Genomic DNA, 221,593 nt, shown 5'->3' with positions numbered 1-221,593 from the left:
GTGCTGGTACAGCCCTTGCAGCCGATCATGCGGGCGCTGCCCGCGCTGCTGCGCGGCCTGGACAAGCCCCAGGCCCTCGGCCACGTCGAGCTGTTCCACGGCACCCGCTCGGCCCTGCTGCTGCGCCACACGGCGCCGCTGGGCGAGGCCGACCTGGGCCGCCTGCGCGACTTCTGCGCCACGCACGACGCCCAGTTGTGGTTGCACGGCGAGGGCGAGCCCGAGGCCGACCAGCGGTCTGGCCAGGCGTTGGGCTATCGCCTTGAACCCTGGAACCTGGAGCTGCAGTACCGCCCGGGGGATTTCGTCCAGGTCAACGGCGTGGTCAATCAGGCGATGGTCGAACAGGCGCTGGACTGGCTGGCGCCGCAGACTGGCGAGCGGGTGCTGGACCTGTTCTGCGGCCTGGGCAACTTCGCTCTGCCGCTGGCCCAGCGGGTGCGCGAGGTGGTCGCGGTGGAGGGCGTGGAGGCCATGGTCGAGCGGGCGCGGGACAACGCCGCGGCGAACGGCCTGGGCAATCTGCACTTTTTCCGGGCTGACCTGTCGAACCCGCTGGCCGGTGCCCCCTGGGCCTCCCGGGGCTTCGACGCCATACTGCTGGACCCACCGCGCGACGGGGCCTTCGAGGTCGTCAGGCAGATCGGCGAACTGGGCGCGCGGCGTCTGGTATATGTTTCGTGCAACCCTGCGACCCTGGCGCGTGACACCGCCGAACTGGTCAGGCAGGGCTTCCGGCTGAAACGGGCCGGGATTCTCGACATGTTCCCGCAGACGGCACATGTGGAGGCGATGGCGTTATTCGAGGCTGGCTAGGATGCTGGCGCAATCCGACTGACCCGTAGAAGGTCAGAGATAATCCGGCGGGCCGAGGTCCGCCGTAGGGAAGGCAGAAGATGGTACAGGTGAGAGCACACCAGCCGATCAACCTCGACGGCAGCATCAACCTCGAGGCCTGGCTGGACCATACGCTGAGCGTCGACCCGGCGCTGGACCGCGAGGCCCTGAAGGCGGCCTGCGAGTTCGCCCGCGAGGTCGAGCAGCAGGCCAACGCCGCGCAGAACCTCTGGGCCGAAGGCACTTCGAGCTTCCAGACCGGCCTGGAGATCGCCGAGATCCTCGCCGACCTCAAGCTGGATCAGGACAGTCTGGTCGCCGCGGTGATCTACCGCGCCGTGCGCGAAGGCAAGACCAGCCTCAAGGTGGTGCAGGAGAAGTTCGGCCTGGTGGTGGCCAAGCTGATCGAGGGCGTGCTGCGCATGGCCGCCATCAGCGCCAGTATCAACCCGCGCGAATCGGTGGTGGTCGGCTCCCAGGCCCAGGTGGAGAACCTGCGCAAGATGCTGGTGGCCATGGTCGACGACGTGCGTGTGGCACTGATCAAGCTGGCCGAGCGCACCTGCGCGATCCGCGCGGTCAAGCACGCCGACGACGAGAAGCGTCACCGCGTCGCCCGCGAGGTGTTCGACATCTACGCGCCGCTGGCCCACCGCCTGGGCATCGGCCACATCAAGTGGGAGCTGGAGGACATCTCCTTCCGCTACCTGGAGCCCGACCAGTACAAGCAGATCGCCAAGCTGCTCCACGAGCGCCGTCTGGATCGCGAGCAGTACATCGCCGACGTGATGCAGCAGCTGCGCGACGAGCTGACCGCCACCGGCATCAAGGCCGACATCAGCGGCCGGGCCAAGCACATCTATTCCATCTGGCGGAAGATGCAGCGCAAGGGCCTGCAGTTCAGCCAGATCTACGACGTGCGCGCGGTGCGCGTGCTGGTGCCCGAGGTGCGCGACTGCTACACCGCGCTGGGCATCGTGCACAGCCTGTGGCGGCACATCCCCAAGGAATTCGACGACTACATCGCCAACCCCAAGGAGAACGGCTACCGCTCCCTGCACACTGCGGTGATCGGCCCGGACGGCAAGGTGCTGGAGGTGCAGATCCGCACCCAGACCATGCATGAGGAAGCCGAGCTGGGCGTCTGCGCCCACTGGAAGTACAAGGGCACCGACGTCAAGGGTGGCTCCGACCACTACGAGGAGAAGATGGCCTGGCTGCGCCAGGTGCTCGAGTGGCACGAGGAGCTGGGCGACATCGGCGGCCTGGCCGAACAGCTGCGCGTCGACATCGAGCCGGACCGGGTCTACGTGTTCACCCCCGACGGCCACGCCATCGACCTGCCCAAGGGCGCCACGCCGCTGGACTTCGCCTACCGCGTGCACACCCAGATCGGCCACAACTGCCGCGGCGCCAAGGTCAACGGGCGCATCGTGCCGCTGACCTACAGCCTGCAGACCGGCGAGCAGGTGGAGATCATCACCTCCAAGCAGGGCGCGCCGAGCCGCGACTGGCTCAACCCCAACCTGGGCTACATCACCACCTCGCGGGCGCGGGCGAAGATCGTCCACTGGTTCAAGCTGCAGGACCGCGAACAGAACGTCGCCGCCGGCAAGGCCATGCTCGAGCGCGACCTGTCGCGCCTGGCGCTGCAGGCCGTGGACTTCGCCAAGCTGGCGGAGAAATGCAACCTGAAGACCGCCGAGGACATGTATGCGGCCCTCGGCGCCGGCGACCTGCGCCTGGCCCACGCGGTCAACCTGGCCCAGCAGCAGGTGGAGCCGGAGCGCGCCAGCGAGCAGCTGGAGCTGATTCCGCGGCGTTCGTCCACGCCTCGTCCTGGGCGGCGTGGCGACATCCAGATCGAAGGCGTCGGCAACCTGCTCACGCAGATGGCCGGCTGCTGCCAGCCGCTGCCGGGCGATCCGATCGTCGGCTACATCACCCTGGGGCGCGGCGTCAGCATCCACCGCCAGGACTGCGCCTCGGTGCTGCAACTGGCCGGCCGCGAGCCGGAGCGGATCATCCAGGTCAACTGGGGGCCGGTGCCGGTGCAGACCTATCCGGTGGACGTGGTCATCCGTGCCTATGACCGCTCCGGCCTGCTGCGCGATGTGTCCCAGGTGCTGCTCAACGACCGCATCAACGTGCTGGCCGTGAACACCCGCTCGAACAAGGAGGACAACACCGCCTCCATGCTGCTGACCATCGAGATTCCCGGGCTGGACTCGCTGGCCCGCCTGCTCGCGCGGATCAGCCAGTTGCCGAACATCATCGAGGTGCGGCGCAGCCGCAGCGGTTCTTGACTACCCCCTCTCCCTTTGGGAGAGGGCGGGGGTGAGGGTGGCGCGGGCGACTCGGAGCTGCCTGGAAATCCCTCACCCCCGGCCCCTCTCCCGGCGGGAGAGGGGCGTGTGTGGCCCAATCCTAGAGACTGACTCATGCAAGACCGCTACTCCCTCGACGACCTGCTGCACCTGATGGCCCGCCTGCGCGACCCGCGGCACGGCTGCCCGTGGGACCTCAAGCAGAGCTACGCGACCATCGTCCCGCACACCCTGGAAGAGGCCTACGAGGTGGCTGACGCCATCGAGCGCGGCGACTTCGATCACCTGCCCGGCGAGCTGGGCGACCTGCTGTTCCAGGTCGTCTATTACAGCCAGCTGGCGAAGGAGGAGGGGCGCTTCGAATTCGCTGCCGTGGTCGATGGCATCACCCGCAAGCTGGTGCGCCGCCATCCCCACGTGTTCCCCGATGGCGACCTGTACGGCGCGCCGGACATGGCCCGCCTGGAAGAGGCGGCGATCAAGCAGCGCTGGGAAGAGATCAAGGCTGAGGAGCGCGCCGAGAAGGCCGCGGCACCGGAGCAGCTTTCGCTGCTCGATGACGTGCCGCAGGCGCTGCCGGCCCTGAGCCGCGCGGCCAAGCTGCAGAAGCGCGCGGCCCAGGTCGGTTTCGACTGGCCCGAGGCGCTGCCGGTGGTGGACAAGCTGCGCGAGGAACTGGACGAAGTGCTGGAGGCCATGAGCGAGAACGACGCCGAGGCCATCGCCGAGGAGGTCGGCGATCTGCTGTTCGTCGCGGTCAACCTGGCGCGGCACCTCAAGGTCGACCCGGAGACCGCGTTGCGTGCGGCCAACAACAAGTTCGAGCGGCGCTTCCACTACATCGAACAGGCATTGCGCGATACCGGCCGGCCCATCGAGAATTGCAGCCTGGAAGAAATGGATGCCCTCTGGGGCGAAGCCAAGAAGCTGGAAAAGCAGCCGCCCGGCTGCTGATGATCGAGAGCGAGTACCCATGAGCCTTTCCCTCCGTGACCAACTGCTGAAAGCCGGTCTGGTCAACGAAAAGCAGGCCAAGCAGGCCACCAAGCAGAAACAGAAGCAGCAGCGCCTGGAGAAGAAGAACCAGGTCGAGGTGGACGACTCGCAGCGGCAGGCCGCCCTGCAGGCCAAGGCCGAGAAGGCCGCCAAGGACCAGGAGCTGAATCGCCAGCAGCAGGAGAAGGCCGAACGCAAGGCCATCACCGCGCAGATCAAGCAACTGATCGAGACCAGCCGCCTGCCCAAGCTGAACGGCGAGGACTACTACAACTTCGTCGATGAAAAGAAGGTCAAGCGCATCGCGGTCAACAACCTGATGCGCGACAAGCTCAGCCGCGGTTCCCTCGCCATCGTCCGCCATGGCGGCGGCTACGAGATCATCCCGCGCGAGGCCGCGTTGAAGATCCAGGAGCGCGACCCGGCCCGTGTGCTACTGCTCAACATCCAGACCGAGGCACCGGATGCCGACGATCCATACGCCGCCTACCAGGTGCCGGACGACCTGATGTGGTAGTCCTGCCCGGATCGCATCCGGGCTACCCGTAGGGTGCGCCGTGCGCACCGCCCGGTGTGACGGTCGCGAGACCGACAAACAAAAACACCGCGATCCCAGGGGGAGTCGCGGTGTCTGCGCACAGCGTTCGGTGTTACTCGGCGATGCCCTTGACGGTGCGGTCGCCGACGGTGCCGTCCTTGAGCATGATCTGGTATTCCTTGCCGTCCTTCTCGACCTGGTGCAGGCGCACCAGCAGGTAGTCCCAGTCCTTGGCGAACCAGAGCACGGTCTTGCGGCTGCTCTGGGTCGGGTCGCGCACGCGCTCGACCTTGATCGCGTCGATCAGGCCGGCCTTGGTCCGCACGCGCTCGGGGCCCAGCACACGGAAGTCGTAGGTCTCGATCTCGTCGCCGTCGATCACCTGATAGCTCATGCTCTGCTTGCCGGCGGCGACGTCGTGCTGCAGCACCAACTGGTAGGTCGACTTGTCCTGGATGCCGCGATTGAGCGGGAAACGCACGGGGTCGCCGCGGTCGTTGCCCAGCACCTGCTTCTGGGTCCAGTCGAAGTCCAGCTCGATCTGCTTGGCCTTGCCCAGGCCGCTGCGGTCGAAGCGGTAGGTCAGCGGCAGGAACTCGTCGTTCTCCATGCGCAGGGTGCTGCTCTCGGTGAGGCTGGCCACCAGCATCGACGCCTCGAAGTTCAGCTCCCAGCGGTCCTTGTCCAGCGCCTTGAGGCTGCGGCCGGCGGTGCCGCTGATGGGCACCTGCTTCCAGTCGGCGGTGTAGCTGGCGGAGAAGGGCTTGAGCTCCAGGGCCTGCGCCGGCAGGGCCAGGAGAGCGAGCAGCGTCAGCAGAATGCGGGACATGTAATCTCCTATGTGCGGATCAGGTATCCGGTGGCCGGCAGTTCCTCGCCGTCCAGTCGCGCCCCGGTGGCGCCCAGTCGCAGGCGCCCTTCGGCGAACCAGCGCATCGCCAGCGGATAGATGCGGTGCTCCTCGGCATGTACGCGCTGGGCCAGGCTTTCCGGCGTGTCGCCGGACTCTACCGGCACCACCGCCTGTACGACCAGAGGGCCACCATCGAGTTCCTCGGTGACGAAGTGCACGCTGCAGCCGTGCTCGGCGTCGCCGGCCTCCAGCGCACGCTGGTGGGTGTGCAGGCCCTTGTACTTCGGCAGCAGCGAGGGGTGGATGTTCAACAGGCGGCCTTCGTAGTGGCGCACGAAACCGCCGGTGAGGATGCGCATGAAACCGGCCAGCACCACCAGCTGCGGATCGAAGCCGTCGATGGCCTCGACCAGTGCGGCGTCGAAGGCCTCGCGACCGTCGAACTGCTTGTGGTCCAGCACCCGGGTGGGAATGCCGGCGTTCTGCGCGCGGACCAGGCCGTAGGCATCGGCGCGGTTGGAGATCACCGCGGCGATGCGCGCGGGGGCGCCCTCGCTGGCGATGCTGTCGATCAGGGCCTGCAGGTTGCTGCCGGACCCCGAGATCAGCACCACGACATTGCAGTCGGCCATCAGTGGGCTTTCAGGTTGTTCAGCACGACCTGCTCGGCGCCGTCGGCGGCCAGGGCGATCTGGCCGATCACCCACGGCTGCTCGCCGGAGGCACGCAGGCTGGCGAGGGTGGCCTCGACCTGGTCCTGGGCCACGCAGAGGACCATGCCCACGCCGCAGTTCAGCACGCGGTGCATCTCGTGCTCGTCGACGTTGCCCTTTTCCTGCAGGAAGTCGAACACCGCCGGGCGGGTCCAGCTGGCCACGTCGATCACCGCCTGGGCGCCTTCCGGCAGCACGCGCGGGATGTTGTCGAGCAGGCCGCCGCCGGTGATGTGGGCCATGGCCTTGACCGCGCCGGTGTCCTTGATCAGCTTCAGCAGCGGCTTGACGTAGATGCGGGTCGGCGCCATCAGCAGGTCGGCCAGTTTCTTGCCGTCCAGCTCGGTGGCTTCGATGTCGGTGCCGGAGACTTCGAGGATCTTGCGGATCAGCGAGTAGCCGTTGGAGTGCGGGCCGGAGGAGGGCAGGGCGATCAGCGCGTCGCCGGTGGCCACCTTGGAGCCGTCGATGATCTCGCTCTTCTCCACCACGCCGACGCAGAAGCCGGCCAGGTCGTAATCCTCGCCCTCGTACATGCCCGGCATCTCGGCGGTCTCGCCGCCGACCAGGGAGCAGCCGGCCAGCTCGCAGCCGGCGCCGATGCCGGTGACCACGGTGGCGGCCACGTCGACGTTGAGCTTGCCGGTGGCGTAGTAGTCGAGGAAGAACAGCGGCTCGGCGCCGCAGACGACCAGGTCGTTGACGCACATGGCGACCAGATCCTGGCCGATGCTGTCGTGCTTGTTCAGGTTCAGCGCCAGGCGCAGCTTGGTGCCGACGCCGTCGGTGCCGGACACCAGCACCGGCTGCCGGTAGCCGGCGGGGATTTCGCACAGGGCGCCGAAGCCGCCCAGACCGCCCATGACCTCCGGACGCGCGGTGCGCTTGGCCACGCCCTTGATGCGCTCGACCAGGGCTTCGCCGGCGTCGATGTCGACACCCGCATCCTTGTAGCTGATGGAGGGTTGCTTGCTCATGGGATCAGGCCTTTGAAAAGGGGGAAATGCAGTGGGCGACCGGCCTGCCGGACCGGTCCGCGAAGGCGCGCGATTTTATCAGGCTTGCCCGCCAGCGGCCACCGGGCGCGACGGTTGCCGGGGGACAGGCGGCTGTTTAAGGTATAGCCCTTCGCGTGCCGCGCCGGCACGTCCTTCCGAACCGGGAACCTATCGATGCGCCTGTCCGCCCGCCTCTTCGCCCTCTGCCTTTCGCTGCCCGGCCTGCCGGCCCTGGCCGAACCGGTCAGCGGCCTCTACCAGGTACGCGAGCCGGTCGCCAGCCAGCAGCCGGAGGAGCGCAGCGCCGCGCTCAACCGCGCGCTGGAGACCCTGGTGCTGCGCCTGACCGGCGACGCCGGCGCGGTGCAGAGCGCCGGCCTGGAAGGCGTGCGCAAGGACCCGCAGCAACTGGTCAGCCAATATGTCTACGAGGGCGACAGCCTGGTGGTGGACTTCGACCCGCTGACCACCGAGAACAAGCTGCGCCAGGCCGGCCTGCCGCTGTGGGGCGCCAACCGCCCGTCGATCCTGGCCTGGTGGCTGAACAGCGGCGTAGAGGGCGCGAACCTGGTCGGCGACGGCCAGGAGGCGTCCACGCCGCTGCGCCAGGCGGCCCAGCACCGTGGCCTGCCCCTGCGCCTGCCCCTGGCCGATCTGCAGGAGCAACTGGTCGCCACCCCGGAAAACCTCGGCGCCAACCAGCCGGAGGCCCTGCAACCGGCCTCGGAGCGCTACGGCGCCGATGCGCTGCTGGCCGTCCAGGCCCGTGAGGAAGATGGCCAGTGGCAGGCGCAGTGGCGCCTGTGGCTGGGTGACAGCCGCGAGCAGGGCAGCGTCCAGGCCGCTGATCAGAAAGCCGTGGCCGACGCCGTGCTGCTGGCCGTGAGCGAGCGCCTGGCGCCGCGCTTCCTGGTCAAGCCCGGCGCGGCCAGCGCCATCACCGTGGAAATCCAGGGCGCCGACCTGCGCCGCTATGCCGAGATCGAGCGCATGCTCGAGCCGTTCGCCGCGCGCCTGCTGCGGATCAGGGGCGACCGGATGGAGTGGCAGGTCAACGCCAGCGCCGATCAGCTGCGTGCCCAGCTGGGACTGGCCGGCCTGCGCGAACTGCCGGCCGAGGCTGAGCCGGTGGATGCCGGCGCCGATCCCCAGGCCGCGCCCACGCCGGCCCCGACCAACCTGATGCGGTTCGGCTGGTAGCCGGCGAGCCGGCCGTTCAAGGACAGACATGCGGCAAATGTTCGATGCCCGGCGACCGGGCTCGCAGATTCCATCAACGAGGCGGAGTGCCTGAGATGACCGATTCGCGGCGCTGGATGTGGCTGGCAGGACTGTTCCTGTGCGGCTGGCTGATCTACCTGCTCACCCCCATCCTTTCCCCCTTCCTGGTGGCGATGCTGCTGGCCTACATGGGCGACCCGCTGGTGGACCGCCTGGAGCGCCGGGGCCTGTCGCGCACGCTGGGCGTGGTCATCGTCTTCGGCCTGTTCAGTCTGCTGCTGCTGATCATGCTGCTGGTGCTGATCCCCATGCTCGGTCGCCAGCTGGTGCACCTCTACGAACTGGCGCCCCAGGGCCTCGACTGGGCCCAGCACCAGGCGCTGCCCTGGGTCCAGTCGCAGCTCGGCCTGGCCGAGGGCTTCTGGCGCTTCGACCAGATCAAGCAGGCGTTGTCCGGGCACCTGGGCAAGACCACCGACATCGTTGGCGGCCTGCTTGCCCATGCCACTGCGTCCAGCCTGGCGCTGCTCGGCTGGCTGGGTAACCTGTTCCTGATTCCGGTGGTGGCCTTCTACCTGCTGCGCGACTGGGACCTGATGATGGAAAAGCTGCGCAACCTGCTGCCCCGTTCCCGCGAGGGGCTGGTCGTGAGCCTGGTCGGCGAGTGTCACGAGGTGCTGGGGGCGTTCATGCGTGGCCAGTTGCTGGTGATGCTGGCGCTGGCCACCATCTATTCGGTCGGCCTGATGATCATCGGCCTGGAGCTGGGGCTGCTGATCGGCCTGCTCGCGGGGCTGGCCAGTATCGTCCCCTACATGGGCTTCATCGTCGGCTTCGGCGCCGCCGTGGTGGCGGCGCTGTTCCAGTACGCGGGCTTCGACCTGTACCCGCTGATCGGTATCGTGGTGGTGTTCGGCATCGGCCAGTTGCTGGAAGGCACGGTGCTGACGCCGATGCTGGTCGGCGACCGCATCGGCCTGCATCCCGTGGCGGTGATCTTCGCCATCCTCGCCGGCGGCCAGCTGTTCGGCTTCACCGGGGTCCTGCTGGCGCTGCCGGTGGCCGCAGTGGTGATGGTGCTGCTGCGCCATGCCCACGACTTCTACAAGCAGTCCGTCATCTACGACTCGCCGCCATCTGCCGACTGAGCGGCGAACGGAGGGGCGCGCGTGGGGCGCTGGTAATGGCAGGGTTCGACTAGCGGAAGCACCTGGGTGCTTCCGGAGGCGCTATCGACTGGAGGCGGCCGCCACGTTGGCCCGCGCCCTGTGCAGCTTCTTGTAGCTGTCGATCAGGCGCAGGTGCCGGTCGAGACCTTCCAGCTGCATGCTGGTAGGCGTCAGGCCGAAGAAGCGCACGCTGCCGTCCACCGACCCCAGCGCCGCATCCATCCGCGGGTTGCCGAACATCCGGCGGAAATTGGCCTCGTAGTCGTCCAGCTCCAGCTCGTCGTCCAGCACCACTTCCAGCACCACGTTCAGGGCCTGATAGAACAGGCCACGCTCGACCGTGTTGTCGTTGTACTGCAGGAAGGTCTCCACCAGCTCCTTGGCGTCTTCGAACTTCTTCAGGGCGAGCTGGATCAGCAGCTTCAGCTCCAGGATCGTCAGCTGGCCCCAGACCGTGTTGTCGTCGAATTCGATGCCGATCAGGGTGGTGATGTCGGTGTAGTCATCCACCTCGCAGTTATCCAGGCGCTTGAGCAGTGCCCTGAGTTTGCGGTCGTCCAGGCGATGCAGGTTGAGGATGTCCTCGCGGAACTGCAGCGCCTTGTTGGTGTTGTCCCAGATCAGATCGTCCACCGGATAGATTTCCGAGTAACCCGGCACCAGGATGCGGCAGGCGGTCGCGCCCAGATGCTCGTACACCGCCATGTACGCTTCCTTGCCCATGGCTTCGAGAATGCCGAACAGGGTCGCGGCTTCCTCGGCGTTGGAGCTTTCTCTTTCGCTGGAGCCCTGGCCGGAGAAGTCCCACTCGACGAACTCGAAATCGGCCCTGGCACTGAAGAAACGCCAGGACACCACGCCGCTGGAGTCGATGAAGTGCTCGACGAAGTTGTTCGGCTCGGTCAGCGCGTGGCTTTCGAAGGTCGGTTGCGGCAGGTCGTTCAGGCCTTCGAAGCTGCGCCCCTGGAGCAGCTCGGTGAGGCTGCGCTCCAGTGCCACCTCGAGGCTCGGATGCGCGCCGAACGAGGCGAACACGCCGCCGGTACGCGGGTTCATCAGGGTGACGCACATCACCGGGAATTCCCCGCCCAGCGAGGCATCCTTCACCAGCACCGGAAAGCCCTGTTCTTCCAGCCCCTGGATGCCGGCCAGGATGGCGGGGTATTTCGCCAGGACTTCCTGCGGCACGTCCGGCAGGGCCAGCTCGCCTTCGAGGATTTCGCGCTTGACCGCGCGCTCGAAGATTTCCGACAGGCACTGCACCTGCGCTTCGGCCAGGGTGTTGCCGGCGCTCATGCCGTTGCTGAGGTACAGGTTCTCGATCAGGTTGGACGGGAAGTACACCACCTCGCCATCCGACTGGCGCACGAACGGCAGCGAGCAGATGCCGCGCGCGGTGTTGCCGGAGTTGGTGTCGTACAGGTGCGAGCCGCGCAGCTCGCCGTCGGGGTTGTAGATCTGCAGGCAGTGCTCGTCGAGGATTTCAGCCGGCAGCGCATCCTTCGGACCCGGCTTGAACCAGCGTTCGTCCGGGTAGTGCACGAAGTCCGCGTTGGCGATGTCCTCGCCCCAGAACTGATCGTTGTAGAAGAAGTTGCAGTTCAGCCGCTCGATGAACTCGCCCAGCGCCGACGCCAGGGCGCCTTCCTTGGTCGCGCCCTTGCCGTTGGTGAAGCACATCGGCGAATGCGCATCGCGGATATGCAGCGACCAGACGTTGGGCACGATATTGCGCCACGAAGCGATCTCGATCTTCATGCCCAGGCCCGCCAGGATCCCCGACATATTGGCGATGGTCTGCTCAAGTGGCAGGTCCTTGCCGAGAATGTGGGTGCCCGCCGCCGAAGCCGGACCCGGCATCAGCAATGCCTGGGCATCGGCACCCAGGTTCTCGACTTCCTCGATCACGAACTCGGGACCGGTCTGCACCACCTTCTTCACCGTGCAACGGTCGATGGAGCGCAGGATGCCCTGGCGGTCTTTGGCGGAGATATCCGCCGGCAGCTCGACCTGGATCTTGAATATCTGGTTGTAGCGGTTTTCCGGGTCGACAATGTTGTTCTGCGAAAGCCGGATATTGTCGGTGGGAATGCTGCGGGTCTCGCAGTACAACTTCACGAAGTAGGCGGCACACAACGCCGATGAGGCCAGGAAGTAATCGAACGGACCGGGTGCCGAGCCATCGCCCTTGTAGCGGATGGGCTGGTCGGCCACCACGGTGAAGTCATCGAACTTGGCTTCGAGACGAAGGTTGTCGAGAAAGTTGACCTTGATTTCCATGCAGGTTTCAGGCTTCCACTCAGACGTTGAACCTGAAGTGCATTACATCCCCATCCTTGACGATGTATTCCTTGCCTTCCAGGCGCCATTTGCCGGCTTCCTTGGCGCCGCCTTCGCCCTTGTACTGGATGAAGTCGTCGTAGGCGACCACTTCGGCGCGGATGAAGCCTTTTTCGAAGTCGGTGTGGATCACGCCGGCGGCCTGCGGGGCGGTGGCACCGACGCGCACGGTCCAGGCGCGGACTTCCTTCACCCCAGCGGTGAAGTAGGTCTGCAGGTTGAGCAACTGGTAGCCGGCGCGGATCACGCGGTTAAGGCCCGGTTCTTCGAGGCCGAGGGACTCGAGGAACATGTCCTTCTCCTCGCCGTCGTCGAGTTCGGCGATCTCCGCCTCGATCTTGTTGCACACCGGCACCACGATGGCGCCTTCTTCCTCGGCGATGGCGCGAACCACGTCGAGGTGCGGGTTGTTCTCGAAGCCGTCCTCGGCGACGTTGGCGATGTACATCACCGGCTTGCTGGTGAGCAGGTGGAAGCCACGGATGACCTGCTTCTCCTCGGCGCTCATGTCCTTCATCAGGCTGCGCGCCGGCTTGCCCGCGCTGAAGTGGGGGATGAGCTTCTCGAGGATGGCCTTCTGCGCCAGGGCGTCCTTGTCGCCGCCCTTGGCGTTGCGGGCGACCTTCTGCAGCTGCTTCTCGCAGCTGTCGAGGTCGGCGAAGATCAGTTCGAGGTCGATGATCTCGATGTCGCGCTTGGGGTCGACGCTGTTGGCGACGTGGATGACGTTCTCATCCTCGAAGCAGCGCACCACATGCGCGATGGCGTCGGTCTCGCGGATGTTGGCGAGGAACTTGTTGCCCAGACCTTCACCCTTGGAGGCGCCCGCCACCAGGCCGGCGATGTCGACGAATTCCATGGTGGTGGGCAGCACGCGCTCGGGCTTGACGATGGCGGCCAGGGCGTCGAGACGGTTGTCCGGCATCGGCACGATGCCGCTGTTCGGCTCGATGGTGCAGAAGGGGAAGTTCTCCGCGGCGATGCCGGATTTGGTGAGGGCGTTGAACAGGGTGGACTTGCCGACGTTGGGCAGGCCGACGATGCCGCAGTTGAATCCCATGGTGTATCCCTCGCGGAGATGAATTCGTTGGAAAGGGTCAGGCTTTCTGGCTGTGCAGTTTCTGCATGGCCTTGGTCCAGTCGCCGGCGAGCATCTCGGGCAGCACGCCGAGGGCGTTGTCGACGCTCTTGTCCAGCAGCTCCTGCTCGCTGCGCGGGGCGCGGCCGAGGACGAAGCCGGAGACCAGGCTGGCGTGGCCGGGGTGGCCGATGCCGAGGCGCAGGCGATGGAAGCCGTTCTGGTTGCCGCACTGGGCGATGATGTCGCGCAGGCCGTTGTGGCCGCCGTGGCCGCCGCCGGTCTTGAGTTTGGCGACGCCGGGAGGCATGTCGAGTTCGTCGTGCGCCACCAGCATGGCGTCCACCGGAATGCGGAAGAAATTCGCCAGCGCCGCCACGGCCTGGCCGCTGCGGTTCATGTAGGTGGTGGGGATGAGCAGACGGACGTCGCGGCCCTGATGGCTGAACTTGCCCACCAGGCCGAAATACTTCTTGTCGAGGGCGAGGCCGACGCGTTGGCTGTCGGCCAGGCGCTCAACGAAAAGGGCCCCTGCGTTATGCCGGGTCTGGTCGTACTCGGGGCCCGGGTTACCCAGGCCGACGATCAGTTGCACAGCAGTCACGGAGAGGCCCTTCCTTAAAAGGCGAGCTGAGTGGATTACTCGGCTGCGCCTTCTTCGTCTTTCGCTACGCGGGAAGCGTGGATGTTGGCGACTGCCAGGTCGTTGCCGTGGGCCAGGGCCACCAGCTCGACGCCTTTCGGCAGTTTCAGATCGGACAGGTGAACGATCTGGCCGACTTCCACCTTGGCCAGGTCGATTTCGATGAATTCCGGCAGGTCTTGCGGCTGGCAGGAAACTTCGACTTCGCTGATGGTGTGGGACACTTCGCCGCCTTGCTGCTTCACGCCGACGGAGCTGGCTTCGTTGACGAAGTGCAGGGGAACGTGGGCGCTCAGTTTCTGGCCGGCGACGACGCGGACGAAGTCGGCGTGCATCACGTAGCCCTTGGACGGGTGGCGTTGTAGGGCCTTGATCACGACGTTTTCGGCGGCGCCGGCGACGTTCAGGGCCAGCACGTGGCTGAAGGCGGCTTCGTTTTCCAGCAGCTTGGCCAGGTCTTTGGCCAGCAGGCTGATGGACTGGGCCGGCTTCTCGCCACCGTAGATCACGGCGGGAACCAGGTTTTCGTTACGACGCAGGCGGCGGCTCGCACCTTTCCCCAGGTCGGAACGCACTTCGGCATTCAGGGCAAATTCAACAGTCATTTCACTTCTCCAAAATAACCAAACCGCCTTCACGCTTGCGACCAGCGTTGGGCGGTAGGGCAAAAAGCCCCGCTCGGGGCGGGGCGCTTTACGTCGGCGCCGTTCCTTAGCGGAACATGGCGCTGATCGATTCTTCGTTGCTGATGCGGCGGACCGCTTCGGCGATGACGGGGGCCATGTCCAGCTGGCGGATGCGCGAGCAGGCCTGGGCCGCGGCGGACAGCGGGATGGTGTTGGTCACCACTAGTGCGTCCAGCACGGAATTCTCGAGGTTCTCGATGGCGCGGCCGGACAGCACCGGGTGGGTGGCGTAGGCGTAGACCTTCGAGGCGCCGTGGTCCTTCAGGGCCTTGGCGGCGTGGCACAGGGTGCCGGCGGTATCGACCATGTCGTCGACCAGCACGCAGGTGCGGCCTTCGACATCGCCGATGATGTGCATGACTTCGGAGACGTTGGCCTTCTCGCGGCGCTTGTCGATGATCGCCAGGTCGACGCCCAGGCTCTTGGCCACGGCGCGGGCGCGGACCACGCCGCCGATGTCCGGGGAGACGATCATCAGGTTCTCGAAGCGCTGGTCCTGGATGTCGTCGGTCAGCACCGGGGAACCGTAGATGTTGTCCACCGGAACGTCGAAGAAGCCCTGGATCTGGTCGGCGTGCAGGTCGACGGTGAGCACGCGGTCGATGCCGACCACGGTCAGCATGTCGGCCACCACCTTGGCGCTGATCGCCACGCGGGCGGAACGCGGGCGGCGATCCTGGCGGGCGTAGCCGAAGTAGGGGATGACGGCGGTGATGCGGGTCGCCGAGGAACGGCGGAAGGCGTCGGCCATCACCACCAGTTCCATCAGGTTGTCGTTGGTCGGCGCGCAGGTCGGCTGGATGATGAAGACATCCTTGCCGCGCACGTTCTCGTTGATCTCGGCGCTGATTTCGCCGTCGGAGAACTTGCCTACGGAAGCATCGCCCAGGGGGATATGCAGCTGACGCACGATGCGACGAGCCAGGTCGGGGTTGGAGTTCCCCGTGAAGACCATCATCTTGGACACGCGCAGTACCTGCCTGGTGTGGTTCCGATGAAAAAAGCTGTTCAAAAAGCCTGGCTCTCTGAACAGCTTTCGAGTGTATGGCAGGGGCGGCTGGATTCGAACCAACGCATGGCAGGATCAAAACCTGCTGCCTTACCGCTTGGCGACGCCCCTGTGGAGTCTGTCGAATGCTGGGAGGTTAATGGCAGGGGCGGCTGGATTCGAACCAACGCATGGCAGGATCAAAACCTGCTGCCTTACCGCTTGGCGACGCCCCTGTATCGGATAACCGACGTTCCCGCATTCACTTCCGAGTTGCCGTTTCTAGCTTGCGGTGCAACGGAGACCGATTGCAGCCGCGAGCGATGAAGCTCGGCAGGGTGGCCGGAAGTTGGCGCGAGACTTTATCAGCATCGGCCTGGTTTGGGAAGCTCCCAAACACGCAAGCTCCGGTTCCGGTCATCTTTGCTGCAACAAATTTGTTGAGCGTTATCAGAGCGTTACGCACTTCGGGGTAGCGCTTCTCGACAACCGGCTGGCAGTCGTTACGACCGCCCCCCTCGGGAAGGCTGCGAACTGTAATGGCGGGGGTATCACGTGTCAACTCGGGGTCGGCAAAAACTTCCGCGGTGCTGATGCTGACCTGCGGGACGGCGACCAGGAACCAGGGCTCTTCCAGTTCCACCGGCTGCAGCCGTTCGCCCACACCCTCGGCGAAGGCCGCGCGGCCGCGCACGAACACCGGCACGTCGGCGCCCAGGGCCAGGCCCAGGGCGGCCAGGCGATCCTCGTCCCAGCCCAGCTGCCACAGGCGGTCCAGGCCGAGCAGGGTGGTGGCCGCGTCCGAGCTGCCGCCGCCGATGCCGCCGCCCATGGGCAGGCGCTTGTCCAGCCAGATATCGGCGCCGAGGGCGGTGCCGGATTCCTCTTGCAGGCGGCGTGCGGCGCGCACGATCAGGTTGCTGTCGTGGGGCACGCCGGCGATCTCGGTATGCAGGACGATCTCGCCATCCTCGCGGCGGGAGAAGCCCAGCTCGTCGCCGTGGTCGAGGAACTGGAACAGGGTCTGCAGCTGGTGGTAGCCGTCGGCGCGGCGGCCGAGGATGTGCAGCATCAGGTTGAGCTTGGCCGGGGCGGGCAGGATCAGTTCGGCGTGGTCGGGAATGGCTTGGGTCGTCATGGGCAGTCGTGGCCCGAATACGGGCCGGGGCGCTTCCGGTGGTGTCGTTGCCCGGACCGCATCCGGGCTACAGGGTGGGTTCGCGGGTCGAGGCCGCTGCTACTGGCCGAGCTGGCGCGGCTGCCAGTCCTTGATCACCAGGGTGATGTCGAGGTCGGTGCCATGCAGCTTGATGCGCTCGGGCAGACGATAGCCTTTCTGCTCGGCGTAGCTCAGGTATTCCAGCTTCCAGCCGTCCTGCTCCAGGCGCGCCAGGTGGCTGTTCTCGTCGAGGGTGACGCGGCTCTTGCTGCCCGGCGCGGGCAGGCCGCGCACCCACCACAGCAGGTGCGACACCGGCAGGCGCCAGCCGAGCTGTTCTTCCAGCAGGGCCTCGGGCGACTCGGCTTCGTAGCGGCCCTGGTTGGCCACCTCCAGCATGACGTTGCCCTCGCGCCCGGTCAGGCGCGCGGCGCCCCGGCCCAGCGGGCCGGACAGGCGGATGTCGAAGTAGTCCTGGCGCTGCAGCCAGAACAGGGTGCCGCTGCCCGAGTCCTTCGGCGCGCGGATGCCGACCTTGCCGTTGATCTGCCAGCCGTCCAGGGCGGTCACCCTGGCCTTGTGCGCCTGCCACTGCTGCCGGTCGCCCCGGCCCTCCACGGCCTCGCGGCTGGTGAGGCCGGCGCAGCCGGCGAGGAGGGCGATCAGGCTGAAGATGAGAACGTGGCGAAACATGGGTCAGAGCTTCTCCGAACCGGTCAGGCGCTGGATGGTGGAGCGCAGGATGGGACTGTCGGGCTGGGCTTCGAGGGCCTTGGCCCACACGTCGCGGGCCTCGCGCTGCTTGCCGCGGACCCAGAGCACTTCGCCGAGGTGGGCGGCGACCTCGTGGTCGGGGAACTTGAGCAGGGCGGCGCGCAGGTAGCGCTCGGCCACGTCCAGGTTGCCCAGGCGGTAGTTGACCCAGCCCAGGCTATCGAGGGTGGCGGCGTCGCCGGGGTTGAGCACGTGGGCACGCTCGATCAGCTCCCTGGCCTCCTCGTAGCGGGTGGTTCGGTCGGCCAGGGTGTAGCCGAGGGCGTTCAGCGCGGTGGCGTTGTCCGGCTCACGCTCGATGATGCCGCGCAGGTCGCGCTCCAGGCCGTCCAGGTCGCCGCGTTTCTCGGCCAGCATGGCGCGGGTGTAGAGCAGGTTGGTGTCGCCCGGGAACTGCGCCAGGGCCTGGCCGATCACCTTCCACGCCTCGTCCAGGCGCTGGCGGTTGGCCAGGGCCTCGGACTCGATCAGGTACAGCTGGATGGCGTAGTCGGGCTGGCTCTCGCGGCTGCGGGCCAGGCGGCTGCCGGCTTCGGCGGCGCGATCGCTGTCGAACAGGATCTCGGTCTGGCGCAGCTGGGCCGGCAGGTAGTCGTCGCCGGGGCCGACCAGGCCGTATTCGACCAGCGCGCTCTCCTGATCGCCGCGCTGCTCGTAGAGGCGGCCCAGGTTGAAATGGGCGGCATCGACGTGGGCATCGCGCGCCACCAGTTCTTCCAGGTAGACGGCGGCCTCGTCCCAGGCCTCGGCCTCCAGGGAGACCAGCGCCAGCGAGTAGCGCAGGTCGTCGTCGTCGGGGAACTGCTGGACCAGGCCGGCGAACTCGCTCCGGGCGTCGTCCAGGCGGCCCAGTTCGACCAGTTGGCGGGCATAGGCCAGGCGTACACGCTTGTCGTCGGGGTGGCGCTTGATGCCGCTCTTCAGCAGCGGCAGCGCTTCCTTGCCGCGATCCAGGCTCTGCAGCAGGCGGGTGCGCAGCAGCAGCGGGGGGATTTCCTCTTCGCTGGCAGCGTGGTCTTCGAGCAGTTCGAGGGCTTCCTCTGCGCGGCCGTCCTGATGCAGCAGCAGTGCCTTGCCGAACAGCAGCTGGCCGTTCTCCGGGTACTTCTGCAGCAGGCGGTCGAAGCTCTGCAGCAGGCCGGCGCGGGTGTCTGGGTCGGTCTCGGCGGCGGACAGGGCGAGGAAGTCGAAGTGGGTGTCGCCCTGGCCCTGCAGCACCTTCTCCATGTAGGCCATGGATTCGTCGTAGCGGCCGGCGCGGGCCAGCTGGATGGCGGCGGCGCGCTGGGCGTCGACGCTGTCGGGCGCGCTGTTCGACCAGATCAGCGCGCTGTCCAGGGCGGCCTGCTCGGCGCCCAGGTACTCGGCGATGCGGAAGGAGCGCTCGGCCACGCCGGGGTCCTGGGTGGCGTTGGCCTGCTGCACGTAGTTGCCGAGGGCGATGTCGAAGCGATCGCGCTGGCCGGCCAGTTCGGCGGCGAGCAGCGAATACAGGGTTTCCTCGCTGAACGAGGCGTATTGCTTGGGCGCCGCCGGAGCCTTGCTGGCTGCCGCGTCCTCCACCGGCGGGGTGCCGTCGGGCGAGGGGGCCAGGCTCTGGCAGCCGGCGAGCAGGAGGGAGGCGGTCAGCAACGCGAGGGATTTGTTCATATAAGGAAAGGTGCGATTCGTGGCGTGGCTGCATCATGACACAAGCGGCGGCGGCAAGCCCACCGCGCCGCGTGGGTTTCGCCGGGGCGTCTGGCCGGGCCTGGTGGAGTGGCCGGTCCGGTCGTTTCGAGCGGGGGCATGGCCGCTATCGGGTCAATTTGTCGCAATAGTTGTTCTCCCTTGGGTGACGTAGGACAATCGCCCGCTATCCCGAATTCCCCTAGCGACCCTGCATGGCCTTCCTCGCCCTCGGCATCAACCACAAGACCGCCTCGGTGGACGTCCGCGAGCGCGTGGCCTTCACTCCCGAGCAACTGGTCGAGGCCCTGCAGCAGTTGTGTCGCGTCACGCCCAGCCGCGAGGCGGCGATCCTCTCCACCTGCAACCGCAGCGAGCTGTATCTGGAGCAGGACCAGCTGTCCGCCGACGAGGTGCTGCGCTGGCTCGCGGACTATCACCGCCTCAGCCTCGACGAGCTGCGCGCCTGCGCCTACATCCACCAGGACAACGAGGCCGTGCGCCACATGATGCGGGTGGCCTCGGGGCTCGACTCCATGGTGCTCGGCGAGCCGCAGATCCTCGGCCAGATGAAATCGGCCTACGCCGTGGCGCGCGAGGCCGGCACCGTCGGGCCGCTGCTGGGCCGCCTGTTCCAGGCCACCTTCAGCACCGCCAAGACGGTGCGCACCGATACCGCCATCGGCGAGAACCCGGTGTCCGTCGCGTTCGCCGCGGTCAGCCTGGCCCGGCAGATCTTCGCCGACCTGCAGCGCAGTCAGGCCCTGCTGATCGGCGCCGGCGAGACCATCAGCCTGGTCGCCCGCCACCTGCACGACCAGGGCGTGAAGCGCATCGTCGTCGCCAACCGCACCCTGGAGCGCGCCAGCCAGCTGGCCGAGCAGTTCGGCGCCCATGCCGTGCTGCTGGCCGACATTCCCCAGGAGCTGGCGTACAGCGACATCGTCATCAGCTCCACCGCCAGCCAGTTGCCGATCCTCGGCAAGGGCGCGGTGGAGCGCGCGCTGAAACAGCGCAAGCACAAGCCCATGTTCATGGTCGACATCGCCGTGCCGCGCGACATCGAGCCGGAAGTGGGCGAGCTGGACGACGTCTACCTCTATACGGTGGACGACCTGCACGAGGTCATCGAGGAGAACCTCAAGAGCCGCCAGGGCGCCGCCCAGGCCGCCGAGGAGCTGGTCAGCGTCGGTGCCGACGACTTCATGCAGCGCCTGCGCGAACTGGCCGCGGTGGACGTGCTGCGCGCCTACCGCCAGCAGGCCGAGCGCCTGCGCGACGAGGAACTGGCCAAGGCCCAGCGCATGCTCGCCAACGGCAGCAGCGCCGAGGACGTGCTGGCCCAGCTGGCCCGTGGCCTGACCAACAAGCTGCTGCACGCGCCCAGCGTGCAGCTGAAGAAAATCTCTGCCGACGGCCGCTTCGAAGCGCTGGCCGTGGCCCAGGAACTGTTTGCCCTCGACGAGGGCCCGAGCAAGACATGAAAGCCTCCCTGCTGAAGAAACTCGACATCCTCCACGATCGCTTCGAGGAACTCACCGCGCTGCTCGGCGACGGCGAAGTGATCGGCGACCAGACCCGCTTCCGTGCCTACTCCAAGGAGTACGCCGAGGTCGAGCCGGTGATCGGCGCCTACCGCGAATTCCGCAAGACCCAGGACGACCTCGAGGGCGCCCAGGCGCTGCTCAAGGACAGCGACCCGGACCTGCGCGAGATGGCCGAGGAGGAAGTGGCCCAGGCCAGGGAGGCGCTGGTCGAACTGGAGGACCGCCTGCAGCGCATGCTGCTGCCCAAGGACCCCAACGACGGCCGCAATGTGTTCCTGGAAATCCGCGCCGGCACCGGCGGCGACGAGGCGGCGATCTTCTCCGGCGACCTGTTCCGCATGTACTCGCGCTACGCCGAGCGCCAGGGCTGGCGGGTCGAGATTCTCTCCGAGAACATCGGCGAGCACGGCGGCTACAAGGAAGTCATCAGCCGCGTCGAGGGCGACAACGTCTACGCCAAGCTCAAGTTCGAGTCCGGCGCCCACCGCGTGCAGCGCGTGCCCGAGACCGAGTCCCAGGGGCGCATCCATACCTCGGCCTGCACCGTTGCCGTGCTGCCCGAGCCGGACGAGCAGCAGGCCATCGAGATCAACCCGGCCGACCTGCGCGTGGACACCTACCGCGCTTCCGGCGCCGGCGGCCAGCACGTGAACAAGACCGACTCGGCGATCCGCATCACCCACATTCCCACCGGAATGGTGGTCGAGTGCCAGGAAGAGCGCTCGCAGCACAAGAACCGCGCCAAGGCCATGGCCTGGCTGGCGGCCAAGCTGCAGGACCAGCAGGACGCCGCCGCGCACAAGGAAATCTCCGACACGCGCAAGCTGCTGGTGGGCTCGGGTGACCGCTCCGAGCGCATCCGCACCTACAACTTCCCCCAGGGGCGGGTCACCGATCACCGCATCAACCTGACCCTGTATTCGCTGAACGAAGTGATCGGCGGGGCGGTGGAGCAGGTGATCGAACCGCTGCTGCAGGAATACCAGGCCGACCAGCTGGCCGCCCTGGGCGATTGATTTGCACTCTTCTCCTGGGGGTGAGGGTTTCAGGTTGCTCCGAGTTGCCTGTGTCACCCTCACCCCAGCCCTCTCCCAGAGGGAGAGGGGGTTGAAAGCATAGGACCTCGCGCATGGCCTCCATCCAATCCCTGCTCGATAGCGTGGTGCTGCCCGATTCGCCGACGGCGCGGCTGGATGCCGAGCTGCTGCTGGGCGCCGCACTCGGCAAGCCGCGCAGCTACCTGCGCACCTGGCCCGAGCGCGAGCCGGGCACCGAGCAGCTCGCCACCTTCTCCGCCATGCTCGACCGCCGCCGCGCCGGCGAGCCGGTGGCCTACATCCTCGGCCACCAGGGCTTCTGGAGCTTGGACCTGGAGGTCGCGCCGCACACCCTGATCCCGCGTCCCGATACCGAGCTGCTGGTGGAGACCGCCCTGCAGCTGGCCCCGGCCACGCCGTTGCGTGTGCTCGACCTGGGCACCGGCACCGGCGCTATCGCCCTGGCCCTGGCCAGCGAGCGCGGCGGCTGGTGGGTGACCGGCGTGGACCGCATTCTCGATGCGGTTGAACTGGCCGAGCGCAATCGCCAGCGCCTCAAGCTGGACAATGCTGAGTTCCGCCAGAGCATCTGGTTCGAGGCGCTGGCTGGCGAGCGCTTCGGCCTGATCGTCAGTAACCCGCCCTATATCGCCGCGGAAGACCGGCATTTGGGCGAAGGCGATGTGCGCTTCGAGCCGATGAGCGCGCTGGTGGCCGGCGCCGATGGCCTGGACGATATTCGCCAGATCATTGGTGATGCGCCGCAGCATCTGGAGGCCGGCGGCTGGCTGCTGCTGGAGCATGGCTATGATCAGGCCGAGGCGGTGCGAGCGTTGCTGAGCGACGCCGGCTTCCTCGCCGTGGAGAGCCGCCGCGACCTGGGCGGCCATGAGCGCATTTCCCTGGGACGGTGGTCGGCATGAACCTGAGCGACGACGAACTGCTGCGCTACAGCCGGCAGATATTGCTGGCGCAGATCGACGTGGCCGGGCAGATCAGGTTGAAGGCGAGCCGCGTGCTGATCGTCGGCCTCGGTGGCCTCGGTTCGCCGGTGGCCCTGTACCTGGCCGCCGCCGGCGTCGGCGAGCTGCACCTGGCCGACTTCGACACGGTGGACCTGACCAACCTGCAGCGGCAGATCATCCACGACGGCAGCCAGGTCGGCGTCGCCAAGGTGGATTCGGCCATGGCCCGGCTCGCCGCGCTCAATCCGCAGATCACGCTGGTGCCCCATCGCGTGGCACTGGACGAGGACTCCCTGGCCGCCGCCGTGGCGGCGGTGGATCTGGTGCTCGACTGCTGCGACAACTTCACCACCCGCGAGGCGGTCAACGCCGCCTGCGTGGCTGCGGGGCGGCCGCTGGTGTCCGGCGCTGCGATCCGCCTGGAGGGGCAGCTCGCGGTGTTCGACCCCCGCGATGCAGCGAGCCCCTGCTACCACTGTCTGTACGGCCACGGCAGCGAGGCGGAGCTGACCTGCAGCGAGGCCGGCGTTGTCGGCCCGCTGGTGGGGCTGGTCGGCAGCCTGCAGGCGCTGGAGGCGCTCAAGCTGCTGGCCGGTTTCGGCGAGCCGCTGGTGGGCCGCCTGCTGCTGGTCGACGCCCTGGGCACGCGCTTCCGCGAGCTGCGGGTCAGGCGCGACCCGGCGTGCAGCGTGTGTGGAGGGCGGCCGTGAGCGAGGCGCCGATAGGCCTGTTCGACTCCGGCGTCGGCGGCCTCTCGGTGCTGCGCGAGGTCCGTGCGTTGCTGCCGGCCGAGTCGCTGCTGTATGTCGCCGACAGCGGCCACGTGCCCTATGGCGAGAAGAGCTCCGAGTTCATCCGTTTACGTAGCCAGAAGATCGCCGAGTTTCTCCTCGGGCAGGGCGCCAAGGCGCTGGTGCTGGCCTGCAACACGGCCACCGCGGCGGCCGTGGCCGACCTGCGCGAGCGCTATCCCGAGCTGCCCATCGTCGGCATGGAGCCGGCGGTGAAACCGGCGGCGGCCGCGACCCGCAGCGGCGTGGTCGGCGTGCTGGCGACCACCGGTACGCTGAAGAGCGCCAGGTTCGCCGCATTGCTGGACCGTTTCGCCAGTGACGTGCGGGTGATCACCCAGCCCTGCCCGGGGCTGGTCGAGCAGATCGAGGCCGGCGAACTGGACGCGCCGCGCACCCGCGAGCTGCTGCAGGGATGGGTCGGGCCGCTGCTGGCCGAGGGCTGCGACACCCTGATCCTCGGCTGCACCCACTACCCCTTCATCGAGCCGCTGCTGCGCGCGATGGTGCCGGCGTCGGTCAGCCTGGTGGACACCGGCGCCGCGGTGGCACGGCGTCTGCAAGTGCTGCTGGAGCAGCATGGCCTGCGCGCCGAAGGTCCGGCGCTGGCGACCCGCTACTGGTGCAGCGGAGACGTCGCGGCCATGCAGCGGGTGCTGCCGAAATTATTGTCTGAACTTGCAGACGTCCGGTCGCTCCCTGTTTGAGGCGAAGTGACTGTTTCATTTCGGCTGTATCTTTCTCTGATACAAAAGTTTTCTATACTCCAGCGCGATAAAGCGTTCATCACCCCCTCGGTAACAGGAAGGTTACATGAAGAAGATAATTGCTCAGGCGACCGTGATAGCCCTCGGCCTGGCCAGCCTTTCCGCTCAAGCCGTCGATTTCACCGCAGCGGTGGGTCAGAGCGGCGACTCGACCATGGTCTACCGGCTGGGCGCCCAATGGGATTGGGACAACAGCTGGTGGGAGAGCAGCGTAGGTCGCCTGACCGGTTACTGGGATGCCGGCTACACCTACTGGGACGGTGACGAGACCTCCACCAACCACAGCCTTTCGTTCAGCCCGGTATTCGTCTACGAATTCGCCGGCGACAGCGTGAAGCCCTACATCGAGGCCGGCATCGGCGTCGCGGCCTTCGCCAACACCAAACTGGAAAGCAACGACCTGGGCTCCTCCTTCCAGTTCGAGGACCGCATTGGTGCGGGCGTGCGCTTCTCCGGTCAGGAAGTGGGCATTCGTGCCATCCACTATTCCAACGCCGGCATCAAGCAGCCTAACGATGGCGTGGAAGCCTATACCCTGCATTACCGCACCAGCTTCTGAATGCGGGTGTCCTGAAAGAGCCGGGCCGGGTGCCCGGCTTTTTCATGTCCGTGTCCCCGTTGCGTGTTGCAGACGCTACAGCTGCTCTGCGGAAACGGCCCGCTTGCACTATCAATAGAAACCCACCCTACGCGCTGCGTGGCCAAGCCCCTCTATCTGAACGCTGCAGCTATTCCCCTTCGGGCCAGCGCAAGCGCTGTTCAGCGATACAACTGCTGTCCCGCCTGCGCGGGAATGACGGCTTCGGAGGAAACTCCACCCTACCTCGTCATCCCCGCGCAGGCGGGGATCCAGAAGGGCTCAGGGCACTACAACATCTAACGGGGCATGGCCTTTGCCATGCCTGTTCGTCAGCGGTAGATGCCGGGCATGCCGCCGCGTTCGTCGCGGCATTCGGCCGAGCCCATCTCGAACTCGCGGCAGATCAGCGGGCGCACCTCATAGATGGTGCAGCGCATGCTGTCGCGGTCCAGCGCCGCGCACCAGCCGTCATCCAGGCGACGCATCACCTCGCCGCCCCAGTCGTCGGTGTCGATGAAGCGCCGGGGCACGCCGGTATCGGTGATCAGCATCACTTCCAGCTGACAGCAGCAGGCGGCGCAGTTGCTGCAACTGATGTCGGCGGTGGGGAGCTGCAGGTGGGGGATGGTGCTCATGGGCGCGCAGTGTACGGCAGCTTGCGCCTGCGCGGGTGCCGGCTGGTCGGCGCGCAGGGCTTCAGGCTGGGTCGTTTCCTCGCCGGGGCAGGTCGCGGAATGCCGCCAGGGCACGCTCGCGGGAGGCGCCGAGGTCGACCATTGGCGGCGGGTAGTCGGATGCGGTCGCCGCGAACAGGTCACTCCGCGCGGACGGATCGTGGATGTCACGGTCGTCCAACGCCGCCAGCTCCGGCAGCCAGCGGCGGATGAAGCGGCTGTCCGGATCGAATTTGCGCGACTGGCTGAGCGGATTGAAGATCCGGAAGTAGGGCGCCGCGTCGGTGCCGGTGGAGGCGCTCCACTGCCAGCCGCCGTTGTTGGCCGCCAGGTCGCCGTCGATCAGGTGGCGCATGAACCAGCGCTCGCCCTCGCGCCAGTCGATCAGCAGGTTCTTGGTCAGGAACATCGCCACCACCATGCGCAGGCGGTTGTGCATCCAGCCGGTCGCCAGCAGTTGGCGCATCGCCGCGTCGATCAGGGGGATACCGGTGCGGCCCTGCTGCCAGGCTTCCAGCTCGTCCGGCGCGTGACGCCAGGGCACGGCCTCGGTCTCCGGGCGGAAGGCGCGGTGCCGCGAGACGCGCGGGTAGCCGACCAGGGTGTGCTTGTAGAACTCGCGCCAGAGCAGCTCGTTGATCCAGGCGACGGCGCCGGGATTGCCGGTATCGAACTCGCCCCGGTTGCCGCGCAGCGCGGCGTGCAGGCACTGGCGCGGCGACAGCACGCCGGCGGCCAGGTAGGGCGAGAGCCGGCTGGTGCCGTCCACCGCCGGCAGGTCGCGGCGCCGCTCGTAGTCGCCCAGCATCTCGTCGGCGAACAGGGCGAGGCGCTCGCGCGCGGCCTCCTCGCCAGCCGGCCAGTGTTCACGCAGCTCGGCGTCTGGCGTGGCGAAGCCCTCGACCTCACCGGGGATGGCGTCGCTGGCGATATCCAGCGGCTGCTGTCGGGACGGCAACGGCACCAGGGCGGGCAGGGCGGTGTGCAGGCGCTGGTAGCAGACCTTGCGGAACTGGCTGAACACCTGGAAGTAGCCGCCGGACCTGGTCAGCACGCTGCCGGGGCGGAAGAACAGCTGGTCCAGCCAGTGGTGAAAGGTCACGCCGTCACGACGAAGCTCGTGCTCCACCGCTTGGTCGCGGGCCTGCTCGTTGAGGCCGTATTCCTCGTTGACCCACACCCCGGCGATGTCGTGCTCGCGGCACAGTTCGGCGAGCACCCTGGGCGCGTCGCGCCAGTGAGGCGCAGTGCGGATCAGCAGCGGCACGTTGAGCGCCGCCAGGCGCGGGCGTAGTTCGGCCAGGTTGCGCAGCCAGAAGTCGACCTTGCACGGCGCGTCGTCGTGTTCGCGCCATTGCTCGGGGCTGATCAGGTACACGGCGAGGGTGGGGCCGGTGGCCATGGCGGAGGCCAGCGCGCTGTTGTCCGCCACGCGCAGGTCGCTGCGCAGCCACATCAGTTGGCGCATGGGATTTCCTCCAGCAGCCCCAGTGCGCGCAGCCGCTGTTCGGCGATCAGCGGGTCGGCGGCTAGGTGAAGGCCGTGCACGGGGCGCAGCTCTTCGGCGTGGATGTCGGCCGCCGGTCCCGCCAGCAGCAACGGCACGGCGCAGGCGTCGAGCAGGCGCGGCAACTGGTGGCGCAGCGCCGTCGCCAGGGCCTGGCTGGAATACAGCAGCAGGGCGCGCGGGGCGATGTGGTCCACCGCCTGCACCAGCTCGTTGGCCGGCACCGCCTGGTCCAGCACCTGCACCGGGCAGCCGGCGCTGCCGGCCAGCCAGGCGCACAGCCACAGGCCGGGCTCCAGGGGCCGTTCGGACTGGCTGACCAGCAGCAGGGGTGAACCCTGTTGCTGGCGGTTGTCGTGGTACAGCCTGGCGCCGAGCTTGCTGCGCAGCCAGGCATGGAAGAACGCCTGTTCCAGACGTGCGCCGAAGGGCAGCTCGCGCCAGCGCCCGTCCAGTTCGGCGAGCAGCGGCAGCAGCAACTGGCGGCAGATGATCGGCGGCGGGTAGAGCGACTGGGCGCGGTTGAAGGCTTCGTCCAGGCTGCGTTCGGCCTGGCGCGCGATGCTTTGCAGCATGGCCTGGCGCAGTTCGTCCCACACCCCGCTGAGCGCCGCCTCGGGCGGTTCGCTGCGGTCCAGTAGCTCGCGCACCTGGCCGACGGCCACGCCCCGGTTGAGCCAGGTCAGCACCTGCTGGATGCGCTGCACCTGTTCGGGCGCGTAGAGGCGGTGGCCCTTGGCCGTGCGCAGGGGCACCACCAGGCCGTAGCGCCGTTCCCAGGCGCGCAGGGTCACCGGGTTGACCCCGGTGCTGCGCGCCACCTCGCGGATCGGCAGGTAGCCCTGGGCCAGGGCGCTCGGGTAGTCGAGGGGCGTCGAGGTCATAGCGCGTTTCTCAGGGCGAGAACGTCCGGGTAGGGACGCAGGTAGTCCTGGTTGGCAACGTAGGCGTCCGGATGGCGCTTGAAGTGGTGGCGCAGCAGGGTCAGCGGCACCACCAGCGGGATCACCCCGCTGCGGTACTGCTCGATCAGTTGCTGCAGTTCGGCGCGCTCGTCGTCGCCGAGCTGCTGTTTGAGGTGGCCGCTCAGGTGCTGCAGCACGTTGCTGTGGGTGCCTCGGGTGGCGTGTCGGCTCAGCGCGGCCATGAGCTGGTCGAAGTAGCGCGGCGCGAGTTCGTCCAGGTCCTGCCGGCCGAGGTCGCCGAGTAGCCGGCCGAGCGCCTTCTGCTGCTGCGGGTGGGTGGCCATCAGCAGGTACTTGTGCCGGGCATGGAAGTCGATCAGCCCCTGGCGGGTCAGGCCGGCATTCAGCAGGCGCTGCCAGCGGCCGTGGACGAACACCCGGTTGAGGAAGTTCTCGCGCAGCACCGGATCGTGCAGGCGGCCTTCGTCCTCCAGCGGCAGGTCCGGGCGCAGGGTGTGCAGGGCGGCGGCGAACACGCCACGGGTGGCGACCTCGGCGAGGTGGCTGTTATCGCGGTACAGCTTGACCCGGTGCAGCCCGCAGGACGGCGACCTGTGCATCAGCACGAAGCCGCTGAGGCCGGGCAGGGCGGCGGCGCGCACGGCCTGGGCCTGCAGCGCGGCGGTCAGGTCGCGGTCGTCTTCCTGCGGTATCAGGGCACGAGGCGCGTGCGGGTCGCCGACCAGGCGGATCGGCGGGCGCGGGCTGCCCAGGCCGGCGGCCATTTCCGGGCAGACCGGCACCAGCTCGAAGTGCTCGGCGAGGATGTCGGTACACAGCGTCGAGCGCTTGTGCCCGCCGTTGTAGCGCACCCGCTCGCCGAGCAGGCAGGCGCTGATGCCCAGCTTGAGACGTTCGCCCATGTGCACCTCCACATACTTGTACAAGGTCGATTTCTTGTACAAGAAAGCATGCCGGGCGAAAGTTGTACAGGCCGTTCGTCTTGTACAGGTTTTCAGGGGGCGAAGGGGAAGCACCAGGGCACCAGCCCCACCGCGACCAGCATCACCAGCAGGGTGAAGGGCACGCCGACCCGCACGAAGTCGCTGAAGCGGTAGCGGCCGGGCGTCATCACCAGGGTGTTCACCGGCGAGGAAACCGGGGTCATGAAGGCAGCCGAGGCGGCCAGGGCCACGGTCATGGCGAAGGGCAGCGGCGACAGGCCGAGGCTCTGCGCCACGGCGATGGCCACCGGCGCCATCAGCACGGCGGTGGCGGTGTTGGAGACGAACAGGCCGATCACCGCGGTGAGCGCGAACAGGCAGGCGAGCAGGGCGCGGGGGCCGGCATCGCCGAGCAGGCCGACCAGGCCGCGCACGGCCAGGTCGACGCCGCCGGTCTGCTGCAGCGCCTGGGCGAAGGGCAGCATGCCGGCAATCAGGATCAGCGTCGGCCAGTGGATGGCGCGGTAGGCGCTGTCCAGGTCGATGCAGCGGAAGGCGCCCATCAGCAGGCAGCCGATCAGCGCGGCGAGCACGTTGGGCACCGCGCCGCTGACCATCAGGCCGATCATCACCGCCAGGCTGAGCAGGGCGTAGGGCGCCTTGCGGATGGCCGGCGCCACTTCGTCCACTTCAACCGGCAGGCCGAGCACCAGGAAGTCGCGGGTCTGCTGCTGCAGGCGGTGGATGTATTTCCATTCGCCGGCCACCAGCAGGCTGTCGGCGGCGCGCAGCGGCTCGTCCACCAGCACGCCCTCGAGCGCCTTGCCCTGGCGGCGCAGGCCGACCAGGTTGAGGTGGTGACGGCTGCGCAAGGCGATTTCCTGCACCGTCCTGCCGGCCAGCCGCGACTCCGGCGGCAGCACCACCTCGGCCAGGCCGAGCTGGTGCGAGTGGCGGGCGTAGTAGGAGGCGGTGAGCGGCGCCGGCTCCAGGCCCAGCTCACGGTAGGTGCCGAGCAGGCCGATGGCCGGACTGACCAGATCGACCAGCAGTATGTCGCCGGCCTGCAGCTGGGTGCTGCCGGTGGCCATCAGCAGCAGGGTGCGGAACTGCCGCTCGCGCTCCACGGCGATCACGTTGATGCCGTGCTGCTTGCGCAGCTCCAGTTCGTCGAGCACCTGGCCGGCCAGCGGCGAGTCGGCGCGTACCCGCAGGCGCCGCTCGCGCTCGCTCAGGCGGTAGTTGCGCGACAGCTCGGCCAGGGTCGGCCGCGCCTCGGTGGTCACCGCCCCGGCGTCCGCGCGCACCAGCCAGCGGCGCGCCAGCAGCATGTAGCCGATGCCCAGGACCAGCACCGGCAGGCCGATCGGCGTCGGTCCGAAGAAGCCGAAGCCGTCCAGCCCGGCGCGCAATAGCTCGGCGTGCACCACCAGGTTGGGGGGCGTGGCGACCAGGGTCAGCATGCCGCTGATCAGCCCGGCGAAGGCCAGCGGCATCATCAGCCGGGTCGGCGACAGGCGCAGGCGCGCGGCGACGCTGAGCACCACCGGGATGAAGATGGCGACCACCCCGGTGGAACTCATCACCGAGCCGAGCCCGGCCACGGCCAGCATCAGCAGCACGATCAGGCGCGCCTCGCTGTTGCCGGCCCGCGCGGCCAGCCAGTCGCCCAGGCGGTAGGCGATGCCGGTGCGCACCAGGCCCTCGCCGATCACGAACAGCGCGGCGATCAGCACCACGTTGGGGTCGCCGAAACCGGACAGGGCCTGGCCCATGTCGAGCACACCGGTCAGGGGCAGGGCGACCAGCACCAGCAGGCCCACGGCGTCCATGCGCGGCCTGTTCAGGGCGAACAGAACGATGGCGCCGAGCAGCAGCGCAAGGACCCAGAGCAACTGTGGATTCATGCCGTCTTCCGTCATCGATACCGGGCGATTGTTTCAGGGGTAGCCGAGCAATGCCTTGATCTGCGCCAGATGCGCTTCCACCCAGCGCCGGTCGATCGGCCCCCAGTCCCGGATCAGATAGTGGCCGGCGTTGTTGCGCTCGCCGTCGTGCTGGACGAAGGCGCAGTCGATGTCCAGTTCGGCCAGCGCCGCCAGGGTGTCCTGGGCGGTGCGCCGGGGCATGCCGGTGGCGGCCATCAGGGCCGGCACGCTGGCGGCCGCGCCGCTGTCGACCAGCCAGGCCACGTAGAGACGGCGGTAGAAGCTGGTGCGGGTCTTGCTGGTTTCCATGGAGTGCTCCTTGCAGGGGCGGAGATGTTGCTCTCTCCCTGTGGGAAAGGGCTGAGGTGAGCGCGCAACAGGCAACTCCTTGTCGCCGGAAAGCCCCTCACCCCCAACCCCTCTCCCAGAGGGAGAGGGAGTCGGGGACCCAGACCGGGGAGATTTTCCCCGGAACTCATGTGGGCTCCCTCTCCCTCCGGGAGAGGGCCGGGGTGAGGGTGCAACAAGCAACTCCGTGCGACGGAAAGCCCCTCCCGGAGGGAGAGCGAAAGCAACGAGGCCCGCAACAGCGGGCCTCGGTTCTCTTACAGGCTGGCGATCTTCTCGCGCTGCTCGGCCAGCTTGGCCAGTGCCTGTTCGGCTTCGGCCAGCTTGGCGCGTTCCTTGTCGAGCACTTCGGCCGGGGCCTTGGCGACGAAGCCTTCGTTGGCCAGCTTGCCGCCGACCCGCTTGACCTCGCCGTCCAGGCGCTGGATTTCCTTGTCCAGGCGCGCCAGTTCGGCGTCCTTGTCGATCAGGCCGGCCATCGGCACCAGCACCTGCATGTCGCCGACCAGGGTGGTAGCGGACATCGGCGCTTCCTCGCCGGCGGCCAGCACGCGGACAGATTCGAACTTGGCCATCTTGTTCAGCAGCGGCGCATTCTCAGTCAGGCGGCGCAGGTCCTCAGCATTGGCATTGGCCAGTACCACGTCGATACGTTTGGCCAGGGATATCTTCATCTCGCCGCGAATCTGTCTCACGCCGAGCATCAGCGTTTTGATCCAGGCGATATCCTCTTCCGCGGCGACATCGATGCGGCTCTCGTTGGCCACCGGCCAGGACTGCAGCATCAGCGTGTCTCCACTGGCTCCCGCCTGACCTTTGATGCGCTGCCAGATCTCCTCGGTGATGAAGGGCATGAACGGGTGGGCCAGGCGCAGGATCACTTCCAGCACACGCGCTAGAGTTCGGCGGGTGCCGCGCAGGCGCTCGGCGGGTGCGTTTTCATCCCACAGCACGGGCTTGACCAGCTCCAGGTACCAGGAGCAGTACTCATCCCAAGCGAACTCGTAGAGCGCCTGTGTCGCCAGGTCGAAGCGGAAGGCGTCGAGGTGGCGGGTGACGTCCTGCTCGCAGCGTTGCAGGGCGGAGATGATCCAGCGGTCGACGGCGGACAGTTCCACCGGCTCGTCATTGACGCCGCAGTCCTTGCCGTCGGTGTTCTCCAGCACGAAGTTGGTGGCGTTCCACAGCTTGTTGCAGAAGTTGCGGTAGCCCTCGACCCGGCCCATGTCGAACTTCACGTCGCGGCCGGTGGTGGCCAGCGAGCAGAAGGTGAAGCGCAGGGCGTCGGTGCCGTAGCTGGCGATGCCGTCGGGGAACTCGGCGCGGGTCTGCTTGGCGATCTTCTCGGCCAGCTTCGGCTGCATCATGCCGCTGGTGCGTTTCTCCAGCAGCGCGTCCAGGGTGATGCCGTCGACGATGTCCAGCGGGTCGAGCACGTTGCCCTTGGACTTGGACATCTTCTGGCCCTGGCCGTCGCGCACCAGGCCGTGGACGTACACGGTCTTGAACGGAATCTGCCCGGTCAGGTGGGTGGACAGCATGATCATCCGGGCGACCCAGAAGAAGATGATGTCGAAGCCGGTGACCAGCACGTCGGTCGGGTGGAAGGTCTTGAGGAAGTCGGTCTGCTGCGGCCAGCCGAGGGTGGAGAAGGTCCACAGGCCGGAGCTGAACCAGGTGTCGAGCACGTCGTCGTCCTGGCGCAGGGGGATGTCGCCGAGGTCGTGCTTGGCGCGCACCTCGGCCTCGTCGCGGCCGACGTAGACGTTGCCGGCCTGGTCGTACCAGGCCGGGATGCGGTGGCCCCACCACAACTGGCGGCTGATGCACCAGTCCTGGATGTCGCGCATCCAGCTGAAGTACATGTTCTCGTACTGCTTGGGCACGAACTGGATCTCGCCGCTCTCGACCACGGCGATGGCCTTCTCGGCCAGCGGCTTGGTGGAGACGTACCACTGGTCGGTCAGCCAGGGCTCGATCACGGTGCCGGAGCGGTCACCCTTCGGCACCTTCAGGGCGTGGTCGTCGATCTTCTCCAGCAGGCCCAGGGCCTCGATGTCGGCGACGATGCGCTTGCGCGCCTCGAAACGGTCCAGGCCGGCGTAGGCGGCGGGCAGGCCGGAGTCGATCAGGGCATTGACGCTGCCGTCGATGTTGAAGATCTGCGCACCCGGCAGCACCGCGGCGTCCTGGTCGAAGATGTTGATCAGCGGCAGGTTGTGGCGCTTGCCGACTTCGTAGTCGTTGAAGTCGTGGGCCGGGGTGATCTTCACGCAGCCGGTGCCGAACTCGGGGTCGCAGTATTCGTCGGCGATGATCGGGATGCGCCGGCCCACCAGCGGCAGGTCGACGTACTGGCCGATCAGCGCCTTGTAGCGCTCGTCGTCCGGGTGCACGGCGACGGCCGAGTCGCCCAGCATGGTTTCCGGGCGGGTGGTGGCGACGATCAGGTGGTCCTTGCCGTCGGCGGTCTTGTGGCCGTCGGCCAGCGGGTAGCGCAGGTTCCACAGGTGGCCCTTCTCGTCGTGGTTCTCCACTTCGAGGTCGGAGATGGCGGTGTGGAACTTGGTGTCCCAGTTGACCAGACGCTTGCCGCGGTAGATCAGGCCGTCCTCGTGCAGGCGCACGAAGGCTTCCTTGACCGCCTCGGACAGGCCCTCGTCCATGGTGAAGCGCTCGCGCGACCAGTCCACCGAGGAGCCGAGGCGACGAATCTGCCGGGTGATGGTGCCGCCGGACTGCTCCTTCCACTCCCAGACCTTGTCTAGGAATTTCTCGCGGCCGAGGTCGTGGCGGGCGATGCCGTCGGCGGCCAGCTGGCGCTCCACCACCATCTGGGTGGCGATGCCGGCGTGGTCGGTGCCCGGCTGCCACAGGGTGTTGCGGCCCTGCATGCGGCGGAAGCGGATCAGCGCGTCCATGATGGCGTTGTTGAAGCCATGGCCCATGTGCAGGCTGCCGGTGACGTTCGGCGGCGGGATCATGATGGTGTAGGGCTCGCCGGAGCCCTGCGGGGCGAAGTAGTTGTTCTGCTCCCAGGTCTGGTACCAGGAAGTTTCGATGGCGTGCGGCTGGTAGGTCTTGTCCATGCGCGGCGGGACCCTATGACGGCTGAGCGGAAAAGCCGCCGAGTATAAGGCAAACCGGCCCCTCGGGTTTAGACCCGATGCGCTTCGGCCCCGGGCCACCCGTCAGCTGCCGCCCGAATGCAGGTCTGTCCGCAGTCCGCCATGCGCGCCAGCTGCAGCGCCGCCGGGCGGAACAGCGCCGGCTGCCGGTCGAAGGCGAACACCACCCGTTCGGCCAGGCCGAGCGCGGCGGCGCCTGTCGGTGTCAGGTGCAGCTCGACGCGACCGGCCTGCGCGACCAGGGCGAGCACCTGGCCGCTCGCCGCCAGGGACTGGTCGTTGCCCTCCAGATAGAGGGCGTCCTGCTCGGCCACGCCGGTCGGCTGGCCGCAGGCGATGTGCAGCACGTCGAGCGGGTCGCGCGGGGAGGCGTAGCCCAGGGTCAGCCACAGCAGGCCGTCGTCGTCGCCGTGGAACACTTCCTCCACCTCGAAGCGGGCCGGGCTCATGCCTCGCGCTCCAGGGCCGCTAGCACCTCGGCGTCGGTCACCAGGCCCCGGTCGACCAGGCCGTGCTCGCGGATGCGGTCCAGGTAGCGACGGGCCTCGTCGGCGCGGGCCGGGTCCGCCTGGGCGGCGCGTAGCAGCACCCGGGCGGCGGTCTCGTAGAAGGGCAGGATGGCCTGCTCGCCCTCGATGGGCGCGAAGCGCAGCGTCGCGCGGGCGTGCTCGACGGCCCGGACGAGGTCGTCCGCCCCTGGTGAGTCGGCGAGCCGCCAGGCCAGGGTGTTGTGCGCGGCGCGGCGGGCCGCGCGGATCAGGTTGTCGCGCTCCAGGTAGGGCCAGTCCCGCACGCCGCCCAGGCGTTCGAGGATTTCCCGGCACAGGCGCTGGTTTTCTTCGTGCTCGCCGAGTTCCCCGCTGAAGAAGCGCAGCTGGTCGAGCACGCCGGCCCACAGGTGGTGATCGCCGTGACCGGCCTCGCGCAGCAGCGCCTCGGCTTCGCGGGCCAGGTCGTGCGCGCTGCGGTGGTCACCACTGTGGGCGAGCTGGGCGGCGGCCTCCAGTCGGCGCTCGAAGCCCTCCTGGTCGAAGTCGCAGGGTTCGGTCGGCTCGGCGATCTCGAAGTGTTCGAGATTGGCGCGCTGTTCCTCGTCGAGTCGCGCCAGCAGCTCGTCCGCCGGGCGGCCGTGATGGCGCAGCAGGGCCCAGGCCTTGTAGAAGCGCGCTTCCTCCCGGTCCTCGTCGTCGAAGTCGGCGGTCTGCGCCGGCCTGCGGCCGAACAGCGAGCCCAGCAGGCCGGTCGGCCTGGCGGGCGGTGGCGCGCCGAGCACATGGTCGAAGTCGGCCAGCGCCGCCTCCGGATTGCCCCCCACCAGCGCGCCCAGGCCGCGCTGGCAGTACAGCCAGCCGAGGGCGAACTCGCCGTCGTGGCGTTCGATCAGGCGGTCGAACACGGCGTACAGGTGCTCGCGCGGGATGAAGTCGGCGTTGTCCGGGCTGTGCTTCAGGGCCTGGATGCATGCCTCGACGCCGCGCCAGCGCAGCGGCACATGGCGGAAGTACTTGCCTTCGTCCCAGGAGTGGCGTGCGGCGAGTGCGCAGACCCGTTCGCTGCGCAGGGCCAGCGGCACGTCGTGGAGCATGTCCGCGTACTGGCCGGCGAAGCGTTCGGCCATCGCCGGGGTAATGAACGGGCGCGGGATGCAGGACAGGTGGATCGGATCGCGCCTGAAGGCGGCGTCGGCAATCTTCTGGGTGTACTTCTCTGGTGGGATCTCGTAGGGCGAGAGGTGGTAGTCCGGGTTGTCGATCTCGGCGAGCATCAGCGCCTCGTCCCAGAACACCGCCCAGCAGTGTTCGGCGCACCGGGCGCTGGTCCTGTGGTGGCGGAAGTGCGGGCCGTGCTCGGCGGTCAGCTGCGCCCACAGCGCCTCGTCCGGGCAGAGCGCATGGGCGTGGGCGAACACCGTTTCGTCGACCAGCCGGCCGGGCAATTGCTGGATCAGGCCGAAGTGGATGTCCAGCGCGCGGCACAGCATCCGTGGTTCGAGGTAGCGCGCCGGGATGCGGTTCTCGATGAACCAGGCGCTGTCGGCATGGGCCAGCGCGGTGAGGTAGAAGGTTTCGTCGCGGAAGCGACCCGGCACGTGTTCGATAGCGTTGCTCCAGTGGCGCACGGCGTGCAGGCACAGCGCATGGTCGAGCCACGGCTCGGGCAGGGCATCGGGCGGCACCTGGCGCTCGACCAGGTGGCGGCACAGTTCGGCGTCGAGCAGCTGTGCGGGGATCAGGGCGGGGTCGTAGCTGCCCTGGCTGGCGCGCAGCAGCAGTGCCTTGTCGATCAGGCGCGGCGGCACGTGCCGCAGGTTGGCGGCGCTGCAGTCGATCAGGCGCTCGGCGATCTCGTGGTCGAACACCGCCTCGGGGAAGAACTCGGCCACCCAGATGTCGCCGTGGTCCTGCCGGCCGGGGCACAGCTCGATGGCTTCCAGGCAGAAGTCGCGGGTGAGGAATTCGGCCGGGATGGCGCGGAAGCTCTTGCGGTTGTCGTAGGCCTTGTGCCGCAGGTAGCGGCGCCAGTAGTCGGCGTCCTGCGGCTCCGTCTGCAGGTCGGCGAGCGTCAGCGCCTCCCAGTCGACGCGGCCGGGCGGGTTGTAGCGGAAGTCTGAGCCATCGTGCCCGGCGAAGTCCCGGTCGTATTGCGCGTCGAGCCGGGCCGCCTGGCCGCGGTACTGCTTGGCGCCCTTGGCGTCGCCCAACTTGTGGCAGGCCAGGCCGGCCAGCCAGAGGTAGAAGGCGCTGTTCCAATGCAGGTCGGCGGCCTTGGCCAGGTCCTCGCGGGCCGGCTCCAGTTCGCCGCGGCGCAGCCGGGCCTCGCCGCGCACGCGGTAGAGCACGGCCTTGAGGCGCTTGTCACGGTCGTGGGTGATCCGTTCGAGGGAGCTGCTGGTGAGGTCGATGGCCCGCTCCAGATCGCCCAGGCGCAGGGCGCACAGCGCCAGGTCGTCCACGGCCTCGTTCTGCAGGGTGGGGTAGCGCTCGGGCATCAGCGCCGCGGCGCGCTCCAGGTAGGGGATGGCCTGCTCCAGGGCGTCGGCCCGGTACAGCGCCAGCCCGGCGTCGCGCCAGGGGCGCATGTAGCTGGGAGACAGTTCGAGGGCGGCCTTGCTGGCGAGGAAGGCCTCCTTGAACTGGCGCTGGCGGAAGTGATCGGCGGCCTGGCGCACCAGCGGCAGGCAGGCGGGGTCGAAGCCGTCGACGAACAGCGACTCGCCTGCCTCGAGCGTCTTGCGCATGGCAGCGAAGTTCCAGTGCGGTTCGTCTGAGCTCCAGCAGCCCGGCGAATAGCACAGCTCCGGGCGCAGGGCGAGCAGGTCCTCGGACCAGTAGAACCAGGCCGCCGGGTCGGGCTCCTCGAAGTGGTGCCCGTCGCAGACGAAACTCACCACGCAGTCGTCGGGCAGCTGGATGTCGCGCCAGTCGTGGAACCAGAAGAACGCGTGGGGCGTGTCCACCACGCCCCGGAAGCCGCGGTGCAGGGTCTCGTCGTCGCCGCCGAAGAAGGCGGCGTAGTGGCGCGCCGAGATCTTGCCGCCGACCAGGCGGTTCGAGTCGCTGTGGTGGAAGAAGCCGTCACAGGCGAGGTCGCCGGTGACCACGCATTCCGGCGGATCGCCGGCGAACACAAGGTCGCCGATGACTACCAGCAGCGGGGTCGTTTCCTGTGCGTTTCGCAGCGCTTGCCACTGCTGGTCGGTCAACGTGGTGTCGCCCTCGAAGCAGAGGCAGGTGCCTTCGAGGAAGTAGGCCAGGTCTTCCTCGTCGAGTTCGTCATCGTCGTCGGTGCGCAGGTAGCGGTCGCGCAGCTCGCCCGGCAGCGTCGGCCAGATGTCGCCGAGGGGCAGGATGCGGGGAGCGGGTGTGGCTGGGTTCATGTCGCCTCCTGGCCGGTCGTCACCGGTCCTGCTGGTAGAGCGCCCAGATGGCTTCGGCCACGGCCATCGGCAAGCCTTCGTCGTAGTCCTCGTCGTCGAGGTCGACCTCTTCGCTGCCCATGACGGCGGCCAGCATGGCCGGCGGGATGGGGCGCTTCTGTTCCACGCCCGCGTAGTCGCCGGGCGGCACCGGGCCGTGGCGCGGGTCGAAGTACAGCGTGCCCGTGGCGTAGAAGCCGGCCAGGAAGCGTTCCTCGATCTGGCGGATCAGGCGGTGGCTGCCGCTGGCCCAGCCGGGGACTTCGTCGTCGGTGGCGTACTGGGCGTGGAATTCCGCGCCCAGCGCCCAGTACATGAGCAGGGCGGTGGCGCGCTCGGTGCGCGGGTCGTCGGCCAGCCACTGCAGGGCGTCGCGGTTGCCGTCGTAGTTGCTGCGGGCGGCGAACAGGTGCCGTTGCTGCGGCGTGGCGCCTTGCAGGTGATCCAGCAGCAGTTGCCAGGCCTGCTGGTCGATGTCGTCGTCGTGGGACACGCCGCCTCCTTTCTGTCGAGTCCGCCACGGGAGCAGACCCTAGCACGCTGCGCCGCCGGAAAATGCGGCGTGGCGCTCAGCGGAGCTGCAGGCGGTAGTCGTCTCCCATGCGCCGTCCGTGGCGGTCGGTCAGGGTCAGCAGGTCCCGCGTCTCGTATTCCTTGCCGTGGAACCGGTAGCGGGCCGGCGCCAGGAGGGTGGGGTGCCTGCCGTCGCTGCGGACCTCGCCCAGCGCGGTCGAGACGGGCGGGTTGTTGGCGGTGAAGTTGCTGTGCACCAGGACCCGCCCGCCGGCCTCGACCAGCACGAAGTACCAGTTGCCGACGCCGTACAGGCCGGCTATCGGCGCCGGGGCGTGGACCAGCCGGGCGATGCCGGTCACGGGCATCGAGGTGCGGGTCTTCATCAGGCCCAGGAAGGTGCGGCTGGTGATGCTGGCGTCGGCGAAGGTGCGGCGGATGCGCTCGCGCTCGGCCTCCAGGCAGGCGGCCAGGCGCTCGAAGTCGGTGGCGGAGAAGGCGTCGGGCGGCAGGTACAGGGTGTCGCCCCAGTCATAGCCGTGGAGGCGGCTGGTGCCTACGGTGTCGAGATTGAGGCCGAACGCGCGGGTGCGCGCGGTGTCGCGCTGCAGGTAGGCGTCGAGGTTCTTGTAGAAGATTTCGTAGCGGATGGCGGCGAGCGGCTGGCCACGATAGCGGTAGCGGACGTCGACCTGGGAGGAGCCGGCGGCGTTCTCGGCGAACGGGCGCGCCTCGACGACGAAGGGCTGGCCGGCGCAGTCCAGTTCCAGGATGCGCGCCGAGGCGTGTGCACCGCCGGCCAGCAGCGCTCCGGCGCAGAGCCCCAGCCAGCGCAGGGCGTTTCGAGTCGGCGGCGTGTTTCGACGATGGGGCATGGGCTCTGGCCTCCCTGCGAGTTGCCACACTCCATTAAAGCCGCCGCGGAGGATTTTTCCCGGCGGCTCGCACGGGTGGCCGTCAGCCCGCGACCAGCACGCGGATCGCCTCCAGGCGCAGCGCCGCCTTGTCGAGGAAGCCCAGGCCGCTCTCGCGCTGCTTGCGCAGGGCCTCGATCTCGGCCGGACGCACGCTCGGGTTGACCGCCTGGAGGGCGGTCATGCGGGCGATTTCCTCGTCCAGGGTGGCGGTGAAGCGCTTGCGCGCCTCCTCGACGCGGGCGGCGTGGCGCGGCTGCACCTTGGCCTCGGCGGCGCCGATCTGCTTGGCCAGCACGTCGCGCTGGGCCTGCACGAACTTGTTGGCGCTGGCCCGCGGCACGGCTTCCAGCTGGTCGTTGAGGGTGTCGAAGGCGACCTTGGTGGCCAGGTCGTTGCCGTTCGGGTCGAGCAGGCAGCGCAGGGCCACCGGCGGCACGTAGCGGCCCAGTTGCAGCGCCCTGGGCGCCACCACCTCGCTGACGTAGATCAGCTCCAGCAGCACGGTGCCGGGCTTGAGCGCCTTGTTCTTGATCAGCGCCACGGCGGTGTTGCCCATCGAGCCGGACAGCACCAGGTCCATGCCGCCCTGCACCATGGGGTGTTCCCAGGTGAGGAACTGCATGTCCTCGCGGGCCAGGGCCTGGTTGCGGTCGTAGGTGACGGTCACCGCCTCGTCGTCGCCGAGGGGGAAGCTGGCGTCCAGCATCTTCTCGCTGGGGCGCAGCACCAGGGCGTTCTCGGAGTGGTCCTCGCTGTCGATGCCGAAGGCGTCGAACAGCTCTTCCATATAGATCGGCAGGGCGAACTGATCGTCCTGCTCGTGGATTTCCTCGACCAGCCGCTCGCCTTCGCCGGCACCGCCGGAGTTCAGCTCCAGCAGGCGGTCGCGGCCGCTGTGCAGCTCGCCTTCGAGGCGGACACGCTCGGCGATGGCTTCGTCCAGCAGGTCCTGCCAGGCCTTGTCGCCGTTGCTCTCCAGCAGGGCCAGCAGGCGCGGGCCGAACTGATGCTGGAGGGCGTTGCCGGTGGGGCAGGTGTTGAGGAAGGCGTTCAGCGCCTGGTGGTACCACTGGAACAGGTGTTCCTGCGGGCTGCCTTCCAGGTAGGGCACGTGCAGCTGGATGGTGTGCTTCTGGCCGATCCGGTCGAGACGGCCGATGCGCTGTTCCAGCAGGTCCGGGTGGGCCGGCAGGTCGAACAGCACCAGATGATGGCTGAACTGGAAGTTGCGGCCCTCGGAGCCGATCTCGGAGCAGATCAGCACCTGGGCGCCGAATTCCTCGTCGGCGAAGTAGGCGGCGGCGCGGTCGCGCTCGAGGATGCTCATGCCCTCGTGGAACACGGTGGCGGGGATGCCGGAGCGCACGCGCAGGGCGTCTTCCAGGTCGAGGGCGGTCTCGGCGTGGGCGCAGATCACCAGCACCTTGAACTTCTTGAGCATCTTCAGGGTGTCGATCAGCCAGTCCACCCGCGGGTCGAAGCGCCACCAGGCCTCGTCTTCGCCCTGGGCCTGGTAGCTGACTTCCGGGTACAGCTCGGCGTGCTCGCCCGGCTGCAGCCCCTGGTACTGCTCCGGGGCGGGCAACGGGTAGGGGTGCAGCTGGCGCTCGGGGAAGCCCTGCACGGCGGCGCGGGTGTTGCGCAGCAGCACGCGGCCAGTGCCGTGGCGGTCGAGCAGCTCGCGGATCAGGCGCGCGGCGGCCTCGCTGTCACCGTCGGTCACGGCGGCCAACAGCGCCTCGCCCTCGGCGCCGAGGAAGCGGGCGATGGTGGCGTGGCCCTGTTCGGAGAGGCGGCCCTGGTCGAGCAGTTCCTGTACTGCCTCGGCCACCGGGCGGTAGTTGGCGCTCTCGGCGCGGAAGGCTTCCAGGTCATGGAAGCGGTCCGGGTCGAGCAGGCGCAGGCGGGCGAAGTGGCTTTCCAGGCCGAGCTGCTCGGGGGTGGCGGTGAGCAGCAGCACGCCGGGGATGATCTCGGCCAGCTGTTCCACCAGGCGGTATTCGTCGCTGGCCTTTTCCGGGTGCCAGACCAGGTGGTGGGCCTCGTCGACCACCAGCAGGTCCCAGCCGGCGGCGAAGGCGGCGTCCTGCGCCTTCTCGCTGCTCTTCAGCCACTCCAGGGAGACCAGCGCGAGCTGGGTGTCGTCGAACGGGTTGCTGGCATCGCTCTCGGCGAAGCGCTCGGCGTCGTACAGCGCGACCTGCAGGTTGAAGCGCCGGCGCATCTCCACCAGCCACTGGTGCTGCAGGTTTTCCGGCACCAGGATCAGCACCCGGCCGGTACGGCCGGAGAGCAGCTGGCGGTGGATCACCAGGCCGGCCTCGATGGTCTTGCCCAGGCCCACTTCGTCGGCCAGCAGCACGCGCGGGGCCATGCGGTCGGCGACCTCCCTGGCGATGTGCAACTGGTGGGCGATCGGCTGGGCGCGGGCGCCGCCGAGGCCCCACAGGCTGGACTGCAGCAGGCGGCTCTGGTGTTCCAGGGTGTGGTAGCGCAGGGCGAACCAGTTGAGCGGGTCGATCTGCCCGGCGAACAGGCGGTCGCTGGCCAGGCGGAACTGGATGAAGTTGGACAGCTGGGTTTCCGGCAGGCTGTACGGTTCGTGCTGGGCGTCGAAGCCGTGGTAGACCAGCAGGCCGTCGACATCCTCGACTTCCTGCACGGTCAGCTTCCAGCCCTCGAAGTGGGTGATCTCGTCGCCCGGGGCGAAGCGCACGCGGGTCAGCGGGGCGTTGCGCAGGGCGTACTGGCGGGTCTCGCCGGTCGCCGGATAGAGCACGGTGAGCAGACGGCCGTCGGAAGTGAGGATGGTGCCGAGCCCGAGTTCAGCCTCGCTGTCGCTGATCCAGCGCTGCCCCGGTTGATACTGCACAATGCCACTACTTGCCATGAAAAGCCCCAGCTGCGAAAAAAGCCGCGTATGTTAACGGAACGCCGCGCCGAGGGCGACGCCCGCTGCTGAATCTCTGATTGAGCGCCCGGTCGAAAGTGTAGCGGTCGTTCAAGTTGGAGCCTGTCCGGCCGACAGCAGGGTTAACCTGGGAGACCCCGATGCTACCGCCCATCCCGCACAGCCTGGTTCCCGTCACCGCCCAGCAGGACGTGGTGAAGCCGCGCCCGGACATTCCCCCGGTGACGCCGACCAACGAGAGCAGCAACGAGAGCGCGGTGGAGCTGGACAAGCGGCACCCGCAGGAGGCCGAGGAGCTGATGCGCGAGGAGCAGCGCCGCCGCCAGCGCCGTGGTTACACGCCGGCGGAACTGGCCGAGGGGGAGGTCAAGGGCGATGACGAGAAGCTGCTGGAAGAGCTGCCGCGCCAGGGGCTCTGGGTCGACGTGGAAGTCTAGGTTATGTACGAAAAGTGCCTGCGCTCGGCGATGCGTCGTTAAAAATCGGTTCGGAATGCTCATTTACCATTCGTAAACTCGCATGCGAGCCCAGTCCGCTTCCTCACCGTTTTTTGCCTAGCCTCGCCTTCGCTCGACGACTTTTCGTACATAACCTAGGGCAGCTATCCGGTGGACCTGTTCGATTCGCAACCCCTGAACCTGCCCGACGCCTCGCTGGACTACCGGCCGCACTGGCTCGACCCCGCCACCGCCGACGCCTGGTTCCAGCAACTGGCCGCAGAGACGCCCTGGGAGCAGCCGCAACTGTCGCTCCACGGCCAGCGCATCTCGGTGCCGCGCCTGCTGGCCTGGTACGGCGACCCCGAGGCGGTCTACCGCTATTCCGGCCTGATCCATCAGCCGCTGCCCTGGACCCGCCTGCTCGGCGAGATCCGCGCCCGGGTCGAGGAGGTGGCCGGCCAGCCGCTCAACGGCGTGCTGCTCAATTTCTACCGCGACGGCAACGACTCCATGGGCTGGCACAGCGACGACGAGCCGGAGTTGGGCAGCGAGCCGCTGGTCGCCTCGCTCAACCTGGGCGGCCCGCGCCGCTTCGACCTGCGCCGCAAGGGCGGCGGGCGCATCGAGCACTCCCTGCAACTGGAGAGCGGTTCGCTACTGGTCATGGCCGGCGCAACACAGCATCATTGGCAGCATCAGGTGGCGAAGACCCGCAAGCCGGTGGCGCCACGCATCAACCTCACCTTTCGCCTGATCCGGTCCAGACCATGAGTGACGACAAGCTGATCGATTTTGGAGCCGAGCGCAGCAAGCGCATCCACGACCTGCACGACAAGAAGCTGGACGAGATGCGCCAGGTCTTCGAGCAGGCCATGCCATTGACCCGGGGCAAGAGCAAATCCAAGCCCAAGAAGAAGCGTTGATCCTCCCTGCGGCGCCCTGTCGCGGCGCCCACCCTGCCGGACATTGATCCGGATCAATTCCTTCCGCCACACCTCCTCTAATCTGAGCCCATCAAGACAAGGCGCAGCACAAGAAGGAGGCAGCCATGTTCATGGATACAGTGGTTCTCGCCGGCATCGGCACAGTCGCTCTGATGGTCGCCTTCTTCGGTGGCGTCGGTCTCTTCATCTGGAAGGATTCTCACAAGAAGGCCAGGGCAAAGGCCGAGTAATCCTTTCGAAACGTGCACGCAAGGCATTTTGGGCGACTTCGGTCGCCCATTTTTTTGGCTATGTACCCGTTATGTGTTGGTGGCGCAATTCTGCTCTTGTGGGAGCGAGGCCGCGAAACTCGCGGATAAATCCGCTCCCACAAGGCGTGCAACACGCAACAGCTGCCATGCGGAAACGGCCCGCCTGCAATATCAACAGGAAGCTGTAGGTTGGGTTACGCAACCCACCAGCGCAATCGACCGCGCCGCCGGTGGGTTACGCCGGCAAGCGGCTAACCCACCCTACACGTTGCGCGGTCAAGCCCCTCTATCTGAACGCTGCAGCTGCCTGCCCCTGGATTCCCGCCTGCGCGGGAATGACGGTTTCGGAAGAAACTAGAAATTCCACCCCTACCTCGTCATCCCCGCGCAGGCGGGGACCCAGAAGAGCCCGGGCGCTACAACACGTAACAGGCGCACAGCGATTTTCTTGCCTGCCATTCCTGAAGACGTTGTTTCAGGCGACGCTGGCCCGCTCTGCGCACCGAGCGCGTGCGCGGCCGAAACCTCCAAAACGCTTTTGTTTGCCGCGCCGAGTCGCCAGACTGGCGGCATGCCACTCCAGACCCTGCACCGTCTCGCCGATATCTCCGCCGCCGACTGGGACGCCCTGCTGCCCGAGCCGCAGCCGTTCCTGCGCCATGCCTTTCTCTCGACGCTGGAGGACAGCGGCTGCGTCGGCGAGCACAGCGGCTGGCAGGCAGCCCATCGCCTGCTGCGCGACGAGGCGGGCGCGATCCGGGCGGCGCTGCCGGCCTACATCAAGCAGCACTCCTTCGGCGAGTACGTGTTCGACATGGGCTGGGCCGACGCCTGCCATCGCGCCGGCATCGCCTATTACCCCAAGCTGCTCGGCGCAGTGCCCTTCAGCCCGGTGACCGGGCCGCGCCTGCTGGGCGACGCGGGTCAGGCCGGCTTGCTGCTGGACGAACTGGTGGCGGGCCTGCACGGGGAGGGGCTGTCCGGGCTGCACATCAACTTCCTGCGCGCCGAGGACGACACGCTGTTCGAGGACCGTGACGGCTGGCTGCAGCGCCTCGACTGCCAGTACCACTGGCACAACCGTGGCTACCGCGACTTCCAGGATTTCCTCGATGCCCTCAGCTCGCGCAAGCGCAAGCAGCTGCGCAAGGAGCGCGAGCAGGTGGCCGGGCAGGGCATCGACTTCCGCTGGCAGCGCGGCCATGAGCTGGACGAGGCGGACTGGGACTTCGTCTACGCCTGCTACGCCAGCACCTACCATGTGCGGCGCCGCGCGCCATACCTGACGCGCAGTTTCTTCAGCCTGCTGGCCGAGCGCATGCCCGAGGCCATCCGCGTGGTCACGGCGCTTCGCGGCGGGCGCCCGGTGGCGATGGCCTTCAGCCTGGTGGGCGGCGACAGCTTCTATGGCCGCTACTGGGGCTGCCTGGGAGACTTCGACCGCCTGCACTTCGAGACCTGCTTCTACCAAGGCATCGAGATCGCTATCGCCGAAGGGCTGCGGCGCTTCGATGCCCGCGCCCAGGGCGAGCACAAGCTGATCCGTGGTTTCGAGCCGGTGGTCACCCGTTCCTGGCACTATCTGCTGCACCCGGGTCTGCGCGCCGCGGTGGCGGATTTCCTCGCCGAGGAACGGCCGGCGGTGCTGGCCTACGCCGAACAGGCGCGGGAGCTGCTGCCCTATCGCCGTGAGGGCGCCTGACATGCCGCGCCGCCGTCCATGACCCGCGCCCTGTTCATCTGCAGCCGCAACCGCCTGCGCAGCCCGACGGCGGAGCAGCTGTTCGCCGGCTGGCCGGGTGTGGAAAGCGATTCGACCGGCCTGGCGCCGGACGCCGAGGTGCCGCTGTCCGCCGAGCAGGTCGAGTGGGCCGATCTGATCTTCGTCATGGAGCGGGCGCACCAGAAGCGGCTGCAGCAGCGCTTCGGTTCTCTGCTCAGGGGAAGGCGGGTGATCTGCCTGGGCATTCCCGACGACTACGACTACATGCAGCCGGAACTGGTCGAGCTGCTGGAGGCCAGGGTGGGGAGCTATCTGCGGTAGGACTGGGCGATATCCGGTGCGCGCGGCGCACCCTACTTCGTTGCGGGGCGCTGTCGGTAGGGTGCGCTGTGCGCACCGTGTGGCGGGAAACGGCGCAACCGCCCGGGCGGCTGCGCCGGGCGGGGCTCAGAGCTTCTTCGCGTTGAGGATCAGCACCGGCTCCACCGGCACGTTCGCGTGGCCGTTGCGGTTGCCGGTGCGCACGCCGGCGATGCGGTCCACCACGTCCATGCCGCGCACCACCTTGCCGAACACGGCGTAGCCGAAGTCGCGGCCGCCGTGGTTGAGGAAGTCGTTGTTGCCGTGGTTGATGAAGAACTGGCTGGTGGCCGAGTTGACGTCCGAGGTGCGGGCCATGGCGACGGTGCCGCGGTCGTTGCGCAGGCCGTTGTCGGCCTCGTTCTTGATCGGCTTGAAGGTGTCCTTCTGGCGCATGCTGGCATCGAAGCCGCCGCCCTGGATCATGAAGCCCGGGATGACCCGGTGGAACTGGGTGTCCTTGTAGAAGCCGGCGTCGAGGTAGCCGAGGAAGTTCTGGGTACTGATCGGCGCCTTCTCGGCGTTCAGCTCGATCTCGATGTCGCCGTAGCTGGTGGTCAGCAGCACGTGCGGGTTGTCGGCGGCGAGCAGGCTGGTGCTCAGCAGCAGGCCACAGGCGGAAAGGAGAAGTTGCTTCAGCATGGTTGCGAGTCCTTGTTTTCGGGTTGCGGTTGAGTGTGCTCGACCTGGGCGAGGAAGTCGTCCAGGACGGCGTTGAAGCGTTCCGGCTGGTCCATGGGGGTGGCGTGGCGCGAGCGCTCCATCACCACCAGGCGGGCGTTGGGCAGCTCGCGGACATAGGCCTCCTTGACGGCGACCGGGGTGTAGTCGCGGTCGGCCGAGATCACCAGGGTCGGACAGGTGATGGCGGCGAGGCGTTCGCGCACGCTCCAGCCGATGATGGCGTCCAAGCTGGAGAGGTAGGCGCGCTTGTCGTTCTGCGGCCAGCGTTGTTCCACCTTGGCGCGCAGCTCGGCCTGCTCGGGGCGCGGGAACAGCACGCGGCCGAGGCCCTTGCCGATGGTCTCCATGCTCAGCAGGCGCGACAGCGTCCAGCGCTTGGCCAGCTGCCACCAGTCGTTGGCGCTCCTGGCCTTCACCTCGGGTGCGCTGTTGACGATGGTCAGGCTGCGCAGCAGTTCCGGGCGGTCGACGCCCAGTTGGAAGCCGACCATGCCGCCCATGGAGATGCCGACCAGATGCACCCGGGGCAGGCCCAGGTGTTCGATCAGCGCCGCCAGGTCGGCGGCGAAGCCGGCCATGCTGTAGCGCTCGCGCGGCTTGCCGGAGCGGCCGTGGCCGCGCAGGTCGATGGCCAGCACGCGACGGCGCTGCAGCAGGTGCGGAATCTGGTATTCCCAGTCCTGGATGCTGGAGCCCAGGCCGTGGACCAGCAGTACCGGTTCGCCCTGGCCGCGATCCTCGTAGTACAGCTGGCAGCCGTCGTGTTCGAAATAGGACATGGTGCTTTCCTCAGTTCATGGCCAGCGGCGCGGCGAAGGGCGCCTCCAGCGGCGCGCCGTCGAAGTTGCGGATCAGGTCGATGAGGATCTGGGTGGCGGGGCCGAGCACCTTGTCCTTGTTGCTGTAGAGGAAGAAGCGTGGCCGGCGGATGTCGCCCTGCTCCATGGGCAGCGGCTTGAGCACGCCTTCCTCAAGCTCGCGGGCGATCAGATGGCAGGGCAGCCAGGCGAAGCCCAGGCCGCTGCTGACGAAGGTGCGCGCGGTGGGCAGGCTGCCTACCGTCCAGCGCTGCTCGGCGCCGAGCCAGCCGGCGTCGCGCGGCTGCACCCGGCCGCTGTCGCGGGTCACCACCTGCATCTGGCCTTCCAGATCCTGGAAGGTGACGGGCCGCTGCAGGCGATGCAGGGGGTGTTCGGGATGGGCGACGGCGATGAATTCCACCTCGCCCAGTTCGATGGGCAGGTAGCCGGTGATGTTGAGGGCGCTGATCGCCAGGTCGGCGGAGCCTTCGCGCAGCACTTCCTCGACGCCGGACAGCACTTCCTCGCGCAGGCGCACGCGGCAGCCCCGGCTCTGCGGCATGAAGGCGGAGAGGGTGCGCACGATGTTGGCGGTGGGGTAGGCGGCGTCCACCACCAGGCGCACTTCCGCTTCCCAGCCCTGTTCCATGTGGTGGGCCAGCTCCTCCAGCTGGCTGGCCTGCTTGACCAGCTGCCGCGAGCGGCGCAGCAGTACCTCGCCGGCATCGGTGAGCACTGCCTTGCGCCCGTCGATGCGCAGCAGCGGCGCGCCGAGCTGCTCCTGCATGCGCGCCACCGTGTAGCTCACGGAAGACTGCGAGCGGTGCAGCGCCTCGGCCGCCTGGGCGAAGCCGCCGTGGTCGACTACCGCCTGCAGGGTGCGCCATTGCTCCAGGGTCACACGGGGCGCTTTCATCGCCGCTTCCTCTTCTCTACTCTGGGCACCCTCGAAAAAGGAGAACGCCCGATGAAAAAATGCTGCCTCGTCCTGCTCGCGCTGATGCCACTGACCGCCGCCGCCTACCCGATCGAGATCGGCAAGAAGCTGAACGGTGCCGAAGTGTCCGCCACCGGCCAGCAGGTGGACCGCAACATCGGTGCCGTGCTGCTCTACAACTACGGCACCATTCCCGCCAAGTGCTCGGCGGTGTTCCGCAACGGCCCGGAGGCGCCGCGCACCCGCAAGGCGGACGTCAAGGCCGGCGAAACCGCCAACCTCTCCGTCAGGTTCGCGCGCGACATCATCAAGCTGCGGGTGGACCTCACCTGCGAGCAGAGCCTAGAACCGGCTCGGCAATAAATCAACTTTGTCGATTATTTGAAGCGGATAATTGCGCTTTTTTATCTCATAGGCTGACCATAACCTGTGCTCCATCGACCCCCGACACTCGATGGAGATCAGCCTCATGTCCCGCATCCTCGTAATCGAAAGCAGCGCCCGCCAGGAAGGTTCCGTTTCCCGCCAGCTGACCGGCGACTTCATCGCCCAGTGGCGCAAGGCCCATCCGCAGGATGACGTGCAGGTCCGCGACCTGGCCGTCGAGCCGGTGCCGCACCTGGACGCCACCCTGCTCGGTGGCTGGATGAAGCCCGCCGAGCAGCAAAGCGACATCGAACGCGCCGCGGCCGCCCGCTCCAACCTGCTGACCGACGAGCTGCTGGCCGCCGACGTGCTGGTGCTGGCCGCGCCGATGTACAACTTCGCCATCCCCAGCACCCTGAAGTCCTGGCTGGACCACGTGCTGCGCGCCGGCGTCACCTTCAAGTACACCGAGACCGGCCCGCAGGGCCTGCTCACCGGCAAGCGCGCCTACGTGCTCACCGCCCGTGGTGGCATCTATGCCGGCAGTGGCCTGGATCACCAGGAACCCTACCTGCGCCAGGCGCTGGCCTTCATCGGTATTCACGACGTGCAGTTCATTCACGCCGAGGGCCTGAACATGGGCGCCGAATTCCAGGAGAAGGGAATCGCCAAGGCGCGCGAGCAGGTGGCCCAGGTCGCCTGATTTCCCTCGCAGCCTCTCGCCGGCCCGCACGCGCGGGCCGGTTTGCGTGCTCAGGCCCTGTCGGCCAGCGCGAGCTTGACGCCCAGCAGCGCCAGCACGCCGCCGACCCCGCGCTCCAGCCATAGGCCCAGGCCCCGGCCGATCCGCAGCCGCTGTCGGGCGAACACGGTGGAGAGCGCGAGGAAGTGGCACCAGAGCATGCCGTTGACGTTGAAGATCGCGCCCAACAGCAGGAAGGCCAGGGCCTTGTGCTCGGCGTCCGGGTGGATGAATTGCGGCACGAAGGCGAGGAAGAACAGCGCCACCTTGGGATTCAGGAGATTGGTCAGGAAGCCCTGGGCGAAGATCCGTCCGTGGGACAGCGGCGGCAGCGCATCGGCCACCGCATCGTTGTCCCGGCGCCGGGTCAGCAGCATGCCGATGCCGATGTACAGCAGGTACGCGGCGCCGACCAGCTTGACCAGCATGAACGCGGTGGCCGAGGTGGCGAGCAGGGCGGACATGCCCAGCGCGGCGGCGACGATATGGACGCAGGTGCCCGCGCCGATGCCCAGCGCCGCCATCGAGCCGGCGCGCCATCCCTGGCTGGCGCTGCGGGCCATGACCAGCAGGGAGTCGGGACCGGGCGCCATATTCAGCAGCAGGCCGGAGACGATGAACAACGCGAGATCGTGGGTGCCGAGCATGGCCGGATGCCTGTGAGGGGGGAGCGATGGATTCTGCGTCGTTCCTGTACATCCGGTCAAAAGCCGTAGGGGCGGTAAATGCGGCGCCCGTCAAATTCTGCCGAACCTCATGATCGTCATGGATGACGTAGGTATCGCCGCACATAGGCGGGTTTTTCCGTATTTTCGGCGCCGCTGCCGCGCCGGGCACCCATTCGCCGCCAGTCCGACCCAGCTTCGCCGTGGCAGCGCTACGGGCCCCGGCTGTGGCACACTCTGCGTTTTGCAGCGTTGCGCGCCACTGCCTGGCCTCCGAATCGCCGCAGCCTGAATTCGCACCGTCGGTTCGCCGCGGGAGCAACCGTCAAGCCAGCCGCTTCGGGCGGCCACAGAAGAAGAGGAATGTCCCGTGCACAAAGCCGTAATCAGTGGCACTGGTCTGTATACCCCGGGCAACAGCATTTCCAACGAAGAGCTGGTGGCCTCCTTCAACGCCTACGTCCAGCTGTTCAACAGCGAGCATGCCGCGGCCATCGAGCGCGGCGAGGTGGAGGCGCTGAGCGAGTCGAGCGTGGCTTTCATCGAGAAGGCTTCCGGTATCAAGAGCCGCTTCGTCATCGACAAGGACGGCATCCTCGACCCCCGGCGCATGGTGCCGCGCATCCCCGAGCGCTCCAACGAGGAGTGGGGCATCCTCTGCGAGATGGGCGTGGCCGCGGCGAAGCAGGCGCTGGAGCGCGCCGGCCGCACCGTTGCTGATATCGATGGCGTCATCGTCGCCTGTTCCAACCTGCAGCGCGCCTACCCGGCGGTCGCCATCGAAGTGCAGGCGGCCCTGGGCATCGAGGGCTGGGGCTACGACATGAACGTGGCCTGCTCCTCGGCCACCTTCGGCATCCAGGCGGCGGCCACCGCGATCCAGACCGGCCAGGCCCGCGCGGTACTGATGGTCAACCCGGAAATCTGCACCGGCCACCTCAACTTCCGCGACCGCGACAGCCACTTCATCTTCGGTGACGCCGCCACCGCGGTGATCATCGAGCGTGCCGACCAGGCCACCTCCGCCCACCAGTGGGACATCCTGGGCACCAAGCTGCTGACCCAGTTCTCCAACAACATCCGCAACAACTTCGGCTTCCTCAACCGCGCCGCGGAAGAGGGCATCGGCGCCCGCGACAAGCTGTTCGTGCAGGAAGGCCGCAAGGTGTTCCGCGACGTCTGCCCGATGGTCGCCGACCTGATCGCCGGGCACCTGGCCGAGCACCAGCTGAACGTCAGCGACGTGAAGCGCTTCTGGCTGCACCAGGCCAACCTCAACATGAACCTGCTGATCGCGCGCAAGCTGCTCGGCCGCGACGCCGAGCCGGACGAGGCGCCGGTGATCCTCGACACCTACGCCAACACCAGTTCGGCCGGCTCCGTGATCGCCTTCCACAAGAATCAGGACGACCTGCCCTCCGGCACCGTGGGCGTGCTCAGCTCCTTCGGCGCGGGCTACTCCATCGGCAGCGTGATCCTGCGTCGGCACTGAGCCTTCGCCCGCCGGCGCCCGTCCTGGCGCGCCGGCCGCTCCGTTCTTCCTCGATGATTCCGGGCGCCTCGTGTTGCGAGGCGCCTTGCCGTGCCTCGTCTCTTATTACCTAAAGCGTTGAAAAGTTCCCGTGTCATCGAACTTTCATATAAAAGCAACTGCGCTGAAATAACCCCCCGCCAAGATTCCCCCCCAACGCAGGGCCGTTGCCCAGTGTTTTCCAAAGACCAATAGGGGAATCCTTCGATGAAGCACTTCGCCGGTTTTGCCGCCAGCGCCCTGGCTCTGGCCATCTCCGCCCAGGCTTTCGCCGGCACCGTCACCACCGACGGCGCCGACCTCGTGATCAAGACCAAAGGAGGCCTGGAAGTAGGCACCACCGACAAGGAATTCAGCTTCAAGCTGGGTGGCCGCATCCAGGCCGACTACAGCCGCTTCGATGGCTTCTACACCAAGAACGGCGACACCGCCGACGCCGGCTACTTCCGCCGCGCCTTCATCGAGCTGGGCGGCGTGCTGTACAAGGACTGGGCCTACCAGATCAACTACGACCTGTCGCAGAACTCCGGCGGTGACAACCGCAAGGAAGACGGCTACTTCGACGAGGCCTCCCTGGCCTACAACGGCTTCGCGCCGCTGTCCATCAAGGTCGGCCGCTTCGACCCCGAGTTCGGTCTGGAGAAGGCCACCAGCTCCAAGTGGGTGACCGCCCAGGAGCGTACCGCCGCCTATGACCTGATCGACTGGACCAACGGCCACAATGGCGGCCTGGGCATCCAGCTGTCCGGCAGCGCCGCCGATTCCTTCTACGGTTCCGTGGGCGTGTTCTCCAAGGACGCCACCAACACCACCAAGGATGGCGACAGCACCACCCAGTTCAACCTGCGCGGCGTGTTCGCACCCCTGCACGAAGCCGGCAACGTCCTGCACTTCGGCGTCAACTTCGCCCAGCGCGACCTCTCCGACACCGCCTTCGACGGTCGTATCCGCAGCCGCCTGGGCATGCGCGGCGTCAGCACCGACGGTGGCCAGGATGCCGGTGACAACGGCAACCGCCTGACCCTGGGCGGCGCCGAGGTCACCCCGGCTGGCGCCTTCGGCGACGACACCGCCTGGGGCCTGGAAGCGGCCTGGGCCATGGGCCCGTTCTCCCTGCAGGGCGAATACGTGGCGCGCACCCTGGAAGCCGACTCCAACGGCTACGACGACATCGACGCCGAAGGCTACTACGTGCAGGCGGCCTACACCCTCACCGGCGAGGCCCGCAACTACAAGCTCGGCAAGTTCGATTCGGTCAAGCCGTCGAACAAGCAGATCGGCGCCTGGGAAATCTTCTACCGCTACGACCACCTGAGCGTCGACGACGACAACGGCAGCTTCGCCTCCCGTGACGACGTCGAAGGCAAGGTGCACAACCTCGGCCTGAACTGGTACGCCAACGAGTCCGTGAAGATCAGCGGCGCCTACGTCAAGGCCAAGGTGGACAACGCCACCAACAGCAATGGCGACGACGATGGCGACGGCTTCGTGGTTCGCGCCCAGTACGTGTTCTAACAACAGCCAGCTCCAACTCGCTCCTTTCCTGGCCCCGCATCGCGGGGCCTTTTTTATGGCTGTGTCCCCGATGTTGCAGTGCCCTGACCTTTTTTGGATCCCCGCCTGCGCGGGGATGACGAGGTGGGGAGGACTCCTGCCGAGAACTGTCATTCCCGCGCAGGCGGGAACCCAGGGGCGGGCAACTGCAGCGCTCAGATAGAGGGGCCTGACCGCGCAACACGTCGCGGGGGCATAGCTTTTTATTGCTATCTCCTCGCTACCTCCTGCTGTTGCGCAGGTGCGGCCGGGCGGCGAACCGTTTCAGACGCGGATTTCGCGGATGAATTCGCTCCTACAGGGCGTGCAAACGGGAACATGGAGCCGCACTTGTAGGGTGCGCCATGCGCACCGGCGATCCCGCGCATGGCCCCGGTGCGCACGGCGCACCCTACGGGACCGATCGCCCCCTCATGACCCACCGCCGGCTGCTAGCCTTTCTTGAGCCGCGGATGGGGCCGCGCGCCTGGAGGAAGCATGGTGTACGTGCAGAGGGATGCGGAGGGGCGGTTGCTGCGGGTCGAGCACGAGCCGTTCGAGGGCATGACCGAGACGCTGGCGGTCGAGAGCGAGGAGCTGCACCGCTGGCTGGCGGCGCGCGAGGAGGTCAAGGCGCGGCTGGCCAGCCTCAAGGAGTCCGACTTGGAGCTGGTGCGGGTGCTGGAGGACGTGGTCGGCGTGCTGGTGGGCAAGGGCCTTATCCGCTACACCGACCTGCCCGAGGCGGCGCGGCGCAAGCTCGACCGGCGTGCGGTGACCCGGGCCGAGATCGAGGGGCTGGGCGGCCTGCTGGGCGACGACGACCACCCCTTGATCTGACGCGGCGCCCTCAGCCCTGCCAAGGCGCGGGCGCGCCGACCAGCCGGCCCATGGCGCCATGGATGCCGAGTTCCCTGAGTACCTCCAGCTCGCCTTCGCTCTCCACCATCTCGGCTATCAGCGGCAGGTCGATGCTGTTGGTGGCGCGGAATATCGCCTCGATGAACACGCGCTTGTCGTCTTCCCGGTCGATGGCGCGGATGTAGCTGCCGTCGATCTTCAGGTAGGCGAGGCCCATGTGGGTCAGGTTGCCGATCAGGCTGAAGCGTCCGCCGAAGTGCTGCAGCCCCAGCTGGTAGCCGGCCTCGCGCACCCGCTGGCTGAGCCGCTCCAGTTCCGCCGGCGGCGGCAGGAAGCGCTCGTCCAGTTCCAGGGTCATCAGCTCGCCCTGGCGGGGATGCTGGTGGAGCAGCGCCAGCAGTTTCTCCAGGCTGGCGGCGTCGCGCAGGGTGGCGGCGGACAGGCTGAGGGCCAGCGGCTGCGGGTGCCGGGCCAGGTGCGCCAGGCTGTGTTCGAGCATCGCCAGGTCGAGGCGGGTGGCCCAGCCCAGGCGCTCGATCCAGGGCAGGAAGCGGCCGGCGGCCACCGCCTCGCCGCTGGGGTCGAGCAGGCGCGCCAGCACCTTGCGGTGCAGCACCCGCGCGGTGTCCGCGCAGGCCACCACCGGCTGGAAGTACAGCTGGAGCATGCTCCGGCTCAGGGCCTCGTCGATCCACAGCCGCCATTCGTGCTCGCCTTGGCCGACGCTCGCGTCGAAGTCGTCCAGGCGTTCCCAGGCCCGCTCGCCATCGCTCTGCGCCTGGGCCAGGGCCTGGTCGGCGCGGCCGATCACGTTGGCCATCGTCTCGCCGGGGCGGAACGCGGCGATGCCCAGGTGGGCCACCGGGGTGCGGTCGCTGGCGCCGGTCTGGCGCAGGTTCTCCAGGCTGTCCATCAGTTCCTGGGCGAGGCGGTCGGCGTCCTCGGCCGCCAGCCCCGGGGCGAGCAGGGTGAATTCGCCGCCGCGGTTGCGCGAGGCCAGCCAGTCCGGAGCGCCGCGCTGTTCCAGCAGGCGCTTCAGCAGTTCGCCGATGCTGTGGATCAGTGCATCGCTGCGCTGGCCGCCGAGGCGCTGGTTGAGGCCGCCGAGGTCGTTGAGACGCAGGAACATGAGGTAGCCGGCGGCATTTTGCTCGGTCACCGCCAGCTGGTTGGCCAGCTTGATCTCGAACAGGCGGCGGTTGGCCAGGCCGGTGAGGCTGTCCTGATAGGCTTCCTCGCGCAGCTTCTCGCTGCGCGCGGCCTCCTCGGCGAACAGCTGCTTGAGCTTCTCCACCATCTGGTTCATCGCCATCACCACGCGCTTGAGCTCGGGCGTGCGCGGCACCTGGGGCAGGGTGAAGAACTCGCGGCGGCTGATGGCCTGGGCCTGCTGCACCATGGTGTCCAGCGGGCGCAGCTGGGTGCGCAGCAGCCAGCCGCCGAGGATGGCGCTGACCACGCCGCACAGCAGCAGCCACAGAAGGCTGCCGATGGCGCCGTCCCACAGCTTGGCCAGGGCGAACTGTGGGTGGCTGAGCACCTCGACCCGCGCCGCCTGTTCCCAGCCGCGCATGATCAGCGCGTCGCCACCTTCCGGCTGCAGGTCGACCAGCTCGACGAACCATTCCGGCACCCGGTCCGAGGTGGTGTCGGTGCTGCGCTCGACCAGCACTTCGCCGTCGGCGATGCGCACCACGCGGATGGTGGCGAAGTAGCCGCTGTCGAAGATCGAGCTGACCATCAGCTCGATCATCGCCGGGTCGTCGACGTGGGGCGTCATCGACAGGCCCAGCGCCGTGGCGGCGTCCTGGGCGTGGGAGCGCAACTGGCTCAGGAGCTGTTCGCGGGAGGTCTCGACGCTGGCGACGAAGCTGCCGGCGAAGGCCACCACGAGGAACAGGCAGATGGCGAGAAACAACTGTTTCAACAGGGACATAGGCGCTCCTAACCTTCTCCGATGTCGAAGCCTTCGGCTCGCATCTTGTTCAGCAGATCCTGCCAGCGCGACAGTTTCTTGGTATCGCTCTTGCGCCCGGCCTGGCCGGGCAGGTAGAGACCTTCGGCATTGAAGGCGTAGACCGGCAGCAGGTCCTGGCGCTGGGACGCGGGGCGGATTTCTCCGATCAGGTTGTCCAGCACCAGCGGGTCGGCGGTGGGGCTGGCGTAGTAGGTGAGCACCATGTGCGCCTGGTTCTGGCGCAGTGCCTTGACGTAGGTGATGCGCAGCCGCTCGCTGGGCACGCCCAGCCGGCGCAGGGTGAAGTACTTGGCGATGGAGTAGTCCTCACAGTCGCCGGCGCCCTTGACCAGCGCCTCCACCGGGGTGGCCCAGTAGTCGTTCAGGCGCCAGACGGCGACGTCGTCGGCGAAGCGCAGCTGGCGGTTGAAGAAGCGGTTCACCACGGTCAGTTTTTCCCGTTCGGGCAGCTGCTCGCTGGCGCGGATCAGTTCGTCCCAGGCCTCGATGCGCGCCTTGGCGAGGCCCAGTTCGCCGTAGCGTTGTTCGGCGTTGTGCAGGATCAGTCCGAAGTCCCAGCCGGCCCGCGCCACCACGGCCAGGAGCAGGCAGAGCAGGGCGCCGAGCAGCAGCCGGCCTGCCGGCAGGCGCGTGGCTCGTCCCTGAGTGCTGTGCCGCAGCGGCATGAAGGTGGTCTCCGCAGGGGATGGAGGAAGTCTAGGCGGCGCCGCGGCGATGCGTCACTCGCGATTGGGCAGGGTCTTCTGGCGCAGGATGTAGAGCGTCACCAGTACCGCGCTGGTGAGTATGAACGCGCGCGCCCAGAATAGCGGCACCAGGTAGCAGGACAGGCTGATGCTCAGCCACATCAGGCCGATGGCGTAGACCTTGCCCTTGAGCGGGATGCCGTTGCCTTCCAGGTAGTCGCGGATCCAGGGACCGAGCCTGGGGTGCTCGACCAGCCACAGGTAGAAGCGGCGCGAGCTGCGCACGAAGCAGGCGGCGGCCAGCAGCAGGAAGGGCGTGGTCGGCAGCACGGGGACGAAGATGCCGATCACCCCCAGCGCCACGCTCAGCCAGCCGATCGTCAGCAGCGCGTAGCGCACGGCGCGGTGGCGGCTCTGGGGAATGTCGGCGTGGGCCATCAGCCGGCGCTCCCGGACGGGGAGCGGGCCGCTCTAGACGACGCACGACCGGAGGCGGGCACGTCGCGTGGGGAATCAGTGGTGGCGGGGCTTGAGCAGTGCCGGCTTCTCTTCCGGCGCGTGGCAGAGCAGGAACAGGGCGGTGAGCAGCTCGGGAATCTGGTCGACCATGCTGTCCACCAGCTGGCGGTCGCGGGCGATCTCGGCGAACTCGGGCTGCTCGTCGAACAGGCCGGAGGCGACCATGATCGGCAGCAGCAGCTCGCTGACCTCGTCCTCCGAGTCCTCGAACCACACGGCCTCGCGCAGGAACACGCCTTCCATGAAGCCGATGCACCAGCCGCGCAGGTCGGAGTCGTCCGGGTCCTGGCCGAGGTCGATGTCGCAGGGGATTTCCGGCTCGTCGTCGCTGGCCAACTGGCGGGCGATGTGAGCCTTGAGCAGTTGCAGGGTGGTTTCGATTTCCTCGCGTTCGGCCTCGCTGCGGTAGTGCGGCGGCTCGGCGAACAGGGCGTCGATCCATTCGCGCTCCGGCACCTGCTCGGGGCAGATGGAGAGGGCGGTGAGGTAGCCGTGGGTGGCCAGGTAGTCCAACGCTTCCTCATGCAGGTCGTCGGCATCGAGGAAGGCTTGCAGGCGGGACAATTGCTCGGCGAAGGACATCGTGGAACTACCTTGAATGAGTGAACACGGGGATTCTAGCCGCCCGGGCCCGCAAAAGCACGGCCGACGGGCGATGGCCTGCCGCGGCCGGCGGTCGCGTATACTGCCCGACCGCTTCTTCAGTCCGGATGATCCCGCCACCCATGTCCGCCGCCCTTCGCATCCTCAAAGACGTTTTCGGCTACGACGCCTTCCGTGGCAACCAGGCGGCGATCATCGAGCGCGTGGCCGGCGGCGGCGATGCCCTGGTGCTGATGCCCACCGGTGGCGGCAAGTCGCTGTGCTACCAGGTGCCGGGCCTGTTGCGCGAGGGACTGGCGGTGATCGTCTCGCCACTGATCGCGCTGATGGAGGACCAGGTCGCCACCCTCGACGAGCTGGGCGTGGCGGCCGTGGCGCTGAATTCCACCCTGAGCAACGACGAGCAGCGCGACATCGCCGATCGCGTCCGCCGCGGCGAGATCAAGTTCCTCTACCTGGCGCCCGAGCGCCTGGTGCAGCCGCGCATGCTGGACTTCCTGCAGCGCCTGCCCCAGGTGGCCCTGTTCGCCATCGACGAGGCCCACTGCGTGTCCCAGTGGGGCCACGACTTCCGCCCGGAATACCTGCAGCTGGGCCAGTTGGCCGAGCTGTTCCCCGGCGTGCCGCGCATCGCCCTGACCGCCACGGCGGACATGCGCACCCGCGAGGAGATCGCCCAGCGCCTGCACCTGGAGCAGGCCGAGCGCTTCCTCTCCAGCTTCGACCGGCCGAACATCTTCTACCGCATCCAGCCCAAGGATCAGCCGCGCAAGCAACTGCTGGCCTTCCTCGCCGCGCGTAAGGGCGACGCCGGCATCGTCTATTGCCTGTCGCGCAAGAAGGTGGAGGAGGTGGCCGACTTCCTCAGCGCCCAGGGCTACCCGGCGCTGCCGTACCACGCCGGGCTGGCCAACGACCTGCGCGCCTACCACCAGAAGCGCTTCCTCAACGAGGAAGGGCTGATCATGGTGGCGACCATCGCCTTCGGCATGGGCATCGACAAGCCCAATGTGCGCTTCGTCTGCCACATGGACCTGCCCAAGTCACTGGAGGCCTATTACCAGGAGACCGGCCGCGCCGGCCGCGACGGCCTGCCGGCGGACGCCTGGATGGCCTACGGCCTGCAGGACGTGATTTTCCTCAAGCAGATGCTCAGCAACTCCGAGGGCGACGAGCGCCACAAGCGCATCGAGCAGCACAAGCTGGACGCCATGCTCGCCCTCTGCGAGGAGACCCGCTGCCGCCGCCAGGCGCTGCTGGCCTACTTCGACGAGGTGCTGGAGAGGCCCTGCGGCCACTGCGACACCTGCGTCGACAACGTGCAGACCTGGGACGCCACCGAGCCGGCGCGCCAGGCCTTGTCGGCGATCTACCGCAGCGGCCAGCGCTACGGCGTCGGCCACCTGGTGGACATCCTCCTGGGCCGCGAGAACGACAAGATCCGCGCCTCTGGCCACCAGCACCTGGCGGTGTTCGGCATCGGCAAGGCGCTGTCCGAGGCGGAATGGCGCACCCTGTTCCGCCAGTTGGTGGCGCGCGGCCTGGCCGACGTCGATCTGGACGGCTACGGCGGCCTGCGCCTGAGCGACACTTGCCGGCCGCTGCTGCGCGGCGAGATGACGCTGGAGCTGCGCCGCGACCTCAAGCCGCAGCAGGCGGCCAAGGCCAGCGGCAGCAGCGCCAGCCAGCTGGTGCGGGGCGAGGAGCGCGAGCAGTGGGAGGCCCTGCGCGCCCTGCGGCGCAAGCTGGCCGAGGAGCACAGCGTGCCGCCCTACGTCATCTTCCCCGATTCCACGCTGCTGGAAATGCTGCGCAGCCAGCCGCGTAACCTCAGCGAGATGGCGCGGGTCAGCGGCGTCGGCGCGCGCAAGCTGGAGCGCTACGGCGAGGCCTTCCTCGAAGTGCTCAACGGCGGCGCGGGCGAAGCGCCGAAGGTGGTGGTGGACCTGCGCCACGAACTGGTCAGCCTGGCCCGTGCCGGCATGACTCCGGCGCAGATCGCCAGCCAGCTGAACTGTGGCGAGAAAAGCGTGTACAACATGCTGGCCGAGGCCATCGGCCGCCAGCAGCTGTCCCTGGAGCAGGCGCTGGACCTGCCGGAGGAGCTGCTCGGCGAGATCCAGGACGCCTTCCTCGACGGCGAGGGCGAGCTGCCGCCAGTGGCGGCGGTAGCCCCACAGTTCGCCGGCCAGGTGCCGGAAGGCGTGCTGCACTGCGTGCGGGCGGCATTGCAGAGCGAGTTCGAACTCTGAGGTCGCGGCGGTAACGATTCTTTACGCCAAACCTTTGGCGACAAACTTGTGACGTGCTTCTCAAAACGCTAGGGTGAGCCCCAGCGATAGATTGCGAGGTTCGAAGATCTAGTGCCGCTGCATCCCGACTGGCTGGCCAACGTTCGGCCCAATCCCTACTCCGACCAACTGACCCGCGGCTATCGCCTGCTGCGCTTCGCCCCCGCCCTGGAGCGCGAGTACCGCGCCTACATGCTGCGCGACAGCCGCGAGCTGAAGCGCGTCGCGGTGGTGTTCGCGATGCTGGTGTGGCTGGCCTTCGTCGGGGTCGACATCTGGATGATCGAAGGCCCGCTACTGCTCGTGCTGCTGTCCATCCGCGCCAGCGTGGCGCTGCTGTTGCTGGTCTGCGGCCGACTGATCCTCGGCTGGCGCCACCCGCACCTGGCGACGCCGCTGAGCATCGCCTGCATCGGCGCCATGGGCCTCGGCGCCGCCGCCATCATCGCCCTCGGCCACGGCCAGGACCCGTTCTTCCCCTACGAGGGGTTGCTGCTGGTGTGCATCGCCGCCTACTTCCTGGTTGGCCTGCGCCTGGTCGAGGCGGCCGTCACTTCCTTCGTGGTGCTGCTGGCCTACGGCCTGTTCGAATGGCTGAGCGGCCTGACGCCGGAACGGCTGTTCAACAACCTGCTGTTCCTGCTGGTTGGTAACCTGATCGGCGCGGTGGGCTGCTACCTGCTGGAGCTGAAATCCCGCGAGCACTTCCTGATCAGCGGCCTGCTGCGGGTGCAGGCCGACCAGGACGGCCTGACCGGGCTGCACAACCGGCGCAGCTTCAACCGCGAGATGGGCCGGCTCTGGCGCCAGGCCCAGCGCGACGGCCGGCCGCTGGCGCTGCTGCTGTGCGACGTCGATCACTTCAAGGCGTTCAACGACCGCTACGGACACCAGGCGGGCGACCGCGCCCTGCAGCAGGTCGGCGAGACGCTGCTGCGCGCCGCCCGGCGCCCGCTGGACATGGCGGCCCGGCTCGGCGGCGAGGAGTTCGCGGTGCTGCTCTACGACATCACCCCTGCCGAGGCGCGGCAGCGCGCCGAGGCGCTGCGCCAGAGCCTGCAGGACTGTGCCATCGAGCACGCCGGCTCGCAGACCGCCGCCGTGCTGACCATGTCGGTCGGCCTGTGCTGCCAGGAGCCCTCGCCGGCCATGGCCATGGACGGCATGTTCGAGCATGCCGACCGCGCCCTGTACGAGGCCAAGGCCTTCGGCCGCAACCAGGTGGTGACCTGAGGCGTCCGTCGTCCTGGCGCGAACGGACCCTCCCGCGCCGACGGCCGGCTGCTAGCATCCGGGCTTTCCCTCGCCGGCAGCGACCATGGACCGACTGATACAGGCCAACGGCCAACCCCACTACGGCATCTTCCCGGCGGCCCCGGGCGAGGTGAACTGGCGCGACTTCGACTTCCGCTCGCCGATGGGCCGGCGCCTGGGCGCGCTGGCCAAGTGGCGGCGCTTCCACCAGTTCCAGTACTTCGGCCTGGTCAGCGGCGAGCTGATCGGCGGCTGCGCCCTGGCCGACATCAGCCTGCTCACCGCCGGTTTCGTCTACCTGTTCCATCCGGCCAGCGGGCGCATGATCGAACGCCAGTTCAAGCGCCCGCTGGGTCACGGCACCAAGTTCTCCCAGCGGCCCAACGAGGGCGTGTGCGAGTTGCGCAGTGGCGCCAACCTGCTGCGCCTGGACAACGGCGGCGCCGACAAACACCTGCTGGTGGAGCTGGACGACGGTACCCGCATCGAGGCGAGCTTCTCCGAGCAGCGCTTCCAGCCCATGTGCATCTGCACGCCGACGGCGGTCAACGGCTGGGTCTACGCGCAGAAGGTCGCCGGCGTGCGCTGCCGTGGCAGCGTGCGCAGCGAGCTGGGCGACTTCGACTTGCAGGCGCTCGACGCCTTCGCCCACCACGACTGGTCGGCCGGCTACATGCGCCCGGAGACCTTCTGGAACTGGGCCTGCCTGTCCGGCGAGGTGGCCGGCACGCGGGTCGGGCTGAACCTGTCCTGCGGGGTCAACGAGACCAGCTTCAGCGAGAACTGCTACTGGCTGGACGGCGCGTTGCATCCGGTCGGCGGCGTGCGCTTCGAATTCGACCGGGACGACCCGCTGCAGCCCTGGCGCATCGTCTCCGGCGACGGCCAGGTGGAGCTGACCTTCCGTGGCCACGGCCTGCACCGCGAGCGGCTGAACCTGGGCCTGCTGGCCAGCAACTTCAAACAGGTGTTCGGCTGCTTCCAGGGCACTTTGCGCCCGCCGGGGAGGGCACCGCTGGTGATCGACAACCTGTGGGGGTTCGTCGAGGATCAGTATGTCAAATGGTGACAGCGGGGTTGGCGAAGGCCGTCGTCGGGGTTATGGTTAGTTGACTAATAATTAGATTTTTCTGCTGTCCACGGGGAGTGGGCGGTGGCAAGACCCGATGAGAGTCTTCTATGCATAGTTTCGCGCACCACAGTTTCGGCATGCAGCTGGCCCAGCTTTCCCGCGCCTGGCGCGCCGAGCTGGACCGCCGTCTCTCCGGCCTCGGCCTGTCCCAGGCGCGCTGGCTGGTCCTTCTCCATCTGGCCCTGCTCAAGGAAGCGCCGACCCAGCGCGAGCTGGCGCAGACCGTGGGCGTCGAGGGGCCGACCCTGGCCCGGCTGCTCGACGGCCTTGAGGCTCAGGAGCTGGTAAGACGCATCGCCGTGCCCGAGGATCGCCGCGCCAAGAAGGTGGTGCTGACGGACAAGGCCCGCCCGCTGATCGAGCAGATCGAGAGCATCGCCCTGCAACTGCGCCGCGAGCTGTTCGCCGGCGTCAGCGAGGAAGAGCAGCGCCTGTGCCAGATCGTCCATGCGCGCATCCTGGGTAATCTGGAAAAGGGCTGAGCGAACCCGCCCGCGCCTGGCGTGGGTCAGTCAGGCATCGCGCAGCAGGTCATGGGCATCCAGCAGGCGGTAGGCGATTTCCGGGGCGTTCTCCAGGCCCCGGCGGATGGCGGCCGGGATCGACTGGCGCGTCTTGCGGCACAACCCCGGCAGCGAATCGATGTGGATGGCGATGCCGCGCATGCTGCGCACCTCGTTGAAGCCCGGCGCGACATGCACGCGGATGCCCAGCTGCTCGTGCATCCTGCGCTGCAGGTGTTCGAGGTCGTTCAGGTCGCGCAGGTTCTGCAGGCGGTCCAGCAGCTTCCTCTCCTCCTGGCGGGTGAGCAGCAGGATGCGCAGGTCGGCGCCGGCGCTGTCCAGCAGGTCGTCGCGCCCGCAGTCGCAGGCGCCCGGCGGGCAGGGTTGGCGGAGCGAAGGTGGCGTGGTGGGCATGGGTGCCGATCATAGCCATCCCGGCCCGCGGTTGTGCAGCGCTTCATCGGAAGAACGCGAAAAGCCCCGCACCTGCGGTAGTGCTTGTTCACATACGGAATGATCGAACGCGACCGGTTGTTGGGCCAGCCCTGTAGGAGCGGACTTGTCCGCGAACGGGGCTGACAGCAAAGCTTCGCGGACAAGTCCGCTCCCACAGGGGCGATCATCAGTGAACTGCACTACCACAGGTGCGGGGCTTTTCGTGTGCCCGGGCTTACAGGCGCGGGTAGTCGATGTAGCCGACCGGGCCCGGGGCGTAGAATAGTTCCGGGCGGGCCTCGTTGAGCGGGGCGTCCTTGGCCAGGCGCTCGACCAGGTCCGGGTTGGCGATGTAGGGCACGCCGAAGGCCACGGCATCGGCCTTGCCGTCGGCCAGCCAGGCATTGGCCTGGGCCTTGGTGAAGCGCTCGTTGGCGATCACCAGGCCGCCGAACTGCTCCTTGATGAAGGGCGTCAGGCTGTCGTCGCCTTCCCTCTCGCGGGTGCAGATGAAGGCCACGCCACGCTTGCCCAGCTCGCGGGCCACGTAGCCGAAGGTCTCGCGCGGGTTGGCATCGCCCATGTCGTGGCTGTCGCGGCGCGGCGCCAGGTGCACGCCGACGCGGTCCGCGCCCCACACTTCGATGGCCGCGTCGGTGACTTCCAGCAGCAGGCGCGCGCGGTTCTCGACGGAGACGCCGTAGCGGTCGCTGCGCTGGTTGGTGCTGCTCTGCAGGAACTGGTCGAGCAGGTAGCCGTTGGCGCCGTGGATTTCCACACCGTCGAAGCCGGCGGCCTTGGCGTTCTCGGCACCCTGGCGGTAGGCCTCGACGATGTCGGCGAGTTCCTCGGTCTCCAGGGCGCGCGGGGTGTCGTACTCCTTGATCGGGCGGACCAGGCTGACATGCCCGGCCGGCTTGATCGCGCTCGGCGCCACCGGCTGCTCGCCATCCAGGTAGAGCGGGTCGGAGATGCGGCCGACGTGCCACAGCTGGAGGAAGATGCGCCCGCCGTTGGCATGCACGGCGCGGGTGACCTCGAGCCAGCCGCGCACCTGTTCCTCGGACCAGATGCCGGGGGTGTCCGGGTAGCCCACGCCCATCGGCGTCACCGAGGTGGCCTCGCTGAGGATCAGGCCGGCCGAGGCGCGCTGCACGTAGTACTCGGCCATCAGCGCGTTGGGCACGCGGCCCGCGTCGGCGCGGCAGCGGGTCAGCGGCGCCATGATGATGCGGTTGGGCAGCTCCAGGCTGCCGATCTTGATGGGGTCGAACAGGGTGGTCATGGTGCAGCCTCCAGTGGGTCAGTCGAGCACGGCTTCGGCACGGCCTTCGCCGTTGCCGAGGGAAAAGGTGAGCAGGGCAGCGATCAGCCCCAGCACGGCCAGGACGCCGGCGGCCAGCGGCACGCTGGTCAGCCCCAGGCCCTGGCTGATGACCAGGCCGCCGATCCAGGCGCCGAGGGCGTTGCCCAGGTTGAAGGCGCCGATGTTGAGGGTGGAGACCAGGTTGGGCGCGGCCTGGCCGAAGTTCATCACGTTGATCTGCAGGGCGGGCACGGCGGCGAAGGCGGCCATGGCCCAGAGCAGCAGGTTGATCTCCAGCGGCACCAGCAGCGGGCTGGTCCAGCTCACCAGCGAGGAGAAGACCGCCAGGGTGAGCAGGATGCTGGCCAGGGCCCTGGACAGGTTCCAGTCGGCCAGGCGGCCGCCGAGGACATTGCCCAGAGTCAGGCCGACGCCGATCAGCAGCAGGGTCCAGGTGATGCCGCGCGGCGACACACCGGTGACCTCGCCGAGCAGCGGCGCGATGTAGGTGAACAGGGCGAACACGGCGGCGGAGAACAGCACGGTGGTCGACAGCGCCAGCCACAGCCCGGCGCCGCGCATGGCCGCCAGCTCGCCGCGCAGGTCGGCCGGCTGCTGGTCGCGGCTGCTCGGCAGGATGCGCCACAGGCCGATGAAGGCGAGGATGCCGATGGCGGTGACCGCCCAGAAGGTGGAGCGCCAGCCGGCGTATTGGCCGAGGGCGGTGCCCAGCGGCACGCCGAGCACGTTGGCCAGGGTCAGGCCGGTGAACATCAGGGCTACGGCCGAGGCTCTGCGGTTCTCCGGCACCAGGCTGGCGGCGACCACCGAGCCGATGCCGAAGAAGGCGCCGTGGCAGAGGGCGGTGACCACCCGCGCGACCATCAGCAGTTCGTAGTCGGCGGCGGTGGCGCAGAGCAGGTTGCCCAGCACGAAGATGCCCATCAGCGCCAGCAGGGCCAGCTTGCGCGGCCAGTTGGCGGTGACCAGGGCCATGAAGGGCGCGCCGAGGGCCACGCCGAGGGCATAGCCAGTGACCAGCCAGCCGGCGCCGGGAATGGACACGCCGAGGTCGCTGGCGACTTCGGGCAGCAGGCCCATGATGACGAATTCCGTGGTGCCGATGGCGAACGCGGACAGCGCGAGGACGAGAAGCGGTAACGGCATCATGGGGCCGGCTCCTGCAGAAAGCGGATGAATGTGTTTGGTCCCGCCTGCGGCGAGACCGTTCAGAGTTGTGCGTCGAGGTCTTTGAGGAAGGCCTGGATGACCTCCTCGTTACGCTTGAAGAAACTCCACTGGCCGACCTTGCGGCTGGTCACCAGCCCGGCACGCTGCAGGGTCGCCAGGTGCGCCGAGACGCTCGACTGGGACAGGCCGCAACGCTCGAACTTGCCGGCGCAGACACCAAGCTCCAGTGGATGCTCCTGGTCGGCGAAGTGCTTTTCCGGCTCCTTCAGCCACTGCAGGATCTCGCGCCGGACCGGATGGGCCAGGGCCTTGATGATTTCGTCGATGTCGAGTGGGGTGCTCATGGCGGTGTTTGTCGCATATCGGAGTTAGGCGAACTTTATATCGGGATTTGCCGATATTCAGATCGTTTGTGCCGATACCGACTATCACCGGGGCTGATGCAGGGCGCGGCCGCTACGGCAGGATCGTCCGCAGGTAGCCTTCGCGGCTGAACCCTTCGAGCAGGAAATGGCGCGCCTCCAACTCGGCCGTCGGCGTCGGCAAGGCCAGCAGCCGCTGCCGCCGGGCCTCGGCGTCCGGCCCCTGGGCCATCAGGTCGGCGACGACGCAGTTCAGGTCCGCCTCGCACTCGGCTTCCGTCCGGGCCAGCTGTGCCGCCACCTGGGCGTAGCAGTCGCGGGCGAGCGCCTCGGCCTGACCCAGCCGCTCCCTGAGCAGGCATTGCAGGAAGCGGTATTGCGCATGGTCGGGGGCCTGCGCCAGGGCGGCGTCGATCTCGGCCAGGGCCTCGGGGTACTGCCGTTGCTGGATATGCGCGTTGGCGCGCGACGCCAGTTCGGTGTGCTGCGGTGATGGCGCGACGACCGGGGTGTCCCTGGTCGGCTGCCACACGACATACAGCGTGCCGGCCAGTACCAGCAGCAGGAGAAGGAGGGAGGCGAGGTATTTCATGGTCCGACTTCGAGGAGCAGGGGGATGGTCACGGACGCGCAGTAGAGCTGCAGCCCTGCCTGGGCGTCCAGATGCTTCATCGAAGATGGGAAACGGCGTCACATTGGCGTGGTGGGCAGGACTGCACCGTATCGGGGATTCGATTCCCACGGACGCCTAATGAGAGGACCTTTCGGTCAGCCATTCGGGAATGTCCCGCGTGCCATGCAGGACGCGCCATACGTCGATGTGATCGTCGCGCTCGACATAGAACACCAGATGGGGATAGCGCTTCCACGGCCAGCAGAGCAGTCCCGGCAGCTCCAGCTCATGAGCGTAGCGGCCGATACCCGAGGCGGGGTGATGGGTATAGGCCTGTTCCAGGGCGTCGATGAGGCCGAGCGCGGCCTGTTGCTCAAGGTGGTAGACGATGGCGCCTTCGACATCCTGGTTGGCCAGGGCACGCGGGATGACGGGCTTTGCCTTCATCCCCGAGCCTTGCGGGCCCTGGAGCGCAGGGATTCGAAGTAGTCGCCATCCGCGGGCGCTGCGGGAGCGGATTCGGCGCCTGCCAGCAGCAGGCCTCGCAGATGCTGCCGGTCCTGGTCCTGGCGGATCAGCTCGCGCACGTATTCGCTGCTGGTGCTGTAGCCGCGCAGGCTGATCTGATCATCGACGAAGGCCTTGAGGGCGTCGGGCAGGGAGATGTTCATGGTGCTCATGGCGGTGCCTGGCGATGGCAAAGTTTGCCAGAAAGTAAACGCCTCCGACCCGATCCCGCCAGTGCCGAGAAACCTCTGGACGGCTGGCTGCGAGCGAGGCCGCTTCAGGCCGCCACCCGCCCGCGCTCTTCCTGCTCGCCGAACAACGCCGCCTGCACCGCCCGCTGGGCCTGGCGCGCCAGGGCGTTGCGCTCCTGGCCGGCGCTGGGGATGGGGGCGAGCAGCTGGATCTGTACCCGGGCACGGTCGCTGGCGAACAGGCGCAGCAGGTGCGAGGGCAGGTCGTCGTCGCCGATGAAGGGGGCGACGAGGTCGGGTTCGCCGTCGCGCAGGTAGCGGATCGCAACCGGCTGCAGCGGCACGCCGGCCTCGATGGCGCCGGTCAGCAGGCGGCCGTGGAAGGTGCGGACCTGCAGGCCGTCGGTGGTAGTGCCCTCGGGGAAGATCAGCAGCTGGAGCCCGGCGCCGAGGTGGCGGTGCAGCTGGCGGGCGAGCAGCGCGCTGTCGCCCGAGCCGCGGCGGATGAACAGGGTGCCGGCCTTGTGCGCCAGCCAGCCGGCCAGCGGCCAGGTGCGCACTTCGGCCTTGGACAGGAAGGAGATCGGCAGCAGCTGGCCGAGCAGGGGGATGTCGGTCCAGGACACGTGGTTGCCGACCCACAGGTGCGGGCCGCGCGGCAGCTCGCCCTGCACCTCGACCTCGAACGGCAGGGTACCGCTCAGGCGACGCAGGAACCAAGCGGTGAGGCGCTGGCGCAGCCCCATCAGGTCGCCGCGCCACAGGCGCTCGACCAGCGTCACGCCGCAGGCCAGCGCCAGGCCCAGGAGCAGCACGGCGGCCAGCCGGGCCAGGCGCAGCCACAGGCGCGCGCGCTTCACACCGCGGCCTTGAAGTGGCGGGCGTAGCGCGGGCAGAGTTCGTCGCGCTTGAGCAGGATGAACACGTCGGCCACCTGGAAGTCCCGGTCCCAGCACGGCTCGCCGCACACCTTGGCGCCCAGGCGCATGTAGGCCTTGAGCAGCGGTGGCATCTCGGCGATGACGTTGCCGGGCAGGTCCATGGCCGGCAGCGGATTGTGCGGTTCGGCGCGCAGGTGCTCGGTGCACAGGTGGCGCTCGCGCAGGCGCTGCATGATCGCCTGGGCCTGGATGCCGCCGTCGTGCATGGGGATGCTGGCGCAGCCCATCAGGTAGCGGTAGCCGCCCTCGTTGAGCACTTCGGCCAGTTCGCTCCACAGCACGGCGATGGTACCGCCGTTGCGGTAGGCCGGGGCCACGCAGGTGCGGCCGATCTCCAGCACCGGGCCTTCGAGGTGGGCCAGGCCGTGCAGGCTGAATTCCTCCTCGCTGTAGAAGCGGCCGAGGCGGGTGGCGGCCGGGCGGTCGAGCAGGCGGGTGGTGGCCACCAGCGCGCCGCTGTTGAGGTCGCGCACGCCGATGTGGCTGCAGTGCGGGTCGAAGTCATCCATGTCCAGGCCCAGCTCGGCGCCGTTCAGCTTGGCGTCGAATTCGCTGCTGAACACGGCGTAGCGCAGGGCCTGGGCCTCGCGCAGCGCGTCCGGGCCGATCAGGCGTTCGGCTTGCAGGCGGCGTTCGGCAGTTCGAGCGGTCGGGGTCATCGTTGGCCTCCATGAGCCAGCCTGCGTATGGGTTGCGGCCGGTCGCTGTTGTTGGGCAAGCTCAGGCTAGGAACGCGCGGTGTCACCTCCATGAATCTTTGGTGATGCTTGCGTGACAGCTGACGAGGACCTTTGTGATGCCTTGGCAATCCGTGCTGGAAACCCGCGACCGCCTGCCGGCGGCCAACCTGGACGACTGGTACGCCGCGCTGCTCGAGCGCGTCGGCGACGCTGGCCCGTTCGCCCTGGCCGTGCTCGGCGGACGCCTGGCGGCCACCCCCGGGCTGGCCTTCCTGGCCGGCTACCAGGGTGCGCTGCGCGCCCTGTGGCCCGCCGCGCCGCTGAGCCCCGGCGCGCTCTGCGTGACCGAGAACCGCAGCACCCGCCCGGCCGACCTGCAGACCCGCCTGGACGGCCTGCACCTGAGCGGCCGCAAGGATTTCGTCACCGCCGCCGACATCACCGACTGGCTGCTGGTCGCCGCGCGCGCGGAAGCGCCCGGCGAGGCGCCGCGGCTGGTGGTCGGCGTGGTGCGCAGTGGCGCGCCCGGCACGCGCATCGAGCCGCTGCCGGCGCTGCCGCTGATGCCCGACATCGGCCACGCCCGCCTGCACCTGGACAATGCCCTGTGCGAACTGCTGCCGGGCGACGGCTGGGACAGCTACGTGAAGCCCTTCCGCAGCATCGAGGACCTGCACGTGCTCGCCGCCGTGAGCGGCTGGCTGTACGGCGTCGGCGAGGAGAGCGCCTGGCCGCGCGAGTTGCGCCTGCGCCTGCTGGGGCTGCTGGCCGGCTGCGCCGAGGTGGCGCGGCACAACGCCAGCGAGCCGGTGACCCATCTGCTGCTGGCCGGGCTGTTCGCCCAGTTCGCCGCCCTGCGTCCCGAGCTGGATGCGGCCATCGACGCCGGCCCGCCGCACTGGGCGGCGCTGTGGCAGCGCGACCGCAACCTGCTGGACGTGGCCCGCACGGCCCGCGAGAAGCGCCTGGAGAAGGCGCTGGCAGCGCTCGCTTGACCTGGATCAGTACACCCACGGGGGCCGTCGGATAAGGTCACCTCGCGAATTTTCTGCGAGGTATCCATGCGCCGCGAGCCCATCGTGCTGTTCGACAACGGCACCCATCAATGCCTGATGTTCGATGACCTGGTCAGCGGCGAAGGTGTGCAGTCCAACCAGTTCCTCATCGTCGACGGCGACCAGCAGCTGCTGCTCGACCCGGGTGGCGACCTGACCTACACCCCGCTGTCGCTGGAGCTGTCCAAGCGCATCGCGCTGCAGTCGCTGACCTACATCTTCGCCTCCCACCAGGACCCGGACATCATCGCTTCCCTGGACAAGTGGCTGCTGCACACCCGCGCGCGGGTGATCTGCTCCAAGCTGTGGGCGCGCTTCCTGCCGCACCTGACCGCCAACTACCTGTCGCTCAGCCACGGCATCAACACCTATGACCGGATCATCGCGCTGCCCGACCGCGGCCAGGCGATTCCCCTCGGCAAGTGCAACCTCAAGGCGGTGCCGGCGCACTTCCTCCACTCGGTGGGCAACTTCCAGCTGTACGATCCGGTGAGCAAGATCCTGTTCTCCGGCGACATGGGCGCCTCGCTGGTCGACGACGCCAACCCGGTGCAGGACTTCGCCGCCCACGTGCCCAACATGGCGGGCTTCCATCGCCGCTACATGGCCAGCAACCGCGCCTGCCGCTTCTGGGTGCAGATGGTGCGCGAGATGGATGTGGCCATGATCGTGCCCCAGCACGGCCGGCCCTTCGTCGGCGGCGAGATGATCAACGCCTTCCTCTACTGGATCGAGAACCTGCAGTGCGGCCTCGACCTGATGACCCAGCAGGACTATCGGTTGCCGGACTGATTCGCCGCCGGGAAAGGCGCGTTTCGCGCTGTTTCCCGTCACCGCCATCGTGCTAGCGTCGGCTCCTTTCCATTGCGCGAGCGAGCCCGATGCCCCTTGCCCTGTTGCGTCGCACCGCCCTGGCCGGCTGCTTCCTCGTCGCCGGCCCCCTGGCGGCGGAAACCTGGCCGGCCGAGGACTGGAGCAGCCAGCCGGCTGCTGCCAGCCCCGCCGTGCAGGCCCTGGACGACTACGCCTTTCCCGCCCGCGACGATGCTGCCCGCAGCGGCGTGCGCAGCGATGCGCTGCTGGTGGTCCGGGACGGCACCATCGTCTACGAGCGCTACGCCGCGCCGACCACGGCACAGACCCCGCACCTGACCTGGTCGGTCAGCAAGAGCCTGTTCGCCAGCGTGCTCGGCGTGGCCTTCGGCGAGGGGCGCTTCAAACTGGACGACCCGGTGGCCAGGCACTATCCGCCGTTCGCCGCGCACCCGGACGTGAAGATCGGCCACCTGCTCAACTGGGCTTCCGGGCTGGACTGGCAGGAGGACTACGAGTACGCGCCGCTGAAGTCCTCGGTGGTGGCCATGCTCTACACCCGCGGACGCGGCGACATGGCCGCCTTCACCGCCGGTCATGGCCTGGGCGCGCTGCCGGGCACGCGCTTCTCCTATTCCAGCGGCGACAGCAACGTGCTGGGCGCCAGCCTGAAATCCATGGTCGGCGAGCAGGCCTACGCCGACTATCCCTGGACCGCCCTGTTCGAGCCGCTGGGCATTCGCTCCGCGGTGTGGGAGCGGGACGCCAGCGGTACCTTCGTCGCCTCGTCCTACGCCTACATGAGCGCCCGCGACCTGGCCCGTGTCGGCCTGCTGATGCAGCGCGACGGCCGCTGGGGCGAACGCCAGCTGCTGCCGCGCAGCTGGGTGGCCTTCAACCGCACGCCGTTCGCCAACTACCGGCCCGATCCGCAAAAGCCGCATGGCGCCGTGCCCGGCGGCCAGTGGTGGCTCAACGCCGAGCTGGAAGGCGCGGCCAGGCCCTGGCCGGATGCGCCGGACGACGCCTTCGCCGCCCTCGGTCACTGGGGCCAGGCGCTCTACGTGCTGCCGACGCAGAAACTGGTGGTGGTGCGCTACGCCGACGACCGCGATGGCAGCTACAGCCACAACGAACTGCTCGCGCGGGTACGGGCCGCCTTCGGAGACCAGCCATGATCCGCCGTCATCCGCTTCTCTTCGCCTTCCTCCTGCTGCTGGCCGTCCTGGCGGCGCTGGCCTGGAGCAACCGCGCGCACCTGGCCGCCTTTCCCGGCATCCTCCCGGCCTACTCGGCCAAGGAGTTCTGCTCCTGCCGCTACGTGACGGGCAACCCGGCCGACTACTGCGCCGGCTACGTCGAGCAGTACCTGCCGCTCGGCGAGCTGGTCGACAACGAGCTGCACAAGCGGGTGACCGCCTCGGCGCTGGGGCAGAGCCGCATGGCGGTGTGGCGCGACACGCGCCGCGGTTGTGTGCTGATGCCGGACGAACATGCCCTGCCGTACTGAGCTTGCGGGTCTGGCAGCGGCGCGCAGCGGCCGCTATCGTTGCGCATCGAACCGCAATCCACGTGAGCCCATGCCCAACCCCTTTCCCCTCCTGACCGGCGCGCTGCTCGCCGCCTGCCTGGCGTTGCCGGCGCAGGCCGCCTGGTACCTGGACAACGAGTCCTCGCGCCTGTCGTTCATCTCCACCAAGGCCGACGCCCTGTCCGAAGTGCACCGCTTCCTGACCCTGCACGGCAGAATCGACGACAAGGGCGCCGCGCGCCTGCGCGTGGAGCTGGACTCGGTCAGCACCGGCATCCCGGTGCGCGACGAGCGTATGCGCGCGCTGCTGTTCGACACCGCCGCCTTTCCCGAGGCGCGCATCATGGCCCAGCTGAACCTGGCGCCGATCACCGACCTGGCCCCCGGCGCGCAGCTGGAGCTGAGGCTGCCCATCCAGGTGGAAATCCGCGGGCGCAAGCACGGCTACATGGCCGACCTGTTGGCGACCCGGCTGGACGACCAGCGCTTCCAGGTGGTGACCCTGGCGCCGCTGGTGCTGGATGCCAGCCACTTCGGCCTGGAGGAGGGCATCGAGGCGCTGCGCCAGACGGCCCGGCTGGCCGGCATCAGCCCGTCGATCCCGGTCGGCGCGGTGATGATCTTCACCGCCCGATGACCGGCGCCATCTTCCCCTGGAGGCCCGGCAACCGCTTCGAGCTGATGATCGACGGCCCGGCGTTCATGCCGGCCATGCTCGCCGACATCGCCGCCGCCGAGCGCCATGTGCTGCTGGAACTCTATCTGGTGGAAGACGGCCATTGCAGCGCGGCGCTGGTCGAGGCTCTGTGCGCCGCCGCCGCCCGCGGCGTGCGCGTGCTCTGCCTGTTCGACGCCTTCGGCTGCCTGCGCTTCGGCCAGGCCCAGCGCGAGCGCCTGGCCGAGGCCGGCGCGCAGCTGCGCCAGTACAACCCGCTGCGCTGGCGGCGCGGCCTGCGCAACCTGTACCGCGACCATCGCAAGATACTGGTGGTGGACGAGCGCTGCGCCTATGTCGGCGGCACCGGCGCCACCGACGAGTTCTGGACGCCCCAGGCCCAGGACGACCACTGGCATGAAGTGATGGTGCGCATGGAGGGGCCGCTGGTGGCGCACTGGCAGCTGCTGTTCGACCACCAGTGGCTGGCCTGCGAGGGGCGCAGCCCGTGGAAGCCCGGCCACGCCCCGGGGCTGGCGCACCTGCCGCCGTGCCCGCCGGCCGGGCAGGGCATGGGCCGGGTAGCCTACGCCGACTCCAAGCAGCACCTCGACATCGTCCAGTCGCTGCTGCGCAGCATCGGCCACGCCAAGCACCGGGTGTGGCTGGCGACCCCGTACTTCCTGCCCAGCCGCAAGGTGCGCCGCTTCCTGATGCGCGCCGCGGCGCGGGGCGTGGAGGTGCGCCTGCTGCTGACCAGCCGCAACACCGATCACCCGCCGGTGCGCTTCGCCGGCCAGCGCTACTACCCGCGCCTGCTCAAGGCCGGGGTGCGCATCTTCGAGTACCAGCCGCGCTTCCTGCACCTGAAGCTGGTGCTGGTGGACGACTGGGTCAGCGTCGGCTCGTGCAACTTCGACCACTGGAACCTGCGCTTCAACCTGGAAGCCAATCTGGAGGCCATGGACCCGCAGCTGACGGCGGCGGCCAGCGAGAGCTTCCTGACCGACTTCGAGCTGAGCCGCGAGATCACCCTGGAGGACTGGCACCGCCGGCCGCTGTTCAAGCGCGTGATGCAGCGCCTGTGGGGCTGGCTGGACCGGGTGGCGGTGAACCTGCTGGACCGCCGCCGCTGATGCCGGGCACCGCGTACCGATCGTCCGTCGGTGCGCGCGGCGCAGCCTGCGTCAGATCGGCCACACGCCGCCGTCGCCCACCGCGTACAGGCGTCGCCCTGGCTGGGCACTCACCTGCATGCCGCCGGTGAAGGCGCCGAACGCCGGCAGCAGGGTCGACCGCTCTTCCAGGCTGAAGCAGGGCAGGCGCAGGCGCTGACGGCCGCGCCCGCGCAGCATGCACACCGGATGCACGTGGCCGGCCAGTACATGGTGGCTGGGGTGCGGCGTGGGTTCGTGCTGCAGGGCGAACGGGCCGAGCAGACAGGGCTCGGCGACCACGCGGATGCCCAGCGTCGGCGGCGGGTCGCCGGCGCTGCGGTCGTGGTTGCCGCGGATCAGCAGGATGTCCAGCCCGGCGTGGCGTTCGCGCCAGGCGTGCAGGGCAGCCAGGGTGGCCGGCGCGTGGGACTGGCGGGCGTGCAGGAAGTCGCCGAGGAAGATCAGTTGCCGGCACCGGTACTGCGCCAGCAGCGCGTCCAGGCGTTGCAGGTTGCTGGTGGTGGTGCCGCGCGGCACCGGCTGGCCGAGGGCGCGGTAGGCCGCGGCCTTGCCGAAGTGGATGTCGGCGATCAGCAGCGCCTCGCCGGCAGGCCAGTACAGCGCCTTGTCGGCCAGCAGCCAGGCTTCGCTGCCGGCGATCCGCACGGCCAGGGCCGGCGTGGGGGCGTGGGTCGGGTCGATGGTCGTGCTCCTCGGGTCAGCCGGTGCGCTTCTTCGCGCGCGGGCGGCCGTCCTTGCTCTGCCGCGGGCTGCGCGGGCGTGGTCGCTCGCGTTCGACCTGCGGCGCTGCGGTGTCCGCATAGGCGCCGGGGCCGGCGGCCTTCTCCAGGTCGGCGAGCATGCGCGCGATGCGGTCGGCGAGTTTCTCCGAGCTGAGGCTTTCGCGGAAGCGTTCCACCAGCAGGGGAAAGGCCAGCGGCGGCGGGCGTTTCACTTCGCGCAGGTCCAGGCGCAGTTCGCGCAGGCGCCGCAGGGTGCGCTGCAGGTGCAGCACGTCCAGTTCCTGGCGCAGCACTTCCTCCTGGGCCTGGGTCAGCAGCAGGTTGCCGGGGTCGTATTGCTGGAACACGTCGAAGAACAGCGCGCTGGAGGCCTGCAGCTGGCGCGCGCTCTTCGCCGCGCCGGGGTAGCCGCCGAACACCAGGCCGGCGATGCGGGCGATCTCGCGGAAGCGGCGCCGTGCCAGTTCGCCGGCGTTGAGGCTGGCCAGCACGTCGGGCAGCAGGTCATCGTCGCGCAGCAGGTCGGCGCCCAGCCAGCGCGGCCAGTCCACCGGGGTGGCGCAGAGCAGTTCCAGGCCGTAGTCGTTGACGGCGATGGAGAAGGTCGCCGGCTGCAGCTGGCCGATGCGCCAGGCCAGCAGGCTGGCCAGCCCCAGGTGCACGCTGCGCCCGGCGAAGGGGTAGAGGAACAGGTGCCAGCCCTCCCGCGAGTGCAGGGTTTCCGCTAGCAGCGAGGCGGACGTGGGCAGCGCCGACCAGGCCTGCTGCACGGCCAGCAGCGGTCGCAGCAGCTGCATCTCCGGGCCTTCGAAGCGGCCCTCGGCCGCCGCGCCGAAGCGTGCCACCACGGCGTCGGCCAGCTCGCTGGAGAGCGGCATGCGCCCGCCGTTCCAGCGCGGCACCGCAGCTTTGCGCGCCTTGGCGCGGTTGACGTAGGCGGTCATGTTCTCCACCCGCACCAGTTCCAGCAGTCGCCCGGCGAAGAGGAAGCAGTCGCCGGGCCGCAGGCGGGCGATGAAGCCTTCCTCGACGCTGCCCAGCGAGGCGCCGCTGCCGCCCTTGGCCCAGAACTTCACGGCGATGCTGGCGTCGCTGACGATGGTGCCCACGCTCATCCGGTGGCGCCGCGCCAGGGCGGCGCTGGGCACCCGCCAGACGCCCTGCTCGTCAGGCTCCACGCGGCGGTAGTCGGGGTAGGCGGTCAGCGAATGGCCGCCGTGGCGGACGAAGGCCAGTGCCCATTGCCATTCCTCGTCGCCCAGCGCCCGATAGGCCCAGGCGCCGCGCACTTCTCGCAGCAGCTCGTCGGGGCGGAAGCCGCCGCCGAGGGCCATGCTGACCAGGTGTTGGACCAGCACGTCGAGCGGTTTTTCCGGCGACTGGCGGGCCTCGATGCGCCCGGTGGCGACGGCGTCCCGCACGGCAGCGGCCTCGACCAGCTCCAAGGCGTGGGTCGGCACCAGGCTGATCCGCGAGGCCCGCCCCGGCGCGTGGCCGGAGCGTCCGGCGCGCTGCAGCAGGCGCGCCACGCCCTTGGCCGAACCGATCTGCAGCACCCGCTCGACCGGCAGGAAGTCCACCCCCAGGTCGAGGCTGGAGGTGCACACCACGGCCTTCAGCCGGCCGTCCTTGAGGCCCAGCTCGACCCAGTCGCGCACCTCGCGCGACAGCGAGCCGTGATGCAGGGCGATCAGCCCGGCCCAGTCCGGCCGCGCGTCGAGCAGCGCCTGGTACCAGACCTCGGCCTGCGAGCGGGTGTTGGTGAACAGCAGGCTGGTGCCGCTGCTTTCAACTTCATCCACCACCTGCGGCAGCATGCGCAGGCCCAGGTGCCCGGCCCAGGGGAAGCGCTCGATGCCCGGCGGCAGCAGGGTGTCGATGCGCAGGCGCTTGTCCTGCCGGCCTTGCACCAGGCGCCCCGGCGCGCCGCCGAGCAGCACCTGCAGCGCGTGCGGCTGGTTGCCCAGGGTCGCCGACAGGCCCCAGACGATCAGCCCAGGATTCCAGCGCCGCAGCCGCGCTAGCGCCAGTTGCAGCTGCACGCCGCGCTTATTGCCGAGCAGCTCGTGCCACTCGTCCACCACCAGCATGCGCAGGCCGGCGAACTGCGCCTCGGCGTCGCTACGGGTGAGCAGCAGGGTCAGGCTCTCCGGCGTGGTGATCAGTGCGCTGGGCAGCTTGCGGCCCTGGCGCGCGCGCTCGCTGCTGCCGGTGTCGCCGGTGCGCAGGCCGACGCTCCAGGCGATGCCCAGCTCGTCCAGCGGCGCCTGCAGGGCGCGCTGGGTGTCGGCGGCCAGGGCACGCATCGGGGTGATCCACAGCACCGTGAGCGGCGCGGCGGCCGGCTGGCGCTTGCGCGGCTGGCCGCCGGCGGTGGTCGCCGGCGTGGCTTTGGCGAAGCGGTTCAGGGCGGCCAGCCATACCGCGTAGGTCTTGCCGGAGCCGGTGGTGGCGTGGAGCAGGCCGGATTTGCCCTTGGCCACTGCCTGCCAGACCGTCTTCTGGAAGGCGAAGGCCTTCCATCCACGCCGCGCGAACCAGTCGCCGGCCAGGCTCATTGCAGCAGGTCCTGGAGGATGGCCAGGGTGTCGGCTTCCTCCACCGGCTTGTCCCGGCGCCAGCGCAGCATGCGCGGGAAGCGCACGGCGATGCCGCTCTTGTGGCGCTTGGACAGGGCGATGCCCTCGAAGCCCAGCTCGAAGACCAGGGTCGGGGTGACGCTGCGCACCGGGCCGAACTTCTCCACGGTGGTCTTGCGCACGATGGCGTCGACCTGGCGCATCTCCTCGTCGGTCAGCCCGGAGTAGGCCTTGGCGAATGGCACCAGGCTGCGCTCGCTGGCACCGGGCGGGCCGTCCCACACGGCAAAGGTGTAATCGGTGTAGAGGCTGGCGCGGCGGCCGTGGCCGCGCTGGGCGTAGATCAGTACCGCATCGACGCTGAACGGGTCGACCTTCCACTTCCACCACACGCCCATGTCCTTGGTCCGGCCCACGCCGTACAGCGCGTCGCGGGCCTTGAGCATCATGCCTTCCACGCCGAGCCGGCGGGACGCCTCGCGCTGCGCGGCCAGGGCCTGCCAGCTGTCGCCGTGGAGCAGCGGCGAGGGCATCAGCCGGGGGCTGGCGCAGGCGGCGATGACCTTTTCCAGCTGCGCGCGCCGTTCGTGCTGCGGGCGGCTGCGCCAGTCCTGGCCCTGCCACTCCAGCAGGTCGTAGCCGAGCATGGCCGCCGGCACGTCCTTGAGCAGCTTCTTGCCCAGGGTCTTGCGGCCGATGCGCTGCTGGAGCAGGGCGAAGGGCTGGATGCCGTAGCGCTCCACCCGGTCCTCCACGGCCGCCTCCAGCGCCTCGCTGCCGAGCGCCATCGTCAGCGTGCCGTCGGCCTCCGGCGGGTGGCGCCAGACCACCAGCTCGCCGTCGATCACCGTGCCGTCGGGCAGGCGCGCGGCCAGTTCGTCCAGTTCGGGAAAGCGCTCGCTGATCAGCTCCTCGCCCCGCGACCACAGCCACAGGCGGCCGTCGCGCCTGACCAGCTGGGCGCGGATGCCGTCCCACTTCCACTCCACCTGCCAGCCCTCGACCGGGCCGAGGCTCGCCTCGAACTGGTCCACCGGCAGTTGCAAGGCGTGGGCGAGGAAGAACGGGTAGGGCTGGCCGCCGCGCTGGGCGTGTTCGTCGTCCGACTCGGCGGCGATCAGCTTGCGATAGCTCTCGGCGCCGGGTCGGTGGGACAGGTCTGTATAGCCGACCAGGCGCTGGGCCACGCGCTTGGCGTCGATGCCGGCGAGGCCGGCCAGGGCGCGGGTCACCAGCAGCTTGGACACGCCGACCCGGAAGGCCCCGGTAATCAGCTTGATGCACACCATCAGCGCCTGGCGGTCGAGCTGCGCCCACAGCGCCGGCAGGCGTGCGGCCAGCTCCTCCGGCGGCAGCCCGCGCAGGGGCAGCAGCCTGTCCTCGACCCACAGGGCCAGGCCGTCGGCGGATTCGTGGCTGGACTCGGGCAGCAGCAGGGCGATGGTCTCGGCGAGGTCGCCGACCGCCGAGTAGCTCTCCTCGAACAGCCATTCCGGCAGCCCGGCTGCCTGCATCGCCAGCTCGCGCAGTTGTCGCGACGGTACCAGTTGCCGCGGCCGGCCACCGGCGAGGAAGTACACCGCCCAGGCCGCGTCCGCGGCGCTGGCCGTGCGGAAGTAGTCCTGCAGGGCGGCGAGCTTGGCGTTGCTGGAGGTGGTGGCGTCGAGGCGTGCGTAGAGGTCGGCGAAGGCCTTCATGCGCTCGGCTCCGCTTCCGCGGCGGGCGCCGCCTCGTCCTCGTCGCCGTACTCGGTGTCGAAGCCCTGGGCGTCCAGGCCCTGTTCGCGCAGGTAGCGCATCAGCACGTTGACCGAGCCGTGGGTGACGAATACCCGCTCGGCGCCGGTCTGCTCGATGGCCCACAACAGGCCTGGCCAGTCAGCGTGGTCGGAGAGCACGAAGCCGCGGTCGACGCCGCGCCGGCGGCGGGTGCCGCGCAGCATCATCCAGCCGCTGGCGAAGGCGTCGCTGTAGTCGCCGAAGCGGCGCATCCAGGTGCTGCCGCCGGCCGAGGGCGGGGCGAGGATCAGCGCCTGGCGCAGCAGCGGGTCGCTCTTCTTGAAGTCGCCGGCGTAGAGGGTCGGCGGCAGCTGCACGCCGGCCTCGCGGTAGACCTGGTGCAACGGCTCCATCGAGCCGTGGCCGAGGATCGGGCCGATGCTCGCGTCGATGCCGTGGAGGATGCGCTGCGCCTTGCCGAAGGCGTAGCAGAACAGCACGCTGGCGCGCCCGGCGGCCTGGTTCTGTCGCCACCAGTCGTCGATGCCGGCGAAGATCCGCGCCTGTGGCTGCCAGCGGTAGATCGGCAGGCCGAAGGTCGATTCGCTGATGAAGGTGTGGCAGCGCACCGGCTCGAAGGGCGCGCAGGTGCCGTCCGGCTCGACCTTGTAGTCGCCGGACGCGACCCAGACCTCGCCGCGGTATTCCAGGCGCACCTGTGCCGAGCCGAGCACATGGCCGGCGGGGTGCAGGCTGAGGGTCACGCCGTGGTGATCGAGACGTTGGCCGTAGTCGAGCGTCTGCAGGGGGATGTCCGCGCCGAGGCGCGCACGCAGGATGCCGGCGCCGGGCGTGGCGGCCAGGTAGTGGCGGCTGCCGCCGCGCGCGTGGTCGCCGTGGCCGTGGGTGATCACGGCGCGTTCGACCGGACGCCAGGGGTCTATGTAGAAATCGCCGGGTGGGCAGTAGAGGCCCTCGGGGCGGGCGATGACCAGGTCCATGGGCTGCCGCTCGTCTGTGAGGCTGGTCAGCCTATGGACCGGCGCGGTCGGCAAAAGGTTGCTCCCGCTTCGCCGGCCCGCTCAGGACTCTTGCGTGAGGATTACTTGCAGATGACGACCATGCTGCGGCTGGAGAAGCCGGCCGGGTTGAGGCCGAAGACGAAGTCGGCGGAGTCGTCGCCCTGGTCCGCGCCGGCCTTGGCCACTACCCGGTAGCCCTTGGGCCCGCAGGCATGGGTGGCCTTGTCCTCGCACTGCTTCCAGCTGGAGGTGAGCCCGGAGCAGTTGATGTTGAGGCCCTTGCGGCCCTTCTTTTCGTATGTCTTCGCGGTTGCGGAGCAGCCGGCGACCAGCGCCAGCGTGACGACCAGCAGTACAAGCCTTTTCATATCTTTCCCCAGCGGGCTTGCCTGTTTCCGGCGGCAGGGCCGCCATCCCCTTGCAGTGCTCCGGCGGTGATGCAGCTCTTTTATATGGAGTCGCTGCTTGTACCCTGTCCGCCAGTCGGGCCGGAGCGGTCGAGAAATAGCACAAAGAGCGGGGAGGGGGCGAGATAAAAAAGTTTTTCGTTTCGGCTGCAGGTTTTTCCGCGCTCGTTCGTCTTAGTAAGTAAGAAGCTGTTTCTTGCGACAGATTTTCACAGACCAAGAAGACGTGGATAGCACACGCACAAGGAGAGTTGCATGGCCACCAACGACAAGCGTCAGGAACTCAAGACGATGCTCCAGGGAGCCGGGCTCAAGGTCAGTCTGGTACGGTTGAAGATACTCGAAGTGCTGCAGCAGAACGCGCAGGGCATGCGCTCGCGGGAGCTGCACGACTGCCTGCTGCTGGCCGACGAGCAGATTTCCGTGCTCAGCGTGCGGCAGGTGCTCAGCCGGCTCTGCGCCTGCGGCCTGGTGGAGCGCGATGACGAAGGCTTCTACCGCCTGCCCCAGGCCCGCCCGCGGGCCGCGCGGGTGGCGCTGGCCGGCTGACGGCGGGGTCGAACTCCCCGCTCGATCGGCGCCTCCAACGCACAGGGCCGGGCCGTTCCCGGCCGTGGAGGCGAGCATGTCCATCGATCCCTACGATCCTGTGCAGGACCAGAATCCCCATTCGCCGCTGCCGGCCAAGCCCGATCCACTGGGACCGGGGCAGGTGGACACTGACCCCGGCCACCAGTCGGGCGTACGCCGTCCTCCCGGCGATGAACAGCCTGGCGTGCCCGGCGAGCCTGCCTGAGTCCTGATGGCGACCGACCGGTCGTCGCGGCGATCTGAACCCATGGTTTCTCTGACGTCAAAAAACCGAGACCGAGAAACCCTGGCAGGAAGACCCCGATGGACCAGTCCCCCATCACCCTGGAAGAACGCCGGCTCGCCCGGCTTTCCGCCGAGGCGCATCAGGCGCTGATCCACTTCATGAACGAAACGCCGCGCCCCTACACGGCCGAGCAGCACGCCGAGTGCGAGGCGCTGAGCCGCGCCGCGGCCAATGCACGGGAGTCCTACCTGAAGCTGCGCCGGGCTTTGGCCGGCAGCGCAGCGCGGGAGATGCGCGTGCTCTGCTCGTCCGCCTGATCGGGGGGGGCCCGCGGCCTTGGCCGAAAGAGTGATTGCCTGATCGCCGCCGTGCGCCGATGCTGGCCGCTCCGATGCTTCGCCGCTACCCTCCATGACCGATTCCGCCCTCTCGACGCTCGCTCCGCCGATCCAGCGCATCGCCGCCGGCGGTTGCCGGGTGGCGGCCGTCAGCCGGCCGAACGAGCGGCGGGTCTGCCTGATCGTCGAGGTCGCGGCCGGTAGCCACGACGAGCCCCCGGCCTGGCCTGGGCTGGCGCATTTCCTCGAACACCTCCTGTTCCTCGGTGGCGAAGGCTACCCGGCCGAGCGGCGCCTGCTGCCCTTCGTCCAGGCCAGCGGCGGCCGGGTCAACGCCAGCACTGGCGCGCGGCTCACTGAATACCATTGCGAGGTCCCGGCCGCACTGCTGGAGGAGGCCGGGCTGAGGCTGCTCGACATGCTGGCGCGTCCCCGGCTCGATGCCGATGCCCAGCTTGCCGAGGTTCAGGTGCTCGAGGCCGAATACCTGGCTCGGGGCGCCGATCCCCGCCAGCAGGGGCTCTGCGCGCTGCTCGACGCCCTCGCGCCCGGCCATCCCTGTCACGCCTTCGTCGCCGGCAACGGCGCCAGCCTGGCGCCTCGGCGGGACGATTTCCGCGCCGCCGTGGCCGATTTCCACCGACGTTTCTACCGGGCCGGCAACTGCCGCCTGATGCTGATAGGGCCGCAGCCGGCGCCCGAGCTGCTGGCACTGGGCGAGCGCCTGGCCGCGCTGCTGATCCTGGGCGAAGTACCGACGCGCTCTGTGCCGCCGGCGATGCTGCGGCTGCGTGCGCGCCATTGGCATCTGGGGCAGGCCTCGGCCGCACCTCGGCTGTGGCTGGGACTGGCATTGGAGGGCCGCGCCGAAGGCGCCAGGGCGGCGCTCGGCTGGCTGCGCGAGCAGCTTTCCAGCGATCTGCCCGGCAGCCTCCAGCAGCAGTTGCGGGACGCCGGCCTGATCGACGGCTGGGATGTGCAGAACGCCTACGCCCATGCCGGCCAGGCGCTGCTGGCGCTGGAAGTGGAGCCGGTGGCGGACGACGACCGCGCCTGCGCGCAGGTCCGCGCGGCTCTGCTGCGCTGGCTGTCGGCGTTCGCCGCCTGCGCGCCCTGGCGGGAAGCGCTGGCGACCCAGGCAGCCGAACGCCCCTGGCAACTGTCCGCCCTGGCGCCGCTGGAGCTGGGCCGCTTCTGGCTGGAGCAGGGCGCCAAGCAGCCGGACGGTGACGCGCTGCGGAACCTGACCGCGATGCTCGCCGGTGTCGGCGAGGAACGACTGATCAGCGTGCGCGCCAGCGCCTCGCTGACGCTGGCGACAACGAGTGTCTGCGGCTTTCCGCTGGCGCTGGAGGCGGCTGTGCTGCCTTTCGTGGAGGCGCCTTCGGTGAGTCTGGTTCCGCCCGGCAATCCGTTGCTGGCCGCCGTACCGCACCTGCCGGGCGAGCGTCCGTCGGCGCTGGCCCTGCATGGGTTGGATTCTGGTCGTGCGGCGCTGCACCTGCGCTGGGTCTGGCCGGCGCCCCTGAATCCGCTGGCCGGCCAGGTGCTGGCGCGGCGCCTCCAGGTGCTCCGGGCCGCAGGGCAGCGTCTCGGCATCGACGTACGAAGCGAGTTCGACGGCGGGGACTGGCAACTGGCCTGCGAGGGGCCGGTGGCGCTGCTGCCCGCGGCGGTGCAGTACCTGCGGCAGTCGCTCGGCGCAGAGTGGGCCGGCGAACTGGAACGCAGCGAACGCCTGTTGCGCCAGGCACGGATGCGCGAGCGCGCGCAGATGCCGATCCGCCGCCTGCTGCAGCGATTGCCACAGGTGCTGGCCGGCCTGGACGAAGAGGGTGCGGACCTGCCTATGCAGACGGACTGGCGCGACAGCCATTGGCACGGCCTGCTGGTCGGGCCGGACGCACTGGCCGAGCGGCTGGCCGCCGACCTGGCGCTGCTGCCGGGCAGTCCTGCGCTCGTGGCACCGGTCCTGGCCGCGACCGGGCTGCGCCGCCGGGACTACCAGGGCCCGTCCGGCGGCGACTCCGCGCTGCTGCTGTTCTGCCCGCAGCCGGAGTCCACCCCGGCCGGCGAGGCCGCCTGGCGCTGGCTCGGCCAGTGGCTGCAGGCGGCGTTCTACCGGCGCATGCGCGAGGAGCTGCGGCTGGGCTACGGGCTGTTCAGCGGCTTCCGCCAGGTGGGCGGGCGGGGTGGGCTACTGTTCGCCATCCAGTCTCCCGGAGCCGGGGCGGTGGAGCTGCTGGCGCATGTCGAGGCGTTCCTGGAGGAGCGCGAACGGCACCTCCTCGATCTTTCGCACGAGGGTGTCGCGGCCGTCGCCGGGCCGCTGGCCGACCACCTGCGCGGACAGGCGCGGGAGCCCCGGGCACTGGCCGAACTGCTCTGGCAGTGGCGGCTGGCCGGGGGTGAAGGCACGCCGGAGCAACTTGCGGAGGCTATTGCCGCGCTGACTCCGGCGGCGCTGGCACAGGCCTTCGGCGCGCTGCGGGACCACCGCCAGGACCGCCAGGTGCTGACGTCCACGCCGGCTCGCTAAGCAATCTTCATTCTTTCGGAACTGCTGGTGCGCTCAGCGCACCCTACGGCGTGCGCACGCCGTTGCGACTTTGGTGGGCGCACCATCTGTCGGTAGTACGACCTAAGCCTTGCTTCGCTGGCAGGCGACGGCCTACGCCTTCCTTGCCGCTCCTGCGATACCCGGCCAAAGCACCATCCAACCCCTGCCATCGCAGGCTGGGGAGTCTTTCGCAGGCTTTCGATAATCGCCTCCGCCACGACTGCCGACAGTCGTCCCAACACAGTGGAGTGCGAGATGAACAAGAACAATACCCGTCGATTCCTGCCCCTGGCACTGGGCGCCGCAGTCGCCCTGGGCATCGCCCAGCAGGCCGCCGCCGAGATCGTGCTGTACGACAAGGACGACACCACCTTTTCCACCGACGGCTACATCAACGCCTTCTACGTGAACAGCGACGTGGACCGCGAGGGCGACCAGTTCGACCGCCGCCAGTCGCGGGTGAAGATGGGCTTCCTGCCCAACTGGATCGGCTTCAACTTCGGCAAGCAGATGGACGACCTCAAGCTGGGTGGCCGCGCCTCGTTCTGGGTGACCATCAACGACGGCGAGAGCAACGGCACCGACACGGCCATCGACGTGCGCCAGTTCTACGGCACCGTCGCCAACCCCGAGTGGGGCGAAGTGCTGATAGGTAAGGACTTCGGCCTGTTCTCCCGCTCCAACATCTTCCTCGACGAGCTGCTGGCCGGCTACGGCAACGTCAGCGACACCCTCGGCCTGGTCGACGGCAACGGCGTGTCCTTCGGCAACATCGGCACCGGCTACCCCTATCCGTTCCCCACCGCGCAGATCACCTACCGCAACAACAACCTGGCCGAGGGCCTGCGCTTCGCCATCGGCATCATGGACCCGGTGGACACCAACGATGACAGCGCCGTGGGCAAGGCCTACCAGGACCAGCCGCGCTACGAGTCCGAGGTCAGCTACCAGTTCGACCTGGGCGGCTCGACCATCTACACCTGGCTCAATGGTGCCTACCAGACTTCCGAGAACACCGATAATAGTGTCGATGACGTGACCAGCAAGGGCCTGGGTTACGGCGTGCAGGCTAAGATGGGCGGCCTCTCGCTGACCGCCTCGGGCTTCCAGGCCAAGGGCATCAACCCGTTCTTCACCAACAACCTGGGCGAGCCGACCCTGCGCGACATCGACAGCGACGGCTACCTGCTGCAGGGCTCCTATACCTTCGGCAAGAACCGCCTCGCCCTTTCCTACGGCAAGACCGAGGACGACGGCAACGGCCTGGGCGTCGCGGCCGACTACGAGACCCGCGGCATCGCCTACTTCCGCACCATCAACGACAACCTCAAGCTGGTGGCGGAGTACAGCCAGTACGAGATCGACGCCGCCGAGGGCAGCGGGCTGAACGAGGACACCGATACCTTCGCCGTGGGTGCGGTACTGAGCTGGTAACGGCGACGCAGCAAGTGTGATGCTCCATTCTTCGAGAGGGCTTAGGCCCTCTCTTTTTTGTTCGAGGATCTTTCATGTTCGGAATCTGGAGTGCCCACAGCCAGGACTTCCTGCTGTGGCTGTGCCTGGGAACGACCCTGGTGTTCGCCCTGCCGATCTTCCTGACTCCGCTGCTCTGGGCCCGCCTGATGGGCTGGACCATCCCGCAGCACACCCACCTGGCGATCTACTTCGGTCGCTGCCTGGGCGCCTTCATCCTGATCGTCGAGGCGCTGATGCTGCGTGCGGCGCTGACCGGCGAGGCGCTGGTCACGACCTACGAAGTGCTCGCCGCGGTCGCCACGCTGATGGTGGCGGTGCACGTGCACGGCGCCCTGCGCCGCATCCAGCCGCTGAGCGAGACGCTGGAGATCGGTTTCTACGCCGGCATGCTGGTGCTCGTGCTGCTGTTCTGGCCGATGGGCTGATCTGTCACGGGGGCTCTTGGTGCGCACGGCGCACCCTACACCGGGATCGACATTGCCGTAGGGTGCGCCGTGCGCACCGTTGGGGGCCGAATACCGCACAGGAGGCGTGCCATCCGTCAGGGCGCTACTTTCGGACGAACCGTTCCGCTACCCAAGTAGCATGGGGCGGCCGGCCCGGCGCCTCCAGAATGGCGGCACGGCTGGCGTACGAAGTGAGGTAGGGCGATGCGACAAGAGGAAAACGAGGCCGTGGTCACGGCCGTGTCCCACGCCCGCGACAGCGAAGCCGTAGCCCAGGAGCTGGCACGCCAATTGATGCACCCGCACCTGGGCTTCGTGCTGTTCTTCTGCTCGGCCGAGTACGACCTGGCCAGCCTCGGCCTGGCCCTGGAGGAGTACTTCGGCGGCATCCGCGTGGCCGGCTGCACCACGGCCGGCGAGATCACGCCCCAGGGCTACGGCCAGCGCTGCGTCAGCGCCATCGGCTTCGACCACCGCAGCTTCTCCATCGCCAGCGTGCTGATCGACCAGATGGAGCGCTTCAACCTGATCGATGCCCAGCAACTGGTCGAGCAACTGGTGGGCGAATGCCGCGGCAACGCCATGGCGCCGATCAAGGACCACAGCTTCGCCCTGACCCTGCTCGACGGCCTGTCCAGCCGCGAGGAAGTGGTGCTCGCCGCGCTCAGCGCCGCCTTCGGCCAGATCCCGCACTTCGGCGGCTCGGCCGGCGACGACAACCACCTTACCTGCACCCACGTCTACCACGACGGCGAGTTCCACAACGGCGCCGCCGTGGTGCTGCTGTTCAACACCTGGCTGGACTTCGAGGTGTTCACCACCCACCACGTCGAGCCGCGCGAGGAGAAGCTGGTGGTCACCGCCGCCGACTCCGATTCGCGTCGGGTGCTGGAGCTCAACGCCGCGCCGGCGGCGGAGGAATACGCCCGGCTGATCGGCGTGGAACCGGCGGCGCTGGACATGCGCCTGTTCGCCGCCCATCCGCTGGCGGTGCGGATCAAGGACCAGTACTACGTGCGCTCCATCCAGCAGGTCAACGCCGATGGCAGCCTGACCTTCTACTGCGCGGTGGAGACCGGCATCGTCCTCACCGCCATGACCCCCGGCCCGCTGCTGCCCAACCTGCGCCAGCAGTTCGCCCGGCTGCACGCGCGGCTCGGCGCGCCGCTGCTGACCATCGGCTGCGACTGCGTGCTGCGCCGCCTGGAGGTGTCCGACGGCGCCGGCATGGAGGAGGTGTCCGAGTACCTGCGCGAGCAGCGGGTGATCGGCTTCAACACCTACGGGGAACAGTTCAATGGCATGCACATCAACCAGACCTTCACCGGTGTCGCCATTGGCCGCCCCGCCTGCGGACTGCGCTGAGCTGCGCGCCCGCGTCGCCGAGCTGGAGGCTCGCAACGCGCGGCTGGAGAGAATCAACGCGGCGCTGATCGAGCGGGTCGAGTCCGGCCATTCGCTGCGCTCGGACGGCTACGCCGCGTTCCAGCACTCGGTGATCCTCGCCGAGCAGGTGCGCGAGCGCACCGACGCGCTGAACCAGGCGATGACCGAGCTGAAGTCGAGCAACCAGTTGCTGCGCGAGGCCCGCCAGCGCGCCGAGACCGCCCACCATCACCTGATCGACGCCATCGAGAGCATCTCCGACGCCTTCGTGCTGTTCGATAAGGAGCAGCGCATCGTGCTGTTCAACAGCCGCTTCCGCGAGTTCTGGGCGCGCACCCGCGCGCGCATCGCCAGCGGCACGCGGCTGTCGGAGATCAAGCGGCTGGCGGCCAGCACCGGACTGATCGTCGAGGAGCAGCGCGGCCGTGGCGACGGCCACATCATCTACCGGCTGATGAACGGGCGCTGGGTCCAGGTCAGCGAGCGGCCGACCCGCGAGGGCGGGCTGGTGATCCTCTACACCGACATCACCGAACTCAAGCAGAGCGAGACCCAGCGCCGCGAGCAGGCCCTGGCGCAGAAGTCGCGCCTGCTGCAGCGCGCCGTGGATAACCTGTCCCAGGGCGTGGCGATGGTCAACGCCGAGGGCAGCCTGGAGCTGTGGAACCATCGCTTCCTCGAACTCTGCGGGCTGGCGCCGATCGAGGCGCACCGGCCGTTCGCCGAGGTGATGGCCGACAGCGAGCTGCGCCTGCTTACCCCGGACAGCCGCGACCAGCACGGCGCGCCGCTGCACGAGTGCGAGCAGCGCCTGTTCGACGGGCGCATGCTGGAAGTGCGCACCCACCCGCTGCCCACCGGCGGCTTCGTCAACACCTTCACCGACATCACCGAGCGCTTCCGCCACGCGCAGATGCTCAGCGAGCGCGAGCGCTGGGTGCGCCTGATCACCGACCACGTGCCGGCGCTGATCGCCTACCTCAACGCCGACCTGGTCTACGAGTTCACCAACAAGGTCTACGAGGAGTGGTACCACTGGCCGCGCGAGGGCATGCTCGGCCAGAGCCTGCGCGAGGTGCACAGCGAGGACCACTGGCGCCGCCTGGAGGGCTACGTGGAGCGCGCGCTGTCCGGCGAGAGCGTCACCTTCGAGATGGCCGAGACCAACTTCGGCGGCCAGCAGCGCTACATGCTGCGTTCCTACGTGCCCAACCGGCTGGCCTCGGGCGAGGTGATCGGCATCTTCGTGCTGAGCCGCGACGTCACCGAGCAGCGCCGCACCTCCGAGGCGCTGCACCAGGCCTACCAGAACCTGGAACTGCGGGTGCGCGAGCGCACCGCCGAGCTGACCGCGGTGAACAGCCAGCTGCGCCGCGAGATCGACGAGCGCGCCCAGGCCGAGGCGCGCCTGCGCGAGGCCAAACGCGAGGCCGAGGTGGCCAACCTGTCGAAGACCAAGTTCCTCGCCGCCGTCAGCCACGACCTGCTGCAGCCGCTCAATGCAGCGCGCCTGTTCACCGGCGCGCTGCTGGAGAAGACCCCGCCCGGCGAGGTCGGGCTGATCCGCAACGTCAGCAACTCGCTGGAGGACGTGGAGCACCTGCTCGGCACTCTGGTGGACATCTCCAAGCTGGACGCCGGGGTGATCCGCCCGGACCTGTCCAGCTTCGCCGTCGCCGACCTGCTCGACAACCTCGCCCTGGAGTTCCGCCAGCAGGCCGGCGGCGAGTCGCTGGAGCTGCGTTACCTGCCCAGCTCGGCCTGGGTGCGCAGCGACATCCAGCTGCTCGCGCGCATCCTGCGCAACCTGCTGACCAACGCCATCCGCTACACCGAGCGCGGGCGCATCCTGCTCGGCTGCCGGCGCCGCGGCAACGCGCTGTCCATCGAGGTGTGGGACACCGGCATGGGCATCGCCGGCGACAAGCTGGTGGAGATCTTCCAGGAGTTCAAGCGCGGCGACAGCCAGCGCCCGCACCAGGACCGTGGCCTGGGGTTGGGCCTGGCCATCGTCGACAAGATCGCGCGGATGCTCGGCCACCGCCTGCGCGTCACCTCGCAGCCGGGGCGCGGCTCGATGTTCGCCGTCGAGGTGCCGCTGACCCGGCGTACCAGCCTGCTACGGGCGCCGGTGCCTGCCGAGTCCATGGAAATCGAGCGTCTGCGCGGCGCGCGCATCTGGGTCCTGGATAACGACGCGGCGATCTGCGCCGGCATGCGCACGCTGCTGGAGGGCTGGGGCTGCCAGGTGGTCACGGCGCTGTCCGAGGATGACCTGGCGCGCCAGGTCGACAACTACCATGCCGAGGCCGACGTGCTGATCGCCGACTACCACCTCGACGACGACCGTGACGGCGTGCAGGCGGTGACCACCATCAACGCCCGCCGCGCCGAACCGCTACCGGCGCTGATGGTCACCGCCAACTACAGCAACGAACTCAAACAGAGCCTGCGCGAACTGGGCCATACCCTGCTGCACAAGCCGGTCAAGCCGATGAAGCTGAAGACCACCCTGAGCCATCTGTTGCAGCGGCGGGGCTAGGCGTCACTCGGCCTCGATGGCCCTGCGCCGACGCATGTATTCCTCGTATCCCAGGCTGTTGTCGTTCATCAGCTCCTGCAGGCGTTGCTGCTTGTCGAGGCCGGCGCCTTGCGAGGCAGGAATCGGGGCCACTTTGGCGACGGGGGCGGGGGCGCCGTTGGGGAACAACTGCTCGGTCAGCTCGGCGATCTTGTTTTCCGCATCGATGAACTTGTCGGGACGACCGCCGCCCCATTTCGCATCGTAATTGGCATGACCCACCTGATGGCCGTCCTGATACACCTTGATGTCGGCGTAGACCATGTAGAGCGCCAAGTCCCACGCCCAGTTGCCGACATAGGTGGTGCTCAGCGGGCAGCTCGAAGGGCTGGCGCCCGGCCTGAGTTCGCGAGCGGTGAAGCCCTTCTGTTCGAGCAGGTCCCGATAGGTCGTGTGGAAGCCCTGGCGAAGGCCCTTGGCGGGGATCATGCAGATTTCCCGGCTGGAGGGTTTCTCGATGCTGGCGGGTGTGACGGTTTGCTTGATGCTGCAGCCGGTGAGAAGCGCAGCGGAGAGACATGCGACTGCTAAACGCATAGGTGGCTCCATGCCTGGGTTGAGAAGAGGCGATATTAGCAAAATGCCACTATCGCGACTGCTTGTTCCTGGCCAGCAGGATCAACCCGATCCCGCCCAGCACCGCCACCGAGGCGATCACCAGGCGTGGACCGAGGGCTTCGCCGAGCAGCAGGGCGCCGAGCGCGGCGGCGATGATCGGCACGCTGAGCTGCACGCTTGCCGCCTGGATCGCCTTGAGGTGGGGCAGGGCGGCGTACCAGATGGCGTAGCCGATGCCCGAGGCCAGCGCCCCGGAGAGCACCGCGTAGAGCGCGCCGAGACCGTTCCATTCAAGTTGGCCCAGGTACAGCGCCGCGAGTGGCGGCAGGGCGACCAGGCTGCGCAGGAAGTTGCCGGCGGTGGCGGCCAGCGGGTCCGCGTTGCCGCGTCCGAGCAGGGAGTAGAAGGCCCAGGCCACGCCGGCCAGCACCATCATGCCGGCGGCTTGCGGAGGCGGCGCGCTGGCGCCGGGCAGGAGCAGGAACAGCAGGCCGCCGAGGGCACAGACCAGGCCGACCACCTGCACCGGGCCGAGCCGTTCGCCCTTCAGCCAGCCATAGCCGATCATGCTGGCCTGCACCGCGCCGAACAGGATCAGCGCGCCGCTGCCGGCGTCCAGTTCGACGTAGGCAAAGGAGAAGCCGGCGGCGTAGCCGAACAGCGCCAGGGCCGAACGCCAGTCGCCACGGATCGGTCCCTGGCGGCGCAGCGCGACCAGCAGGGCCAGCACCAGGGCGCCGGAGAGCAGGCGGATGGCGGTGAAGCTGGCCGGGTCCAGGGCGCTGTCGCGCAGGGCGGCGCGGCACAGCAGCGAGTTGCCGGCGAAGGCGAGCATGGCCAGCGCCGTGAGCGATGCGACGCGCAGCATCAGCGGCGCAGGTAGGAGCTGAAGTCGATGTCGCTGGCCGAGAGGATGGCCTGTACCCGGTTGTGCACGTTGAGCTTGCGCAGGATGGCCGAGACGTGCGCCTTGACCGTAGTCTCGGCGATGTCGAGGTTGTAGGCGATCTGCTTGTTCGACTCGCCCTTGGTCATCCGTTCGAGCACCAGCAGCTGCTTGCGAGTCAGCGCCTGCAGCAGCTCGGGCGGGATGCTCGGTTCCTCGTGGCTGCGCCGGGAGGGGTTCTTCTGCGTGCGGATGATGTCCGAGGGCAGGTAGACGTTGCCGTTGAGGATCTGCTCGATGGCCTCGGTCATCTGCGCCCGCGGGCTGGACTTGGTGATGAAGCCGACCGCGCCGTAGGTGATGGCCTGCAGGACGATCTGCTTGTCCTGCTCGGCGGAGACGATCACCACCGGCACCGTCGGCGCCTCGTTGCGCAGGTTGATCAGCCCGTTGAGGCCGTGCATGCCGGGCATGTTCAGGTCGAGCAGGATCAGGTCGAGGTCGTCGTGGTCCTGGGTCAGCTCCAGGGTGCTGTCGAGGTCGGCGGTCTCCATCACCGCGCTACCGGGGAAACCATCGGCGATCACGTTGTGGATCGCTTCGCGGAACAGCGGATGGTCATCGGCGATGAGTATCTTGTACACAGCCATTCACCTCGTTTCTTCTTGTCGTTATGTAGGGCACGCAACGCTTTGTCCTAGGGTAACGCGACCGGCTCCGCCGGCTCCAACGGCAGGCCCGCCTGTTGCCAGGCGTCGATGCCGTCGCGGTACCAGTACAGCCGGGTATAACCCAGCGCCCGGGCGCGGCGGGTGGCGTTCCAGCCCAGCCAGCAGTCCGAGCGGCAGTAGAACACCAGCGGCCAGTCCTTGCGGCCGTGGCTGGCGCGCCGTAGCTGCGCCGCGAAGTAGTCGTCCCAGGGCGGCAGCAGCACGCCGTCGCCGGTGTTGGCCAGCCACAGGCTGCCGGGCAGGTTGTGGTGGGCCTCGTCGGCGATGAAGCGGCCGAACAGCCATTGCCGGCGGTAGACGTCGATCAGCACCGGCCGTGGCGTGCTCGCTAGTAGCGCCTGCAGATCGCTGGTATCCACCGTCCGGGCACCGTCGACGCCGTCGGGCGTCGGGCTGCGATAGTGCGCCTGGCGGTAGCCGTCTGCGCTGAAGAGGGGCAGAGACTCCTCGGCGGCGACGGAAGCGGTGAACAGCGCCAGCAACAGGTACGACAACGGCAACGCTCGCGGCATCGGATACGACTCCTTCATCCCTATTACAGGCAAGTCTCCGACCTTTGGGAATCCTACGATGGTGAATAAAACCAGTACCAAAGTACTGGTTGCTGACCGGGCGGTCGTGGCGGAAGGGGGTCAGCGCGGTGGAAGTTCGTCTGCCGGTGCGGCGGCCAGCAGGGCGGCCGCTTCGCGGTCCTTCCAGCGCTGGGCGCAGACTTCCAGGTCGCCGCGCGCCACGTTCTTGCCCTGCTGCACGGCCAGGCGCGCATAGAGGCAGGGCAGGCGCTGGCTGCCGACCAGGTAGGCGGTGCGCTGCGACGGATGGGGTTCGGGCACGCCGAGTACCAGACCGCCACCCGCCAGGGCGGGCAGCAGGCCGACGGCCAGCAGTACCTTCATGACCGCGCTCCGGTCGCCGCCGATGCGGGAGCGTCGCCGGGCGCCGCGTGGGCCTCGGTGGCGACGAAGGCGGCGCTGGCGATGCCGAGCAGGTAGACCAGGGCATGGAGGGCGAACTGGCGCATGGGCGTGTCCTCGAAGGCTCTCCGCCAGCATAGGAACCGCCCCGGGCCCGCGAAATATGCAGAAAGTAGTGCTCGGCCAGTACCAAGGTAGGAAGACCTTTCGGCCGCGCAGTGCCTAGCATGGAGGCACAACAAGAATCGGAGCGATCCGTCATGCATACCGCCAAGCATCTGCTGTTCCTGGCCCTGCTGGTGATCAGCCTCGCCGGGGTCGACAAGGTCCTGGCCGCCACCGGCGTGTCCGGCGTGCAGGTCCACGCCCCGGTGCGGTGACATGATCGCGCCGAAGCGTATCGACCTGCCGACCCTGTTGCCGCTCGCCGCCGCGGCACTGGCCGTGCTCGCCGCACTGCCGGGCGTGACGCAGGGAGCCGCCCCGCTGTACGGGCTGCTGGGTCTGTTCGGCCTGCTGGTGCTGCTGTGCCTGCTGGCGATCCGCCGGGCGCTGCGCCAGGCACTCGCAGCGGTCGAGGCGCTGTGCGCCGGCGCGCGACCTGTCCATTCCACCTGCCTTTCCCGTTTGCCCGAGGTGCAGCGCCTGGTCGGCCACGTCGCGGGCATGGCCGGCGCGCTGCACAGCGCCGAGACGGAGAACCGGCGCCTGCAGCAGACCCTGCTGCAGGCGCAGGAGCAGGAGCGCAATCGCCTGGGGCGTACCCTGCATGACGACCTCGGCCAGTACGTCGCCGGCATCCGCGCCCAGGCCGGTCTGTTCGCCCTGCTGGCCGACGACCCGCAGGCCGTGCGCGGGGCCTCGCAGCGGCTGGAGCAGCATTGCCAGGCGCTGCAGCAGGGCTTCCACGCGCTGGTCCGCGACCTCTATCCGGTGATGCTCGACGAGCTGTCGCTGGAGCAGGCCGTGCGCCAGCTCGCGGCGCAGCGGAGCGCCGGCGGCATCGACTGCCGCGTCGGCTTCGACGCGCGCCTGCCGGAGCCCGGCCGCGAGCGCAAGCTGCAGCTCTATCGCCTGCTGCAGGAGGCACTGACCAACGTCGTCCGCCATGCCGGCGCCCGCAATGTGCGTCTGCACGTGCGCCGGCGCGGCGCGGACCTGTGCCTGTCGCTGCGCGACGACGGCCATGGTCGGCCGGCGGCTGGGCAGGGCGTCGGTCTGCGCTCGATGAGCGAACGGGCCCGCGGCCTAGGCGGCGAGCTGCACTACCGCGGGCGTCCGGGGCGCGGCTGGACGCTGTACCTGCGAGTCCCGCTGGAGGAAGCGAACGCATGAAGATTCTGCTGGTGGACGATCACGCGGTGGTGCGCCAGGGCTACGCCAGCCTCCTCGGCGCGCTGCTGCCCGAAGTTCGGGTGGGCGAGGCGGCCAGCGGCGAGGATGCGCTGACCCTGGTGCAGACCTGGATTCCCAACCTGGTGGTGATGGACATCGGCCTGCCCGGCATCAGCGGCCTGGAGACCTGCCGCCGGCTGCGCCAGCGCCTTCCGCAGCTGCCGGTGCTGTTCTTCAGCATGCATGAGGAGCTGCCGCTGGTGCGCCAGGCGCTGGACGCCGGCGGCTCGGGCTACCTGAGCAAGCGCTGCGCGCCGGACGTGCTGGTGGAGGCCGTGCGCCGGGTGCTGGCCGGCTATCCCTACATCGAGCAGTCGCTGGCGACCCAGTTGGCCTGCCACAAGGGACCGGAGCCCAGCGGCGATCCGTTGCTGGCGGGCATGACGCCGCGGGAGATGGAGATCTTCATCATGCTTGCCCGCGGCCTGCCGACCCGGCAGATCGCCGAGCGCCTGTGCATCAGCGGCAAGACCGTGTCGAACCACATGACGCTGCTGAAGAACAAGCTGGGCGTCGACTCCCTGGCCGGCCTGGTGCACCTGGCCATCGACACCGGCGTGCTGAGGGTCGGTGACCGCCAGTCGGCCTGAACTTCCCTCAGGCCCTCAGGCCCTCAGGGCCTGCGGTGCTCGGTGTTGAGGTGGTAGAAGGTGGCGCGGCCGCCTTCCGAGGCGCTGCCGGCGTTGTCCTGCACGTAGGCGCCAGCCTTGAAGTAGAGCGGCTCGCGGCTCCAGGCGGCGGCCATCTGGCGGTAGTAGGAGCCATCGTCGTCGTCGCTGTACACGGTGATGCCCAGGCGGCCGCTGGCGGTCAGGCGCAGACGGTAGGCGAAGCGCTCGTCCAGGGTCACGTCGTTGACCAGCATGACGTTCTGCACCTGGCTGTCGTCCGGGTGCTTGCGCACCAGCGCTTCGATGCGCCCGCTGTTGCTCTCGGGGCGGAAGTGGTATTGAAGCTTGACCAGCGGCGAGCCGACGTCGCCGGGGCGGTTGATGGCGTGGATCTGGCCGATCACCAGCTTGTTCTTGCTCGGCACCTGATTGACCGTGAGCACGGCGCTGAGGATGTTGTCCGCGTCGCCGTGGTACCAGTTGCGCGGCTCGCCGTTCTGCCAGGTCTCGCGCAGTTCGCTGCGCGGGTAGCTGGAGTTGAGGGTGCGCGAGCCGTTCACCGGCACCCAGAAGCGCACGCTGTTGTCGTTCTGCGGGCGGAAGTACTGGCTGCTGTAGCCCCGGTTGAGGCGCTCGGTGGTGATCAGCGTGGCGGATTCGGTGGCCGGGATCGTCAGGTTCCAGGTCGTCAGATCGAGCATGGGATCGTCCTAGGCAAGCGAAGCGGTGGGGATTCCGACCCCGCTCCCCCCGGAAGTTCAGCGCTCCATGGGTTTCTGGACGAGCGGTTCAGCCTTGGCGGCGTGCCAGCTCGATGGCCGCCTCGATGGCGGCCCTGGCCTGCGGGCTGTTCTTCCAGCAGCTCGACCCCAGCAGGGCCGCGGCCTGCTCGACGATGTCGCGGGCGTCCGCCTCGGCCAGTTGCTGCAGGGAGTCGAAGCCCAACTGTTCGAGGCGCTGGATCACTGTCGGACCGACGCCCTTGAGTGCCAGCAGGGCCTGGCGCTGTTCGTCGGGAAAGGGCATGTGCGGCCTCCGCTCAGGGATGGTGGCAGCCGGCTTCGAGGGCCCGCTGCAGATCGTCGATGCTGCGGTCGTGCATGACCTCTTCATAGGCGCTGTAGCTCAGCGAGACCATCCCCAGCATCAGCACCGGCCCGAGCAGCATCAGGTAGCCGTGAACAATACGGATCATGAGGCCGCGTCGCGCGAGGGTGGGGCGTACGAGCACCGCGTCGAGCGGTGGGAAGTAGCCGTCGCGCAGTACCTTCAGGGCCGAGGGAATCTGGGTCAGGCTGAGTATCAGCAGCAGTATCGGCACTCCCACCATCCCCAGCAGTCCCCAATAGGCATGCGGTATGCCGAACAGCAGGGGCGCGCAGACCTCGCGGGAACCGTATCGCAGCCACATCGTCAGCAGCACGAGGGGAGCGAATAGCAGCACATAGGGCAGCATGCGCAGCCGTGCGCGATGTGGTTGCGCAGCAATCATTACGGTATCGGTCATGCGGTCCATCCTGGACGGGGCTTCGGGGCCGCCAGTGTAGCCATTCCGCTGCCGGGACGGCGCCAGGCTGCGTACGAAAAGTCGCCCTCCGAGCGTCTCGGGCGCCGGGGATTTTCGTACGCAGCCTGAAGCCGGTCACCACCCCTTCGGGCAGTTGGTGCAACCTTCCATGTTGGCGTCCTGGAAGTTGCCGAAGCGGGTGCGGGTGCCGGTGAGGTCGGCGTTCTCCAAGTTGGAGCCGCCCAGCTTGACCTCCTGCAGGTTGGCGTCCTTGAGATCGGCGCCCTTGAGGTCGGCCTTGCTCAGCCAGGTCATTTCCAGGTCGGCGGCGACCAGCTTGACGTCATGCATCTTGGCGCCGGAGAGGCGGGCGAACTCCAGGTACGCGGCGGACAGGTCGGCCCCCTGGAACTGCGCGGCCTGGGCGAACAGGCCCCAGCCCTGCACGGCCACCAGCTTGGCGCCGCTGAAGTCGGCCAGGCGCAGGTTGCTCTGCTGCAGGCTGGCGCGGGTCAGGTTGGCCTGCCGGAGATTGGCCTTTTCCAGGTTGGCCAGGTCCAGGGTGGCGTGGCGCAGGTCGGCGCCGGAGAGGTCGGCGCCAGCCAGGTCCATGCGGCGCATGTCTTGGTTGCGCAGGTCGGCGCCCTTGAGGTTGGCGCCGGGGCAGTGGCTGTCCGGCTCGATGCGGCAGCCGTTGACGACCAGGGCGTCGTCGGCGGCGAGGGCGTAGCTGCCGGCCAGCAGCAGGGCGGCCGGCAGGATCAGGTGCAGGTACTTCATGGCGATGCTCCCGAGGGTGCGCGATGCGCACCGATAAGGTATCGGCCGAGAGCCTGTACACAGGCTCTGCGGGAAAAGCGGTGCGCACAGCCCCGCCGGGACCGTGCGCACTGCGGGGTGGATCAGCGGCTGGCGGTCTTGTTGTCCCAGCTCGGCAGCTTGAACACCCAGAAGGAACCGCCCTGGGCGACCGGCTTGGTCAGGTCGGCCATGTCGCCGCCCCACAGCGGTACCGCGCCGCCGTAACCGGCGGTCACACCGATGTACTGCTCGCCGTCCTGTTCCCAGGTGATGGGCGGGGAGACGATGCCGGTGCCGACCTGGAACTTCCACAGCTCCTTGCCGTTCTTGGCGTCGAAGGCCTTGAAGTAGCCGTCGCCGGTGCCGGTGAACACCAGGTTGCCCTTGGTCGCCAGCACGCCGGCCCACAGCGGCAGGCGCTCCTTGTGCTCCCAGACGACCTTGCCGGTGGTCGGGTTCATGGCGCGCAGGATGCCGACGTGGTCGTCATACAGGCGCTTGATGCGGAAGCCCATGCCCAGGTAGGCGGAGCCCTTCTTGTAGTGCGCCTCCTCGGCCCAGTAGTCCTCCTTCCAGTGGTTGGCGGGGACGTAGAACAGGCCGGTGTCCTGGCTGTAGGCCATCGGGTTCCAGTTCTTGCCGCCGAGGAACGGCGGGGAGACTTCCACTGCCTTGCCTTTCGATTGGCCCGGCTCCGGCTTCGGCGGGCGCTGGCCCTCGTTCTCCACCGGGCGACCGGTCTTCAGGTCGATGTGGCTGGCCCAGGTGATCTTGTCGACGAAGGGGAAGGCGTTCTGCAGCTTGCCGTTGCTGCGGTCGACCACGTAGAAGAAGCCGTTGCGGTCGGCGTGGGCGGTGGCCTTGACGGTCTTGCCGTCCTTGCCCTTGTAGTCGAACAGCACCAGCTCGTTGTTGCCGGAGAAGTCCCAGGCATCGTTCGGGGTGTGCTGGTAGAACCACTTCACTTCCCCGGTGGTCGGGTCGACGCCGACCTGGCCGGAGGTGTACAGGCTGTCGTAGTCGTGGGGGTTGCCGCCGTCGGAGGTGCGCGCCCAGCCGTTCCACGGGGCCGGGTTGCCGGCGCCGACGATGATGGTGTTGGTCTCGGCGTCGAAGCTGGCGCTCTGCCACGGGGCGCCGCCGCCCTGGCTCCAGGCTTCCTTTTTGCCGGTCGGCGAGTTGGGATCGTCCGGCCAGGACGGCGCCTTCACGTCGCCGGTCGGGGTGCTGTCCTTGCCGTTCAGGCGGCCCATGTGGCCTTCCACGAACGGACGCATCCAGACTTCCTCGCCGGTGTCCGGGTCGCGGGCGAACAGGCGGCCGACCACGCCGAACTCGTCGCCGGAGCTGCCGTGGATCAGCAGGACCTTGCCGCTCTTGCCGTCCTTCACGATGGTCGGCGCGCCGGTCATGGTGTAGCCGGCCGAGTGGTCGGCGAACTTCTTCTTCCAGACGACCTTGCCGGTGTCCTTGTTCAGTGCCACGACAGAGGCGTCGAGGGTGCCGAAATAGATCTTGTCGCCGTAGATGGCGGCGCCGCGGTTGACCACGTCGCAGCACGGGCGGATGTCGTCCGGCAGGCGGTGGTTGTAGGTCCACAGGCGCTTGCCGGTCTTGGCGTCGAGGGCGAACACGCGGGAATAGGAACCGGTCACGTAGATCACGCCGTCGTTGACGATGGCCTGGGACTCCTGGCCGCGCTGCTTCTCGTCGCCGAAGGAGAAGGACCAGGCCGGGGTCAGCTTGAACACGTTCTGGTCGTTGACCTGGGCCAGCGGGCTCCAGCGCTGGGCATTGGTGCCGAGGCCGTACTGCAGCACGTCGCCGGTGGTGGTGTGGTCGTTGGCGATGTCGTCCCAGCTCACCGACTTGGCGAAGACGCTGCCGGACGAGACCAGCGCGAAGCCCAGGATCAGGCTCTGCACGGTGCGCGCCAGCGGGGTGGCAGTGCTGGGGGGAGTTGTTCTTGTCATGTTTGCGGTTCCCATTGGTTGATGAACACGGGGCCTTCCGGAGGTGTGGCTGACCCGGCGACCCGGTGCGATCGATAGTGGGAGCGGCCCGGAACGGGCGATACGGAAAAAGTCCCGCCGATCACGGGAAAAATTCCCGAACCGGCCATGACTTCGCACTGCTGCGAACGGCTGCCGCCTGGCGTACCGGAGGGTTACTACCAAGGGCGTAGATGGCGGCCACCAAAGCAGCATACTGGCGCTGCCGAGAGCCTTTCTAAGATGCGGCCAACGCGCTGACCACAAGCGCTCGCCTTGCCCAGCATCTCGATGAGGATGGTCGTCATGAACAACAACAACCTGCTCCGTGGCCTGCTTTTCTGCATCGGCCTCGGCGCTTGCGCATTCGCCATGGCCCACGGTGACGTGGTGCCGCAGAACGTCAACACCGACGGACTGGAACCACTGGGCAAGGAATGGCTCGACGAGAACCCCTATCGCGAGAACCCCAAGGCGATCGAGATCGGTTCCTCGGCCTACAACCAGAACTGCGCGGCCTGCCACGGCCTGGAAGCCAAGTCCGGCGGTATCGCCCCCGACCTGCGTTACCTCGAACTGGGCATCACCGGCGACGAGTGGTTCAAGGAGCGGGTGATCAACGGCGCGGTGCGCGACGGTCGTGTGTACATGCCGAAGATGGCCAACTTCCTCAGCCAGGAAGCGCTGTGGGCGATCCGCTCCTACCTGGAAAGCGTCCACGTCGAACAGTAGGCCGTGGACGGCGGCGCGGGGTTCGCACCGCGCCGCCGGCTACCAAGGAGGATGCGCCATGTCCCGCGTGCTGTGCCTGCTGTCCCTGCTGCTGGTCGGCCTGCCCGCGCTGGCGCTGGATGAGGTCGATCCGCTGCATTCGCCGATGTGGGAATTCCACCGCCAGCGCCTGCTCGGCGCCGCTCCGGTGCGCTTCGACGAGCGGGTGAGGGTGCAGGCGCCGCCCTTCGCCGAGGACTCGCGCCAGGTGCCGATCGAGATCGACGCACGCGCCCTGGAGCGCCCGGTGCAGCGCATGCTCGCCTGGGCCGAGCTGAACCCGATTCCCCACATCTTCACCCTGCACGCGGAGTCGGAGCGCCTGCTGCCGTTCCTCGCGGTGCGCATCCGCATCGAGCAGGCCACCCTGATCCGCGCGGCGGTGCAGACCGAGGATGGCGTCTGGCACGTCGGCTCGACCCACGTCGAGGCCGCCGGCGGTGGCTGCACGGCACCCAGCGTGGTGCGCGCGCAGCCCGGCTGGGAGCAGCGCCTGGGGCAGGTCCTCGGCGGCCGCTACCCGCAGGGCGATTTCGACCGCCTGCGCCTCTCCGTATCGCACCCGATGGACAACGGCCTGGTCGGCGGCATCCCCGAGTTCTATCTGGAGAGCGCCGAGCTGCGCGACCCCGAAGGCCATCGCCTGGCCCTGCTCGAACTGTTTCCGGCAGTGAGCGAGAACCCGACCCTGGGCTTCGAACTGCGCGGCGGCGGCAAGGCCGAGCTGCTGCTGCGCGACAACAACGGCAACGAGTTCGAGGCCGAACTCTGAGCCCGTCCCATTCCTGCGGAGAACTTTCATGATCAGAGTCAGCGTGCTTTACTCCAACCGCCCCGGCGTGCGTTTCGATCTGGGCTACTACGGCGGCGCGCACATGGCGCTGGTGCGCGAATGTCTGGGCGAGGCCTGCCTGGGCATCGCCGTGGACCAGGGCGTCTCCAGCGCCGCGCCCGGCAGTCCCGCGCCGTTCGTGGCAGTGGGCCATCTGTTCTTCGCCAGCCTGGAGGCCTTCCAGCAGAGCTTCGCGCCCCACGCGGCGAGGATCATGGGCGACCTGCCCAACTTCACCGACGCCGAGCCGCTGGTGCAGATCAGCGAAGTGCGCGAGCGCGCCGCCGGGGTAGAGGACTAGGCATGCGCGGCCTGTTGCTGCTGCTCGCGCTGCTCTGCGCCGGCGCCGCGCAGGCGGCCTACGACTACCGCCTGCAGCCCCGGCAGATCGCCGCCGACACCTGGCTGCTGGAGGGCAGCACAGAGAACTTCGCCGAAGGCAATGGCGGCAACATCGTCAACACCGCCTTCATCGTCACCGACGAAGGCGTGCTGGTCATCGACAGCGGTCCCTCCCGGCGCTACGGAGAGGCCATGCGCGCGGCCATCGCCAGTGTTACCGACAAGCCGGTGGCGCGAGTGCTGCTGACCCACCATCACCCGGACCACGTGCTCGGCAACCAGGCCTTCGCCGGCGTGCCCATCGCCGCCCTGGCCGGCACCACCGAACTGCTGCGGGAGCAGGGCGACGCCATGGCGGAGAACATGTACCGCCTGGTCGGCGACTGGATGCGCGGCACCGAAGTGGTGCTGCCGAACGAAACGCTCGAACCCGGCGTCCGCGACATCGGCGGCCATCGCCTGCGCCTGCTTGCGCTGAGCGGACACACCGGCGCCGACCTGGCGATCCTCGACGAGACCACCGGCGTGCTGTTCGCCGGTGACCTGGTGTTCTACCAGCGCGCGCTGACCACGCCGAACAGCCCGGGGCTGGACGTGTGGCTGGCCGACCTGGAGACCCTGCAGGAACTGCCGTGGAAACTGCTCGTCCCCGGCCACGGCCCGCTCGCCACCGACCCCGCGCCCTTTGCCCAGATGCGCGACTACCTGGGCTGGCTCGACGGCCTGCTGCGCGACGCGGCCAGCCGCGGCGAGGACATGAACGAAGTGATCCGGGCGCCGATCCCCGAGCGCTTCGCCGGCATCAGCCTGAGCCGCTACGAACTGATCCGCAGCGTCAGCCACCTCTATCCACGCTACGAGCAGGAGCAGCTGAGGCGGGTGGATCGACGCTGGTCCGGCAGCGAACCTAGCAGACGCTGGCGTTGATCGGCTTGCCCTTCAGCAGGTCTATCCCAAGGTAGCAGAGATAGCCGTCCTGCAGGCTGTACTGGCAGGCGACCGAGCCATCGCCCCGGGCGCGGAAGCGGCTCCCATCCTCTGCGCCGCACTGATCCTCCCGATCGGGGCCGATCCGCTGGAAGATCTCCTCGGCCGCCTCGCCCGTTATCGCCAGCGACAACTTGGCATCGTCCTGACCGGCCGGCAGCGGATCGCCGATCGAGCCTGAATAGAGCCGGTACTGGGCCTCCATCGGCTTGTATTCTTGGGCATTCGTGGTGAAGGGAAGGGCGAGCAGCAGAAGAAGCATGGTGGCGCGAGTCATTTCAGATCCTTGATAGGGACAGGTCCGATCATTGGACAACGCCGGATCATAGGCCGTGCACGGGCTTGCTCTCCACCCGGAGACAACTTTACCCATCAATGACTTGGCACGAGGAAGGCTATAAACTTCCCGCCCTTCACGAAGAACCTTCCCGCCGTCCTGCGCATGAAACCTGTCCAGCTGCCCCTTGGTGTGCGTCTGCGTGACGATGCCACCTTCGCCAACTACTACCCCGGCGCCAACGCGGCGGCGCTGGGCTATGTCGAGCGGTTGTGCGAGGCCGATGCGGGCTGGACGGAGAGCCTGATCTACCTTTGGGGCGGCGAGGGCGTAGGGCGCAGCCATCTGCTCCAGGCCGCCTGCCTGCGCTTCGAGCAGCGCGGCGAGCAGGCCGTCTACCTGCCGCTGGCCGAGGTGGCGGACTACGGTCCCGAGCTGCTGGACGGTCTGGACCAGGCCGAGCTGGTCTGCCTGGACGATCTCGATGCCGTGGCCGGTCGTGCGGACTGGGAAGAGGCGCTGTTCCATCTGTTCAACCGCCTGCGCGACTCGGGTCGCCGCCTGCTGCTGGCGGCCACCGCGTCGCCCCGCGAACTGCCCGTGGCGTTGCCCGATCTGCAATCACGGCTGACCTTGGCGCTGGTGTTCCAGCTCCACGCGCTGTCCGACGAGGACAAGCTGCGTGCCCTGCAGCTGCGCGCCTCGCGTCGTGGCCTGCACCTCACCGACGAGGTCGGCCGCTTCATCCTCACCCGCGGCGAGCGCAGCATGAGTGCGCTGTTCGAACTGCTCGAACGCCTCGACCAGGCCTCGCTGCAGGCCCAGCGCAAGCTGACCATTCCCTTCCTCAAGGAAACCCTGGGCTGGTAGCCGCTTCACCGTAGGGTGCGCTGTGCGCACCGAGTGGATAGGTGCCCGGTCTTTCGGTGCGCACGGCGCACCCTACCGGCGAGACGTATGAAGTCGGTCAGCTTTCGCCAGCCAGCCTGCGGTCGTGCTGGAACTTCCAGCGCACGTAGAGCAGCGCGCTGCAGAACAGGCCCAGGCTGATCACCGTTTCCAGGGCGCCGAACAGGGCGCGGGCCGGGTCGATGGCGGCCAGCACGCCCTGGATGAAGTAGATGTTCACCACGAAGCAGGCCCAGGCGTGGGCGCGGGCGTTGCCCAGCAGCAGGCCGGGGGCGAGCAGCAGCAGCGGGACCAGCTGGATGCACAGCACCACCCAGGTGCGCGCGCCGTGCAGGTCGGCGAAGGCGAGGTTCCACACCAGCAGCAGGAGCAGCAGGGCGGCGAAGCTGAACAGGCTCAGGGCGCGGCTGAGTTTCAGGCGCGGGGCCAGCCATTCCAGGCTGGGCAGGGGCTTGGGCGTTCTAGCCACGGGCGGTCTCCAGTTTCGCGGCGGTCTGCGCCAGGCGCTGGCCGAGGGCCCGGCACAGGGCGATTTCATGTTCGTCCAGGCTGCGCTTGCCATCGGCCCCGGCGTGGTGGCTGGGGCCGTAGGGCGTGCCGCCGCCACGGGTGTCGAGCAGCGCGCCTTCGCTGTAGGGCAGGCCGCAGAGCAGCATGCCGTGGTGCAGCAGCGGCAGCATCATCGACAGCAGGGTGCTTTCCTGGCCGCCGTGCAGGCTGGAGGTGGAGGTGAATACGCCGGCGGGCTTGCCGACCAGTTCGCCGGTCAGCCACAGGCTGCTGGTGCCGTCCAGGAAGTACTTCAGCGGCGCGGCCATGTTGCCGAAGCGGGTCGGGCTGCCGAGGGCGAGGCCGGCGCAGTGGCGCAGGTCGTCCTGGCTGACGTACGGCGCGCCTTCCGCGGGGATGTCAGGGGCCACGGCCTCGCATTCGGTGGAGACCGCCGGCACCGTGCGCAGGCGCGCCTCCAGGCGGCCCAGCTCGACGCCGCGCGCGATCTGCCGGGCCATCTCGGCGGTGGCGCCGTGGCGGCTGTAGTAGAGCACCAGGATGTAGGACCGGCTCATGCCAGCAACTCCAGGACCTTCTCGGGCGGACGGCCGATCACTGCGCGGTCGCCAGCCACCAAGATGGGACGCTCGATCAGCTTGGGATGCTCGACCATGGCGGCGATCAGCTGCTCGTCGCTCAGGCCGGCGTCGGCCAGGCCGAGCGCCTTGTATTCGTCCTCGCCGGTGCGCAGCAGCGCTCTCGCACCGATGCCCAGCTTGGCCAGCAGCGCGCGCAGTTCGGCGGCGCTGGGCGGGGTTTCCAGGTAGCGCACCACGTTCGGCGCCAGGCCGCGGGCTTCGAGCAGCTCCAGCGCGCCGCGGGACTTGGAACAGCGCGGGTTGTGGTAGAGGGTCAGGTCGGTCATGGCGGTGCCCATTGGCGAATGAGGGCGCTATTCTAGCCGCGTCGGGTACGAAAACAGACTAAGAGCCTGTTTACGATCTGCTGCGCGTCGGCCATGCGTCGTTAAAAACAGGCTCGGAATGCTCATTTACTACTTGTAAACTCCGCTTCCTCGCCGGTTTTTGCCTAGCCTGGCTCTAGCTCGCGAGGTCCTAAACAGGCTCTAAGGAGTGGGGCATGCGGCAACGGCTGGATGATGTGGTGGAGTTCTGGCGCTTCCTGTTTCAGCGGTTCCTCGCCGACCGGGCCATCAACAATGCTGCCGCGCTGACCTACACCACGCTGTTCGCGGTGGTGCCGGTGATGACCGTCACCTTCGCCATGCTCTCCGCCGTGCCGGCCTTCCAGGACACCGGCGAGCAGATCCAGAGCTTCATCTTCCACAACTTCGTGCCGTCGTCCGGCGAGACGGTGCAGCAGTATCTGCGCGAGTTCACCACCCAGGCGCGGCACCTGACCTGGGCCGGCGTGGCGCTGCTGGCGGTGACCGCCTTCTTCATGCTGGTGACCATCGAGAAGACCTTCAACGCGATCTGGCGGGTGCGCCAGCCGCGGCGCGGCATCTCCAGCTTCCTGCTGTACTGGGCGATCCTCAGCCTAGGGCCGCTGCTGCTGGGTGCCGGTTTCGCCGTGACCACCTACATCGCCTCGCTGTCCCTGCTGACCGGGCCGGACGCATTGATCGGCGCGCGCACGCTGCTGCGCTTCGCCCCGCTGCTGTTCAGCACCGCGGCCTTCACCCTGATCTACTCGGCGGTGCCCAATGCCCGGGTGCCGCTGCGTCATGCCCTCATCGGCGGGCTGTTCACCTCGGTGCTGGTGGAGATCGCCAAGAAGCTGTTCGGCCTGTTCGTCAGCTTCTTCCCCGGCTACCAGCTGATCTACGGCGCCTTCGCCACGGTGCCGCTGTTCCTGCTGTGGGTGTACCTGTCCTGGCTGATCGTGCTGCTCGGTGCGGAGCTGGTGTGCAACCTGTCGTCGTCGCGCCACTGGCGGCGCCAGGCGCTGCCGCGCCTGCTGGTGGCGATCGGCGTGCTGCGGGTGTTCCACGACCGCCAGCAGCGGGGCCGGCCGGTCCGCCATCTCGACGTGCAGAGGGCGGGCTGGTTGCTGCCGCAGGACGAGTGGCAGGAGGTGCTGGACTTCCTCGAACGGGAACACCTGATCTGCCGCGCCAGCGGTGGCGGCTGGGTGCTGTGCCGCGATCTCGAGAACTACAGCCTGCATCGCCTGCTCAGCCACAGCCCCTGGCCGGCGCCACGGCCCAACCAGTTGCCGGAAAAGCTGGACGAGGCGTGGTACCCCGGCCTGCGCGCCGCGCTGGAGAAGCAGCACGAGGATCAGGCGGCACTGTTCGGCGCCAGCCTGGCCCATTGGCTGCGGGCCGGTTCGTGACGGAGTGACGAAAAAGGTCAGTTTAGGGCGAGGTACAGCGCGCCACAGGCTGTCGCCCGGCCTTTGAAGCACGGCAGCGGCAGTCCAACCGGGCTGGCACGCTTCTGGCAAATACCCGCCCGAATGCTGGCAGACTGCTAGCGAGCGCAGGGTTCGGGGATGTCGGGCGAATGAGCAGTAGCAAGAACAAGGTGGTGCCGTTGCAGTCCCGGGATTCCGACGAGGCGCTGGAGCGGCTCAACCGTATCACCGGCCTGCGCTTCGCCCGCTGGCCCGAGTCGCTGGCGGCGCTGGCCCGCCAGGCGGCCGAAGAGGCCGAGCCGACGAAGCCCGATTCGGTGGTGCGCTTCGGCGTTTTCTGAACCCTGAAAAACAAAACCCCGCCGAAGCGGGGCGGGAAATGGCCGGGAGAGTCAGGCCATCGCCTGGCGGGAGGCGCTGTCCAGCATCTCCACGGCTTGCACGAACAGTTCCTCGACGATCAGCGTCTGCGCCGGCACCGCCGAGCGCAGGCGCACCTGCATGTCCTCGATCCTGACCTTCATCGGCAGGCGGGCGACGCCGGAGAGCATCACCTTGCTGTGGCCATTGACCTTGCCATGGTCCACCGCCACCTCGCGCACCTGGTTGCCGTCGCGGTAGCGCACCATGAGCGACACCGGCAGATTGGCCAGGCCTGGCAGGTGCAGCCAGACAGCCACGTTGAATTCGCCGACCCGGCCCTCGTAGGGCGTCACGCTCAGGCGCGCGCTGTTGACGATGCTGGCAGGGACTGGGCCGATCAGCTTGTCGTTGGCTTGGGTCATCGGGGGCTCCGGCAGAACTCGTTGGTATAGGAATGGGGGCGATTATAGGAAACGGTCGGTGACGAAACTGTGCACTGAGGCTTCGCCGGCTGAGACTTCCGTCGCAGAACCTGGCTGAATGTTCAAGCCAGGCGCAGGGGGTGGCGGACCACGATGGGCGTGTCGAGGTTGGCCGCCGGCAGGGGCAGCACGGCCTGGTTGTTGGCGTTGGCCAGCTGCAGCCAGACGTTCTCGCCCTCGACGAACTGCCCGCAGGGCAGCCACAGGCCGTGGTGCCAGCCGGAGCCCGGTTCCGGGGTGCTTTGCAGCACGCCCGGGTGGGTCTGGGCGCTGGGCGCCCGTCTCAGCCAGACGGCGCGCGGCAGCCCCTTGAGGTAGCGCAGGCCCAGGTGCAGGCCTTCCTGGTTGATGTGGCGCCAGCGCACCAGCGCCAGGGTCGGGGTGCCGCTGCGGGGCAGCACCAACGCCAACTGGCCAACCGGGAGCTGCGCCGCCAGGTCGGCCTGGCAGACGACGCGCGCGCCCCCGGCGCTGGCGTCGAGCATCTGCGCGGCGCAGCTGGCCGGGCGCTTCTCCAGCAGCTGGGCATGGATGGCCTGCAGGCCGATCACCAGGCTGCAGTCGGCGCTGAAGTCGGCCCGCGGGTGGCGGCGCTGCTGGCGGCCGAGCCAGTTCTGCCGGACCCGCTCCAGCAACTCGCGCTCGCGCGGGCTCTGCAGCGGCGCCGGCTCGTCCACGGCCACCAGCAGCGCGCCCAGTTCCAGGCGGCGCAGGTGCTCGGTCGAGCCGTCAATCCGGGTGTCATAGGGCAGGCAGGGCTGGGCCTGGCTCAGGTCGATCAGCGGCCCGTCGCTTTCCTCGTCCTCGTCCCAGGGCATCAACCGGACGAGGGGCGCCAGCGGCGTGAGGGCGCCGAACAGCAGTGCACATTCGCCTTCGGCGAGATGGAAGGGATTGCTCAGCGCGAGCATCAGCATCTGCTGGTAGAGGCCGCGCAGCGACCCGGCCGGGGTAGGCTGGAAGGGGGCGGCGACGTGTTCGTCCAGGCAGTCCTGGTGCTCGCCGATCCAGTACAGCAGGTGGCTGTCGCTCCACAGCGAGGCGGGCGGCTCCTGGTAGCGCTGGTAGTGGCGCAGCAGGCTCTGGGCGAGGAAATGCTGGGCCATGTACAGGCACCAGGCGAGGTGGGGCCGCGAGGGCTGGCGGCCCTGGAGGATCTGCAGCAGCAGGCGCTTGAAGCCGGCGGCCAGTTCCTCGCACAGCCCCAGGAAGGCCTGGGACGGCAGCGAGCCGTCGCCCATGGCCGCGCAGTAGTGGCGGTATTCCTCGCAGAGGCTTTGCAGGGCGCGCTGCCTTTCCAGTAAGGTCATGGCGCTGCGATTGAGCCGGAACAGCAGTCCGACGACCTGCTGCAGGCCTTCTGCGCGGGGCTGCAGGCGCGCGTCGGCGAGTTCGGCATTGAGTTCGCCGAGCCGGGTGACGTGCTCTTCGAGAATGTCCGGCACTTCCAGGCGCAGTGCATCCAGCGTCATATCAATCCCGCGTGCACGAGGAGCGAATGCATGGGAAGGCCACTCCAGATGGTGATAGGTGTCGTTGCCGGGCTTCTGCTGGCCGGCTGCGCCGATGACTGGGGCGTCGATCAGCATGGACGAAAGGTAACGGCTGGACAACTGGAAGGCCAGTGGTTGGTGATCAATTACTGGGCGGAGTGGTGCAAGCCCTGCAGGACCGAGATCCCCGAGCTGAACCGGCTGGAGCAGGAGTTGCGCGACAAAGGCGCGCAGGTCCTCGGGGTGAACTTCGATGCGCTGCAGGGCGAGGCCCTGGTTAAGGCGACCGAGGCCTTCGATATCCGTTTCACGGTGCTCGCGCAGGACCCCGCCGAGCGCCTCGAACTGCCGCGCAACGACGTGTTGCCGGTCACCTACATCATCGGCGCCGACGGCCGCCTGCGTGAGCGGCTGGTCGGCGAACAGACGGCGGCCGGGCTGCGGACTCGGCTCGATCACTGGCAAAGTAAGGAGTGAGGCGCATGACCATCTGTCTGCATGGATTCGTCGGCGGCAAGGTGCAGGGTGTGAGCTTCCGCCAGCGCACCCTGGAAGAGGCCGAGCGTCTCGACCTGAACGGCTGGGTGCGTAACCTCGCCGATGGCCGGGTCGAGGTGCTGTTCGAAGGGGAAGAGCCCGCGGTGCGCGAACTGGAGGCCTGGCTGGGCCAGGGACCTGAGAGTGCGCGGGTCGATGCCCTGGAGCTGGAGCAGCAGCCGGTGCAGGACATCACCGGCTTCGTCATCCGCCGCTGATCAGTCCTCGCCCGGGTCGGCCGCCAGGCGGCCGGCGTCCTTCATCAGGGCCTTGAGGAATTCCTGCTGCAGTTCCGGATCGTTGCGGGTCAGTTCGATCAGGCTCTGTTCCAGCTCGCTGGCTTCCTCTTCCAGGCCCAGGTCCGACAGGCGCTTGACCCGGTGCACCCACTGGCTGACTTCGTCGTCCTCGAGGTCGTCGTAGATCAGCGCGTGGGCTTCGCGCAGCTTGCCGCGCAGGTCCCGGCTGACCAGCAGGGTGGCGTCGGCGCGGGCGCCGTCCTGCGGGTCTTCCACGCTCAGCACCAGGGTGCCGACGGTGCTCGCGTCGTGCTCGGCGAAGGGGCCGTCGAGCAGGTTCAGGCGCAGTACGCCCTGGCGGTCTGTGGTCAGTTCATGGGTGTCCCGGCCGGCCTTGACCTGCACCGGGCGCTCGGCCCAGGGCAGGCTGGAGTACTCGGTGCGGCGGTCGAGCTGGACTTCCTCGATCTTCGCCAGGTTCTGCTCGGCGCGGCCGTTGGACTCGACGTTCATCGCCGGGTTGACGCCGGCGAAGCCGTAGCTGATCCAGTCCTTGGTGACGCTGTCTGGCAGGCGGCCGAGCATCACCACGTTTAGCACGTTGGCGCCCACGCCGGCGACGATCGCCACCGCCCCCAGCGGCACTTCGTACAGCTCGCGCCACGGCTGGTAGGGGGTGTAGCGGTCGTAGCGGCGGGTGACCTCGAACTCGGTGACCTCGAAGGTCTTCTGTTCGTGGATGCGCACCCGGCGCTGCGGCAGCTCCAGCACCCTCGGCTCGCCCGTGTCGATCTGCAGGCTGTGGTCGAGCAGGCGGCGCTCGAAGCGCTCCTCGTGCTCGCTGCGCTGCGGCAGGTGGTTGGCGCAGCCGACCAGGAAGAGGGCGCCGAGCAGGGTGGCGCCGGGGCGGAGGGTATGACGCTGGAACATGCGGGCTTCTTGGTCGGACTCAGCGGGGAATGCGCTCGGCGAGGAACGCCGGCAGGTCGGCGGCGGCCACCTGCTGGTTGTCGCTCTCGCGGCGGTTCTTGTACTCGAAGGTGCCTTCGGTCAGGCCGCGCTCGCTGACCACGATGCGGTGCGGGATGCCGATCAGTTCCATGTCGGCGAACTTCACGCCGGGGCTGGTCTTCTTGTCGCGGTCGTCCAGCAGCACTTCGTAGCCGGCGGCGGTCAGCTCGGCGTAGAGCTTGTCGGTAGCCTCGCGCACGCTCTCGTTCTCGTACTTCATCGGCACGATGGCGATCTGGAAGGGCGCCAGGGCGTCGGTCCAGAGGATGCCGCGCTCGTCGTAGTTCTGCTCGATGGCTGCAGCCACCACGCGGGACACGCCGATGCCGTAGCAGCCCATGGTCAGGGTCACCGGCTTGCCGCTCTCGCCCAGCACCTTGCAGCCCAGAGCCTCGCTGTACTTGGTGCCGAGCTGGAAGATGTGGCCGACTTCGATGCCGCGCTTGATCACCAGGGTGCCCTTGCCGTCCGGGCTGGGGTCGCCGGCTACCACGTTGCGCAGGTCGGCCACCGCCGGCAGCGGCAGATCGCGCTCCCAGTTGAGGCCGAAGTAGTGCTTGTCATCGACATTGGCACCGGCGCCGAAGTCGCTCATCAGCGCCACCGAGCGGTCGACGATGCAGGGGATCGGCAGGTTCAGCGGGCCGAGGGAACCGGGGCCGGCACCGATGGCGGTACGGATCTCGGCCTCGGAGGCGAACACCAGCGGGCTGGCGACCAGTTCGTGGTTGGCGGCCTTGATCTCGTTCAGCTCATGGTCGCCGCGCACGATCAGGGCGATCAGCTTGCCTTCCTCGGCGGCGTGCACCACCAGGGTCTTGATGGTCTTCTCGATGGCCAGGCCGAACTGGGCGACCAGTTCGTCGATGGTCTTGGCGTCCGGCGTGTCGACCAGGCGCAGTTCCTCGGTGGCGGCGCCGCGCTCTTTCTCGCGCGGCACGGCCTCGGCCTTCTCGATGTTGGCGGCGTAGTCGGAGGTATCGCTGAAGGCGATGTCGTCCTCGCCGGATTCGGCCAGCACGTGGAATTCGTGTGAGCCGGTGCCGCCGATGGAGCCGGTGTCGGCCTGCACCGGGCGGAACTTCAGGCCCAGGCGGCTGAACACGTTGCAGTAGGCCTGGTGCATGCGGTCATAGGTTTCCTGCAGCGAAGCCTGGTCCAGGTGGAAGGAGTAGGCGTCCTTCATGATGAACTCGCGGCCGCGCATCAGACCGAAGCGCGGACGGATCTCGTCGCGGAACTTGGTCTGGACCTGGTACAGGTTGATCGGCAGCTGCTTGTAGCTGTTCAGCTCGTTGCGCGCCAGGTCGGTGATGACTTCCTCGTGGGTCGGGCCGACGCAGAAGTCGCGACCGTGACGGTCCTTGATGCGCAGCAGCTCGGGGCCGTACTGCTCCCAGCGACCGGATTCCTGCCACAGCTCGGCCGGCTGGATGGCGGGCATCAGTACCTCCAGGGCGCCGGCGGCGTTCATCTCTTCGCGCACGATGGCCTCGGCCTTGCGCAGCACGCGCAGCCCCAGCGGCAGCCAGGTGTACAGACCGGAGGCCAGCTTGCGGGTCATGCCGGCGCGCAGCATCAGCTGGTGGCTGATCACCACGGCGTCGGCGGGAGTTTCCTTGAGGGTCGAGAGCAGGTACTGACTGGTACGCATGTTTGGCCGTTATGTCGGTTGCGAGGGCAAATAATGACTCGGCATTGTACGGTGCCAGCCATGTGGCGTACAGGACGGACCGGGAGTAGACGATGGCGGAGCTGACCGCTGGCCAGGTGCAGGCACTGATTCGCGCCGGCGTGCCGATGGCGGAGGACATCGACCTGCGGGTCGATCGTCTGGACGGGGAAACGGCCGTGGCGCGGGTACCGTTCCATGCCCGCCTGGTGCGTCCGGGCGGCACGCTGTCGGGCCCGACCATCATGGCGCTGGCCGATGCCGCCATGTACGCGGTGGTGCTGGGTCGCCTGGGGCGGGTGGAAATGGCGGTGACGGCCAATCTCAACATCAACTTCCTGTCCCGGCCGGCCCCGGTGGACCTGATCGCCGAGGCGCGCATCCTGCGCCTGAGTAGGCGCCAGGCGGTGTGCGAGGTGCAGTTGTATTCGCAGGGCGCGGAGGGCGAGCTGGTGGCGCATGTCACCGGCACCTACGCATTGCCGGCATAGCCACGCATTTCATGCAGGCAAAAAGAAACCCGGCCTAAGCCGGGTTTCTTCGTTCGCATCGAGGATGCTCGATGGGAATCCTTACAGGATTTCCAGCGGGTACTCGACGAACAGGCGCCACTCGTTCAGGTCGGTACCGAAGCGGTTGTCGGTGCGATAGATCGAGTTACGAGCCTTGAAGGACAGGTCCTTGGCGGCGCCGCTCTGGATGGTGTACTTGACCTGGTTGAAGAACTCGCGCTCTTTGGCGTCGCTGTCGCCCGGCACCTTGATGTCGTAGCCGTAGACGTAAGCGGTTTTCCAGAACAGGCCCGGTACGCCGTAGCCGGTGAAGTCCAGCTCATAGCTGGCCTGCACGGACTTCTCGTCGGCGTTGTTGAAGTCGGAGTAGTAGGAGTTGGCTACCCAGATCGCGCTGCCGCCGTCGCCCATGTCGTAGGCATAGCCCACGTCGCCGCTGTTCTGCTGGTAGGCCAGGATGAAGGCATGCGAACCGACGCTGTACTTACCGGCCAGACTCCAGATGGTGTTGTCGTCGCCGGTCAGGCCGTTGCCGAAGAAGCCATCAGCGGTGGTGTCGTCTTCGTACTTGGTCTTGTAGTAGTTCAGGTCGAAGTTCAGAGCCTGCTCTTCGGCCAGCGGGATGGTCCAGTTGATGTTGGCGTACTTCTTCTTGTAGACGTCTTCAACGTCGGAGAAGTAGACCGAGGCGCTCAGGTTGTCGGTGAACTGGTAGCTACCGCCGATGACGTCGGTGCTCTTCAGGCGGGCATCGTCACGGGCGCCGGAGGCCATCGGGCTCTCGGCGGTGAAGTGACCGGCGTTCAGCTCCAGACCTTCGATCTCGCTGCTGGTGATCAGGGTACCGGTGAAGCTCTGCGGCAGCAGACGGGAGTCGTCATAGGCCAGAACCGGCATGCTCGGCATCTGGTCGCCGTACTTGATCACGGTGTTGGAGATGCGGGCCTTGACCGCGGCGCCAACCTGGCCGACGGAGTCGTTCCAGTCCTTGCGCTCGCCCGGGAACATGTCGCCCTGGCCGCCGTCGAGTTTCAGACCCAGCAGACCGAAGCCGTCCACGCCCACACCTACGGTGCCTTGGGTGAAGCCGGATTCGAAGGTGGTGATAAAGCCCTGGGCCCAGGTGCTACGGTCGTAAACGCCCTTGTTGTAGTCACGGTTCCAGTAGGTGTTGCGCAGCAGGAGGTTCAAGCTGCTGTCTTCCACAAAGCCCTTGGACTCGGACTGAGCGCTGGCGAATGCCAGTTGGGTGGTACCGGCGGTCACGGCGAGAGCCAGTGCGCTCCACTTCATCACTTGCATTGTGATTGCTCCTTTGGTTTAGAAGATTTGTGCCGCCCATTGTTTGTTTTCTGGGCGACTCTTTCTTTTTGTGTCGGCGCTAACTTATAGCACGGAGGCTTAAATTGGCGACAGATATCATTGATTTCCTACGGCTTATTTACATCGGCGTCGCAAATTTACATTGTCGACGTCGCATTTCTGTAGATTCCAGCCGTGTCGGACGTTTCTTCCCTTCTCCCTGAAAAGGCTGCAAATCCAACGGCTTAGGGGCCTGCAGCCCGACTGCAGGGTGCGCACGAGCAGAGGGTGCCAGACTCTTAGCAACTTCCATGCACAAAGTGACGAACAGGATTCGCAATCATTTACCGTTGTGCCGCAACTTCATGTTTGCGTGCCTCGCAGGCCTTGTAGTTACAGGCTTCGCGAGGCCATGTCCGATCGTCGCCCGGCGGCTATCCTTACTTGCCATAAGCGGTCGTTGTTACCGCACGTCGGCTTCCGAGGGTGACAGTATCGGCCGGTAACGTTTCCTGTCTGTGCGGTTGGTCAGTTTGTGGGCGTCGCCTGGGTAGTTTTGCCCACTTTTGGGGCGGTGTCCGGTCATGCCCCGGTACAACCGCCCGGACCCGTCCGGACGTCGCCTTGTTTTGGCGCGTCGTTCCGCTTCCCGGGTGTCGTCCGGATGGAGATGAATTGCCGGGCCTGTCCCGCTATGCTGCGCGCCGATTGTCGGCTTGGAGGAGAAACGCATGTTCAGTCTGGATTCCCGTTTGCAGCAGGATTGCCTGGTCCTGGGCGACTTTCCCCTGTGTCGCCTGCTGCTGATGAACGACGCCAACTACCCCTGGTTCATCCTCGTGCCCAGGCGCGAAGACGTCAGCGAGCTGTTCCAGCTGGATGCGGCCGACCAGCAGCAGCTGTGGCTGGAGACCACACGCCTGGCCGAGGCGCTCAAGGATGCTTTCGTGGCCGACAAGATGAATGTCGCCACCCTGGGCAACGTGGTCAGCCAACTGCACATGCATGTGATCGTGCGGCGGCGGGAGGACCCGGCCTGGCCGGCTCCCGTCTGGGGCAGGCATCCGGCCCGCCCTTACGGCGCCGAGGAAGCCGCGGCGGTTCGCGAGCGGCTGACGCGGGTGGTCACCGACGATTTCCGCTTCGTGGAGAGCTGAGCATGGATCTGGAACAGCGTGTGATCGAGCTGGAGAGCCGCCAGGCGTTCCAGGATGACACCATCGCGGCGCTGAACGATGTGGTGGTGGAGCAACAGCAGGTTATCGAGCGCCTGAAGCTGCAGGTCGCGGCGCTCGCGCGGCGGCAGGAGGAGATCCAGGGCCAGTTCGGCATCGCGGAGGACGAGGCGCCGCCGCCTCACTACTGAAACGAAAAAGCTATGTCCTCGTTACGTGTTGGTGGCGCAATTCGCGGATAAATCCGCTCCCACAAGGTGTGCAACGACTAACGGGGACATAGGCCACGAAAAAGCCCGCGTCGAGCGGGCTTTTTTGCATCCTTCCTTTATTAACGGTGGCCGGGCAGGGCGATGATCACGTCTTCGGCCTGCAGGCCCTTGTCGCGTTGCATCACGGAAAACTCCACGCGCTGGCCCTCGACCAGGATGCGGTGGCCTTCGCCGCGAATGGCACGGAAGTGCACGAAGATGTCTTCGCCGCTGTCACGCGAGATGAAGCCGAAGCCCTTCGAGGTGTTGAACCACTTGACGGTGCCGGTCTCGCGGTTCTCGTCGAGTTCGCGCTGGACGGCCGGGGTGATGCTGCTCGGGCGATTGCCCCCCAGGTTGATGGCCAGGTGCAGCAGGGTGGCGGCCAGCAGGGTGATGAGGCTGAGCGAAACGGCCGGCTGATTGCCGATCTGGGCCAGCGGCGCCAGCAGGATCAGCGCCTGCAGCACGCTGGCGAACACCAGCAGGGCCGATACCAGGGCCTGCAGCTGGTTGCGCACGCCGTCGTGGCGAACCGGCAGCAGCGGCGCGAGCAGCAGGTTGGCCAGGCCGAACAGGGCCAGGTAGAGGGCATCCGGTTGTTGCAGGTAGGACAGCTCGTCGTTACGAAGACTTGGCGTAAAGGACAGCAGCAGAGCGCCGCCGCCTGTGATCAGGTGAACGATCTTCAACATGGTAGAGAAACTCGCTTGTTCGAAATGGCTAATCGAGGAGCGGAGCGGACATCGGGCGATGGGCTCCGCCTATGCCGCGGCGATGCGGCACGGCGGCTATTTAACCGCAAAGAGGATATGCGCTCAAATCAAGCGGTTAGCGCTTCCTTCGGGGTGGGCGGGTGGATCTGGTTGCGGCCGTTGCGCTTGGCCTGGTAGAGGGCGTCGTCCGCCCGGGTGACGAGGCTGTCGAAGTTGTCGCCCGTCTCGGCCAGCGCCAGGCCGAAGGAGGCGGTGATGGTGTCCAGTACCTTGTCGGTACTGCGCACCTTGACCCGCAGCGCCTGGATCTTCTGGCGCAGCTGCTCGGCGAATTCGCCGGCGGTTTCCAGATCGAAGCAGTCCTTGAGGATGATGCAGAATTCCTCGCCGCCGTAGCGTGCCGCCACGCCCCGGGCCGGGAGCAGGTCCCGCAGCAGCTGGCCGACATGCTGCAGCACGCGGTCGCCCAGCGGGTGTCCGTACTGGTCGTTGAACTGCTTGAAGTGGTCGATATCCAGCATGACCAGCGCCAGCCCCTTGGTGTCGCCGGCCAGGGCCTGCTCCAGCAGACGGGTGAAGGCGTGGCGGTTGAAGACGTGGGTCAGGCTGTCCAGGGTGGCCGCGGCCTGCGCGCGCTCCAGCTGGCTGCGCAGGTTCTGGATCTCGGCCTGTGCCGATTTGAGGCGATAGAGGAATTTTTCCTGCTGCTCCTGCATCTGCTGGGTGCTCAGCTGCAGTTCGTTGAGCACGCTCGGCAGGTCGTCGACGATCGGCTCCTGCAGCGCGGCCAGGCCCTGCGAGAGGCTGGCATGGTAATGCTGGCCGCCGCTGACGTTGCGCTTCACGTCGTCTTCGATGTCGTCGACCAGTTCGATCACTTGCCGCTGCCCGGCGCGGGCCTCTTCCAGTTCGCCGCGGATGATGAAGTCGCGGAACAGCTTGACGGCCGTTTCCGGCGGGAAGCTGGAGAAGTCCTTGATGATCTTGTCCAGGCGGCGGTTCAGGTCGGGCTCCGAACCCTTGCAGTAGCTGTACCAGAGGGCGTAGTGCACCGGATTCGGCGGGATGTCGTGGCGCACCATGTGCGGCACCGCTTGCTTGAGCAGATCGGCAGCCTCGCGGGTCTCTTCGGGAAACAGCTCGAGAATGGAGGGGGCTTTCGGCGGCTGGCTCATGCACGTCACTGTGGCGAGGTGGGAATTGACAAAGAATAGAGTAGCCGCAGTGCGCGCGCCTAGCGAAAAAGGGGCGCAGGCGGCTCTACATGGGGGATGCGCGGGTGATCCGGCCGCTCATGAACGACGATTCAGGTGCGCCGTGCGCGATAGATGCGGAAGCCTTCGTCTTCGTCCAGCGTGTGGCAGCGGCCCAGGTGCTGCTCGATCAACGGCGGGTACTTGAGGAAGCTGTTGGCCACCAGCCGCAGTTCGCCGCCCGGGGCCATGTGGCGGGCCGCCTGGCGCAGCAGGTGCTCGCTGGCCTGGTAGTCGGTATGCACGCCGGCGTGGAAGGGCGGGTTGCTGATGATCGCCGACAGCCCGGTCGGCGCCGCATCGATGCCGTCCCCGGCGATCACCTCGGCCTCCAGGCCGTTGGCTGCCAGGGTCATGCGGCTGCTCTCGACGGCGAAGGCGTCCACGTCGAGTAGGCTGACGGCACAGGCGGGATTGCGTCGCTTGAGCACGGCCCCGAGTATTCCGGCGCCGCAGCCGAAGTCCAGCAGATGGCCCTGGGGCAGGTCGTCCAGATGCTCCAGCAACAGTGCGCTGCCGCGATCCAGGCGGCCGTGGCTGAACACGCCCGGAAGGCTCAGTACCTGCAGCGGCCCGTCGCTCAACGCCAGTTCGAAACGCTGGGCCAGCGCGCCCAGGTCGGGGGCCGCCGGCGCCTGCTCGACGGTGACCTGCCAGAGCTGGCAGTGGCGCGCGCTGTCGAGCTTGCGTGGCTTGCCATAGGCGGCGAGCTGTTTGGCGGCGCGCTCGATGCCGCCCCGTTTTTCGCCGACCAGGTACAGCTCACGGCCGTCCAGGCGGGCAGCCAGGGCCTGCAGCAGGTAGTCGGCGAGTTCGCGGGACTTGGGCAGGAACAGCACCGCGCTGTCGAATGTCCGCTCGGGCGGGCGGGTGCCGAACAGGCTGCGCCCGGGGAAGCGCGCATCGAGGGCACCCTGCTCGCCCGCGTGCCAGCTCCAGCCGTGGGCGTGCGGCAACTGGCCGAGCAGGTCGTCCCCCGGCAGGCCGGCCAGCAGCAGGTCGCCCTGGAACAGTTCCACTTGGCGCAGCAGCACTTCGCTTCGTGGGTCCATGGGCATGCTCCGCTGCAGAAAAAGGGCGCGTAGTTTACCCGCTGACCACCCGCCTTGGCGTGCCGGCGAAGAAAGCCCCGGCGTTCTCCGCCAGTTGCCCGACGATACGCTGGCGTGCCTCGCGGCTGCCCCAGGCGTTGTGCGGAGTGAGGATCAGGCGCGGGATGTCCGGCGTCAGCAGCGGGTTGCCGTCGCGGGGTGGTTCCTCGCTGAGCACGTCGAGCGCGGCGCCGCCCAGGTGTCCCGCGCGTAGCGCGTCGGCCAGCGCCTGCTCGTTGACCAGGCCGCCACGGGCGGTGTTGACCAGCAGGGCGCCGGGCTTCATCAGCGCCAGTTCGGCGGCGCCGATCAGGTCGCGGGTCTGTTCGTTGAGCGGGCAGTGCAGGGTCAGGGCGTCCGCCTGGGGCAGCAGTTCGCTCAGCGGCAGGCGATCCGCACGGGGCGGCCGGCCGGGCAGGGCGCCGAGCAGCACGCGCATGCCGAAGGCTTCGGCCAGGCGCGCCACCGCGCCGCCCAGCTCGCCGTGGCCGAGCAGGCCGAGGGTCTTGCCCTCCAGTTCGACGATGGGGAAGTCCAGCAGGCAGAACTGGCTGGCGCGCTGCCAGGCGCCATCGCGGATCGCCGTCTGGTAGTCGGGCAGGCGGGTAGCCAGGGCGAGCAGCAGCATCAGGGTGTGCTGGGCCACCGAGGCGGTGCCGTAGCCCTGGCAGTTGGCGACGACGATGCCGCGCTCGCGGGCGGCGGCCAGGTCCACGTTGTTGGTGCCCGTCGCCGAGATCAGGATCAGCTTCAGGTCCGGGCAGGCCGCCAGGGTCTCGGCGCTCAGGTTCACCTTGTTGCTGATCGCCACCTGGGCGCCGCGCAGCAGGCCGGCCACGTCTGCCTCCTCGCAGCTCGGTTGCAGCACCAGTTCGCCGAAGGCCTGGCGCAGCGGCGCCATGTCGAGGTCGCCGAGGTCGAGGGAGGCATGGTCGAGAAAGACCGCACGCGCGCTGTTGTTCATCAGCTGTACCTGTCTGGATGCGGAGGACAGGCGTAAGGTTGCCAGCCTGTCTCACCGATTCCCACCCTGCGGAGGTCGCATGTACTGGACGGAGTTCCTCACCGTCGCCCTGATCCACCTGCTGGCGGTGGCCAGCCCGGGGCCGGACTTCGCCATCGTGGTGCGCGAGAGCGTGGCCCACGGTCGCCGCGCCGGTACCTGGACGGCGCTGGGCGTGGGTGTCGGCATCTTCGTCCACGTCGCCTATTCGCTGCTCGGCATCGGCCTGATCGTGTCCCAGTCCATCGTGCTGTTCAATGCGTTGAAATGGCTGGCGGCGGCCTACCTGTTCTACATCGGCATCAAGGCGTTGCGCGCCAGGCCGGCGGCCGCCGGCGAGCTGGAGGTCGCGGTCGACGGCCAGCAGCGCTCGGCGCGGGGCGCCTTCGTCACCGGTTTCGTCACCAACGGGCTCAACCCCAAGGCCACGCTGTTCTTCCTCTCGCTGTTCACCGTGGTGATCAACCCGCACACGCCGCTGGCGGTGCAGGCCGGCTACGGCGTGTACCTGGCCTTCGCCACCGCGCTGTGGTTCTGCCTGGTGGCGCTGCTGTTCAGCCAGCGCCGCGTGCGCGCTGGCTTCGCCCGCATGGGCCACTGGTTCGACCGGCTGATGGGCGCGGTGCTGGTGGGGCTGGGGATCAAGCTGGCGTTCACCGAGCTGCGTTGAGGGAACTCAGGTTCGTAGCTCGGCCAGCCGGTTCAGGGCCTTCAGGTATTCGCGCGGGTTCTCCCCCAGCAGCCGGCGGAACATGGCACTGAAGGCCCGCCCGCTGCCGTAGCCAAGGGCGTGGGCGACTTCCTGGACGCTGGCGCCGGCCAGCAGGCGCGGCAGCGCCTCGGTCAGGCTCAGTTGCTGGCGCCATTGCTGATAGCTCATCTGCAGTTCCTGGCGAAACAGACGCGCCAGGGTGCGCGAGCTGGCGCCCGCCTGCTGGGCCCAGTCCTCGAGCCGGTAGGGATGCTCCGGGCTCTGCAGCAGCGCCCGGCAGATCGCCTGCAGGCGGCGGTCGCGCGGCATCGGCAGGTGCAGCGGCAGGCGTTCCAGCGCTGCCAGTTCATGCAGGATCAGTTGCTCGATCAGCTCGCGCACATCCGCCTCCGGCTGTCCGTCGCTGGCGCGCAGGATCAGTTCGCGCAGCAGGGGCGTGACCACCAGCACACAGCAGTCTTCCAGTCCCGCGGGGCAACGCTGCGGCGGGATGAACAGCGGGCGCATGCGCAGCTCGCCGGAGACGAATATTTCGTGGCGCAGGCCCGGCGGAATCCACACCGCCCGCCCCGGCGGGATGATCCAGGCGCCGCGCGCGGTGACCAGCCGCATCATGCCGGCGACCGCATGGAGGAACTGGGCCTGCGGGTGGCTGTGCGGCTCGATCCAGTGGCCGTCGGGGTAGTCGAAGGGCAGGGCGGCGAGCTGGCTGTGGCTGGGAAAGTCCAGCCATTTGTCCGATTGCATGACTTCTCTGTCAGGTATGCGATTCAGCGCCAACCTAGCATGGCATTTCCTTCCCACCAAGCGAGACGGAAATGCCCTCATGAGCCTGCCCCGCACCATCATCCGCTACGTCAACGCCGCCCATGTGCTCGACCACATGTTCATGCTGATCTACCCCGCCGCGGTGCTGGGCATGACCGCCAGCTTCGGGCTGAGCTACGCCGAGATGATCGGCCTGTCGCTGGGCGGCTTCATCGCCTTCGGCGCCTGCTCGCTGCCGGCCGGCTGGCTGGGCGACAAGTGGGATCGCCGGCACATGCTGCAGCTGTTCTTCATCGGCATCGGCGCCTCGGCGATCATCACCGGGCTGGCCAGCAGCGTGCCGATGCTGGTGGCGGGGCTGACGCTGATCGGCGTGTTCGCGGCGATCTACCATCCGGTCGGCACCGCCATGCTGGTGGCCCACGCCGAGCGGCGCAGCCACGAGATCGGCGTCAACGGCATGTGGGGCAACCTGGGCGTGGCCTTCTCGGCGCTGGTCACCGGTTTCCTGGTGGCGCAGTTCGGCTGGCGCGCGGCGTTCCTGCTGCCCGGCGCGGTGGCCGTGGCGATCGGCCTGGCCTTCGCCTGGCAGGTGCGGCGCGAGGCACCGGTCCCGGTCCAGCCGGCGGCGCCGCGCGGTCGCGATGGCCGGCGCCTGTCGATGCCGCTGGTGTTCGGCGTGCTGGCAGTGGTCACGGCCACCGGCGGCGTGGTGTTCAACGCCACCACGGTGACCTATCCGAAGCTGTTCGAAGCGGGGCTGGGCGCCTGGTCGGCATCGCCACAGCGGCTCGGCCTGATCGTCAGCCTGGCCTATGCCTTTGGCGCGGTGGCGCAGTTGATCATGGGGCGTCTGCTGGACCGCTTCAGTTTGAAGGCGCCGTTCGTGGTGCTGACCCTGGTGCAGGCTCCGTTGTTGCTGGCGCTGACCCAGGCCGAGGGCTGGGGGCTGGTCGCCGCCGGGGCTGGGTTGATGTTCGCGGTGTTCGGCCAGGTCACGGTGAACGACGCGATGGTCGCCCAGTTCGTCGCGCCGCAGTGGCAGTCGCGGGTGTTCGCCCTGCGCTACTTCCTGTCCTTCGGCGCCAGCGCGGCGGCGATCCCGCTGATCGCCTTCGTCGAGCCGCGTCAGGGACTGGCCGGGTTGTACGCGGTGCTGGCGGCGTTCGCCGCGCTGACCTTCGTCGCGGCGCTGGCGTTTCCCCGCACCGGCCAGCCGGCACCCGTCAGAGTCCCGGCCTGAAACGCACAGGGCGCGGTGATGACCGCGCCCTGTGGGTGACCGGAGAGAGCCTCTGCGTTACAGCAGTTCGATGGCCACCGCAGTGGCCTCGCCGCCGCCGATGCACAGGGAGGCGACGCCGCGCTTGCCGCCCTTCTTCTGCAGCGCGTTGATCAGGGTGATGATCAGGCGCGAGCCGGTGGAGCCGACCGGGTGGCCCTGGGCGCAGGCGCCGCCGAAGACGTTGACCTTGGCGTGGTCCAGGCCGTGTTCGCGCATGGCCAGCATGGTGACCATGGCGAAGGCTTCGTTGATCTCGTAGAGGTCGACGTCGTCCTTGCTCCAGCCGGTCTTCTTGAACAGGTTGCTCATCGCGCCGATGGGGGCGATGGTGAATTCGCTCGGGTCCTGGCTCTGGGTGGCGTGGCCGACGATCCTGGCCAGCGGCTTGAGGCCGCGCCGGGCCGCTTCCTCGGCGGTCATCAGGACCAGGGCGCTGGCGCCGTCGGAGATGGAGCTGGCGTTGGCGGCGGTGATGGTGCCGTCCTTCCGGAACGCCGGCCTGAGGCCCGGGATCTTGTCCAGGTTGGCGGTCAGCGGTTGCTCGTCGTCCTTCACCACCACCTCGCCCTTGCGGCTGGTGACGGTGACCGGGACGATCTCGCCGGCCAGGTCGCCGCTCTGGATCGCCGCCTGGGCGCGCTTGAGCGACTCGATGGCGTAGGCGTCCATCTCCTCGCGGGTGATGCCGTACTTGTCGGCGGTCTCCTGGGCGAAGGAGCCCATCAGGCGGCCGGTGCGGGCGTCTTCCAGGCCGTCGAGGAACATGTGGTCCTTGATCTCGCCGTGGCCCATGCGCAGGCCGGTGCGGGCCTTCTCGAGGACATAGGGCGCGTTGGACATGCTCTCCATGCCGCCGGCGACCATCACCTCGTTGGTGCCGGCCTTGAGCAGGTCGTGGGCCAGCATCACTGCCTTCATGCCCGAGCCGCACAGCTTGTTGACGGTGGTGCAGCCCGTGGCCGAGGGCAGGCCGGCGTTCAGTGCGGCCTGGCGGGCCGGGCCCTGCTTGAGGCCGGCGGGCAGCACGCAGCCCATGATCACTTCCTGCACATCGCCCGGCTGGATGCCGGCGCGGCTCACCGCTTCGCGAATGGCGGCGGCTCCCAGGTCGACGGCGGGCACCCCGGACAGGCTGCCCTGGAAACCGCCCATGGGGGTACGGGCTCCGCTGACGATGACGATATCGGACATTGAAGTATTACCTCTGCAGAAGTAGGGCCGGGAACGGCGGGTATGAGTCGATTCTACTTCGTGACCGAAGGTGGGTGACCGGTCACGCGAAAAATCATTCTTTGGGTGGATTAAGTCGGAGCCAGAGCGGTTCTAGATTGGCCCCCGACAAGACAACTCCAAGAAAACAGGTTACCAGCCATGTTGCAGACCCGTGTCATCCCCCCGACCGAACGCGCCCACCAGGCGCCCCTGCTGATCAAGCGCCTGCTGCTCTCCGGCAGCCGTTACGAGAAGACCCGCGAGATCGTCTACCGTGACCAGCTGCGCTACAGCTACGCCACCTTCAACGAGCGGGTGGCGCGCCTGGCCAACGTGCTGACCGAGGCGGGCGTGAAGGCCGGCGACACCGTGGCGGTGATGGACTGGGACAGCCACCGCTACCTGGAATGCATGTTCGCCATCCCCATGATCGGCGCGGTGCTGCACACCATCAACATTCGCCTGTCGGCCGACCAGATCCTCTACACCATGAACCACGCCGAGGACCGGTTCGTCCTGGTCAACAGCGAGTTCCTGCCGCTGTACAAGGCGGTCGAGGGCCAGCTGACCACGGTCGAGAAGACCCTGCTGCTCACCGATGGCGCCGAGAAGACCGCCGACCTGCCCAACCTGGTCGGCGAGTACGAGAGCCTGCTGGCTGCGGCCAGCCCGAAGTACGATTTCCCGGACTTCGACGAGAATTCGGTGGCGACCACCTTCTACACCACCGGCACCACCGGTAACCCCAAGGGGGTGTATTTCACCCACCGTCAGCTGGTGCTGCACACCCTGGCCGAGGCCAGCGTGCTCGGCAGCCTGGACAGCGTGCGCCTGCTCGGCTCCGACGACGTGTACATGCCGATCACCCCGATGTTCCACGTGCATGCCTGGGGCATTCCCTACGTCGCCACCATGCTCGGTATCAAGCAGGTGTATCCGGGGCGCTATGACCCCGAGCTGTTGGTCCAGCTGTGGCAGAAGGAGAAGGTCACCTTCTCCCACTGCGTACCGACCATCCTGCAGATGGTGCTCAACGCCAAGTCGGCCCAGGGCGTCGACTTCGGCGACTGGCGCATCATCATCGGCGGTAGCGCGCTGAACCGCGCGCTGTACGACGCGGCCAAGGCCAGGGGCATCCAGCTCACCGCGGCCTACGGCATGTCCGAGACCTGCCCGCTGATCTCGTGCGCCCACATCAACGACGAACTCAAGGCAGGTAGCGAGAACGAGCAGATCACCTACCGGATCAAGGCGGGCGTGCCGGTTCCGCTGGTGGAGGCCGCGCTGATGGGGCCGGACGGCCAGCTGCTGCCGGCCGACGGCGAGACCCAGGGCGAACTGGTGCTGCGCGCGCCGTGGCTGACCATGGGCTACTTCAACGAGCCGGAGAAGAGCGCCGAGCTGTGGGAACACGGCTGGCTGCATACCGGCGACGTGGCGACGCTGGACGAGTTCGGCTTCATCGACATCCGCGACCGCATCAAGGACGTGATCAAGACCGGCGGCGAATGGCTGTCCTCGCTGGAGCTGGAGGACCTGATCAGCCGTCACCCGGCGGTGCGCGAAGTCGCCGTGGTCGGCGTGCCCGACCCGCAGTGGGGCGAGCGTCCCTTCGCCCTGCTGGTGCTGCGTGACGACCAGGGCCTGGATGCCAAGCTGCTCAAGGAGCATCTCAAGCCATTCGTGGAGCAGGGGCACATCAACAAGTGGGCGATACCCACTCAGATCGCGATTGTTACCGATATTCCCAAAACTAGTGTGGGCAAGCTGGACAAGAAACGCATCCGTGTGGATATCGCGCAGTGGCAAGAGGCCGGCAGCGCATTTTTGTCTACGCTGTGAGACCGGAGCGGAAGGGATTACCCCCTTTTCGCCACGAACCCGAGCAAACGCTTGGCTTGTAAATTGCTGTCGGGTGTCAACCCGGCCGGGGACGCATCGCGTGACCGGCCGGTCTAGAGAGGTTGGGGGCTGGAAATCACACTTTCGGGGGATCAAGCCTCGGGGGGCGCTGGATATAGTCCGCAGCATCCATAACAAAAAAACAATGGAGTAGCGTCGATGACAACCCATAAACCGTTCTGGCGCATGGCCAAACTGCCTCTGGCAGTCAGCCTCGCCTCAACCCTCGCTGCCCCGGCATTCGGCGTCACCTTCAACATCGGGGAGATCGAAGGTCAGCTCGATTCCTCCATGTCCGTTGGTGCCAGCTGGTCGGTGCGCAACGCGGATCCTTCGCTGGTCGGTCAGCGCAACGGGGGCTCCGCCTCCTCCCAGACCGGTGACGATGGCCGCCTGAACTTCAAGAAAGGCGAGACCTTCTCCAAGATCTTCAAGGGCATCCACGACCTCGAGCTGAAATACGGGGATACCGGCGTCTTCGTCCGTGGCAAGTACTGGTACGACTTCGAGCTGAAGGACGAGCACCGCCTGCTGTACGACATTGACGACCACAATCGCAAGGAAGCTGCCCAGGCCTCCGGCGTGCAGCTGCTCGACGCCTTCCTCTACCACAACTACACCCTGGCGGATCAGCCGGGCAGTGTGCGCCTGGGCAAGCAGGTGGTGAGCTGGGGTGAGAGCACCTTCATCTTCAACTCCGTCAACTCCATCAACCCCGTCGACGTAGCCGCGTTCCGCCGTCCGGGCGCCGAGATCAAGGAAGGCCTGATCCCGGTCAACATGTTCTACGTTTCCCAGAGCCTGACCGACAACGTCTCGGCCGAGGCCTTCTACCAGCTGGAGTGGGACCAGTCGGTCGTCGACAACTGCGGCACCTTCTTCTCGCTCGACGTGGTGGCTGACGGCTGTACCGATCGCCTGGCCGTGCTTGGCAGCGACTTCGACGGTCCCGGCGGCGCCGGCTACCGCTACGTCGGCCGCACCGGCGACAACGATGCCCGCGACAGCGGCCAGTGGGGCGTGGCCATTCGCTGGTTCTCGCCGGAGCTGAACGATACCGAGTTCGGCTTCTACACCATGAACTACCACAGCCGGACACCCAACCTGTCCTTCCAGTCCGGCCGGGATATCTACCTGAGCCCCGGCTCGGTGGAAAATCCCGCCACTGGCGAGCTGTATGCCAAGTACCACCTGGACTACCCGGAAGACATCCGCCTGCACGGCGTGAGCTTCTCCACCAACGTCGGCTCCACCGCAGTGTCCGGTGAACTGAGCTATCGGCCGAACATGCCGATGCAGCTCAACACCTTCGACCTGACCCTGGCCTCCATTGCCCAGGGCCCGGTGGCCCAGGCGCTGGGCGTCTCCACCAACAGCCCGATCTTCACCAGCGGCCACGCCGCGTTCGGTGACGGCGAGCAGATCAAGGGTTACGTGCGCAAGCCGATGACCCAGGCCCAGGTCACCGTCACCCAGTTCGTCGATCAGGTGCTGTTCGCCGAGCGTCTGACCCTGGTTGGTGAGGTCGGTTATACCCACGTGAGCAACCTGGGGCAGAACGAACTGCGCTTCGGTCGTGCGCCCGAATACGGCTCTGGCGTACTGCCTACCAACAGCCTCTGCACCGGTATCGCCAACACCGCCAACCCGGACGAGTGCAACAGCAAGGGCTACTTCACCAATACCTCCTGGGGTTACCGCGTTCGCGCCAGCCTGGACTACAACGACGTCTTCGCCGGTGTGAACCTGAAGCCCAACCTGTCCTGGTCTCACGACGTGGATGGCTACAGCCCGACCTTCAACGAAGGCAGCAAGGCCATCAGCATCGGCGTGGACGCCGAGTACCAGAATACCTACACCGCCAGCCTGTCCTACACCGACTTCTTCGGTGGCGAGTACAACACCAACATCGACCGCGACTTCGTTGCGTTGAGCCTTGGCGTGAACTTCTGACGGAATAGAACCATTAGGAACGTATGCACATGAAAACAACTAAATACCTGCTGCAATCCGGTGCGCTGGCGCTGTCCATACTGGCCACCAGCGTAATGGCTGCCGTTTCCGCCGACGAAGCCGCCAAGCTCGGCACCACCCTGACCCCGGTCGGCGCCGAGAAGGCCGGCAATGCCGATGGCACCATCCCCGAGTGGACCGGCGGCCTGCCGCAGAACGCGGGCACCGCCGACGACAAGGGCTTCCTGTCCAACCCGTTCGCCAACGAGAAGCCGCAGTTCACCATCACCGCGCAGAACGTCGAGCAGTACAAGGACAAGCTGACCCCTGGCCAGCTGGCAATGTTCAAGCGCTACCCGGACACCTACAAGATGCCGGTGTACACCACCCACCGTTCCGCGACCCTGCCGCAGAACGTGCTGGACGACACCAAGCACAACGCCACCAATACCAAGCTGGTAGAGGGCGGCAACGGTCTGGAGAACTTCAAGACCGCCAACCCGTTCCCGATCCCGCAGAACGGCCTGGAAGTGGTCTGGAACCAGATCACCCGCTATCGCGGCGGCAGCGTGCGTCGCCTGGTGACCCAGGCCACCCCGCAGGCGAACGGCTCGTTCAGCCTGGTGTACTTCCAGGATGAATTCGTCTTCCCGACCAGCCTGACCGACTACGATCCGAGCAAGCCGAGCAACATCCTGTTCTACTTCAAGCAGCGCGTGACCGCGCCCGCGCGTCTGGCCGGTAACGTCCTGCTGGTGCACGAGACCCTGAACCAGGTGAAGGAGCCGCGTCTGGCGTGGCTGTACAACGCCGGTCAGCGCCGCGTGCGCCGCGCGCCGCAGGTGTCGTACGACGGCCCGGGTACCGCCGCCGACGGTCTGCGTACCTCGGACAACCTGGACATGTACAACGGCGCTCCGGATCGCTACGACTGGAAGCTGGTGGGCAAGAAGGAAATCTACATCCCGTACAACTCCTACGACCTCGACTCGCCGAAGCTGAAATACGCCGATGTGATCAAGGCCGGCCACATCAACCAGGACCTGACCCGCTACGAGCTGCACCGCGTCTGGCAGGTGACCGCCACCCTGAAGGCAGGCGAGCGTCACATCTACGCCAAGCGTGACATGTACATCGACGAGGACACCTGGCAAGCCGTGGTGATCGACCACTACGACGGTCGTGGCTCCCTGTGGCGCGTTGCCGAGGCCCATTCCCAGTACTACTACGACAAGCAAGTGCCGTGGTACACCGTGGAAACCCTCTACGACGTGATCTCCGGCCGCTACCTGGCCCTGGGCATGAAGAACGAGGAGAAGAAGGCCTACGATTTCGGCTACAAGGCCGCGACCACCGACTTCACCCCGGCAGCCCTGCGTCAGGCCGGCGTGCGTTAATCTCCGCTGCACTCGAAGAAGCCGGCCTCGTGCCGGCTTTTTTGTGGCTGCTATTCATGGCCGCCATCCGCCTTCGGAGGGCGGCATCGGAAAAGTGCTCCCGGCACTTTTTTGTTTCGGAGGCCTGCCCGGGCTTCAAATGCGAGGTGGGAGGGGATAGGCTGCGGACAATTCGCGCTCCCGGATGCCGACCACCCTCGTGACCGATCTGTCCCGCTCCACACCTTTCGCCAGCTTTCCGGTGGTCACCGGCGAGGGGCGATTCTTTCGTCCTCCCCTGCCCGAAGGCCATGTACGCCGTCCGCGGCTGTGCCAGCGCCTGGAGGAAGGGATGGCGGGGCGCCTGTTGCTGGTCACCGCGCCCGCCGGTTTCGGCAAGAGCTCCCTGGCCATCGAGTTCTGCGAGGGACTGCCGGCCGGCTGGCGGAGTCTCTGGCTCGCTCTCAATGGCCGGGACAGCGATCCGGGGCGGTTTCTCGAGCGTCTGCTGGAGGGCGTGCGCCAGCATTTCCCTCGGCTCGGCGACGAGGCGCTGGGCCTGCTGAAGATGCGCCAGCGCCACCAGCCCTTCGCCTTCGAGGAGCTGCTGGACGGACTCCTCGACGACCTGGGCAGGGTGCTCGATCCCGGTAGCCCGCTGTTGCTGGTGCTGGACGACTACCACCTGGCCCAGGGACCGGTGCTGGACCGCTGCCTGCAGTTCTTCCTCAACCACCTGCCGCCCGGCATGCTGGTGCTCGTCACCAGTCGCCAGCGCCCCGACTGGCACCTGGCCCGCCTGCGCCTGTCGCGCCAGTTGCTGGAGCTGCAGGAGCAGGACCTGCGCCTGACCCTGGACGAGACCCGCGAACTGCTCCTGGCCCAGGGTGCCGAGCTGCCCGGCGAGCTGCTGGACAGCCTGCTGCAGCGCAGCGAGGGCTGGGTCGCCGGCCTGCGCCTGTGGTTGCTGACGTCCGCCGGCGGTGAGTGTGTCCTGAGTGGCGCCCAGGGCATGGTCCGCGATTACCTGCTGGAAGAGGTGATCGAGCGCCAGAGTCCCGAACTGCAGGCCTTTCTCTACGACACCGCCTGCCTGGAGCGCTTCTGCGCCGAGCTGTGCGATGCGGTGCGCGACAGCCACGACAGCGCCGCCATCCTCCAGCACCTGCAGGCCCACCAGGTGTTCCTGGTACCCCTCGACGACCAGGGCCGCTGGTTCCGCTATCACCACCTATTCTCCGACCTGCTGCGGGCCAATCCGGCCAGCCAGCAGACGCGCCTGCATCTGCGCGCCTGCCGCTGGTTCAGTGGCCAGGGCCAACTGGACGAAGCGATCGAACAGGCGCTGCGTGCCGGCCACCCCGACGTGGCGGCCAGCCTGGTGCAGAACCTGTCCGAGGAGCAGCTGCTCGCCGAGCAGAACGTCGCCATGCTGCTGCGCTGGAAGATGGACCTGCCCGACAGCCTGCTGACCAGTTCGCCGCGCCTGATCCTGCTGTACGGCTGGGCGCTGGCCCTGGCCTGCCAGCTGGATGCGGCCGAGCAGCTGGTCGGCCATCTCGAACGCTTCCTGCCTGCGCCCAGCCCGGCGGAGCAGCAGTCCCTGATGACGCAATGGCTGGCCGTCAGCGGTGTGATCGCCCGTGGCCGCGGCGACAGCGAGAGGGCTGAACTCTATTGCACCCAGTCGCTGGCCGGAGCGGCCACCCAGCATTACGGCGCGCGCCTGCTGTGTCTCGCCACGCTGGCCAACCTGGCGGTGGTGCGCGGCGACCTGTGGCGCGCCCGCGGCCTCAACCGCGAGGCCCTGGAGCTGGCCCAGCGGCAGGAGAACCCGCTGTTCGAGGCTTTCTGTCACTACGGCCGCGCCCGGGTCCTGCTGGCCCGCGGCGAGATAGTGCGCGCGCTGGAGGAAGTGCGCACCGGCCTGGACCGCCTGAATGATCTGTCGTCGCGGCGGGTCTACGCGGTGCGCGCGCGCCTGTCCCTGTACGAGGGGCTCCTGCTCTGCCTGCGCCTGCGCCCGGAGGAAGCCCGCGCGCGCATCCAGGCCGGTATCGCCGAGGCCCGTGGCTGCCGCGATATCAGCCTGCTGGTGGGCTACTGCTTCCTGGCGAGCGAGGAGGGCAGGGTGGGGCGGTTCAACGAGGCGTTCGCCCACCTGGCCGAGGCCGAGCGCCTGATGCACGTGTGGGACATCCCGCCGGTGTACTACCTGGCGATGATCACGGTGACCAAGTGCGAGCTGTGGCTCAGCCAGGGCCAGGTCGACCTGGCCAACGCCTGGCTCCTGCGCCTGGCCGAGACCTACGGCGGTGAGCAGGCAGCCTGTGCGCCGGAGTTTCATCCCCAGCTGTCGCTGCACATCGAGTTGCAGCAGGCGGCCCTGGAGCGGCGCCAGGGCGAGCCGGAGGCGGCGGAGCGGCGCCTGCGCGCATTGCTGCAGCGTGCCCAGGCCCAGGGCGGGCAGTTGATGGCCGTGTTCGCCCAGGTCCAGCTGAGCATGTTGCTGTATGCCGGGGGGCGCGAGCGCGATGCCCAGCAGCAACTGGCGAGCAGTCTGGAAGCCGGTGGCGGCGGTGCCCTGCTACCGTTCTACGAGCTGCTCGTCCACCAGCCGGCCTGGTTGCGCGCGCAGTTGCAGACCGTGCGCCCCACGCCGCTCGGCGAAGAATTGCTGCAGTGGTTGCCGGGGGATCAGGAAGTGGAGTCCTTGCCCGTCGGTGCGGCCGAGGCGCTCAGCACCCGCGAACTGGCGGTGCTGAGGCTGATCGCCCTGGGCTGTTCCAATCAGGAAATCAGCGAGCGGCTGTTCATCTCCCTGCACACGGTCAAGACCCATGCACGCCACATCAACAGCAAGCTCGGTGTCGAGCGGCGGACCCAGGCGGTGGCCCGGGCCAAGGGGCTCGGGCTGATCAGCTGACCTCGGCGGGCAGGTCGAACTCCCGGCGTCTCTCCAGGATCAGTTGCAGGTTGTCGTGCTGCCAGGGGTGGAAGTCCGCCCGGTAGAAGTCGAGGTAGGCGCGCACCAGCGGTCGGAGGATGCCGCGACTGCCCCATAGCCAGGCCAGGCCGTCCTTCCACACCCGCCAGCTCGCCAGCAGGCCGTCGCGGCGCAGCATGTGCACCAGGCCCTTGAACGTGTCCAGGGTGAAGAAGAAAGTGCTCTGCAGCATGGCGCGGCGGCGCAGCCAGGTCTTGCCGCAGACCTGCTGGTAGAGGTCGAAGGCCACCGCCTTGTGTTCGCTCTCTTCCAGCGCATGCCAGCGCCACAGGCGGGCCATGTCGGGATCGGCGCCGGCCAGCCAGTCCGGGTTCTGCAGGATCGCGTCAGCCATGATCGCCGTCAGGTGCTCAACGGCGGTGGTGGCGGCCAGGTGCACCTTGGGCGGCAGGTGCTTGCGAACGAAGGCCAGGCGCCTCTTCAGGCGCCGCTCCAGATAGTCCAGGTCGTAGCCGATATCGCGCAGGGCGTCGCTGTAGTGCTGGTGCTCGCGGCTGTGGTGGGCTTCCTGGCCGATGAAGCCGCGAATCTGCGCCTGCTGGTGCGGGTCGGTCACCTGGTCCCGGTAGGCGCGCACCGAATCGATGAAGAAGCGCTCGCCGTCGGGGAACAGCAGCGACATGGCATCGAAGAAGTGGCTCTTGAATGCGTCGCCGCCATGCCAGTGGCGCACCCAGGGCGAGGGAAAGGCGAATTCCGGCTGGCGCGGTTTGATCAGCAGGTCGTGCGGGGTGGGGCAGTGCATGCGGCCTCCCATCTTGTTGTTATCGATGTTCCGACTATGGGCTTGCCGGCTTTTCCGGAACAAGGTTATCTTCAGCCATTCTTCAGGTCATATCCGGCCAGTGGCGGACGAGCAGGACATGAGCAAACCCCTGACCCTGCATTCGGAACTCGTGCCGATCACCTACGCCGAGGCGCTGCTGCAGCTCGCCGGCGAGTTCGGCGTCGCCCGCGAGCACCTGCTGTCCGTCGCCGGGCTGCGTGCGGAGCTGCTGCACAATCCGACCGGCAGGCTCTCTCTCGCCGACTTTCATCAACTGGCCGGCGCCGCGCTGTCGCTCTGCGACGAGCCGGCATTGGGCCTGCTGCTCGGGCTGCGCCTGAACGCCTCGACCCACGGGATTCTCGGCTATGCCCTGCTGTCCAGCGCCAACCTGGGCCGCGCCGTGCAGTTCGCGCTCAAGTACTACCGGGTGCTGGGCCTGACCTTCGATCTGGAACTGGTGGAAAGCGCGGACTGGCTGGAGCTGCGCGCCAGCGAGTCGATCCCGCTCGGCATGCTCGGCCGGTTCGCCGCCGAGGGCCTGTTCGGCAGCCTGTATGCCATCGCCCAGTTCCTCCTGGGCGAGCGGCCGATGGGCATCGAGGTCGGCTTCACCTTCCCCGCGCCGGGGCACGCCGAGCGCTATCTGGAGGCCTTCGCCGTGCAGCCTCAGTTCGACCAGCCCTGGCACTGGTTCCGCCTGCCACGCCACTACCTGAACCGGCCCATGGCCCTGGCCAATCCGGCCACCATGCAGATGTGCGAGCAGCAGTGCGAGGCCCTGCTGGCCACCCTGGATGTGCAGGAAGGATTGCTCAGCCGCCTGCGGCGCCTGTTGCTGGCGCGCCCCGGCGACTTTCCCAGCCTGGACAGCGCCGCCCAGGCGCTGCACACCAGCGGCCGCAGCCTGCGTCGCCATCTGGCGGCGGCCGGCACCAGCTACCAGCAGGTGCTCGACGAAGTGCGCAAGCGGCTGGCCCTGCAGTATCTGGAGACCACCCACCTGCCGCTGTTCGAGATCGCCCAGTTGCTGGGCTTCAGCGATCCGTCCAACTTCCGCCGGGCCTTTCTCAAGTGGACGGGCAAGGCGCCCAGCCATTATCGAGCCGGGTAGGGCGGGGAGAATCGGGGGAGGGGGAGAGAGTTGGAGCCCCGCCAGGGCGGGGCTCCGCTGCGGTTACAGGCGCAGGCCGCCGTCCAGCTCGAGGATGCGACCGGTGTAGTAGTCGTTTTCCAGGATGTAGGCCACCGAGTGGGCGATCTCGGCCGGCTTGCCCATGCGGCGCAGCGGGATGCCGGAGGTCATCTTCTCCAGGGCTTCCGGCTTCATGCCGCCGGTCATCTCGGTCTCGATGAAGCCAGGAGCGACGCCGGCCACGCGGATGCCGTAGCGCGCCAGTTCCTTGGCCCATACCACGGTGTCGGCGGCGACGCCGGCCTTGGCCGCGGAGTAGTTGGCCTGGCCCATGTTGCCGGCGCGTGAGATGGAGGAGATGTTGACGATCGCGCCCTGGTTCTTCAGCTCGATCATCTTCGCCGCCACTTCGCGGGTGCACAGGAACACGCCGGTCAGGTTGACGTCGATCACAGACTGCCACTGGGCCAGGCTCATCTTGGTCATCTCGCCGTCCTTGACCTTGATGGTCAGGCCGTCGCGCAGGATGCCGGCGTTGTTGACCAGGCCGTTGATGGCGCCGAAGTCCTCGGCCACCTGGGCGACCATGTGGGTCACCTGCTCCTCGTTGGCCACGTTGCACAGGTAGGCGCGGGCGTCGCCGCCGGCGGCCTTGCAGGCGGCCACGGCTTCGTCCAGCTTCTCCTGGTTCAGGTCGACCAGCGCCAGCCGGGCGCCGCGCGCGGCCAGGTACTCGCCCATGGCGCGGCCCAGGCCCTGGCAGCCGCCGGTGATGATGATGACTTTGTCTTTGAGTTCCATAACACTACTCCTCGAAGGTCTGGCAGATGGCCTCGCTGGCGCCACGGTTATTCCGGGCGCCTTTCCGTTTTGTTTTCGACGAATTCTCAGCGAGGAGTCATAAATTGAGCATGACGGCGGAAAAGAATGCCCGAGAATTGCTGCTCAAGGAATACCGGGGCGTGCTTTCCACCCATTCCAAGAGCATGCCGGGCTTCCCTTTCGGATCGGTGGTGCCCTATTGCCTGGATGGGCAGGGTCGACCACTGATCCTGATCAGCCGCATCGCCCAGCACACTCACAACCTGCAGAAGGATGCCAAGTGTTCGCTGCTGGTTGGCGAACGTGGCGCCGAGGACGTGCAGGCCGCCGGGCGCCTGACCCTGCTGGCCGAGGCCCGGCAGTTGCAAGCGCCGGCCGATATCGAGGCCGCCGCCGAGCGCTACTACCGCTATTTCCCCGAGTCGCGCGACTATCATAGCGCCCATGACTTCGATTTCTGGGTGCTGGAGCCGGTGCGCTGTCGTTTCATCGGCGGCTTCGGCGCCATCCACTGGCTGCAGGATGTGAACCTGGCCAACCCGCACGCGGGCGAAGCCGAGCGCGGCATGGTCGAACACATGAACGACGACCACGCCAGCGCCATCGCCCATTACGTACAGCTGGCCGGCCTGCCGGACCACGAGCCGGCGCGACTGGTCGGCATCGACAACGAGGGTTTCCACCTGCGTATCGGCAAGGCGCTCCACTGGCTGGCCTTTCCAACATCCTGTAACAACCCGGGTGCCGTGCGCCAGGCCCTGGTACTGCTGGCTCGCGCCGAGACCTGGCCGACCGTCGGGCCGGTTTCAGGTTGAATTCAGCCTGCGGCCCCATACTTCCTCCCTATCGGAAGCCGTTCTTCCGCCAAGGACTCTGCGATGCGCGCTTTTCTCTTTCTGTTCCTGCTGTTCCCGATCATTGAGCTGGCCGTGCTGATCAAGGTCGGCAGCGCCATCGGCGTGCTGCCCACCCTGCTGCTGGTCATCGGCACGGCGGTGCTCGGCAGCATCCTGCTGCGGGTGGCCGGTGTCGCCACCGCCTGGCGTGCGCGCGAGAAGCTGGCGCGCGGCGAGATGCCCGAGCAGGAGATGTTCGAGGGGCTGCTGATCGCCGTAGGTGGCGGCCTGCTGCTGCTGCCGGGCCTCATCAGCGACGTGTTCGGCCTGCTCTGCCTGATTCCCTTCACCCGTCGCCTGATGATCGGCCGCCTGCAGCGCCGTGCCCAGGAGCAGGCTCTGCGCCAGCGTGCCTTCTTCGATGATCCCCAGGCGCAGTCCGGCCAGACCCATCCGCACGTGATCGAGGGCGAGTACCAGCGCCGCGATTGAGGCCCATCGGTGCGCACCGCGCACCCGGCGGCCATAAAATTTTTCACCGTCCGCCCTTGAAATACCCTTGAGCGCCCCTATCTAGCGTTCACCGCAAGGTTTCTGCCGCTTCGGTGGAACACTTTTCCGCGGTGCGCCCCGAGCGTGCCGCAATCCGGCCCCGCCGGACATTGCCTAAACCCGCCGGCGCAGTCGCCGGCCAGTGAAAACAACTGACTCAGGAGAGATCGACAATGAAGCTTCGTCCTCTGCATGACCGCGTCGTCATCCGTCGTAGCGAAGAAGAGACCAAGACCGCTGGCGGCATCGTGCTGCCGGGTTCGGCCGCCGAGAAGCCGAACCAGGGTGAAGTCGTCGCCGTCGGTACCGGCAAGGTTCTGGACAACGGCGAAGTCCGTCCGCTGGCCGTCAAGGTCGGTGACAAGGTGGTGTTCGGCCCGTACTCCGGCAGCAACACCGTCAAGGTCGACGGCGAAGACCTGCTGGTGATGGGCGAGCATGAAATCCTCGCCGTCGTCGAAGCCTGATCCCCGCGAATCTCCGTTTAACCAAGAATTGAGGAACAACCACCATGGCTGCTAAAGAAGTCAAATTCGGCGATTCCGCTCGCAAGAAGATGCTGGTCGGCGTCAACGTCCTGGCCGACGCGGTAAAAGCGACCCTCGGCCCGAAAGGCCGCAACGTGGTCCTGGACCGCAGCTTCGGCGCTCCGCTGATCACCAAGGACGGCGTCTCTGTCGCCAAGGAGATCGAGCTGAAGGACAAGTTCGAGAACATGGGCGCCCAGCTGGTCAAGGACGTCGCCTCCAAGGCCAACGACGCCGCCGGTGACGGCACCACCACCGCCACCGTTCTGGCCCAGGCCATCGTCAACGAAGGCCTGAAATCCGTCGCCGCCGGCATGAACCCGATGGACCTCAAGCGCGGCATCGACAAGGCCACCGCGGCCATCGTCGCCCAGCTGAAGGAGCTGTCCAAGCCGTGCGCCGACACCAAGGCCATCGCCCAGGTAGGCACCATCTCCGCCAACTCCGACAACTCCATCGGCGACATCATCGCCGAGGCCATGGAGAAGGTCGGCAAGGAAGGCGTGATCACCGTTGAAGAAGGCTCGGGCCTGGAAAACGAACTGTCCGTCGTCGAAGGCATGCAGTTCGACCGTGGCTACCTGTCCCCGTACTTCATCAACAAGCCGGACACCATGGTCGCCGAGCTGGAAGGCCCGCTGCTGCTGCTGGTGGACAAGAAGATCTCCAACATCCGCGAACTGCTGCCGGTGCTGGAAGCCGTCGCCAAGTCCGGTCGTCCGCTGCTGATCGTCGCCGAAGACGTGGAAGGCGAAGCCCTGGCCACTCTGGTGGTCAACAACATGCGTGGCATCGTCAAGGTCGCGGCCGTCAAGGCTCCGGGCTTCGGCGACCGTCGCAAGGCCATGCTGCAGGACATCGCCATCCTGACCGGCGGTACCGTGATTTCCGAGGAAGTCGGCCTGTCGCTGGAAGGCGCCACCCTGGAGCACCTGGGTAACGCCAAGCGCGTCGTGCTGAACAAGGAAAACACCACCATCATCGACGGTGCCGGCGCTCAGGCTGACATCGAGGCTCGTGTTGCGCAGATCCGCAAGCAGGTCGAAGAGACCTCTTCCGACTACGACAAGGAGAAGCTGCAAGAGCGTCTGGCCAAGCTGGCCGGTGGTGTTGCCGTGATCAAGGTCGGCGCTGCCACCGAAGTCGAGATGAAAGAGAAGAAGGCCCGTGTCGAAGACGCCCTGCACGCGACCCGCGCCGCAGTGGAAGAAGGCGTGGTGCCTGGCGGCGGTGTCGCCCTGGTACGTGCCCTGCAAGCCATCGACGGCCTGAAGGGCGACAATGAGGATCAGGACGTCGGTATCGCCCTGCTGCGTCGCGCCGTCGAGTCTCCGCTGCGCCAGATCGTCGCTAACGCCGGCGGCGAGCCGAGCGTGGTGGTCGACAAGGTGAAGAGCGGTTCCGGCAACTACGGCTTCAACGCTGCCACCGACACCTATGGCGACATGATCGAGATGGGCATCCTGGACCCGGCCAAGGTCACCCGTTCCGCCCTGCAGGCTGCTGCCTCCATCGGCGGTCTGATGATCACCACCGAGGCGATGGTCGCCGACATCCCGGAAGACAAGGCCGCTCCGGCCATGCCTGACATGGGCGGCATGGGTGGCATGGGCGGCATGATGTAAGCCGACCAGCTCCCCGAGCTGAAACGAAAAAGCCCCGCCTGGTTCCAGGCGGGGCTTTTCTTTTGGTATGTCCCGTTGGTTGCTGCACACCTTGTGGGAGAGGATTTATCCGCGAATGTCGCGGCCAATCGGAATGTCGCGCCGCTCCCACATAAAGCAGGATTGCGCCAGCAACACGTAACGGGGACATGTGGGCCATGTGTGCCCATGGAGCGATGTGGTGTGGGGGCGCCACACCGGGGCTGTGTGCAGGCTTGCCGGTGCGCGTGGCGCACCCTACAGGACAAGTGGGGCTACTGCTCGCCCTTCAGGGCGTGGGAGAGGCCCACCATCAGCAGCAGCAGGTTGTCGCCGTTCACGTCGGCCGCGGCAAGGCTGCCGTGGCGGGTGGAAACCGCCGGACATTGCTGCTTGGCACAGCTGATGGCGTCCAGCACCTGCGGGCCAGGCTCCTGCCAGGCCGCCGCGGCCAGGGCGGTGACGCCAAGGGCACCTACGAGGAACATACCTCGAGCGATTTCTAGTTTCATTCAAGCAACCCCTTGAAAGCACTGCCAAGCACTGCACAGAAAACGCTAGAACACGGTGGACTGGTGCGCCGTTCGGGCAGACGAACGGTAGAGTCGCGTTCAGGGTGGAAATGGGAGCGATTCACACTGCCGGGCGAATATGACAGAACGAGGTGTGGGGCGGAACTTTTTCCGTCAGACGGTGTGTCCGCCCATCAGGGTAACCTGGAACCGGCAGCCCCTCGGTTCGGCGTCCGACAGCTCCACGCTCCAGCCCTGGTTCTCGCAGATCCGCTGCACCAGCGACAGGCCCAGGCCGAGTCCTTCTCCCCGGGCCGAGCCGCCGCGCACGAAGGGCTGGAACATCGCCTCGCGCTCGGCGGCGGGGATGCCCACGCCACTGTCCTCGACCACGAAGCCCTGCTCGTCCAGGCGCAGGCTGATGCGTCCATGCTCGGTGTAGTGCAGCGCGTTGCGCAGCAGGTTGCCCAGCACCGACTTCAGCAGCGGTGCGTTGTAGCGCTGATCGCCGGTCCGCTCCGGCTGGTAGTCGAAGGACAGTCCCTTGGCCTCGATGGCCGGCCGCCATTGCGCGACCAGGTCGTCGGCGACCTCGCCCAGGGTGCCTCGGAGCGTGCCGCCGGCATCTTCCTGGCGCGCACGGGCCAGGGTCAGGAAGGTCTGCACCAGACCGCGCATTTCTTCGCAGGCGTTGGCGATGCGCTGCACCTGGGTCCTGCCGCGGTTGTCCAGGCAGGAGCTTTCCAGCAGCAGTTCGCAGGAGCTGGCCAGCACCATGAGAGGTGTGCGCAGCTCATGGCTGACGTCGCTGGTGAACAGCCGCTCGCGCATCAGCGCGCGGCGCAGCAGCCCTAGCGTGGTATCGAAGGAGGCGGCGAGCTGGCCCACCTCGTCGCTGGCGTAGTCCTTCGCCAGTCGCGGGGCTTCATCCAGCAGCTGTTCGGGCGCACGTACCTGGCGTGACAGCCGGACCACCGGCTCGATGACCTTGCGTGCCAGCAGCCAGCCGAGCAGGCCGGACAGGGCGAGGCTGATCAGGAAGCCCACCTGGACCACGGCGAACAGCAACTGCTCGCGGTCCTCGAAGCCGCTCTGGTCCTGCAGCAGCACGTAGCGGCGACCGTCGACGACCTGCACGAATCCATGGAATGCCTTGTCGCCGCGGAATACCTCGTGGAACCCCAGCGACAGCCCCTGCAGGTCCGGTGGCAGGGCGAAGTCGCCCTGGCCACCGCTGAAGTAGAAGAGCTGGCCCGGTTCCGGCTCGTGGCGCCAGTCGGAAATGCTCTCCATCTTCAGGAAACGCCCGAGGTCGCCGCTCAGCTCCTGGGAGATCAGCCGCTCCTCGACCTGGTGGACGGTCTCGACGATGCCGAAGGCGAAGGTGCCGCCGACCAGGGCCGTCATCAGCACGAAGGCGATGACGATGCGCCGCGAAAGGCTCTGCCTAAACTCCATTGCCCGGTTCCGCGAGTCGGTAGCCGACGCCGTGCACGGTCTGCAGCAGCGCCTGGGGGAAGGGTTTGTCGATCACCTGGCGCAACTGGTGCACATGGCTGCGCAGGCTGTCGCTGTCCGGGCAGTCGTCGCCCCAGAGCGCCTCTTCCAGCACCTCGCGGCGCACCACGTGCGGACTCTTCTGCATCAGCAGCGCGAGCAGCTTGAGGCCCACCGGGTTCAGCTTGAGGTGCTTGTCGGCGCGGGTGATCTCCAGGGTGTCGAGGTCGTAGCTGAGGTCGCCCACCTGCAGCAGCCGCTTGCCGCCGCCCAGGCTGCGGCGCAGCACCGCCTCGATGCGCGCGGCCAGTTCGGAGAGGGCGAAGGGCTTGATCAGGTAGTCGTCGGCACCCGCCTGGAAACCCTGCAGCCGGTCGTTCAGCTGGTCGCGGGCGGTGAGCATGATCACCGGCGTGTCGCGCCGCGCTTCTTCGCGCAGGCGCCGGCAGAGGGTGTAGCCGTCGATGCCGGGCAGCATGATGTCCAGCACCAGCAGGTCGTAGTGCTCGCTGCTGGCCAGGCGCAGCCCGGACAGGCCGTCCTGGGCGCAGTCCACGGTGTAGCCCTTGATCTGCAGGTAGTCGGCCATGTTGGCCAGGATGTCGCGGTTGTCCTCGACCAGGAGGATGCGCATGGAAAGCTCCTTCGGCAGGCAGCCGGCAAAGGTGGCGCAAAGATACCCCGAGCCATCGCCGTTCGGCAGCAATTGACGGCTTTTTCACACCCTAGGCAGCGGACGCGCGGCGCATGAAAAAAGCCGATGCCGGTTTGCGCCGGCATCGGCTTTCGAGTGGCTATGTCCCCGTTAGTTGTTGCATGCCTTGTGGGAGCGGATTTATCCGCGAATTTCGCGGCCAATCGGAATGCCGCCCAGCCGCTCCCACAAGAGCAGAATAACGGGTACATAGCCTTTCGAGCCGCCGGGGGAGGGCGGCTCAGTGGGCCGGTACGGCCGCCGGCGCCTTGTCCGGGCTGGCCAGCAGGGTGTACACGCAGGGCAGCACGAACAGGGTGAACAGGGTGCCGATGGACATGCCGGTGGCGATCACCAGGCCGATGTCGAAGCGGCTCACCGCGCCCGCGCCGGTGGCGAGGATCAGCGGCACCATGCCGAACACCATGGCGGCGGTGGTCATCAGCACCGGGCGCAGACGGATCGACGCGGCTTCCTCGATCGCGTCGCGCACCGACAGGCCCTTGTCGCGGCGCAGCTGGTTGGCGAACTCGACGATCAGGATGCCGTGCTTGCTGATCAGGCCGATCAGCGTCACCAGGCCCACCTGGGTGTAGATGTTCATGCTGGAGAAGCCGAGGAAGATCGGGATCAGCGCGCCGCAGATCGACAGCGGCACGGTCACCAGGATCACCAGCGGGTCGCGGAAGCTCTCGAACTGCGCCGCCAGCACCAGGAAGATGATCGCCATCGCCAGGGCGAAGGTGACGTACAGCGCGCTACCCTCCTGAATGTACTGGCGCGAGGCGCCGGCGTAGTCGAAGGTGTAGCCGCGCGGTGCCTCCTTCTGGGCGATCTGCGCCACGGTCTCCACCGCCTCGCCCATGCTGACGATCGGCACGCCCTCGATGATCGCCGCGTTGAGCTGCTGGAACTGCTTGAGCTTGGTCGGCCGGGCGCGATCACTGACCTTGATCAGGGTGCCCAGCGGCACCATCTCGCCGCTCTCGCTCTTGACGTAGTAGTTGCTCAGCCAGCCCGGGTTGTCCCGGTAGGGCCGCTCGACCTGGGCGATCACCTTGTAGCTGCGACCGTCGATGGTGAAGCGGTTGATCTCGCCCTCGCCGAGCAGGATGGCCAGGGTGGCGCCCAGGTCCTGCATCGACACGCCCATCTGCGCGGCCTTGGCGCGGTCGATATCGACCACCACCTCGGGCTTGTCGAACGCCAGGTCGACGTTGAGGAAGGCGAACTTGCCGGACTCCATGGCCTGCTGCTTGACCCGCTCGGTCACCTGCAGCAGCGACTCGTAGTCGTTCGGCGTGTTGATCACGAACTGGAACGGCAGGCCCTCGCCGGTGCCCGGCAGCGACGGCAGGTTGAAGCCGAAGATCTGCAGGCCGGGGATATCGTTGAGTTTGGCCTGGACCTCCGGCAGCAGCTCCATCTGGGTGCGGTCGCGCTCGCCCCAGGGCGTCAGCAGGAAGCCGCCGATGCCGGACTGCACGCCGTCGAAGCCGTTGATCTGGAAGGACGAGTAGTACTCGGGGAACTCCTTGAAGATCTTCACGAACTGGTCGGTGTAGGCGTTCATGTAGTCCAGGTTGGTCGGCTGCGGCGCGTTGGCGAACAGGAACACGATGCCCTGGTCCTCTTCCGGCGCCAGTTCGCTGTGGGTGAACTTGAGAAAGATGGGGATCAGGCACATGACGATCACGCCGAACACGATCACCACCGGGCGGGTGTTGAGGGTGCCGTGCAGGGCCTTCTGGTAGCGGTGCTTGAGCTTGTCGAAGATCATGTCCAGCTTGTGCGCCAGGCCCGAGGGATTTTCCTCGTGGCGCAGCAGCTTGGAGCACATCATCGGCGACAGGGTCAGGGCGACCACGCCGGAGATCACCACCGCGCCCGCCAGGGTCAGGGCGAACTCCTTGAACAGCGCGCCGGTCAGGCCCTCGAGGAAGCCAATGGGGGCGTATACCGCGGCCAGGGTGATGGTCATCGAGATCACCGGCACGGCGATCTCGCGGGCGCCCTCGATGGCGGCATCGAACGGCGTCTTGCCCTCCTCGATGTGGCGGTGGATGTTCTCCACCACGACGATGGCGTCGTCCACCACCAGGCCGATGGCCAGGACCATCGCCAGCAGCGTCAGCAGGTTGATCGAGTAGCCCATCAGCTGCATGAAGAACAGCACGCCGATCATCGACAGCGGGATGGTGATCACCGGGATCAGCACCGAGCGGAAGGCGCCGAGGAACAGGAACACCACCACGATGACGATCAGCACCGCCTCGACCAGGGTCTTCACCACCTCGTCGATGGAGGCGCGGATGAATTCGGTGGCGTCGTAGGCGATGGACACCTTGAGGTTCGGCGGCAGCTGTGCCTCCAGCTCCGGCAGGGCCTCGCGCACGTGCTTGATCACGTCCAGCGGGTTGGCGCTGGGCGTGCCCTTGATGGCGATGTACACGGACGGGATGCCGTCGAAGGAGCTGATCGAGTCGTAGTTCTCCGCGCCCATCTCCACCCGGGCGATGTCGCGCACCAGCACGCGGCTGTCGCCGGAGGTCTTCACCGGGATGGCGGCGAAGGCCTCGGCCGACTTGAGGTCGGTGGTGGCGTTGATGCTGGTGACCACGTACTCGCCCTTCACCTCGCCGGCCGCGGCCAGGAAGTTGTAGCGCTGCACGGCGCTGGTCACATCCACGGCGGTGATGCCGTAGGCGGCCATCTTCACCGGGTCCAGCCACAGGCGCATGGCGAACACCTGGTTGCCGAGGATCTCGGCCTCGGCCATGCCGGGCAGGGTGGCCAGCTTGGGCTGGATCACCCGCGACAGGTAGTCGGTGATCTGCGGGTTGGACAGCTCGTCGCTGTAGAAGCTGACATACATCAGCGCCGAGGCGTCGGCCGCCTCCTTGGACAGCACCGGGTCCTCGGCGTCCTGCGGCAGCTGGTTCTTCACCTCGTTGGCCTTGGCCAGCAGTTCGGTGAACAGCCGGTCGGTGTCGGCGCCGATGCGCGCGTAGATCGAGATGACCGACACGTTCTGCTGGCTGGCCGAGGTCATGTAGTCGATGCCTTCGGCGCTGGCCAGGCTCTGCTGCAGCGGCTGGGTGATGTAGCCCTGGATGGTCTCGGCGTTGGCGCCCGGGTAGGCGGTGGTCACCGTGATCAGGGCGTTTTCCATCTGCGGGTACTGGCGGATCACCAGTTTGCTGAAGGCCTGGAAGCCCAGCAGGATGATCAGCAGGCTGACCACGGTGGCGAGCACCGGGCGCCGGATGAACGGATCTGTGAAAGCCATAGCGGATTCCTTGGCGTCGGGCCTTACTGCCCGGCGCTGGCTTGTTTGTGCTTGGTCAGGGACGAATCATCGGCGACGACCACATGGGCACCGTTGTCCAGCTTGAGCTGGCCGGCGGTGACCACCTGCTCGCCTGCCTCGAGGCCCTTGAGGACCAGCACGATGCCGTCGCGGCGTTCGCCGGTCTCGACGAAGCGGCGTTCGACCACCAGCTGGGCCTGGCCCTTGTCGTCCTTCACCACGGCGCCCTTGTCGTCCTTCTTCTCGTCGATCACGTACACCGAGTTGCCGTAGAGGGTGTAGGTGATGGCGGTTTCCGGCACCACCACCTGGGTCTTCTCACCCGGCAGCAGTACCTCGAGGTTGGCGAACATGCCCGGTAGCAGCTTGTTGTCCGGGTTCGGCAGCATGGCGCGGACCTGCAGGTTGCGGGTGCTTTCCTCGACCTTGGGGTTGATGGCGCCGATCTCGCCCTCGAACACTTCGCCGGGGTAGGCCGCCACGCTGATGCGCACGCGCTGGCCGATAGCCAGTTGCGGCACGGCCTGTTCCGGCAGGTAGAAGTCGACGAACAGGGTGCTCAGGTCCTGCAGGGTGGCGATGACGGTGCCTGACGACAGGAAGTCGCCCACGTCCACCTGGCGGATGCCGATGGTGCCGGCGAAGGGCGCGTTGATGCGCTTCTTGGCCAGCATGGCCTTGAGCTGGGCGACGCTGGCGTCGGCCTTCTGCAGCTCGGAGGCCAGGCGGTCGAACTCGCTCTTGGAGATGGCCTGGCGCTTGACCAGGTTCTGCCCGCGCTCGAACTCCACCCGCGCCAGCTTCAGCTCGGCCTCGGAGGTGGCCAGGCTGGCCTGCTCCACGGCGCTGTCCATCTGGATCAGCGGCTGGCCCTGGCTGACCTTCTCGCCGGAGCGGAACAGCATGTCGCGTACGGTGCCGCTGACTTCCACGGTCAGGTCGACGCCCTGGAACGCCTTGAGCGTGCCGATGGCGGGCAGGCGGCTCTGCCAGGCCTTTTCCTCGGCGAGGGCGGCGGACACGCTGATGGCCGGCTGCGGCGCCGTGAACATCTGGATCTGCTGGTAGATGGAGAAGCCTTTGTAGGCGGCGAGGGCGAGCACCACGACGAGTACCACGCCCAGCATGATGAGCATGCGGCGGAGCAACATATTCCGTTTCCTTGGCAAGGCAGAGAGGGGCCTGGGAATAGGCGAAGCAGGCACCTTAGTGCGACTTGTCCACCAAGTCAAAAGCCGGGAATTGCAAATCATTGCCCTGGCATCATGGCGCAACGCACTGTCGCGCAAACCGCACGGATGGGCGTGAAACCGGTACGTCCCTGTACCTGTTTCTAGGGATCAGGCGCCCAGGCGGCGGGTCACCTGGTTCAGCTCGTCGGAGAGGTCGTGCAGGTTCTGCCCGGCGGCCCGGGTGCGCTCGACGTTGTCCTGGTTGGCACTGGCGATGGCGGTGATCTCGGTGAGGTTGCGCGAGATGTCCTCGGCCACCGAGGTCTGCTCCTCGGCGGCGGTGGCGATCTGCCGGTTCATGTCGCGGATCGCTTCCACCGCGCCGGTGATGCGTTCCAGCATCGCGCCGGCCTCGGTGACCTGGGCCAGGCCCTCCTCGCTGCGGCTGCGACCGCTCTCGATGGCGCGTACCGCATTGAGCGCGCCGGACTGCACCGTGTCGATGATCTGGTGGATCTCGGCGGTCGACTCGGCGGTGCGCTGGGCCAGGGTGCGCACCTCGTCGGCCACCACGGCGAAGCCGCGGCCCTGCTCGCCGGCGCGGGCCGCCTCGATGGCCGCGTTGAGCGCCAGCAGGTTGGTCTGCTCGGCGATGCCGCGGATCACTTCCAGCACCTTGCCGATGCGGCCGCTGTCGCTCTCCAGCTGGCGGATCACCTCGGCGGTGTTGGCGATCTCGCCGCGCATGCCGGTGATGGTCTGGATGGTGGACGTCATCACCTGCCCGCCCTGGCGCGCGGAGTCGTCGGCGTCGTTGGCAGCGTGGGCCGCCTCGGCGGCGTGGCGCGCCACTTCCTGGGCGGTGGCGGACATCTCGTGCATGGCGGTGGCGACCTGGTCGGTGCGCTCGAACTGCTCGTTGACGCCCTCGGTCATGCGCGCGGCGATGCCGTTCAGCTCGCCGCTGGCGGTATTCAGGTTGCCGCTGCTCAGGCGCAGGCTCTCGGTGGTGCTGGCGAGGAAGTCGCGCAGGGTGTTCGCGGCCCTGGCCAGCAGGCCCAGCTCGTCCTTGCGCGCCACTTCCACCCGCTGGCCGAAGCGGCCCTGGCTGAGTTCGTCGACGTGGCTGATCAGGTGGCGGATCGGGATGATCAGGTGGCGGTTGACCAGCCACAGGCTGAACAGGGCGATGACGATGCTGGCACCGAGCATGATCAGGGTGCCGAGCAGGATGGTGCGGTCGGCGCTGGCGTTGATCTGCCCGGCCTGCTCGATGCTCTGCTCGCGCAGCTGGTCGACCAGGGCGGTCATCTGCTCGCTGGTGGCGCGGTCGATGCCCTTGACGGCCTCGTCGCCGACCGTGGCATCGCCGTTGGCGGCGACGAAGGCGTCGCGGCCCTTGCGGTAGTTGGCGCCGAGGGTCTGGTGTTCGCTGCGCAGGCGGTCCACCTGGCCTTTCAGGTTGCGGTCGTCGGCGGTCAGGGTCGAGAGCTGGCCGAGGATGTCCTGTACCTTGCGTTCCTGGGCCTCGAACTGGCCCCAGTAGCGGGACAGGTTACCGCTGTCCTGGCCGCGCAGTAGGACGTTCTTCCATTCCTGCACCTGGATCTTGAATTCGACGTTGGTCGCGTCGATCAGGCGGGCGGCCTGCAGTGGTCCGTCGAGCAGGCCCCGGTAGGATTGCATGCCGCTGGAAAGGAAGCTGAAGCAGGCCAGGGCGGTGACCAGGATCAGCGCCAGGCTGCCGCCGAGCAGGGCGAGGATCTGCGCGCGCAATGATTTTTGCAGGAACATCGGGATATGCCTCTGGGGAGTGGTGTGCCCGGGCGCCCGGATGGGCGTCGGAACTGTGGATATCCCTATCACCCGGCCGTTGCAGGCCGGCGACACCGCGCCGTCTGGCGCGGGTGCGAACGCGATGTGCAGTATAGGTCGGCCGCGCGCTGCCGGCCTTGAGCCATTTTGTCGCCTGGCCTTGCGGCGGGAGCAAGGTGCGCCGGGGGGAGCGCCCGGCTGCCGTGGCGGTCAGCCGTTCAGGCGAGGCGCAGGTGGTTGTCCCACAGGCCCGCCGGCAGCTCCAGGTGACGGACGGCGACCCGTTCGCCACGGCAATCGTACACGCGGCAGCGACTCTGCCCGGAGGTGACCACGAAGCCCTCGGCAACCGCGCCGACGCCCGCGCAGTCCGCCAGCGGCGCGTCGAGCAGCAGCTCGGCGCTGTCCAGGTGCCAGATGAAGAAGCGGTTGCCGCGCGGCGCGGTCAGCGCCACCAGGCGCAGCTCGTCGTGGATGGCCAGGCTGGCGGTGTACTGGTTCATCACCAGGCGCTGGGCCTCGCCCAGGGGGAAGGGCTGGAACGGCTGGCCCGGGCGCTTGATGGCGAGCAGCGGCACGGCGTCCTGCGGGTCGCCCTCGTACTGCTGGCCGGAGACGATGGTGCCGTCGCTGGCCACGGCCAGGTGGCGCACGCTGTTCATCTGCTGGGGCAGGGTTTCCTTGCTGATCAGCGTGCCGTCGCGGTGCATCAGCACCAGGCTCGGCTCCATGGCGTCCAGGTTCATCATCACCCGGCTGTCGGCCTCGGTGCGGATGCCGCCGTTGGCCACCACCAGTTCCTCGCCGCCGGGCATCCACAGCAACTGGTGCGGACCGAGGCCGTGGGTGGAGCGCTCGGCGACCCGCTGCAGGCGTTCGCCCTGCATCTGGTACACCCCGAGCACGCCGCGGCCCGGTTCGCGAGTGTCGTTCTCGGTGCTGTAGAACCACTCGCCGCTCTTGTGGAACACGCCGTGGCCGTAGAAGTGGCGCTCGGGCGGCGAGTCCAGGGTCTGCAGGAGGCGGCCGTCGCGGGTATCGACCAGATAGCTCTCGCGGCTCGGCCGACGGCCGACGAACACCGCCAGCGGCAGGCTGGGGTGGGGCACCACGTCGTGGCAGCGTTCGGCCACCCGGGTGGCGAACGCCTTGCTGCCGTCCAGGCGGTAACCCACGGCGTAGTGATTGCCGTCGCCATCGTCACGGGCCGACAGCAGCAGCGGCTGGTGGCCGTTGTCGATCAGCTTCCAGCCACCGAAGGCGCCGGCGGCCAGGGCCAGGCCGCCGAGGCCGAGAAAGGCTCTGCGTTTCATTCAGTCACCGTCGTTGGCGTTGAAGCCCAGCTGTACGCCGAGGATCTTGGCCACTTCGCCGCCCTGCAGGCGGTGCAGCACGTTGAGGTTGTCGTAGAAGGCGTTCAGCTCGGCGAGGCCGGCCTGGTCGGCGAGCAGTTCGCCCAGTGGGCGCTGCAGGTTGGCCAGTTGCTGGCGGGTGGCGGCGTACTGCTGGTCGATGCGCTCGACCAGTTCCTTGTGCTCGTCGCCCAGCAGCTGGCGCACGCCGTCCTTGTCCGCGCCCAGCCACATGCGCTCGGCGCTGGCCAGGGTGGCGGCGAGGCTGGAGAGGCTGGCGTTGCTGCGCCAGAACTCGGCCTGGTAGGGCTGGGGCAGGCTCTTGGCCTGGCGGCCCAGGGCGGCGCCGAGCTTCTTCTTCAGGGTGTCGATGGCGTTGATCTGGGCGCGCATCAGTTCCGCCATGGCCTCGGGCGCGTCGGCGTAGCGGGCGTTGGGGAACGCCTTGAGCTGGGCGGCCATGCCGTCCTTGGCCTGCCACTGCTCCAGCACGGTGCCGGAGAGCTGCTGCTGGTGCTCGCCGATGGCGGTCAGCAGCGGGCAGTAGCGGGTCTTCTGCTCGGGGTTGGAGAGGTCGATGGCGGCATCGAACAACACGTACTCGTAGGCCGTCAGCCCCTGCACCACCACGCTGGCCTTTTCCACGTCGGCCTGGGTCAGCTGCGGCTTGCTTTTCAGCAGCGCCTCGACCTGGCGCTGCACCAGGTTCTTCTTGTCCGGCCAGAACTGCACCTGCCAGGCGCGGTTGCCCTCGGCGAGCGGGCCGACGTTCAGCGGCTGCAGCGCGGCCCAGCTGGCGACGTCGGTGAGGAAGGCCTGCTGCGCGGCGCCCAGGTCCTGGTCGCCGGCGCAGAATGCCTTGGCGCTCTCGGCCAGCTTCTGGCTGGACTGCTGCCAGGCGCCGTAGGCGGGCAGCAGCACGCCGTCGGCCAGGGCCGCACTGGTGCTCTGTTGCGGGTCTTGCGGGCCGCAGGCGGAAAGACCCAGGGCAAGCAGGGCGATGGCGAAGGGCGAACGGGTCATGCCGGGCTCCTTAGAGGGAGTTGAGGAAGGCCAGCAGCGCGCCGCGCTCGCTGGCATCGAAGTCGATGACGGCCTGCCGGGCGCTTTCCGCCTCGCCGCCGTGCCAGAGGATGGCCTCCAGCAGATTGCGGGCGCGACCGTCGTGGAGGAAACGGGTGTGGCCGTTGACCGTTTCGGTCAGGCCGATGCCCCACAGCGGTGGGGTGCGCCACTGGCGGCCGCTGGCCTCGAACTCGGGGCGGTCGTCGGCCAGGCCCTCGCCCATGTCGTGCAGCAGCATATCGGTATAGGGGCGGATGGTCTGGTTGGCCAGCTCGGGTTCGGCGGCGTCGGCGGCGGTGACGTAGCTGGGAACGTGGCATTTCTGGCAGCCGGCATCGTGGAACAGCTGCTTGCCGCGCCGCACTTCCAGGTCGTCGACGCCACGCCGGGCAGGTACCGCCAGGTTGCGCGCGTAGAACAGCACGGTGCGCAGGATGTTGTCGCTGACCTCCGGCTCGCCGCCGTTCGGCATGGCACGGCAGGTTGCCTGGGCCTCGGTGCAGTCGTCGTGGGGCAGCAGGCTGGTGGTCAGGCCCATGTCGCCGGAGAAGGCGTGCACATTCTGCTGGTTGAGGTTGGGCTGGCCCGCCTTCCAGCCGAAGCGGCCGACCACGGTCTTGCCCAGCGCCTCGTCCCAGACCCGGTTGGGCACGCCGCGGATGCCGTCGCCGTCGCGGTCGTCCGGGTCCGCGTTGGCCAGGATGGCCACCTCGGGGATCGCTTCCAGCAGGCCCAGGCCGATCATCGGTGGGGCCACCCGGGCGGAGAACTGGGTCGCCGGGTGCATCTCGCCGTAGCCGAGGTTGGTGATCAGCAGGCGCGGCTTGTGCAGTTCGACGAGGGTGCCGTCGGCGAGCATGACCGACTGGCTGTCGTACTCGATCCGCACCTTGCCCTCGGGCTCGACGCCGGGAACGCTCATGTCCTGCAGCTGGCCGCCGTACACCGGCTCGGGCACCACGCCCAGGCGCCGGCGCAGCTCGGCGTGGGCGGGCGAGCCGTCGTCGGCGATGGACAGGCGCACCAGCATCGACACGGCGTTGGTGGCGTGCGGCTCGGGCGGGTGGCCGCGTCCGTCCTTGATGTGGCAGTTCTGGCAGGCGTTGGTGTTGAACAGCGGGCCCAGGCCGTCGCGGGCCGTGGTGGCAGCGGGCGGGATCACCCAGGGGTTGCGGAAGAAGCTGTTGCCCACCGAGAAGTCCAGGCGGCGCGAGGGCATGAGGTTCGCGGAGGGCATGGAGAAGGCGTTCTGGTCGCTCTGGCGCACCGTGGTGGCGCCACCGGACAGCGCCTCGCCGGGCTCGGCCGGTGCCGGCGTGCGCTCGCAGGCCGCCAGGGCGAGGCTCAGGGACAGGAGGCAGAGGCGCAGCGGGGAGGGCATCGGTGGAACCTGGACAACGGTCAGGCGGGCAATCTTAGCAGGCTAAGGGAAGTCGAATAAGAGGAATTAGCGTTCGTAAGGAGAGCAGATTGTCGCGGCTTACCGAGCCTGGATCACGCTGCGACTGGAGGGGGCAGCCGTGTGCCCCTGCATCCCGGCCACGCTTCAGAGCGTGGCGGGATTGCCGGCGTTGCTCAGGCGGCGGGCCTGCTTGAGGTAGAGGGTGAGTTCGCGGGACGGCAGCGGCTTGCTGTAGAGATAGCCCTGACCCTCGTTGCAGCCCTGGGCGATGATGTAGGCCTCCTGTTCGGCGGTCTCCACGCCCTCGGCGATCACCTGCATGCCCAGGCTCTTGCCCAGCTGGATGATGGCGCGGACGATGGTGGCGTCGTCCTCATCGTCGAGCAGGTCCTGCACGAAGCTCTTGTCGATCTTGATCTTGTCCAGCGGCAGGCTCTTCAGGTAGCTCAGCGAGGAGTAGCCGGTGCCGAAGTCGTCGATGGCGATCAGCGCGCCGGCGCGGCGCAGGCTGAGCAGGTTCTGGGCGGCGGTGCTGATGTCTTCCATCAGGCCGGTCTCGGTGACTTCCAGTTCCAGGCTGCGTGGCGGCAGGCGGTAGACCTGCAGCAGGTTGCTGACCATGCGCGGCAGTTCGGCGTGGTGCAGCTGCACGGTGGACAGGTTGACCGCCATGCGCAGGTCGCTGAAGCCCTGGTCGTGCCATTCGCGCAGCTGGCTGCAGGCCTGGTCCAGCACCCACTCGCCGATGGCGATGATGGTGCCGTTCTGTTCCGCCAGCGGGATGAACAGGTCCGGCGGCACGAAGCCGTGCTGCGGGTGTTGCCAGCGGATCAGCGCTTCCACGCCCACCACCCGGTGGTTGCGGTAGTCGACCTGGGGCTGGAACACCAGGTGCATCTCGTTGCGGTTGAGCGCCTCGCGCAGTTCCTTCTCCAGTTCGCGGCGGCGGCGCATCTCGCTGTCGACGCTGGCGATGTAGAACTGGTAGCGGTTGCGCGAGCGGCTCTTGGCCAGGGTCATGGTCTGTTCGGCTTTCTGCAGCAGCTTCTCGGTGCTGTCGCCGTCTTCCGGGAACAGGGTGATGCCGATGGTGGCGCGCAGGCGCACTTCCTGCTGTTCCAGGGCGAAGGGCGTCTCCAGGCTGTCGAGGATGCTCTGCGCCAGTTCCGCCGCCTCGTAGGGCTGCTCGATATCGGCCTGGACCAGGGCGAACTGGTCGCCACCGAGGCGGGCCAGGGCGCCGAGGCGGCCGCTGTGGCTGCGCAGGCGGTCGGACAGCGCCAGCAGCAACTGGTCGCCGGTCTGGTAGCTGAACTGCTCGTTGATGCCCTTGAAGTCGTCGAGGCCGACGCACAGTACCGCGACGCGGCGTTGCAGGCGGCCGGCGTCGTCGAGGATCTGGTCGAGCTGCTGTTGCAGCTGCTGGCGGTTGGGCAGGCCGGTGAGGAAGTCGTACTGCGACATGCGCAGCAGGCTGTTCTCGGCCTCGCGGCGCAGGTGGGTGTTGCGCTCGATGGATTCCAGCAGCTGGTTGGCGGTGCTGATCCACAGCCCCAGCTCGTTCTTCTCGTTGCCGCGCAGCATCGGCAGCTTGTGCTCGCTGGGGCGGTCTGGATTGATGTTGGTGAGGTGCTCGATGATCTTCGACAGCGGCTTGGTCAGCAGCCAGTGGTAGACCATGTACAGCACCAGGGCCATGGCCAGGGCGCGCAGCACGCCGGAGACGAAGATGATCACCGAGGTGGTGATGAAGTTTTCGCCGTACGAGGCGGTGTCCAGGGTGATGGTCAGGTCGCCGTAGTACTCGGCGTAGGGACTCCTGCCGACCAGCTGGGTGGTGAAGGTCTGCTCCTGGCCGAGGATGGGGTCGGTGATCCATCGGATGGAGGAGGGGGTCAGCTCGCGCGAGCGTTCGGCGAGCATCGGTTCGTTCGGATGGCCAATGGCGGCGTAGCGCACCGCCTCGTGCTGGAACAGGCCTTCGATGACCTGCATGCCCATCTCGCGGTCGAGGCTGTACACGGCCTGGGTGGACGGATCGCGGAACATGCCGAGGATGCGCTGGGCATCGCTGGCCACTGCCTGGCGGGTCTTGTGGATGTCGAAGACGATCTGCCCGAGACTCAGCACGACGCCGACCACCAGCGCCGATAGCAGGACCACACGCAGCAGTTTCAGCGACAGGCTTTTTTTCAGTTCCAGCTTCAAATGCGTATTCCTTGTTCGCCGCCGGAGGCTTGTGACCGTTGTGAGTATTGGCAAATGAGTGGGAGCCGTCAAAGGGCCATTACGTCATAAACCCATATTTTTTGGGGTTTAACGTTATGTGGCCGCAACGGCGTGGGGCAGGGCGGGGCCTACAGGCCCGCGGTGGTGGCGCGCGGCGTGCAAAAACGAAAAAGCCCGGCTGGGTGGCCGGGCTCCTTCGCGAACGGTGACGATGACTCAGGCGGCGAAGTTCTTGGCCACGAAGTCCCAGTTCACCAGGTTCCAGAACGCCTCGACGTACTTCGGACGCAGGTTGCGGTAGTCGATGTAGTAGGCGTGCTCCCACACGTCGCAGGTCAGCAGCGGGGTGTCGCCGTTGGTCAGCGGGTTGCCCGCGCCGATGGTGCTGGCCAGGGCCAGGGAGCCGTCGGCCTTCTTCACCAGCCAGCCCCAGCCGGAGCCGAAGGTGCCGATGGAGACCTTGCTGAACTCTTCCTTGAACTTGTCGAAGGAACCGAAGGCGGCGTTGATGGCGTCGGCCAGGGCGCCGGTCGGCTGACCGCCGCCGTTCGGGCTCAGGCAGTTCCAGTAGAAGGTGTGGTTCCACACCTGGGCGGCGTTGTTGAACACACCGCCCGAGGAGGTCTTGATGATCTCTTCCAGGCTCTTGCCTTCGAACTCGGTGCCCGGAACCAGGTTGTTCAGGTTCACGACGTAGGTGTTGTGGTGCTTGTCGTGGTGGTATTCCAGGGTCTCGGCGGACAGGTGCGGCTCGAGGGCGTTCTTCTCATACGGCAGCGGCGGCAATTCGAAAGCCATGGTCATCTCCTTCATCAGCGGTCGGATATGTGCGATGCGCACGTGGCCGTTCACGGGGCGGCCTTAATACGGGCGGCGACGAGTTTGTACTCTTTAATGTGCCGCGAGGCCGGGATCATAGCACCCGCCCCAGGCCATATCCACGCAGCAACTGTGTGGGAAAGCCGATGGCAACGGGCTTCGCCGGCCTTCTGTTGGGACCGGATGCGGGGTGTTAAGTGCAGGTCGATTAGGGGGCGGCCGGGGTATCGCCAACACCGATCGGGAACTGGCTAGGCCAGTTTCAGCAGTACAACGCCGAGTGCGATCACGCCGCAGGCGACCAGGCGCAGCGGCGGCATGGACTCCTTGAGGAACAGCCAGCCGATCAGCAGGGCGAACAGCACGCTGGTCTCGCGCAGCGCCGAGACCATCGCCACGGGCGCCTGGGTCATGGCCCAGATCACCAGGGTGTAGGCCAGCATGGACATACCGCCGCCGGCCAGGCCGCCGCGCCAGTGCGGCCCCAGCCGCAGGAAGACGCGCGGCCCGCGGCGCAGGGCGATGGCCAGGGTCGCCACCAGGCCGTTGACCACGAACAGCCACAGCGCATAGGCGATGGCGTCGCCGTTGGTGCGAGCGCCGAGGGCGTCGGACAGGGTGTAGCCGGCGATACAAGCCGCCGTGGCCAGGGCGTTGAACAACAGACTGGCGTTGAGCCGGGCGCCGGGATGGCCGCCGCGCCAGGCCATCAGCCAGATGCCGGCGACCAGCACCAGCAGGGCCACCCACTGCCCCGGCAGCAGCGCATCGCCGGCCAGCAGTGCCAGCAGGGCGACCAGCAGCGGCGAGCTGCCGCGGGCGATGGGGTAGACCTGGGACAGGTCGCCATGCTGGTAGGCGCGCGTGAGGTAGATGTTGTAGCCGATATGCAGCAGCGCGGAGAGGGCGATCCAGGACCAGGCGGCGATCACTGGTACACCGAAGAACGGCAGCGCCGGCAGGGCGATGCAGCCGGCGCCGATCTGGATCAGCGAGGCGGTGAGGTAACGGTCCAGTCCGATCTTGAGCAGGGCGTTCCAACCCGCGTGCAGCGCCGCGGCGGCGATCACCACGGCGAATACGGTCGTGTCCACGGGCCGCTCCCAGCGGTCAGGGTCGAGCGCCGCAGCATAGCGCCGCGACGCCCTCGTGGTCATGCCGTCGGTGCGTGGAACACCAGTTGCCAGGCCACGGCGAACATCATGGCCGCCACCATCAGGTCGAGCAGGCGCCAGGTCGCCGGGCGCGCCAGCCAGGGCGCGAGCCAGGCGGCGCCCAGGGCCAGGGTGAAGAACCAGATCAGCGAGGCGCTGGCCGCGCCCAGGGCGTAGGCGCCGGGCACCGGTTGCTGGGCGCCGAGCGAGCCGATCAGCAGCACGGTGTCCAGGTACACGTGGGGATTTAGCAGGGTGACGGCCAGCGCCGCCAGGAGCACGGCGCGGCGCGAGCGCGGGCCGCTGTCCCGCTGCTGCAGCGCCTGCGGGTTGAATGCGCGGCGCAGCGCCTGGACGCCGAGCCAGAGCAGGAAGGCGGCGCCGCCCCAGCGCGCCACGGCGAGCAGCGTCGGGTTCTTCGCCAGCACGGCAGCCAGGCCGAACACCCCGGCGGCGACCAGTATGGCGTCGCACAGCACGCACAGCGCGGCCACCGGCAGGTGGTGCTCGCGGCGCAGGCTCTGGGCCAGGACGAAGGCGTTCTGCGCGCCGATGGCGACGATCAGGCCGGCGGCCACCAGCATGCCGTTGAGATAGCTCTGCCACATGTCAGTGTTGCTCCGCGGCCAGTTGCTGCAGCGCCGCCAGCGCCCGCTCGGCGTCGGCCTCGGCAACGAACAGGTGATCGTGGTGGTAACCGGCGATCACGTTGCAGCTGATGCCTTCGCCGGCCAGGGCCTTGGCGAAGGCGGCGGTGAGGCCGACGGCGGCGAGCGAGGAATGCACTTCCAGAGTGATCCAGGCGGCCAGGTAGTCGTAGGCCAGGCCCAGGCGCTTGGCTTCCTCGCGGGCGAGGATCAGGGTGGTGCCTTCGGCCTCGCGGAAGCTGCCGATGGCGGCGGCTACCTGCACCGCACTCGGTTGCGCCACGCTGCAGAACACGAAGCGGCCAGGGTTGAGGCGTGGCGAGAGGCTGGAGAGGAGGGTGCCGAGGTTGGTTTCGCCGGTCATGGCGGAGTCCTTGTTGCGGTTGCGATGCTGGTCAGTCTGGTGCGCTCGCCTGTATAAGAAAAACAAATCATGCTGATCTCTCATTAGGGATTCTTATGTTCGACTACAAGCTGCTGGCGGCCCTGGCCGCCGTGGTGGAGCAGGGCGGTTTCGAGCGCGCGGCGCAGTTGCTCGGGCTCTCGCAATCCGCCGTGTCGCAGCGGATCAAGCTGCTCGAGGCCCGGGTCGGCCAGCCGGTGCTGCTGCGGGCCACGCCGCCGGGGCCGACCGAGATCGGCCGGCGCCTGCTCAACCATGTGCAACAGGTGCGCCTGCTGGAGCGCGACCTGCAGGGCCAGGTACCGGCGCTGGACGAGGGTGGCACGCCGGAGCGCCTGCGCATCGCGCTCAACGCCGACAGCCTGGCGACCTGGTGGGCGCCGCTGATGGGCGATTTCGTCGCCGAGCAGCGCCTGCTGCTGGATCACGTGGTGGACGATCAGGACGTCGGCCTCAAGCGCATGCGCGCCGGAGAGGTGGCGGGCTGCGTGTGCGGCGCCGAGCGGCCGGTGGCCGGCGCCCGGGCGCTGCCGCTGGGGGCGATGCGCTACCGCGCGCTGGCCAGCCCGGCATTCCTCGCCCGCCATTTCGCCGACGGCATCACCGGCGAGGCCCTGGCGCGGGTCCCTTCCATCGTGTTCGGCGCCGACGACCGCCTGCAGCACCGCTTCCTCGCCGGGCTGGGCGTGAGTGGCGGCTTCGCCCACCATCTCTGCCCCTCGTCGGAGGGTTTCGTGCGCCTGACCTGCGCGGGGCTCGGCTGGGGCATGGTGCCGGAGTTGCAGGTGCGCCAGCAGCTGGCCAGTGGCGAGCTGGTCGAACTGCTGCCGGAGCGACCGCTGGATGTGCCGTTGTTCTGGCACCACTGGCGCAACGGTGGTGAGCTGCTCAGCCGGATCACCGCTCATCTCGAACGTGGCGTCGGGGCCTGGCTGGTCTAGGTCTGCAAGGTCGCTGTTCTGGCCGCCAGGGCAACCCCGGGGACGGGCAGCGGCTGCTAGAGTCGGTGGCATAACTAAAAACAAGGTGCGTGCAGATGAAGATTCTGGTGACGGGGGCGAGCGGGTTCATCGGTGGGCGGTTCGCCCGTTTCGCGTTGGAGCAGGGCCTCGGCGTGCGGGTCAACGGGCGCCGGCCGGAGGCGGTGGCGCACCTGACCAAGCGCGGCGCCGAGTTCGTCCAGGGCGACTTGGCCGACCCGGACCTGGCGCACAAGCTGTGCCGCGACGTGGAGATGGTGGTGCACTGCGCCGGCGCGGTCGGCGCCTGGGGCACCCGCGAGCACTTCCACCAGGGCAACGTGGTGCTGACCCAGAACGTCATCGAGGGTTGCCTGGGGCAGAAGGTTAGGCGCCTGGTGCACCTGTCCTCGCCCTCGGTCTACTTCGACGGCAAGGCCCATGTGGGGCTGCGGGAAGAACAGGTGCCGAAGAAGTTCGTCGACCACTACGGCGCCACCAAGTACCTGGCCGAGCAGAAGGTGATGGAGGCCCAGGAGTTCGGCCTGGAAGTGATCGCCCTGCGCCCGCGCATGGTCACCGGCGCCGGCGACACCAGCATCTTCCCGCGCCTGATCGAGATGCACCGCAAGGGCCGCCTGCTGGTCATCGGCAACGGCCTGAACAAGGTCGACTTCACCAGCATGCAGAACCTCAACGACGCCCTGTTCAGCAGCCTGCTGGCGGCCGGGCCGGCGCTGGGCAAGGTGTACAACATCAGCAACGGGACGCCGGTGCCGCCCTGGGACGTGGTCAACTTCGTGCTGCGCCGCTTCGACCTGCCGCCGGTGACCCGGCACATGCCGTTCGGCCTGGCCTATGCCGCGGCGACGGTCAACGAGACGGTCTGCAAGCTGCTGCCGGGGCGCCCGGAGCCGGCGCTGCTGCGCCTCGGTGTGGCGCTGATGGCGCGCGACTTCACCCTCGACATCGGTCGCGCCCGGCAGTACCTGGACTACGATCCCCAGGTCTCCGTATGGACCGCGCTGGAGGAGTTCTGCAACTGGTGGAAGGTGCAGGGCCGGGTGGCCTCCTGAGGCGCCCTGCGTCCAGCTTGTTATCTCCTCGCCCCGGCTTATAACCGGCCGGCCCAGCCTCCCTCGGTGGCCGGCCTATACTGGCCCGTAAAGCCAGCGAGGAAGTCCGCCATGTTCGCCATGATGGAAAGCGCCAGGCTCGAAGCGCTGCATATTGCCCATGATTCTGCCACCGGCCTGCGGGTCATCATCGCCATCCACAGCACCCGCCTGGGTGCGGCCCTGGGTGGCTGCCGCTACCTGGCCTATCCCGACGACGACAGCGCGATCCGCGATGCCGTGCTCCTGGCCCGGGGCATGAGCTACAAGGCTGCCCTGGCCGGGCTGGAGCAGGGCGGCGGCAAGGCGGTGATCATCCGGCCGCCCCATGTCGACAACCGCGGCATGCTGTTCGAGGCCTTCGGCCGGGTGATCGAGTCGCTGGGCGGGCGCTACATCACCGCGGTGGACAGCGGCACCTCCAGCGCCGACATGGACTGCGTCGCTCAGCAGACCCGCCACGTCACCAGCACCACCGAGGCCGGCGACCCCTCACCACACACGGCCATGGGCGTGTACGCCGGCATCCGCGCCACCGCGCTCGCCCGCCTCGGCAGCGACGACCTGCAGGGGCTGCGCATCGCGGTGCAGGGGCTCGGCCATGTCGGCTATGCCCTGGCCGAGCAGCTGGCTGCCGCCGGCGCGCTGCTGTTCGTCAGCGACCTCGACCCCGGCCGCGTGCAACTGGCGGTGGAGCAGTTCGGCGCCCGGCCGGTGAGCAGCGAGGAACTGTTCTCCACGCCCTGCGACATCTTCGCGCCCTGTGGTCTGGGCGGCGTGCTGAACGCGCGGACGGTACGCGAGCTGCACTGTGCCGCGGTGGCCGGCGCGGCCAACAACCAGTTGGCCGAGGACGAGATCGCCGATGTGCTCGAAGGGCGCGGCATCCTCTACGCGCCCGACTACGTGATCAATTCCGGCGGCCTGATCTACGTCGCGCTCAAGCATCGTGGGGAAGAGCTGCCGGCCATCACCGCGCACCTGACGAAGATCGGCCGGCGCCTGACCGAGATCTATGCCCACGCCCAGGCCGACAAGCGCTCGCCGGCGCGGGTTGCCGACGCGCTGGCCGAGCGCCTGCTGTACGGCGGCTGAGCCTCCCACCCGGAGGCCCGGCCGAAGACCATCCGCCGCCACGAGTGGCGGGTGACGCCTGCACACCCATGAGGAGGCATGCGATGACCAAGCTGGACCTGCCCTTCACCCGCTACCTGGCGGCCGACGGCCGCCCCTGCGCCGAACTGCCCGCCTGGGCCGGCGATTCCGACCTGCTTGCACGTTTGTACCGGCAGATGGTGCTGACCCGGCTGTTCGACCAGAAGGCCGTGGCCCTGCAGCGCACCGGGCGCATCGGCACCTACGCGCCGACCCTCGGCCAGGAGGCCATCGGTGTCGCCATCGGCAGCCTGATGCGGGCCGATGACGTGCTGGTGCCCTATTACCGCGACACCGCCGTGCAACTGATGCGTGGGGTGCGGATGGAGGAAATCCTCCTGTACTGGGGCGGCGACGAGCGCGGTAGCGCCTATGCCGACCCTGCCGCGGCGCAGGACTTCCCGCTCTGCGTGCCCATCGCTACCCAGGCGCTGCACGCTTGCGGCGTGGCCACCGCGTTCCGCATACGCAGCGAGCACCGGGTGGCGGTGACCACCTGCGGCGATGGCGCCACCAGCAAGGGCGACTTCCTCGAGGCGCTCAACGTCGCCGGCACCTGGCAGCTGCCGGTGCTCTTCGTGATCAACAACAACCAGTGGGCCATCTCCACGCCCCGGCGCATCCAGAGCGGCGCGCCGAGCCTGGCGCAGAAGGCGCTGGGCGCCGGCTTCCCCGGCGAGCAGGTGGACGGCAACGACGTGCTGGCCGTCTACGATCGCGTGGCCGCCGCTCTGGAACGCATCCGCCAGGGCAAGGGGCCGGTGCTGATCGAGTGCATCAGCTACCGCCTGGGCGACCACACCACCGCCGACGACGCTACCCGCTACCGTAGCGCGGAGGAGGTGAAGAAGGCCTGGGACGAGGAACCGATCAAGCGCCTGCAGGCCTACCTGGCCAGCCAGGGACACTGGGACGAGCAGCGCGAGCAGGCCTTGATCGGCGAGTGCCAGGCCCGGGTGCAGCGCTCGGTGGAGGCCTTCGAGGGCGCCGGCCAGCAGCCGGTGGAGTCGATCATCGACCATGTCTATGCCCGCTGGCCGACGGCCCTGGCGGAGCAGCGTGAGATGCTGCTGGAGCGCGCGGCGCGCCGCGCGGGAGGGCAGGGCCATGAATGAGACGAAGAAGTACGCCCTGCTGGAGGCGGTCAACCTGGCCCTGCACCGGGCGATGCGCGAAGACGGCGACGTGGTGGTGCTCGGCGAGGACGTGGGCGTCAACGGCGGCGTATTCCGCGCCACCCTCGGCCTGCGCGAGGCCTTCGGCTTCAAGCGGGTGATCGACACGCCGCTGGCCGAGACCATGATCGCCGGCCTGTCGGTGGGCATGGCTTCCCAGGGGCTGAAGCCGGTGATGGAGATCCAGTTCCTCGGCTTCGTCTTCGCCGCCATGGAGCACCTGCTGGCCCACGCCGCGCGGATGCGCACGCGCACCCGCGGGCGCCTGGGCTGCCCGATGGTGCTGCGCAGCCCGATGGGCGCCGGCATCCGCGCGCCCGAGCACCACAGCGAGAGCACCGAGGCGCTTTTCGCCCACGTTCCCGGCCTGCGCGTGGTGATCCCCTCGTCGCCGGCGCGGGCCTACGGCCTGCTGCTGGCGGCCATCGACGATCCCGATCCGGTGGTGTTCCTCGAACCCACCCGGCTGTACCGGATGAACCCGCAGCCATTGACTGACGACGGCAGGCGCCTGCCCCTGGACTGCTGCTTCACCCTGCGCGAGGGCGGCGACATCACCCTCATCAGCTGGGGCGCCAGCGTGCATGAGACGCTGCAGGCGGCCGAGCGCCTGGCGGAGCAGGGTGTGTCCGCCGAGGTGATCGACGTGGCCTGCGTCAAGCCGCTGGACCTCGACACCCTGGAGGCCTCGGTGCGCAAGACCGGGCGCTGCGTGATCGTCCACGAGGCGCCGAAGTCCTGCGGCGTCGGCGCGGAGATCGCCGCCAGTCTCTACGAGCGCGCGCTGCTCGACCTGCAGGCGCCGATCCAGCGGGTGACCGCGCCGGACATCCCGCCGCCGCTGTACCGCCTGGAGCAGCTGTACATGCCAGGCGTCGAGGACATCCTCGCCGCCTGCGAGGCCACGCTGAACTACGCGTAGGACGCCCCGCGCAGGTGACCGCGAGGGGTACACAGCGACTCCCTCTCCCTCCGGGAGAGGGTTGGGGTGAAGGTGCAATAGGTGGCTCCGAGTAGCCTGGAAAACCCCTCACCCCCGGCCCTTCTCCCAGGGGGAGAGGGGAGAATTGAGGAGGCACGATGAAATACTTCAAGCTGCCCGACCTGGGCGAGGGGTTGCAGGAAGCCGAGATCGTCGAGTGGCACGTCAAGGCCGGCGACACGGTGAAGACCGACCAGTTGCTGGTCTCGGTGGAGACGGCCAAGGCCATCGTCGACATTCCCGCGCCCTACGACGGCATGGTGAGCAAGACCTTCGGCGGCGAGGGCGACATCCTCCACGTCGGCGAACCGCTGCTGGCCTACGAGGGCGAGGACGACGCCGGCACGGTGGTCGGTCGCCTGGAGGGCGGCCACGGTGGGGCGCAGGAGGACAGCTTCTTCGTCGGCGCAGCACCGTCCACCCGCGAGCACCTGGCGCCGCGCGCCACGCCGGCGGTGCGCCAGCTGGCGCGCAGGCTGGGCGTGGACCTGGCCGGGCTCGCCGGTTCCGGCGCCGATGGCCTGATCACCGCCGCCGACGTGGAGACGGCGGCCCAGGGCGAGCGCGACCGCTTCGGCGGCGAGCGCCTGCGCGGGGTGCGTCGGAGCATGGCGATCAACATGGCCAGGTCGCACGCCGAGGTGGTGCCGGTGACCATTTACGGCGACGCCGACCTGCACCGCTGGACGGAGGCCCGCGACCCGCTGATCCGCCTGGCCAAGGCCATCGCCCACGCCTGCACGGTGGAGCCGGTGTTGAACAGCTGGTTCGACGGCCGCGGCCCGTCCATCCGCCGTCACGACAGGCTCGACCTGGGCATTGCCGTGGACACGTCGGACGGTCTGTTCGTGCCGGTGCTGCGCAACGTCGGCGAGCGCGGCGCGGACGACCTCAAGGAAGGCATGGCGCGCCTGCGCGCGGACGTGAAGGCGCGCTCCATCCCGCCGCAGGAGATGATGGGCGCGACCCTCACCCTGTCCAACTTCGGCACCCTGTTCGGCCGCTACGCCAACCCGGTGGTGGTGCCGCCGCAGGTGGCGATCATCGGCGCCGGCGGTATCCGCGACGAGGTGGTGGCCTGGGAGGGCAAACCGGCGGTGCATCCGGTGCTGCCGCTGTCGCTGACCTTCGACCACCGCGCCGCCACCGGCGGCGAGGCGGCGCGCTTCCTCAAGGCCCTGGTGCAGGCGCTGGAGGCACCGGAGCCGTAGCCCGGAGGCCATCGGGCCCCGTGCGGCTAGCGCCGGAACACCAGCACCAGGCCGAGCAGGATGGCGCCCATGCCGGCCAGGCTCAGGCCGCTCATGGCGTTGCCGAGGAACAGGTAGTCCATCGCCGCCGTCACCCCCGGTACCAGGTAGAACAGGCTGGTGACGTTGACCAGGTTGCCGGCGCGGATCAGCCGGTACAGCAGCAGCTGCGCCACCACCGAGATGACGATGCCCAGCCACAGTAGCGGGACCAGGAAGTCGAGCGACCAGTCCACCTCGAAGCGCTGGAAGGGCAGCAGCAGGGCGCAGGCCAGCAGGCTGACCCCGTACTGCAGCGGCAGCGCCTGCAGCGGCGACAGGCTCAGGCCCTTCTGGGCGATGGCGCCGAGGGTCATGCACAGCAGCGCGCCCAGGGCGTAGCCGGTGCCGGCGACGGAGAAGCGCGCCAGGCCGATGCTCTGCCACACCACCAGCACCAGGCCGAGCAGGGCCAGCGCCAGGCCGGCCAGGCGCAGGGCGGCTAAGCGCCGCTCCAGCAGCATCAGGGTGAGGATCGGCTGCACGCCGAGCACGGTGGCCAGCACGCCTGGGGTGATGCCCTGGTCCAGTGCCAGCAGGTAGCAGATGGAATAGCCGCCGATCATCAGCAAGCCGGTGCCGGCCGTGCGCAGGCGCTGGCCGCGCGCCGGCAGCCAGGCGCGGGCGAGCGCGCCGACCAGCAGCAGGACGCCGAGGGCGAGGACGAAGCGCAGGGTCAGGAAGGCGAAGGCCGAGGCGTGGTCCAGGCCCAGGCGGGCGAAGATCGCGCCGCTGCCCCAGAGCAGGACGAACAGCGTGGTGGAGGCGCAGGCGCCCCAGAAGGTCTTGTCGAAACGCATGAAGAATCACCTGTCGGAAAGGACAACAGGCTCCGTCGCCGGCGCGGGCGCAGAGAGGACGGAACCGTGGAAGTCGGGTGACCGGCCGCGCGGGCGGACGGTCAGGCGCGGGGTGGTGGCGGAGTGCCGGCCCGCGGAGCGACAGGTGGTGGCGCGCACGGATGCTCGCCGTGGAGAACGACGAGGCCGGAAGGAATGTGCGCGACTGGTTTCATGGAGAGCATCCATCTGGGGATGGGGCGACACTACTCCCGTCCTGGCCGATCGGTCAATCTCCATCCCTGGCGCGGGCGCGGGGGATTCCGTAGGGTGTCCCGTGCAACCCCGACGAGGCTCCGCATGCACGAAGAACACTGGCAGGGCGCGCTCTGGCTCGGCCGCGATCATTGCCTGCTGGCCGGCGTCAGCGGCAGCGCCCGACCCCATGCCCACTATGCGCACCAGTTGCTGCTGGCGACCGGCGAGCCGCTGCAGCTGTCCGTCGAGGGGCGGGCCTGCAGCGGGCACGCGCTGCTGGTGCCTTCGCAACGCGCCCATGCCTTCGAGTTGGCCGGCCAGCCGCTGCTGGCCCTGTACGCCGAGCCGCTGGCCTTTTCCGTCGAGCAGTTGCAGGTGCTGGCCGAGACCGCGCCCGCCGAGATGGCGGCCCTGGCCGAGCGCGTTCGCCAGCTGCCGCGCGCGCCGCTGGATGCGCGCGTGCGCCAGGCCCTGGACGCGGTGGACGAACAATTGGTCGAGCGGGTCAGCGCCCGCGACCTGGCGCAGCGCGTGTGCCTGTCGCTCAGCCAGCTGGAGCGGCTGTTCGCCGATCAGGTCGGCCTGTCCGTGCGGCGCCTGGTGCGCTGGCGCCGCCTGCGCCTGGCGCTGGTCCTGGCGCTGCGCGGCGCCTCGCTCACCGAGGCGGCCCACGCCGCCGGCTTCGCCGATTCGGCGCACCTGTCGCGCACCGTGCGCGAGCTGTTCGGCATTCGTGCCGACCGCAGCCTGCGCCACCTGCGGCTACGGCTGCTGGATTAAGCGCAGCGCCTCCGGCGTTTCCGGGACCGGGGCGCTGGATACGGGGCGGCGGAAGGGCTCGACCAGCTGCGCCAGGTAGCCGCGCGGGTAGTCCGGGCGGTCGCCGATGCCCAGGTCGGCGTCGCTCAGCCGGTAGTCCGCTCGGTGGAAGGCAGTGCCCAGCAGGCGATCCCAGATGCTGAAGAACAGCGCGAAGTTGACGTCGCCGGCGCGACCGTAGCGGATGTGGTGGAAGCGGTGCAGCGGCGCCCAGGCGAACAGGTGGCGCAGCGGGCCTATACGCATGTCGACGTTGCTGTGCTGCAGCAACAGCTGCACGGCGATGGCGAAGGCCAGCAGGGCGGCGACATCGAGCGGCAGGCCGAGCAGGATCAGCGGCAGCACGCCGGCGCTGGCCTCCAGCAACTGGTGCAGCGGATGCTTCATCAGCCCGTTGAAGCCGTACAGGCGCGGCGCGCTGTGATGCACCGCGTGCAGGCGCCAGAGCAGGGCGTTGCGGTGGCTGAGCCAGTGCATCAGGGTGATGCCGAGGTCGGCGCAGGCGATGGCCAGGGGCAGCTGCAGCCACAGCGGCCAGTGGGTCGGCCACAGCGCTGGCGACGGCAGCCACCCGGCGAGCAGTGGAACGGCGGCGAGGCTGGCCAGGTTCAGCGACTCGTTCACCAGCGCGTGCAGCAGGTCGCTCGGGCCGTCGCCGTGGGGTTCGTTCCAGCTGCGCTGGTAGGGCAGCAGGCGTTCGGCGACTTGGGAAACGAGGATGGCGGCAAGCAGCAGGGGCAGCAGCCACAGCGGCGACAGCTGGCGATAGCCGACCAGCCAGGTGGCCAGGCCGATCAGGCCGAAACAGAACAGCGGGGCATAGAGGATGCGAAGCAGGGGACGCATGGCGCTCTCCGGCAAGGGAAGGAGCGCCCAGCATCGGTCGCCGCCCGGCGGGCGGCTTGAACGAACGGCGCGTCAGGCGTCGTCGTCGGTGGCGGCGTCCAGCTCGGCGAGGGCGTCCGGCTGGTTCTTGAAGGCCTTGGCGAAGGTATCGCGGTTCTTCGCCATGAAGATGCCCAGCTCCTCCACCTGTTCCTCGCTGAGCGAGGGCACCGCCTTGTGCAGGGCTTCGGACAGGGCCTCGGCCAGCTCCAGCATCTTGTCGTAACGATCGGCTTCGGCCTTATCCATGAACAGGCGCTCCGGATCGCGACTGCTGCGGTACACCACTTCGACGGCCATTCATCACCTCATTCCCGTATCATGTGATTGATATGTATGGATATACAGTATTCCATCGGCCCATGCCGACGCAAGCGGCACCGCTTCCAAGGAAGGATTGCCGCCATGCCGGCTGGCCTTCATCCTGCATAGCCGTTGTCATGCGAGTGGTCCAGCATGGGCCTGTTCTGTCGAAGGAGTGAGATGGTGGATTTCAAGCGAGTCGATGCCCTGCGGGGCGGTATGCATGCCCTGGCCCAGTCGTTCGGCAACCTGCTGGTGGAGGCCTTCCACTACATGGCGCTGTTCGGCATCGGCGGCATCACCGCCTGGGCGTCGGTAGTGACCTTCCTCGGCATGCTGGACAAGGGGCATGTCACGGTCGACGACATCCTCCTGCTGTTCATCTACCTGGAGCTGGGTGCCATGGTCGGCATCTACTTCAAGACCAATCACATGCCGGTGCGCTTCCTGATCTACGTGGCGATCACCGCGCTGACCCGCCTGCTGATCTCCGACGTGTCGCACCACAACGGGCCGGGCCTGGGCGTGGTGTACGTTTCCGGCGCGATCCTGCTGCTGGCGATGGCGATCCTGGTGGTGCGCTTCGCCTCGTCGCGCTTCCCGTCGGTGCAGGTGCCCGCCCGCGCCGTCCGGGACCCGGAAGAGGGGTGAGCCGACGCAAGCGACCGACCGCTTTTGGAGTGACAGGTTTTTCCATCTGCAATATATTCGCATTTGAGATTTTCCGTCGTTCTCATCAGGTCGCTATTCGTGTCGAGCGATTCCCCTTCTCCCCATCTGGTCGCGACGCTCTACCACGGCCACCACAGCTGGCTGCTCGGTTGGCTGCGGCTGCGCCTGGATTGCCCGCAGAACGCCGCCGACCTGGCCCAGGACACCTTCGTCCGCCTGCTCGGGCAGCGTGAGCTGGTCGAGCCGCGCGAGCCCCGGGCGTTCCTCGCCACCATCGCCCGCGGCCTGGTGGTCGACCACTACCGGCGTGCCCGGCTGGAGCGCATCTACCTGGACTCCCTGGCCGGCCTGCCGGAGCCCGAGGTGCCCTCGGCCGAGGCGCGGGCCCTGGTGCTGGAGACCCTGGTGGAGGTCGACCGCCTGCTGGACGGGCTCAAGCCGCGGGTCCGCGAGACCTTCCTGCTGTCGCAGCTCGACGGCCTGACCTACCCGCAGATCGCCGAGCGCCTGGGCCTGTCGGTCAGCTCGATCCAGCAGTACATGGGCAAGGCCTTCGCCCACTGCTACCAGGCGCTTTACCCATGAGCCGGCTGGACGCCGCGGTGGTCGAGCAGGCCATCGCCTGGCGTGTGCGCCTGGCCTCCGGCACCTGCGCCGACGAGGAGATCAGCGCCTGCCTCGACTGGCGCCGCCGGCACACCGACCATGAGCTGGCCTGGCAGCGCCTGGATGGCCTGGGGGAGCGCTTCGCCAGGCTGCCGACGGCCCTGGGCCATGCGGCGCTGGACGAGCCCGGCCACGATCCGCTACGCCGGCGCGCGCTCAAGGCGCTGGGCCTGTTGATCGCGGTGGGCGGCGCCGGCGCGCTGGCGGTGCGCGGCGAGGTGGTGCAGCCGCTGTTCGCCAACCTGCGTACCGGCACCGGGGAGCGCCGTTCGCTGCTGCTGCCCGACGGCGGCCGCCTGCACCTCAACGCCGGCAGCGCGGTGGATATCGACTATGGCCCGGCGCACCGGCTGATCCGCCTGTATCAGGGCGAGATTCTGCTGGAGACCGCGGCGGACGAGCGCCAGCGGCCGTTCCTAGTGGATACCCGGCAAGGCACCCTGCGGGCGCTGGGCACGCGCTTCCGGGTCCATGACCAGGGCGCCAGCTGCCAGGTGGCGGTGTACGCCGGCGCGGTGGAGGTGATCCCGCGGCAGGGCGTGGCGCGGGTGCTGCAGGCGGGCACCCAGGCGCGCTTCGATCCCTCGGCGGTGCAGGCCGGCGAGCGCGCGGACGAGGATCGCAGCCGCTGGGTCGACGGCGTGCTGGTGGCGCGGGAAATGCGCCTGGACGCCGTGGTCGCCGAGCTGGAGCGCCAGCGTCCCGGCGTGCTGCGCTGCGATCCGGCGGTGGCCGGGCTGCGGATTTCCGGGGTGTTCCCGCTGGACGACACGGACCGGGCGCTGACGGCCATCGGGCAGACGTTGCCGGTGCGGGTGGTCTATCGCACCCGCTACTGGGTCAGCCTGATGGCGGTCTGAAAATAATTCTCGAATTTCCTTGTAGGTTTTTCTCCATCGCTCGGCCTCCTTTGCAGTCGTTCATTGTCATCCGAGGAGCCGCCATGTCCTGCCGTACCCCCCGTTCCCTGACCGCCGCCGTGCGGGCCGCCCTGTTCGGCCTGAGCCTACCGCTGCTGGCGGTGCCGTTGAGCCTGCCGGCGCTGGCCGACGGGCACCGCTACAGCATCGCCGCCGGCGCGCTCGACGAGGCGCTCAACACCTTCGCCCGCCAGGCCGGCGTGCTGCTCAGCTTCGACCCGGCGCTGACCGCCGGCCGGCAGAGCCAGGGGCTGAGCGGCCACTACGAGGTCGACCAGGGGTTCGGCGTGCTGCTGTCCGGGACGGGCCTGCGGGCGGTCGATAGCGGCGCGGGCGGCTATCGCCTGGAACCGGCGCCCCAGGCCCGGGACGGCAGCCTGGAACTGCAGAGCCAGACCATCAGCGGGCGCTACGGCGAGTACGCCAGGGGGCCGGTCCGCGGCTATGTCGCCACCCGTTCCGGCAGCGCGACCAAGACCGATACCTCGATCCTGGAGACGCCGCAGTCGATCTCGGTGGTGAGCCGGGCGGAGATGGACGCGCGCGCCGTGACCACCGTGGAAGAGGCGCTGCGCTACACGCCGAGCGTCGCGGTGCCCTATGGCTACGACACCCGCTATGACTGGATCAGCATCCGCGGCTTCGACTCGAAGAACCAGATCTTCCGCGACGGCATGAAGCAGTCGAGCAGCCTCTACGGCCTGCCGCGCCCGGACGCCTGGGCCCTGGAGCGGGTCGAGGTGCTGCGCGGCCCCGCCTCGGTGATCTTCGGCCAGGCGGAGCCCGGCGGGCTGGTCAACCTGGTGAGCAAGCGCCCGGGCGAGACCGCGCACAACGAAGTGCGCCTGCGGGCCGGCTCCGACCAGCTGGGCGAGCTGGCGGGCGATTTCTCCGGGGCGCTCGATGCGCAGAACGACCTGCGCTACCGGGTGGCGCTGCTCGGCAACGACAGCAACGCGCAGGTCGACAAGACCGGTATGCAGCGGCAGATGATCGCGCCCAGCCTGACCTGGAACATCGGCGACGCCACCGACCTGACCCTGCTCGGCCTGTACCAGAAGGACAAGGGCCGGTTCGGCTTCAGCTTCCACCTGTCGCCCTACCTGCGGGACAGCCTGAACCTGCCGTACGACACCGACCGGGACTTCTTCGAGGGCGAGCCGGGCTTCAACCGCTTCGAGCGGACCTACTACTCGTTGGGCTACGAGCTGACCCACCGCCTGAACGAGGTCTGGACCCTGCGCCAGAACCTGCGCTACGACGCCTCGGACCTGGCCTACAGCAACATCGGCACCTTCGCCATCAACCCGTTCGACGGGCGCACCCTGTTCCGCAGCAGCTCGGCCTGGGACGAGGACATGAGCGGCTGGGTCATGGACAACCAGGCCCAGGCGGTATTCGCCACCGGCGCCGTCGAGCACACGCTGTTGATGGGCCTGGACTGGCGCCGCACCGACTCCGACGAGCTGACCTTCAACGGCGGCGCGCCGACGCTGGACATTCTCGAGCCGGTCTACGGCAAGCCGGTCCCGGCACTGACCCGCACCGGCGACCGCCAGGTGGTGACACGGCAGACCGGCGTGTACCTGCAGGACCAGATCGCCCTGGACGACCACTGGCGCGTGCTGCTGGGCGGCCGCTACGACTGGTCGAAGAGCGCTATCGACGACCGCATCAAGGCCGACTCCAGGGCCAGCGACGAAGCCTTCACCGGCCGTCTGGGCGTGGTCTACGTGTTCGACAACGGCCTGGCGCCCTACGCCAGCTACAGCGAGTCGTTCAACCCGGTCAGCGGGACCGACGGCCTGACCGGCAAGCCGTTCGACCCGGAGCAGGGCCGGCAGTACGAGATCGGCGTGAAGTTCCAGCCGGAAGGCGCGCGCAGCTTCGTCAGCCTGGCGCTGTTCGACCTGACCAAGGAAGACTACGTGCTCAGCGACAACCGCAACCAGTCCGCTCCCGCCGTGCGGCGCCAGGTGGGCGAGGTGAACGCCCGCGGCGTCGAGCTGGAGGCGCTGGCCAGCCTGGCCGAGGGCCTCGACCTGCGGATGTTCTACAGCTACACCGACGCCTTCATCACCTCGACGCCCAACACCTGGGAGAAGGACATCCGCCTGCCGTACACGCCGAAGGAATCGGCCGGCGCCTGGCTCGACTACACCCAGCCCAGCGGCGTGCTGAAGGGGCTGGGCGGCGGCCTGGGCGTGCGCTACACCGGCGCGAGCCGCTACACCGGGGTCAACGCCGCGCGCGCCCTGAACCCGGCGCTCGAACCCATTGCCAGCGTCGAGTCGCAGGCCTACACCCTGCTCGATGCCAGCATGCACTACAGCCTGAGCGGCGTGCGCCTGGCGCTCAACGCCAGCAACCTGCTGGACAAGGAATACGACGCCTCGTGCTCCGAGGTGGGCTGCTCCTACGGCTACGGACGCACCGTGACCGCGAGCGCCAGCTACGGCTGGTGACGCGGCGGGCCGGGGCCGCGCGGCCCCGGCCCCTGGTCTGGCGACGGGTGCGATTTGCCGTGCAAGCATTTCTCATTACTATACGCATCCTGTTCTGAGCGGCCGCATTCCGGGGCCGACAGGCGCTCAGCAGTCGAGTCCAACGTGAGCAGATCACCCTCCCTTTCGCGCTGGAGCATCGCCTCGCGCATCCTCGCTGCCCTGATCGGCGGCTACGCGCTGGCCTATGGCTTCGCCGCCTTCTTCTCCGTCTACCTGCCGCTGGCGCGGCCGGACCGCGTGGCCTTCGCCGGCATGCTCAGCTTCGCCGTGTGGGCGGCCGCCGCGATCTACGCGTTCGCCGTGCGCAGCGCGACCCGCGCCTGGCTGTGGCTGGCCGGGCTGGCCATCGTGCTGTGTCTGGCGGCGTTCCTGCCCGGCGAACTGAGGGTGCGCCCATGAGCCTGCGTCAATCCATGGCCGGCCTGCACACCTGGGGCGGGCTGCTGCCCAGCTGGCTGCTCTACGTGATCATCCTGACCGGCACCATCGCCTGCTTCGACAAGGAGCTGGATCGCTGGATGCGTCCCGCCCTGCACCAGGAAGCGGCGGCGACCATGAGCCCCGACCAGGTGCGTGGCTGGCTGCAACGCAACGTCAAGGACGAGCTGCATGCCTTCTGGATGCACGGCCCGAGCGAGCGCGAGCCCTACTGGCGCCTGGGCTGGGAAGTCGATGGCTCGGAGCAGCGCGGCAACCTGACCTTCGCCCCGGGCGGTGGCGAGCCGCTGCCGGAAACCGTCGGCGGCGACTTCTTCTTCCGCCTGCACTACACCCTGCACGCGGGCATGCCCGGGGTGTACATCGTCGGCCTGGCCGGGATGTTCATGCTGGTCGCGCTGGTCTCGGGGGTGATCATCCACCGCCGCATCTTCAAGGACTTCTTCACCCTGCGCCCGAAGGCCAACGGCCAGCGCGCCTGGCTGGACGCCCACAACCTGTTCGGCGTGGTGGGTTTTCCGTTCCATCTGGTGCTGGCCTACACCGGGGTGCTTATCTTCGTCTCCAACTTCATGCCGGCCGGCCTGCTGGTGGCCTACAAGGGCGACATCGAGCACTTCTTCACCGAGGTGACCGGCGCCTACCACCGGGAGGAAGCGCACCAGCCGGCGCCGCCGCCGATGTCCCTCGACGCCCTGGTCGAGCGCTCGCGCCAGCACTGGGGCGGCGGCGAGGCGGGCTGGATCAGCGTGCACCACCCGGGCGACGCCTCGGCCGTGGTGGAGGTCAGCGAGCTGAGCCGCGAGTCGCGGATCGGCCGCCCGCTGTCCGGGCTGACCTATGACGCCGCCAGCGGCGAGCTGCTGCACGAACAGCGGCCGCCCGCCGGCTACGCGACCTATACCTGGCTGGCTGGCCTGCACATGGTGCAGTTCGGCGGCAGCCTGGTGCGCGCTCTGTACCTGCTGCTGGGGCTGGCGGGCTGCGCCATGCTGATCGGCGGGGTGCGGGTCTGGGTGACCAAGCGCGAGGCCCGCGGCGGTGCCGGCATCGGCGTGGTGCGCGCGCTCAACGGCGCGGTGTTCGGCGGCCTGCCGCTGGCCAGCCTGGCGCTGTTGTGGGGCAACCGCCTGATCCCCACGGAACTGGCCGAGCGCGCCTCGGCCGAGGCCTGGGTGTTCGTCGGTGCCTGGCTGCTGCTGGCCGTCTGGGCGCTGCTGCAGCACCGCCAGCCGCGCCGCCTGCTCAGCCTGCAGCTGGCGCTGGGCGCCGTGCTGGCCCTGGGGCTGCCGCTGCTCAACGGCCTGACCACCGAGCACGGTCACCTGCTGTCGACCCTCGCCCGCGGCGACTGGGGCCTGGCCGGCGTCGACCTGTTCCTGATCGTGGCGGGGCTGCTCAGCGCCCTGTACGCCTGGCGCTTCTCCCGGCCGCAGGCGGTACCGGCACCTCGCGCTCGCCGTGCCCTGGCCGAGGAGGCCGCCTGATGCTGCTGCTCGCCTTCGCCCTGAGTTACCTGGCCATGGCCGCCCTGTGCCTGGCCATGTCCCGTCACCACAAGGCACTGCTGGGCGGCGCCCCCGGCCCGGCCCGCCAGCGCGGCCTGCGCGCGTTCGCCGTGCTCGGTCTGGGGCTCGCCCTGGCGCTGTGCTGGAGCGCGCGCGGCGGCGACATCGGCGCCGTGCTCTGGCTGTGCCTGGTGATGCTCGCCGGCCTGCTGGTGGCGGCCCTGCTGGCCTGGCGCGAGCGCTGGCTGCTGCCGCTGGCGCTCGGCCTGCCGCTGGCCGGCGGCGTGGGCCTGATGTTCTGATCGATGGGCCATACGCCCCGTGGCAAGCCTGCCTCCCCCCTTGTAGGAGCGAGCTCTGCTCGCGAACGGACTTGGTGTTCACGTAGGGTGCGCCGCGCGCACCGGCAAGGCCCGCACATGACCCCGGTGCGCATGGCGCACCCTACGCGATGGCGCTTCAGGAAGTCGCCCATAAAAAAGGCTATGTCCCCGTTAGTTGTTGCACACCTTGTGGGAGCGGATTTATCCGCGAATTTCGCGGCCAAGGCCGCTCCCACAAGAGCAGGACACGTAGCCATGAAAAAGCCGGCGCATGCGCCGGCTTTTTCGTACCTCCCCCGATCAGAAGTCGAGGGTGTAGCTCAGGCTGTAGGTGCGGCCACGGCCCTTGTAGTCGAACATCTCCACCGGCGCGAGCGCGCCGTAGAACACCTGGGCGCGCTGGCCCCACACAGAGGTGTAGTCCTTGTCCAGCAGGTTCTGGATGCCGAAGTTCAGGGTGCCCACCGGCAGGGCGTGGCTGCCCAGCACGTCGAAGGTGGCGTAGCCGTCGATCTTCTGGTCGTTCTCGTCGCTCAGGTTGAAGGTGCGCACGGCCTGCAGGCGCAGGCTGGTGACGCCGTCCTGCCAGCCGACGAAGGCGGTGGCCTTGGAAGGGCTGCCGGCGGTGACGTCCTGCTTCACCCAGCGCTCGTCGCTCTTCTGCTGCGAGCGGATGGCCAGGGCGCTGGCGCCGACCTGCCACTGCTCGCCCAGCCAGTAGCTGAACTGGCCTTCCAGGCCGTAGTTGCGCTTCTTGTCGTCCAGCTGCTCGACCAGCAGGCTGGTGCGGTTGTAGGTGATGCTCTTGTCCGACCAGGCGTAGAAGGCGGCCAGCTGGGCGTCCAGGCCGTCCGCGTAGTGGCGCCAGCCGAACTCGACCTGCTTGGTCTTGATCCCGTCCAGGGCCGAGTCCTCGACGTTGACGCCCTGGTTCAGGCGCCAGTGGCTGCCGACCAGGGTGTAGCTGCCCTGGCCGTAGTACTTGGCCGGGTCGGGCAGCTCGAAGCCCTCGGAGTAGTTGGCCCACACCTGCTGCGCCTTGTTCAGCTTGTAGACCAGGCCGAGGTTGTAGAGGTCGACATCGTATTCCTTCTCGCCGCCGGGGATCGCGTCGGCGCTGCTACCGATGCCCTTGCTGATGGAGATCTGCTGGGTCGCGGCGACGAAGTCGCCGACGTCGGTGGTGATCTCCTGGCGGCGCCAGCCGCCGGACAGGGTCAGGTCGTCGGTGATCTTCCAGCTGAGCTGGGCGAAGGCGGACTGGCTGTCGGTGTCGATACCCGGGTAGCGGCCGACGCGGGCGTAGCGGTCGGCGACCAGGCCGCCGCTGGACGCGGCCTGGCCCAGGTCGAACATGCTCTGGCTGGAGTCGAAGTTCTCCCACTCCAGGTCGACGCCGTAGTTCAGGCTGACCCGTTCCCACTCCTTCACCAGTACGGCCTTGAGGCCGTAGTAGTCGGTGTCCTGCTGCGAGGCGGAGTAGTAGGACTGCAGCGGGTTGACCGCGCCGGTGCCGGTGAAGCGCACGGAGGGGAAGGGCTGGAAGGCCATCTTCTCGCTGCGGTAGTAGCCCTGCAGGTAGACGTCGTGACCGAGCACCTCGGGGATGTGGTAGGTGGCGTTGTACTGCTGGCGCTCGGTGCGTGGTTCGAGGTCGTAGCTGGCGCCGTCGCGGATGTCGAAATCGCTGGCGCCGGTCAGGGCCTGGAAGTTGTCGCCGAGGAACAGGCCCTTGTCGCCGTCGTAGCCGGAGTCGTACCACTGCATGCCCAGGCTCAGGCTGTGCTGGTTGGGCAGCAGGATGTCCAGGCTGCCCATGATGTCGACGGAGCGGTTGTACTGCAGGTCGGTCTGGGTGATGTCCAGCAGCACCTGGTCGCCGTTGCCGTCGTAGGCCGCGCCGTTGCGCTGGTAGGCCACGGCCAGGCGGCCGTTGGCGGTCTCGCTGCCGCCGCCGACCGACTGCGCCACGCGCCAGTCCACGTCGTCGCTCTGGCGCAGGCCACTGCGCACGCCCACCTCGCTGGAGAAGTGGGCCGGGCCGGATTCGCCCTTCCTGGTGACAATATTGATGATGCCGCCGGTGGCGCCGCCGCCGTATACCGCGCTGGCGCCGGAGAGCACTTCGATGCGCTCGATGTTGAACGGGTCGATGGAGTCGAACTGGCGGCTGATGCCGCGGGAGCTGTTCAGCGACACGCCGTCGATCATCACCAGGGCGCTGCGCCCGCGCAGGTTCTGGCCGTAGTTGGTGCGCCCCTGCGGGCCGATGTCGAGGCCGGGGATCAACTGGCCCAGGGCTTCCTTGAGCGGCACGCCGGCCTTGGTCTGCTCCTGCAGCTGGGCACTGCCGATGACCCACACGGTGCCGGGCAGCTCGCTGATACTGGTCGGCGCGCGCGAGCCGATCACCACTTGGCGGTCGATCTCCAGGCCCACGCCGGCCAGTTGCAGGGTGTAGCCGCTGCCGCCGGAGACGGCGCGCAGGCCGGTGCCTTCCAGCAGCGCGGCGAGGCCGTCGGCGACGCCGTATTCGCCGTTCAGGCCGCGGGTGGTGCGGCCGGAGGTCAGGTCGGTGCTGAACGAAAGCAGCACGCCGGCCTGTTCGCCGAACTGGTTGAGCGCGCTTTCCAGGTCGCCGGCGGGAATCTGGAACGACTGGCGGCTTTCCTGCTGGCTGGCGGCGACGGCGGGCAGGGCCGGCGCCAGGCCGGCGGCGAGGCCCAGGCCGAGGATCAGGGGCTGCAGGGCGCGGCCGAGCGGCGCGCGGGCGAACGGGGCGAGACGGAGTGGACGCATGGACTTCTCGTGCAAGGTGAAGTGGAGGAGGTTCTAGCCCTTGTCACGCGAGCGGCGGAAAAAGGTTCAGGTCGGCGGAAAAAAGTTTCGCGCGGCTCAGGCGCGCGGCTGCACGCTGACCCAGTAGCGGGTGAAGCGGTGCACGCGCACCGGCAGGGCGGCGGGCAGCAGGTCCAGGATTCGCTCGCTGTCGTCCAGCGGGTAGCTGCCCGACAGGCGCAGGTCGGCGATGGCCGGGTCGCAGCCCAGGTGGCCGTGGCGATAGCGGTTCAGCTCGGCGAGGAAGTCGGCCAGGCGCATGCCGCTGGCGACCAGCATGCCGCGGGTCCAGGCGCTGGCGTTGGGGTCGAGGCCGTCCGGCGCGGTGCTGGCGTGGCTGTCGAAGCGCAGGCGCTGGCCGCCGCCGAGGCGCTGGCTGGTGCCGTCCAGCGGGCGCACCAGCGCATTGCCTTCGTACAGGCTGAGCGCGCAGCTGGGGCCGTCCAGGCGCACGCCCAGGCTGCCGCGCTCGGCGAGCACCAGCCCCTGGGGCGTGGCGATGCGCAGGGGCGGCAGGTCGGCGCGATTGTGCACGAGGATCTCGCCGCGCCGCAGTTCGATCAGCCTTTGCCGCGCGTCGAAGCGGATGTTCACCGCGCTGTCGGTGTTGATGAGCAGTTGCGAGCCGTCGTCCAGCGCCAGGTCCAGGCGCTCGCCCACGGCGGTCCTGCGGTCGGCCAGATAGGGTTGCCAGGGCTGGCGCTGCAGGCCCCAGCCGGTGGCACCGAGCGCGCTCAGCACCAGCAGGGCTTTCAGGGCGGTGCGTCGCTGCGGTGAGGTCTGCGCCTCCAGCGCCTGGCGGCCGAGCCGTGGCGGCAGCGCGCTGAGGCGGTCGTTGAGCTGTTCGATGCGCTGCCAGGCTCGTTCGTGCTCGCCGGCGGCCGCGCGCCAGTCGCGCCACGCCTGGCGGCGCCGCTCGCTGGCGCCGGCCTGCAGTTCCACCAGCCATTGCACGGCCTGCTCGGCGACGGCCGGATCGATGGGGACCTGTTTCATCCGCTCAGGCCTCCGGCGCGAAATAGCACTGCAGCGCGGCCCTGGCCATGTAGCGCTTGACGCTGGAGAGGGAGATGCCGAGCTGCTCGGCCACCTCGGGGTAGGTCAGGCCGTCCAGCTGGACCAGCAGGAAGGTCCTGCGCGCCAGAGGCGGCAGACCGTCGAGCAGGCGATCCAGTTCGAGCAGGGTCTCCAGGATGATTGCCCGCGTCTCGGCCGAGGGAGCGGTTTCCTCGGGCAGGGCGGCGAGGCTTTCGAGGTAGGCGCGCTCGATGTCCTGGCGGCGGAAGTGGTTGGCCAGCACGCGCTTGGCGACGGTGGTGAGGAACGCCCGTGGCTCGCGCAGGCTGGGCAGCTCGCGCCCGGCGAGGACGCGCAGGAAGGTGTCCTGGGCCAGGTCGGCGGCGTTCTGCGGGCAATGCAGGCGACGGCGCAGCCAGCCATTGAGCCAGCCGTGATGATCGCTGTAGAGACTGTGCAGCGACTGCTGCGAGGCGGCTTCCCCGGTCGACACCCGCGTTTCCCCCGACTGCCCGAATACGAGAGCATATTAAATAATAATTATTCTTATCATATCGGTGGCGAGCGGGCGCGGCAATCGCGTGGCCGAGGAATGGCCATCGGGCGGGGAGAGGGCGTTTCGCGGGTGAGCGGTCGTCAGCGCTGGCTGCGCAGCAGGCCGGGCGCGGCGCCGAAGGCCTGGCGGAAGCGGTTGCTGAAGTGGCTGGCGCTGGCAAAGCCGCAGGCCAGGGCAATCTCGCCCAGGGGCAGGTCGCCGTGGCGCAGCAGCTCCCGCGCCCGCAGCAGGCGGCGCTGCAGCACGTAGCGGTGGGGCGGCAGGCCGAAGCTGTGACGGAACATGCGGGCGAAGTGATATTCCGAGAGGGACGCCATCCGGGCCAGTTCCTCCAGGCCCAGCGACTCGCCCAGGTGCTGTTCGATGTAGTCCGCCAGGCGCCTGCGCAGGTGAGGCGCCAGGCCACCTTTCAGGCGCAGGCCCTGGCGCCGCCCGACCTGGGTCAGCAGTACATGGCTGATCATCTCGTGGGCCAGCGTGCCGGCCAGCAGGCGCTCGCCCGGCTCGTTCCAGTCCAGGCCCACCAGCTGGTGAAACTGGCCGGCCAGGCGCGGGTCGTCGAGGAAGGTGATCTCGTTCAGCTGCAGCTCGCGCGGCTCGCGGTCCAGCAGGGCGACGGCGCTGGCGGCGAAGCGCTGCGGGCTGACGTAGAGGTGGGCGAGCTGGATGTCGCCGTTGATCACCCAGGACGACTCGTGGCCGGCCGGCAGCACGCACAGCTTGTCCGGCGAGCCCTTGTCGCCGGGGCGCTCGCGGCGGAAGGTGCCGGTGCCTCCGGCCAGGTAGCAGGACAGGGTGTGATGGCTCGGCCCCTGGTAGTCGCGGGCGTCGTGATGGTTGGTCCACTGCGCCGCCGCCAGGTCGTCGCCCAGCTCCGCGCCACGCAGCAGGCGCGCGTTGGGCGAGCTGCTGAGCGACTGGAAGACCAGGTTCTGTTCGAGGACGGCCATGGCGCGGGCATCGGGCGGTGGGGATGCCTGTCATCCTACTCCGCAGGGGCGCCGGCGCCAGCGGCGGGCGACAGATAAGCGCAATTTCGTGCAAGCGTGAACCCGCGGGCCGGCGTGAGACTGTGCGGGTCAAGGAGCCTGCCATGAACCTGTCGCTGTACCTGCTCACCGTTCTGATCTGGGGCACCACCTGGATCGCCCTCAAGCTGCAGCTGGGCGAGGTGGCCATCCCGCTGTCCATCGCCTACCGGTTCGCTCTGGCGGCCCTGGTGCTGTTCGCTATCCTCCTGCTCAGCCGTCGCCTGCAGCGGCTGGACCGGCGCGGCCAGCTGCTGTGCCTGGCCCAGGGGCTGTGCCTGTTCTGCCTCAACTTCATGTGCTTCTACACCGCCAGCCAGTGGATACCCAGCGGCCTGGTGGCGGTGATCTTCTCCACCTCGACCCTGTGGAACGCGCTCAACGCCCGCGTCTTCATGGGCCGCCGCATCGCCGCCAACGTGCTGGTCGGCGGCGCGCTGGGGCTGTTCGGCCTGGGCCTGCTGTTCTGGCCGGAACTCGCCGGCCACGAGGCGAGCCGCGAGACCCTGATCGGGCTGGGCCTGGCCCTGCTCGGCACCCTGTGCTTCTCCGCGGGCAACATGCTGTCGAGCCTGCAGCAGCAGGCCGGGGTCCGGCCGCTGACCACCAACGCCTGGGGCATGCTGTACGGCGCGCTGCTGCTGCTCGGCTACTGCCTGGCGAGCGGTGTGCCCTTCGCCTTCGAGGTGAATACCCGCTACATCGGCTCGCTGCTGTACCTGGCGATTCCCGGCTCGGTGATCGGCTTCACCGCCTATCTGACCCTGGTCGGGCGCATGGGCCCGGAGCGCGCGGCCTACTGCACCGTGCTGTTCCCGGTGGTGGCGCTGAACATCTCGGTGTTCGTCGAAGGCTACCAGTGGACCCTGCCCGCGCTGCTCGGGCTCGGCCTGGTGATGGTCGGCAACGTGCTGGTGTTCCGACAGCCGAAGCCGGTGGCGCCGGCTGCCCAGCCAGGGCGGGCCTAGATGGACGGGGGCTTGGATAGGTGGATGGTCACGCCGCGTGGAAAAAACCGCTGCATTTCCTACCTTAATGGATATTCAGTGGAGCGGACTGCCTCTCTGGAGCACTCGTTACCGTCAGGCCAGCCGAAGCCTGCGTTGCGGATGATCGGGGCCGTCGCTCGCCTTCACCTGAATCGGCTGTAGCCGAAGGGCTGAAGAATTGGCTTTCATCAAGGAGGAGAAGCCATGGGCGGGGAGGCATACGATGAACTGGTTTCGCTCATCTATGAATGCGTGCTGGACGAAAGTGCCTGGCTGACGCTGCTGGGTCGATTGGCAACGGCTACGGGGCGGCGCGAGGGTACCTTGCTGTTCTGGGATCAGAACAGTGGACAGGCCCCCAGGCTCATCACCTTGTGCAGTCAGGAGTCGCAACGCGAATACGATAGCCTGTACGTCAAGGATCCCACTGCGTACTTCATGGCGAGGCGCCAGGTAGGGAGCTGGTATCACGATGTCGAGGAATATGGTCTGCCCAGGATGGCTCGTGATCCTTTCTATCAGGAGTTCATGCGTAGCCACGGTCAGAAATCCATGTCCTGCATCAAGTTGTACGAGCAGGGCAGCGTGGGGGCCTATCTGACATTGCTGACCGCGCTGGACGCACGTGCCCCGGATGAGTCGCATCAACGGATACTCCAGCACCTTTCCGTGCATTTGCGGCAGGCAGCCCGGATGTCGGAATGTATACGGCGGTTGGAGCTCGATGTTGCCCAGCACCAGTTGCTATTGGAGCAGAGTACGACGCCGCAGTGGCTGGTGAATGCGGAAGGTACAGTGGCGTTCTGTAACGCCGCTGCGGAGCGGTGCATGGGGCGGGTCGCTTTCCCGCTGCGCCTGCTTCGGGGGCGCCTCGTCGCGGATGGAGTGCCTGCTCTGGCCGCCATGTTCCGTATTGCCTGCGGTAAGTCCGGGCCTTCCCGAGCGTCCTGGCTGCGCTTGCCCAGGACGAGTGCGGAGCTGCTGATCACGCCAGTCAAGTCCGAAGGACGTTGCGACGTGGCGCTCCAAAGCCCTCTGGTTCTGGTGGCGCTGCTGGAGAGCCGGACCCGGGTAGAGCTATTGGCCGAACTGTTCCAGCTGACACCTGCCGAGAGCCGCTTGGCCGGCCTCATCGCCCAGGGGCTCAGTCCCGAGGACTGTGCTGCTCGTCTCGGGGTCTCCATCAACACCGTGCGCAGTCAGTTACGGTCCTTGTTCCGCAAGACCGACACGGAGCGGCAGGTAGAGCTGGCGGGGCTGCTGGTTCGTCTGGGGTGAGTTCCTGAGTTCGCCCTGAGCATGAGCCTGTTGCTTGTGTCGGCGCGTGCGTGTGCAGAACCTCAAACTGATCGTCCATATGGGTTCTTCGCATCATCCAGATGAATGATGCGGGTATGGCATCGTGCTACTACCCTTCAGGCTACCTGTCGCCAAGGAGAGCAACGATCATGTGGAGAACATACGGTTGTCTGGGGCTGTCGGTTGCCTTGCTGGGATGTGCAAGTTCGGCCGAGCAGATGCGCGCCGAGCCTGTTTGGGTGTTTCAGAAGGGGGAGCACGTAAAGTCCAGCCCTCCCGGTGCCGGCCCCGGCATCAACCTGATCTGTCATACGGAGGCTGATCGGCGAGGTAGTCTCGGTAAAGTGTGGGCCTGGCTGTCAGCGGCTGACAGTAACGCGGAGGAAAGTAACTGCCTGTATGTCAACGTCGAGTTGAAGAACCTTCTGCAATATGCCGCCGTCGATGTCCGCTCAGGCGGAGCTCACGATCCGGACAAGGAGTCTGCCAGAAAAGTCATCCATACCCTGCTGTCCGTTTCCGACTACAACTGCCAGAACTTCCTCAACCGGGCACTGGCGTTACGCAGCTCCTCCGAGTTCAGTGCCGGGCTGGTCGGCAACATCAGCAGCGGGCTGAGCGCTGCGACCGCTGCCGGCGATCCTGGTGTTTCCTCCGCGCTCAGTGTCTCCTCGATCCTGCTCAACGCAGGTTCCGACCAGTTCAACAAGACCTATTACCTGAACAAGACCTTTGACCTGTTCGGCAAGGCCATCGAAACGTCACGTAAGGAACGGCGCAAGGAGATTGTCGCCCGCCTGGAGCCTGTCGTGCCCGCGCCCTCGTCCACGACGGTGACGAACACGGGGCAGGCGAAGCCGACAGTTCCTTCTGGGCCCTACATCTTCATGGAGGCGCTGGCCGACGTTCAGGAGTACAGCGGGCTCTGCTCGTTCAGAAAGGGGCTCGAGGAAACGGCGGCGCGAGTGGCGGGGGCGGCGAAGGACCCTCAAGAGCCCAAGTGACAGGAGCAAACCAGGCAGGGAGCAGGATGCATGAAAAGACTCTTTATCTGTTGCGACGGCACTTGGAACAGCCCGCGTAACGTGAAGGATGGCGTTTCGGTCACCACCAATGTCCACCGCTTCCATTGCGCACTGGCCGAGAGAGACGGCGAAGGTAACGAACAACGCAGCTACTACCATCCCGGTGTCGGCACCGAGGGCGGCAAAGTGCGCAGGGCTATCGATGGCGCAACCGGAACAGGGTTGTCCAAACATATCAAGAGCGCCTACATGTGGCTGGTGCAGAATTTCGAGAAGGGTGATCCGATCTACCTGCTCGGGTTCAGTCGGGGCGCCTATACCGTGCGCAGCTTGGGTGGGATGGTCGGCCGCTACGGAATTCTGCCGGCCGGCAGCAGTTGGGATGAGGTCGATGCGCTCTACGATGAGTATCGGCGAAGCGTCCAGGACGAAACCGAAGCGGAAAGCGTCCCGCTCGATGAATGCTCCAGGGGCATTCATTTCATCGGTGTATGGGATACGGTGGGGTCATTGGGTATTCCCCTGCGCCTGCACAACCTGCCAGGGCCGTTGGGGCGGCTGACCGCGAGGCGCAACAGCTTCCATGACACCAGGCTGTCGGACAGGGTGAAGAATGCCTTTCATGCGGTGGCGATAGACGAGCAACGCGAGGATTTTCAGCCGACCCTGTGGAGCAATGCAGCCGTAGAGGGTCAGCGGATCGAACAGGTCTATTTTTCCGGTGTGCATGCCGATGTGGGTGGTGGCTACAAGGAGCGGGAGCTGGCCGATATCCCCCTGGATTGGATGCTCGATAAAGCTTCCGAATGTGGCGCTGCATTCAGGCCGGATATGCGCAAACAGGCCAAGCCATCGTCGAACAACTATCAGGGCAACCTGCACGATTCCCATGTCGGAGTGTTCGGGATGGGGCATTGCCTGCCCCGCTCGCTCCCGCATCTTGCGTCGGCAAGTCAGGTTAAAAGCATCCACGAGTCGGTACGCAAGCGCATCAAGCAGCCGCCAATCGGCCAGGCGCCCTATTGGCCAAGCCAGGTGCTAGATACCGGGGAGAAGAGCGGCCCGATCAGAGTGTTCGCCCAGGATCGCTGGAGCTATTCCGGCCTTTATCTGGAGCCCGGCGAATATCGGTTCTCGGCCACGGGCGAATGGATCGATTTGAACTACAAGTCAGGGCCCGCCGGTAGCAACGATGGCCTGCTGCGGAGAGCCGGCGCGCTGCTCAAACGCCTGAGCGGTTACAAGTGGCTGGAATTGATCGGATGTGTCGCCAACATGGAGGATGACTCCGGCATAACCTACCAAGAGCTTTTCAGGCATGGGCGCGAGAAGCCGAGACATCAGGATTTTCCTGCCTGGCAAGGCAGCAAGACGATCAGAGTCGAGCGACCTGGTTATCTGTACTTCTTCGCCAACGATGCCTGGAGGATGTACTGGAACAACTCAGGCAGCGTGCAGGTAGTCGTTACCTGTGTGCGACTGGGCTCGTAGAGATGGGGCCATAGGCTGGTTCGTCGGGGGGGGACTTTAATCCGGCCAGTGCCACGGCGGCTCGTCGAGCATGCCCTGGCCCTGGATGACGGTCTGGCCCAGGTCCTTGTCGAGAACGATGGCGTTGCACTCGGGGTGCTGTTCCAGCGCGGCGATCAGCCGGCTGGCGTGGGACACCACCCACACCTGGGTGTGCCGCGAGGCCTCGATGATCAGCCGGCCCAGCGCCGGCAGCAGGTCCGGGTGCAGGCTGGTCTCGGGCTCGTTGAGCACCATCAGCGACGGTGGTCTGGGGGTGAGCAGGGCGGCGATCAGCAACAGGTAGCGCAGGGTGCCGTCGGACAGTTCGGCGGCGGACAGCGGGCGCAGCAGTCCTTCCTGATGGAAGGCCAGGGTGAAGTGGCCGCCGGTCTGGAAGTCGACGCGCAGGTCCGACCCCGGGAAGGCGTCCTGCACCGCGTGGTCCAGGGCCTCCCGGTCGCCGATCTCGCGGATGGTCTGCAGGGCCGCCGCCAGGTCCCGGCCGTCGTGGTGCAGCACCAGCGTGCGGGTGCCCAGTTGCGGCTGGCGCGCCGGCGCCCCGGCGTCGGTGCGGAAGTGGTCGTAGAAGCGCCAGCGGCGGATGTGTTCGCGCAGCTGGAAGACCTCGGGGCAGCCCGGGTCGTTGCCGATCTGGTCGAACAGGCTGTCGTAGTTCGGCAGGTGCTGGGCCAGCACCTGCCAGGCGCGGCCCTCGCGCTGGCGCACCATGGCGCCTTCGCGGTCCACCAGCAGGGAGGCCGGGCGATAGCAGGGGCCGGCCCAGATGCACTCGCGCTTGATCTCGGGGTCCAGCGCGAAGGCGCTGGGGGTGAGGCGGTCCTCGCCCGACCTGGACTCCGGCAGGCCGAAGCTGACGGCGTAGCCGAAGTCCTCGCCGGCGAAGCCCAGGCGCAGGCGCACCGATTCGCGCCGGGGGCCGCCCTGGATGGGAATCTCGCCGCTGCGCATGCGCCGGCTGATCTTCTCCGGGCCGGCCCACAGGGTCGAGTCCAGTCCGCCCTCCCGGGCCAGGGCGTTGACCACGCCGCCCCGCGCCGTCTCGGCCAGCAGGCGCAGGGCCTTGTACAGGTTGGACTTGCCGCTGCCATTGGCGCCGGTGATCAGGTTGAGCCGGCCGAGCGGCATCACCAGGTTGTTGATGGAGCGGTAGTTGCCGACGGCGAGGGTGTGCAGCATGGGGGAGTCGTCCTGACGGGGGCCTGCCTATGCTAGCGCGACCCGCGCCTCGATGCGCAGCGGTCCCAGGGACTCGGCGGCGGCATAGCTGACCAGTTGCAGTTCGCGCACCGGCAGGGCGAGCGGCGGGCAGTCGCCCAGGGCCGCGGCGCGCCGGCGCCATTCGGCCGTGCTGGCGGCCATGCGATACAGGCCCACGGTCAGGTGCGGCACGTAGGGCGCCTGGCGCACCTCGGTCGCGAGTCGCCCCAATGCCTGGCGAAGATGATCCAGCCTCGCGTCTTCCCCGACCGCCAGGAAGGCCGCGCTGGCGAAGCTGTCCAGGCCGCCGATGCTCAGCTCGAAGGGTGCCATCCGCAGCGTTTCGAGGGCGTCGTGCTGGGCGTCGAGCCGCGTCGTCGCGATGTCGTCGTCATGCTCTGGCTCGGCGCAGGGAAAGCCGCACACGAACAGGGTGATATGGGCCTGGCGCAGGCCCGGCGGATGCAGCCAGTCGCCGAGCAGCGCCCGCGCGGCGTCGAGCCGGGCCAGGACCCGCGGGCACTCCACCGGGATCGACCAGAGCCAGTAGCGCTCGCGGCCCCGGTGCCATTCGGGATGGTCGCGCAGCTCGCAGGGCAGCGTGGCATCGGGCGCGTGGCGCGGGTCGAGCAGGCGCATGGGCTCAGCCGGCCCGCCGCCCCAGGTGCAGGATCAGCGCGAGGGCAGCCGGGTAGCAGAGGTAGTGGAAGAAGAACAGCAACTGGCCCATGTGCCCCGGCTCGTCCTTCAGCCACATCAGGCCGAAGATGACCAGGTAGATCAGGCCGAGTACAGCCGCGTACAGCGCGACCAGGGCCCAGCGCTCGCGGATGTCCGGCCGGTGCCGCTCCAGGCGGACGAAGCACCAACGCAGGGCGAAGGCCACCAGCACGGCGGCCAGCACGGTCGCGGGCAGGCCGCCGATCTTCAGGCCCGCGCGCAGCAGCACGTTGAGCAGGAACGCCGCCGCCACGGCGCCCAGCACGTACTGGTAGAGCGGGAAGCGGCGTTGCTCAGAGCTGGACATCGAGGCCGAAGCGCTTGCTCAGCACGCGGTCGAGCAGCCGGCGCGGCAGCAGGCGCACCATTAGCGGTAGGCTGCGGCTACCGTTGCCGATGCGCAGCAGGGCGGGGCGCTCGGGCTTGCGCACCGCGTCCAGCAGGATGGCGGCGAACTCGCTGGCCGGGGTCGGCTTGTCCTGGGAGGCGTTGGCGCGGGCGAGGATGCCTTCGCGCACCGGCCACCAGGGCGACTGCTCGTTGACCAGCTGTTCGGCGCTGTGGCTGGCGTTGGCGCCGAAGCTGGACTGGATGGCCCCGGGCTGGACTTCCATCACCTGGATGCCGAACGGCGCCAGTTCCAGGCGCAGGGCGCCGGAAAGCGCATGCACGGCGGCCTTGGACGCGCAGTAGGCGCCGGCGAACGGCGTGATCAGCACGCTGGAGATGCTGCCGATGTTGACCACCAGGCCGCGGCTGGCGCGCAGCAGCGGGAAGCAGGCGCGGGTCAGTTCCACCAGGCTGAACACGTTGGTCTCGAACTGCTGGCGCATGCCCTTGGCGCCGCCGTCGAGCAGCGGCCCCATGGCGCCGTAGCCGGCGTTGTTGATCAGGATGTCGAGGCGGCCCGCTTCCGCCTGCAGGCGGTCGGCGGCGCGCTGCACGGCCTCGGCATCGTTGACGTCCAACTCCACCGCCACGAAGCCGGCGGTTTCCAGGGCGGCCAGGTCCTGGGGTTTGCGGGCGCAGGCCCAGACCTCGTGGCCGGCGGCCTTGAAGGCATCCGCCAGGGCGCGGCCGATGCCGCTGGAACAACCGGTGATCAGAACGACTGGACGACTCATGGGTTCTCCTTGTGCGCCGCTCGATGGGCTGCCCCGCATCCTACACGCGCCGGGCGCCTTGGCGATTGTCCCGGCAGGCCAAGTTGCGCGGCGGTCAGTCCTGCGGATGGTCGCGCAGGAACACCAGGCTGTCCGGCCCGGACTGCTCGGCGCTGTAGCGGTAACCCTGGTAGTCGAAATCCTTGAGCCGCTCGGGATCGCAGATGCGCTCCTTGATCACGTAGCGAGCCATCAGGCCACGGGCCTTCTTGGCGTAGAAGCTGATGATCTTGTACTGGCCGTTCTTCAGGTCCTTGAACTCGGTGTCGATGACCCGCGCCTTCAGCGCCTTGCGCTTGACCGCGCCGAAGTACTCGTTGGAGGCCAGGTTGAGCAGCACGTCGTCGCCCTGTTCGGCCAGCGCCTCGTCGAGCCAGCCGCTGATGCGCTCGCCCCAGAAGTCGTAGAGGTTGTTGCCGCGGGCGTTGGCCAGCTTGGTGCCCATCTCCAGGCGGTACGGCTGCATCAGGTCCAGCGGGCGCAGCACGCCGTACAGGCCGGAGAGCATGCGCAGGTGCGCCTGGGCGAAGTCGAAGTCGGCCTCGCTGAAGTCCTCGGCGTTCAGGCCGGTGTATACGTCGCCCTTGAAGGCCAGCAGCGCCTGCTTGGCGTTGTCCGGGGTGAAGTCCGGGTGCCAGCTGCCGTAGCGCGCCACGTTGAGTGCGGCCAGCTTGTCGGACAGGTGCATCAGTTCGCCGATCTGCGCGGGGCTCATCTCGCGCAGCTGGCCGATCAGCTCCTGGGCGTGGTCGAGGAACTGCGGCTGGGTGAAGCGCGCGGTGGCGGGCGGGGTGTCGTAGTCCAGGGTTTTGGCGGGGGAAATCACCAGCAGCATCGAATCGTCTCCGGAAAGCGTGGCGCGATTCTAGGCGGATGGCTCCCCCGGCTCCAGCTATCGGTGCCGAGGGATTTGCCTATCGAACCTGTTTACGATCTTTTAAGCCGCACGTTTTTACTGAAACCTTATTTGCCAATCCGTCACCCCGGCGCAGGCCGGGGTCCAGAAAACCGACAGGCGACTCGGTGCGACCGGCCTACGCCGGTATGACGGGTTTTGTAGCCCCACGCTTTGGGAAAAACCGAGCGGCAGGCCAGGTTCGGAAGGATCGTGAACAGGTTCTCAGTCGCGGGCCGGCAGCATGGCGCGCAGCACGCCGTCGCGGCGCACATGGTGGTGCCACAGCGCCATGCCGGCGTGGCCGAGGATCAGCAGGAACAGCAGGTACTGGGCGGTGACGTGGAAGGTCTTGGCCGCGCCGCGTACCGCGTCGGACAGCGGCAGCGGGCCGATCTCCACCAGCCAGAACAGGTTCACCGGGCGCTTGCCGAACAGCAGGCCGGTCAGCGGCATGAGCAGCAGCAGGAGGTAGAGCGTGGCGTGGCCGGCCTTGGCGGCAAAGCGCTGCAGCGGCGGCTCGCTGGCCAGCAGCTCCGGCGCGCCGGAGCGGGCGCGCACTACCAGGCGCAGCACAGTGAGTACCAGCACCAGCAGGCCGAGGGACTTGTGCAGGGTGAACACGCCGGCACCGCCGCCGAGCAGCGGCTCGAACAGGGGGCTGCCGTAGGGCAGCGCGATGATCAGCAGCACCAGCACGGCGCTGAGCCAGTGCAGAGTGATCTGGGCCGGGGTATAGCGTGGGGTCATGTCGATTTCCTCATCATCGGTTTGCGGCGCACGGTGCAGGCGGGATGTGTCGTTATGGTTATCCGCGACACTTTACCGGCTCGCTGGCGCCGGCCGGCAAGGGCGTTTTTTCAAGATGTGTGAGGTAGCACGGGCGCGGGCGGAGCAGAGAACGGTGGAGGGCCAGGGCTGGCGGTGCGTTGCGGGGAGGAAGCGAAGCGGTGGCGGGTGAGGCAGGACTTCCGACTGTAACGGCGGGTCCGCCCTGCGCCAAGCGCTATTCGTCGAGCAGTTAAAAAAGCGTTTCGATGAAGAAAAAGTTCTTTTTTCTGTAATCCGGATTGGGGTATTAAAAAAGCAGACCGCCGAACCCTGCAGCACAGGTGGCGGGCCTCGGCCATCACCTTTGCTGAGTCATCCCGTTCCGTTCGGGAGGTGGGCGGTCCTCCGCGGCGCAGCGCTGTAGAGGCTTCGCCGTCCAGGCCCCTCGATAAGGTGACCGAGTATGGATGATCACGGACGCACCCGCTCCACCCAGCCCACCCTCTACGTCCTCGACACCAACGTCCTGATCCACGATCCCAACGCGCTGCTGAATTTCCAGGAACACCACGTCGCCATCCCCATGACCGTGCTGGAGGAGCTGGACAAGCTCAAGACCGGCAAGCACACGGTCGCCGCCGAATGCCGCCAGGCCATTCGCCTGATCGACCAGACCCTGGGCGAGGCCAGCCCCGAGGAAGTGGAGCAGGGCGTACCGATCCGCCGTGGCAAGAACGAGCCCAAGGGCACCCTGTCGATTCTCATGAGCAAGCGCGCGGAGCCGATCACCTGGCTGCCCGAGCACCTCAACGACAACAAGATCATCAATCAGCTGGTGGAGCTGCAGAGCCGGCGCAGCGGCTCGCCCGTGGTGCTGGTGACCAAGGACATCAACATGCGCCTGAAGGCGCGCGCCTGCGGCATCTCCGCCGAGGACTACCACACCGACCAGCTGGTGGACGACGTCAACCTGCTTTCGCGTGGCTACCACAACCTCTCCGGCTCCTTCTGGGACCGCGTGAGCAAGGTCGAGACGCGCCAGGGCCATGGCCGCACCTGGCACGAGGTGCAGCTCACCGACAACCTGCCGGCGGTGCATATCAACGAGTTCATCGTCGATGAGCAGGGCTTCGTCGGTTGGGTCAAGGGCATCGACGGCCGCAGCCTGACCATCCTCGACCTGCACCAGGAGCCTCTGCTGCACCAAGAGGCCTGGGGGTTGCGCCCGCGTGACCTGTACCAGGCGCTGGCGCTGTACGCGCTGCTCGACCCGGACATCCACCTGGTCAACCTGTCCGGAGCGGCCGGTTCCGGCAAGACCATCCTGGCGCTGGCCGCGGCTATCGAGCAGACCATGGTCAGCAAGCGCTACCGGCGCATCATCGCCACCCGCAGCGTGCAGGGGCTGGACGAGGACATCGGCTTCCTGCCCGGCACCGAGGCGGAGAAGATGGAGCCCTGGCTGGGCGCCATCACCGACAACCTGGAAGCGCTGCACATGGACGACGAGAGCACCCATGGCAGCGTCGACTACATCCTGCAGAAGGTGCCGCTGCAGTTCAAATCACTCAACTACATCCGCGGGCGCAGCTTCCAGCAGAGCCTGATCCTGATCGACGAGTGCCAGAACCTCACCCCGCACCAGATGAAGACCATCATCACCCGTGCCGGCAGCGGCTCGAAGGTGATCTGCCTGGGCAACCTGGCGCAGATCGACACGCCCTACCTGTCGGCCACCAGCTCTGGCCTGACCTACCTCACCGAGCGCTTCAAGAACTTCCCCCATGGCGTGCACGTGACGCTGCAGGGCGTGCCGCGCTCGGTGCTGGCCGAGTACGCCGAAGCCAACATGTAGCCGCAGGTGAGCCGCGAGCGGCAAGGGACGACTTGCAGCTTGCGGCTCGCGGCCGGACACTGGAGTCCTTCGCCATGACGCAGGACTTCTCCATGCTGACCCATCTCGATTTCCAAGGCCGCGCCAACATGGTGGACGTCACCGACAAGGCGGTGACCGCCCGCGAGGCGCTGGCTGAGGCCCGCGTACGCATGCTGCCTGCCACCCTGGCGATGATCGCCGACGGCAGCCATCCCAAGGGCGATGTGTTCGCCGTCGCGCGCATCGCCGGCATCCAGGCGGCGAAGCGGACCCATGAGCTGATCCCTCTGTGCCACCCGCTGCTGCTGACCAGCATCAAGGTCGAACTGGAGGCCGAGGGCATCGACTGCGTGCGCATCCAGGCGCGCTGCAAGCTGGCCGGGCAGACCGGGGTGGAGATGGAAGCGCTGACTGCCGCCAGCATCGCTGCGCTGACCCTCTACGACATGTGCAAGGCGGTGGACCGCGGCATCGTCATCGAGGCCGTGCGCCTGCTGGAGAAGTCCGGCGGCAAGAGTGGCGACTATCCCCGGGACTACCACGAGGTGGGGACCCTGGCATGATCCGTGTGCAGTACTTCGCCCGCTACCGTGAGGTGCTGGGCATCGACGGCGAGCAGTTGCAGCGTGCCGCCCTGGGCAGCCTTGCGCAGCTGCGCGAGCACCTGCTCAGCCGTGGCGGCGCGTGGCAGGTGCTGGGCGAGCAGAACCTGATGTGCGCGCGCAACCAGGAGCTGTGCAGCCTGGATACCGAACTGGCCGACGGCGACGAGGTGGCCTTCTTCCCCACGGTCACGGGAGGCTAGGGTGGGCGTCCGGGTACAGGTCGAGCCCTTCGATCCGGGTGTCGAACTCAATGCGTTGCACGCCGCCCACCTGGGCATCGGCGCGGTGGTCACCTTCGTCGGCCACGTGCGCGACTACAACGACGGCCAGGACGTGCGCGGCATGTTCCTCGAACACTACCCGGGCATGACCGAGAAGGCCCTGGACGGTATCGTCGCCGAGGCCGAGGGGCGCTGGCCGCTGCTGCGGGTGGAGGTGCTGCACCGGGTCGGCCGGCTGGAGCCGGGCGAGCCCATCGTCTTCGTCGGCACCGCCAGCGCCCATCGCCAGGCGGCGTTCGATGCCTGCGCCTTCATCATGGATTATCTGAAGACCCGCGCGCCGTTCTGGAAGAAGGAAGACACGCCGGAGGGCGAGCGCTGGGTGGAAGGGCGCGCCAGCGACCAGACGGCCGCCGAGCGCTGGAAATAGCGCCCACTCACCAGCGCCTCCAGAAGCCGGCGCCACCGGGCGCCGGCGCGACGCCTCACCAGCGGTAGCTGAGCGTGGCCAGCAGGGTACGGCCCTGGCCGTAGTAGCACTGCAGGGCGTTCTGGCAGAAGCCCACGTAGCGCTTGTCCAGCAGGTTGTTGGCGCTCAGGCGCAGCTCGGCGCCGTCCAGTTCGCTGGCGGCCTGGCCGAGGTCGTAGTGCAGGGTGGCGTCGAACAGGGTGCGGCCGGGCATCTCCAGGGTGTTGGCGGCATCGCCGTAGACCTTGCTCATGTAGCGCGCGCCGAAGCCGGCCCCGGCGCCCCGCAGCGGACCCTCGTCCAGGCGGTAGTCGAGCCACAGGGAAGCCTGGTGCGCCGGCACCTGGGGTATCTCGTTGCCTTCGAGACTGCTGCCGCCTGCCGCAGCGTTGGCGCGGGTCACCTCGGACTCCATGTAGGCGTAGGAGGCCAGCAGGTCCAGGCGCCGCTGCAGTCTGGCCTTGGCCTCCAGCTCCAGGCCGCGCACGCGGCTCTCGCCGGTCTGCACGCTGAAGCCGACGTGGGTCGGGTCCGGGTCGGGGGTGGTGACGTTCTCCTGGGTCAACTGGAAGGCCGAGAGGGTGACGAAGCTCTCGCCGCCCGGCGGCTGGTACTTCAGGCCCACCTCGTACTGCTCGCCGGTCATCGGCTTGAACGGCTGGCCGGAGAAGTCGGTGCCGTCGAGCGGCTCGAACGAGGTGGAATAGCTGGCGTAGGGCGCCAGGCCATTATCGAACAGGTAGGCGAGGCCGATGCGGCCGGTCGGCTTGTCCTCGCGCTGGCTGGCCTTGGTGCGCGCGGCCAGGCCGGTCTCGGTGCGGGTGGAGACCCAGTCCTGGCGGGCGCCGAGGGTGAGCACCCAGCGCTCCAGACGGATCTGGTCCTGCAGGTAGAGGCCGGTCTGCTCGCGGTGCTGGTCGTAGTCGATGCGCGGTATCAGGGTGGGCACCGCCTGGCCGTAGCGTGGCGCGTAGACATCCAGCGGCGTCGAGTAGGGCGCCGAGGCGAAGCGGTAGGCGTCGGTCAGGTCCAGATAGTCGAGGCCGATCAGCACCGTGTGGCCGACGCGGCCGGTGGCGAAGTCGGCCTGGACGGTGGTGTCGACCGTCAGGCTGCGCGCCTCGCCTTCGCCATGGGTGGCGACCCGGCTCAGCTGGCGGCCGTCCGCGCTCAGCAGGTAGCCCGGGCTGACGAAGGTGTCGACCTCTACGTGGTTGGACTGCAGGGTCTGGCGCAGGGACCAGACGTCGTCGATGCGGTGTTCGAACAGATAGCCGAGAGAGGACTGGGTGCGCTCGTAGCCGTCGAAGTGCGGCTCGCCCAGGTAGCGGTCGCGCGGCAGCCGGCCGTTCGGCCCGGAATGCAGGCTGGCGCCGGCCGGCAACGGTACGTAGTCGGAGAGGGTGTCGTCCTCCTGGTAATGACTGAGGAGGGTCAGCCGGGTGTCTTCATTCGGCTGCCAGGTCAGGGCGGGGGCGACGAAGGTGCGCTTGTCGTAGCCGTGGTCGACGTCGCCGCCGGTGTCCCGGACCAGGCCGGTGAGGCGGTAGGCGAGGGTGCCGCCCTCGTCCAGCGGGCCGCTCAGGTCCAGGCCGCCCTGGGCCCGGTCGTTGCTGCCGGTCTGCAGCTGTACCTCGCGCAGCGGTTCGAAGGTCGGCTGCTTGCTGACCAGGTTGGCGAGCCCGCCCGGCGTGCTCTGGCCGTAGAGCACCGAGGCCGGACCCTTGATCGTCTCGATCCGCTCCAGGCCGTAGGGCTCGATGCGCAGCATCGCCGCGCTGTAGGCGCCGTAGGGCAGGCGCGAGCCGTTGAGGTTGTAGCGCAGGTAGTAGCCGCGGCTCTGCAGGACGTCGTTGCGGCTGTCGCTGTCGCCGAACGAGGCGACCACGCCGGGGGTGTAGCGCACCGCCTCGACGATGTTCTGCGCGCCTTGGGCCTGGACCTGGTCGCGGGTCACCACGTTGATGGTCTGCGGGATCTCGATCAGCGCGCTGTCGGTCTTGCTGCCGCTGGCACTGCGGGTGGCCACGTAGCCGTCGACCGGGCCGAATGCGGATTCCCGGGTGGTGCCGCTGATGTGCACCTCGCCCAGGGTCATGGCCTCGCCGGAGAGCGCCTCCAGGGTCAGGGTGCCGTCGCCGGTCACCCGCAGGGCCAGGCCGCTGCCACGCAGGGCTTCGCGCAGGGCCTGCTCGGCGCTCATCCGGCCGCGGATCGCCGGGGCCTCCAGGCCGCTGGTCAGCGCCGGGGAGTAGACGATCGGGCGGCCGCTCTGGCGAGCGATGCTGTCGAGGGTCCGCGCCAGCGGCGCGGCCGGCAGGTCGAAGTCCTGGACGGCCTGGCTGAGGTCGGCGGGCGAGGCGGCCTGGGCGGCGGCCGGAAGGCCGAACAGCAGTGCCAGGCACAGCGGGGCGAAGGGGAACGCGGGGCGATGGGACATGTGGGCTCCATGGGTCGTGTCGGTCCGCTTCGTCGAGCGGTTGTCAGGACCTATGTGCGACGAGTGCGCAAAAGCGATACAGGAGACGCGAAATTTTTTCAGCGGGTTCAGCCACGCAGCTCGATGCGGGTCCACCAGCCCAGGTAGTGGTCGATGCGCAGCGGCATGGCCTGCTCCAGCGCCGCCAGGGCGCGGTCGCTGTCGTCCAGCGGGAACAGGCCGGAGACCCGCAGGCCGGCGGCTTCGGGCGTCACCCGCAGCACGCCGTGGCGATAGGGGCGCAGTGCGTCGATCACCTCGGCCAGGCTCCAGTCGTCGACGCTCAGCCAGCCGCCGGCCCAACTGCTCTCGCCGCTGCGGTTGGTGGGCAGCGGCTCGATCCGCGTGGCGTCGAAGCGCGCGCCCTGGCCGCCCTGGAGGGTCAGGTGCGCACCGTCGCCGGTCTCGATTCGTGCGCTGGTGTCGAGTGCCCAGGCATGCACCCGGTCGTCGTGCAGGGCGACCATGAAGCGGCCGCTCGTGGCGCTGACGCTGCCGCACGGGGTATGCACGCGGAACGGACGGGCATCCGGGTGGACGCCGACGATCAGCTTGCCGCTGCGCAGGGTGAGGTTGCGCGCCATGGCGTCGAAAGCCAGGTCGACGGCGCTGCAGGCGTCCAGTTGCAGCTGACTGCCATCGGCCAGGACGCTGTTCAGGCGTTCGCCGGTGCCGCTGCGCAGGTCGGCGCCCAGTTCCAGCGGCATGCCGGGTCGGCTGAGCAGGTGAGCGCCGATGCCGATGCCGGCCAGGGCCAGGGCGCCGCGCAGGAGGGCGCGGCGGCCGCTGGAAACCTGCAGGGCGCGCCGGACCGCGGGGCTGCCGTCGGCCAGCGAACCGAGAGCGATGCCGAGATGGTTCTGCACGGCGGCCCAGGCCTGGGCGTGGCTCGGGTCGGCCGCCAGCCAGGCGTCGAAGGCGCGTCGTTCGTGCGCCTCGACCTGGCCGGAGCGCAGGCAGGCAGTCCATTCGATGGCCTGTTCGATGGCCCGGCTCATGACGTCAGCAGCTCCTGGCAGCAGAGCTTCAGGCCCTTGGCCACGTACTGGCGCACGCGGATGGTGGAGACGCCGAGCAGGGCGGCGATGTCGGCGTACTTCATGCCGTCCAGCTGGCTGTAGAAGAAGGCGGCGCGGGCCCTGGGCGACAGGCCGTCGAGCAGGGCGTCGACGGCCAGCAGGGTCTCCATCGCCAGTGCGCGTTCCTCCGGCGACGGCTCCAGTGCCTCCGGTTGCAGGGCCAGGGCCTCTAGGTAGGCGCGCTCCAGGTCGCGGCGGCGCCAGCTGGCGTAGATCAGCCGCTTGGCGATGGTGGTGAGCAACGCGCGCGGTTCACGAATGGCCTGCGGGTCGGGGAGGGCGACGACCTGGACGAAGGTTTCCGCCGCCATGTCCGCCGCGTCGTGGCGGCAGCCCAGGCGTGCCTGCAGGCGGCCGAGCAGCCAGCCATGGTGGTCGCCGAACAGGCGGTGCAGCACCTGCTGGCGGAGCGCGGGCGCGGCGCAGGGGGAGGAGGTCATGCGGATGCTCTCACTTTAAGTGAGAAACATTATCTTTCAGCGCATGGCTTCCGACAATCCCGACGCGCCGGAAGGCGGTTCAGCCCGGCACCTGCAGCGCCAGGTACAGGCGGAAGGCGATCGGGGCGAGGGTCACCACGATGCCGGCGCTCATCAGGCGCACGCCCCATTCGTGTTCGCGGTAGTTGAAGCCGAACCCCAGCAGCAGGAAGCCGACGATCAGCAGCGCCAGCATGATGTGGTATTGGTCCATGTGCACGTCCTCCCCGTTATTTGCTTCAGGTTAGCCGCTGGGCGGGTGCCGGGAACTGATCCAGGGCAAGGCGAGGGGAGATCGCGGGGCGGCGGGTGCCGCCCCGGAGCGTCATCAGAAGTGGCCTTTCAGCAACAGGCTGATCGCGCTCTGGTCGGTGCCGCCGAGGATTTCGTCGCCCAGGTAACTGTCATCGTCGATGCCGTACTTGTCGCTCCAGTAGTCGTACTCGACGCCGACATAGAAGCGCTTGCCCCAGCCCATGGCCTTGGCCAGGTCGTACTTGACCTGCGGGTTGAAGTGCAGGTTGGCGTGGTAGCTGTCGTCGTTGTCCACGACCCAGTCCATGAAGCCGTCGATCACCAGATCGGAGTTACCGACGGGGATGGTGTAGCTCCAGGCCGGGGTGATCTGCCAGACGCCGCTGCCGTCGCGCTTGCCATCGGGTTCGCGGTAGTAGGTGTTGAGCTGGAAGAAGTCGAAGCCGGGGATGTCCAGGTCGACGGCCGGGCCGAGCAGGTAGGCGTCGACGTCGTCCTCGCCGAACTCGTAGGTGGCGGCCAGCAGCACGTCCTTGATCGGGCCGAAGGAGAGGTCGGCGCCGCTGATCTTGCCGAGCGACAGGCGCGGGCTGATCTCGCCATAGAAGGTATGGCCGTCGCCGGCGCCGTTGGTGGCCTCGGTGTTGTACTTGATGCCGTCCACGAAGATGAACAGGTCGCCGAAGCTCCAGCCGCTGGCGTGCTCGAAGGTCACGGTCTGCTGCCGGGGCGGATCGATCCTGAAGTCGATGCCGTTGAGGTAGGTCAGGCTGTTGTCCTGCCATTGCAGCAGGTCGGCGGCCAGTGCCTGACTGCTGGCCAGCAGGGTGGCGGCCAGCGTCAGGCCGCGTGCGAAACGATACATCCGGAACTCCGATTCGTCGGTGGGTGGGCAAAAAAGCGCGCTACTTTACCAGCCTTGCCGAGCGACTGTGGTGTGCCGGACGGATGGCGAAACCATCGACCGGGGGAGGTTTCCTAATGCTGGGAATTATTCCTACTAAAATACTAGGACTTTATCCCCGAGGGCCGATGGCGTACACTGGCCCGACGTTTTGCGAGGAGTTGCCATGAGCGCCATCACCATTACCGACGCCGCCCACGATTACCTGGCCGAGCTGCTGACGAAGCAGAGCACCACCGGCATCGGCATCCGCGTCTTCATCACCCAGCCCGGCACGCCCTACGCGGAAACCTGCATCGCCTACTGCAAGCCGGGCGAGCAGAAACCGGAAGACACCGCCCTGGCGCTGAAGGAGTTCACCGCCTGGATCGACGCCGTCAGCGAGCCCTTCCTGGAAGACGCCGTGGTCGACTACGCCACCGACCGCATGGGCGGCCAGCTGACCATCAAGGCGCCGAATGCCAAGGTGCCGATGGTCAACGAGGACAGCCCGGTCACAGAGCGGATCAACTACTACCTACAGATTGAGATCAACCCGGGCCTGGCCAGCCACGGCGGCCAGGTGAGCCTGGTCGATGTGGTCGAGGAAGGCATCGCCGTGCTGCGTTTCGGCGGTGGCTGCCAGGGCTGCGGCCAGGCCGACTACACGCTGAAGGAAGGCATCGAGAAGACGCTGATGGAGCGTATCCCTGAACTCAAGGGCGTGCGCGACGTGACCGACCACAGCAACCGCGAGAATGCGTACTACTGATTGCTCGGCTATGTATGAAAAGGCGCCCCAGGGCGCCTTTTTTATTGGTGATGTAACGCGCTAGGTGCAGGATGCCGGGGAGCTTTTGCGGCGGTTTCGAGGTCGCAAGCGTGCTCGTTGTCGCAAATGGCGATTCCCGAGCTGGATGGTGGCATATTGATATGGCTTTTGCCGATGAAAAGTGCTTCCTTATGGAGTTTGCCTGCCTGCCCGTCGTTCGGGCCCGCGTGCTTCGAGGCTAGTGCCGATGACAACCCTTTCACTGCTGGTCTGCGATGACTCCGCCATGGCGCGCAAGCAGCTGCTGCGAGCGCTGCCGCCCGAGTGGCCGGTGGATGTCTGTCAGGCCGCCCATGGCCAGGAGGCCATGGAGCGGATTCGCCTGGGAGGCATCGATCTGCTCCTGCTCGACCTGACCATGCCGGTGCTGGATGGCTACGGCGTGCTCACCGCCTTGCGGGACGAGGGGCTGGAGTGCCGGGTCATCGTGGTGTCGGGCGATGTGCAGGAAGAGGCGATACGGCGGGTGACCGAGCTGGGCGCGCTGGCCTTCCTGAAGAAGCCGGCCGACCCTGCGCTGGTGCGCGAGACCCTGCAGCGCCTGGGGTTGTTCGACGAGGTCGCGACGGCTGAGCCGGCATCGGCGCCCGTGCCGGTGGCGAGCGAGCCCGAGGTCAATTTCCGCGATGCCTTCCGCGAAGTGATCAACGTCGCCATGGGGCGTGCCGCCGCGCTGCTGGCGCGGGTGCTGGGGGTGTTCGTGCAGTTGCCGCTGCCCAACGTCAACATCCTCGAGGTCGGCGAGCTGCACATGGCCCTGGCCGATGCCCAGAGCGACGAGCGCCTGACGGCCGTCTGCCAGGGCTATATCGGCGGGGGCATCGCCGGCGAGGCGCTGTTGATCTTCCACGACTCGGAAGTGGAGCACATGGCCCGCCTGCTGCACCGCGAGGCCGTCGAGGCGTCGTCCATGGAGATGCTGCTGGACATGGGCAGCGTGCTGATCGGTGCCTGCCTCAGCGGCATCGCCGAGCAGATCAACATCCGTTTCTCCCAGGGCCACCCGCAGATTCTCGGCCAGCACGCGCCGATCGACGAACTGATCCGCCTCAACCAGCAGCGCTGGCGCAAGACGCTGGCGGTGGAGTTCAGCTACAGCATCGAAGGCCACGATATCCACTTCGACCTGATGCTGTTGTTCACCGAGGACTCGGTGCCGCTGCTGACCAAGAAACTCGCCTACATGATGGGTTGATCCATGGCCGAGACCGTCGATCTCAACGAATTCCACTGGCTGCTGACCATCGTGCAGAGCATCGATGTCGGCGTGGTGGTGCTGGACCGCCAGTTCCGTATCGAGGTATGGAACGGCTTCATGGAGAACCGCTCCGGCCGCCCGCCGGAAGAGGTGCTGCAGAAGTCCTTCTTCGACCTGTTCCCGGAAGTGGAACAGGAGTGGTTCCGCCACAAGGTGGACAGCGTTGCCACCCTGGGCACGCCGGCGTTCACCATCTGGGAGCAGCGGCCCTATCTGGTGCGGTTCAAGAACTACCAGCCGATCACCGGGCAGGAAGACTTCATGTACCAGAACACCACCATCCTGCCGCTGCAGGCCACCAACAGCCGCATCGAGCATGTCTGCCTGATCATCTACGACGTCACCGACGTGGCGGTGAACAAGCACCAGCTGCAGTCGGCCAACCAGCAGCTCAAGCACCTGGCGCGCACCGACCGGTTGACCGGCCTGAACAACCGCGGCCACTGGGAAGAGGAGCTGCGCCGGGAGTACTCGCGCCATCGCCGCTACGGCAGCATGGCGGCGCTGGTGATCTTCGACATCGACCACTTCAAGCGGATCAACGACACCTACGGCCACCCGGCCGGTGACAAGGTCATCCAATTCGTCGCCGAGGTGGTGCGCGAGGCGATCCGCGAGACGGACATCGCCGGGCGCTACGGCGGTGAGGAGTTCGTAGTGCTGCTGCCCGACGTCGACAAGGTCGGCGCCAGGCTGTTCGCCGAGCGCCTGCGGCAACTGGTGGAGGCGCTGGTGGTGGACGCCGACGGCCAGGAAATCCGCTTCACCATCAGCCTGGGCGTGGCCGACCTGGGGCAGGCCAGCCAGGATCACCAGCAACTGATCGAATGGGCCGACCGCGCGCTCTATCACTCCAAGCACGGCGGCCGTAACCGGGTCACCGTCCACGGCGGCTAGCGGGCGCCAGCCGCGCGGGGCGTGGTCAGTTCGGGGTGACCTTGACCAGCACGCCCAAGCTGCCGTTGTCCAGGTAGGTCAGCTCGCCCAGCTTCAGGCGGCTCTTCTGGCGCACGCGCTCGCTGCCGGTGAGCAGGCCGTCGTTGTCGAAGCGGTTGATCCAGAAGTCCGCCTCCAGGTCGACCAGACGCTGCTGTTCGCTCAGGGTGACGACGCCTTCGACCGGGAAGTGGCCGAACTGCTCGTTGCCGGTGCCGAGCCAGGACTTCTCTGGCACCGCCCCGAGGTGCTGTGCCCAGGCCTTGTGCAGCAGCACCTGATAGCCGTTGCCCGGGCTGAGCCGCGCCGCTTCCTCATTCAGCGCGGTACCGCGCTCGTTGCCGGCGATGGGCATGGCGCCCACGGCCCAGTCGTCCGGCGCGGGCTGGCTGGCCGAGAGTGTCTCACCCGACTGGCGGAAGACGATCAGCTCGATCTGGTACAGGCCGTCGGCGAAGGCGGTCGGGGCCATCATGCAGAGCAGCAGGAAGAGGGGGCGGAGCGCGCGCATCGGGTCAGTCCTTTCAGGCGGATTGCGGGGCGAGGCGCTCCAGCAGCGCCTCCAGGGTGTTGAAGCGTTCTTCCGGGCGTTCCATCGGCACCTGCAGCTTGAACTGGGTGGCGCCCTCGAACTTGTAGCGGGCCGGCGCGCTCTGGATCAGCTTGATCAGCACCAGCGGATCGACACTGGTGTCGGCGGCGAACTCGATGCGCCCGCCCTGGGGGCCGGCGTCGATCTTCTTGATGCCGAGCTTCTCCGCCTGCAGCTTGAGCAGGGTCAGGCGCATCAGGTTCTTGGTCGCCTCCGGCAGCAGGCCGAAGCGGTCGATCATCTCCACCTGCAGCTCCTTCAGGCCGTCCTCGTCGGCGGCCGAGGCGATGCGCTTGTAGAGGATCAGGCGGCTGTGCACGTCCGGCAGATAGTCATCGGGGATCAGCGCCGGCACTCGCAGGTTGACCTCCGGACCACCGCCCAGCGGCTGCTCCAGGTTGGGTTGCTCGCCCTTGCGGATGGCCTTCACAGCGCGTTCGAGCATCTCCATGTAGAGGGTGAAGCCGACCGCCTGGATCTGTCCGCTCTGGCCGTCGCCGAGCAGTTCGCCGGCGCCGCGGATCTCCAAGTCGTGGGTGGCGAGGACGAAGCCGGCGCCCAGGTCCTGGGCGTTGGCGATAGCCTCCAGGCGCTTCTGTGCGTCCTCGGTCATCTGCTTGCGTGGCGGGGTCAGCAGGTAGGCGTAGGCCTGGTGGTGACTGCGGCCGACCCGGCCGCGCAGCTGGTGCAGCTGGGCCAGGCCGAACTTGTCGGCACGCTCGATGAGGATGGTGTTGGCGCTGGGCACGTCGATGCCGGTCTCGATGATGGTCGAGGCGATCAGCACGTTGAAGCGCTTGTGGTAGAAGTCGCTCATCACCCGTTCCAGGTCGCGCTCGTGCATCTGCCCGTGGCCGATGCCGATGCGTGCCTCGGGCACCAGTGCGGCCAGGTCGGCGGCGCACTTCTCGATGGTCTTCACATCGTTGTGCAGGTAGTACACCTGGCCACCGCGCAGCAGTTCGCGCAGCAGGGCTTCCTTGATCGTCGGGTTGTTCTGCTCCATGACGAAGGTGCGCACCGACAGTCGGCGTGCCGGCGGCGTGGCGATGATCGACAGGTCGCGCATGCCCGATACCGCCATGTTCAGCGTGCGCGGAATCGGCGTGGCGGTGAGGGTGAGGATGTCGACTTCGCTGCGCAGGGCCTTGAGCTGTTCCTTCTGGCGCACGCCGAAGCGGTGTTCCTCGTCGATGATGCACAGGCCCAGGTCCTTGAAGCGCACATCGTCCTGCAGCAGCTTGTGGGTGCCGATGACGATGTCGATCTTGCCCTCGGCCAGCTTGACCACCGCCTCGCTGACTTCCTTGGCCGACTTGAAGCGGCTCATCACCTCGACCGTCACCGGCCAGTCGGCGAAGCGGTCGCGGAAGCTGTTGTAGTGCTGCTGGGCGAGCAGGGTGGTGGGCACCAGCACCGCCACCTGTCTCCCGCTATGGACAGCGATGAAGGCGGCGCGCATGGCCACCTCGGTCTTGCCGAAGCCGACATCGCCGCACACCAGGCGATCCATCGGCTTGGCTGCCAGCATGTCCTCGCGCACCGCGTCGATGGCGTTCTGCTGGTCCGGGGTCTCCTCGAAGGGGAAGCCGGCGCTGAAGGTGGCGTAGTCGACGGCCGGGTCCTTGAACGCGTAGCCCTCGCGTGCGGCGCGGCGGGCGTAGATGTCGAGCAGTTCGGCGGCGACGTCGCGCACCTGCTCGGCGGCCTTGCGCTTGGCCTTCTGCCAGGTCTCCGAGCCGAGGCGGTGCAGCGGGGCGAGGGCGTCGTCGCTGCCGGTGTAGCGGGCGATCAGGTGCAGGCTGGCCACCGGCACGTAAAGCTTGGCTTCCTCGGCGTACATCAGGGCGAGGAATTCGGCGGCCTGGCCGTCGAACTCCATGGTCACCAGGCCCAGGTAGCGGCCGACACCGTGGTCGATGTGCACCACCGGCGCGCCTTCGCGCAGTTCGGTGAGGTTCTTGATCACGTTGTCGCCGCCATCGCGCGATTTCTCGCGGCGGCGGCGCTGCATCACGCGCTGGCCGAACAGCGGGCTCTCGGCGACCAGGGCGAGGTCGTCGAGCAGCAGCCCTTCGTCCAGCGGGGCGATGGTGATGGCCAGGCGCTCCCGGCTCTCGGCGAATTCCTTCCAGCCGGCCACTTCCACCGGCTTGAGCTTGAGCCGCGCCAGCAGCTCCAGCAGCACCTCGCGGCGGCCGGCGGACTCGGCGCTGAACAGCACGCGGCCCGGATATTCCTCGATGAAGCGGCGCAGGGCGGCCAGCGGCTCGGTCGCCTTGGCCTGGATCGCCAGGTCGGGCAGGGCGCGGGCGTCGAAGCGCTCGCGGCCGACGCCGACCTCCACGTCTTCCTGGCTGACCACCACGCGCGGCCAGCGTTTCAGACGGGCGAAGCAGTCTTCCACCGGCAGGAAGATGTCGGCCGGTGGCAGCAGCGGGCGCTCCGGGTCGACGCGGCGATCCTCGTAGCGGTTGCGCGCGTCGAGCCAGAACTGCTCGGCGGCCTGTTCGATGCCGGGCAGGGAGAACACCTGGGTGTCGCCCGGCAGGTAGTCGAACAGGGTGCCGGTTTCCTCGAAGAACAGCGGCAGGTAGTACTCGATGCCGGCCGGGGTGATGCCGGAGGCCAGGTCCTGATAGATCGGGCAGCGGCGGAAGTCGACATCGAAGCGCTCGCGGAAGCGCCCGCGGAAGTCGGTGACGGCCTTCTTCTCCAGGGGGAACTCGCGGGCCGGCAGCAGGCGGATGGATTCCACCTTGTCCACCGAGCGCTGGGTCTCCGGGTCGAAGGTGCGCAGGGTCTCGATCTCGTCGTCGAACAGGTCGATGCGGAAGGGCGTGTCGCTGCCCATCGGGAACAGGTCGATCAGCGCGCCGCGCACGGCGAACTCGCCGTGCTCGTAGACGGTGTCCACACAGCGGTAGCCGGCCGCTTCCAGGCGGCCGCGCATTTCTTCCACGTCGAGCTTCTGGCCGACGTCCAGCACCAGGCCGGAGCCGAGCAGGAAACGGGTCGGCGCCAGGCGGTGCAGGGCGGTGGCGATCGGTACCACCAGCACGCCGTGCTTGATCTCCGGCAGGCGGTAGAGGGTGGCGATACGCTGGGAAATGATGTCCTGGTGCGGCGAGAACACGTCGTAGGGCAGGGTTTCCCAGTCCGGGAAGTGCAGCACCGGCAGGTCCGGGGCGAAGAACGCCAGCTCTTCTTGCAGGCGCTCGGCGCTCTGGCTGTCGGCGGTCAGCAGCAGTGTGAAGCGGCGGGCCTCGCTGGCGGCCTCGGCGACGGCCAGGCTCAGCGCGGCCCCGGGCAGGTTGCCCCAGTGCTGTTTGCCGGCGGCTCCCGGCAGTTTCGGCAAGTGCAGTACGGGCACGGGTGTCACGGTCCCTGGCGAAAAGAAAGGGGCGATTGTAGCGCTTAAAGCAGCGGCAGGCTTCAAGCCGCGCGCTGCAGGCCTGGCGCGAAGCAAGGCCGAGAGCGTGTCAGCCGGGCTTGCAGGGGGCTTGAAGGCTATCCAAGGCTTTTGTAGCGCTTGCCGGCAGCTCGGTTTTTCTTCAGCGCATCATCCAAGAAGCCCGTCATACCGGCGCAGGCCGGTATCCAGCTGCCAGCACGGCGCTGCCTGCGCGTCTCCTGGACCCCGGCCTGCGCCGGGGTGACGGGGGAGAGTAAGGTGCTGGGAGAAAAACCACGTTGCCTGGCGGGTTGAGACAGGCTTCTTAAGCGCGGAAGCGCTGAATCTGCTGCTGCAGGCCGTTCGCCAGTTGCGCCAGGTCGCGGCTTGCCAGCGAGCTTTGTTCGGCGCTGCTGACCACTTCGCCGATGCTGTCGTTGAGGCTGCTGATGTTCTGGCTGATCTCGTTGGCTACCGCCGTCTGCTCCTCGGTGGCGGCGGAAATCTGCACGTTGCCGTCGGCGATGCCTTCGATGGCGTGGGCGATGTGGTTGAGCACCTCGCCGGCCTCGCGGGCATGGCTGACGCTGTTCTGCGCCTGCTCGCGCGACAGTTGCATGGCGCTCACCGCGCTGCGCGCGCCGCTTTGCAGGGCGTCGATCATGCCGCGAATCGACTCGGTGGCCTTCTGCGTATTGCTTGCCAGGCTGCGCACCTCGTCGGCGACCACGGCGAAACCGCGCCCGGCCTCGCCCGCCCGTGCGGCCTCGATGGCGGCGTTGAGCGCCAGCAGGTTGGTCTGCTCGGCGATGCTTTGAATCACGCCGAGCACCTTGCTGATCTCGTCGCTCTGGGCATGCAGGGTGTCGATCACTTCGCCGGCCTTCTCCACCGACTCCGACAGGCCCTGGATCGCCCGCAGATTGGACTGCACCAGCTCGCTGCCCTGGCGTGCCTCCTTGTTCGCCTTGTCGGCGTTGCCCGCCGTGGACTGGGCATTCTGTGCCACTTCCTGCACCGCCACGCTCATCTCGTGCACCGCCGTGGCGACCATGTTGGTCTGGTCGCCCTGCGTGGTGGCTGCCTGACTGACCTGGGTGCTGATCGCACTCATCTCCTCGGAGGCGGCGGCGAGCTGCACGGCCGTATCCGTCAGATGGCGAATCAGCGACTGCTGGTGTTCCAGCAGCAGGTTGAAGGCGCGGGCGGTGTAGGACACTTCGTCACGGCCGTCGGCATTGGCGCGCAGGGTCAGGTTGGAGGACTCCTGCACCTCGCTGATCACGCTGCGCAGGCTGGACAGCGGACGGATGATCGACAGGCTGATCGCCAGCGCCGCCCCCAGCACCAGCAGCAGCGCCACTCCACCGATGACGATGAAGGTGTTGCGCATCGACAGGTACTGGGCGGCGGTGGCGGCGCCGAGGCGTTCGCCTTCGTTCAGTTGCAGGGCGATCAGGCCATTCAGCTCGCCGTCCAGCGGGTCGAAGGTGTCGTACAGCGTGCGGTTGAAGGTGGTGGCGTCGGTGGCCAGCAGCTGACCATTGGCGACCTGCCCCATGTATTGGTCGGCCAGTTGCTGCACTCGCTGCAAATAGGGCTTGGTGCGCTCGACCCGGCTGCTTTCCTCGGCGGTCAGGCGGGTGGCGATGTACTCGCTCCAGGCCTTGTCGCCTTCGCTGCGGGCCTCGCCGAAGATCCTGCGCAGCGCCGCTTCATCGATGGTGCCGCCGCGGTACTTGTGCAGCGCATCGACCATCGAGATCGCGTAGGCGTCGGCCACCACCTTGAGCTGGCTGATGGGCCGCATGCGGTCCTTGAACAGCTCGTCGAAGCTGTCGTTGAGCTTGCTGGCATTGGCCAGCGCCATGCCGATGACCGCCACCAGCACCAGCAGTGGCACCACCGCCAGCAACAACAGCCTTGCACGTACCGTCAATTGAGCCAGCATAAGCATCTCCCCATGGAGTATCGCGCGAACATCCATGCAGAGCGCAAGCGAAGGCCCCGGTACTCCAGGTTGGTGCCGAATTCGTCAGAGTATTGACCATATCGGCGAACCTGCCGCCTACTTGAGGTCGCGAGCCGTGGGGGAGGCTGCATGCGTCGCGACAGGCGTACATTGCCCCGCCTGGCGGCGGTCGGCATAATGTAGCCCCTTTTTTCAGCCCCTACATGCGGAAGGTATAGCTCGTGACTCAGAAGCCCGACCAGTGTCTCGGTGAGTGGATTGACCGTGAAGCCCTCGCGGAAGCGATGATTCCGCTGATCGGCCAGCTCTACCGCAACAACAATGTCGTGACCTCGATCTACGGCCGTGGCCTGATCAACCGTTCGGTGATCGATATCCTCAAGGCCCACCGCTTCGCCCGCCACCGCCTGGACGGCGAGAGCGAACTCTCCGTGCACGATACCTTCCCCATCCTCAAGACCATGAGCGACCTGAAACTGGGTGCCGCCTCCGTGGACCTGGGCAAGATGGTCGCCAAGTTCAAGACCGAGGCCAACGGCCGCAGCATCGAGCAGTTCACCAAGGACGAACTGGCCGACGTGGCCGGCAAGCAGAACGGCGCCGCCCGTGAAGGCACCGACGTGGTTCTGTACGGCTTCGGTCGTATCGGCCGCCTGCTGGCGCGCATCCTGATCGAGAAGACCGGTGGCGGCGACGGCCTGCGCCTGCGCGCCATCGTCGTGCGCAAGGGCGCCAGCAACGACCTGGTCAAGCGTGCCAGCCTGCTGCGCCGCGACTCCGTGCATGGTCCGTTCAACGGCACCATCACCATCGATGAGGAAAACAACACCCTGACCGCCAACGGCAACCTGATCCAGGTGATCTACGCCAAGGACCCGAAGGAAGTCGACTACACCCAGTACGGCATCAAGAACGCCCTGCTGGTCGACAACACCGGCGTCTGGCGTGACGCCGAGGGCCTGGGTCAGCACCTGGCCTGCCCGGGTGTCGATCGCGTGGTGCTGACCGCGCCGGGCAAGGGCGCGCTGAAGAACATCGTGCATGGCATCAACCATGGCGACATCACCGCCGACGACAAGATCATCTCCGCCGCTTCCTGCACCACCAACGCCATCGTGCCGGTGCTGAAGGCCGTGAATGACCAGTACGGCATCGTCAACGGCCACGTCGAGACCGTTCACTCGTACACCAACGACCAGAACCTGATCGACAACTTCCACAAGGGCAGCCGTCGTGGCCGCAGCGCTGCGCTGAACATGGTGATCACCGAGACCGGTGCCGCCACCGCCGCCGCCAAGGCCCTGCCGGTGCTGAAGGGCAAGCTGACCGGCAACGCCATCCGCGTGCCGACGCCGAACGTCTCCATGGCCATCCTCAACCTGAACCTGGAGAAGGCCACCACCCGCGAAGAGATCAACGAGTACCTGCGCCAGATGGCCATGCACTCTGACCTGCAGAAGCAGATCGACTTCGTCAACTCCCAGGAAGTGGTGTCCACCGACTTCGTCGGCTCGCGCCACGCCGGTGTGGTCGATGCCGAAGCCACCATCAGCAACGACAACCGCGTCGTGCTGTACGTGTGGTACGACAACGAGTTCGGCTACAGCTGCCAGGTGGTCCGCGTGATGGAAGACATGGCCGGGGTCAACCCGCCCGCTTTCCCGCGCTAAGCGCCAGGGCAATACGCAAAACGGGAGCTTCGGCTCCCGTTTTTCGTTGGTGGCTATGGCTCAATGGCGTTTGGTGGCGCAATCCTGTTCTCGCGGGTATTTCGGATGGCAATCCGGCTCATCCGCGGATTTCGCGGCCAAGGCCGCTCCCACAGGTTGGGTATGGCTTATTCGTTTCGAGGCTTGTGCGGCAGGGTGTCGCGGGGAGTGTCGGCACGGTTTTTTCATGGCCTGTTGCTTGGTGTTACGACTTACTGGTCGAAATAAGAGCTGGCCGGTGTGCTTCACCTGGCTTATGTCCTTATAATTCCGAGAATTTTTCCCGAGTCGTGCCCTTCGGCGACTGCTTCCGGCAGCCGCCTGGCGTTTTTTTGCGACATGGGAAGGCCGGACAAGCGGGCTTTGGATTTTTCGGATGATCAAGATCAAGCGTGGGCTGGACCTGCCCATCAGCGGCGCTCCCGAGCAGCGCGTGGAGCCCGCCAGGGCCGCGCGCAGCGTGGCGCTGCTGGGGTGTGACTATCACGGCATGAGGCCGACCATGGCCGTGCAGGTGGGCGACCGGGTCCGCCTCGGCCAGGTCCTGTTCTCGGACAAGCGGAACCCGGGCGTGCATTTCACCTCGCCGGGAGCCGGCGTGGTCGCCGCCATCCACCGTGGCGAGCAGCGCATGCTGCAGTCGGTGGTGATCGACCTGGAAGGCGACGAGGCCGTCGAATTCGCCCGCTACGAAGCTTCCCGGCTGTCCTCCCTGGACGCCGCGCTGGTGCGCGAGAACCTGCAGCAGTCCGGCCTCTGGAGCGCCCTGCGCACCCGTCCGTTCAGCAAGGTGCCGGCCGTGGACGCCGTGCCCAGCTCGATCTTCGTCACGGCTATCGATACCCACCCGCTGGCGGCCGATCCCAGCGTGATCATCGGCGAGCGCGCCGACGACTTCGCCAACGGCCTGGCCGTGCTGGCGCGCCTGGCCAGAGTGTTCCTGTGCAAGGCGCCGGGCGTTTCCCTGCCGGGCGAGGCGCAGGCCACCCCAGTCGAATTCGCCGGGCCGCATCCGGCGGGCCTGCCGGGCACCCACATCCACTTCCTCGACCCGGTCGGCGCGACCCGGAGCGTGTGGCAGATCGGCTACCAGGACGTGCTGGCCATCGGCGCGCTGTTCACCACCGGCTACCTGAACCCGGAGCGCGTGGTGGCCCTGGCCGGGCCGGTGGTGACACGGCCGCGCCTGCTGCGCACGCGCCTGGGCGTCAGCCTGGAAGAGTTGTGCGCCGGCGAGCTGCGACCTGGGCATACCCGGATCATCTCCGGCTCGGTGCTGGGCGGCCGCACCTCCCACGGCGCCTTCGCCTTCCTTGGTCGCTACCACGTCCAGGTCTCGTGCCTGCACGAAGGCACCGAGCGGCAGCTGCTGCACTACCTGCGCCCCGGAGTGAACAAGCATTCGGTGCTGAACATCTTCGTTTCCCGGCTGCTGGGCGGTCGCAAGCTGGCGATGGACACCAGCACCAACGGCAGCCCCCGGGCGATGGTGCCGGTGGGCAACTACGAGGCGGTGATGCCGCTCGACATCCTGCCGACCCAGCTGCTGCGCTACCTGATCGTCGGCGACACCGAGATGGCGCAGAAGCTCGGCTGCCTCGAGCTGGACGAAGAAGACCTGGCCCTGTGCTCCTACGTGTGTGCAGGCAAGTACGAGTACGGCCCGATCCTGCGGGATAACCTGGCTCGCATCGAGAAGGAGGGCTGATCCATGTCTCTGCGCAGATTCCTCGACAAGATCGAGCACCACTTCGAACACGGCGGGCGCTACGAGAAGTGGTACGCCCTCTACGAGGCGGTGGACACCTTCTTCTACCGCCCCGGCAGCGTCACCCGCGGCACGGCCCACGTGCGCGACGGCATCGATCTCAAGCGCATGATGATCACCGTGTGGCTGTGTACCTTCCCGGCCATGTTCTTCGGCATGTGGAACGTCGGCTACCAGGCCAACCTGCTGTACGCGCAGAGCCCCGAGCTGCTGGCCGCCCAGGACGGCTGGCGCTTCGGCCTGATCGGCTTGCTCGCCGGGTTCGACCCCAACAGCCTGTGGGACTGCCTGGTCCAGGGCGCGGCCTACTTCCTGCCGGTCTACCTCACCAGCTTCATCGTCGGCGGCTTCTGGGAGGTGCTGTTCGCCAGCATCCGCCGCCACGAGATCAACGAGGGCTTCTTCGTCACCTCGATCCTGTTCGCCCTGATCCTGCCGCCGAGCATCCCGCTGTGGCAGGTTGCGCTGGGCATCAGTTTCGGCGTGGTGATCGGCAAGGAAGTGTTCGGCGGCACCGGCAAGAACTTCCTCAACCCGGCGCTGGTCGGTCGCGCCTTCCTGTTCTTCGCCTACCCGGCGCAGATTTCCGGCGACGAGGTATGGACCGCCGTGGACGGCTTCTCCGGCGCCACGGCGCTGTCGATCGCCTCGGCCAGCGGCGTCGAGCAGCTGACCCAGAGCGGCCTGAGCTGGTGGGACGCCTTCATCGGCCTGGAGCAGGGCTCCATGGGCGAGACCAGCACCCTGGCGATCCTGCTCGGTGGCGCGGTCCTGCTGCTCACCAAGATCGCCTCCTGGCGCATCGTGGTGGGCCTGATGCTCGGCATGATCGCCACCAGCAGCCTGTTCAACTGGATCGGCTCGGACAGCAACCCGCTGTTCGCCATGCCCTGGCACTGGCACCTGGTGGTCGGCGGGTTCGCCTTCGGCATGATCTTCATGGCCACCGACCCGGTGTCGGCCTCCATGACCGACACCGGCAAGTGGGTGTTCGGCGCGCTGATCGGCGTGATGGTGGTGCTGATCCGGGTGGTCAACCCGGCGTTCCCCGAGGGCATGATGCTGGCGATCCTGTTCGCCAACCTCTGCGCGCCCCTGATCGATCACTTCGTCGTGCAGGCGAACATCAAGCGGAGGCTCGCCCGTGGTCAAGCATGAATCGACTCTGCGTACCCTGATCGTCGCCCTGCTGGTGTGCCTGGTCTGCTCGGTGTTCGTCGCCGGCGCCGCAGTCACGCTCAAGCCGCTGCAGGACAAGAACCGCGAGCTGGACGAGCAGCGCAGCATCCTCGCCATCGCCGGCCTGGGGCATGCCGACATGAGCGCGGACGAAGTGCAGGAGTTCTATGCCCGCAGTATCCACGTGCGTCTGGTGGACCTGCGCACCGGCCGCTTCAGTGCGGATGGCGAGGCGGTGGGCTTCGATCACCTGGCCGCCGCCCGTGACCCGGCGCAGTCCGACGCGTTGCCGGCGGAACGGGATATCGCCGCGATCGGCCGCCGCGAGCATCTGTCCACCGTCTATCTGGTCGAGCATGACGGCAGCCTCGACACCCTGATCCTGCCGGTGCGGGGCTACGGCCTGTGGTCGACCCTCTACGGCTTCATCGCGGTGAAGAGCGACCTGAATACCGTGGTCGGCTTCGGCTTCTACCAGCACGGCGAGACGCCCGGTCTGGGCGGTGAAGTGGATAACCCGAAATGGACCGGGCTGTGGTCGGGCAAGACCCTGTTCGACGACGACGGCCAACTGGCGGTGGAAGTCATCAAGGGCGTCGTAGACCCGCAATCGGCCCGCGCGGCGCACCAGGTCGACGGCCTGGCCGGCGCCACCCTGACCAGCAAGGGCGTGAACAATCTGCTGCATTTCTGGCTCGGCGAGAGCGGCTTCGGCCCCTTCCTGGCCAACCTGAAGAAAGGGGAGGCCTGACATGTCTCAACCCAGCATCAAGAGCGTGCTGCTCGATCCCATCCTGCACAACAACCCCATCGGCCTGCAGATCCTCGGTATCTGCTCGGCCCTGGCGGTGACCTCCACCCTCAAGACCGCGCTGGTGATGTCGATCGCCCTGACCCTGGTGACCGGCTTCTCCAACCTGTTCATCTCGATGATCCGCCGCCAGATTCCCACCTCCATCCGGATGATCGTGCAGGTGGTGATCATCGCCTCGCTGGTGATCGTGGTGGACCAGGTGCTCAAGGCCTTCGCCTTCAGCCTGGCCAAGCAGCTGTCGGTGTTCGTCGGCCTGATCATCACCAACTGCATCGTGATGGGTCGCGCCGAGGCCTTCGCCATGTCCCACCCGCCGGTGCTGTCGTTCTTCGACGGCATCGGCAACGGCCTGGGCTACAGCGCCATGCTGGTGGCCCTGGGCGTGATCCGCGAGCTGTTCGGCTCCGGCTCGCTGCTGGGCTACCAGATCCTCCCGCTCGTCAGCGACGGCGGCTGGTACCAGCCCAACGGGCTGCTGTTGCTGCCGCCCTCGGCATTCTTCCTGATCGGCCTGATCATCTGGGCGCTGCGCAGCTACAAGCCGGAGCAGAAGGAAGCGCCGTCCTACCGCCTGGCGCCGCAGGTCTCCGACCGGGAGGCCTACTGATGGAGCATTACCTGGGCCTGTTCGTGAAGGCCATGTTCGTCGAGAACATGGCGCTGGCCTTCTTCCTCGGCATGTGCACCTTCATCGCCATCTCGAAGAAGGTGGAGACCGCGCTGATGCTCGGCATCACCGTGGTGGTGGTGCAGGTCATCACCGTGCCGCTGAACAACCTGATGTACACCTATCTGCTGAAGGACGGTGCCCTGGCCTGGGCCGGCCTGCCGGAGGTGGACCTGAGCTACCTGGGCCTGATCTGCTACATCGGCCTGATCGCGGCCGTGGTGCAGATCATGGAGATGGTGCTGGACAAGTACCTGCCCAAGCTGCACCACGCCCTGGGCATCTTCCTGCCGCTGATCACCGTGCACTGCGCCATCTTCGGCGGCACCCTGTTCATGGTCGAGCGCGAATACGACTTCACCGAGAGCGTGGTCTACGGCCTGGGTTCCGGGTCGTCCTGGGCGCTGGCCATCGTGCTGCTGGCGGCGATCCGCGAGAAGCTCAAGTACAGCGACGTGCCGGAAGGGCTGCAGGGCCTCGGGATCACCTTCATCACCATCGGTCTGATGTCGCTCGGCTTCATGTCGTTCGGCGGCATCCAGCTGTGAGGAGCAACTGATGGCTTTCGAGATTCTCCTGGCGATCGGCATGTTCGCCGGCATCGTCCTGGCGCTGGTGGCGATCATCCTCGTGGCGCGGGCGCGGCTGGTGTCCGGCGGCGACGTCAACATCCTGATCAACGGCGAGCGCACGCTCACCGTGCCGGCCGGCGGCAAGCTGCTGCAGACCCTGGCGGCCAACGACCTGTTCCTGTCCTCGGCCTGCGGCGGCGGCGGCACCTGCGCCCAGTGCAAGTGCATCGTGGAAAGCGGTGGCGGCGAGATGCTGCCCACCGAGGAATCCCACTTCACCCGGCGCGAGGCCCGGGCCGGCTGGCGCCTGTCCTGCCAGACGCCGGTCAAGCAGGACATGTGCATCGAGGTGCCGGCCGAAGTGTTCGGCGTGAAGAAGTGGGAATGCACGGTGGAGTCCAACCCCAACGTCGCCACCTTCATCAAGGAGCTGACCCTGCGCCTGCCGGAAGGCGAGCACGTGGATTTCCGCGCCGGCGGCTACGTGCAGCTGGAATGCCCACCCCACGTGGTGCACTACAAGGACTTCGACATCCAGCCCGAGTACCGCGGCGACTGGGACCGCTTCAACCAGTGGCAGTACGTGTCCAAGGTCGACGAGACGGTGATCCGCGCTTACTCGATGGCCAACTACCCGGACGAGAAGGGCATCGTCAAGTTCAACATCCGCATCGCCTCGCCACCGCCGGGCAGGGAACACATCCCGCCGGGCAAGATGTCGTCCTGGGTGTTCGGCCTCAAGCCGGGCGACAAGGTCACGGTGTACGGGCCGTTCGGCGAGTTCTTCGCCCGCGACACCGACGCCGAGATGGTCTTCATCGGCGGCGGCGCCGGCATGGCGCCGATGCGCTCGCACATCTTCGACCAGCTCAAGCGCCTCAAGAGTCAGCGCAAGATCAGCTTCTGGTACGGCGCGCGCTCCCTGCGCGAGGCCTTCTACGTGGAGGAGTTCGACCGCCTGGCCGCGGAGAACCCCAACTTCGAGTGGCACCTGGCGCTGTCCGACCCGCAGCCCGAGGATGACTGGCAGGGCTATACCGGATTCATCCACCACGTGCTCTACGAGCATTACCTCAAGGACCATCCGGCGCCCGAGGACTGCGAGTTCTACATGTGCGGCCCGCCGATGATGAACGCTGCGGTGATTCAGATGCTGCTGGACCTGGGCGTGGAGCGCGAGAACATCCTGCTGGACGACTTCGGTGGCTAGCACCCCGTTGGCTGGCATCCGCCGGGCCGGGCTGCTCGCGGCGCTGCTGGCCGGCGCCCTGCTGGCCGGTTGCGGCGACAGAGTGGAGGAGTTCGGCGGCCCGACCATGGGCAGCCACTACTCGGTCAAGTATGTGGCCAACGCGAGCACGCCGGAGCCGGCCGCGCTCAAGGCGGAGGTCGAGGCCCTGCTGGCCGAGGTCGACGAGCAGATGTCCACCTGGCGCGCCGACTCTGAACTGTCCCGCTTCAACCGCCTGCCTGCCGGCAACTGCCGCGTCATGCCGGAACCGGTGCTGCGTCTAGTGCGGCTGGGCGAGGAACTGTCGACGCAGGGCGACGGTGCCTTCGACCTCACCGTGGAGCCGCTGCTCGACCTGTGGGGCTTCGGCCCGCAGTCGCGCGGCGAGCGGGTGCCCACCGCCGAGGAGATCGCCGAGGCGCGGGCCAATGTCGGCCACCAGCTCCTGCGCATCGACGGCGAGCGTCTGTGCAAGGTGGCCGCGGTGCAGCTCGACCTGAACAGCATCGCCGCCGGCTACACCGTCGACCTGGTCGGTGCGCGGCTGGCCGAACTGGGCGTGGGCAGCTACCTGCTCGACATCACCGGCGAACTCAAGGGCATGGGCCGCAAGCCTGACGGCACGCCCTGGCGCATCGCCATCGAGGCACCCCGGGCCGACCAGCGGGTGGCGCAGAAGATACTGACGCTGGACGGCCTCGGCGTTTCCACCTCGGGCGACTACCGCAACTACTTCGAGCGGGACGGCCGGCGCTACTCCCACACCCTCGACCCGCGCAGCGGCGCGCCCATCGACCACCGGCTGGCCTCGGTCACCGTGCTCGATGCGCAGGCCCTGCGTGCTGACGGGTTGTCTACGCTATTGATGGTGCTGGGACCGGAGCGCGGCTATGCCTTCGCCGAGCAGGCGGGCATTCCCGCGCTCTTCGTCACCCGCACCGACGAGGGCTTCGCCAGTCGCGCCACGCCCGAGTTCACACGCCGCTTCGGCGAAGGAGACAAGCCATGACCTGGTTGCTGGTGTTCGGCCTGATGCTGCTGGTGGTGCTGGGCATGGCCGTGGGCGTGATCTTCGGCCGCAAGCCCATCGCCGGCTCTTGCGGCGGCATCGCCGCCCTGGGTATCGAGAAGGAGTGCTCGATCTGCGGCGGCAACCGGCAGAAGTGCGAGGAGGCCAATCGCGACGAGAATGGCGATGTAGTGGACGCAAAGCTCGCCTACGACGCGACCAAGCGCTAATGTGCTGCGCGAATTCGCCGGGCTAAGCTGGGCGACGACGAATGTGCCGCGAGGCACCTGCAGGGCGCCGTGGGCGCCCTGAGCCGTTCTGAGAGGAGTGAGCATGGCGGTCTACAACTACGACGTGGTGGTGCTGGGTTCCGGCCCGGCGGGCGAGGGCGCGGCGATGAACGCGGCCAAGGCCGGGCGCAAGGTGGCGGTGGTCGACAACCGCCCGCTGGTGGGCGGCAACTGCACCCACCTCGGCACCATCCCGTCCAAGGCGCTGCGCCACTCGGTACGGCAGATCATGCAGTACAACACCAACCCGCTGTTCCGCCAGATCGGCGAGCCGCGCTGGTTCTCCTTCCCCGACGTGCTGAAGAGCGCCGAGCGGGTGATCGCCAAGCAGGTCGCCTCGCGTACCGGCTACTACGCACGCAACCGCATCGACGTGTTCTTCGGCACCGCCAGCTTCTCCGACGAGCAGACCGTCGAAGTGGTCTGCAGCAGCGGCGTGGTGGAGACGCTGGTGGCCAAGCAGATCGTCATCGCCACCGGCTCGCGCCCCTACCGCCCGGTGGACGTGGACTTCAACCATTCGCGCATCTACGACAGCGACACCATCCTCAGCCTGACCCACACGCCGCGCCGCATCATCATCTACGGCGCCGGGGTGATCGGCTCCGAGTACGCCTCGATCTTCAGTGGCCTCGGTGTGCTGGTGGACCTGATCGACAACCGCGACCAGCTGCTCAGCTTCCTCGACGACGAGATTTCCGACGCCCTCAGCTACCACCTGCGCAACAACAACGTGCTGATCCGCCACAACGAGGAGTACGAGCGCATCGAGGGGCTGGAGAACGGGGTGATCCTGCACCTCAAGTCGGGCAAGAAGATCAAGGCCGACTGCCTGCTGTGGTGCAACGGCCGTACCGGCAACACCGACAAGCTGGGCCTGGAGAACATCGGCATCAAGGTCAACAGCCGCGGCCAGATCGAGGTGGACCAGGAGTACCGCACGCCGGTGAGCAACATCTTCGCCGCCGGCGACGTGATCGGCTGGCCGAGCCTGGCCAGCGCCGCCTACGACCAGGGCCGCTCGGCCGCCGGCAGCGCGGTGGAGAACGACAGCTGGCGCTTCGTCGACGACGTGCCGACCGGCATCTACACCATTCCGGAGATCAGCTCCATCGGCAAGACCGAGAAGGAGCTGACCCAGGCCAGGATTCCCTACGAGGTCGGCAAGGCCTTCTTCAAGGGCATGGCCCGGGCGCAGATTTCCCACGAGCCGGTGGGCATGCTGAAGATCCTGTTCCACCGCGATACCCTGGAAATTCTCGGCGTGCACTGCTTCGGCTACCAGGCCTCGGAGATCGTCCACATTGGCCAGGCGATCATGAACCAGAAGGGCGAGGCGAACAGCATCAAGTACTTCGTCAACACCACCTTCAACTACCCGACCATGGCCGAGGCCTACCGGGTGGCGGCGTTCGACGGTCTCAACCGGCTTTTTTGACCGGCTCCGACCGGTGGCCTGAACCGGTCGGGGGCGATCCCCTCAGCGATTCCCGCGAGTGGCGCTGGCCGAACCGGGAGAGCTTCTGAACAGGCGCGACGCCACGCACGAAAAACCGGCCCCGGGGCCGGTTTTTCGCTTTCTCCCCTCTCCCTTTGGGAGAGGGGCCGGGGGTGAGGGAGTGCCAAGTCGCTCGGAGTTGCCTGCATGCCCCTCACCCTAGCCCTCTCCCGGAGGGAGAGGGAATCCAAGGTCAGCGCTTGAGCGTATCGACGGCCAGGCCCGGGAAGTCGGTGATGATGCTGTCCACGCCGAAGTCGGCCAGGCGGCGCATCAGCGCCGGGTCGTTGACCGTCCACACCGACACGTGCAGGCCGGCCTTCTGCGCCTTGAGCAGGCGCTCCGGGGTGCACAGGGTCCAGTTCAGGGCGAGCATGGAGCATTCGTGGTGGGCGGCCACCTTGAGCGGGTCGAGCCAGTCGTACTCGGCGACCAGGCCGCGCGACAGCTCCGGGGTCAGCCGGCGCAGCGCGCGCAGCACCTCGCGCGAGCTGCTGGTGACGGTGACCCTGTCCGTGATGCCGAAGCGCTCGGCGAGCGCCTGGATGGCCAGCACGGTGCGCGCCGCGCGCACCCGCGAAGCGCTCTTCACTTCCAGTTGCCAGTGCTCGAACGGGCACTGCTCGAACAGGGTTTCCAGCTTGGGAATGGGGCAGGGCGTCTTCCAGCCCGGGCCGCCCAGGCGGGCGTCCAGTTCCACCAGTTCCGCGGCATCGTGCTCCACCACCTTGCCGCGGCGGCCGGTGGTGCGCTTGAGGGTCGGGTCGTGGATCACCATCAGCTCGCCGTCGCGTGACAGGTGCAGGTCCAGTTCGCAACGGTTCACACCGTGTTCGAGGCAGCGCTGGAAGCTGGCGAGCGTGTTTTCCGGTGCTTCGCCCTTGGCGCCGCGGTGGCCGTAGATGAGGGTCACGGTTGTTCCTTGGTGGGATGGCGGGGCTGGTGGTGAAGCACGCTGTTCACCACATGGTCGTACTCGAAGTAGACGCTGAAGGTGCGGTAGTCCCAGCGGGTGATGGGCGGCTGGCCCACCGGCGGGTGTTCCTCGTCCGCCAGGCCGAAGCGCTCCAGCACCGAGCGCTTGGACTCGCCGAGCTGGGGCAGGCCGGCGACGGCATCGCCCTGCTGGCCGACCGGAATTTCGATGGTCTCGGCCAGCGCCGGCAGCGGCAGCCAGAGGGCCAGCAGCAGGGGAAGGGTTCTCATCGTTGCTGCTCCTTGGCCATGCGCCGTTCCAGGGCCTGCTTCTGCAGGATGTGGCGGGCCACCAGTTGGCGCTGTGCATCGGTGAGCGCCTCGAACTCGGTGCCGATCTCGAACTGGCCGTTGTCGCGCGGCTGGCAGTGCACGACCTTGGCGCGCAGCAGCAGGCCCAGGGCTTGGGGCATCAGCACCATCTTGATCGCCAGGTGGCTGCCCGGCGGCACGGCCTGGCCGTGGTTGAAGCTGATGCCTCCCTCGGACATGGACACCCGGCGCGGCGCGCCGATGTCGCGCAGCAGGCTCTGCGCAACGGCCTGGCCGAGCAGGTCGATGCGCTTGTTCATCACCTTGAGGTAGTTGGCCAGGGTGCGGTCGCGCTCGCCGATATGGCGCAACAGGTGCTGCGACTCGAAGTCCAGCAGGTGCATGTCGCTGAGCAGATTGAACAACGGCGAGTTGTCGTGCAGCGGTTCACTGGCCTGCGCTTCGGCGCCGGAGAGGAGGCTGAAATCCAGTGCTATCGTATCCTCGATACGATAGTATTCGCGGCGATCATCGGCGTCTTGATTCGACATGGCGAACCCATGGCAGCAGTGGTGGTCTGAGTGTAAAGCCGCGCGCCAGGCCCCGCCACAAGGACGTTTCTCCCTTTCCGCCAGCGAACCCCTCACTCATGTTCAGACCCCTGCCGTTCTTCATCGGCTTGCGTTACACGCGGGCCCGACGCCGCAGCCTGTTCGTCTCCTTCATCTCCCTTACCTCCATCATCGGTCTGGCCCTGGGCGTACTGGTGATGATAGTCGTGCTGTCGGTCATGAACGGTTTCGACCGCGAAATGCGCGACCGCGTTCTGGGCATGGTGCCCCACGCCACCCTGGACAGCACCACCCCTATCCAGGACTGGCGCACCATCGGCGAAGGGCTGTTGCGCCATCCGCAGGTGGCGGCGATCGCCCCCTTCACCCAGATGCAGGGGCTGCTGACCCATAACGGCCAGGTACAGAAAGTGCTGGTCAACGCCATCGACCCGGCCGAAGAGGGCAAGGTGTCGATCATTGGCGACTACTTCCTCAAGGACCAGGGCACGCTCGATTCGCTCGAGGCCGGCGGCTTCGGCATCCTCATCGGCGACCTGGCGGCGAACAAGCTCGGCCTCAAGCTCGGTGACAAGGTCACCTTCGTCGCGCCCGAGGTGGCGGTGACCCCGGCGGGAATGTTCCCGCGCATGAAGCGCTTCACCGTGGTCGGCATCTTCCATGTCGGCGCCGGTGAGATCGACGGCCACGTGGTGATGACCCACGTCGAGGACGCCGGCCGCCTGCTGCGCCTCAAGGCGGGCGAGGTGCAGGGCATCCGCCTCAAGCTGCACGACCTGTTCCAGGCGCCGCAGGTGGCCTGGGAACTGGCCGGCCTGCTGCGCGAGCAGGACTTCTACGCCCGCGACTGGACCCGCACCCACGGCAACCTGTACCAGGCCATCCGCATGGAGAAGACTATGATCGGCCTGCTCCTGCTGCTGATCGTCGCGGTCGCCGCCTTCAACATTATCTCCACCCTGGTTATGGTGGTGACCGACAAGAAGGCCGACATCGCCATCCTCCGCACTCTCGGCGCCACGCCGCGGCAGATCATGCTGACCTTCATGGTCCAGGGTTCAGTGATCGGCGTGGTCGGCACCCTGGCCGGCGGCGTGCTCGGTGTGCTCGCGGCGCTCAACGTCAGCGACGCGATCAAGGGGCTGGAGCGCCTGCTGGGCATCCAGTTCCTCAATTCCGAGGTGTACTTCATCGATTACCTGCCGTCGCAGGTGCAGGTCCAGGACGTCGCGCTGGTCTGCGGCGCGGCGCTGGTCCTGAGTTTCCTCGCCACCCTTTACCCGGCCTGGCGCGCGGCGCGCACCCAGCCCGCGGAGGCTTTGCGTTATGAGTGACAAGTCGGTCCTGAGTTGCCGCAACCTGGGCAAGAGCTACGAGGAAGGCCCGCAGACGGTCGAGGTCCTGAGCGGCGTGGAGCTGGAGCTGCTGCCCGGCGAGCGGGTGGCCATCGTCGGCTCCTCCGGCTCGGGCAAGAGCACCCTGCTGAACATGCTCGGCGGCCTGGACACGCCCAGCAGGGGCAGCGTCTGGCTGGCCGGCGAGGAACTCTCGGCGCTGAACGAGAAGGCCCGCGGTCTGCTGCGCAACCGCGCGCTGGGCTTCGTCTACCAGTTCCACCACCTGCTACCCGAGTTCACCGCGCTGGAGAACGTGTGCATGCCGCTGCTGATCGGCAAGACGCCGATCCCCGAGGCGCGCCAGCGTGCTACCGCGCTGCTGGAGCGGGTCGGCCTCGGCCATCGTCTGTCGCACAAGCCGTCCGAGCTGTCCGGCGGTGAGCGCCAGCGCGTTGCCATCGCCCGCGCCCTGGTCAACAGCCCGGCGCTGGTGTTGCTCGACGAGCCCACCGGCAACCTCGACCAGTACACCGCCCAGGGCATACAGGAGCTGATGCACGAACTCAGCCGCGACTCGCGCACCGCCTTCCTGGTAGTGACCCACGACCCGCAGCTGGCCGGCCAGATGGACCGCGTGCTGCGCCTGGAAGACGGCAAGCTGGTGGCTGCCTGATGTTCCGCCCGCTGAGCATCTTCGTCGGCGCCCGCTACACCCGGGCCAAGCGGCGCAACCACTACATCTCGTTCATCTCGCTGACCTCGATGATCGGCTTAGGCCTAGGCGTGCTGGCGATGATCGTGGTGCTGTCGGTGATGAACGGCTTCCAGAAGGAAATGAGCTCGCGCATCCTCGGCATGGTGCCCCATGCCACCCTGTCCGCCGCGCAGCCGCTGGACGACTGGCAGGCAGTGGCCGCCGCCGCGATGAAGCACCGTCAGGTGACCGGCGCGGCGCCTTTCGCCGAGCTGGAGGGCATGTTCTCCTACAAGGGCACCATGCAGCCGGTGCAGATCAACGGTATCGACCCGGTCGAGGAACAGAAGGTCTCGATCATCGGCAAGCACATGGTCCAGGGCCGCCTGGAAGACCTCAAGCCGGGCGAGTTCGGCGTGGTCATCGGCGAGATCAGCGCGCGGCGCTTCCGTCTCAACGTCGGCGACAAGCTGACCCTGATCGTGCCGGAGCTGAGCAACGCCGCCGGCGGCATCACCCCGCGCATGCTGCGCCTGTCCGTGGTCGGCGTGTTCAAGGTCGGCGCGGAGCTGGACGGCAGCCTGGCGCTGATCAACATCGCCGATGCGTCCAGCGTGCAGCGCATGGCCGAAGGTCAGGTGCAGAGCGTGCGCATTGCCCTCAAGGACCTGTACCAGGCGCCGCAGGTGTCGGCTGCCATCGCCGCCGAGCTGGGTGCCGGCTACAAGGCGGTCGACTGGACGCGCACCCAGGGCAGCCTGTTCAGCGCCATGCAGATGGAGAAGACCATGATCGGCCTGCTCCTGCTGCTGATCATCGCGGTGGCTGCGTTCAACATCATCGCCACGCTGATCATGGTGGTGGCTGACAAGCGCGCGGACATCGCCATCCTGCGCACCCTGGGCGCCACGCCCGGGCAGATCATGGCCATGTTCATGGTCCAGGGCACGGTGATCGGCTGCATCGGCACCCTGATCGGCGGCGTGCTGGGCGTGATCGTCGCGCTCAACGTCAGCACCTGGGTGGCCTGGCTGGAGCGGGTCAGCGGCGCCCACGTGTTCAGCTCGGACGTGTACTTCATCAGCAGCCTGCCGTCCGACCTGCGCGGCCTGGACGTGCTGCTGATCTGCAGCGCGGCGCTGCTGATGAGCTTCCTCGCCACCCTCTATCCGTCCTGGCGGGC

General features: G+C 67.8%; 215 protein-coding genes, 2 tRNA genes and 1 pseudogene (1 of these 218 cut by a window edge). 104 read left to right on the top strand and 114 right to left on the bottom strand.

Annotation, left to right across the window (positions count from 1 at the left end):
• The 4 genes from rlmD to N7640_RS04005 form a co-directional block, all read left to right on the top strand.
• Positions 1–816, top strand: the 3' portion of a protein-coding gene (rlmD, locus tag N7640_RS04020; protein WP_279903734.1) for a 23S rRNA (uracil(1939)-C(5))-methyltransferase RlmD. Its footprint begins 537 nt before the window's first position; only the last 816 of its 1,353 coding nucleotides appear in the window; its start codon lies off the left edge, out of view; the stop codon is at positions 814–816.
• 80 nt (positions 817–896) lie between these two features.
• Positions 897–3,143: a GTP diphosphokinase gene (gene relA / locus N7640_RS04015; protein ID WP_220813029.1), complete on the top strand. Its 2,247-nt coding sequence runs from the start codon at positions 897–899 to the stop codon at positions 3,141–3,143.
• Between the two features lie 135 nt (positions 3,144–3,278).
• Positions 3,279–4,118 carry a nucleoside triphosphate pyrophosphohydrolase gene (gene mazG, locus N7640_RS04010; RefSeq protein ID WP_279903733.1) on the top strand — a complete coding sequence of 280 codons (840 nt, stop codon included), beginning with the start codon at positions 3,279–3,281 and terminating at the stop codon, positions 4,116–4,118.
• A gap of 19 nt (positions 4,119–4,137) precedes the next feature.
• Positions 4,138–4,677, top strand: a complete 540-nt coding sequence (locus tag N7640_RS04005) for a DUF2058 domain-containing protein (RefSeq protein WP_220813027.1) — start codon at positions 4,138–4,140, stop codon at positions 4,675–4,677.
• 133 nt (positions 4,678–4,810) lie between these two features.
• On the opposite strand, the gene N7640_RS04000 is transcribed toward N7640_RS04005, so the two are convergent.
• The 3 genes from N7640_RS04000 to purM are packed head-to-tail and all read right to left on the bottom strand — an operon-like array spanning position 4,811 to position 7,241.
• Positions 4,811–5,527 (bottom strand): DUF3108 domain-containing protein, encoded by a 717-nt coding sequence (locus N7640_RS04000; RefSeq protein WP_220813026.1) that lies wholly within the window; start codon positions 5,525–5,527, stop codon positions 4,811–4,813.
• 8 nt (positions 5,528–5,535) lie between these two features.
• A complete protein-coding gene (gene purN, locus N7640_RS03995) occupies positions 5,536–6,186 on the bottom strand; it encodes a phosphoribosylglycinamide formyltransferase (protein WP_279903839.1) in 651 nt (216 codons plus the stop codon).
• A complete protein-coding gene (gene purM / locus N7640_RS03990) occupies positions 6,183–7,241 on the bottom strand; it encodes a phosphoribosylformylglycinamidine cyclo-ligase (protein WP_279903730.1) in 1,059 nt (352 codons plus the stop codon). The genes purN and purM overlap by 4 nt, the downstream gene beginning before the upstream one ends.
• A gap of 195 nt (positions 7,242–7,436) precedes the next feature.
• Between purM and N7640_RS03985 the strand changes: the two genes are divergently transcribed.
• Positions 7,437–8,462 (top strand): DUF2066 domain-containing protein, encoded by a 1,026-nt coding sequence (locus tag N7640_RS03985; RefSeq protein ID WP_279903729.1) that lies wholly within the window; start codon positions 7,437–7,439, stop codon positions 8,460–8,462.
• Between the two features lie 95 nt (positions 8,463–8,557).
• On the top strand, positions 8,558–9,631 hold the full coding sequence (locus N7640_RS03980) for an AI-2E family transporter (protein WP_279903728.1): 1,074 nt from the start codon (positions 8,558–8,560) through the stop codon (positions 9,629–9,631).
• 81 nt (positions 9,632–9,712) lie between these two features.
• On the opposite strand, the gene N7640_RS03975 is transcribed toward N7640_RS03980, so the two are convergent.
• The 10 genes from N7640_RS03975 to N7640_RS03930 all read right to left on the bottom strand — a co-directional run bounded on the left by N7640_RS03975 (position 9,713) and on the right by N7640_RS03930 (position 18,970).
• The gene (locus N7640_RS03975) at positions 9,713–11,932 is read right to left on the bottom strand and encodes an OsmC domain/YcaO domain-containing protein (protein WP_279903727.1); all 2,220 of its coding nucleotides are present in this window, start codon (positions 11,930–11,932) and stop codon (positions 9,713–9,715) included.
• A gap of 19 nt (positions 11,933–11,951) precedes the next feature.
• Positions 11,952–13,052 carry a redox-regulated ATPase YchF gene (ychF, locus tag N7640_RS03970; protein WP_279903725.1) on the bottom strand — a complete coding sequence of 367 codons (1,101 nt, stop codon included), beginning with the start codon at positions 13,050–13,052 and terminating at the stop codon, positions 11,952–11,954.
• A gap of 37 nt (positions 13,053–13,089) precedes the next feature.
• Positions 13,090–13,674, bottom strand: coding sequence for an aminoacyl-tRNA hydrolase (gene pth, locus N7640_RS03965; protein WP_220813020.1), 585 nt, complete (start codon positions 13,672–13,674; stop codon positions 13,090–13,092).
• Between the two features lie 35 nt (positions 13,675–13,709).
• A complete protein-coding gene (locus N7640_RS03960; RefSeq protein WP_279903724.1) occupies positions 13,710–14,318 on the bottom strand; it encodes a 50S ribosomal protein L25/general stress protein Ctc in 609 nt (202 codons plus the stop codon).
• 106 nt (positions 14,319–14,424) lie between these two features.
• Positions 14,425–15,366 (bottom strand): ribose-phosphate pyrophosphokinase, encoded by a 942-nt coding sequence (locus N7640_RS03955; RefSeq protein ID WP_220813018.1) that lies wholly within the window; start codon positions 15,364–15,366, stop codon positions 14,425–14,427.
• Between the two features lie 78 nt (positions 15,367–15,444).
• Positions 15,445–15,519, bottom strand: a tRNA-Gln gene (locus tag N7640_RS03950).
• Positions 15,520–15,548: 29 nt separating this feature from the next.
• A tRNA-Gln gene (locus N7640_RS03945) sits at positions 15,549–15,623 on the bottom strand.
• A 26-nt stretch (positions 15,624–15,649) separates the two neighbouring features.
• Entirely contained in the window at positions 15,650–16,525 is an 876-nt protein-coding gene (gene ispE / locus N7640_RS03940) for a 4-(cytidine 5'-diphospho)-2-C-methyl-D-erythritol kinase (RefSeq protein WP_279903722.1), read from the bottom strand.
• A gap of 99 nt (positions 16,526–16,624) precedes the next feature.
• A complete protein-coding gene (lolB, locus tag N7640_RS03935; protein ID WP_279903721.1) occupies positions 16,625–17,239 on the bottom strand; it encodes a lipoprotein insertase outer membrane protein LolB in 615 nt (204 codons plus the stop codon).
• A gap of 3 nt (positions 17,240–17,242) precedes the next feature.
• Positions 17,243–18,970: a tetratricopeptide repeat protein gene (locus N7640_RS03930; RefSeq protein WP_279903719.1), complete on the bottom strand. Its 1,728-nt coding sequence runs from the start codon at positions 18,968–18,970 to the stop codon at positions 17,243–17,245.
• Between the two features lie 233 nt (positions 18,971–19,203).
• On the opposite strand from N7640_RS03930, the gene hemA reads away from it, so the two are divergent.
• The 6 genes from hemA (at position 19,204) to N7640_RS03900 (ending at position 24,654) form a co-directional block, all read left to right on the top strand.
• Positions 19,204–20,472, top strand: coding sequence for a glutamyl-tRNA reductase (gene hemA / locus N7640_RS03925; RefSeq protein WP_220813014.1), 1,269 nt, complete (start codon positions 19,204–19,206; stop codon positions 20,470–20,472).
• Positions 20,469–21,551 (top strand): peptide chain release factor 1, encoded by a 1,083-nt coding sequence (gene prfA, locus N7640_RS03920; protein WP_279903718.1) that lies wholly within the window; start codon positions 20,469–20,471, stop codon positions 21,549–21,551. The genes hemA and prfA overlap by 4 nt, the downstream gene beginning before the upstream one ends.
• A gap of 113 nt (positions 21,552–21,664) precedes the next feature.
• The gene (gene prmC / locus N7640_RS03915; protein WP_279903716.1) at positions 21,665–22,495 is read left to right on the top strand and encodes a peptide chain release factor N(5)-glutamine methyltransferase; all 831 of its coding nucleotides are present in this window, start codon (positions 21,665–21,667) and stop codon (positions 22,493–22,495) included.
• Positions 22,492–23,247, top strand: coding sequence for a molybdopterin-synthase adenylyltransferase MoeB (locus tag N7640_RS03910; protein WP_279903715.1), 756 nt, complete (start codon positions 22,492–22,494; stop codon positions 23,245–23,247). Before prmC ends, N7640_RS03910 begins: the two co-directional genes overlap by 4 nt.
• A complete protein-coding gene (gene murI, locus N7640_RS03905) occupies positions 23,244–24,035 on the top strand; it encodes a glutamate racemase (protein ID WP_279903714.1) in 792 nt (263 codons plus the stop codon). The genes N7640_RS03910 and murI overlap by 4 nt, the downstream gene beginning before the upstream one ends.
• 106 nt (positions 24,036–24,141) lie before the next feature.
• Entirely contained in the window at positions 24,142–24,654 is a 513-nt protein-coding gene (locus N7640_RS03900) for an acyloxyacyl hydrolase (protein ID WP_220813009.1), read from the top strand.
• Positions 24,655–25,004: 350 nt separating this feature from the next.
• Here the strand turns inward: N7640_RS03900 and N7640_RS03895 are convergent, their stop codons facing one another.
• The 12 genes from N7640_RS03895 to rapA all read right to left on the bottom strand — a co-directional run bounded on the left by N7640_RS03895 (position 25,005) and on the right by rapA (position 42,345).
• Positions 25,005–25,310, bottom strand: a complete 306-nt coding sequence (locus tag N7640_RS03895; protein WP_220813008.1) for a YkgJ family cysteine cluster protein — start codon at positions 25,308–25,310, stop codon at positions 25,005–25,007.
• Between the two features lie 61 nt (positions 25,311–25,371).
• Positions 25,372–26,817 carry a deoxyribodipyrimidine photo-lyase gene (gene phrB, locus N7640_RS03890; protein WP_279903711.1) on the bottom strand — a complete coding sequence of 482 codons (1,446 nt, stop codon included), beginning with the start codon at positions 26,815–26,817 and terminating at the stop codon, positions 25,372–25,374.
• Positions 26,805–27,740 carry a MerR family transcriptional regulator gene (locus tag N7640_RS03885; RefSeq protein ID WP_279903710.1) on the bottom strand — a complete coding sequence of 312 codons (936 nt, stop codon included), beginning with the start codon at positions 27,738–27,740 and terminating at the stop codon, positions 26,805–26,807. The genes phrB and N7640_RS03885 overlap by 13 nt, the downstream gene beginning before the upstream one ends.
• Positions 27,737–28,684 (bottom strand): DUF523 and DUF1722 domain-containing protein, encoded by a 948-nt coding sequence (locus N7640_RS03880; RefSeq protein WP_279903709.1) that lies wholly within the window; start codon positions 28,682–28,684, stop codon positions 27,737–27,739. Before N7640_RS03880 ends, N7640_RS03885 begins: the two co-directional genes overlap by 4 nt.
• A gap of 92 nt (positions 28,685–28,776) precedes the next feature.
• A complete protein-coding gene (locus N7640_RS03875) occupies positions 28,777–30,612 on the bottom strand; it encodes an SLC13 family permease (RefSeq protein ID WP_279903708.1) in 1,836 nt (611 codons plus the stop codon).
• A 33-nt stretch (positions 30,613–30,645) separates the two neighbouring features.
• On the bottom strand, positions 30,646–30,942 hold the full coding sequence (locus tag N7640_RS03870; RefSeq protein WP_279903706.1) for a winged helix-turn-helix domain-containing protein: 297 nt from the start codon (positions 30,940–30,942) through the stop codon (positions 30,646–30,648).
• Positions 30,943–31,238: 296 nt separating this feature from the next.
• Positions 31,239–34,070 carry a valine--tRNA ligase gene (locus tag N7640_RS03865; protein ID WP_279903704.1) on the bottom strand — a complete coding sequence of 944 codons (2,832 nt, stop codon included), beginning with the start codon at positions 34,068–34,070 and terminating at the stop codon, positions 31,239–31,241.
• A gap of 68 nt (positions 34,071–34,138) precedes the next feature.
• Positions 34,139–34,558 (bottom strand): hypothetical protein, encoded by a 420-nt coding sequence (locus N7640_RS03860; protein ID WP_279903703.1) that lies wholly within the window; start codon positions 34,556–34,558, stop codon positions 34,139–34,141.
• On the bottom strand, positions 34,555–37,986 hold the full coding sequence (locus N7640_RS03855; RefSeq protein WP_279903702.1) for a hypothetical protein: 3,432 nt from the start codon (positions 37,984–37,986) through the stop codon (positions 34,555–34,557). The genes N7640_RS03860 and N7640_RS03855 overlap by 4 nt, the downstream gene beginning before the upstream one ends.
• A 19-nt stretch (positions 37,987–38,005) precedes the next feature.
• Positions 38,006–38,518 (bottom strand): DUF4274 domain-containing protein, encoded by a 513-nt coding sequence (locus N7640_RS03850; RefSeq protein ID WP_279903700.1) that lies wholly within the window; start codon positions 38,516–38,518, stop codon positions 38,006–38,008.
• Positions 38,519–38,594: 76 nt separating this feature from the next.
• On the bottom strand, positions 38,595–39,413 hold the full coding sequence (locus N7640_RS03845; protein WP_279903699.1) for a hypothetical protein: 819 nt from the start codon (positions 39,411–39,413) through the stop codon (positions 38,595–38,597).
• A gap of 82 nt (positions 39,414–39,495) precedes the next feature.
• Positions 39,496–42,345, bottom strand: coding sequence for an RNA polymerase-associated protein RapA (rapA, locus tag N7640_RS03840; protein WP_279903697.1), 2,850 nt, complete (start codon positions 42,343–42,345; stop codon positions 39,496–39,498).
• 161 nt (positions 42,346–42,506) lie between these two features.
• Here rapA and N7640_RS03835 point away from each other — a divergent pair, with 161 nt between their 5' ends.
• The 6 genes from N7640_RS03835 to N7640_RS03810 all read left to right on the top strand — a co-directional run bounded on the left by N7640_RS03835 (position 42,507) and on the right by N7640_RS03810 (position 46,045).
• Positions 42,507–42,803: an aspartate-semialdehyde dehydrogenase gene (locus N7640_RS03835; protein WP_279903696.1), complete on the top strand. Its 297-nt coding sequence runs from the start codon at positions 42,507–42,509 to the stop codon at positions 42,801–42,803.
• A 171-nt stretch (positions 42,804–42,974) separates the two neighbouring features.
• Entirely contained in the window at positions 42,975–43,577 is a 603-nt protein-coding gene (locus tag N7640_RS03830; protein WP_279903695.1) for an alpha-ketoglutarate-dependent dioxygenase AlkB, read from the top strand.
• The gene (locus tag N7640_RS03825; RefSeq protein ID WP_220812994.1) at positions 43,574–43,729 is read left to right on the top strand and encodes a hypothetical protein; all 156 of its coding nucleotides are present in this window, start codon (positions 43,574–43,576) and stop codon (positions 43,727–43,729) included. Before N7640_RS03830 ends, N7640_RS03825 begins: the two co-directional genes overlap by 4 nt.
• A gap of 125 nt (positions 43,730–43,854) precedes the next feature.
• On the top strand, positions 43,855–43,980 hold the full coding sequence (gene ccoM, locus N7640_RS03820; protein ID WP_279903694.1) for a cytochrome c oxidase subunit CcoM: 126 nt from the start codon (positions 43,855–43,857) through the stop codon (positions 43,978–43,980).
• Positions 43,981–44,572: 592 nt separating this feature from the next.
• Positions 44,573–45,703: a GNAT family N-acetyltransferase gene (locus tag N7640_RS03815; RefSeq protein ID WP_279903692.1), complete on the top strand. Its 1,131-nt coding sequence runs from the start codon at positions 44,573–44,575 to the stop codon at positions 45,701–45,703.
• Between the two features lie 18 nt (positions 45,704–45,721).
• Positions 45,722–46,045, top strand: coding sequence for a low molecular weight protein tyrosine phosphatase family protein (locus tag N7640_RS03810; protein ID WP_279906179.1), 324 nt, complete (start codon positions 45,722–45,724; stop codon positions 46,043–46,045).
• A 126-nt stretch (positions 46,046–46,171) separates the two neighbouring features.
• On the opposite strand, the gene N7640_RS03805 is transcribed toward N7640_RS03810, so the two are convergent.
• The 3 genes from N7640_RS03805 to N7640_RS03795 are packed head-to-tail and all read right to left on the bottom strand — an operon-like array spanning position 46,172 to position 48,484.
• The gene (locus N7640_RS03805; RefSeq protein ID WP_220812991.1) at positions 46,172–46,726 is read right to left on the bottom strand and encodes a peptidylprolyl isomerase; all 555 of its coding nucleotides are present in this window, start codon (positions 46,724–46,726) and stop codon (positions 46,172–46,174) included.
• Positions 46,720–47,547: an alpha/beta hydrolase gene (locus tag N7640_RS03800; RefSeq protein WP_279903690.1), complete on the bottom strand. Its 828-nt coding sequence runs from the start codon at positions 47,545–47,547 to the stop codon at positions 46,720–46,722. The genes N7640_RS03805 and N7640_RS03800 overlap by 7 nt, the downstream gene beginning before the upstream one ends.
• Positions 47,548–47,557: 10 nt before the next feature.
• Positions 47,558–48,484, bottom strand: coding sequence for a LysR family transcriptional regulator (locus tag N7640_RS03795; protein ID WP_220812989.1), 927 nt, complete (start codon positions 48,482–48,484; stop codon positions 47,558–47,560).
• Between the two features lie 51 nt (positions 48,485–48,535).
• Between N7640_RS03795 and N7640_RS03790 the strand changes: the two genes are divergently transcribed.
• Together N7640_RS03790 and N7640_RS03785 are read left to right on the top strand one after the other, a co-directional pair.
• Positions 48,536–48,868 carry a 3-phosphoglycerate kinase gene (locus N7640_RS03790; RefSeq protein ID WP_220812988.1) on the top strand — a complete coding sequence of 111 codons (333 nt, stop codon included), beginning with the start codon at positions 48,536–48,538 and terminating at the stop codon, positions 48,866–48,868.
• Between the two features lie 106 nt (positions 48,869–48,974).
• Entirely contained in the window at positions 48,975–49,574 is a 600-nt protein-coding gene (locus tag N7640_RS03785) for an FMN-dependent NADH-azoreductase (RefSeq protein WP_220812987.1), read from the top strand.
• 50 nt (positions 49,575–49,624) lie between these two features.
• Here the strand turns inward: N7640_RS03785 and N7640_RS03780 are convergent, their stop codons facing one another.
• Positions 49,625–50,260 (bottom strand): LysE family translocator, encoded by a 636-nt coding sequence (locus tag N7640_RS03780; RefSeq protein WP_220812986.1) that lies wholly within the window; start codon positions 50,258–50,260, stop codon positions 49,625–49,627.
• Positions 50,261–50,648: 388 nt separating this feature from the next.
• Here N7640_RS03780 and N7640_RS03775 point away from each other — a divergent pair, with 388 nt between their 5' ends.
• The 3 genes from N7640_RS03775 to N7640_RS03765 all read left to right on the top strand — a co-directional run bounded on the left by N7640_RS03775 (position 50,649) and on the right by N7640_RS03765 (position 54,182).
• The gene (locus tag N7640_RS03775; protein WP_220812985.1) at positions 50,649–51,770 is read left to right on the top strand and encodes a beta-ketoacyl-ACP synthase III; all 1,122 of its coding nucleotides are present in this window, start codon (positions 50,649–50,651) and stop codon (positions 51,768–51,770) included.
• Positions 51,771–52,016: 246 nt separating this feature from the next.
• Positions 52,017–53,324 carry a porin gene (locus N7640_RS03770; RefSeq protein WP_220812984.1) on the top strand — a complete coding sequence of 436 codons (1,308 nt, stop codon included), beginning with the start codon at positions 52,017–52,019 and terminating at the stop codon, positions 53,322–53,324.
• A 516-nt stretch (positions 53,325–53,840) separates the two neighbouring features.
• On the top strand, positions 53,841–54,182 hold the full coding sequence (locus N7640_RS03765; RefSeq protein ID WP_220812983.1) for a tryptophan synthase subunit beta: 342 nt from the start codon (positions 53,841–53,843) through the stop codon (positions 54,180–54,182).
• A gap of 10 nt (positions 54,183–54,192) precedes the next feature.
• Here the strand turns inward: N7640_RS03765 and lapD are convergent, their stop codons facing one another.
• The 4 genes from lapD to N7640_RS03745 form a co-directional block, all read right to left on the bottom strand.
• The gene (gene lapD, locus N7640_RS03760) at positions 54,193–56,139 is read right to left on the bottom strand and encodes a cyclic di-GMP receptor LapD (protein WP_279903687.1); all 1,947 of its coding nucleotides are present in this window, start codon (positions 56,137–56,139) and stop codon (positions 54,193–54,195) included.
• 8 nt (positions 56,140–56,147) lie between these two features.
• Positions 56,148–56,846, bottom strand: coding sequence for a cysteine protease LapG (lapG, locus tag N7640_RS03755; protein WP_279903686.1), 699 nt, complete (start codon positions 56,844–56,846; stop codon positions 56,148–56,150).
• A 54-nt stretch (positions 56,847–56,900) separates the two neighbouring features.
• On the bottom strand, positions 56,901–57,305 hold the full coding sequence (locus N7640_RS03750) for a YbaN family protein (protein WP_279903684.1): 405 nt from the start codon (positions 57,303–57,305) through the stop codon (positions 56,901–56,903).
• Between the two features lie 75 nt (positions 57,306–57,380).
• Complete coding sequence (locus tag N7640_RS03745) at positions 57,381–57,968, bottom strand: YecA family protein (protein WP_220812979.1); 588 nt, start codon at positions 57,966–57,968, stop codon at positions 57,381–57,383.
• 143 nt (positions 57,969–58,111) lie between these two features.
• Between N7640_RS03745 and recQ the strand changes: the two genes are divergently transcribed.
• The 4 genes from recQ (at position 58,112) to N7640_RS03725 (ending at position 63,148) form a co-directional block, all read left to right on the top strand.
• Entirely contained in the window at positions 58,112–60,241 is a 2,130-nt protein-coding gene (recQ, locus tag N7640_RS03740; RefSeq protein ID WP_279903682.1) for a DNA helicase RecQ, read from the top strand.
• Positions 60,242–60,352: 111 nt separating this feature from the next.
• Positions 60,353–61,513, top strand: a complete 1,161-nt coding sequence (locus tag N7640_RS03735; protein WP_279903680.1) for a GGDEF domain-containing protein — start codon at positions 60,353–60,355, stop codon at positions 61,511–61,513.
• An 85-nt stretch (positions 61,514–61,598) separates the two neighbouring features.
• On the top strand, positions 61,599–62,603 hold the full coding sequence (locus N7640_RS03730; protein ID WP_279903678.1) for a DUF2804 domain-containing protein: 1,005 nt from the start codon (positions 61,599–61,601) through the stop codon (positions 62,601–62,603).
• Between the two features lie 110 nt (positions 62,604–62,713).
• Positions 62,714–63,148: a MarR family transcriptional regulator gene (locus N7640_RS03725; RefSeq protein WP_220812976.1), complete on the top strand. Its 435-nt coding sequence runs from the start codon at positions 62,714–62,716 to the stop codon at positions 63,146–63,148.
• A gap of 30 nt (positions 63,149–63,178) precedes the next feature.
• On the opposite strand, the gene N7640_RS03720 is transcribed toward N7640_RS03725, so the two are convergent.
• The 9 genes from N7640_RS03720 to olsB all read right to left on the bottom strand — a co-directional run bounded on the left by N7640_RS03720 (position 63,179) and on the right by olsB (position 69,374).
• Positions 63,179–63,583 (bottom strand): hypothetical protein, encoded by a 405-nt coding sequence (locus tag N7640_RS03720; protein WP_279903677.1) that lies wholly within the window; start codon positions 63,581–63,583, stop codon positions 63,179–63,181.
• Between the two features lie 256 nt (positions 63,584–63,839).
• Entirely contained in the window at positions 63,840–64,889 is a 1,050-nt protein-coding gene (locus N7640_RS03715) for an alkene reductase (protein ID WP_279903676.1), read from the bottom strand.
• Positions 64,890–64,907: 18 nt separating this feature from the next.
• A complete protein-coding gene (locus N7640_RS03710; RefSeq protein WP_279903838.1) occupies positions 64,908–66,077 on the bottom strand; it encodes an MFS transporter in 1,170 nt (389 codons plus the stop codon).
• Between the two features lie 62 nt (positions 66,078–66,139).
• Positions 66,140–66,445 (bottom strand): metalloregulator ArsR/SmtB family transcription factor, encoded by a 306-nt coding sequence (locus N7640_RS03705; protein WP_279903675.1) that lies wholly within the window; start codon positions 66,443–66,445, stop codon positions 66,140–66,142.
• Positions 66,446–66,557: 112 nt separating this feature from the next.
• The gene (locus N7640_RS03700) at positions 66,558–67,055 is read right to left on the bottom strand and encodes a hypothetical protein (RefSeq protein ID WP_279903673.1); all 498 of its coding nucleotides are present in this window, start codon (positions 67,053–67,055) and stop codon (positions 66,558–66,560) included.
• Between the two features lie 156 nt (positions 67,056–67,211).
• Positions 67,212–67,523, bottom strand: a complete 312-nt coding sequence (locus N7640_RS03695; protein ID WP_279903671.1) for a type II toxin-antitoxin system RelE/ParE family toxin — start codon at positions 67,521–67,523, stop codon at positions 67,212–67,214.
• Complete coding sequence (locus tag N7640_RS03690; protein ID WP_279903670.1) at positions 67,520–67,756, bottom strand: type II toxin-antitoxin system ParD family antitoxin; 237 nt, start codon at positions 67,754–67,756, stop codon at positions 67,520–67,522. The genes N7640_RS03695 and N7640_RS03690 overlap by 4 nt, the downstream gene beginning before the upstream one ends.
• Before the next feature lie 104 nt (positions 67,757–67,860).
• Positions 67,861–68,634: a lysophospholipid acyltransferase family protein gene (locus N7640_RS03685; protein ID WP_279903668.1), complete on the bottom strand. Its 774-nt coding sequence runs from the start codon at positions 68,632–68,634 to the stop codon at positions 67,861–67,863.
• Positions 68,631–69,374, bottom strand: a complete 744-nt coding sequence (gene olsB / locus N7640_RS03680) for an L-ornithine N(alpha)-acyltransferase (protein ID WP_279903667.1) — start codon at positions 69,372–69,374, stop codon at positions 68,631–68,633. Before olsB ends, N7640_RS03685 begins: the two co-directional genes overlap by 4 nt.
• Positions 69,375–69,511: 137 nt before the next feature.
• On the opposite strand from olsB, the gene N7640_RS03675 reads away from it, so the two are divergent.
• The 6 genes from N7640_RS03675 (at position 69,512) to N7640_RS03650 (ending at position 74,585) form a co-directional block, all read left to right on the top strand.
• The gene (locus N7640_RS03675; protein WP_279903666.1) at positions 69,512–70,390 is read left to right on the top strand and encodes an acyl-CoA dehydrogenase family protein; all 879 of its coding nucleotides are present in this window, start codon (positions 69,512–69,514) and stop codon (positions 70,388–70,390) included.
• A gap of 66 nt (positions 70,391–70,456) precedes the next feature.
• Positions 70,457–71,242 carry an MBL fold metallo-hydrolase gene (locus N7640_RS03670; protein WP_220812966.1) on the top strand — a complete coding sequence of 262 codons (786 nt, stop codon included), beginning with the start codon at positions 70,457–70,459 and terminating at the stop codon, positions 71,240–71,242.
• 89 nt (positions 71,243–71,331) lie between these two features.
• Complete coding sequence (locus N7640_RS03665; RefSeq protein WP_279903665.1) at positions 71,332–72,441, top strand: serine hydrolase; 1,110 nt, start codon at positions 71,332–71,334, stop codon at positions 72,439–72,441.
• Positions 72,438–72,773: an amidase gene (locus tag N7640_RS03660; protein ID WP_279903664.1), complete on the top strand. Its 336-nt coding sequence runs from the start codon at positions 72,438–72,440 to the stop codon at positions 72,771–72,773. Before N7640_RS03665 ends, N7640_RS03660 begins: the two co-directional genes overlap by 4 nt.
• A gap of 70 nt (positions 72,774–72,843) precedes the next feature.
• Positions 72,844–73,431 (top strand): YceI family protein, encoded by a 588-nt coding sequence (locus tag N7640_RS03655; protein WP_279903662.1) that lies wholly within the window; start codon positions 72,844–72,846, stop codon positions 73,429–73,431.
• Positions 73,428–74,585, top strand: a complete 1,158-nt coding sequence (locus tag N7640_RS03650) for a phosphatidylserine/phosphatidylglycerophosphate/cardiolipin synthase family protein (protein WP_279903661.1) — start codon at positions 73,428–73,430, stop codon at positions 74,583–74,585. The genes N7640_RS03655 and N7640_RS03650 overlap by 4 nt, the downstream gene beginning before the upstream one ends.
• Before the next feature lie 51 nt (positions 74,586–74,636).
• Here the strand turns inward: N7640_RS03650 and pdeM are convergent, their stop codons facing one another.
• The 5 genes from pdeM to N7640_RS03625 all read right to left on the bottom strand — a co-directional run bounded on the left by pdeM (position 74,637) and on the right by N7640_RS03625 (position 81,036).
• A complete protein-coding gene (pdeM, locus tag N7640_RS03645) occupies positions 74,637–75,278 on the bottom strand; it encodes a ligase-associated DNA damage response endonuclease PdeM (protein ID WP_279903837.1) in 642 nt (213 codons plus the stop codon).
• 46 nt (positions 75,279–75,324) lie between these two features.
• Complete coding sequence (locus N7640_RS03640) at positions 75,325–77,907, bottom strand: ligase-associated DNA damage response DEXH box helicase (RefSeq protein ID WP_279903659.1); 2,583 nt, start codon at positions 77,905–77,907, stop codon at positions 75,325–75,327.
• The gene (locus tag N7640_RS03635; protein ID WP_279903658.1) at positions 77,904–79,625 is read right to left on the bottom strand and encodes an ATP-dependent DNA ligase; all 1,722 of its coding nucleotides are present in this window, start codon (positions 79,623–79,625) and stop codon (positions 77,904–77,906) included. The genes N7640_RS03640 and N7640_RS03635 overlap by 4 nt, the downstream gene beginning before the upstream one ends.
• Positions 79,622–80,647: a ligase-associated DNA damage response exonuclease gene (locus N7640_RS03630; RefSeq protein ID WP_279903656.1), complete on the bottom strand. Its 1,026-nt coding sequence runs from the start codon at positions 80,645–80,647 to the stop codon at positions 79,622–79,624. Before N7640_RS03630 ends, N7640_RS03635 begins: the two co-directional genes overlap by 4 nt.
• Positions 80,648–80,748: 101 nt before the next feature.
• Positions 80,749–81,036: a hypothetical protein gene (locus N7640_RS03625; protein ID WP_220812957.1), complete on the bottom strand. Its 288-nt coding sequence runs from the start codon at positions 81,034–81,036 to the stop codon at positions 80,749–80,751.
• A gap of 294 nt (positions 81,037–81,330) precedes the next feature.
• On the opposite strand from N7640_RS03625, the gene N7640_RS03620 reads away from it, so the two are divergent.
• The 8 genes from N7640_RS03620 (at position 81,331) to nahK (ending at position 90,640) form a co-directional block, all read left to right on the top strand.
• Positions 81,331–81,624, top strand: a complete 294-nt coding sequence (locus tag N7640_RS03620; protein ID WP_220812956.1) for a transcriptional repressor — start codon at positions 81,331–81,333, stop codon at positions 81,622–81,624.
• Between the two features lie 76 nt (positions 81,625–81,700).
• Positions 81,701–81,871, top strand: coding sequence for a hypothetical protein (locus N7640_RS03615; protein WP_279903653.1), 171 nt, complete (start codon positions 81,701–81,703; stop codon positions 81,869–81,871).
• Positions 81,872–81,969: 98 nt separating this feature from the next.
• Complete coding sequence (locus tag N7640_RS03610) at positions 81,970–82,209, top strand: hypothetical protein (RefSeq protein WP_279903652.1); 240 nt, start codon at positions 81,970–81,972, stop codon at positions 82,207–82,209.
• Positions 82,210–82,303: 94 nt separating this feature from the next.
• Positions 82,304–84,769 (top strand): pyrroloquinoline quinone biosynthesis protein PqqF, encoded by a 2,466-nt coding sequence (gene pqqF / locus N7640_RS03605; RefSeq protein WP_279903651.1) that lies wholly within the window; start codon positions 82,304–82,306, stop codon positions 84,767–84,769.
• Positions 84,770–85,045: 276 nt separating this feature from the next.
• A complete protein-coding gene (locus N7640_RS03600) occupies positions 85,046–86,224 on the top strand; it encodes a porin (protein ID WP_220812952.1) in 1,179 nt (392 codons plus the stop codon).
• Between the two features lie 74 nt (positions 86,225–86,298).
• Positions 86,299–86,691, top strand: a complete 393-nt coding sequence (locus N7640_RS03595; protein ID WP_279903650.1) for a hypothetical protein — start codon at positions 86,299–86,301, stop codon at positions 86,689–86,691.
• 225 nt (positions 86,692–86,916) lie between these two features.
• Positions 86,917–88,077: a nitric oxide-sensing protein NosP gene (gene nosP, locus N7640_RS03590; protein ID WP_279903648.1), complete on the top strand. Its 1,161-nt coding sequence runs from the start codon at positions 86,917–86,919 to the stop codon at positions 88,075–88,077.
• The gene (gene nahK / locus N7640_RS03585; protein WP_279903647.1) at positions 88,010–90,640 is read left to right on the top strand and encodes a hybrid sensor histidine kinase/response regulator NahK/ErcS'; all 2,631 of its coding nucleotides are present in this window, start codon (positions 88,010–88,012) and stop codon (positions 90,638–90,640) included. Before nosP ends, nahK begins: the two co-directional genes overlap by 68 nt.
• Positions 90,641–90,643: 3 nt before the next feature.
• Here nahK and N7640_RS03580 read toward each other — a convergent pair whose 3' ends face one another.
• From N7640_RS03580 to N7640_RS03555, 6 genes are all read right to left on the bottom strand, one after another.
• A complete protein-coding gene (locus tag N7640_RS03580) occupies positions 90,644–91,216 on the bottom strand; it encodes an Sbal_3080 family lipoprotein (protein WP_279903646.1) in 573 nt (190 codons plus the stop codon).
• A gap of 49 nt (positions 91,217–91,265) precedes the next feature.
• Positions 91,266–92,105 carry a DMT family transporter gene (locus N7640_RS03575; RefSeq protein ID WP_279903645.1) on the bottom strand — a complete coding sequence of 280 codons (840 nt, stop codon included), beginning with the start codon at positions 92,103–92,105 and terminating at the stop codon, positions 91,266–91,268.
• A complete protein-coding gene (locus N7640_RS03570; protein WP_220812946.1) occupies positions 92,105–92,767 on the bottom strand; it encodes a response regulator transcription factor in 663 nt (220 codons plus the stop codon). Before N7640_RS03570 ends, N7640_RS03575 begins: the two co-directional genes overlap by 1 nt.
• A gap of 53 nt (positions 92,768–92,820) precedes the next feature.
• Positions 92,821–93,366, bottom strand: a complete 546-nt coding sequence (locus N7640_RS03565) for a PQQ-dependent catabolism-associated CXXCW motif protein (RefSeq protein ID WP_279903644.1) — start codon at positions 93,364–93,366, stop codon at positions 92,821–92,823.
• A 120-nt stretch (positions 93,367–93,486) separates the two neighbouring features.
• Positions 93,487–93,750, bottom strand: a complete 264-nt coding sequence (locus N7640_RS03560) for a hypothetical protein (protein ID WP_279903643.1) — start codon at positions 93,748–93,750, stop codon at positions 93,487–93,489.
• Entirely contained in the window at positions 93,747–93,875 is a 129-nt protein-coding gene (locus tag N7640_RS03555) for a hypothetical protein (RefSeq protein WP_279903642.1), read from the bottom strand. The genes N7640_RS03560 and N7640_RS03555 overlap by 4 nt, the downstream gene beginning before the upstream one ends.
• A 274-nt stretch (positions 93,876–94,149) precedes the next feature.
• Between N7640_RS03555 and N7640_RS03550 the strand changes: the two genes are divergently transcribed.
• Positions 94,150–95,103, top strand: coding sequence for a sensor histidine kinase (locus N7640_RS03550; RefSeq protein WP_279903641.1), 954 nt, complete (start codon positions 94,150–94,152; stop codon positions 95,101–95,103).
• Complete coding sequence (locus tag N7640_RS03545; protein WP_279903640.1) at positions 95,100–95,753, top strand: response regulator transcription factor; 654 nt, start codon at positions 95,100–95,102, stop codon at positions 95,751–95,753. The genes N7640_RS03550 and N7640_RS03545 overlap by 4 nt, the downstream gene beginning before the upstream one ends.
• Before the next feature lie 23 nt (positions 95,754–95,776).
• On the opposite strand, the gene N7640_RS03540 is transcribed toward N7640_RS03545, so the two are convergent.
• From N7640_RS03540 to exaA, 5 genes are all read right to left on the bottom strand, one after another.
• Positions 95,777–96,475: a polysaccharide lyase family 7 protein gene (locus N7640_RS03540; RefSeq protein ID WP_279903639.1), complete on the bottom strand. Its 699-nt coding sequence runs from the start codon at positions 96,473–96,475 to the stop codon at positions 95,777–95,779.
• Positions 96,476–96,563: 88 nt separating this feature from the next.
• Positions 96,564–96,800, bottom strand: a complete 237-nt coding sequence (locus tag N7640_RS03535; RefSeq protein ID WP_279903637.1) for a helix-hairpin-helix domain-containing protein — start codon at positions 96,798–96,800, stop codon at positions 96,564–96,566.
• Positions 96,801–96,813: 13 nt separating this feature from the next.
• Positions 96,814–97,281, bottom strand: coding sequence for a hypothetical protein (locus N7640_RS03530; protein ID WP_279903636.1), 468 nt, complete (start codon positions 97,279–97,281; stop codon positions 96,814–96,816).
• Positions 97,282–97,416: 135 nt separating this feature from the next.
• A complete protein-coding gene (locus tag N7640_RS03525; RefSeq protein WP_220812938.1) occupies positions 97,417–98,061 on the bottom strand; it encodes a pentapeptide repeat-containing protein in 645 nt (214 codons plus the stop codon).
• 122 nt (positions 98,062–98,183) lie between these two features.
• The gene (exaA, locus tag N7640_RS03520) at positions 98,184–100,055 is read right to left on the bottom strand and encodes a quinoprotein ethanol dehydrogenase (RefSeq protein ID WP_279903634.1); all 1,872 of its coding nucleotides are present in this window, start codon (positions 100,053–100,055) and stop codon (positions 98,184–98,186) included.
• A 324-nt stretch (positions 100,056–100,379) separates the two neighbouring features.
• On the opposite strand from exaA, the gene pedF reads away from it, so the two are divergent.
• Genes pedF through N7640_RS03500 form a run of 4 tightly spaced genes read left to right on the top strand, consistent with a single transcriptional unit; the run spans position 100,380 to position 102,945 of the window.
• The gene (gene pedF / locus N7640_RS03515) at positions 100,380–100,805 is read left to right on the top strand and encodes a cytochrome c-550 PedF (RefSeq protein ID WP_279906178.1); all 426 of its coding nucleotides are present in this window, start codon (positions 100,380–100,382) and stop codon (positions 100,803–100,805) included.
• A 58-nt stretch (positions 100,806–100,863) separates the two neighbouring features.
• Positions 100,864–101,616 carry a quinoprotein dehydrogenase-associated SoxYZ-like carrier gene (locus tag N7640_RS03510; protein ID WP_279905395.1) on the top strand — a complete coding sequence of 251 codons (753 nt, stop codon included), beginning with the start codon at positions 100,864–100,866 and terminating at the stop codon, positions 101,614–101,616.
• A gap of 28 nt (positions 101,617–101,644) precedes the next feature.
• Positions 101,645–101,977 carry an EthD family reductase gene (locus N7640_RS03505; RefSeq protein WP_279905396.1) on the top strand — a complete coding sequence of 111 codons (333 nt, stop codon included), beginning with the start codon at positions 101,645–101,647 and terminating at the stop codon, positions 101,975–101,977.
• A gap of 2 nt (positions 101,978–101,979) precedes the next feature.
• A complete protein-coding gene (locus N7640_RS03500; RefSeq protein ID WP_279905397.1) occupies positions 101,980–102,945 on the top strand; it encodes a quinoprotein relay system zinc metallohydrolase 1 in 966 nt (321 codons plus the stop codon).
• Here the strand turns inward: N7640_RS03500 and N7640_RS03495 are convergent.
• A complete protein-coding gene (locus tag N7640_RS03495) occupies positions 102,926–103,282 on the bottom strand; it encodes a hypothetical protein (protein WP_279905398.1) in 357 nt (118 codons plus the stop codon). The genes N7640_RS03500 and N7640_RS03495 overlap by 20 nt on opposite strands.
• A 165-nt stretch (positions 103,283–103,447) precedes the next feature.
• Between N7640_RS03495 and hda the strand changes: the two genes are divergently transcribed.
• Complete coding sequence (gene hda, locus N7640_RS03490; protein ID WP_279905399.1) at positions 103,448–104,152, top strand: DnaA regulatory inactivator Hda; 705 nt, start codon at positions 103,448–103,450, stop codon at positions 104,150–104,152.
• Positions 104,153–104,249: 97 nt separating this feature from the next.
• Here the strand turns inward: hda and N7640_RS03485 are convergent, their stop codons facing one another.
• The 3 genes from N7640_RS03485 to arsC are packed head-to-tail and all read right to left on the bottom strand — an operon-like array spanning position 104,250 to position 105,608.
• On the bottom strand, positions 104,250–104,660 hold the full coding sequence (locus N7640_RS03485) for a DUF2069 domain-containing protein (RefSeq protein ID WP_279905400.1): 411 nt from the start codon (positions 104,658–104,660) through the stop codon (positions 104,250–104,252).
• Complete coding sequence (gene wrbA, locus N7640_RS03480; protein ID WP_279905401.1) at positions 104,653–105,258, bottom strand: NAD(P)H:quinone oxidoreductase; 606 nt, start codon at positions 105,256–105,258, stop codon at positions 104,653–104,655. The genes N7640_RS03485 and wrbA overlap by 8 nt, the downstream gene beginning before the upstream one ends.
• Positions 105,255–105,608: an arsenate reductase (glutaredoxin) gene (arsC, locus tag N7640_RS03475; RefSeq protein ID WP_279905402.1), complete on the bottom strand. Its 354-nt coding sequence runs from the start codon at positions 105,606–105,608 to the stop codon at positions 105,255–105,257. Before arsC ends, wrbA begins: the two co-directional genes overlap by 4 nt.
• Before the next feature lie 215 nt (positions 105,609–105,823).
• On the opposite strand from arsC, the gene N7640_RS03470 reads away from it, so the two are divergent.
• Complete coding sequence (locus N7640_RS03470; protein WP_279905403.1) at positions 105,824–107,041, top strand: YihY family inner membrane protein; 1,218 nt, start codon at positions 105,824–105,826, stop codon at positions 107,039–107,041.
• A gap of 170 nt (positions 107,042–107,211) precedes the next feature.
• Positions 107,212–107,403, top strand: a complete 192-nt coding sequence (locus tag N7640_RS03465) for a hypothetical protein (RefSeq protein ID WP_279905404.1) — start codon at positions 107,212–107,214, stop codon at positions 107,401–107,403.
• A 51-nt stretch (positions 107,404–107,454) separates the two neighbouring features.
• Here the strand turns inward: N7640_RS03465 and N7640_RS03460 are convergent, their stop codons facing one another.
• A complete protein-coding gene (locus tag N7640_RS03460) occupies positions 107,455–107,847 on the bottom strand; it encodes a hypothetical protein (RefSeq protein WP_220812924.1) in 393 nt (130 codons plus the stop codon).
• Positions 107,848–107,969: 122 nt separating this feature from the next.
• Positions 107,970–109,379, bottom strand: coding sequence for a PilZ domain-containing protein (locus N7640_RS03455; RefSeq protein ID WP_279905405.1), 1,410 nt, complete (start codon positions 109,377–109,379; stop codon positions 107,970–107,972).
• Positions 109,380–109,409: 30 nt separating this feature from the next.
• Between N7640_RS03455 and N7640_RS03450 the strand changes: the two genes are divergently transcribed.
• Both N7640_RS03450 and N7640_RS03445 read left to right on the top strand, forming a co-directional pair.
• Positions 109,410–109,877 (top strand): TlpA disulfide reductase family protein, encoded by a 468-nt coding sequence (locus N7640_RS03450; protein WP_279905406.1) that lies wholly within the window; start codon positions 109,410–109,412, stop codon positions 109,875–109,877.
• Between the two features lie 5 nt (positions 109,878–109,882).
• The gene (locus tag N7640_RS03445) at positions 109,883–110,155 is read left to right on the top strand and encodes an acylphosphatase (RefSeq protein ID WP_279905407.1); all 273 of its coding nucleotides are present in this window, start codon (positions 109,883–109,885) and stop codon (positions 110,153–110,155) included.
• Here N7640_RS03445 and N7640_RS03440 read toward each other — a convergent pair whose 3' ends face one another.
• Entirely contained in the window at positions 110,156–111,106 is a 951-nt protein-coding gene (locus N7640_RS03440) for a hypothetical protein (RefSeq protein ID WP_279905408.1), read from the bottom strand. It abuts the gene before it with no gap.
• A 19-nt stretch (positions 111,107–111,125) separates the two neighbouring features.
• Positions 111,126–112,841, bottom strand: a complete 1,716-nt coding sequence (locus N7640_RS03435) for a proline--tRNA ligase (RefSeq protein WP_279905409.1) — start codon at positions 112,839–112,841, stop codon at positions 111,126–111,128.
• A gap of 101 nt (positions 112,842–112,942) precedes the next feature.
• Between N7640_RS03435 and N7640_RS03430 the strand changes: the two genes are divergently transcribed.
• Positions 112,943–113,350 (top strand): PaaI family thioesterase, encoded by a 408-nt coding sequence (locus N7640_RS03430; protein ID WP_279905437.1) that lies wholly within the window; start codon positions 112,943–112,945, stop codon positions 113,348–113,350.
• Positions 113,351–113,431: 81 nt separating this feature from the next.
• Here the strand turns inward: N7640_RS03430 and N7640_RS03425 are convergent, their stop codons facing one another.
• Positions 113,432–114,673, bottom strand: a complete 1,242-nt coding sequence (locus tag N7640_RS03425; RefSeq protein ID WP_220812918.1) for an OprD family outer membrane porin — start codon at positions 114,671–114,673, stop codon at positions 113,432–113,434.
• A 731-nt stretch (positions 114,674–115,404) separates the two neighbouring features.
• On the opposite strand from N7640_RS03425, the gene N7640_RS03420 reads away from it, so the two are divergent.
• Positions 115,405–115,830 carry an HIT domain-containing protein gene (locus N7640_RS03420; RefSeq protein WP_220812917.1) on the top strand — a complete coding sequence of 142 codons (426 nt, stop codon included), beginning with the start codon at positions 115,405–115,407 and terminating at the stop codon, positions 115,828–115,830.
• A gap of 2 nt (positions 115,831–115,832) precedes the next feature.
• Entirely contained in the window at positions 115,833–116,039 is a 207-nt protein-coding gene (locus N7640_RS03415) for a SlyX family protein (protein WP_220812916.1), read from the top strand.
• A 140-nt stretch (positions 116,040–116,179) separates the two neighbouring features.
• Here N7640_RS03415 and N7640_RS03410 read toward each other — a convergent pair whose 3' ends face one another.
• The 5 genes and pseudogenes from N7640_RS03410 to N7640_RS03390 all read right to left on the bottom strand — a co-directional run bounded on the left by N7640_RS03410 (position 116,180) and on the right by N7640_RS03390 (position 120,123).
• Positions 116,180–116,431, bottom strand: coding sequence for a cold-shock protein (locus tag N7640_RS03410; protein ID WP_262880352.1), 252 nt, complete (start codon positions 116,429–116,431; stop codon positions 116,180–116,182).
• 39 nt (positions 116,432–116,470) lie between these two features.
• A pseudogene (locus N7640_RS03405) lies at positions 116,471–116,794 on the bottom strand (cold shock domain-containing protein membrane protein); the annotation flags it as partial.
• Between the two features lie 128 nt (positions 116,795–116,922).
• Positions 116,923–117,990: a GGDEF domain-containing protein gene (locus tag N7640_RS03400; RefSeq protein WP_220812914.1), complete on the bottom strand. Its 1,068-nt coding sequence runs from the start codon at positions 117,988–117,990 to the stop codon at positions 116,923–116,925.
• Positions 117,991–118,121: 131 nt separating this feature from the next.
• Positions 118,122–119,120 (bottom strand): class I SAM-dependent methyltransferase, encoded by a 999-nt coding sequence (locus tag N7640_RS03395; protein WP_279905410.1) that lies wholly within the window; start codon positions 119,118–119,120, stop codon positions 118,122–118,124.
• A 34-nt stretch (positions 119,121–119,154) separates the two neighbouring features.
• On the bottom strand, positions 119,155–120,123 hold the full coding sequence (locus tag N7640_RS03390) for a 2-hydroxyacid dehydrogenase (RefSeq protein WP_279905411.1): 969 nt from the start codon (positions 120,121–120,123) through the stop codon (positions 119,155–119,157).
• A gap of 79 nt (positions 120,124–120,202) precedes the next feature.
• Here N7640_RS03390 and N7640_RS03385 point away from each other — a divergent pair, with 79 nt between their 5' ends.
• Positions 120,203–120,832 carry a LysE family transporter gene (locus N7640_RS03385; RefSeq protein WP_220812911.1) on the top strand — a complete coding sequence of 210 codons (630 nt, stop codon included), beginning with the start codon at positions 120,203–120,205 and terminating at the stop codon, positions 120,830–120,832.
• Positions 120,833–120,838: 6 nt separating this feature from the next.
• On the opposite strand, the gene N7640_RS03380 is transcribed toward N7640_RS03385, so the two are convergent.
• Positions 120,839–121,621, bottom strand: coding sequence for a helix-turn-helix transcriptional regulator (locus N7640_RS03380; protein ID WP_279905412.1), 783 nt, complete (start codon positions 121,619–121,621; stop codon positions 120,839–120,841).
• Positions 121,622–121,700: 79 nt separating this feature from the next.
• Here N7640_RS03380 and N7640_RS03375 point away from each other — a divergent pair, with 79 nt between their 5' ends.
• The gene (locus N7640_RS03375; RefSeq protein WP_279905413.1) at positions 121,701–122,885 is read left to right on the top strand and encodes an MFS transporter; all 1,185 of its coding nucleotides are present in this window, start codon (positions 121,701–121,703) and stop codon (positions 122,883–122,885) included.
• 57 nt (positions 122,886–122,942) lie between these two features.
• On the opposite strand, the gene N7640_RS03370 is transcribed toward N7640_RS03375, so the two are convergent.
• On the bottom strand, positions 122,943–124,118 hold the full coding sequence (locus tag N7640_RS03370) for an acetyl-CoA C-acyltransferase (protein ID WP_279905414.1): 1,176 nt from the start codon (positions 124,116–124,118) through the stop codon (positions 122,943–122,945).
• Between the two features lie 180 nt (positions 124,119–124,298).
• On the opposite strand from N7640_RS03370, the gene N7640_RS03365 reads away from it, so the two are divergent.
• From N7640_RS03365 to N7640_RS03350, 4 genes are all read left to right on the top strand, one after another.
• On the top strand, positions 124,299–125,981 hold the full coding sequence (locus N7640_RS03365; RefSeq protein ID WP_279905415.1) for a fatty acid--CoA ligase: 1,683 nt from the start codon (positions 124,299–124,301) through the stop codon (positions 125,979–125,981).
• Between the two features lie 246 nt (positions 125,982–126,227).
• The gene (locus tag N7640_RS03360) at positions 126,228–127,994 is read left to right on the top strand and encodes a DUF1302 domain-containing protein (RefSeq protein WP_279905438.1); all 1,767 of its coding nucleotides are present in this window, start codon (positions 126,228–126,230) and stop codon (positions 127,992–127,994) included.
• A gap of 29 nt (positions 127,995–128,023) precedes the next feature.
• Positions 128,024–129,391, top strand: a complete 1,368-nt coding sequence (locus tag N7640_RS03355) for a DUF1329 domain-containing protein (RefSeq protein ID WP_279905416.1) — start codon at positions 128,024–128,026, stop codon at positions 129,389–129,391.
• 199 nt (positions 129,392–129,590) lie between these two features.
• Positions 129,591–132,296 (top strand): LuxR C-terminal-related transcriptional regulator, encoded by a 2,706-nt coding sequence (locus tag N7640_RS03350; protein WP_279905417.1) that lies wholly within the window; start codon positions 129,591–129,593, stop codon positions 132,294–132,296.
• Here the strand turns inward: N7640_RS03350 and N7640_RS03345 are convergent.
• The gene (locus N7640_RS03345) at positions 132,289–133,122 is read right to left on the bottom strand and encodes a metal-dependent hydrolase (RefSeq protein ID WP_279905418.1); all 834 of its coding nucleotides are present in this window, start codon (positions 133,120–133,122) and stop codon (positions 132,289–132,291) included. The genes N7640_RS03350 and N7640_RS03345 overlap by 8 nt on opposite strands.
• A gap of 118 nt (positions 133,123–133,240) precedes the next feature.
• On the opposite strand from N7640_RS03345, the gene N7640_RS03340 reads away from it, so the two are divergent.
• A complete protein-coding gene (locus tag N7640_RS03340; RefSeq protein ID WP_279905419.1) occupies positions 133,241–134,257 on the top strand; it encodes an AraC family transcriptional regulator in 1,017 nt (338 codons plus the stop codon).
• A gap of 63 nt (positions 134,258–134,320) precedes the next feature.
• Here the strand turns inward: N7640_RS03340 and N7640_RS03335 are convergent, their stop codons facing one another.
• A complete protein-coding gene (locus tag N7640_RS03335; protein WP_279905420.1) occupies positions 134,321–135,079 on the bottom strand; it encodes an SDR family oxidoreductase in 759 nt (252 codons plus the stop codon).
• Between the two features lie 104 nt (positions 135,080–135,183).
• On the opposite strand from N7640_RS03335, the gene N7640_RS03330 reads away from it, so the two are divergent.
• The 4 genes from N7640_RS03330 to groL all read left to right on the top strand — a co-directional run bounded on the left by N7640_RS03330 (position 135,184) and on the right by groL (position 138,640).
• Positions 135,184–135,915, top strand: a complete 732-nt coding sequence (locus N7640_RS03330) for a HugZ family protein (protein ID WP_279905421.1) — start codon at positions 135,184–135,186, stop codon at positions 135,913–135,915.
• A gap of 63 nt (positions 135,916–135,978) precedes the next feature.
• Entirely contained in the window at positions 135,979–136,428 is a 450-nt protein-coding gene (locus tag N7640_RS03325) for an FxsA family protein (protein WP_279905422.1), read from the top strand.
• Between the two features lie 233 nt (positions 136,429–136,661).
• Positions 136,662–136,955: a co-chaperone GroES gene (locus N7640_RS03320; RefSeq protein WP_220812898.1), complete on the top strand. Its 294-nt coding sequence runs from the start codon at positions 136,662–136,664 to the stop codon at positions 136,953–136,955.
• 44 nt (positions 136,956–136,999) lie between these two features.
• Positions 137,000–138,640 (top strand): chaperonin GroEL, encoded by a 1,641-nt coding sequence (gene groL, locus N7640_RS03315; RefSeq protein ID WP_220812897.1) that lies wholly within the window; start codon positions 137,000–137,002, stop codon positions 138,638–138,640.
• A 293-nt stretch (positions 138,641–138,933) separates the two neighbouring features.
• On the opposite strand, the gene N7640_RS03310 is transcribed toward groL, so the two are convergent.
• The 14 genes from N7640_RS03310 to N7640_RS03245 all read right to left on the bottom strand — a co-directional run bounded on the left by N7640_RS03310 (position 138,934) and on the right by N7640_RS03245 (position 156,690).
• Complete coding sequence (locus N7640_RS03310; protein ID WP_220812896.1) at positions 138,934–139,170, bottom strand: hypothetical protein; 237 nt, start codon at positions 139,168–139,170, stop codon at positions 138,934–138,936.
• A gap of 174 nt (positions 139,171–139,344) precedes the next feature.
• Entirely contained in the window at positions 139,345–140,628 is a 1,284-nt protein-coding gene (locus N7640_RS03305) for a HAMP domain-containing sensor histidine kinase (RefSeq protein WP_279905423.1), read from the bottom strand.
• The gene (locus N7640_RS03300; RefSeq protein ID WP_279905424.1) at positions 140,618–141,301 is read right to left on the bottom strand and encodes a response regulator transcription factor; all 684 of its coding nucleotides are present in this window, start codon (positions 141,299–141,301) and stop codon (positions 140,618–140,620) included. Before N7640_RS03300 ends, N7640_RS03305 begins: the two co-directional genes overlap by 11 nt.
• A 301-nt stretch (positions 141,302–141,602) precedes the next feature.
• Positions 141,603–144,650 carry a multidrug efflux RND transporter permease subunit gene (locus tag N7640_RS03295; RefSeq protein WP_279905425.1) on the bottom strand — a complete coding sequence of 1,016 codons (3,048 nt, stop codon included), beginning with the start codon at positions 144,648–144,650 and terminating at the stop codon, positions 141,603–141,605.
• A 23-nt stretch (positions 144,651–144,673) separates the two neighbouring features.
• Positions 144,674–145,822: an efflux RND transporter periplasmic adaptor subunit gene (locus tag N7640_RS03290; RefSeq protein ID WP_279905426.1), complete on the bottom strand. Its 1,149-nt coding sequence runs from the start codon at positions 145,820–145,822 to the stop codon at positions 144,674–144,676.
• Between the two features lie 189 nt (positions 145,823–146,011).
• Complete coding sequence (locus tag N7640_RS03285; RefSeq protein ID WP_279905427.1) at positions 146,012–147,637, bottom strand: methyl-accepting chemotaxis protein; 1,626 nt, start codon at positions 147,635–147,637, stop codon at positions 146,012–146,014.
• A gap of 239 nt (positions 147,638–147,876) precedes the next feature.
• Positions 147,877–148,971, bottom strand: coding sequence for a DUF1513 domain-containing protein (locus N7640_RS03280; protein WP_279905428.1), 1,095 nt, complete (start codon positions 148,969–148,971; stop codon positions 147,877–147,879).
• Positions 148,972–150,033, bottom strand: a complete 1,062-nt coding sequence (locus N7640_RS03275; protein WP_220812889.1) for an imelysin family protein — start codon at positions 150,031–150,033, stop codon at positions 148,972–148,974. It abuts the gene before it with no gap.
• A 10-nt stretch (positions 150,034–150,043) separates the two neighbouring features.
• Entirely contained in the window at positions 150,044–151,456 is a 1,413-nt protein-coding gene (locus N7640_RS03270) for a di-heme oxidoredictase family protein (RefSeq protein ID WP_279905429.1), read from the bottom strand.
• A gap of 165 nt (positions 151,457–151,621) precedes the next feature.
• Entirely contained in the window at positions 151,622–153,685 is a 2,064-nt protein-coding gene (locus N7640_RS03265; RefSeq protein ID WP_220812887.1) for a GGDEF domain-containing phosphodiesterase, read from the bottom strand.
• A 237-nt stretch (positions 153,686–153,922) separates the two neighbouring features.
• Positions 153,923–154,504 carry a superoxide dismutase [Fe] gene (gene sodB / locus N7640_RS03260; RefSeq protein WP_279905430.1) on the bottom strand — a complete coding sequence of 194 codons (582 nt, stop codon included), beginning with the start codon at positions 154,502–154,504 and terminating at the stop codon, positions 153,923–153,925.
• A 272-nt stretch (positions 154,505–154,776) separates the two neighbouring features.
• Positions 154,777–155,619, bottom strand: a complete 843-nt coding sequence (locus tag N7640_RS03255) for an EamA family transporter (RefSeq protein ID WP_279905431.1) — start codon at positions 155,617–155,619, stop codon at positions 154,777–154,779.
• A 59-nt stretch (positions 155,620–155,678) separates the two neighbouring features.
• Positions 155,679–156,287 (bottom strand): LysE/ArgO family amino acid transporter, encoded by a 609-nt coding sequence (locus N7640_RS03250; protein WP_279905432.1) that lies wholly within the window; start codon positions 156,285–156,287, stop codon positions 155,679–155,681.
• A gap of 1 nt (position 156,288) precedes the next feature.
• Positions 156,289–156,690: an ACT domain-containing protein gene (locus N7640_RS03245; protein WP_279905433.1), complete on the bottom strand. Its 402-nt coding sequence runs from the start codon at positions 156,688–156,690 to the stop codon at positions 156,289–156,291.
• A gap of 89 nt (positions 156,691–156,779) precedes the next feature.
• Between N7640_RS03245 and N7640_RS03240 the strand changes: the two genes are divergently transcribed.
• The 6 genes from N7640_RS03240 to N7640_RS03215 all read left to right on the top strand — a co-directional run bounded on the left by N7640_RS03240 (position 156,780) and on the right by N7640_RS03215 (position 163,326).
• Positions 156,780–157,670 (top strand): LysR family transcriptional regulator ArgP, encoded by an 891-nt coding sequence (locus N7640_RS03240; RefSeq protein WP_279905439.1) that lies wholly within the window; start codon positions 156,780–156,782, stop codon positions 157,668–157,670.
• 95 nt (positions 157,671–157,765) lie between these two features.
• Positions 157,766–158,764, top strand: a complete 999-nt coding sequence (locus N7640_RS03235) for an NAD-dependent epimerase/dehydratase family protein (protein WP_279905434.1) — start codon at positions 157,766–157,768, stop codon at positions 158,762–158,764.
• Between the two features lie 111 nt (positions 158,765–158,875).
• Positions 158,876–159,898 (top strand): Glu/Leu/Phe/Val dehydrogenase dimerization domain-containing protein, encoded by a 1,023-nt coding sequence (locus tag N7640_RS03230; protein WP_279905435.1) that lies wholly within the window; start codon positions 158,876–158,878, stop codon positions 159,896–159,898.
• Positions 159,899–159,981: 83 nt separating this feature from the next.
• Complete coding sequence (pdhA, locus tag N7640_RS03225) at positions 159,982–161,073, top strand: pyruvate dehydrogenase (acetyl-transferring) E1 component subunit alpha (protein ID WP_279906177.1); 1,092 nt, start codon at positions 159,982–159,984, stop codon at positions 161,071–161,073.
• Positions 161,066–162,055, top strand: a complete 990-nt coding sequence (locus tag N7640_RS03220) for an alpha-ketoacid dehydrogenase subunit beta (RefSeq protein ID WP_279906176.1) — start codon at positions 161,066–161,068, stop codon at positions 162,053–162,055. The genes pdhA and N7640_RS03220 overlap by 8 nt, the downstream gene beginning before the upstream one ends.
• 158 nt (positions 162,056–162,213) lie before the next feature.
• On the top strand, positions 162,214–163,326 hold the full coding sequence (locus N7640_RS03215; RefSeq protein WP_279904274.1) for a dihydrolipoamide acetyltransferase family protein: 1,113 nt from the start codon (positions 162,214–162,216) through the stop codon (positions 163,324–163,326).
• A gap of 26 nt (positions 163,327–163,352) precedes the next feature.
• Here N7640_RS03215 and N7640_RS03210 read toward each other — a convergent pair whose 3' ends face one another.
• Positions 163,353–164,204 (bottom strand): DMT family transporter, encoded by an 852-nt coding sequence (locus N7640_RS03210; RefSeq protein WP_279904275.1) that lies wholly within the window; start codon positions 164,202–164,204, stop codon positions 163,353–163,355.
• A gap of 339 nt (positions 164,205–164,543) precedes the next feature.
• Between N7640_RS03210 and N7640_RS03205 the strand changes: the two genes are divergently transcribed.
• On the top strand, positions 164,544–165,221 hold the full coding sequence (locus N7640_RS03205) for an AraC family transcriptional regulator (RefSeq protein WP_279904276.1): 678 nt from the start codon (positions 164,544–164,546) through the stop codon (positions 165,219–165,221).
• Here N7640_RS03205 and N7640_RS03200 read toward each other — a convergent pair.
• Together N7640_RS03200 and N7640_RS03195 are read right to left on the bottom strand one after the other, a co-directional pair.
• The gene (locus N7640_RS03200; RefSeq protein WP_279904277.1) at positions 165,204–166,106 is read right to left on the bottom strand and encodes a sterol desaturase family protein; all 903 of its coding nucleotides are present in this window, start codon (positions 166,104–166,106) and stop codon (positions 165,204–165,206) included. The genes N7640_RS03205 and N7640_RS03200 overlap by 18 nt on opposite strands.
• Before the next feature lie 72 nt (positions 166,107–166,178).
• Entirely contained in the window at positions 166,179–166,445 is a 267-nt protein-coding gene (locus N7640_RS03195; protein ID WP_220814743.1) for a YebG family protein, read from the bottom strand.
• Positions 166,446–166,628: 183 nt separating this feature from the next.
• Between N7640_RS03195 and N7640_RS03190 the strand changes: the two genes are divergently transcribed.
• The 7 genes from N7640_RS03190 (at position 166,629) to N7640_RS03160 (ending at position 173,461) form a co-directional block, all read left to right on the top strand.
• On the top strand, positions 166,629–167,099 hold the full coding sequence (locus N7640_RS03190) for a phosphate-starvation-inducible PsiE family protein (protein WP_279904278.1): 471 nt from the start codon (positions 166,629–166,631) through the stop codon (positions 167,097–167,099).
• A gap of 99 nt (positions 167,100–167,198) precedes the next feature.
• A complete protein-coding gene (locus N7640_RS03185; protein ID WP_279904279.1) occupies positions 167,199–167,705 on the top strand; it encodes a sigma-70 family RNA polymerase sigma factor in 507 nt (168 codons plus the stop codon).
• Positions 167,702–168,646, top strand: coding sequence for a FecR domain-containing protein (locus N7640_RS03180; protein ID WP_279904280.1), 945 nt, complete (start codon positions 167,702–167,704; stop codon positions 168,644–168,646). The genes N7640_RS03185 and N7640_RS03180 overlap by 4 nt, the downstream gene beginning before the upstream one ends.
• An 83-nt stretch (positions 168,647–168,729) precedes the next feature.
• Positions 168,730–171,171 (top strand): TonB-dependent siderophore receptor, encoded by a 2,442-nt coding sequence (locus tag N7640_RS03175; protein WP_279904281.1) that lies wholly within the window; start codon positions 168,730–168,732, stop codon positions 171,169–171,171.
• Between the two features lie 144 nt (positions 171,172–171,315).
• Entirely contained in the window at positions 171,316–171,612 is a 297-nt protein-coding gene (locus N7640_RS03170) for a DUF3649 domain-containing protein (RefSeq protein WP_279904282.1), read from the top strand.
• Positions 171,609–173,138 carry a PepSY-associated TM helix domain-containing protein gene (locus N7640_RS03165; RefSeq protein ID WP_279904283.1) on the top strand — a complete coding sequence of 510 codons (1,530 nt, stop codon included), beginning with the start codon at positions 171,609–171,611 and terminating at the stop codon, positions 173,136–173,138. The genes N7640_RS03170 and N7640_RS03165 overlap by 4 nt, the downstream gene beginning before the upstream one ends.
• Positions 173,138–173,461, top strand: a complete 324-nt coding sequence (locus N7640_RS03160) for a DUF3325 domain-containing protein (RefSeq protein WP_279904284.1) — start codon at positions 173,138–173,140, stop codon at positions 173,459–173,461. Before N7640_RS03165 ends, N7640_RS03160 begins: the two co-directional genes overlap by 1 nt.
• Positions 173,462–173,782: 321 nt before the next feature.
• Here the strand turns inward: N7640_RS03160 and N7640_RS03155 are convergent, their stop codons facing one another.
• The 4 genes from N7640_RS03155 to N7640_RS03140 form a co-directional block, all read right to left on the bottom strand.
• On the bottom strand, positions 173,783–176,281 hold the full coding sequence (locus tag N7640_RS03155; protein ID WP_279906175.1) for a TonB-dependent receptor: 2,499 nt from the start codon (positions 176,279–176,281) through the stop codon (positions 173,783–173,785).
• 96 nt (positions 176,282–176,377) lie between these two features.
• Positions 176,378–177,316 carry a FecR family protein gene (locus tag N7640_RS03150; RefSeq protein ID WP_279904286.1) on the bottom strand — a complete coding sequence of 313 codons (939 nt, stop codon included), beginning with the start codon at positions 177,314–177,316 and terminating at the stop codon, positions 176,378–176,380.
• A gap of 4 nt (positions 177,317–177,320) precedes the next feature.
• Positions 177,321–177,830, bottom strand: coding sequence for a sigma-70 family RNA polymerase sigma factor (locus N7640_RS03145; RefSeq protein WP_279904287.1), 510 nt, complete (start codon positions 177,828–177,830; stop codon positions 177,321–177,323).
• A gap of 143 nt (positions 177,831–177,973) precedes the next feature.
• Complete coding sequence (locus N7640_RS03140; RefSeq protein ID WP_279904288.1) at positions 177,974–178,843, bottom strand: AraC family transcriptional regulator; 870 nt, start codon at positions 178,841–178,843, stop codon at positions 177,974–177,976.
• Between the two features lie 143 nt (positions 178,844–178,986).
• Here N7640_RS03140 and N7640_RS03135 point away from each other — a divergent pair, with 143 nt between their 5' ends.
• The 4 genes from N7640_RS03135 to N7640_RS03120 all read left to right on the top strand — a co-directional run bounded on the left by N7640_RS03135 (position 178,987) and on the right by N7640_RS03120 (position 183,725).
• Complete coding sequence (locus N7640_RS03135; RefSeq protein ID WP_279904289.1) at positions 178,987–179,889, top strand: DMT family transporter; 903 nt, start codon at positions 178,987–178,989, stop codon at positions 179,887–179,889.
• A gap of 225 nt (positions 179,890–180,114) precedes the next feature.
• Entirely contained in the window at positions 180,115–181,188 is a 1,074-nt protein-coding gene (locus N7640_RS03130) for a helix-turn-helix transcriptional regulator (RefSeq protein WP_279904290.1), read from the top strand.
• Between the two features lie 170 nt (positions 181,189–181,358).
• On the top strand, positions 181,359–182,213 hold the full coding sequence (locus N7640_RS03125) for a hypothetical protein (protein ID WP_279904291.1): 855 nt from the start codon (positions 181,359–181,361) through the stop codon (positions 182,211–182,213).
• Between the two features lie 30 nt (positions 182,214–182,243).
• On the top strand, positions 182,244–183,725 hold the full coding sequence (locus tag N7640_RS03120) for a DUF2235 domain-containing protein (RefSeq protein ID WP_279904292.1): 1,482 nt from the start codon (positions 182,244–182,246) through the stop codon (positions 183,723–183,725).
• Between the two features lie 36 nt (positions 183,726–183,761).
• On the opposite strand, the gene N7640_RS03115 is transcribed toward N7640_RS03120, so the two are convergent.
• From N7640_RS03115 to N7640_RS03090, 6 genes are all read right to left on the bottom strand, one after another.
• Positions 183,762–184,943 (bottom strand): AAA family ATPase, encoded by a 1,182-nt coding sequence (locus N7640_RS03115; protein WP_279904294.1) that lies wholly within the window; start codon positions 184,941–184,943, stop codon positions 183,762–183,764.
• 27 nt (positions 184,944–184,970) lie between these two features.
• A complete protein-coding gene (locus tag N7640_RS03110; protein WP_279904296.1) occupies positions 184,971–185,603 on the bottom strand; it encodes a 2'-5' RNA ligase family protein in 633 nt (210 codons plus the stop codon).
• Positions 185,604–185,607: 4 nt separating this feature from the next.
• Positions 185,608–185,991: a hypothetical protein gene (locus tag N7640_RS03105; RefSeq protein ID WP_279904297.1), complete on the bottom strand. Its 384-nt coding sequence runs from the start codon at positions 185,989–185,991 to the stop codon at positions 185,608–185,610.
• Positions 185,978–186,808 carry an SDR family oxidoreductase gene (locus N7640_RS03100; protein WP_279904298.1) on the bottom strand — a complete coding sequence of 277 codons (831 nt, stop codon included), beginning with the start codon at positions 186,806–186,808 and terminating at the stop codon, positions 185,978–185,980. The genes N7640_RS03105 and N7640_RS03100 overlap by 14 nt, the downstream gene beginning before the upstream one ends.
• A 94-nt stretch (positions 186,809–186,902) precedes the next feature.
• Positions 186,903–187,682 (bottom strand): peroxide stress protein YaaA, encoded by a 780-nt coding sequence (yaaA, locus tag N7640_RS03095; RefSeq protein ID WP_279904299.1) that lies wholly within the window; start codon positions 187,680–187,682, stop codon positions 186,903–186,905.
• Between the two features lie 285 nt (positions 187,683–187,967).
• Complete coding sequence (locus N7640_RS03090) at positions 187,968–188,492, bottom strand: cytochrome b/b6 domain-containing protein (RefSeq protein WP_279904300.1); 525 nt, start codon at positions 188,490–188,492, stop codon at positions 187,968–187,970.
• Positions 188,493–188,976: 484 nt separating this feature from the next.
• On the opposite strand from N7640_RS03090, the gene N7640_RS03085 reads away from it, so the two are divergent.
• From N7640_RS03085 to moaE, 4 genes are all read left to right on the top strand, one after another.
• Positions 188,977–190,368, top strand: a complete 1,392-nt coding sequence (locus tag N7640_RS03085; RefSeq protein WP_220814765.1) for a PhoH family protein — start codon at positions 188,977–188,979, stop codon at positions 190,366–190,368.
• Between the two features lie 92 nt (positions 190,369–190,460).
• A complete protein-coding gene (gene moaC, locus N7640_RS03080) occupies positions 190,461–190,952 on the top strand; it encodes a cyclic pyranopterin monophosphate synthase MoaC (RefSeq protein ID WP_279904428.1) in 492 nt (163 codons plus the stop codon).
• A complete protein-coding gene (locus N7640_RS03075) occupies positions 190,949–191,194 on the top strand; it encodes a MoaD/ThiS family protein (RefSeq protein WP_279904301.1) in 246 nt (81 codons plus the stop codon). Before moaC ends, N7640_RS03075 begins: the two co-directional genes overlap by 4 nt.
• A 1-nt stretch (position 191,195) precedes the next feature.
• Positions 191,196–191,645 carry a molybdopterin synthase catalytic subunit MoaE gene (gene moaE, locus N7640_RS03070; protein WP_279904302.1) on the top strand — a complete coding sequence of 150 codons (450 nt, stop codon included), beginning with the start codon at positions 191,196–191,198 and terminating at the stop codon, positions 191,643–191,645.
• A gap of 55 nt (positions 191,646–191,700) precedes the next feature.
• On the opposite strand, the gene N7640_RS03065 is transcribed toward moaE, so the two are convergent.
• From N7640_RS03065 to N7640_RS03045, 5 genes are all read right to left on the bottom strand, one after another.
• On the bottom strand, positions 191,701–194,124 hold the full coding sequence (locus N7640_RS03065; protein ID WP_279904303.1) for a TonB-dependent siderophore receptor: 2,424 nt from the start codon (positions 194,122–194,124) through the stop codon (positions 191,701–191,703).
• Positions 194,125–194,231: 107 nt separating this feature from the next.
• A complete protein-coding gene (locus tag N7640_RS03060; RefSeq protein WP_279904304.1) occupies positions 194,232–195,161 on the bottom strand; it encodes a FecR domain-containing protein in 930 nt (309 codons plus the stop codon).
• Positions 195,158–195,682 (bottom strand): sigma-70 family RNA polymerase sigma factor, encoded by a 525-nt coding sequence (locus N7640_RS03055; protein ID WP_279904305.1) that lies wholly within the window; start codon positions 195,680–195,682, stop codon positions 195,158–195,160. The genes N7640_RS03060 and N7640_RS03055 overlap by 4 nt, the downstream gene beginning before the upstream one ends.
• A 79-nt stretch (positions 195,683–195,761) precedes the next feature.
• Positions 195,762–195,935 (bottom strand): hypothetical protein, encoded by a 174-nt coding sequence (locus N7640_RS03050; RefSeq protein WP_220814772.1) that lies wholly within the window; start codon positions 195,933–195,935, stop codon positions 195,762–195,764.
• A gap of 114 nt (positions 195,936–196,049) precedes the next feature.
• Positions 196,050–196,841 (bottom strand): outer membrane protein OmpK, encoded by a 792-nt coding sequence (locus tag N7640_RS03045; protein WP_279904306.1) that lies wholly within the window; start codon positions 196,839–196,841, stop codon positions 196,050–196,052.
• Positions 196,842–197,046: 205 nt separating this feature from the next.
• Here N7640_RS03045 and nfuA point away from each other — a divergent pair, with 205 nt between their 5' ends.
• From nfuA to N7640_RS03030, 3 genes are all read left to right on the top strand, one after another.
• Complete coding sequence (gene nfuA, locus N7640_RS03040; protein ID WP_279904307.1) at positions 197,047–197,631, top strand: Fe-S biogenesis protein NfuA; 585 nt, start codon at positions 197,047–197,049, stop codon at positions 197,629–197,631.
• Between the two features lie 247 nt (positions 197,632–197,878).
• Positions 197,879–198,886, top strand: coding sequence for a response regulator (locus tag N7640_RS03035; protein WP_279904308.1), 1,008 nt, complete (start codon positions 197,879–197,881; stop codon positions 198,884–198,886).
• Between the two features lie 3 nt (positions 198,887–198,889).
• Positions 198,890–199,846, top strand: a complete 957-nt coding sequence (locus N7640_RS03030) for a diguanylate cyclase (RefSeq protein WP_279904309.1) — start codon at positions 198,890–198,892, stop codon at positions 199,844–199,846.
• A 25-nt stretch (positions 199,847–199,871) separates the two neighbouring features.
• Here N7640_RS03030 and N7640_RS03025 read toward each other — a convergent pair whose 3' ends face one another.
• The 3 genes from N7640_RS03025 to N7640_RS03015 form a co-directional block, all read right to left on the bottom strand.
• The gene (locus N7640_RS03025; RefSeq protein WP_279904310.1) at positions 199,872–200,396 is read right to left on the bottom strand and encodes a CsiV family protein; all 525 of its coding nucleotides are present in this window, start codon (positions 200,394–200,396) and stop codon (positions 199,872–199,874) included.
• Between the two features lie 13 nt (positions 200,397–200,409).
• Complete coding sequence (gene mfd / locus N7640_RS03020) at positions 200,410–203,850, bottom strand: transcription-repair coupling factor (protein WP_279904311.1); 3,441 nt, start codon at positions 203,848–203,850, stop codon at positions 200,410–200,412.
• Positions 203,851–204,196: 346 nt separating this feature from the next.
• Positions 204,197–205,822, bottom strand: a complete 1,626-nt coding sequence (locus N7640_RS03015) for a methyl-accepting chemotaxis protein (protein ID WP_279904312.1) — start codon at positions 205,820–205,822, stop codon at positions 204,197–204,199.
• 242 nt (positions 205,823–206,064) lie between these two features.
• Between N7640_RS03015 and N7640_RS03010 the strand changes: the two genes are divergently transcribed.
• The 10 genes from N7640_RS03010 to sthA all read left to right on the top strand — a co-directional run bounded on the left by N7640_RS03010 (position 206,065) and on the right by sthA (position 216,520).
• Entirely contained in the window at positions 206,065–207,513 is a 1,449-nt protein-coding gene (locus tag N7640_RS03010) for a glyceraldehyde-3-phosphate dehydrogenase (RefSeq protein WP_220814782.1), read from the top strand.
• Between the two features lie 415 nt (positions 207,514–207,928).
• Positions 207,929–209,260: a Na(+)-translocating NADH-quinone reductase subunit A gene (locus N7640_RS03005; protein ID WP_279904313.1), complete on the top strand. Its 1,332-nt coding sequence runs from the start codon at positions 207,929–207,931 to the stop codon at positions 209,258–209,260.
• Positions 209,261–209,263: 3 nt separating this feature from the next.
• Positions 209,264–210,478 carry an NADH:ubiquinone reductase (Na(+)-transporting) subunit B gene (locus N7640_RS03000; RefSeq protein ID WP_220814784.1) on the top strand — a complete coding sequence of 405 codons (1,215 nt, stop codon included), beginning with the start codon at positions 209,264–209,266 and terminating at the stop codon, positions 210,476–210,478.
• A complete protein-coding gene (locus N7640_RS02995; RefSeq protein ID WP_279904314.1) occupies positions 210,465–211,250 on the top strand; it encodes a Na(+)-translocating NADH-quinone reductase subunit C in 786 nt (261 codons plus the stop codon). Before N7640_RS03000 ends, N7640_RS02995 begins: the two co-directional genes overlap by 14 nt.
• Position 211,251: 1 nt before the next feature.
• Positions 211,252–211,920, top strand: coding sequence for an NADH:ubiquinone reductase (Na(+)-transporting) subunit D (locus tag N7640_RS02990; protein ID WP_279904315.1), 669 nt, complete (start codon positions 211,252–211,254; stop codon positions 211,918–211,920).
• Complete coding sequence (nqrE, locus tag N7640_RS02985) at positions 211,920–212,528, top strand: NADH:ubiquinone reductase (Na(+)-transporting) subunit E (protein ID WP_220814787.1); 609 nt, start codon at positions 211,920–211,922, stop codon at positions 212,526–212,528. The genes N7640_RS02990 and nqrE overlap by 1 nt, the downstream gene beginning before the upstream one ends.
• A gap of 7 nt (positions 212,529–212,535) precedes the next feature.
• Complete coding sequence (gene nqrF, locus N7640_RS02980; protein WP_220814852.1) at positions 212,536–213,762, top strand: NADH:ubiquinone reductase (Na(+)-transporting) subunit F; 1,227 nt, start codon at positions 212,536–212,538, stop codon at positions 213,760–213,762.
• Between the two features lie 16 nt (positions 213,763–213,778).
• Positions 213,779–214,792 carry an FAD:protein FMN transferase gene (locus N7640_RS02975; protein ID WP_279904429.1) on the top strand — a complete coding sequence of 338 codons (1,014 nt, stop codon included), beginning with the start codon at positions 213,779–213,781 and terminating at the stop codon, positions 214,790–214,792.
• Positions 214,789–215,022 carry a (Na+)-NQR maturation NqrM gene (gene nqrM / locus N7640_RS02970; protein WP_220814788.1) on the top strand — a complete coding sequence of 78 codons (234 nt, stop codon included), beginning with the start codon at positions 214,789–214,791 and terminating at the stop codon, positions 215,020–215,022. The genes N7640_RS02975 and nqrM overlap by 4 nt, the downstream gene beginning before the upstream one ends.
• A 103-nt stretch (positions 215,023–215,125) precedes the next feature.
• Positions 215,126–216,520, top strand: coding sequence for a Si-specific NAD(P)(+) transhydrogenase (gene sthA / locus N7640_RS02965; RefSeq protein WP_220814789.1), 1,395 nt, complete (start codon positions 215,126–215,128; stop codon positions 216,518–216,520).
• A 253-nt stretch (positions 216,521–216,773) separates the two neighbouring features.
• Here sthA and N7640_RS02960 read toward each other — a convergent pair whose 3' ends face one another.
• Genes N7640_RS02960 through N7640_RS02950 form a run of 3 tightly spaced genes read right to left on the bottom strand, consistent with a single transcriptional unit; the run spans position 216,774 to position 218,358 of the window.
• Entirely contained in the window at positions 216,774–217,493 is a 720-nt protein-coding gene (locus tag N7640_RS02960) for a glycerophosphodiester phosphodiesterase family protein (RefSeq protein ID WP_279904316.1), read from the bottom strand.
• Entirely contained in the window at positions 217,490–217,786 is a 297-nt protein-coding gene (locus N7640_RS02955; protein ID WP_220814791.1) for a phosphodiesterase, read from the bottom strand. Before N7640_RS02955 ends, N7640_RS02960 begins: the two co-directional genes overlap by 4 nt.
• Positions 217,783–218,358 (bottom strand): PilZ domain-containing protein, encoded by a 576-nt coding sequence (locus N7640_RS02950; protein WP_279904317.1) that lies wholly within the window; start codon positions 218,356–218,358, stop codon positions 217,783–217,785. The genes N7640_RS02955 and N7640_RS02950 overlap by 4 nt, the downstream gene beginning before the upstream one ends.
• A 98-nt stretch (positions 218,359–218,456) precedes the next feature.
• Between N7640_RS02950 and N7640_RS02945 the strand changes: the two genes are divergently transcribed.
• The 3 genes from N7640_RS02945 to N7640_RS02935 form a co-directional block, all read left to right on the top strand.
• Positions 218,457–219,713, top strand: a complete 1,257-nt coding sequence (locus tag N7640_RS02945; protein WP_279904318.1) for a lipoprotein-releasing ABC transporter permease subunit — start codon at positions 218,457–218,459, stop codon at positions 219,711–219,713.
• Positions 219,706–220,389: a lipoprotein-releasing ABC transporter ATP-binding protein LolD gene (gene lolD, locus N7640_RS02940; RefSeq protein WP_279904319.1), complete on the top strand. Its 684-nt coding sequence runs from the start codon at positions 219,706–219,708 to the stop codon at positions 220,387–220,389. The genes N7640_RS02945 and lolD overlap by 8 nt, the downstream gene beginning before the upstream one ends.
• Positions 220,389–221,593 (top strand): lipoprotein-releasing ABC transporter permease subunit (locus N7640_RS02935; protein WP_279906174.1); only part of this gene is annotated, 1,205 nt, incomplete at its 3' end. The genes lolD and N7640_RS02935, both read left to right, overlap by 1 nt.

Origin of the sequence: Pseudomonas sp. GD04015, from assembly GCF_029837675.1 — a bacterium.
Taxonomy (GTDB): Bacteria; Pseudomonadota; Gammaproteobacteria; order Pseudomonadales; family Pseudomonadaceae; genus Aquipseudomonas; species Aquipseudomonas paralcaligenes.
Note: the sequence above shows the minus strand (reverse complement) of the source record. Positions and strands in the feature narration are given on the sequence as shown.

Excerpts from the sequence above, each read along its gene's own strand:
- N7640_RS03090 (WP_279904300.1), bottom strand. The coding sequence starts at position 188,492 with ATGACCCCACGCTATACCCCGGCCCAGATCACTCTGCACTGGCTCAGC.
- hemA (WP_220813014.1), top strand. The coding sequence starts at position 19,204 with ATGGCCTTCCTCGCCCTCGGCATCAACCACAAGACCGCCTCGGTGGAC.
- N7640_RS03455 (WP_279905405.1), bottom strand. The coding sequence starts at position 109,379 with ATGACGCTGGATGCACTGCGCCTGGAAGTGCCGGACATTCTCGAAGAG.
- N7640_RS03445 (WP_279905407.1), top strand. The coding sequence starts at position 109,883 with ATGACCATCTGTCTGCATGGATTCGTCGGCGGCAAGGTGCAGGGTGTG.
- lapD (WP_279903687.1), bottom strand. The coding sequence starts at position 56,139 with ATGTCCCTGTTGAAACAGTTGTTTCTCGCCATCTGCCTGTTCCTCGTG.
- N7640_RS03615 (WP_279903653.1), top strand. The coding sequence starts at position 81,701 with ATGTCCATCGATCCCTACGATCCTGTGCAGGACCAGAATCCCCATTCG.
- N7640_RS03770 (WP_220812984.1), top strand. The coding sequence starts at position 52,017 with ATGAAGCACTTCGCCGGTTTTGCCGCCAGCGCCCTGGCTCTGGCCATC.
- N7640_RS03465 (WP_279905404.1), top strand. The coding sequence starts at position 107,212 with ATGAGCAGTAGCAAGAACAAGGTGGTGCCGTTGCAGTCCCGGGATTCC.
- yaaA (WP_279904299.1), bottom strand. The coding sequence starts at position 187,682 with ATGCTGCTGGTGATTTCCCCCGCCAAAACCCTGGACTACGACACCCCG.
- relA (WP_220813029.1), top strand. The coding sequence starts at position 897 with ATGGTACAGGTGAGAGCACACCAGCCGATCAACCTCGACGGCAGCATC.
- sthA (WP_220814789.1), top strand. The coding sequence starts at position 215,126 with ATGGCGGTCTACAACTACGACGTGGTGGTGCTGGGTTCCGGCCCGGCG.
- N7640_RS03930 (WP_279903719.1), bottom strand. The coding sequence starts at position 18,970 with ATGAACAAATCCCTCGCGTTGCTGACCGCCTCCCTCCTGCTCGCCGGC.
- N7640_RS03190 (WP_279904278.1), top strand. The coding sequence starts at position 166,629 with ATGGTGGATTTCAAGCGAGTCGATGCCCTGCGGGGCGGTATGCATGCC.
- N7640_RS03860 (WP_279903703.1), bottom strand. The coding sequence starts at position 34,558 with ATGAGCCCGGCCCGCTTCGAGGTGGAGGAAGTGTTCCACGGCGACGAC.
- N7640_RS03435 (WP_279905409.1), bottom strand. The coding sequence starts at position 112,841 with ATGCGTACCAGTCAGTACCTGCTCTCGACCCTCAAGGAAACTCCCGCC.
- N7640_RS03560 (WP_279903643.1), bottom strand. The coding sequence starts at position 93,750 with ATGAAGGTACTGCTGGCCGTCGGCCTGCTGCCCGCCCTGGCGGGTGGC.
- N7640_RS03630 (WP_279903656.1), bottom strand. The coding sequence starts at position 80,647 with ATGGACCTGGTCATCGCCCGCCCCGAGGGCCTCTACTGCCCACCCGGC.
- N7640_RS03620 (WP_220812956.1), top strand. The coding sequence starts at position 81,331 with ATGGCCACCAACGACAAGCGTCAGGAACTCAAGACGATGCTCCAGGGA.
- N7640_RS03555 (WP_279903642.1), bottom strand. The coding sequence starts at position 93,875 with ATGCGCCAGTTCGCCCTCCATGCCCTGGTCTACCTGCTCGGCATCGCC.
- N7640_RS03635 (WP_279903658.1), bottom strand. The coding sequence starts at position 79,625 with ATGAAGGCCTTCGCCGACCTCTACGCACGCCTCGACGCCACCACCTCC.
- N7640_RS03895 (WP_220813008.1), bottom strand. The coding sequence starts at position 25,310 with ATGAGCACCATCCCCCACCTGCAGCTCCCCACCGCCGACATCAGTTGC.
- N7640_RS03535 (WP_279903637.1), bottom strand. The coding sequence starts at position 96,800 with ATGCCCTTTCCCGACGAACAGCGCCAGGCCCTGCTGGCACTCAAGGGC.
- N7640_RS03900 (WP_220813009.1), top strand. The coding sequence starts at position 24,142 with ATGAAGAAGATAATTGCTCAGGCGACCGTGATAGCCCTCGGCCTGGCC.
- N7640_RS03235 (WP_279905434.1), top strand. The coding sequence starts at position 157,766 with ATGAAGATTCTGGTGACGGGGGCGAGCGGGTTCATCGGTGGGCGGTTC.
- N7640_RS03375 (WP_279905413.1), top strand. The coding sequence starts at position 121,701 with ATGAGCCTGCCCCGCACCATCATCCGCTACGTCAACGCCGCCCATGTG.
- N7640_RS02950 (WP_279904317.1), bottom strand. The coding sequence starts at position 218,358 with ATGTCGAATCAAGACGCCGATGATCGCCGCGAATACTATCGTATCGAG.
- N7640_RS03325 (WP_279905422.1), top strand. The coding sequence starts at position 135,979 with ATGCGCGCTTTTCTCTTTCTGTTCCTGCTGTTCCCGATCATTGAGCTG.
- ychF (WP_279903725.1), bottom strand. The coding sequence starts at position 13,052 with ATGGGATTCAACTGCGGCATCGTCGGCCTGCCCAACGTCGGCAAGTCC.
- N7640_RS03050 (WP_220814772.1), bottom strand. The coding sequence starts at position 195,935 with ATGGACCAATACCACATCATGCTGGCGCTGCTGATCGTCGGCTTCCTG.
- sodB (WP_279905430.1), bottom strand. The coding sequence starts at position 154,504 with ATGGCTTTCGAATTGCCGCCGCTGCCGTATGAGAAGAACGCCCTCGAG.
- N7640_RS03130 (WP_279904290.1), top strand. The coding sequence starts at position 180,115 with ATGGGCGGGGAGGCATACGATGAACTGGTTTCGCTCATCTATGAATGC.
- N7640_RS03035 (WP_279904308.1), top strand. The coding sequence starts at position 197,879 with ATGACAACCCTTTCACTGCTGGTCTGCGATGACTCCGCCATGGCGCGC.
- N7640_RS03340 (WP_279905419.1), top strand. The coding sequence starts at position 133,241 with ATGAGCAAACCCCTGACCCTGCATTCGGAACTCGTGCCGATCACCTAC.
- N7640_RS03980 (WP_279903728.1), top strand. The coding sequence starts at position 8,558 with ATGACCGATTCGCGGCGCTGGATGTGGCTGGCAGGACTGTTCCTGTGC.
- ccoM (WP_279903694.1), top strand. The coding sequence starts at position 43,855 with ATGTTCATGGATACAGTGGTTCTCGCCGGCATCGGCACAGTCGCTCTG.
- wrbA (WP_279905401.1), bottom strand. The coding sequence starts at position 105,258 with ATGAGCCGGTCCTACATCCTGGTGCTCTACTACAGCCGCCACGGCGCC.
- N7640_RS03205 (WP_279904276.1), top strand. The coding sequence starts at position 164,544 with ATGCACGAAGAACACTGGCAGGGCGCGCTCTGGCTCGGCCGCGATCAT.
- N7640_RS03790 (WP_220812988.1), top strand. The coding sequence starts at position 48,536 with ATGAAAAAATGCTGCCTCGTCCTGCTCGCGCTGATGCCACTGACCGCC.
- N7640_RS03290 (WP_279905426.1), bottom strand. The coding sequence starts at position 145,822 with ATGTTGCTCCGCCGCATGCTCATCATGCTGGGCGTGGTACTCGTCGTG.
- ispE (WP_279903722.1), bottom strand. The coding sequence starts at position 16,525 with ATGACGACCCAAGCCATTCCCGACCACGCCGAACTGATCCTGCCCGCC.
- N7640_RS03470 (WP_279905403.1), top strand. The coding sequence starts at position 105,824 with ATGCGGCAACGGCTGGATGATGTGGTGGAGTTCTGGCGCTTCCTGTTT.
- N7640_RS03765 (WP_220812983.1), top strand. The coding sequence starts at position 53,841 with ATGGTGTACGTGCAGAGGGATGCGGAGGGGCGGTTGCTGCGGGTCGAG.
- N7640_RS03460 (WP_220812924.1), bottom strand. The coding sequence starts at position 107,847 with ATGACCCAAGCCAACGACAAGCTGATCGGCCCAGTCCCTGCCAGCATC.
- N7640_RS03440 (WP_279905408.1), bottom strand. The coding sequence starts at position 111,106 with ATGTTCCAGCGTCATACCCTCCGCCCCGGCGCCACCCTGCTCGGCGCC.
- N7640_RS03545 (WP_279903640.1), top strand. The coding sequence starts at position 95,100 with ATGAAGATTCTGCTGGTGGACGATCACGCGGTGGTGCGCCAGGGCTAC.
- N7640_RS03105 (WP_279904297.1), bottom strand. The coding sequence starts at position 185,991 with ATGTCCAGCTCTGAGCAACGCCGCTTCCCGCTCTACCAGTACGTGCTG.
- N7640_RS03865 (WP_279903704.1), bottom strand. The coding sequence starts at position 34,070 with ATGGACAAGACCTACCAGCCGCACGCCATCGAAACTTCCTGGTACCAG.
- N7640_RS03175 (WP_279904281.1), top strand. The coding sequence starts at position 168,730 with ATGTCCTGCCGTACCCCCCGTTCCCTGACCGCCGCCGTGCGGGCCGCC.
- N7640_RS03275 (WP_220812889.1), bottom strand. The coding sequence starts at position 150,033 with ATGACCCGTTCGCCCTTCGCCATCGCCCTGCTTGCCCTGGGTCTTTCC.
- N7640_RS03100 (WP_279904298.1), bottom strand. The coding sequence starts at position 186,808 with ATGAGTCGTCCAGTCGTTCTGATCACCGGTTGTTCCAGCGGCATCGGC.
- N7640_RS03540 (WP_279903639.1), bottom strand. The coding sequence starts at position 96,475 with ATGCTCGATCTGACGACCTGGAACCTGACGATCCCGGCCACCGAATCC.
- N7640_RS03280 (WP_279905428.1), bottom strand. The coding sequence starts at position 148,971 with ATGAAACGCAGAGCCTTTCTCGGCCTCGGCGGCCTGGCCCTGGCCGCC.
- N7640_RS03835 (WP_279903696.1), top strand. The coding sequence starts at position 42,507 with ATGCTACCGCCCATCCCGCACAGCCTGGTTCCCGTCACCGCCCAGCAG.
- N7640_RS03295 (WP_279905425.1), bottom strand. The coding sequence starts at position 144,650 with ATGGCTTTCACAGATCCGTTCATCCGGCGCCCGGTGCTCGCCACCGTG.
- N7640_RS03285 (WP_279905427.1), bottom strand. The coding sequence starts at position 147,637 with ATGTTCCTGCAAAAATCATTGCGCGCGCAGATCCTCGCCCTGCTCGGC.
- N7640_RS03875 (WP_279903708.1), bottom strand. The coding sequence starts at position 30,612 with ATGAATCCACAGTTGCTCTGGGTCCTTGCGCTGCTGCTCGGCGCCATC.
- N7640_RS03845 (WP_279903699.1), bottom strand. The coding sequence starts at position 39,413 with ATGCCCCATCGTCGAAACACGCCGCCGACTCGAAACGCCCTGCGCTGG.
- N7640_RS03565 (WP_279903644.1), bottom strand. The coding sequence starts at position 93,366 with ATGCCGCGAGCGTTGCCGTTGTCGTACCTGTTGCTGGCGCTGTTCACC.
- N7640_RS03300 (WP_279905424.1), bottom strand. The coding sequence starts at position 141,301 with ATGCGCATCCTCCTGGTCGAGGACAACCGCGACATCCTGGCCAACATG.
- N7640_RS03415 (WP_220812916.1), top strand. The coding sequence starts at position 115,833 with ATGGATCTGGAACAGCGTGTGATCGAGCTGGAGAGCCGCCAGGCGTTC.
- N7640_RS03960 (WP_279903724.1), bottom strand. The coding sequence starts at position 14,318 with ATGACTGTTGAATTTGCCCTGAATGCCGAAGTGCGTTCCGACCTGGGG.
- N7640_RS03710 (WP_279903838.1), bottom strand. The coding sequence starts at position 66,077 with ATGCCGTTACCGCTTCTCGTCCTCGCGCTGTCCGCGTTCGCCATCGGC.
- N7640_RS03120 (WP_279904292.1), top strand. The coding sequence starts at position 182,244 with ATGAAAAGACTCTTTATCTGTTGCGACGGCACTTGGAACAGCCCGCGT.
- N7640_RS03065 (WP_279904303.1), bottom strand. The coding sequence starts at position 194,124 with ATGTCCCATCGCCCCGCGTTCCCCTTCGCCCCGCTGTGCCTGGCACTG.
- N7640_RS03085 (WP_220814765.1), top strand. The coding sequence starts at position 188,977 with ATGGATGATCACGGACGCACCCGCTCCACCCAGCCCACCCTCTACGTC.
- N7640_RS03000 (WP_220814784.1), top strand. The coding sequence starts at position 209,264 with ATGTCTCTGCGCAGATTCCTCGACAAGATCGAGCACCACTTCGAACAC.
- N7640_RS03675 (WP_279903666.1), top strand. The coding sequence starts at position 69,512 with ATGCCTTGGCAATCCGTGCTGGAAACCCGCGACCGCCTGCCGGCGGCC.
- N7640_RS03400 (WP_220812914.1), bottom strand. The coding sequence starts at position 117,990 with ATGAGCCAGCCGCCGAAAGCCCCCTCCATTCTCGAGCTGTTTCCCGAA.
- lolB (WP_279903721.1), bottom strand. The coding sequence starts at position 17,239 with ATGTTTCGCCACGTTCTCATCTTCAGCCTGATCGCCCTCCTCGCCGGC.
- nfuA (WP_279904307.1), top strand. The coding sequence starts at position 197,047 with ATGAGCGCCATCACCATTACCGACGCCGCCCACGATTACCTGGCCGAG.
- N7640_RS03530 (WP_279903636.1), bottom strand. The coding sequence starts at position 97,281 with ATGACCGATACCGTAATGATTGCTGCGCAACCACATCGCGCACGGCTG.
- arsC (WP_279905402.1), bottom strand. The coding sequence starts at position 105,608 with ATGACCGACCTGACCCTCTACCACAACCCGCGCTGTTCCAAGTCCCGC.
- N7640_RS03670 (WP_220812966.1), top strand. The coding sequence starts at position 70,457 with ATGCGCCGCGAGCCCATCGTGCTGTTCGACAACGGCACCCATCAATGC.
- N7640_RS03975 (WP_279903727.1), bottom strand. The coding sequence starts at position 11,932 with ATGGAAATCAAGGTCAACTTTCTCGACAACCTTCGTCTCGAAGCCAAG.
- prmC (WP_279903716.1), top strand. The coding sequence starts at position 21,665 with ATGGCCTCCATCCAATCCCTGCTCGATAGCGTGGTGCTGCCCGATTCG.
- N7640_RS03690 (WP_279903670.1), bottom strand. The coding sequence starts at position 67,756 with ATGAGCACCATGAACATCTCCCTGCCCGACGCCCTCAAGGCCTTCGTC.
- N7640_RS03655 (WP_279903662.1), top strand. The coding sequence starts at position 72,844 with ATGCCCAACCCCTTTCCCCTCCTGACCGGCGCGCTGCTCGCCGCCTGC.
- N7640_RS03725 (WP_220812976.1), top strand. The coding sequence starts at position 62,714 with ATGCATAGTTTCGCGCACCACAGTTTCGGCATGCAGCTGGCCCAGCTT.
- N7640_RS03125 (WP_279904291.1), top strand. The coding sequence starts at position 181,359 with ATGTGGAGAACATACGGTTGTCTGGGGCTGTCGGTTGCCTTGCTGGGA.
- purM (WP_279903730.1), bottom strand. The coding sequence starts at position 7,241 with ATGAGCAAGCAACCCTCCATCAGCTACAAGGATGCGGGTGTCGACATC.
- N7640_RS02945 (WP_279904318.1), top strand. The coding sequence starts at position 218,457 with ATGTTCAGACCCCTGCCGTTCTTCATCGGCTTGCGTTACACGCGGGCC.
- N7640_RS03525 (WP_220812938.1), bottom strand. The coding sequence starts at position 98,061 with ATGAAGTACCTGCACCTGATCCTGCCGGCCGCCCTGCTGCTGGCCGGC.
- N7640_RS03815 (WP_279903692.1), top strand. The coding sequence starts at position 44,573 with ATGCCACTCCAGACCCTGCACCGTCTCGCCGATATCTCCGCCGCCGAC.
- N7640_RS03135 (WP_279904289.1), top strand. The coding sequence starts at position 178,987 with ATGAACCTGTCGCTGTACCTGCTCACCGTTCTGATCTGGGGCACCACC.
- N7640_RS03650 (WP_279903661.1), top strand. The coding sequence starts at position 73,428 with ATGACCGGCGCCATCTTCCCCTGGAGGCCCGGCAACCGCTTCGAGCTG.
- N7640_RS03150 (WP_279904286.1), bottom strand. The coding sequence starts at position 177,316 with ATGAAACAGGTCCCCATCGATCCGGCCGTCGCCGAGCAGGCCGTGCAA.
- N7640_RS03550 (WP_279903641.1), top strand. The coding sequence starts at position 94,150 with ATGATCGCGCCGAAGCGTATCGACCTGCCGACCCTGTTGCCGCTCGCC.
- N7640_RS03355 (WP_279905416.1), top strand. The coding sequence starts at position 128,024 with ATGAAAACAACTAAATACCTGCTGCAATCCGGTGCGCTGGCGCTGTCC.
- N7640_RS03140 (WP_279904288.1), bottom strand. The coding sequence starts at position 178,843 with ATGGCCGTCCTCGAACAGAACCTGGTCTTCCAGTCGCTCAGCAGCTCG.
- N7640_RS03450 (WP_279905406.1), top strand. The coding sequence starts at position 109,410 with ATGGGAAGGCCACTCCAGATGGTGATAGGTGTCGTTGCCGGGCTTCTG.
- N7640_RS03180 (WP_279904280.1), top strand. The coding sequence starts at position 167,702 with ATGAGCCGGCTGGACGCCGCGGTGGTCGAGCAGGCCATCGCCTGGCGT.
- N7640_RS03825 (WP_220812994.1), top strand. The coding sequence starts at position 43,574 with ATGAGTGACGACAAGCTGATCGATTTTGGAGCCGAGCGCAGCAAGCGC.
- lapG (WP_279903686.1), bottom strand. The coding sequence starts at position 56,846 with ATGCCGCTGCGGCACAGCACTCAGGGACGAGCCACGCGCCTGCCGGCA.
- N7640_RS03305 (WP_279905423.1), bottom strand. The coding sequence starts at position 140,628 with ATGGAGTTTAGGCAGAGCCTTTCGCGGCGCATCGTCATCGCCTTCGTG.
- exaA (WP_279903634.1), bottom strand. The coding sequence starts at position 100,055 with ATGACAAGAACAACTCCCCCCAGCACTGCCACCCCGCTGGCGCGCACC.
- N7640_RS03910 (WP_279903715.1), top strand. The coding sequence starts at position 22,492 with ATGAACCTGAGCGACGACGAACTGCTGCGCTACAGCCGGCAGATATTG.
- N7640_RS03715 (WP_279903676.1), bottom strand. The coding sequence starts at position 64,889 with ATGACCACCCTGTTCGACCCCATCAAGATCGGCAGCCTGGAGCTGCCC.
- hda (WP_279905399.1), top strand. The coding sequence starts at position 103,448 with ATGAAACCTGTCCAGCTGCCCCTTGGTGTGCGTCTGCGTGACGATGCC.
- N7640_RS03720 (WP_279903677.1), bottom strand. The coding sequence starts at position 63,583 with ATGCCCACCACGCCACCTTCGCTCCGCCAACCCTGCCCGCCGGGCGCC.
- N7640_RS04005 (WP_220813027.1), top strand. The coding sequence starts at position 4,138 with ATGAGCCTTTCCCTCCGTGACCAACTGCTGAAAGCCGGTCTGGTCAAC.
- pdhA (WP_279906177.1), top strand. The coding sequence starts at position 159,982 with ATGACCAAGCTGGACCTGCCCTTCACCCGCTACCTGGCGGCCGACGGC.
- N7640_RS03220 (WP_279906176.1), top strand. The coding sequence starts at position 161,066 with ATGAATGAGACGAAGAAGTACGCCCTGCTGGAGGCGGTCAACCTGGCC.
- N7640_RS03270 (WP_279905429.1), bottom strand. The coding sequence starts at position 151,456 with ATGCCCTCCCCGCTGCGCCTCTGCCTCCTGTCCCTGAGCCTCGCCCTG.
- N7640_RS03425 (WP_220812918.1), bottom strand. The coding sequence starts at position 114,673 with ATGCAAGTGATGAAGTGGAGCGCACTGGCTCTCGCCGTGACCGCCGGT.
- lolD (WP_279904319.1), top strand. The coding sequence starts at position 219,706 with ATGAGTGACAAGTCGGTCCTGAGTTGCCGCAACCTGGGCAAGAGCTAC.
- N7640_RS03335 (WP_279905420.1), bottom strand. The coding sequence starts at position 135,079 with ATGGAACTCAAAGACAAAGTCATCATCATCACCGGCGGCTGCCAGGGC.
- N7640_RS03030 (WP_279904309.1), top strand. The coding sequence starts at position 198,890 with ATGGCCGAGACCGTCGATCTCAACGAATTCCACTGGCTGCTGACCATC.
- N7640_RS03320 (WP_220812898.1), top strand. The coding sequence starts at position 136,662 with ATGAAGCTTCGTCCTCTGCATGACCGCGTCGTCATCCGTCGTAGCGAA.
- N7640_RS03060 (WP_279904304.1), bottom strand. The coding sequence starts at position 195,161 with ATGAGCCGGGCCATCGAACAGGCCATCGAATGGACTGCCTGCCTGCGC.
- N7640_RS03195 (WP_220814743.1), bottom strand. The coding sequence starts at position 166,445 with ATGGCCGTCGAAGTGGTGTACCGCAGCAGTCGCGATCCGGAGCGCCTG.
- N7640_RS03500 (WP_279905397.1), top strand. The coding sequence starts at position 101,980 with ATGCGCGGCCTGTTGCTGCTGCTCGCGCTGCTCTGCGCCGGCGCCGCG.
- N7640_RS03345 (WP_279905418.1), bottom strand. The coding sequence starts at position 133,122 with ATGCACTGCCCCACCCCGCACGACCTGCTGATCAAACCGCGCCAGCCG.
- nahK (WP_279903647.1), top strand. The coding sequence starts at position 88,010 with ATGGCATGCACATCAACCAGACCTTCACCGGTGTCGCCATTGGCCGCC.
- N7640_RS03505 (WP_279905396.1), top strand. The coding sequence starts at position 101,645 with ATGATCAGAGTCAGCGTGCTTTACTCCAACCGCCCCGGCGTGCGTTTC.
- N7640_RS03200 (WP_279904277.1), bottom strand. The coding sequence starts at position 166,106 with ATGCGTCCCCTGCTTCGCATCCTCTATGCCCCGCTGTTCTGTTTCGGC.
- N7640_RS03055 (WP_279904305.1), bottom strand. The coding sequence starts at position 195,682 with ATGACCTCCTCCCCCTGCGCCGCGCCCGCGCTCCGCCAGCAGGTGCTG.
- N7640_RS03155 (WP_279906175.1), bottom strand. The coding sequence starts at position 176,281 with ATGCGTCCACTCCGTCTCGCCCCGTTCGCCCGCGCGCCGCTCGGCCGC.
- nosP (WP_279903648.1), top strand. The coding sequence starts at position 86,917 with ATGCGACAAGAGGAAAACGAGGCCGTGGTCACGGCCGTGTCCCACGCC.
- N7640_RS03210 (WP_279904275.1), bottom strand. The coding sequence starts at position 164,204 with ATGCGTTTCGACAAGACCTTCTGGGGCGCCTGCGCCTCCACCACGCTG.
- N7640_RS03885 (WP_279903710.1), bottom strand. The coding sequence starts at position 27,740 with ATGACCTCGACGCCCCTCGACTACCCGAGCGCCCTGGCCCAGGGCTAC.
- N7640_RS03595 (WP_279903650.1), top strand. The coding sequence starts at position 86,299 with ATGTTCGGAATCTGGAGTGCCCACAGCCAGGACTTCCTGCTGTGGCTG.
- N7640_RS03730 (WP_279903678.1), top strand. The coding sequence starts at position 61,599 with ATGGACCGACTGATACAGGCCAACGGCCAACCCCACTACGGCATCTTC.
- N7640_RS03160 (WP_279904284.1), top strand. The coding sequence starts at position 173,138 with ATGCTGCTGCTCGCCTTCGCCCTGAGTTACCTGGCCATGGCCGCCCTG.
- N7640_RS03870 (WP_279903706.1), bottom strand. The coding sequence starts at position 30,942 with ATGGAAACCAGCAAGACCCGCACCAGCTTCTACCGCCGTCTCTACGTG.
- N7640_RS03045 (WP_279904306.1), bottom strand. The coding sequence starts at position 196,841 with ATGTATCGTTTCGCACGCGGCCTGACGCTGGCCGCCACCCTGCTGGCC.
- N7640_RS03025 (WP_279904310.1), bottom strand. The coding sequence starts at position 200,396 with ATGCGCGCGCTCCGCCCCCTCTTCCTGCTGCTCTGCATGATGGCCCCG.
- N7640_RS03365 (WP_279905415.1), top strand. The coding sequence starts at position 124,299 with ATGTTGCAGACCCGTGTCATCCCCCCGACCGAACGCGCCCACCAGGCG.
- N7640_RS03695 (WP_279903671.1), bottom strand. The coding sequence starts at position 67,523 with ATGAAGGCAAAGCCCGTCATCCCGCGTGCCCTGGCCAACCAGGATGTC.
- N7640_RS03395 (WP_279905410.1), bottom strand. The coding sequence starts at position 119,120 with ATGGACCCACGAAGCGAAGTGCTGCTGCGCCAAGTGGAACTGTTCCAG.
- N7640_RS03700 (WP_279903673.1), bottom strand. The coding sequence starts at position 67,055 with ATGAAATACCTCGCCTCCCTCCTTCTCCTGCTGCTGGTACTGGCCGGC.
- N7640_RS03805 (WP_220812991.1), bottom strand. The coding sequence starts at position 46,726 with ATGCTGAAGCAACTTCTCCTTTCCGCCTGTGGCCTGCTGCTGAGCACC.
- N7640_RS03245 (WP_279905433.1), bottom strand. The coding sequence starts at position 156,690 with ATGACCGGCGAAACCAACCTCGGCACCCTCCTCTCCAGCCTCTCGCCA.
- nqrM (WP_220814788.1), top strand. The coding sequence starts at position 214,789 with ATGACCTGGTTGCTGGTGTTCGGCCTGATGCTGCTGGTGGTGCTGGGC.
- N7640_RS03705 (WP_279903675.1), bottom strand. The coding sequence starts at position 66,445 with ATGAGCACCCCACTCGACATCGACGAAATCATCAAGGCCCTGGCCCAT.
- N7640_RS03855 (WP_279903702.1), bottom strand. The coding sequence starts at position 37,986 with ATGAACCCAGCCACACCCGCTCCCCGCATCCTGCCCCTCGGCGACATC.
- N7640_RS03750 (WP_279903684.1), bottom strand. The coding sequence starts at position 57,305 with ATGGCCCACGCCGACATTCCCCAGAGCCGCCACCGCGCCGTGCGCTAC.
- N7640_RS03660 (WP_279903664.1), top strand. The coding sequence starts at position 72,438 with ATGATCCGCCGTCATCCGCTTCTCTTCGCCTTCCTCCTGCTGCTGGCC.
- N7640_RS03665 (WP_279903665.1), top strand. The coding sequence starts at position 71,332 with ATGCCCCTTGCCCTGTTGCGTCGCACCGCCCTGGCCGGCTGCTTCCTC.
- N7640_RS03610 (WP_279903652.1), top strand. The coding sequence starts at position 81,970 with ATGGACCAGTCCCCCATCACCCTGGAAGAACGCCGGCTCGCCCGGCTT.
- N7640_RS03385 (WP_220812911.1), top strand. The coding sequence starts at position 120,203 with ATGTACTGGACGGAGTTCCTCACCGTCGCCCTGATCCACCTGCTGGCG.
- nqrE (WP_220814787.1), top strand. The coding sequence starts at position 211,920 with ATGGAGCATTACCTGGGCCTGTTCGTGAAGGCCATGTTCGTCGAGAAC.
- N7640_RS03250 (WP_279905432.1), bottom strand. The coding sequence starts at position 156,287 with ATGTGGCAGAGCTATCTCAACGGCATGCTGGTGGCCGCCGGCCTGATC.
- N7640_RS03370 (WP_279905414.1), bottom strand. The coding sequence starts at position 124,118 with ATGTCCGATATCGTCATCGTCAGCGGAGCCCGTACCCCCATGGGCGGT.
- N7640_RS03580 (WP_279903646.1), bottom strand. The coding sequence starts at position 91,216 with ATGCGTTTAGCAGTCGCATGTCTCTCCGCTGCGCTTCTCACCGGCTGC.
- N7640_RS03780 (WP_220812986.1), bottom strand. The coding sequence starts at position 50,260 with ATGCTCGGCACCCACGATCTCGCGTTGTTCATCGTCTCCGGCCTGCTG.
- N7640_RS03625 (WP_220812957.1), bottom strand. The coding sequence starts at position 81,036 with ATGAAAAGGCTTGTACTGCTGGTCGTCACGCTGGCGCTGGTCGCCGGC.
- prfA (WP_279903718.1), top strand. The coding sequence starts at position 20,469 with ATGAAAGCCTCCCTGCTGAAGAAACTCGACATCCTCCACGATCGCTTC.
- groL (WP_220812897.1), top strand. The coding sequence starts at position 137,000 with ATGGCTGCTAAAGAAGTCAAATTCGGCGATTCCGCTCGCAAGAAGATG.
- N7640_RS03310 (WP_220812896.1), bottom strand. The coding sequence starts at position 139,170 with ATGAAACTAGAAATCGCTCGAGGTATGTTCCTCGTAGGTGCCCTTGGC.
- N7640_RS03810 (WP_279906179.1), top strand. The coding sequence starts at position 45,722 with ATGACCCGCGCCCTGTTCATCTGCAGCCGCAACCGCCTGCGCAGCCCG.
- N7640_RS03575 (WP_279903645.1), bottom strand. The coding sequence starts at position 92,105 with ATGCTGCGCGTCGCATCGCTCACGGCGCTGGCCATGCTCGCCTTCGCC.
- pqqF (WP_279903651.1), top strand. The coding sequence starts at position 82,304 with ATGACCGATTCCGCCCTCTCGACGCTCGCTCCGCCGATCCAGCGCATC.
- N7640_RS03795 (WP_220812989.1), bottom strand. The coding sequence starts at position 48,484 with ATGAAAGCGCCCCGTGTGACCCTGGAGCAATGGCGCACCCTGCAGGCG.
- N7640_RS03390 (WP_279905411.1), bottom strand. The coding sequence starts at position 120,123 with ATGAACAACAGCGCGCGTGCGGTCTTTCTCGACCATGCCTCCCTCGAC.
- N7640_RS03215 (WP_279904274.1), top strand. The coding sequence starts at position 162,214 with ATGAAATACTTCAAGCTGCCCGACCTGGGCGAGGGGTTGCAGGAAGCC.
- moaC (WP_279904428.1), top strand. The coding sequence starts at position 190,461 with ATGCTGACCCATCTCGATTTCCAAGGCCGCGCCAACATGGTGGACGTC.
- pedF (WP_279906178.1), top strand. The coding sequence starts at position 100,380 with ATGAACAACAACAACCTGCTCCGTGGCCTGCTTTTCTGCATCGGCCTC.
- N7640_RS03115 (WP_279904294.1), bottom strand. The coding sequence starts at position 184,943 with ATGCTGCACACCCTCGCCGTCGGCAACTACCGCTCCATCAACAACCTG.
- N7640_RS03360 (WP_279905438.1), top strand. The coding sequence starts at position 126,228 with ATGGCCAAACTGCCTCTGGCAGTCAGCCTCGCCTCAACCCTCGCTGCC.
- N7640_RS03495 (WP_279905398.1), bottom strand. The coding sequence starts at position 103,282 with ATGACTCGCGCCACCATGCTTCTTCTGCTGCTCGCCCTTCCCTTCACC.
- N7640_RS03800 (WP_279903690.1), bottom strand. The coding sequence starts at position 47,547 with ATGTCCTATTTCGAACACGACGGCTGCCAGCTGTACTACGAGGATCGC.
- N7640_RS03640 (WP_279903659.1), bottom strand. The coding sequence starts at position 77,907 with ATGAGCCTGGCCGGCGACTGGTTCGCGCGGCGTGGATGGAAGGCCTTC.
- N7640_RS04000 (WP_220813026.1), bottom strand. The coding sequence starts at position 5,527 with ATGTCCCGCATTCTGCTGACGCTGCTCGCTCTCCTGGCCCTGCCGGCG.
- N7640_RS03380 (WP_279905412.1), bottom strand. The coding sequence starts at position 121,621 with ATGCAATCGGACAAATGGCTGGACTTTCCCAGCCACAGCCAGCTCGCC.
- N7640_RS02955 (WP_220814791.1), bottom strand. The coding sequence starts at position 217,786 with ATGAGAACCCTTCCCCTGCTGCTGGCCCTCTGGCTGCCGCTGCCGGCG.
- N7640_RS03880 (WP_279903709.1), bottom strand. The coding sequence starts at position 28,684 with ATGGGCGAACGTCTCAAGCTGGGCATCAGCGCCTGCCTGCTCGGCGAG.
- N7640_RS03230 (WP_279905435.1), top strand. The coding sequence starts at position 158,876 with ATGTTCGCCATGATGGAAAGCGCCAGGCTCGAAGCGCTGCATATTGCC.
- N7640_RS03985 (WP_279903729.1), top strand. The coding sequence starts at position 7,437 with ATGCGCCTGTCCGCCCGCCTCTTCGCCCTCTGCCTTTCGCTGCCCGGC.
- N7640_RS03075 (WP_279904301.1), top strand. The coding sequence starts at position 190,949 with ATGATCCGTGTGCAGTACTTCGCCCGCTACCGTGAGGTGCTGGGCATC.
- olsB (WP_279903667.1), bottom strand. The coding sequence starts at position 69,374 with ATGACCCCGACCGCTCGAACTGCCGAACGCCGCCTGCAAGCCGAACGC.
- recQ (WP_279903682.1), top strand. The coding sequence starts at position 58,112 with ATGTCCGCCGCCCTTCGCATCCTCAAAGACGTTTTCGGCTACGACGCC.
- rapA (WP_279903697.1), bottom strand. The coding sequence starts at position 42,345 with ATGGCAAGTAGTGGCATTGTGCAGTATCAACCGGGGCAGCGCTGGATC.
- N7640_RS02990 (WP_279904315.1), top strand. The coding sequence starts at position 211,252 with ATGTCTCAACCCAGCATCAAGAGCGTGCTGCTCGATCCCATCCTGCAC.
- N7640_RS03510 (WP_279905395.1), top strand. The coding sequence starts at position 100,864 with ATGTCCCGCGTGCTGTGCCTGCTGTCCCTGCTGCTGGTCGGCCTGCCC.
- N7640_RS03745 (WP_220812979.1), bottom strand. The coding sequence starts at position 57,968 with ATGTCCTTCGCCGAGCAATTGTCCCGCCTGCAAGCCTTCCTCGATGCC.
- phrB (WP_279903711.1), bottom strand. The coding sequence starts at position 26,817 with ATGCGCCAACTGATGTGGCTGCGCAGCGACCTGCGCGTGGCGGACAAC.
- N7640_RS03005 (WP_279904313.1), top strand. The coding sequence starts at position 207,929 with ATGATCAAGATCAAGCGTGGGCTGGACCTGCCCATCAGCGGCGCTCCC.
- N7640_RS03110 (WP_279904296.1), bottom strand. The coding sequence starts at position 185,603 with ATGCGCCTGCTCGACCCGCGCCACGCGCCCGATGCCACGCTGCCCTGC.
- N7640_RS03015 (WP_279904312.1), bottom strand. The coding sequence starts at position 205,822 with ATGCTGGCTCAATTGACGGTACGTGCAAGGCTGTTGTTGCTGGCGGTG.
- N7640_RS03785 (WP_220812987.1), top strand. The coding sequence starts at position 48,975 with ATGTCCCGCATCCTCGTAATCGAAAGCAGCGCCCGCCAGGAAGGTTCC.
- N7640_RS03165 (WP_279904283.1), top strand. The coding sequence starts at position 171,609 with ATGAGCCTGCGTCAATCCATGGCCGGCCTGCACACCTGGGGCGGGCTG.
- N7640_RS03600 (WP_220812952.1), top strand. The coding sequence starts at position 85,046 with ATGAACAAGAACAATACCCGTCGATTCCTGCCCCTGGCACTGGGCGCC.
- mazG (WP_279903733.1), top strand. The coding sequence starts at position 3,279 with ATGCAAGACCGCTACTCCCTCGACGACCTGCTGCACCTGATGGCCCGC.
- N7640_RS03420 (WP_220812917.1), top strand. The coding sequence starts at position 115,405 with ATGTTCAGTCTGGATTCCCGTTTGCAGCAGGATTGCCTGGTCCTGGGC.